Source organism: Wolbachia endosymbiont (group B) of Parapoynx stratiotata (assembly GCF_947250635.1).
Lineage (GTDB): Bacteria > Pseudomonadota > Alphaproteobacteria > Rickettsiales > Anaplasmataceae > Wolbachia.
In genome coordinates this window covers 230,686-461,371 of sequence record NZ_OX366335.1, presented here as the reverse complement: position 1 = coordinate 461,371, position 230,686 = coordinate 230,686, and the positions used below count along the sequence as shown (strand labels likewise).

General features: G+C 34.5%; 192 protein-coding genes, 4 tRNA genes, 1 other RNA gene and 5 pseudogenes (1 of these 202 cut by a window edge). 77 read left to right on the top strand and 125 right to left on the bottom strand.

From position 1 onward, the window contains the following. A protein-coding gene (locus OOT12_RS02095) for a hypothetical protein (RefSeq protein ID WP_264374938.1) crosses the window boundary here: on the top strand, positions 1-681 show its 3' portion. 180 nt of this gene lie to the left of the window's left edge; the window shows 681 of its 861 coding nt (coding positions 181-861); its start codon lies beyond the left edge, outside the window; it ends in the stop codon at positions 679-681. 81 nt (positions 682-762) lie between these two features. Next, positions 763-2,559, top strand: coding sequence for a translation elongation factor 4 (lepA, locus tag OOT12_RS02090; RefSeq protein WP_264374939.1), 1,797 nt, complete (start codon positions 763-765; stop codon positions 2,557-2,559). Between the two features lie 239 nt (positions 2,560-2,798). Here lepA and OOT12_RS02085 read toward each other — a convergent pair whose 3' ends face one another. Both OOT12_RS02085 and OOT12_RS02080 read right to left on the bottom strand, forming a co-directional pair. Then, positions 2,799-3,671 carry a hypothetical protein gene (locus OOT12_RS02085; RefSeq protein ID WP_007301937.1) on the bottom strand — a complete coding sequence of 291 codons (873 nt, stop codon included), beginning with the start codon at positions 3,669-3,671 and terminating at the stop codon, positions 2,799-2,801. 95 nt (positions 3,672-3,766) lie between these two features. Further along, a complete protein-coding gene (locus tag OOT12_RS02080) occupies positions 3,767-4,138 on the bottom strand; it encodes a glutaredoxin (protein WP_006015443.1) in 372 nt (123 codons plus the stop codon). Between the two features lie 68 nt (positions 4,139-4,206). Between OOT12_RS02080 and ribF the strand changes: the two genes are divergently transcribed. From ribF to OOT12_RS02060, 4 genes are read left to right on the top strand one after another with little or no spacing between them, the layout of a single operon-like run. Continuing rightward, positions 4,207-5,130, top strand: a complete 924-nt coding sequence (gene ribF, locus OOT12_RS02075) for a riboflavin biosynthesis protein RibF (RefSeq protein WP_264374940.1) — start codon at positions 4,207-4,209, stop codon at positions 5,128-5,130. Between the two features lie 4 nt (positions 5,131-5,134). Next, the gene (lspA, locus tag OOT12_RS02070; RefSeq protein WP_007301940.1) at positions 5,135-5,611 is read left to right on the top strand and encodes a signal peptidase II; all 477 of its coding nucleotides are present in this window, start codon (positions 5,135-5,137) and stop codon (positions 5,609-5,611) included. Between the two features lie 4 nt (positions 5,612-5,615). Continuing rightward, entirely contained in the window at positions 5,616-6,944 is a 1,329-nt protein-coding gene (locus tag OOT12_RS02065; protein WP_264685351.1) for a M16 family metallopeptidase, read from the top strand. Further along, complete coding sequence (locus OOT12_RS02060; RefSeq protein WP_264374942.1) at positions 6,931-8,253, top strand: M16 family metallopeptidase; 1,323 nt, start codon at positions 6,931-6,933, stop codon at positions 8,251-8,253. The genes OOT12_RS02065 and OOT12_RS02060 overlap by 14 nt, the downstream gene beginning before the upstream one ends. On the opposite strand, the gene purN is transcribed toward OOT12_RS02060, so the two are convergent. After that, entirely contained in the window at positions 8,247-8,813 is a 567-nt protein-coding gene (gene purN / locus OOT12_RS02055; protein ID WP_264374943.1) for a phosphoribosylglycinamide formyltransferase, read from the bottom strand. The genes OOT12_RS02060 and purN overlap by 7 nt on opposite strands. A gap of 266 nt (positions 8,814-9,079) precedes the next feature. On the opposite strand from purN, the gene OOT12_RS02050 reads away from it, so the two are divergent. Further along, entirely contained in the window at positions 9,080-9,496 is a 417-nt protein-coding gene (locus OOT12_RS02050) for a hypothetical protein (RefSeq protein ID WP_007301944.1), read from the top strand. Here the strand turns inward: OOT12_RS02050 and OOT12_RS02045 are convergent. Beyond that, positions 9,489-10,010, bottom strand: a complete 522-nt coding sequence (locus tag OOT12_RS02045) for a Na+/H+ antiporter subunit E (protein ID WP_264374944.1) — start codon at positions 10,008-10,010, stop codon at positions 9,489-9,491. The two genes, OOT12_RS02050 and OOT12_RS02045, sit on opposite strands and share 8 nt — an antisense overlap. 103 nt (positions 10,011-10,113) lie before the next feature. On the opposite strand from OOT12_RS02045, the gene OOT12_RS02040 reads away from it, so the two are divergent. The 3 genes from OOT12_RS02040 to lgt all read left to right on the top strand — a co-directional run bounded on the left by OOT12_RS02040 (position 10,114) and on the right by lgt (position 12,070). Then, entirely contained in the window at positions 10,114-10,734 is a 621-nt protein-coding gene (locus OOT12_RS02040) for an ankyrin repeat domain-containing protein (protein WP_264374945.1), read from the top strand. Positions 10,735-10,822: 88 nt separating this feature from the next. Continuing rightward, positions 10,823-11,272 (top strand): SsrA-binding protein SmpB, encoded by a 450-nt coding sequence (gene smpB / locus OOT12_RS02035; protein WP_015587785.1) that lies wholly within the window; start codon positions 10,823-10,825, stop codon positions 11,270-11,272. A gap of 6 nt (positions 11,273-11,278) precedes the next feature. Beyond that, the gene (lgt, locus tag OOT12_RS02030; protein WP_264374946.1) at positions 11,279-12,070 is read left to right on the top strand and encodes a prolipoprotein diacylglyceryl transferase; all 792 of its coding nucleotides are present in this window, start codon (positions 11,279-11,281) and stop codon (positions 12,068-12,070) included. A 214-nt stretch (positions 12,071-12,284) separates the two neighbouring features. Here the strand turns inward: lgt and OOT12_RS02025 are convergent, their stop codons facing one another. The 5 genes from OOT12_RS02025 to OOT12_RS02005 form a co-directional block, all read right to left on the bottom strand. Continuing rightward, positions 12,285-12,827: a hypothetical protein gene (locus OOT12_RS02025; RefSeq protein WP_264374947.1), complete on the bottom strand. Its 543-nt coding sequence runs from the start codon at positions 12,825-12,827 to the stop codon at positions 12,285-12,287. Between the two features lie 84 nt (positions 12,828-12,911). Further along, the gene (locus OOT12_RS02020) at positions 12,912-13,439 is read right to left on the bottom strand and encodes a phospholipase D family nuclease (RefSeq protein ID WP_264374948.1); all 528 of its coding nucleotides are present in this window, start codon (positions 13,437-13,439) and stop codon (positions 12,912-12,914) included. Between the two features lie 40 nt (positions 13,440-13,479). Continuing rightward, the gene (locus OOT12_RS02015) at positions 13,480-14,967 is read right to left on the bottom strand and encodes a UbiD family decarboxylase (RefSeq protein ID WP_264374949.1); all 1,488 of its coding nucleotides are present in this window, start codon (positions 14,965-14,967) and stop codon (positions 13,480-13,482) included. A 47-nt stretch (positions 14,968-15,014) separates the two neighbouring features. After that, complete coding sequence (locus tag OOT12_RS02010) at positions 15,015-16,898, bottom strand: DUF3857 domain-containing protein (RefSeq protein ID WP_264374950.1); 1,884 nt, start codon at positions 16,896-16,898, stop codon at positions 15,015-15,017. Positions 16,899-16,922: 24 nt separating this feature from the next. Beyond that, the gene (locus OOT12_RS02005) at positions 16,923-17,066 is read right to left on the bottom strand and encodes a hypothetical protein (RefSeq protein ID WP_264374951.1); all 144 of its coding nucleotides are present in this window, start codon (positions 17,064-17,066) and stop codon (positions 16,923-16,925) included. Positions 17,067-17,288: 222 nt separating this feature from the next. On the opposite strand from OOT12_RS02005, the gene OOT12_RS02000 reads away from it, so the two are divergent. The 3 genes from OOT12_RS02000 (at position 17,289) to OOT12_RS01990 (ending at position 20,094) form a co-directional block, all read left to right on the top strand. Continuing rightward, on the top strand, positions 17,289-18,029 hold the full coding sequence (locus tag OOT12_RS02000; RefSeq protein WP_264685350.1) for a DsbA family protein: 741 nt from the start codon (positions 17,289-17,291) through the stop codon (positions 18,027-18,029). Positions 18,030-18,220: 191 nt separating this feature from the next. Next, positions 18,221-19,447, top strand: a complete 1,227-nt coding sequence (locus OOT12_RS01995; RefSeq protein ID WP_264374953.1) for an OTU domain-containing protein — start codon at positions 18,221-18,223, stop codon at positions 19,445-19,447. 53 nt (positions 19,448-19,500) lie between these two features. Then, positions 19,501-20,094 (top strand): TIGR02217 family protein, encoded by a 594-nt coding sequence (locus OOT12_RS01990; RefSeq protein ID WP_264376292.1) that lies wholly within the window; start codon positions 19,501-19,503, stop codon positions 20,092-20,094. Between the two features lie 73 nt (positions 20,095-20,167). Here OOT12_RS01990 and OOT12_RS01985 read toward each other — a convergent pair whose 3' ends face one another. Continuing rightward, on the bottom strand, positions 20,168-20,941 hold the full coding sequence (locus OOT12_RS01985; RefSeq protein WP_213863778.1) for a hypothetical protein: 774 nt from the start codon (positions 20,939-20,941) through the stop codon (positions 20,168-20,170). Positions 20,942-21,120: 179 nt separating this feature from the next. After that, the gene (locus OOT12_RS01980; protein WP_264374954.1) at positions 21,121-23,790 is read right to left on the bottom strand and encodes a 2-oxoglutarate dehydrogenase E1 component; all 2,670 of its coding nucleotides are present in this window, start codon (positions 23,788-23,790) and stop codon (positions 21,121-21,123) included. A gap of 385 nt (positions 23,791-24,175) precedes the next feature. Here OOT12_RS01980 and OOT12_RS01975 point away from each other — a divergent pair, with 385 nt between their 5' ends. Further along, positions 24,176-25,543, top strand: coding sequence for a hypothetical protein (locus OOT12_RS01975; RefSeq protein WP_264685349.1), 1,368 nt, complete (start codon positions 24,176-24,178; stop codon positions 25,541-25,543). A 7-nt stretch (positions 25,544-25,550) separates the two neighbouring features. On the opposite strand, the gene trpS is transcribed toward OOT12_RS01975, so the two are convergent. The 5 genes from trpS to OOT12_RS01950 all read right to left on the bottom strand — a co-directional run bounded on the left by trpS (position 25,551) and on the right by OOT12_RS01950 (position 30,433). Beyond that, entirely contained in the window at positions 25,551-26,549 is a 999-nt protein-coding gene (trpS, locus tag OOT12_RS01970; RefSeq protein ID WP_064085384.1) for a tryptophan--tRNA ligase, read from the bottom strand. Positions 26,550-26,564: 15 nt separating this feature from the next. Further along, positions 26,565-27,125 (bottom strand): nucleotide exchange factor GrpE, encoded by a 561-nt coding sequence (locus OOT12_RS01965; protein ID WP_264374956.1) that lies wholly within the window; start codon positions 27,123-27,125, stop codon positions 26,565-26,567. Positions 27,126-27,187: 62 nt separating this feature from the next. After that, entirely contained in the window at positions 27,188-28,174 is a 987-nt protein-coding gene (locus OOT12_RS01960; protein WP_064085383.1) for a polyprenyl synthetase family protein, read from the bottom strand. Positions 28,175-28,184: 10 nt separating this feature from the next. Continuing rightward, entirely contained in the window at positions 28,185-28,499 is a 315-nt protein-coding gene (gene rpsP, locus OOT12_RS01955; protein ID WP_006015540.1) for a 30S ribosomal protein S16, read from the bottom strand. A 134-nt stretch (positions 28,500-28,633) separates the two neighbouring features. Beyond that, a complete protein-coding gene (locus tag OOT12_RS01950; protein ID WP_264376294.1) occupies positions 28,634-30,433 on the bottom strand; it encodes a SurA N-terminal domain-containing protein in 1,800 nt (599 codons plus the stop codon). A gap of 189 nt (positions 30,434-30,622) precedes the next feature. Here OOT12_RS01950 and OOT12_RS01945 point away from each other — a divergent pair. The 3 genes and pseudogenes from OOT12_RS01945 (at position 30,623) to rho (ending at position 33,698) form a co-directional block, all read left to right on the top strand. Beyond that, positions 30,623-31,377 (top strand): annotated as a pseudogene (locus tag OOT12_RS01945) (IS5 family transposase). A gap of 114 nt (positions 31,378-31,491) precedes the next feature. After that, positions 31,492-32,097 carry a cell cycle transcriptional regulator TrcR gene (locus tag OOT12_RS01940; RefSeq protein WP_010402270.1) on the top strand — a complete coding sequence of 202 codons (606 nt, stop codon included), beginning with the start codon at positions 31,492-31,494 and terminating at the stop codon, positions 32,095-32,097. A gap of 194 nt (positions 32,098-32,291) precedes the next feature. Beyond that, a complete protein-coding gene (gene rho / locus OOT12_RS01935; RefSeq protein ID WP_010402274.1) occupies positions 32,292-33,698 on the top strand; it encodes a transcription termination factor Rho in 1,407 nt (468 codons plus the stop codon). Positions 33,699-33,966: 268 nt separating this feature from the next. Here the strand turns inward: rho and guaB are convergent, their stop codons facing one another. Together guaB and rsmA are read right to left on the bottom strand one after the other, a co-directional pair. Then, positions 33,967-35,454, bottom strand: a complete 1,488-nt coding sequence (gene guaB / locus OOT12_RS01930) for an IMP dehydrogenase (protein ID WP_264374958.1) — start codon at positions 35,452-35,454, stop codon at positions 33,967-33,969. Between the two features lie 123 nt (positions 35,455-35,577). Next, complete coding sequence (rsmA, locus tag OOT12_RS01925) at positions 35,578-36,372, bottom strand: 16S rRNA (adenine(1518)-N(6)/adenine(1519)-N(6))-dimethyltransferase RsmA (protein WP_264374959.1); 795 nt, start codon at positions 36,370-36,372, stop codon at positions 35,578-35,580. 77 nt (positions 36,373-36,449) lie between these two features. On the opposite strand from rsmA, the gene OOT12_RS01920 reads away from it, so the two are divergent. From OOT12_RS01920 to OOT12_RS07440, 7 genes and pseudogenes are all read left to right on the top strand, one after another. Continuing rightward, a tRNA-Thr gene (locus tag OOT12_RS01920) sits at positions 36,450-36,522 on the top strand. 24 nt (positions 36,523-36,546) lie between these two features. After that, positions 36,547-37,257: a triosephosphate isomerase gene (locus OOT12_RS01915; protein ID WP_010402280.1), complete on the top strand. Its 711-nt coding sequence runs from the start codon at positions 36,547-36,549 to the stop codon at positions 37,255-37,257. Positions 37,258-37,407: 150 nt separating this feature from the next. Beyond that, a complete protein-coding gene (gene murD / locus OOT12_RS01910; protein WP_264685348.1) occupies positions 37,408-38,763 on the top strand; it encodes a UDP-N-acetylmuramoyl-L-alanine--D-glutamate ligase in 1,356 nt (451 codons plus the stop codon). 18 nt (positions 38,764-38,781) lie between these two features. Further along, positions 38,782-39,372 (top strand): COQ9 family protein, encoded by a 591-nt coding sequence (locus OOT12_RS01905; protein ID WP_264374961.1) that lies wholly within the window; start codon positions 38,782-38,784, stop codon positions 39,370-39,372. Positions 39,373-39,734: 362 nt separating this feature from the next. Further along, positions 39,735-40,154, top strand: a complete 420-nt coding sequence (locus OOT12_RS01900) for a helix-turn-helix domain-containing protein (protein WP_264685347.1) — start codon at positions 39,735-39,737, stop codon at positions 40,152-40,154. A 109-nt stretch (positions 40,155-40,263) separates the two neighbouring features. Continuing rightward, positions 40,264-41,604 (top strand): ankyrin repeat domain-containing protein, encoded by a 1,341-nt coding sequence (locus OOT12_RS01895; RefSeq protein ID WP_264374963.1) that lies wholly within the window; start codon positions 40,264-40,266, stop codon positions 41,602-41,604. 124 nt (positions 41,605-41,728) lie between these two features. Beyond that, a pseudogene (locus OOT12_RS07440) lies at positions 41,729-41,840 on the top strand (IS982 family transposase); the annotation flags it as partial. 736 nt (positions 41,841-42,576) lie between these two features. Here the strand turns inward: OOT12_RS07440 and OOT12_RS01890 are convergent. Beyond that, the gene (locus tag OOT12_RS01890; RefSeq protein ID WP_264374964.1) at positions 42,577-43,614 is read right to left on the bottom strand and encodes a class I SAM-dependent methyltransferase; all 1,038 of its coding nucleotides are present in this window, start codon (positions 43,612-43,614) and stop codon (positions 42,577-42,579) included. A gap of 82 nt (positions 43,615-43,696) precedes the next feature. Between OOT12_RS01890 and OOT12_RS01885 the strand changes: the two genes are divergently transcribed. Together OOT12_RS01885 and OOT12_RS01880 are read left to right on the top strand one after the other, a co-directional pair. Next, positions 43,697-44,089, top strand: a complete 393-nt coding sequence (locus tag OOT12_RS01885) for a hypothetical protein (RefSeq protein ID WP_264374965.1) — start codon at positions 43,697-43,699, stop codon at positions 44,087-44,089. Then, positions 44,090-44,371 carry a DUF2610 domain-containing protein gene (locus tag OOT12_RS01880; protein ID WP_007302102.1) on the top strand — a complete coding sequence of 94 codons (282 nt, stop codon included), beginning with the start codon at positions 44,090-44,092 and terminating at the stop codon, positions 44,369-44,371. On the opposite strand, the gene dapD is transcribed toward OOT12_RS01880, so the two are convergent. Next, the gene (gene dapD / locus OOT12_RS01875) at positions 44,372-45,205 is read right to left on the bottom strand and encodes a 2,3,4,5-tetrahydropyridine-2,6-dicarboxylate N-succinyltransferase (protein WP_264374966.1); all 834 of its coding nucleotides are present in this window, start codon (positions 45,203-45,205) and stop codon (positions 44,372-44,374) included. It abuts the gene before it with no gap. A 38-nt stretch (positions 45,206-45,243) separates the two neighbouring features. On the opposite strand from dapD, the gene OOT12_RS01870 reads away from it, so the two are divergent. After that, on the top strand, positions 45,244-45,654 hold the full coding sequence (locus tag OOT12_RS01870) for a zinc-ribbon domain-containing protein (RefSeq protein ID WP_264374967.1): 411 nt from the start codon (positions 45,244-45,246) through the stop codon (positions 45,652-45,654). Between the two features lie 208 nt (positions 45,655-45,862). Beyond that, positions 45,863-47,662 carry a succinate dehydrogenase flavoprotein subunit gene (sdhA, locus tag OOT12_RS01865; RefSeq protein WP_264374968.1) on the top strand — a complete coding sequence of 600 codons (1,800 nt, stop codon included), beginning with the start codon at positions 45,863-45,865 and terminating at the stop codon, positions 47,660-47,662. Here sdhA and OOT12_RS01860 read toward each other — a convergent pair. The 9 genes from OOT12_RS01860 to rpmE all read right to left on the bottom strand — a co-directional run bounded on the left by OOT12_RS01860 (position 47,634) and on the right by rpmE (position 58,404). Continuing rightward, positions 47,634-49,676 (bottom strand): ankyrin repeat domain-containing protein, encoded by a 2,043-nt coding sequence (locus OOT12_RS01860; protein WP_264374969.1) that lies wholly within the window; start codon positions 49,674-49,676, stop codon positions 47,634-47,636. The two genes, sdhA and OOT12_RS01860, sit on opposite strands and share 29 nt — an antisense overlap. A 243-nt stretch (positions 49,677-49,919) precedes the next feature. Then, the gene (gene gmk, locus OOT12_RS01855) at positions 49,920-50,528 is read right to left on the bottom strand and encodes a guanylate kinase (RefSeq protein WP_010406904.1); all 609 of its coding nucleotides are present in this window, start codon (positions 50,526-50,528) and stop codon (positions 49,920-49,922) included. A gap of 35 nt (positions 50,529-50,563) precedes the next feature. Continuing rightward, positions 50,564-52,330 (bottom strand): pentapeptide repeat-containing protein, encoded by a 1,767-nt coding sequence (locus OOT12_RS01850; protein WP_264374970.1) that lies wholly within the window; start codon positions 52,328-52,330, stop codon positions 50,564-50,566. Next, positions 52,314-53,288, bottom strand: a complete 975-nt coding sequence (locus OOT12_RS01845; protein ID WP_264374971.1) for an ankyrin repeat domain-containing protein — start codon at positions 53,286-53,288, stop codon at positions 52,314-52,316. Before OOT12_RS01845 ends, OOT12_RS01850 begins: the two co-directional genes overlap by 17 nt. A gap of 660 nt (positions 53,289-53,948) precedes the next feature. Beyond that, entirely contained in the window at positions 53,949-54,836 is an 888-nt protein-coding gene (locus tag OOT12_RS01840; RefSeq protein WP_264374972.1) for an aspartate carbamoyltransferase catalytic subunit, read from the bottom strand. Positions 54,837-54,916: 80 nt separating this feature from the next. Next, positions 54,917-55,933: an extracellular solute-binding protein gene (locus OOT12_RS01835; protein ID WP_149168669.1), complete on the bottom strand. Its 1,017-nt coding sequence runs from the start codon at positions 55,931-55,933 to the stop codon at positions 54,917-54,919. Positions 55,934-56,056: 123 nt separating this feature from the next. Beyond that, positions 56,057-57,301 (bottom strand): hypothetical protein, encoded by a 1,245-nt coding sequence (locus OOT12_RS01830; protein ID WP_264374973.1) that lies wholly within the window; start codon positions 57,299-57,301, stop codon positions 56,057-56,059. A gap of 83 nt (positions 57,302-57,384) precedes the next feature. Next, positions 57,385-58,170, bottom strand: a complete 786-nt coding sequence (locus tag OOT12_RS01825) for an NAD kinase (RefSeq protein WP_264377148.1) — start codon at positions 58,168-58,170, stop codon at positions 57,385-57,387. Positions 58,171-58,191: 21 nt separating this feature from the next. Beyond that, complete coding sequence (gene rpmE, locus OOT12_RS01820) at positions 58,192-58,404, bottom strand: 50S ribosomal protein L31 (RefSeq protein ID WP_006013575.1); 213 nt, start codon at positions 58,402-58,404, stop codon at positions 58,192-58,194. Positions 58,405-58,529: 125 nt separating this feature from the next. On the opposite strand from rpmE, the gene fabD reads away from it, so the two are divergent. After that, positions 58,530-59,498, top strand: a complete 969-nt coding sequence (gene fabD, locus OOT12_RS01815) for an ACP S-malonyltransferase (protein ID WP_264376335.1) — start codon at positions 58,530-58,532, stop codon at positions 59,496-59,498. Between the two features lie 51 nt (positions 59,499-59,549). Beyond that, positions 59,550-60,296 carry a hypothetical protein gene (locus OOT12_RS01810; RefSeq protein ID WP_264374974.1) on the top strand — a complete coding sequence of 249 codons (747 nt, stop codon included), beginning with the start codon at positions 59,550-59,552 and terminating at the stop codon, positions 60,294-60,296. Here the strand turns inward: OOT12_RS01810 and gpmI are convergent. Next, the gene (gene gpmI / locus OOT12_RS01805) at positions 60,291-61,799 is read right to left on the bottom strand and encodes a 2,3-bisphosphoglycerate-independent phosphoglycerate mutase (RefSeq protein ID WP_264685346.1); all 1,509 of its coding nucleotides are present in this window, start codon (positions 61,797-61,799) and stop codon (positions 60,291-60,293) included. The two genes, OOT12_RS01810 and gpmI, sit on opposite strands and share 6 nt — an antisense overlap. Before the next feature lie 196 nt (positions 61,800-61,995). Here gpmI and OOT12_RS01800 point away from each other — a divergent pair, with 196 nt between their 5' ends. Then, the gene (locus OOT12_RS01800; RefSeq protein ID WP_264374976.1) at positions 61,996-62,733 is read left to right on the top strand and encodes a leucine-rich repeat domain-containing protein; all 738 of its coding nucleotides are present in this window, start codon (positions 61,996-61,998) and stop codon (positions 62,731-62,733) included. Between the two features lie 87 nt (positions 62,734-62,820). Here the strand turns inward: OOT12_RS01800 and OOT12_RS01795 are convergent. Next, a tRNA-Asn gene (locus OOT12_RS01795) sits at positions 62,821-62,892 on the bottom strand. Between the two features lie 476 nt (positions 62,893-63,368). After that, on the bottom strand, positions 63,369-64,889 hold the full coding sequence (purH, locus tag OOT12_RS01790; protein ID WP_264374977.1) for a bifunctional phosphoribosylaminoimidazolecarboxamide formyltransferase/IMP cyclohydrolase: 1,521 nt from the start codon (positions 64,887-64,889) through the stop codon (positions 63,369-63,371). A gap of 152 nt (positions 64,890-65,041) precedes the next feature. On the opposite strand from purH, the pseudogene OOT12_RS07435 reads away from it, so the two are divergent. Continuing rightward, positions 65,042-65,182 (top strand): annotated as a pseudogene (locus OOT12_RS07435) (WPE palindromic element domain-containing protein); the annotation flags it as partial. 87 nt (positions 65,183-65,269) lie between these two features. Here OOT12_RS07435 and fmt read toward each other — a convergent pair. The 6 genes from fmt to OOT12_RS01755 form a co-directional block, all read right to left on the bottom strand. Next, positions 65,270-66,169, bottom strand: a complete 900-nt coding sequence (gene fmt, locus OOT12_RS01780) for a methionyl-tRNA formyltransferase (protein WP_264376296.1) — start codon at positions 66,167-66,169, stop codon at positions 65,270-65,272. A 12-nt stretch (positions 66,170-66,181) separates the two neighbouring features. Further along, positions 66,182-66,538: a 50S ribosomal protein L20 gene (gene rplT, locus OOT12_RS01775; protein WP_063630562.1), complete on the bottom strand. Its 357-nt coding sequence runs from the start codon at positions 66,536-66,538 to the stop codon at positions 66,182-66,184. 21 nt (positions 66,539-66,559) lie between these two features. Then, a complete protein-coding gene (gene rpmI / locus OOT12_RS01770) occupies positions 66,560-66,766 on the bottom strand; it encodes a 50S ribosomal protein L35 (protein ID WP_010402777.1) in 207 nt (68 codons plus the stop codon). 98 nt (positions 66,767-66,864) lie between these two features. Further along, positions 66,865-67,308 carry a PAS domain-containing protein gene (locus tag OOT12_RS01765; protein WP_007302082.1) on the bottom strand — a complete coding sequence of 148 codons (444 nt, stop codon included), beginning with the start codon at positions 67,306-67,308 and terminating at the stop codon, positions 66,865-66,867. A 211-nt stretch (positions 67,309-67,519) separates the two neighbouring features. Beyond that, the gene (locus tag OOT12_RS01760) at positions 67,520-68,281 is read right to left on the bottom strand and encodes a hypothetical protein (protein ID WP_264374978.1); all 762 of its coding nucleotides are present in this window, start codon (positions 68,279-68,281) and stop codon (positions 67,520-67,522) included. A gap of 289 nt (positions 68,282-68,570) precedes the next feature. After that, positions 68,571-69,527: a hypothetical protein gene (locus OOT12_RS01755; protein ID WP_264374979.1), complete on the bottom strand. Its 957-nt coding sequence runs from the start codon at positions 69,525-69,527 to the stop codon at positions 68,571-68,573. A gap of 218 nt (positions 69,528-69,745) precedes the next feature. Here OOT12_RS01755 and alaS point away from each other — a divergent pair, with 218 nt between their 5' ends. After that, positions 69,746-72,328: an alanine--tRNA ligase gene (gene alaS, locus OOT12_RS01750; RefSeq protein WP_264374980.1), complete on the top strand. Its 2,583-nt coding sequence runs from the start codon at positions 69,746-69,748 to the stop codon at positions 72,326-72,328. 258 nt (positions 72,329-72,586) lie between these two features. Here the strand turns inward: alaS and nth are convergent, their stop codons facing one another. The 3 genes from nth to icd all read right to left on the bottom strand — a co-directional run bounded on the left by nth (position 72,587) and on the right by icd (position 76,022). Then, on the bottom strand, positions 72,587-73,234 hold the full coding sequence (nth, locus tag OOT12_RS01745; protein ID WP_264374981.1) for an endonuclease III: 648 nt from the start codon (positions 73,232-73,234) through the stop codon (positions 72,587-72,589). Positions 73,235-73,255: 21 nt separating this feature from the next. Further along, a complete protein-coding gene (locus OOT12_RS01740; RefSeq protein WP_264374982.1) occupies positions 73,256-74,512 on the bottom strand; it encodes a molecular chaperone DnaJ in 1,257 nt (418 codons plus the stop codon). Positions 74,513-74,594: 82 nt separating this feature from the next. After that, entirely contained in the window at positions 74,595-76,022 is a 1,428-nt protein-coding gene (gene icd / locus OOT12_RS01735) for an isocitrate dehydrogenase (protein WP_264374983.1), read from the bottom strand. A gap of 143 nt (positions 76,023-76,165) precedes the next feature. Here icd and OOT12_RS01730 point away from each other — a divergent pair, with 143 nt between their 5' ends. Continuing rightward, on the top strand, positions 76,166-76,660 hold the full coding sequence (locus tag OOT12_RS01730) for an RDD family protein (RefSeq protein ID WP_264376299.1): 495 nt from the start codon (positions 76,166-76,168) through the stop codon (positions 76,658-76,660). Positions 76,661-76,734: 74 nt separating this feature from the next. On the opposite strand, the pseudogene OOT12_RS07430 reads toward OOT12_RS01730, so the two are convergent. The 3 genes and pseudogenes from OOT12_RS07430 to serS all read right to left on the bottom strand — a co-directional run. Next, positions 76,735-76,800 (bottom strand): annotated as a pseudogene (locus OOT12_RS07430) (WPE palindromic element domain-containing protein); the annotation flags it as partial. A 183-nt stretch (positions 76,801-76,983) separates the two neighbouring features. Beyond that, entirely contained in the window at positions 76,984-78,255 is a 1,272-nt protein-coding gene (gene purD, locus OOT12_RS01725) for a phosphoribosylamine--glycine ligase (RefSeq protein WP_010402350.1), read from the bottom strand. 31 nt (positions 78,256-78,286) lie between these two features. Next, positions 78,287-79,567, bottom strand: coding sequence for a serine--tRNA ligase (gene serS / locus OOT12_RS01720; RefSeq protein ID WP_264685401.1), 1,281 nt, complete (start codon positions 79,565-79,567; stop codon positions 78,287-78,289). Positions 79,568-79,694: 127 nt separating this feature from the next. On the opposite strand from serS, the gene OOT12_RS01715 reads away from it, so the two are divergent. Both OOT12_RS01715 and dusB read left to right on the top strand, forming a co-directional pair. Then, complete coding sequence (locus tag OOT12_RS01715) at positions 79,695-80,993, top strand: OTU domain-containing protein (protein WP_264374985.1); 1,299 nt, start codon at positions 79,695-79,697, stop codon at positions 80,991-80,993. A 7-nt stretch (positions 80,994-81,000) separates the two neighbouring features. Further along, positions 81,001-81,951: a tRNA dihydrouridine synthase DusB gene (gene dusB, locus OOT12_RS01710; RefSeq protein ID WP_264374986.1), complete on the top strand. Its 951-nt coding sequence runs from the start codon at positions 81,001-81,003 to the stop codon at positions 81,949-81,951. 34 nt (positions 81,952-81,985) lie between these two features. On the opposite strand, the gene OOT12_RS01705 is transcribed toward dusB, so the two are convergent. The 12 genes from OOT12_RS01705 to rpsL form a co-directional block, all read right to left on the bottom strand. Further along, entirely contained in the window at positions 81,986-90,505 is an 8,520-nt protein-coding gene (locus OOT12_RS01705) for a DNA-directed RNA polymerase subunit beta/beta' (protein WP_264376300.1), read from the bottom strand. Between the two features lie 58 nt (positions 90,506-90,563). Beyond that, on the bottom strand, positions 90,564-90,965 hold the full coding sequence (gene rplL / locus OOT12_RS01700; protein WP_007301986.1) for a 50S ribosomal protein L7/L12: 402 nt from the start codon (positions 90,963-90,965) through the stop codon (positions 90,564-90,566). A 26-nt stretch (positions 90,966-90,991) separates the two neighbouring features. After that, positions 90,992-91,510, bottom strand: coding sequence for a 50S ribosomal protein L10 (gene rplJ, locus OOT12_RS01695; RefSeq protein WP_264374988.1), 519 nt, complete (start codon positions 91,508-91,510; stop codon positions 90,992-90,994). 12 nt (positions 91,511-91,522) lie between these two features. Next, positions 91,523-92,176, bottom strand: a complete 654-nt coding sequence (gene rplA, locus OOT12_RS01690; RefSeq protein WP_264374989.1) for a 50S ribosomal protein L1 — start codon at positions 92,174-92,176, stop codon at positions 91,523-91,525. Between the two features lie 4 nt (positions 92,177-92,180). Then, a complete protein-coding gene (locus tag OOT12_RS01685; protein ID WP_264374990.1) occupies positions 92,181-92,621 on the bottom strand; it encodes a 50S ribosomal protein L11 in 441 nt (146 codons plus the stop codon). Positions 92,622-92,623: 2 nt separating this feature from the next. Further along, a complete protein-coding gene (gene nusG / locus OOT12_RS01680; RefSeq protein WP_052264680.1) occupies positions 92,624-93,460 on the bottom strand; it encodes a transcription termination/antitermination protein NusG in 837 nt (278 codons plus the stop codon). Further along, a complete protein-coding gene (secE, locus tag OOT12_RS01675; protein ID WP_264374991.1) occupies positions 93,450-93,650 on the bottom strand; it encodes a preprotein translocase subunit SecE in 201 nt (66 codons plus the stop codon). Before secE ends, nusG begins: the two co-directional genes overlap by 11 nt. A 19-nt stretch (positions 93,651-93,669) precedes the next feature. Beyond that, positions 93,670-93,742: transfer RNA gene (locus OOT12_RS01670), tRNA-Trp, on the bottom strand. Between the two features lie 12 nt (positions 93,743-93,754). Then, positions 93,755-94,927, bottom strand: a complete 1,173-nt coding sequence (gene tuf / locus OOT12_RS01665; RefSeq protein WP_264374619.1) for an elongation factor Tu — start codon at positions 94,925-94,927, stop codon at positions 93,755-93,757. A gap of 12 nt (positions 94,928-94,939) precedes the next feature. Beyond that, on the bottom strand, positions 94,940-97,015 hold the full coding sequence (gene fusA, locus OOT12_RS01660) for an elongation factor G (protein ID WP_264374992.1): 2,076 nt from the start codon (positions 97,013-97,015) through the stop codon (positions 94,940-94,942). Between the two features lie 21 nt (positions 97,016-97,036). Continuing rightward, positions 97,037-97,513, bottom strand: a complete 477-nt coding sequence (gene rpsG, locus OOT12_RS01655) for a 30S ribosomal protein S7 (RefSeq protein ID WP_264374993.1) — start codon at positions 97,511-97,513, stop codon at positions 97,037-97,039. A 5-nt stretch (positions 97,514-97,518) separates the two neighbouring features. Continuing rightward, positions 97,519-97,893: a 30S ribosomal protein S12 gene (gene rpsL, locus OOT12_RS01650; protein ID WP_264374994.1), complete on the bottom strand. Its 375-nt coding sequence runs from the start codon at positions 97,891-97,893 to the stop codon at positions 97,519-97,521. A gap of 239 nt (positions 97,894-98,132) precedes the next feature. Between rpsL and OOT12_RS01645 the strand changes: the two genes are divergently transcribed. The 3 genes from OOT12_RS01645 (at position 98,133) to OOT12_RS01635 (ending at position 99,829) form a co-directional block, all read left to right on the top strand. Beyond that, positions 98,133-98,255 carry a hypothetical protein gene (locus OOT12_RS01645; protein ID WP_019078684.1) on the top strand — a complete coding sequence of 41 codons (123 nt, stop codon included), beginning with the start codon at positions 98,133-98,135 and terminating at the stop codon, positions 98,253-98,255. 80 nt (positions 98,256-98,335) lie between these two features. Then, entirely contained in the window at positions 98,336-99,187 is an 852-nt protein-coding gene (gene prmC / locus OOT12_RS01640; protein WP_264374995.1) for a peptide chain release factor N(5)-glutamine methyltransferase, read from the top strand. A 336-nt stretch (positions 99,188-99,523) separates the two neighbouring features. Then, positions 99,524-99,829, top strand: coding sequence for a hypothetical protein (locus tag OOT12_RS01635; protein ID WP_264374996.1), 306 nt, complete (start codon positions 99,524-99,526; stop codon positions 99,827-99,829). A gap of 226 nt (positions 99,830-100,055) precedes the next feature. Here the strand turns inward: OOT12_RS01635 and OOT12_RS01630 are convergent, their stop codons facing one another. Then, positions 100,056-101,015 carry an IS110 family RNA-guided transposase gene (locus OOT12_RS01630; RefSeq protein WP_264688607.1) on the bottom strand — a complete coding sequence of 320 codons (960 nt, stop codon included), beginning with the start codon at positions 101,013-101,015 and terminating at the stop codon, positions 100,056-100,058. A gap of 264 nt (positions 101,016-101,279) precedes the next feature. After that, on the bottom strand, positions 101,280-101,879 hold the full coding sequence (locus tag OOT12_RS01625) for a BON domain-containing protein (protein ID WP_010406846.1): 600 nt from the start codon (positions 101,877-101,879) through the stop codon (positions 101,280-101,282). Positions 101,880-102,135: 256 nt separating this feature from the next. Here OOT12_RS01625 and OOT12_RS01620 point away from each other — a divergent pair. From OOT12_RS01620 to lon, 5 genes are all read left to right on the top strand, one after another. Then, positions 102,136-102,217 (top strand) — tRNA-Leu (locus OOT12_RS01620). Between the two features lie 155 nt (positions 102,218-102,372). Next, complete coding sequence (tig, locus tag OOT12_RS01615) at positions 102,373-103,716, top strand: trigger factor (protein ID WP_264374997.1); 1,344 nt, start codon at positions 102,373-102,375, stop codon at positions 103,714-103,716. An 11-nt stretch (positions 103,717-103,727) separates the two neighbouring features. Next, a complete protein-coding gene (gene clpP / locus OOT12_RS01610; protein ID WP_264374998.1) occupies positions 103,728-104,354 on the top strand; it encodes an ATP-dependent Clp endopeptidase proteolytic subunit ClpP in 627 nt (208 codons plus the stop codon). After that, entirely contained in the window at positions 104,354-105,631 is a 1,278-nt protein-coding gene (gene clpX / locus OOT12_RS01605) for an ATP-dependent Clp protease ATP-binding subunit ClpX (protein ID WP_264374999.1), read from the top strand. Before clpP ends, clpX begins: the two co-directional genes overlap by 1 nt. A 15-nt stretch (positions 105,632-105,646) precedes the next feature. Continuing rightward, positions 105,647-108,103: an endopeptidase La gene (gene lon, locus OOT12_RS01600; RefSeq protein WP_264375000.1), complete on the top strand. Its 2,457-nt coding sequence runs from the start codon at positions 105,647-105,649 to the stop codon at positions 108,101-108,103. A 99-nt stretch (positions 108,104-108,202) separates the two neighbouring features. Here the strand turns inward: lon and OOT12_RS01595 are convergent, their stop codons facing one another. Beyond that, positions 108,203-109,759, bottom strand: a complete 1,557-nt coding sequence (locus OOT12_RS01595) for a penicillin-binding transpeptidase domain-containing protein (RefSeq protein ID WP_052264843.1) — start codon at positions 109,757-109,759, stop codon at positions 108,203-108,205. Positions 109,760-109,779: 20 nt separating this feature from the next. Then, entirely contained in the window at positions 109,780-110,550 is a 771-nt protein-coding gene (locus tag OOT12_RS01590; RefSeq protein WP_264375001.1) for a polysaccharide deacetylase family protein, read from the bottom strand. 327 nt (positions 110,551-110,877) lie between these two features. Here OOT12_RS01590 and OOT12_RS01585 point away from each other — a divergent pair, with 327 nt between their 5' ends. From OOT12_RS01585 to OOT12_RS01575, 3 genes are all read left to right on the top strand, one after another. Then, positions 110,878-111,537 (top strand): JAB domain-containing protein, encoded by a 660-nt coding sequence (locus tag OOT12_RS01585; protein ID WP_264338883.1) that lies wholly within the window; start codon positions 110,878-110,880, stop codon positions 111,535-111,537. Positions 111,538-111,641: 104 nt separating this feature from the next. Further along, on the top strand, positions 111,642-111,974 hold the full coding sequence (locus tag OOT12_RS01580) for a helix-turn-helix domain-containing protein (protein ID WP_182309485.1): 333 nt from the start codon (positions 111,642-111,644) through the stop codon (positions 111,972-111,974). A 14-nt stretch (positions 111,975-111,988) separates the two neighbouring features. Beyond that, positions 111,989-112,351 (top strand): helix-turn-helix domain-containing protein, encoded by a 363-nt coding sequence (locus OOT12_RS01575; protein ID WP_264685345.1) that lies wholly within the window; start codon positions 111,989-111,991, stop codon positions 112,349-112,351. 41 nt (positions 112,352-112,392) lie between these two features. Here the strand turns inward: OOT12_RS01575 and OOT12_RS07320 are convergent, their stop codons facing one another. From OOT12_RS07320 to OOT12_RS01565, 3 genes are all read right to left on the bottom strand, one after another. Continuing rightward, the gene (locus OOT12_RS07320) at positions 112,393-112,572 is read right to left on the bottom strand and encodes a methylated-DNA--[protein]-cysteine S-methyltransferase (protein WP_406721036.1); all 180 of its coding nucleotides are present in this window, start codon (positions 112,570-112,572) and stop codon (positions 112,393-112,395) included. A 702-nt stretch (positions 112,573-113,274) separates the two neighbouring features. After that, on the bottom strand, positions 113,275-115,485 hold the full coding sequence (locus OOT12_RS01570; protein ID WP_264685344.1) for a hypothetical protein: 2,211 nt from the start codon (positions 115,483-115,485) through the stop codon (positions 113,275-113,277). 10 nt (positions 115,486-115,495) lie between these two features. Then, a complete protein-coding gene (locus OOT12_RS01565) occupies positions 115,496-116,881 on the bottom strand; it encodes a hypothetical protein (protein ID WP_264685343.1) in 1,386 nt (461 codons plus the stop codon). Positions 116,882-117,055: 174 nt separating this feature from the next. On the opposite strand from OOT12_RS01565, the pseudogene tnpA reads away from it, so the two are divergent. Continuing rightward, positions 117,056-117,466: pseudogene (tnpA, locus tag OOT12_RS01560) on the top strand (IS200/IS605 family transposase). Between the two features lie 221 nt (positions 117,467-117,687). Here tnpA and OOT12_RS01555 read toward each other — a convergent pair. Continuing rightward, entirely contained in the window at positions 117,688-118,761 is a 1,074-nt protein-coding gene (locus OOT12_RS01555; RefSeq protein WP_264685342.1) for a hypothetical protein, read from the bottom strand. Positions 118,762-118,938: 177 nt separating this feature from the next. Between OOT12_RS01555 and OOT12_RS01550 the strand changes: the two genes are divergently transcribed. From OOT12_RS01550 to OOT12_RS01535, 4 genes are all read left to right on the top strand, one after another. Continuing rightward, positions 118,939-119,883 carry a hypothetical protein gene (locus tag OOT12_RS01550; RefSeq protein WP_264685400.1) on the top strand — a complete coding sequence of 315 codons (945 nt, stop codon included), beginning with the start codon at positions 118,939-118,941 and terminating at the stop codon, positions 119,881-119,883. Between the two features lie 44 nt (positions 119,884-119,927). After that, entirely contained in the window at positions 119,928-120,263 is a 336-nt protein-coding gene (locus OOT12_RS01545) for a helix-turn-helix domain-containing protein (protein WP_264685341.1), read from the top strand. 1 nt (position 120,264) lies between these two features. Continuing rightward, on the top strand, positions 120,265-120,666 hold the full coding sequence (locus OOT12_RS01540) for a helix-turn-helix domain-containing protein (protein ID WP_264685340.1): 402 nt from the start codon (positions 120,265-120,267) through the stop codon (positions 120,664-120,666). Between the two features lie 322 nt (positions 120,667-120,988). After that, positions 120,989-130,579 carry an ankyrin repeat domain-containing protein gene (locus tag OOT12_RS01535; protein ID WP_264685339.1) on the top strand — a complete coding sequence of 3,197 codons (9,591 nt, stop codon included), beginning with the start codon at positions 120,989-120,991 and terminating at the stop codon, positions 130,577-130,579. Between the two features lie 12 nt (positions 130,580-130,591). Here the strand turns inward: OOT12_RS01535 and OOT12_RS01530 are convergent, their stop codons facing one another. The 7 genes from OOT12_RS01530 to OOT12_RS01500 all read right to left on the bottom strand — a co-directional run bounded on the left by OOT12_RS01530 (position 130,592) and on the right by OOT12_RS01500 (position 150,031). Then, positions 130,592-138,370, bottom strand: coding sequence for a Tc toxin subunit A-related protein (locus tag OOT12_RS01530; protein WP_264685338.1), 7,779 nt, complete (start codon positions 138,368-138,370; stop codon positions 130,592-130,594). Positions 138,371-138,392: 22 nt separating this feature from the next. Further along, the gene (locus OOT12_RS01525) at positions 138,393-139,625 is read right to left on the bottom strand and encodes an IS256 family transposase (RefSeq protein ID WP_264685173.1); all 1,233 of its coding nucleotides are present in this window, start codon (positions 139,623-139,625) and stop codon (positions 138,393-138,395) included. Positions 139,626-139,646: 21 nt separating this feature from the next. Beyond that, complete coding sequence (locus OOT12_RS01520; protein ID WP_264685337.1) at positions 139,647-140,921, bottom strand: Tc toxin subunit A; 1,275 nt, start codon at positions 140,919-140,921, stop codon at positions 139,647-139,649. Between the two features lies 1 nt (position 140,922). Next, on the bottom strand, positions 140,923-141,291 hold the full coding sequence (locus OOT12_RS01515) for a hypothetical protein (RefSeq protein WP_015588517.1): 369 nt from the start codon (positions 141,289-141,291) through the stop codon (positions 140,923-140,925). Positions 141,292-141,535: 244 nt separating this feature from the next. After that, the gene (locus OOT12_RS01510) at positions 141,536-148,750 is read right to left on the bottom strand and encodes a SpvB/TcaC N-terminal domain-containing protein (protein ID WP_264685336.1); all 7,215 of its coding nucleotides are present in this window, start codon (positions 148,748-148,750) and stop codon (positions 141,536-141,538) included. A gap of 140 nt (positions 148,751-148,890) precedes the next feature. Next, entirely contained in the window at positions 148,891-149,808 is a 918-nt protein-coding gene (locus OOT12_RS01505; protein WP_264685335.1) for a patatin-like phospholipase family protein, read from the bottom strand. Positions 149,809-149,812: 4 nt separating this feature from the next. Next, positions 149,813-150,031 (bottom strand): hypothetical protein, encoded by a 219-nt coding sequence (locus OOT12_RS01500; RefSeq protein WP_264685334.1) that lies wholly within the window; start codon positions 150,029-150,031, stop codon positions 149,813-149,815. Between the two features lie 131 nt (positions 150,032-150,162). Here OOT12_RS01500 and OOT12_RS01495 point away from each other — a divergent pair, with 131 nt between their 5' ends. After that, complete coding sequence (locus OOT12_RS01495) at positions 150,163-150,690, top strand: ankyrin repeat domain-containing protein (RefSeq protein ID WP_264685333.1); 528 nt, start codon at positions 150,163-150,165, stop codon at positions 150,688-150,690. On the opposite strand, the gene OOT12_RS01490 is transcribed toward OOT12_RS01495, so the two are convergent. The 30 genes from OOT12_RS01490 to OOT12_RS01345 all read right to left on the bottom strand — a co-directional run bounded on the left by OOT12_RS01490 (position 150,656) and on the right by OOT12_RS01345 (position 175,610). After that, complete coding sequence (locus OOT12_RS01490) at positions 150,656-151,645, bottom strand: phage late control D family protein (protein WP_264685332.1); 990 nt, start codon at positions 151,643-151,645, stop codon at positions 150,656-150,658. The genes OOT12_RS01495 and OOT12_RS01490 overlap by 35 nt on opposite strands. A gap of 1 nt (position 151,646) precedes the next feature. Further along, positions 151,647-151,853, bottom strand: a complete 207-nt coding sequence (locus tag OOT12_RS01485; RefSeq protein WP_264685331.1) for a tail protein X — start codon at positions 151,851-151,853, stop codon at positions 151,647-151,649. Next, positions 151,831-152,247, bottom strand: coding sequence for a phage tail protein (locus OOT12_RS01480; RefSeq protein WP_264685330.1), 417 nt, complete (start codon positions 152,245-152,247; stop codon positions 151,831-151,833). Before OOT12_RS01480 ends, OOT12_RS01485 begins: the two co-directional genes overlap by 23 nt. A 3-nt stretch (positions 152,248-152,250) precedes the next feature. Beyond that, the gene (locus OOT12_RS01475; protein ID WP_264685329.1) at positions 152,251-154,431 is read right to left on the bottom strand and encodes a phage tail tape measure protein; all 2,181 of its coding nucleotides are present in this window, start codon (positions 154,429-154,431) and stop codon (positions 152,251-152,253) included. A gap of 112 nt (positions 154,432-154,543) precedes the next feature. Further along, entirely contained in the window at positions 154,544-154,795 is a 252-nt protein-coding gene (locus OOT12_RS01470) for a phage tail assembly protein (protein ID WP_264685328.1), read from the bottom strand. A 16-nt stretch (positions 154,796-154,811) separates the two neighbouring features. Then, entirely contained in the window at positions 154,812-155,315 is a 504-nt protein-coding gene (locus OOT12_RS01465) for a phage major tail tube protein (RefSeq protein WP_264685327.1), read from the bottom strand. Positions 155,316-155,329: 14 nt separating this feature from the next. Further along, on the bottom strand, positions 155,330-156,487 hold the full coding sequence (locus OOT12_RS01460) for a phage tail sheath subtilisin-like domain-containing protein (RefSeq protein ID WP_264685326.1): 1,158 nt from the start codon (positions 156,485-156,487) through the stop codon (positions 155,330-155,332). A gap of 11 nt (positions 156,488-156,498) precedes the next feature. Continuing rightward, the gene (locus tag OOT12_RS01455; protein WP_015588506.1) at positions 156,499-157,056 is read right to left on the bottom strand and encodes a hypothetical protein; all 558 of its coding nucleotides are present in this window, start codon (positions 157,054-157,056) and stop codon (positions 156,499-156,501) included. 6 nt (positions 157,057-157,062) lie between these two features. Beyond that, entirely contained in the window at positions 157,063-158,538 is a 1,476-nt protein-coding gene (locus OOT12_RS01450) for a hypothetical protein (RefSeq protein WP_264685325.1), read from the bottom strand. Continuing rightward, positions 158,535-158,720, bottom strand: a complete 186-nt coding sequence (locus tag OOT12_RS01445) for a hypothetical protein (protein ID WP_015588504.1) — start codon at positions 158,718-158,720, stop codon at positions 158,535-158,537. Before OOT12_RS01445 ends, OOT12_RS01450 begins: the two co-directional genes overlap by 4 nt. Before the next feature lie 4 nt (positions 158,721-158,724). Further along, a complete protein-coding gene (locus tag OOT12_RS01440) occupies positions 158,725-159,912 on the bottom strand; it encodes a hypothetical protein (protein ID WP_264685324.1) in 1,188 nt (395 codons plus the stop codon). Positions 159,913-159,925: 13 nt separating this feature from the next. Then, positions 159,926-161,851, bottom strand: coding sequence for a DUF4815 domain-containing protein (locus tag OOT12_RS01435; RefSeq protein ID WP_264685323.1), 1,926 nt, complete (start codon positions 161,849-161,851; stop codon positions 159,926-159,928). Between the two features lie 6 nt (positions 161,852-161,857). Continuing rightward, positions 161,858-162,544, bottom strand: coding sequence for a hypothetical protein (locus tag OOT12_RS01430; RefSeq protein ID WP_264685322.1), 687 nt, complete (start codon positions 162,542-162,544; stop codon positions 161,858-161,860). A 21-nt stretch (positions 162,545-162,565) separates the two neighbouring features. Further along, positions 162,566-163,855: a phage tail protein gene (locus tag OOT12_RS01425; protein WP_264685321.1), complete on the bottom strand. Its 1,290-nt coding sequence runs from the start codon at positions 163,853-163,855 to the stop codon at positions 162,566-162,568. Then, the gene (locus OOT12_RS01420; RefSeq protein WP_264685320.1) at positions 163,852-164,667 is read right to left on the bottom strand and encodes a baseplate assembly protein; all 816 of its coding nucleotides are present in this window, start codon (positions 164,665-164,667) and stop codon (positions 163,852-163,854) included. Before OOT12_RS01420 ends, OOT12_RS01425 begins: the two co-directional genes overlap by 4 nt. Before the next feature lie 9 nt (positions 164,668-164,676). After that, positions 164,677-165,012: a GPW/gp25 family protein gene (locus OOT12_RS01415; protein WP_264685319.1), complete on the bottom strand. Its 336-nt coding sequence runs from the start codon at positions 165,010-165,012 to the stop codon at positions 164,677-164,679. 5 nt (positions 165,013-165,017) lie between these two features. After that, positions 165,018-165,272, bottom strand: coding sequence for a PAAR domain-containing protein (locus tag OOT12_RS01410; RefSeq protein WP_065094333.1), 255 nt, complete (start codon positions 165,270-165,272; stop codon positions 165,018-165,020). Between the two features lie 8 nt (positions 165,273-165,280). Beyond that, positions 165,281-165,736, bottom strand: a complete 456-nt coding sequence (locus tag OOT12_RS01405) for a phage baseplate assembly protein V (RefSeq protein WP_065094332.1) — start codon at positions 165,734-165,736, stop codon at positions 165,281-165,283. Next, positions 165,723-166,196, bottom strand: coding sequence for a hypothetical protein (locus tag OOT12_RS01400; protein WP_065094331.1), 474 nt, complete (start codon positions 166,194-166,196; stop codon positions 165,723-165,725). Before OOT12_RS01400 ends, OOT12_RS01405 begins: the two co-directional genes overlap by 14 nt. After that, on the bottom strand, positions 166,177-166,665 hold the full coding sequence (locus tag OOT12_RS01395) for a phage tail protein (RefSeq protein WP_264685318.1): 489 nt from the start codon (positions 166,663-166,665) through the stop codon (positions 166,177-166,179). Before OOT12_RS01395 ends, OOT12_RS01400 begins: the two co-directional genes overlap by 20 nt. Next, on the bottom strand, positions 166,658-166,978 hold the full coding sequence (locus OOT12_RS01390) for a head-tail joining protein (RefSeq protein WP_264685317.1): 321 nt from the start codon (positions 166,976-166,978) through the stop codon (positions 166,658-166,660). The genes OOT12_RS01395 and OOT12_RS01390 overlap by 8 nt, the downstream gene beginning before the upstream one ends. Before the next feature lie 83 nt (positions 166,979-167,061). Further along, entirely contained in the window at positions 167,062-168,066 is a 1,005-nt protein-coding gene (locus OOT12_RS01385) for a major capsid protein (protein ID WP_191110936.1), read from the bottom strand. Positions 168,067-168,109: 43 nt separating this feature from the next. Continuing rightward, positions 168,110-168,478: a head decoration protein gene (locus tag OOT12_RS01380; RefSeq protein WP_191110935.1), complete on the bottom strand. Its 369-nt coding sequence runs from the start codon at positions 168,476-168,478 to the stop codon at positions 168,110-168,112. Positions 168,479-168,543: 65 nt separating this feature from the next. Further along, positions 168,544-169,578: a S49 family peptidase gene (locus OOT12_RS01375; RefSeq protein ID WP_264685316.1), complete on the bottom strand. Its 1,035-nt coding sequence runs from the start codon at positions 169,576-169,578 to the stop codon at positions 168,544-168,546. Then, complete coding sequence (locus OOT12_RS01370) at positions 169,565-170,983, bottom strand: phage portal protein (protein ID WP_191110932.1); 1,419 nt, start codon at positions 170,981-170,983, stop codon at positions 169,565-169,567. The genes OOT12_RS01375 and OOT12_RS01370 overlap by 14 nt, the downstream gene beginning before the upstream one ends. Then, the gene (locus OOT12_RS01365) at positions 170,984-171,208 is read right to left on the bottom strand and encodes a gpW family head-tail joining protein (protein ID WP_191110931.1); all 225 of its coding nucleotides are present in this window, start codon (positions 171,206-171,208) and stop codon (positions 170,984-170,986) included. After that, entirely contained in the window at positions 171,198-173,033 is a 1,836-nt protein-coding gene (locus tag OOT12_RS01360; RefSeq protein WP_264685399.1) for a phage terminase large subunit family protein, read from the bottom strand. The genes OOT12_RS01365 and OOT12_RS01360 overlap by 11 nt, the downstream gene beginning before the upstream one ends. After that, positions 173,030-174,514 (bottom strand): ankyrin repeat domain-containing protein, encoded by a 1,485-nt coding sequence (locus OOT12_RS01355; protein ID WP_191110930.1) that lies wholly within the window; start codon positions 174,512-174,514, stop codon positions 173,030-173,032. Before OOT12_RS01355 ends, OOT12_RS01360 begins: the two co-directional genes overlap by 4 nt. A gap of 19 nt (positions 174,515-174,533) precedes the next feature. Beyond that, positions 174,534-175,004: a hypothetical protein gene (locus tag OOT12_RS01350; protein ID WP_007549853.1), complete on the bottom strand. Its 471-nt coding sequence runs from the start codon at positions 175,002-175,004 to the stop codon at positions 174,534-174,536. A 135-nt stretch (positions 175,005-175,139) separates the two neighbouring features. Next, a complete protein-coding gene (locus tag OOT12_RS01345) occupies positions 175,140-175,610 on the bottom strand; it encodes a RuvC family protein (protein ID WP_264685315.1) in 471 nt (156 codons plus the stop codon). An 806-nt stretch (positions 175,611-176,416) separates the two neighbouring features. On the opposite strand from OOT12_RS01345, the gene OOT12_RS01340 reads away from it, so the two are divergent. From OOT12_RS01340 to OOT12_RS01320, 5 genes are read left to right on the top strand one after another with little or no spacing between them, the layout of a single operon-like run. Further along, positions 176,417-176,908 carry an RNA polymerase sigma factor gene (locus OOT12_RS01340; protein WP_077188249.1) on the top strand — a complete coding sequence of 164 codons (492 nt, stop codon included), beginning with the start codon at positions 176,417-176,419 and terminating at the stop codon, positions 176,906-176,908. A gap of 51 nt (positions 176,909-176,959) precedes the next feature. Beyond that, positions 176,960-177,757: an ATP-binding protein gene (locus OOT12_RS01335; RefSeq protein WP_077188248.1), complete on the top strand. Its 798-nt coding sequence runs from the start codon at positions 176,960-176,962 to the stop codon at positions 177,755-177,757. A 23-nt stretch (positions 177,758-177,780) separates the two neighbouring features. After that, complete coding sequence (locus tag OOT12_RS01330) at positions 177,781-178,269, top strand: hypothetical protein (protein WP_264685314.1); 489 nt, start codon at positions 177,781-177,783, stop codon at positions 178,267-178,269. Beyond that, a complete protein-coding gene (locus OOT12_RS01325; RefSeq protein WP_264685313.1) occupies positions 178,266-179,492 on the top strand; it encodes an AAA family ATPase in 1,227 nt (408 codons plus the stop codon). The genes OOT12_RS01330 and OOT12_RS01325 overlap by 4 nt, the downstream gene beginning before the upstream one ends. A 22-nt stretch (positions 179,493-179,514) precedes the next feature. Continuing rightward, the gene (locus OOT12_RS01320; protein ID WP_264685312.1) at positions 179,515-181,530 is read left to right on the top strand and encodes an AAA family ATPase; all 2,016 of its coding nucleotides are present in this window, start codon (positions 179,515-179,517) and stop codon (positions 181,528-181,530) included. 12 nt (positions 181,531-181,542) lie between these two features. On the opposite strand, the gene OOT12_RS01315 is transcribed toward OOT12_RS01320, so the two are convergent. Beyond that, positions 181,543-182,652 (bottom strand): hypothetical protein, encoded by a 1,110-nt coding sequence (locus OOT12_RS01315; RefSeq protein WP_264376326.1) that lies wholly within the window; start codon positions 182,650-182,652, stop codon positions 181,543-181,545. After that, entirely contained in the window at positions 182,618-183,814 is a 1,197-nt protein-coding gene (locus tag OOT12_RS01310) for a hypothetical protein (RefSeq protein ID WP_264685311.1), read from the bottom strand. Before OOT12_RS01310 ends, OOT12_RS01315 begins: the two co-directional genes overlap by 35 nt. Before the next feature lie 318 nt (positions 183,815-184,132). Here OOT12_RS01310 and OOT12_RS01305 point away from each other — a divergent pair, with 318 nt between their 5' ends. The 7 genes from OOT12_RS01305 (at position 184,133) to OOT12_RS01275 (ending at position 191,247) form a co-directional block, all read left to right on the top strand. Continuing rightward, the gene (locus OOT12_RS01305; protein WP_264685310.1) at positions 184,133-185,764 is read left to right on the top strand and encodes a recombinase family protein; all 1,632 of its coding nucleotides are present in this window, start codon (positions 184,133-184,135) and stop codon (positions 185,762-185,764) included. Beyond that, entirely contained in the window at positions 185,694-187,160 is a 1,467-nt protein-coding gene (locus OOT12_RS01300) for a YifB family Mg chelatase-like AAA ATPase (protein WP_264685309.1), read from the top strand. Before OOT12_RS01305 ends, OOT12_RS01300 begins: the two co-directional genes overlap by 71 nt. Before the next feature lie 77 nt (positions 187,161-187,237). Further along, positions 187,238-187,798, top strand: coding sequence for a hypothetical protein (locus tag OOT12_RS01295; RefSeq protein ID WP_264375003.1), 561 nt, complete (start codon positions 187,238-187,240; stop codon positions 187,796-187,798). Between the two features lie 234 nt (positions 187,799-188,032). Continuing rightward, positions 188,033-189,217 (top strand): cell division protein FtsZ, encoded by a 1,185-nt coding sequence (ftsZ, locus tag OOT12_RS01290; protein WP_012481860.1) that lies wholly within the window; start codon positions 188,033-188,035, stop codon positions 189,215-189,217. After that, positions 189,217-189,615 (top strand): EVE domain-containing protein, encoded by a 399-nt coding sequence (locus OOT12_RS01285; protein WP_064085650.1) that lies wholly within the window; start codon positions 189,217-189,219, stop codon positions 189,613-189,615. The genes ftsZ and OOT12_RS01285 overlap by 1 nt, the downstream gene beginning before the upstream one ends. A 330-nt stretch (positions 189,616-189,945) precedes the next feature. Continuing rightward, positions 189,946-190,404 carry an rRNA maturation RNase YbeY gene (gene ybeY, locus OOT12_RS01280; RefSeq protein ID WP_015587883.1) on the top strand — a complete coding sequence of 153 codons (459 nt, stop codon included), beginning with the start codon at positions 189,946-189,948 and terminating at the stop codon, positions 190,402-190,404. Positions 190,405-190,458: 54 nt separating this feature from the next. Further along, the gene (locus tag OOT12_RS01275; RefSeq protein WP_007302009.1) at positions 190,459-191,247 is read left to right on the top strand and encodes a succinate dehydrogenase iron-sulfur subunit; all 789 of its coding nucleotides are present in this window, start codon (positions 190,459-190,461) and stop codon (positions 191,245-191,247) included. Between the two features lie 3 nt (positions 191,248-191,250). On the opposite strand, the gene OOT12_RS01270 is transcribed toward OOT12_RS01275, so the two are convergent. The 4 genes from OOT12_RS01270 to OOT12_RS01255 form a co-directional block, all read right to left on the bottom strand. After that, entirely contained in the window at positions 191,251-192,387 is a 1,137-nt protein-coding gene (locus OOT12_RS01270; protein ID WP_007302010.1) for a hypothetical protein, read from the bottom strand. A gap of 35 nt (positions 192,388-192,422) precedes the next feature. Then, positions 192,423-193,214 carry a GNAT family N-acetyltransferase gene (locus OOT12_RS01265; protein ID WP_064085647.1) on the bottom strand — a complete coding sequence of 264 codons (792 nt, stop codon included), beginning with the start codon at positions 193,212-193,214 and terminating at the stop codon, positions 192,423-192,425. Next, the gene (locus tag OOT12_RS01260) at positions 193,204-193,629 is read right to left on the bottom strand and encodes a phosphatidylglycerophosphatase A family protein (RefSeq protein ID WP_010406878.1); all 426 of its coding nucleotides are present in this window, start codon (positions 193,627-193,629) and stop codon (positions 193,204-193,206) included. Before OOT12_RS01260 ends, OOT12_RS01265 begins: the two co-directional genes overlap by 11 nt. Before the next feature lie 76 nt (positions 193,630-193,705). Beyond that, positions 193,706-194,683 carry an NAD(P)H-dependent glycerol-3-phosphate dehydrogenase gene (locus OOT12_RS01255; RefSeq protein WP_264375004.1) on the bottom strand — a complete coding sequence of 326 codons (978 nt, stop codon included), beginning with the start codon at positions 194,681-194,683 and terminating at the stop codon, positions 193,706-193,708. 323 nt (positions 194,684-195,006) lie between these two features. On the opposite strand from OOT12_RS01255, the gene OOT12_RS01250 reads away from it, so the two are divergent. Together OOT12_RS01250 and OOT12_RS01245 are read left to right on the top strand one after the other, a co-directional pair. Continuing rightward, positions 195,007-195,777, top strand: a complete 771-nt coding sequence (locus tag OOT12_RS01250; protein ID WP_010406882.1) for a response regulator transcription factor — start codon at positions 195,007-195,009, stop codon at positions 195,775-195,777. 226 nt (positions 195,778-196,003) lie between these two features. Continuing rightward, positions 196,004-196,144 carry a hypothetical protein gene (locus tag OOT12_RS01245; RefSeq protein ID WP_264375005.1) on the top strand — a complete coding sequence of 47 codons (141 nt, stop codon included), beginning with the start codon at positions 196,004-196,006 and terminating at the stop codon, positions 196,142-196,144. On the opposite strand, the gene rnpB is transcribed toward OOT12_RS01245, so the two are convergent. After that, an RNA gene (rnpB, locus tag OOT12_RS01240) (RNase P RNA component class A) lies at positions 196,133-196,482 on the bottom strand. The two genes, OOT12_RS01245 and rnpB, sit on opposite strands and share 12 nt — an antisense overlap. Before the next feature lie 157 nt (positions 196,483-196,639). Then, positions 196,640-198,949 carry a hypothetical protein gene (locus OOT12_RS01235; protein WP_264685308.1) on the bottom strand — a complete coding sequence of 770 codons (2,310 nt, stop codon included), beginning with the start codon at positions 198,947-198,949 and terminating at the stop codon, positions 196,640-196,642. A gap of 575 nt (positions 198,950-199,524) precedes the next feature. Here OOT12_RS01235 and OOT12_RS01230 point away from each other — a divergent pair. The 5 genes from OOT12_RS01230 to OOT12_RS01210 all read left to right on the top strand — a co-directional run bounded on the left by OOT12_RS01230 (position 199,525) and on the right by OOT12_RS01210 (position 203,783). Next, a complete protein-coding gene (locus OOT12_RS01230; protein ID WP_264685307.1) occupies positions 199,525-200,388 on the top strand; it encodes an ankyrin repeat domain-containing protein in 864 nt (287 codons plus the stop codon). 29 nt (positions 200,389-200,417) lie between these two features. Beyond that, entirely contained in the window at positions 200,418-201,551 is a 1,134-nt protein-coding gene (locus OOT12_RS01225) for a hypothetical protein (RefSeq protein WP_264685306.1), read from the top strand. Between the two features lie 97 nt (positions 201,552-201,648). After that, complete coding sequence (gene nuoE / locus OOT12_RS01220; protein ID WP_010402402.1) at positions 201,649-202,149, top strand: NADH-quinone oxidoreductase subunit NuoE; 501 nt, start codon at positions 201,649-201,651, stop codon at positions 202,147-202,149. Then, positions 202,150-203,361, top strand: a complete 1,212-nt coding sequence (tgt, locus tag OOT12_RS01215) for a tRNA guanosine(34) transglycosylase Tgt (protein ID WP_254229541.1) — start codon at positions 202,150-202,152, stop codon at positions 203,359-203,361. Between the two features lie 104 nt (positions 203,362-203,465). Continuing rightward, positions 203,466-203,783: a WD_0736 family protein gene (locus tag OOT12_RS01210; protein ID WP_264336854.1), complete on the top strand. Its 318-nt coding sequence runs from the start codon at positions 203,466-203,468 to the stop codon at positions 203,781-203,783. On the opposite strand, the gene OOT12_RS01205 is transcribed toward OOT12_RS01210, so the two are convergent. Together OOT12_RS01205 and OOT12_RS01200 are read right to left on the bottom strand one after the other, a co-directional pair. After that, entirely contained in the window at positions 203,780-205,054 is a 1,275-nt protein-coding gene (locus OOT12_RS01205; RefSeq protein WP_264685305.1) for a M16 family metallopeptidase, read from the bottom strand. The genes OOT12_RS01210 and OOT12_RS01205 overlap by 4 nt on opposite strands. A gap of 1 nt (position 205,055) precedes the next feature. Beyond that, positions 205,056-205,664: a superoxide dismutase gene (locus tag OOT12_RS01200; protein WP_264375009.1), complete on the bottom strand. Its 609-nt coding sequence runs from the start codon at positions 205,662-205,664 to the stop codon at positions 205,056-205,058. Positions 205,665-205,799: 135 nt separating this feature from the next. Between OOT12_RS01200 and OOT12_RS01195 the strand changes: the two genes are divergently transcribed. After that, positions 205,800-206,330: a hypothetical protein gene (locus tag OOT12_RS01195; protein WP_264376576.1), complete on the top strand. Its 531-nt coding sequence runs from the start codon at positions 205,800-205,802 to the stop codon at positions 206,328-206,330. A 373-nt stretch (positions 206,331-206,703) separates the two neighbouring features. Here the strand turns inward: OOT12_RS01195 and OOT12_RS01190 are convergent, their stop codons facing one another. From OOT12_RS01190 to OOT12_RS01150, 9 genes are all read right to left on the bottom strand, one after another. Next, a complete protein-coding gene (locus tag OOT12_RS01190; RefSeq protein WP_264375011.1) occupies positions 206,704-207,021 on the bottom strand; it encodes a hypothetical protein in 318 nt (105 codons plus the stop codon). An 87-nt stretch (positions 207,022-207,108) separates the two neighbouring features. Continuing rightward, positions 207,109-207,657, bottom strand: coding sequence for a 16S rRNA (guanine(966)-N(2))-methyltransferase RsmD (rsmD, locus tag OOT12_RS01185; RefSeq protein WP_264375012.1), 549 nt, complete (start codon positions 207,655-207,657; stop codon positions 207,109-207,111). Positions 207,658-207,761: 104 nt separating this feature from the next. Next, on the bottom strand, positions 207,762-208,391 hold the full coding sequence (locus OOT12_RS01180; RefSeq protein ID WP_064085846.1) for a WD_0853 family protein: 630 nt from the start codon (positions 208,389-208,391) through the stop codon (positions 207,762-207,764). Continuing rightward, positions 208,375-211,602 (bottom strand): TrbL/VirB6 family protein, encoded by a 3,228-nt coding sequence (locus OOT12_RS01175; protein ID WP_264375013.1) that lies wholly within the window; start codon positions 211,600-211,602, stop codon positions 208,375-208,377. The genes OOT12_RS01180 and OOT12_RS01175 overlap by 17 nt, the downstream gene beginning before the upstream one ends. A gap of 81 nt (positions 211,603-211,683) precedes the next feature. Next, on the bottom strand, positions 211,684-214,608 hold the full coding sequence (locus OOT12_RS01170) for a TrbL/VirB6 family protein (RefSeq protein WP_264375014.1): 2,925 nt from the start codon (positions 214,606-214,608) through the stop codon (positions 211,684-211,686). Beyond that, complete coding sequence (locus OOT12_RS01165; RefSeq protein WP_264376574.1) at positions 214,605-216,974, bottom strand: TrbL/VirB6 family protein; 2,370 nt, start codon at positions 216,972-216,974, stop codon at positions 214,605-214,607. The genes OOT12_RS01170 and OOT12_RS01165 overlap by 4 nt, the downstream gene beginning before the upstream one ends. A gap of 7 nt (positions 216,975-216,981) precedes the next feature. Then, positions 216,982-219,588 (bottom strand): TrbL/VirB6 family protein, encoded by a 2,607-nt coding sequence (locus OOT12_RS01160; protein ID WP_264375016.1) that lies wholly within the window; start codon positions 219,586-219,588, stop codon positions 216,982-216,984. Continuing rightward, positions 219,581-221,986, bottom strand: coding sequence for a VirB4 family type IV secretion/conjugal transfer ATPase (locus OOT12_RS01155; protein ID WP_264375017.1), 2,406 nt, complete (start codon positions 221,984-221,986; stop codon positions 219,581-219,583). Before OOT12_RS01155 ends, OOT12_RS01160 begins: the two co-directional genes overlap by 8 nt. A gap of 9 nt (positions 221,987-221,995) precedes the next feature. Beyond that, the gene (locus OOT12_RS01150; RefSeq protein ID WP_006015054.1) at positions 221,996-222,292 is read right to left on the bottom strand and encodes a type IV secretion system protein VirB3; all 297 of its coding nucleotides are present in this window, start codon (positions 222,290-222,292) and stop codon (positions 221,996-221,998) included. Between the two features lie 64 nt (positions 222,293-222,356). On the opposite strand from OOT12_RS01150, the gene OOT12_RS01145 reads away from it, so the two are divergent. Continuing rightward, positions 222,357-223,934, top strand: a complete 1,578-nt coding sequence (locus OOT12_RS01145; RefSeq protein ID WP_264375018.1) for a lysine--tRNA ligase — start codon at positions 222,357-222,359, stop codon at positions 223,932-223,934. Positions 223,935-224,454: 520 nt separating this feature from the next. Here the strand turns inward: OOT12_RS01145 and OOT12_RS01140 are convergent. The 4 genes from OOT12_RS01140 to OOT12_RS01125 all read right to left on the bottom strand — a co-directional run bounded on the left by OOT12_RS01140 (position 224,455) and on the right by OOT12_RS01125 (position 228,450). After that, a complete protein-coding gene (locus tag OOT12_RS01140; RefSeq protein WP_264376573.1) occupies positions 224,455-225,828 on the bottom strand; it encodes an ankyrin repeat domain-containing protein in 1,374 nt (457 codons plus the stop codon). 176 nt (positions 225,829-226,004) lie between these two features. Continuing rightward, positions 226,005-226,583, bottom strand: coding sequence for an RlmE family RNA methyltransferase (locus tag OOT12_RS01135; RefSeq protein ID WP_064085440.1), 579 nt, complete (start codon positions 226,581-226,583; stop codon positions 226,005-226,007). A 75-nt stretch (positions 226,584-226,658) separates the two neighbouring features. Beyond that, positions 226,659-227,204, bottom strand: coding sequence for a PopZ family protein (locus OOT12_RS01130; protein ID WP_264375021.1), 546 nt, complete (start codon positions 227,202-227,204; stop codon positions 226,659-226,661). Between the two features lie 10 nt (positions 227,205-227,214). Beyond that, positions 227,215-228,450, bottom strand: coding sequence for a TolC family protein (locus OOT12_RS01125; protein ID WP_264375249.1), 1,236 nt, complete (start codon positions 228,448-228,450; stop codon positions 227,215-227,217). A 131-nt stretch (positions 228,451-228,581) separates the two neighbouring features. Between OOT12_RS01125 and rplM the strand changes: the two genes are divergently transcribed. The 3 genes from rplM (at position 228,582) to OOT12_RS01110 (ending at position 229,937) form a co-directional block, all read left to right on the top strand. Further along, a complete protein-coding gene (rplM, locus tag OOT12_RS01120; protein ID WP_006014941.1) occupies positions 228,582-229,040 on the top strand; it encodes a 50S ribosomal protein L13 in 459 nt (152 codons plus the stop codon). Between the two features lie 47 nt (positions 229,041-229,087). Continuing rightward, positions 229,088-229,489: a 30S ribosomal protein S9 gene (rpsI, locus tag OOT12_RS01115; RefSeq protein ID WP_405197552.1), complete on the top strand. Its 402-nt coding sequence runs from the start codon at positions 229,088-229,090 to the stop codon at positions 229,487-229,489. A 145-nt stretch (positions 229,490-229,634) separates the two neighbouring features. Next, entirely contained in the window at positions 229,635-229,937 is a 303-nt protein-coding gene (locus OOT12_RS01110; protein WP_264375023.1) for an HU family DNA-binding protein, read from the top strand. Position 229,938: 1 nt separating this feature from the next. On the opposite strand, the gene OOT12_RS01105 is transcribed toward OOT12_RS01110, so the two are convergent. Beyond that, positions 229,939-230,646: a pyridoxine 5'-phosphate synthase gene (locus tag OOT12_RS01105; protein ID WP_264375024.1), complete on the bottom strand. Its 708-nt coding sequence runs from the start codon at positions 230,644-230,646 to the stop codon at positions 229,939-229,941. Positions 230,647-230,686: the final 40 nt, after the last annotated feature.

The following is a 230,686-nucleotide window of genomic DNA, read 5'->3' as shown; positions in this document are numbered from 1 at the left end:
TGTGATATCGAATCACTTCAGAAAAAAATGAAAGAAGCGCTGGAAAAAATGCAACAACAACAAAGTGCATCAATGCAAAAAAAGTTAGAAATGCAACAACAAAATGAAGCAAGGCAAGAAGAATTAGAAAAGAAAATTGAAGAAAAGTTTAGAAAGTACATAGAAAACGGCATTATTGATGCAGTATCAATTGCAAGTTATGAGAATTCAAATTTTCTTTATACAAAAATCAAGCTAAAAGACGACAATAAAAACACAGATATTAGGGTAAGCGAATTTTTAAATAGTGAATTTTGTAAAGAAAACAATATTGCCGGTTTTCTTCTTTCAAGTGGAGATCAAAAAGAAGTTGTCCACGGTTTTGTAGACGAAAATGGAGTGAGGTGTTATAGTTTAGGTACTGCAGCTCAATATGGAATAAAGTTTAATTGGTATATAGATGAAAGGGAATTTATCATTATATTAAGTGCTAATAGCGATGGCACTATTAAAATAGCAAGTGATAAGCCAGATGATAAAGATTTAGAAGAAAATAAAGATGTAAGAATTAAAGTTGGTAATGATTACCTAAGCCTTGCTGATGCAGTAAAAACATGCAAGCAGGAAAAGAATGAGGAAAGTAGCAAACTGAGTCAACCATCAACTACTGAATACTTCCGACCAGTACAGACGCCAGCTTAATGTTTTCAGCAAAAAGGAAGATAAGTAATTGCTCTTGTAATACTTAAAATGTAAAATAGATCTACTTAAATAAGTAGATCTATGAACAATATAAGAAATTTTGCAATAATAGCACATATAGATCATGGTAAGTCAACTCTTGCTGATCGTTTGATAGAAGAATGTAACGGTCTTGAGACAAGGGAAATGACCAATCAGGTACTTGACTCAATGGATATAGAGCGTGAACGCGGAATCACAATCAAAGCACAAACGGTAAGACTCAATTACACTGCAAATAATGGTAATAAATATTGCCTCAACCTCATGGACACACCAGGTCATGTTGACTTTTCATATGAAGTCAGCCGAAGCTTAGCTGCATGTGAAGGCTCACTTTTGGTGGTGGACAGCAGCCAAGGAGTTGAAGCTCAGACTCTGGCAAATGTGTACAAGGCAATTGACAATAATCATGAGATAATAGTTGTGCTCAATAAAGTTGACCTTCCTGCTGCAGATCCAGAAAAGGTAAAGCTTCAGATTGAAGAAGTAATTGGTATTGATGCAAGTGAGTCAATTTTGATATCGGCAAAAACTGGTCTTGGGATAAAGGATGTACTTGAAGCTATAGTGACAAAACTTCCCGCTCCTCAAGGTGATACAAATGCTCCACTGCAAGCAATTTTAGTTGATAGTTGGTATGATCCTTACCTAGGAGTAGTAATTTTAGTGCGAGTTAAAAATGGAGTACTAAAAAAAGGCATGAGAATCGTTATGATGTCTAATAATGCTACATATCAGGTCGATAATATCGGTATTTTCACTCCTAAAAAAGTTATGACTGGTGAACTTTCAGCAGGTGAAGTTGGTTTTATAACTGCTTCAATGAAAGAAGTAGCAGACTGCAAAGTAGGAGACACTATTACTGAAGAGAAAAGGCCGTGCAGCAAGGCATTACCTGGCTTTAAAGAAGTACATCCTGTAGTATTTTGCAGTATTTTTCCCAATAACACAGATGATTTTAAATATTTAAGGGAAGCACTAGAAAAATTACATTTAAATGATGCTAGTTTTACATTTGATGCTGAAACGTCAAATGCCCTAGGTTATGGATTTCGTTGCGGTTTCTTAGGAATGCTACATCTTGAAGTCATTCAAGAAAGACTCGAAAGAGAATTTGATTTAGATCTAACAGCAACTGCACCGAGTGTTATATATAAAGTTGCAACACAAAATGGTAAAGTTTTAAATATCCATAACCCAAGCGATATGCCAGACCCTACAAAAATTGAAATAGTGGAAGAACCGTGGATCACTGCAACTATAATGGTACCTGATCAATATTTAGGAGAGATTCTATCTCTGTGTGAAGAGAGGAGAGGAGAACAGCAGGATTTATCTTATGTTGGTAATACGACAACAGCACTACTGAAGTATAAATTACCGCTGTCTGAGGTTGTTTTTGATTTTTACGATAGACTAAAATCAATTTCCAAGGGATATGCAAGTTTAGATTGGGAAATATCCGATTATCAGGAAAGTCAGATAGATAAATTAAGTTTTTTAGTTAATGGAGAACCTGTGGATGCGTTAGCCTGCATTGTTCATAAAAGCAGGGCAGAAAAAAGAGGCCGTGAAATATGTGCACGTTTGAAAGACTTGATACCACGCCAGCAATATAAAATCGCGATTCAAGCGGCAGTAGGCGGAAAAATTATTGCTAGAGAAACGATTAACCCGTATAGAAAAGATGTAACAGCCAAGCTCTATGGTGGAGACGTTACACGAAGGATGAAGCTGCTTGAAAAGCAGAAGAAAGGTAAGAAAAGATTGCATTCTGTAGGAAACATAAACATCCCACAAAATGCTTTTATTGAGGCTTTGAAAATAAATGATTAATATATATTCAAAAACATAAATTTAAAGAACTAAGTGATATTTTCTCAATAAATTTACTGACATTGATATGGGTAAATTTGAAATAGCTATGTGAATTTGTAAAACACTATACAAGATACCATACAACGAAATCATCCCAGTGTTAAACGCTGGGATGACAGAGAGCAGCTCAATTGCTCCACTCAATCAGTAAAAATCAGATATATGTAGACATTGGCTAAAACCATTCCAACAACATTTTAGTGAAACTTAACAAGCTTATCTATAGTTTTAGTGATGATTCTTGGAGTATTTGGAGAGACTTCTGAGCCCAGTCTATTTAACCGCTCTATAGCAAACCCGCTGTTCTCATTTATTATGAAATCACATAAAATATTTTCTATATCTTTAATAACACTTTCATGCTTTCTCAGAGGATGGTTATTCGGATATCTATGAATGGTTTTGATGCTAGAATACTCAACGAAAGCTTGATCTTTAAAAGCAAGTTGTCTCAATTTCTCTTTGAATTTTTCTTCTTCATCTCTTGCTAAAAGGCAAGACTTTATCAGTGATTTTATAATCGAGTTTATAGCCTGATGTATTTCAGAATGCACTATAACTTTGATGATATTTTCTTCCACTATGCAATCATAAGTGCTTTTTTCGCTCTTTAATGACTCTATAAGCATTTTGCTATTTTGCGAATTCAATTCCAGATTCTCTTCACTTATAGGAGTCATTATAAAGGTATTCTTATTTACCCTGATGTAAAATTGTGGCAACCCTTTAGAACAGGCAAATGCTACATCCTTAGACTCAAGTGCGTGATTGTATGAAGAAGAAAGGGTGCTTGCTATAACGCTACTTGGTACTTTCATTCCATGATTACTTAGGTGATTTAACACATTCTCAACATCATGATATGTAAAACCTGTATCTTTTATCAATTCAACAACTTCTATGCAATTGTGTTGTTTATACTCTATTGTCACTTCTTCTGTAAAAAGAGTTTTAGCTGCTATATGCTTATCAAGCACTGTGAAAATCTTGATGAAACTCTCTAAATCTTGTTTGTTAATTAATTCAATACTAATTAAGTTTTTGCTAACAATTATAATATTTTTTATCATTTTTTCCCACTAAAAAAACTCACTAGATGAATTGTATTTTTAATTCATTAAAAATTGTTTAAAGTGGGTATGCCAGCAACAGTAAGACAAAAAAATCACATAAAATCTTCATTATGTATTATATTACATCCCTCGTGTTCATCACTGCCGCTTGTGTAAGCTGTTGCATTAATGCTATCTTCATTGTTATTTAACATATTATCCAACTTTCCTTCTTTTTCAAGGTCCATCAATTTGTCACATCCAGCAATATGATGTACATAATCACCATTTTCATCAGTAATAAAAATTTGTGGAACTGTCCTGACGTTATATTTTGATTTTATACCGTCAAACAAATCCGAGTTTCTAAGTACATCAATTTCTTCGTATTTCACACCTTTTTCATCCAATAACTCTTTTGCTTTCTTGCAGAATGGGCAATACTTCTTCACATATATTACAACTTTTCCTTTAGTGTTTTTCATGATTTATCTCCATAGTTTATAAAATACAACTATTATATATAAAAAATATATATAAAATATCAAATTGTATGAAAATTATTTACAACTGTGAGCAAGGGATAAAAGATAATGTGGCACTAACTTTCGGAAATTTCGATGGCGTTCATTTAGGACATAAGTTTGCAATTTCCAATCTAAAGAAGGTAGCACAAGAAAGAGGATTACCCTCTGCAGTTTTAACTTTTGAGCCTCACCCATCAACTGTTTTATTTAGTAGGAACAATTTTAGGTTAATAGATCAAGAACAAAAAAAGGAACTAATCAGCAGCTATGGTATAGATTACTTGTATATTATTAATTTTAGTAGAGGTTTTTCTGAGGTTAGCTGCGATGACTTTATTGGTAAGATTTTGGTAAAGAAGTATGGTGCTAAACATATAACTGTTGGAGAAAGTTGTACTTTTGGTCACAAACGATTGGGTAACATATTAACTCTAGAAAAATATTCTCAGATGTATGAATATTCTTTAACTAAATTAGAGCCATTGATAATCGATAGAAAAATTTGCTCTTCTTCCTCAATCAGGGAGTGTTTACAAAAAGGAGAAATAGAAATTGCTAATAAATTGCTTGGTAGGTCTTATCAAGTTTCTGGTATTGTAACAAAAGGTGCATGTAGAGGTAGAGAAATAGGGTTTCCAACCATAAACATTCCGATAGAAGATTACATGATAAAACCTAAGCTTGGTACATATTACGCCAAAGTTGCATTTTCTGAAAATAGTTCAAGTTGGCTATATGGAGTAGTCAACATTGGTATGAGACCTACATTTAAGGACTTAAAAAAACCTATAGTAGAAATGCATATATTTGACTTCAACGAAAATGTATACAATTTTAAGGTTGATATACAACTTTTAAAATTTATTAGGGCAGAAAAAAAATTCCATAGTATTAACGAGTTAACAAAACAGATAGATCGTGATATAATGAAGGCTTACCAGTTAAGATAAATTTATGAAAAGGATATGTTTAGTTATTATATTGATTATAGTATCATTCGATCAAACAAGTAAATTGTATATAAACTCTTTGATTGATGAGGGGGAGTCAATCGAGATTACTAGTTTTATGAAATTAGTTGAAGTTTGGAATTCAGGAATTAGCTTTGGAATGTGTAGTACTCTGCCGCATGGCAGCTTCTTTTTTTCAGCATGTTCAATATTAATAATTGGTATACTTGCATACTTGATATATAAATCTAATGATAAGTCAATTTACCTTAGTTTTTCTCTGATGATTGGTGGAGCGATCGGAAATGTAATTGATAGAATCTATTGGGGAGCTGTATATGACTTCATATATTTTCATATCAATGATTGGTATTGGCCAGCCTTTAATTTAGCAGATCTATCTATAGTTTGTGGAATGTGTACATTGTTATATAAGTGGTATATATATGATAGGTCTATCTCTAAGCAAAATGAGGAATGAAATAATGCTTCGCAAATTCTTTAGTTTTTTTATACTATCTGTGTTTTTTTTCATTTGTCCGATTTCTTTGGAAGCTGAAATCATAAAGCATGCTAAGCTCAGTAACGGATTGGATGTTTATGTAGTACCTAATCACCGAATTCCAGCTGTTTTTCATGCAATAATATATAAAGTTGGGGGAATGGATGACCCAATTGGCAAAGCAGGCTTGGCTCACTACTTTGAACACTTAATGTTTGAAACTACAGGAAAATTTAAAGACATAGAATCCACTTTGGGCAGCATTGGGGCCCAATTTAATGCTTTTACCACTAAAGAATACACCTGCTACTACGAATTAGTTCTCAAAAAAGATTTACCACTAGCAATGGAAATTGAAGCAGATAGAATGGGCAATTTTGATGTTACTCAAGACAAAATAAATAGAGAAAAAAATATCGTATTAGAAGAAAGAAAGATGAGATTTGATAATAATCCTGAAGCTTTACTATGGGAGGAAATGAACAGTGCATTTTATCGTAATGGCTATGGTAGGTCTGTTATTGGTTGGGAGAGCGATATTAAAACTTACAATCAAGATGACATAACAAGGTTTCATGATAACTATTATCATCCAGGTAATGCTATACTGCTCGTTGTTGGTGATGTAGAATTTGAAGAAGTAGCGGGATTAGCAAAGGAAAAATATGGTGCAATTAAAGCTGAGCCTGTAGTTAAGCATTATCCGAACCAAGATTCAATACATAATGCAGATATATCGGTAATTTTAGAAAGCACTGAAGTAAAAGAGCCAGTTTTATACTTTCGCTATAGTGTTCCTTTATTTGAGCAAATAAGTGAAACTTTTCCTGTTGATTTGGCAGTTGATGTTTTGGGGAATGGCAAGTCTAGTAAGCTATATAAAGATTTAGTTCTAGATAAGAATGTAGCAGTAGAAGTGTTTGCTTATTATAATAGCTTAGCTTTTAGTAATGGTTACATTGAGATTCGGGTAACTCCAAAAAGCGGGGTGAATTTGGATGCTGTTGCAAGAGAGTTAGAAAATTCTATTAATCACTTTAACTCTGAAGGAATAACAAGTGAAGAGTTGCAAAGTACAAAGTCTAAATACAAAGCAGCACAGCTTGATAGTCTATCTGATTTAACTAATATAGCAATGTTTTATATACCACGTCTAGCACTAGGTATTCCACTTGATGAAATAGACATTTCATATAGCAAAATTAATGATGTCAATCTAGAGGATGTAAATAATAAAGTTCACGCTATCTTTTCTACTAATAAATTAGTTGGTCGTTTGCTACCAAAAGGAGGTAATAATGAAGATAAGTAAATATGTATTTCTATTTTTTTTCTGTCTAGGCTTTAATTTGCAAGCAAGCAGTCACTTAAATATAGAGGAGGTTACTACTAATAAAGGGCTTAAGTTTTTATTTGTTGAAAATTTCGATTTACCAAAAGTTTCACTCAATATATCGTTCAAAGATGCAGGCTACGCACACGAAAACGCGGAAAAACATGGGCTTGCTTGGTTTACTTCTCTTGTAATTCAAGAAGGAGCAGGAAAAAATGATGCCAAAGATTTTGCGAAAAAGCTTGAGGATAAAGGAATTAGTTTAAATTTTATTGCTAATTTAGAAGCATTTAGGGTTTCATTAAATACTTTATCTGAGAATCTAGAGGATGCAATTTCACTACTGAGTGATGCTATAATGCGCCCTAAAGTTGATCCTGAGGGATTAAATAGAGTATTCGAAAAAGTCAAAGTAAACTTTAATAATTTTGAAAAAGACCCTTATTTTATTGCTGCAAAAGAGTTAGATACATTGTTGTTCAAAAAACATCCTTACTCAAGAGATCCATATGGAACTCTAGACACTATAATGAACATTACTAGAGATGATGTTTTAACATACATAAAGCGTAGTTTTACTAAGGATAATATCGTTATTAGTGTTGTTGGTTGTGCAACAAAAGAAGAAGTTAGTGGATTGCTAGATAAGTATTTATCTAAATTACCATCAAAAAGATCAAAAGTTAGAAAGATACCTGTAAAAAATGAATTTGGGCCTGCAGAAAGTAAGAGCGTTTTTATGGATATACCACAGAGTGTAATATTTTTTGCTCAAAAAGGCATAGCATATGAAGACCCTAATTACTATAATGCTAGTGTTTTGATTAATGCGCTTGGTGGTATGAGTCTAAACTCAATACTGATGAAAGAGTTGAGACAAAATCTAGGTATTACTTATGGTATTAGTGCACGTAATGTTACCAATAAACATGGAAATGTTATATTTGGGTTTATGAGCACCGATAGCTCTACTGTTAGCAAAGCTATATCAGCAGTAAAAGATACATTTAGCAGAATAAAAAAGGAAGGAATTGACGAACAATTATTCAAGGATGCAAAAACCAGTTTAGTAAATAACCTTATCTTCTCTTTTCTATCCAATAATGCGAATACAGCAACGTTGCTAGATAGTATGCAGATAGAGGATCGTGATGTTAACAGTATAAATAATTATAAAAATACCATTAATAATATTAAATTAGAGGAAGTAAACGAACTGGCAAGTTCTTTACTGGAACCTGAAAATTTATTCTTTGTTGAAGTTGGAAGAAACGCTCAAGGTCAATAATTAATACTTTCTGCTATTGATTTTACTGCTTCCACATAACACTTGTGCTCTTCAGCTAGAATGCGCTCTGAGAGACTGTGAACATCATCATTTGGTAATACTGGAACAGTAGCTTGAGCGATTATGGCTCCAGCATCAATTTCAGGAGTAACATAATGCACAGTACATCCTGTAATTTTTACACCCGCTTTCAGAGCTTGCTCCTGAGCATTTAGGCCCTTAAATGACGGAAGTAAAGAGGGATGAATATTTATAACTTTGTTATGCCATTTATTCAGGAAATTGGCCTTTATAATTCTCATAAACCCTGCAAGGCAAATTAAATCAACCTTATGTTGAACAAGTATTTCATGAATTTTATCAGTATCAAGTGGCTTATCTTCAACAACAAACGCTGAAACTCCTGCTTGCTTTGCTATTTTAAGGCCTCCAGCTTCACTATTATTTGTGATAACACACACAGTTTCAGCAGGGAAATTCTGATCTTGACATGCTTCTATTAAAGCCTGCATGTTTGATCCTCTACCTGAAATTATTATTCCGAGTTTTATCTTTTTCATTTTAGTGCAGCCGTAAGAATGGATATTAATAAAATAGCTCAAAAGGAAAGTTTATTTTAGAATAAATACTATTGTGTAGCAATATTTTACACTGCTGGATAATATGGAATTAAAGAAATCATTCAGTTTGAAGTAACTTTAACATTTAATTTTAGGAATATTATACAATTTATGGTAAATAAATGCATATTTTTATGGCTGCGTTATTATTTATTTAACAAAGTATTAGTATAATTTACTACACTGAATTAAATGGAGAAAATTCAATGAATAAATTACCAAGCAATGCAAAAACAAGCAAGTCTCAGGTTACTCAGTGGGAGGTAATAAAAAATTGTGAATATTCTGATAATTGTTTATCAAAAGTAGTAACTTTATACGTCATTAAAATGGCAGAATTATCAGATATTTATACGAGTAATGAACCTGAAATTAATACTATACTTACAAGAATAAGCATAACAAGTGAAAATGCATTTTTAAATAAGGTTGTTGATATTGAAATTATGGAGGGCATTTTTCCGTACAAATTCAACAGCAAGAAGAAAAATAACATATCAAGGCTAGAAGATTTGTACAATTATTTATGTTCTACTGTTATTGATAGCCTTCCAAAAGAAATGCTTGAAAGCCTAAGAAGAGAATACAGAGACGCTGTTAACTTATTTAAAGCAATTACTTAACTAGGTGTAGCATTTTTAAGACTTTACCTTCTATTTCAGAAATGCCACTTTCAAGATCTTTATCTATCAAGCATATGGTAGATAAATATGTTTTCTGCTTCTTTTCAACATTGATAGTTAAAGTTCCAGGAGTAATCGTAACCGAGTTAGCAAATAATGCAATGGTCTTATCATTATGTCCTATGCATTCTCTTACAATAACAATTGGCTCAACTGTAGATTTGAATCGTAGCACCTTTTTTGTTACATAAATACTTGACAAAATAATTTGGTACATTAGCCAAGGCATATAACTTATAAGCTGATAAAGTGACAGCCTACCACTATCATTTAGAATTTGACTAAGGGCACTTTCAGCATCAATTAACCTTTTAAAGATAATCAATGTGAACACAGAAGAAAATACTCCACAGAGAATAAAAAAAGGCTCAAAATAACCAGACAATGTAATCCATAGAGAAGACAAAATCACAAATGATAGAGAAAAAAACTTAATATTTTGCCTGACTTTCATGATTTGGAGTATAACTTAAATGATTTTTTAGGAAAATAAAAAGTTCTTGATTTTTGTGTCAAAGAACATAATAACCAAGTTATTTTAATAAGTGGTGGAGATTATGACGCTTGATGATTTTCTAAAAATGCTTGAAGAAATAAATGATACTTCAGGTTTAAGCAAGAACAACATAGTTGAACGAATAAAAATAAAATTAGAAAGAATTGATTTACGGAGGTGGGAAGATAGTGGATTTAATATCAATCATATATTCACTACACATAGTGATCTAGATCCTGTAGAAACTACATTGTTGCATTTTGCTGCTAAGAGTGGCTATGAGAACATAGTAATAGCTCTAATTGAATATGGAGCATATGTTGATGCATGGGACAGCGATGGATGCACTCCTTTACATTTTGCTGCTGAATGGAACCACAAAGGCATATTAGATATTTTAATTGAAAGTAGAGCAAATGTTAATGCGTGCGACAATGATGGATATACTCCCTTACACTTTGCTGCTGAAGGTGGTAATGAAAATATAGTAAGAACTCTAATTGAACACGGAGCATATGTTGATGCGCAGAATAATAATGGACAAACTCCTTTGCATCTTGTTACTGAATGGGGTTGTAAAGATGTGATAAGTTCTTTGTCAGGTAATGCTAGTCCTAGGGCTGAAATGGCAGTAGGAAGAGTGGAACAAATTACACTTGCAGGAAGATTGGAGCTTTTTTAACCAAACTTGCATTTACTGAGATAATTGTTTTGTTATGAATTAAACCAAAAGTTCTGTAATATATTGAAGCTTAAAGATATCTTTAGATATGGAAGTTATTGCAGAAAATAGAAAAGCAAGGTTTGAATACTTTATCTTAGAAGAATTTGAAGCAGGTATGATCCTCTTAAGTAGTGAAGTGAAATCACTAAGGGAAAGAAAAGCAAACATTTCTGATGCTTACGTTACTGAAAAAAAAGGTGAAATATGGCTAAACAATATGCATATTGCAGAGTATAAAGCTGCGAACCAAAAGAATCACAAGCCAAAAAGAGAACGTAAATTGCTTTTGCATAAAAAAGAGATAAATAAGCTGATTGGTCAAATCAAAACCTCTGGAATAACTGTTGTGCCACTTTCTATCTATTTTAATGATAAAGGGTTGGCAAAAACTAAAATTGCTATTGTTAAAGGAAAAAAACTCTACGATAAGAGAGCAACCATAAAGCAGAGAGAGTGGGACCGTGAGAAAAGTAGATTGTCTAAGAATAATTTGTAGTAAAATATGTCTTTAAGTCCAATTATTTTTAGCATCGGTCCTGTTTCTATATATTGGTATTCTTTAGCATATGTTTTTGGTATAGTTTTTGCATATTGGTATTTACATAAGCTAGACAATCAAAAAATATTTACTAAGAATTTTTACGATTCGTTATTAACAACTACTATTATAGGCGTTATTCTTGGGGGCAGGCTTGGCTACGTGTTGATATATGATCCAGTTTTTTATATAAGCAGCCCTATTGAGATATTAAAGACCTGGGAAGGAGGAATGTCATTTCATGGTGGTGCTATAGGAGTTTTGCTTGCAGTAATAATCTCCTGTAGAAGACATAACATTCCTATATTTTACACACTGGATCTAATTTCTTGTGGAGTTCCGATAGGTTTGTTCCTAGGTCGCATAGGTAATTTTATAAATGGAGAGTTATTTGGCAGAGTTACAACTATGCAATGGGGTATGGTATTTCCAGAAAGTGGTGATAATTTATTGCGCCATCCAAGCCAACTTTATGAGGCATTTTTTGAAGGAGCGCTACTTTTCGTAGTTGTAAATTCACTATTTTTCTTGAACAAAATGAGATTGTATTATGGTGCAACAACTGGAGTTGCAGTTATGTGGTATGGAATAGCACGTTTTGTGGTTGAATTTTTCCGCGAGCCAGACTATCAAATTGGCTATTTATGGTTCAATTTAACTATGGGACAATTTCTTTCTATACCTATGATTTTGCTGGGAATGCTTATATATTTAGGTGCGTTGAGCTTAAGATTTAATACGAAATCTGTTCAATAGAGAAAAGGTAAGTTTAATCGAAAAATATAGTGGAAGTTTATTTATTCCATACTATGTACAATTATGTGAATTTTTTGTCTTGCAGAGAATAAATGTAAGACCAGCAAACCTTCGTTGTATAGATATAAGAAAAACTTAGTAGCTACTTACCAAATTCATTACTAAGTAGATATTCATTTTCCACCAGAATATTCCTGATTGAGAAGCTACTTTATTAAAACATATTTTTAAATTTTTGCCAAAACCCTGGTTGATTATCATTAACCTTTGTGAAGGCTATGTTTAAACTGTATCTCGGATCATTTGGCATATCATATCTAATATTCAGTATTGAAAATTTGTTTTTATTATGAACAGAAACATCGTCATATGATAACTTTGTCGTGTAGTACTTTATATGTTTTTGCTTATCATATACTATATCACCTGATTCACCTTCTAGTTCTACAAATTTAGTTTTTTTCTGACATTCTTTTATTTTTATTAGATCCTCGTTTAGTGATATTGAAACCGGTAGTGTATTCCCAGCATACTCTTTAGCTAAAAGCTCACTTTGAGGATACATTTTTATTTCCCTTCCAAAATGTGAGTCTATAAAATTATTGCTCCAAAATTTGTCTCCAGAATGTACATATTCGTCAGTAGCATACGGTACACCACCATAATTGCATTGAACTTTGTAATCTCCAACACCATTATTTTGAAAAAAATCATGAATGGCAGCGTAACTATCAGCAGCATCATTTATGTAATCCATTACCTACCCCTTAAAACCTTTTAATTTATTATCTCACAAGAAATTACATCTATCAATAAAAAGACTTTTTTTGATATCAAGTATCTAGGGAGCATATTGATAGGATTGTGACATTCGTATTTCCCAGTTCTTCACATACTGCTGGACTAATTCAGGATAATTTTCAATAATTAATAAATTTTCAGCGTTTCCCTTTTCAGCTGTCTTACTGAGGTTAAACGATCCTGTGATGACTTTTTGATTATCAACAATTATTACCTTATTATGAGCAATTTTTGGCTTATTATCGATCCAAATCGGTATTCCATTTGAAAACAATTCGCTTATGACACTATATTTTGAATGGAGTTGTGATTTATCTAAAATGACTTTAACATCAACACCACGCTCTTTGGCGTTAATCAAAGATTTTGCAACTGTTCCAAGAGTAAATGTATATTCTTGAACTAAGATAGATTCTTTAGATTGGTCTATCTCGCTGATTATCGGTACAGCACAGTCTTGTTCAGGTGAGAAGCAAACTGTTGCTTTTGGGCAAGGCGAGAATGTAGGACCCACATAGTAATACAGAGAAAAACATGCCGACAAAAATAAAAGATATAAAAGCCTCACAAACCACACCTAAATACACGGCGGTAGTCTACATCATAGTTTAATCATCTGTCAACCCATATTCCTTCCACTTCTCTGTAACTTTCTTTATTATTTCCTCGCTCATTTCAATTTTTCTTCCCCATTCTCGTTTGGTTTCAGGTGGAAGTTTGTTTGTTGCATCAAACCCTATTTTACCTCCGAGACCACTTTCAGGAGAAGCGAAGTCTAAATAATCAATTGGAGCATTCTCTATCATGATTGTATCACGTACAGGGTCCATTCTTGTTGAAACTGCCCACATTACTTCCTTCCAATCACGTACATTTATATCATCATCAACAACTATAATAAATTTGGTGTATAAGAACTGTTTGAGAAAAGCGAGTATGCCCATAATAATTCTTTTTGCATGCCCTGGATAAGCCTTTTTTATCGACACTACCGCTATTCTATATGAACAACCTTCTGGGGGCAGATAAAAATCTACTATCTCCGGAAACTGATTGATGAGAATCGGCACAAAGATTTCGTTGAGTGCTTCACCAAGAATTGATGGTTCATCAGGTGGTTTGCCAGTAAAAGTGCTGAGATAAATTGGATCTTTGCGCATTGTAATTGCAGTGATGTTAAACTCAGGAAACTGTTCAACAGCATTATAGTAACCGGTATGGTCTCCATATGGCCCTTCATCTTGGTAATTATCCAAACTTACATATCCTTCCAAAACAATTTCTGCATGAGCTGGAACCTGAAGAGGAATAGTTTTACAATTTACAAGCTCAAGTGTTTTTTTTCGCAGCAGCCCGGCAAATTGGTATTCTGATAAAGTCTCCGGCACCGGAGTTACCGCAGCAATAATCGTTGCAGGATCGCTACCAATCACAGCAGCCGCAGGAAACTTCATATTTTGCCCCCTCTCCTTCCACCGTTTATGGTGACCTGCACCACCACGATGTGCAAGCCAGCGCATGAGAGTCGTTTTTTTATTCACAACCTGCATACGATATATTCCAAGATTGAAATTATCTTGCTTGTCTGCTGTTGGTCCTTTTGTTACCACAAGTGGCCAAGTGATAAGCGGTGCAGGCTCGTTTGGCCAGCATGTCTGAATAGGTAGCAAACTAAGATCCACCTTATCCCCAGTTAGCACCAGCTCTTGACATGGGGCTTTGCTCACAACTTTGCTCCGCATCGACAATACAACTTTTAGTAGAGGAAACATTTTCACAGCATCTTTGAAGGTTTTTGGCGGCTCAGGTGATCGCAAAAATGCTAGAAGTTTACCCAGATCCCTTAATTCATCAGAATTTATACCAAGTCCGAATGCAATTCTCTCAATAGTACCAAATAAATTCACTAAAACGGGAATTGAATTTTTGCCATTTTCTGTGACAACATTTTCAAAGATGATAGCTGGTCCCTTGTTTGACAAAACCCTACGATGAATTTCTGTCATTTCAAGAATAGTTGAAACTTCTTTTTTAATTCTAATTAGATCTTTTTTTTCTTCTAATGCTCTGATGAAGTCGCGTAAGTTATTGTACATATTTTAAAAATTTTAAGCCTTTTAAGAAGTGCTTTTCCCAGCACAACTCATTCACTTATTATTATAGAGGCTCTAGAAAAATTATTCTCCAATTCGCTTTTTAAGTTTTTATATTCAGCAGTCTTTAATTCTTCATTGGTAATAAAGCTTTTCTTTATGGTTATTAAATTGCTAAATTCGGTTCCATCATTTTTATATTTACAGAACCTATTTACATATAACCAAGGAGAATCTATTTCAAAATTCAAATTTTCACAGTTTTTAATTTTGATATCTTTTATTATCATATGGCTTTCCTTAGTTTTAGGAACACCAATAAAAAGGTCTGACACTTGGTCAGAAGCTGTATTGACAACATCATTAAGCCAATTATCTCCTAAATTCAAAGCTGGCCCTAAATTTGTCTTAAAAATCTTATTTTTTTGCTGAAACTCATATTTAATTGTCAGATCCTCTACATTACGCAAGGTAAGGTCAGGCAATTCTAAGAACTTCTTTTCTTCTTCATCAAGATATACTCCACTAATCATACGAAAAACAGAATCTCTTAATTGCTCATCTGAATAATATAATCCAACACCTGTTAAGCCTAAGGCTGCTTCCCCTTGCACGGTAAGCTGGCCATATTCATTTACAACGTTATCTTCTATAGTTAATTCACTATGGGATATCACTTTTGAATTTTCACCTTGTACAGCAGGAATCTTTATGTAATCTGCTTCCTCAGAATCGAGTACTAGAGCGTTCCTATCAGCAATGTCTGGAAAAATACCCCGTGCCATACTGACGGTATTAGTTGGATCGATCCAATATATTTTTCCATCTCTATTTGTTACTTTGAGCATCACATGATTAAAATTACCCATATTAGGTAATGCTTCAGGATTAGAAGTGCTAGTAGTTCCTCTCATAACTAAAATAGGTTGAACTTTATAACCAAGTTTTTGCAGAATAGCAGCCGTGCTAGCAGAAAAGTCTTTGCAATCCCCGACTTGAGAATCAGCAATTTTCTCCAAATCTCTCGGAAAAAATTTTCCTGACACTGTACGCCAGTCTCCCATGTACTGAACTTTTTCATTCAATAAAGAAGTGACTGCATTAATTTTCTCCTCATCGGTACTCTCATTGTCAGCAAATTCTGCTATAGCTTCAAAAGTTGCAGGAAGCGGCTGATTGATAACGCTATGATATCCAGGAGCTAATTTTTTAGCTAAATCCTCCCATTCAGATAAGCTTGAAAGTGATACCCAAGTGTTGTGTTTTATGTTCAATATTCCATTATGTGGTTCATTTGTTGTGTTTTCATAAACTGCTTTCTTTAAAGCAATGCTTATAGAGTGTATATCATCATTTTTTTCCTCAGCGATTTCTAATACTTCTCTTGGATCATTAACTTTAATCTCCAGGGGTAATTCAGAATTGATTTTAGTATTTTCTGCTTGTAAATAATCCCCATGATAAGAAAAGCTCAAGCCATAAAAATTATCAACAGGAACCTTTTTGTTAACTTGTTTATACCTTAAATATACTTCTGTACCAATTTCTATTTTAGGAAACGATATAGTTACTTGCCTTAGCTGATCGAAGCCTTTACTAGGACTAGCTAGCGGTTTATCCTCTATCATGTCTTCAGTGACTATATATTCCTCTCCGTTATAAGCTGTTTTAGCTTCTAAAACAGTCAAATCTGCACTATCATCATTGTAGATTAAACTATACAGAGAAAATCTATCACGCCCAGACTCCTTGAGTATTTTTGCTTGTAGTTCTACTTCCGTTTCGTAGGTACCATCTCTATTAACATTAATGTTAACATTAGAAAACTTAACCTCAACAGAAGCATCTTCGTACTTGCTCCACCTTGCTTCAGCTATAGTAGACATGAAAAATACTAGTAACGCTAAGTTAAAGAGAGTTTTTAAAAATTTCATTATGTACCTACACTTATTGAACCATTAAATCCATGCAATTTTGTTCACAGTGTAAACAGGAATAAACTCAGCAGATTGAGAAAGAAGCTTATTTTCTAGAATGGCTATTTCTTTCTCTCTACCAATTATTGGTTCGCTCATATAATTTACCGCCGTGTTTGTCAGCATTATATGCGGCGGTTATAAAATAATCAACTTTTTTACCGCCGCGGTTACAATTGTTATACGTGGCGGCAAGGATTGCTTAAATCTCAAATGCCTTATTATACACAAGTTTTCGTTACTTAATATCACCAGATTCTCTGATATAACATATATAAAGTTTGCATTTCTTGATAAAAATGTTTTAACATTGAGCATTTCTTTAATTTGTATTCTTTAAGTAAGTGTATGTCTAAAATACCATTTTTATTGATTTTTATACTTGCAGTAGCAAGTTTACCAGTAATAAACAATTGGCTTTCACACCGCAGTCAGAACTTAAATGATGATTATATAGGTGAGAGATTGGATAATTACATCAGTAAAAATTTTGATAGAGTTCTAAAAGCTCTCCAGGAAGAGTCAGCTAAAAATAGTTATGCTAATGCAACCAAAAATAAAATTTCTCAGCATAAAAATGAAATATTCGACTCCACTTATCCTTACTCAGGAAATGAAAATAGCAATATCATAGCTGTAGGTTTTTTTGACTATTCTTGTGGATATTGCAAAGCTATAAAGAACGATGTAAAACAATTGATCAATGATGGCAAAATTAAGTATATCTTTAGGGATGCTCCAATACTTGGTAACAATTCTTTAAAGGCAGCAAAAGGTGCTTTAGCAACTTATTTTATCGATAAAGAAAAGTACTTAGATTTTCACTATGCTGCACTAGATCACAGAGGAGAATTTTCAGACAAAACTATATTAGGTATAGTGAAAAATATAGGGGTTAACGAGAACGATTTTAATAACTATATGAAAAATAATGCAGACAAAATTGAGCAAATGATAAACAACAGCAAACTTTTAGTAAGGGATTTGGGAGTAGGCGGTACACCTTTTTTGATAATAGGAGATAGTCTTTTTGTAGGAAAAACTGATTTGAATATATTACGCAAAAAAGTGAATGAGTTAAAAGATTAATAAATTTCCTGCTTGACAGCATAAGAGAGTTTAAGTATAGTTAAGATATACTAAGTAACAATATGTATATGCTACATATTAGTTCAAGAAGAATAGGTGATGTTTGCTTGCAACACAGCACGACCTTAAGTAATAAGCCTTCCTAGGCTGGTTAATCTATTAAAATACAATTATTATTTTGGAGTTATAACATGAGAGATTCTAACTATGTAAGAGAGCCAATTGCTCTTTTTCAAAAAATCAAAGAAAATAAAAAATCAAGTGATTTATTGCATAATCTAAAGAGCGCTTATCCTGAAAAACTAAAAATCGGGGCTGCTATAAAGACAGGGGATTGCTTTTTTGACTCTGTGGCTCAAGGATTGAATGAATTAAACATAAAACCTGATTATCGTTTTACTGCAAAATCATTAAGAAAAGACTGCGCAGATTATGCTAGAGCAAACAAAAAGCCAGATCAGTGGGTTTATAAAGCGGTAATAAGAGATGCCGGAGAGTATTTCGTACCTCAAAAAGATCCGGATGGAGAAGTAATAAGCGAAAATGGACTTAATAAGCAAGACAAGGCGAAGTCTTTTTTCAAATATTTAGAGTATATTACTAATACACATACAGCTGACGCACCTATATGGGGTCGTCCAAACATTGAAGGTAGAATGATATGCGACAAGTACAAAGTGGAACTTTATATTTATTCAATAGAGGAAGATAGTCAAAAAGTTACGGTAACTAAAATTACAGCACATGATGATGATCCAGAAGTTTTTATACAAGATATAAATCTCAATCAACTAGAGATAGATAGTAGCAAAAAAACTGTAGGAGTAGTGAATTACATGAGGCATTTTGTGCCACTCCTAAGTGAAATTTCTGAAGATATAACAGAAAGTCAACCAGTTTCTAATGAAGAAATCTTTGGTGAGGTGAAAGAAGTTCCTGCTTCTGATCAATCAGAGCAAGAAGAACAATATAATATCAGAACTAGCAAATCAGCAATTGTGCAAGATCATGAAACACAAAAAGAGAGAATTAATACCAGCGCTAGTGAGCCAATTCATACAGATACAGTAATTACTATTTCTCATCAACAAGGGCAAGAAACACAACAAGAGGAAATAGAAAAGAAATTAATCAATAGTTACAGAAGCGAAGCTATTTATAGCATAGCTACTGTAATAACAGCTATAGCATTCACAGCATTTGCTACAGTTGCTATTTTTACCCAACCAATTCCTTTAGCATGTCTTGCTGGAGTTGCTTTAGCCATTGCATGTGTTTGTGTATATCAGTTAACGCAGAGTCATCAAGACATTAACGAACTGAAAGGTAAGGTAGGAGAAAACAACACCTTTACTTTTTTAGAAGAAACGGGATTTAAAATTTATAGCCTGATTGATAAAGCAGCTTCAAAAATTTAAGATCTTTCCTACTTCATCTATATCAACTCAACTTTATTTTTACAGGAGGACATATGTCATTTACAGAAATTAGATTTCCAGAAAATATATCTTATGGCTCTACTGGAGGACCTGAATTTTCTACTGACGTTGTAACAACTCATAATGGTTGTGAGCAGCGCAATATCAATTGGTCTCGTGCACGTGCCAGGTATAACATAGCTTATGGAGTTAGGTCAAACGAGCAGCTAACAGAACTCATAACATTTTTTCAGGCACGAAAAGGTAAAGCAATAGGATTTCGTTTTAAGGATTGGTCAGACTTTACCGTTATCAATCAAGAAATTGGCATAGGAGACAATAAAAAAACGATCTTTCAACTGATGAAAACTTACATAAGTGGAAAAGACAAGCATACACGAACTATTAAAAAGCCAGTGCATGATACAATAAAAATTTACCTAGATGGTGAAAAGACAGAAAAATATTCAGTGAATTATTCAACTGGAGAAATAGCATTTATGAAACCACCAGCAAAAGGCAGAATAATTACTGCAAGCTTCGAATTTGATGTACCAGTACGATTTGATACAGATTACCTAAACGCTTCTATTGATAACTATGGCAGCAATAGCTGGAACAATATTCCCTTGGTGGAAGTGAAATAAAGTTAAAGTATGCTCCATAAAAGTTAAGCGATACTGAGGCTCATATTTAAATGAGCCTTGCACATTTTAAAGTCTATCGCCCATTACAATGTTCCACACTCGAAATTTGAGGAAATTCTAATGTAGTGTTTTCTCTTTCTTGTAAAATAGAAAGTTTTAATAATTCTTTTAGAACTAACTTTACAAGTGTTGTACCATTTTCCTTAAAGAGGTAGTCCATCCTATTGGTTTTCTGTATGTGATTGACAAAATTTCTAGCTTCCTCATTAAAAGCCTCGATTGTGTTGATACAAGATAATACTAAATCCGAGCTATTTATTGCTAAAATTCCATTTACGAAAATATCTAATTTTGTTTTATCTTCAGTCAAATCTTCAGCTAACCTATTTCTAATATCATCATTCTCAAACAAAATGTACTCTAGGTACGAAGCAGACTCAATAAGTATAAAGTCTTCTAAAGGTACTGATTCTAAACATTCGTCAATATAAGTAAGTATTCCAAACTCAGTAATACACCCTTCTTTTCTCACAACATAGCACTTAGGAAGACCACGATACATTGATAGCAAAGAAAAAAGACGTATTATACTTGTACCTCTATCTTTCATTTCCTCGAGAAGCTTTCTATCATTTATTAGTTTGTGCAAAATGTAATCCGTAGCAGGACCTGGTTTACGAAAACGAAACATATTATTTTCTGCAAAAATAGCCTCAGCTAATTCGATAGACTTTTTATCCTCATCTATAAAAGCCTTTTTGTCTCTATTTAACCGTATGATTTTAGCCTTGCTATCGCTGCGTAGTCTAGTTTGCCCTATTAGCCTCTCAAATATTTCTGTCTTCATATATATCTTAATATAGTTAATATTAACTATATTAAGAAAAATAAATGAAAATGTTAATAAATATTATACTTTTATAAAAAAATAAAAGTCTTTTTATATTTGTATAAGTATATAAAAGGTTTGATTGTTGTAAGTTATCTAAGTGCTAGAGTCTAATTAATAAGTCTGCTTGAAGCCGCTCAGTGTTTGTACAGTTGTACCTGCGCAACTTGCTTCAAAATTTCTGCTTGTTGCTGAGCATGGATATTAGCATAACCACATGCAGGAGATGCAGCAGCAGGTCTTGCAATGCACTTAGGTCTTTTTGCTTGAGCATTGAGGCCAGACAATACCTCTTCTATCAATGGGTTGACAAAGAACCATCCTCCCATATTTTTTGGTTCCTCTTGACACCATATAATTTCAGCGTTCTTATATTTTTCGAGTTCATTGTTTAGTTTATCGGCCGGGAATGGATAAAATTGTTCTAAACGCACTACTGCTATATCGTTTATTTTTTGTGCTTCAAGCATTTCAATTATGTCGTAATAAACTTTACCACTACATATTACAACTTTACGTATTTTATCACTTGCAACTAAACCTGTTCTACACTCTGGAATTACCGTAAGAAATTTTCCTTCAAAGTCAGAAAGGTTAGAAACTGCGCTTTTATGACGCAATAGTGATTTAGGTGTAAACACCACTAAAGGCTTACGAAAATCTCGATTAATTTGTCGGCGTAAAGCATGAAAATAATTCGCAGGAGTAGAGCAATTAACCACCTGCATATTATCCTCTGCACAGAGCTGCAAAAACCTCTCTATACGAGCAGAACTATGCTCAGGCCCCTGCCCTTCATAACCATGAGGCAAAAGTAGAACTAGACCACTTGACCGCAACCACTTTGTTTCTGCAGATGAGATAAATTGGTCGATCATAATTTGCGCGCCATTTGCAAAATCACCGAACTGCCCTTCCCAGAGCACAAGTGAATAAGGAGAATCAAGGCTATATCCATATTCAAAACCCATCACAGCATACTCAGATAGTGCGCTATCTATAACTTCAAAGCGAGCTTGCTTCTCACTTATGTTGTTCAGTGGAATAAACGTTTCTTCTGTTACTTGATCAACAAGTCTTGAATGACGGTGCGAGAAGGTACCGCGACCAGAATCTTGTCCTGACAAGCGCACTCCTATTCCTTCTTTAAGCAATGACGCGAATGCAAGACTTTCAGCAGTTGCCCAGTCTATGTTGCTACCGGAATTTATACTTTCTATTCTGCCATCAAGTATTCTTCTGACTTTATTATTGAGATTAAAACTACTTGGAATATTGCTATTTATGTGTACACCTAATTTTTTTAGCTCATCTGGTGAAACACCAGAGTCCGTATAATATTCACTCAAATCGTTCAACTTTGCTCTCCTGAGTTTTAACCACACTCCATCAAACCAATCAGCTTTTTTTGGAGTATAAGTCGTTGACTCAGTAAGGCTTTTATCCAATCTTGTTCTAAATTCGCTGCGTAATTTACTTACTTCATCGCTACCTAGCACTTTCTCTGCAGTCAGCTTCTCTTCGTACAGCGTGCCTGGAGTTTTATGCTTTGATATTGCTTTATACATAAGTGGCTGAGTAAAATTTGGCTCATCGCCTTCATTATGGCCATATTTGCGGTAGCATATTATGTCAATCACCACATCCTTTTTAAATTTCTGCACATACTCCATTGCCAAATTCGCAACAAAACTCACAGCTTCTGGATTATCTCCATTAACATGAAATATTGGAGCTTCTATTGATTTTGCTACATCAGTGCAATAAAAAGATGAGCGTGCGCAGGATGGGTTGGCGGTAAAACCAACTTGGTTATTAATAACAATATGCACGATACCACCTACTGTATAACCTTCAATGTTGCTCAAAGTAAGGGTTTCGGCAACCACTCCCTGCCCGATAAAAGCTGCATCACCATGAATTGATATGCCAAGCACAGATCTCGTATTTTGTTTTGCTCTTACTCTTCCAGCTAGAACCGGATTTACCGCCTCAAGGTGAGATGGGTTAGGACATAAACTTAAGTGTATTTTTTTACCACCAGCAAGTGCTCGATCAGAAGAGTAACCAAGGTGATATTTGACATCACCAGACACCTCAAGACCACTTGGATATGCAAGGTTGCCTTGAAATTCAGACAGCATTGCCGCATAATCTTTTCCCATCACTTTGGTTAGAACATTGAGCCGTCCTCGGTGGGCCATACCAAGAACTATTTCTTCAATACCAAAAGCTGCAGAATCACTAATAACTCTTTCAATTGCAACAATGGCTGACTCCCCACCTTCGATAGAAAAACGCTTATATCCAGGAAATTTCATATGGAGAAATTGCTCGAACATCTCAGATTCAATCAAGTGCCTTAGTATTTCTTTTTTATCCTGAGGGCTTAGCGTATAGACCTGATTTTCAATTTTCTCCTGCAGCCAAACTCTTTCCTCATAAGAGGAAATATGCATAAATTCAAAACCGATATTCTTGCAGTAAATATCTCTGTAGATTCTAGTGTCACTTGTAGGAGAAAGATTCAAGTATTTTTGATAATCTATTTCCTTATTTACATGCGGTGATAATGGATTTAAGTCTGCAAAAAAGTGACCATAAAATCTGAAAAAATTTGCTAAATCATCAACATCTACCTTAGCTTCATTCTGTGCTCTGCAGGGTTCTGCTTTATTAACTTCTAAATTGCTCGAAAAAATTCTGTACCAATCTTCTCCAATTGATTTATCGCCTTGCAAGTAACGGCTATAAATTTCTTCCACAAATTCGACATTATCGCCATAAAGGCAGCTTAAATTCGACATAATCACTACAAAAGATATCAAATACTTATAAGTATAACTTAAGTTTTTTAAAAAAGAACTCCTTTAGTTTCTAATTATTAAGTTATACAAACACTGTAATCCGAGTTTTCCAGAAAGGGTGTCATTCTAGACTGACATCTAATCTTTCCATAAATGCTGTATTTCAACATAAAACAACTATACTCATCAACTTGTGCCCAATCATAATTCCTAGATTCCAGTGTTAGCTACTTGTTTTTTGGATTTCTATACTATTGCTGATTATTGAAATTTTTTGCACATTAAGGAATGCAAGCGTTTATGAGTCAGAGGATAAGTCATATAACATTTACTCGGTCTTAATACTTTGAATTTATATTTGAGTAAACGATAAACAGTAATTGGTATGAGTGATCTATTTAAAAGTGACAATTATGATAAAAATCTCAATTCTTTGATAAGAGTCATAAAGCTGAAGGATACAAAAAAAATTAATGAACAATATGATGAAACACTGAAAGATTTATCTCAAGCTCTGAAGAATTTTACAAACAACGCAAAAGATGTAGCCAAATTTGTTATATATAGCGACTTGAATAATTATGTAGAACCTTTGAGCACAAAGCCACTCGGTTTTATTGGAACATTAAAAGGGATATTAGATAGAGTCTTGGGAAAAGATATTCCAACTAATGATAATGACATAAAAAATTTTGTTGGTGATGAATTATCAGGTTTCACTATAGAAAAAGCAGCCGAATACACAAATATTTTAAGTACAATTAATCTATTTAAGAAAGGACTTAAAGAAATTTTAGATTCGAAACAGAGTGGAAAAGGCAATAAAGAACATAAATCATACGAAGTAAGCACGGAAAATAAAACGACATCAAAGCAGAAGGAAGATACTCCTAAGCTGCAAGAAGGAAAACAGCCGGTAGGAAAATTAGTTATGAAGAGAATAAAACGGCCAACAACAGCACCTCCGCCACCTCCTACTGCCTCAAAAAAGGTACACTTTAAACCAGAAATAGAGAATGTATCTCCTGAAGATTCAGGCTATGAAAGTTCATTAAGTGAAGAGTCTGGACATGAGGAAATATCAAATTATCAAGAGAAAAGTAGTAAATCTTCAACAAAAGATTCGGAAGACTCAAAGTTAGCTAAAAAGGAGCCAACTCACAAAACGAAACCTAAGAAAAATGCAGGAACAAGAAGAGGATATAAAAAGAGACAGGCTCCAGAGCCACCAGCGCTAAACGCTACCAATCAAGAAATTAGGCAAGAAACTAAAGAAGATAAATCTGAAATACTGTCAAATCCTAAAAGGCTAGATATTGTTGATCAACAAGTGAGCACGAAACCAATAATAGTAGAAGTGACTTCGCAAAAATCAGCTGAAAGTAAACCAATCCTGAAAAAATCTGCTGATAAAGCAGCATCAGAAGTAAAAGCGGTTATTATAAAAGAAAAAGTAAATAACAAGAAGGACGGTAGAGTAAAGTCAATAGTAGGAAAATTTGAGCAAAATCAAGTTGCTAAGAGCAAAGCCACCCCTGCAACACAAGCAGATATCGGTATGAAGAAAGATCCTGCACCATCGCAAGAAACTGCCTCCCAATCTCACTCATTTCCGGTAGGAAATAAAAAATCTAAAATGAACCCCATAACAGCAAAGTCCGATTCTAAACTTCCGGTTAGTAAAAAACCTCTTCTCACTCATGTTAGTGTAAAGAAAATAGCTGCACGATTTGAAAGCCATGGGAAGAAATAGTTGTAACCTATTGAACAAACCCTATAATATCCTTGATCTTTTTTATATTGTTATTTGCAATCTCTGCTGCTTTTTCTGTACCTTCTTTTAATATTTTATGTAAATGGAGCTGATCCTTCAAAAGACCGTTCAACTTCTCACGTATGGGTGATATAACACTGATGATTAAGTCAGCTAACTCTTTTTTAAAGTGTTTCATATCATGTTTATTCACTTCTTCACACACTTTTTCCACATTTAAATCACTAAGCACTGAATAAATGTTTACCAAATTGTTTACTTCTGGACGGCACTTTAAAGTAGCAAAATCAAAGCCTAGAATTGAATCTGTTTTTGCTTTTTCTATTTTCTTGACAATCAAGTCATCTGTATCGTCAAGGTTAATGCATGAGTATTCTGAAGAATCAGATTTGCTCATCTTGCTTGCTCCATCTCTTAAGCTCATTATCCTTGATGTACAATCCAAAGTTAAGATTTCAGGTATGATGAAATGACTACATTTATAATGATTGTTAAAAGCTGATGCAATATCACGTGCAAGTTCTAAATGCTGTTTTTGATCATCGCCAACAGGAACATATTTAGTTTGATACAGCAATATATCCGCAGCCATAAGTACTGGGTAGCTATATAACCCAAGAGAAGCTTTTTGTCTATCGCTTCCAGCCTTATCTTTAAATTGAGTCATACGATTAAGCCAACCAATTGGTGTATAGCACCCTAGCAGCCAGCCCAATTCTGCATGACCACTAACTGCGGATTGATTGAAAATAATCGACTTTTCCGGATCTATTCCACATGCAATATAAGTTGCTGCTGCTTTAAAAATATTATTTTTTAATTCATTTGCGGGAAGCTTATTTGCTGTGATTGCATGCAGATCAACAACACAAAAAAGAGATTTATATTTATCCTGCAAGCCTATCCACTGCTTAATTGCACCAAGATAATTGCCCAAGTGTAATACTCCACTTGGCTGAATACCTGAGAAGACAACTTCTTCCATACCTTGAGTGTTTTATTAGTTACTTTCGCAATCAGCAGATTTTTTAGAAAGAATAACCATTGCAGGACGAAGCAACCTATTTTTAATTGTATAACCAGTTTGTAATACTTCTACAATAGTACCAGGCTCTTTTTCATTATCTTCTCTTTCCACAACAGCTTGATGTAAATTGCTGTCAAAAGAGTTACCTATTGGATCTATTTCTTCTATTCCATGTTTTTTTAGATCACTCAAAATCTTTTGGTGCGCCACTTTTATTCCTTCATGAATAGGATCATCATCTTTCAAGTTTTCCATTGCTTTTTTTAAATTGTCACAAGAGTCGATCATATCACGTGCAAATTTTGTGACTGCATAATCACTTGCATCGCTAATTTGCTTTTGCATTATACGTTTAACGTTTTCATTATCCGCAACAGCGCGACGTAAATGATCTTCAAGCTGAACTGCACGTTCTTTTAATATATTAAGCTCTTCACTTAAATCACCTGTTTGCTGATCTTCTTGATCATCCCCTTTTCGTTTACTGACCATATCTGCAAATTTCTTTTTTTTCTCTTTATTACTATCTGACATATCATTCACCCTTACAAACTTAATAAATATATAACAATCAATCTAAAAATATCAAGCGTTAGCTATCCTTGTCTTTCTATGCTTGCATTTAAAAAGTCAATCAAAGCAGTTTTATAAAGAGAATCAGAAAAAGTATCAATATTACTTTGCGCCATATTAATATAGTGTTTAGCTTCTTCCATAGAAACATGAATGGCATTATGATGATTAATATATTGTAATGCTTGGTCAAAATTGTGTCTAGCTGAAGAAAAAGATTTCTCCCAGAATTTTTGTTCTGATGGGCTGCCTTTTTCATATGCTATAATAGAAGGTAAAGTAACTTTACCTTCAAAGAAATCTTTTCCAAGTTGCTTTCCTAAAGTGCCTTGATTAGCAGTATAATCTAGCACGTCATCAATTATTTGGAATGCCATACCAAAATTAAACCCGAAATTCCTTAGCCTCTCTGTTTCGTCACTTGTGGCTCCAGATACTACTGATGCAGCCTCGCAGCATGCAGAAAATAAAGATGCTGTCTTTTCTCCAATGATATTAAAATAATTTTTCCTAATTGTGTTAGGGTCAAAACGCGTTGTCATCTGCTTTATCTCACCCTTGACAAGCAAATTAGATGCCTTAGATAAAATAGAGAGAACACTTAAATTCCCACATTCTATAAGCCATCTAAATGCTAAGGTCAATAATAGATCACCAACTAAAATGCTTGATTTATTCCCCCAAATTTTATTTGCTGTTGCAACTCCATGGCGTGCCTTACTTTCATCAAGCACATCATCATGAAGTAAAGTAGCGTTGTGTATAAATTCTACCGATGCAGCAATGTTGATCCTACTCTCTCCAGAGTAATTCAGCATTTTACAAATAATAAAAATGAGCTTAGGCCTTATCTTTTTTCCTCCTGAATTAATAAGATGAGATGTAATATCGGTAGCAAGCTTAGTACCTTCATCATTGACATTTTTGAAGATAAAGTCATTCATAGCCAATAAATCAGAAGATACAATATCATCTAATTTACTACTTTTTGTTAAATCAGTGTTTAGCATTTAATAGGACTTATGCTTCTTGCCCTTGTACTTTCTCAACTTTTTTCTTTTCTATTTTTTTCGATTCTGTTTCTAAATCTACTATGCCTTTTTTAATGAACCACATTACCCTTTCAGTTGCTTGCGCTCCTACACTTAGCCAATGTTTTAATCTATCAGCTTTTACCACAACACGATTTTTATTGTCTTTTGGCAACATTGGATCATATTGTCCTATTCTCTCAATAAAGCGCCCATCTCTTGGTGCTCGTGAATCGGCTACAACTATCCTATAAAAAGGACGTTTCTTTGCCCCAAACCTTGCTAACCTTATTTTAACTGCCATGTCAACCTTTATTCATATATTAATTACAATTTAAATACAATAAACAGCTCAAGTCAAACTAATTGTACCTCTTTTACCTAAAAATACAATATAGCCCCCTCCAATCACTCATAAAAGGAAGATAATAAACTTTTTTATATATCATCAATCATAGCATGATTAACTTCTACTCTATACTTTGATTTTAGATAGCTAATTAACTGTTCCTTTAGCGATATCATCACACGTTTTCCGGTGTCAAGCATGTTTAATTTACCATTTGATGAATGCATTTGTTTTAGAACGCCTATCATAATTTCATTATTGTATTGAATAGGATCTGTTACCGAATTAGTTGTTTTCATATTGAAAATCTCTTCTATGAAAGAAAAAGGGTAGTTTTGTTCATTGCGTTGTATTTGCTGGCCTTTAACCAATTTTATACCTTGCATTTCTTCCAAATCTGTCTTTTCTCTTAGTTGAACTGCTACTTCTTGTCCCATTTTAAACATTCTTTCTTTTATAAATTCACTACGCCAAAGCTTTATGGCTGATTCCCTACTTTCTTCAAAATTTTGTAATTTAGGAGGAACGATATCACTGATTTTTACACCAACAACAGTATCTCCAACACCCTTAAAATAACTCTTCTGATCTTTCTCGCGTGAAAAAATGAAAGAAATGAAATCACTGGAATTTCCTACTTCATTACCACTTTGGTCTTTTCCACTAGCATCTACTGGACCAATGGTTTGTATAGGTAAATTGTAATTATTGGAGATTTCTTCAATCGTTGCACCATTGTATATCTTATAATTCACTTGATTTATGAAATCATTGACTTTTTCAAAAGACTTTTGATTGGTTAAAACTGACCTTATGTCTTTTTTTAAATCAACCAAGTCTTCATCAGAGATTTGATGTATGCTTTCTACCTTTATTACGTGCCATCCAAAATTGCTTGTTAAAACTTCACTTACTTCACCTGTTTTGAGAGCAAATACCTTTTCTCTCATATTTTCAGGTAAGAAATCCTTAGTTATATTATTTACTCTGGTTTCATCGAGTTTCACTTTATTAAACTCTTCTATTATTTGTTCAAAGCTTGCTTTACTTTCTTCAAGTGCTCTTCTTGCTATTTCAGCTTTTTCTTTGGTAGGAAATATCACATTGAATATGTCTCTTTGATTTTTAAGTTCCTGATGTTCTATTATACTATCAACCTCTTCATCTGAAATTCTGATTTGATCTTCAAAATATTTTTGATCCAGAGAAATGTATTGCGCAGTTCGATACTCAGGGTAATAAAAATTGGACTTATTTCTTTCATACAAATCAAGTAAGGCTTGATCATCTGGTTCAGGAACGTCTGTAATTGCATCCTCAGTTATTTTAACAATATCAACTACTCTAGTTTGGTAGCGATTTTTGTATATCTGCTCATCAACACTCTCACCAAAAGTTACCGGATAATTATCTTTAAATAACGAAGTCATGAACATCATTGCAGGCAGGATTTTCTCTAGTTTTTCTATATATTCCTTTTCTGTTATATGCAGGCTATTTAGAGTTTGATGGAATTTATTATGGTCAAATTCTCCTTTATCGTCCTGAAAGTACTTGGTATTTTTTATATGGCTTTTGATAGATTCTTCTCCAACTTTTAATCCAAGTTCGCTAATTAGGTTAAACAATAGTTTTTGCTCTATAAGTGCGTTAAGTAAATCATATTTCAGTTTTTTTACTTGTTCTTTACTTACATCAGATCCAGAAATTTGCTTTTCATAATTTTGATATAGTAATTTATATTCATCTGATGTTATAACTTCCTTTCCTACTTTAGCTAATTCTTTCCTTTCATAATCATTTGATAAAAGATTGCCAATCCCCATAAAGATTAATAAGCAAACTAAAAGGAGAACGATTGCCTTGGTAAAAAAATTTCTAATACTCATTGTAAACTCAGTTAACTAACACTTAAATTTAGAATAGCAATAATTTAATATTTGTAAATCTATTAACAAATTAGCTAATATATGTAATATTGTAGTGTATTAAATTGAATGGAAGCTTATATTAACCTAAGAGCCTGTAAGTGATCTCTGAATATGGTAAGATGAGGTATAGTTGACATGAGCTAAAGTATGAGGAATACATATCCAAGTGACATAAGTTGTGAAAAATTCGAAAAGATTAGACTAATTTTAGAAAGCGTGCGCAAGAAAACAAAGCCAAGAAGATTAGGTTTATATGAGTTATTTTGTGGTGTGCTTTATGTACTAAAAAGTGGCTGTCAATGGCGAATGCTTCCAAAAGAGTTTCCAAGATGGCGAAATTGTTACGATTACTTTAAGAAATGGAGTAAAAAAACGAATGAAGATAGAGAAAGTGTTCTAGAAATTGTCTTTAAAAAAATTGGTTGGAGAGAACAGTGGTCGAAATACCAAAACAAGCTTCTGCATCATTGATGCCCAAAGTGTAAAAAATACCGATACTGCTGAAAAAAAAGGTTATGATGCTGGCAAGAAAATTTCAGTAATAAAGCGTCATATCGCAGTTGATACACAAGGTTTGACACACATATAACAACGGCAGAAATAACTGATCGTAGCAGTGCTTTGACAATGGTTAAAAATGCTAAAGAAAGTCTCTCTGAAGTTAAAAACATACTGGTTGATGCAGGCTACACTGGAGAAAATTTTGCAACACAGATGAAAGTAACTATTGGTGCAACTGTTGAGGTGAAGCACCTTTGCTGTATTGCCAAAAAGATGGGTTGTTGAGAGATCTTCTTTTGCCTGGTTGGAAAAATGTAGGCGACTTTGGAAAAATTGCGAGCGTAAACTTAATACTAGCCTACAAATTTGCTTTTACTTCTTTCCTCCTCAAAAGATTATGAACAGGTTCTAAGAGATAAGAAATATAAACCAAAAAGCCATTGGATGACAAAGTTAATGCTTTTTTAGTTTTAATGGTTTATATTTTATTTCTATAACAGTAAAGGAATATTAAAATGGGAGATGTTTTTTCGATGTCAATGGAATCTTCTAAAGACAATAAAGATAGAAATGAACAATTTCTCATGCAAGTAGCTGCTTGGTTGGTTGATAACACTAGCTTAACTTTTGATCAAATAGCACAATGTTGCAAGTTATCCCTTGAAAAAGTACAAGACATAGCTGATGAGGAAATAGAAGTTGAAAAGTATGACCCTATTATTTCTGAAATAATTACTGAAAAAGAAATCGATAATTGCAAAAAAAATCCAAATCGTGTACCAAATTTGATTATAAAAAATATAAAAAAAAGGGCAAAGACGATTAGCTTTCTTGCCTTTGCTTCCACAGCAAGGCGTAGAGATAAACCTAATGCGATTTATTATTTGGTAAAAAAATTTCCTATCTTGAACAATAATGTGATAGCTAAGCTAGTTAGTACAACAAATTACACAGTTGAGCAGGTAAGAGATGGATCTCATCATAACATACTCAATATCAAACCTCAAGATCCTGTACTACTTGGTTTATGTAGCCAGGAAAATTTAGAAGCGGAAGTAGAAAAAGCGAAAGTAGAAGAAGAGAAGAAACAAAGATTAAAAAATATAAATAATAGCTATTGATGATTCTCAAATTCTTGTACTTTGTTAATATTAAATTGACTTGACTTGTTAGTTTTTATCAGTATAATGTAAGTAAAGTATCTAGTTTGATAATAATTAAGTCTAAATACGCACTAAAAACTAGCTCAGCCTAATTTATTGTTTTATATTCACATTTTAGGTTAGTAAGCATCAATTAAAATTTTTGGAGGATTATGACAACAATCAATGAAGATGTCTTAGCAAAAGGAGAGGTTGTAGGTCAACCTGAAAAAAGCGAACAAATTCATAATGCTGACGCAGTAAAACAAATGACCAGTGAAGGTGCTGAAAAAAACAAGAAAACATTGGACCTGAGTGAATTGAAAGAGAAAACAGCAGAAGAATTGTTAGAGCTAGCTGAAGAAAGAAAAATTTCAACTAGTGGTAAAGGCAATGGCAGGATGCTAAAACAGGAAATGATATTCAGTTTAATGAAGAAAATGAGTGAAGAAGGAGGCATAACCACAGGAAGTGGAGTAGTGGAAATATTGCCTGATGGTTTTGGTTTCTTACGTTCATCAAGTGCAAATTATGCTCCAAGTACCGATGATGTTTATATTTCCAATGGCCAAATAAAGAAGTTTAATTTACGTACAGGAGATATGGCATGTGGAGAAATAAGGCCACCTGGTGATAAAGAAAGATATTTTACTTTAACTAAGGTTCAAAGTATAAACTCTACTGAAATCAGTGAATTAAGAAAGTACGTCCATTTTGATAATTTGCTTCCGCTTTATCCTGAAAAAAGCCTCATCCTTGAAAACAACAGTAGCGGAGATAATAAAAAAGATATAAACATGCGTGCTGTAGATATAGTTACACCTCTTGGAAAAGGACAAAGAGCATTGATAGTTGCTCCACCTCGTACAGGAAAAACGATATTGCTTCAGCAAATGGCTCACTCTATAGCTACAAATCATCCTGAAATAGAACTAATAGTATTACTTATAGATGAAAGACCCGAAGAGGTAACAGATATGATACGCTCTGTAAAGGGTGAAGTGGTAAGCTCTACATTTGATGAACCTGCCTACCGTCATGTCCAACTTGCTGAAATAGTAATAGAAAAAGCTAAAAGAATGGTTGAACACAAAAAAGATGTAGTGATTTTGCTTGATTCTATAACTCGCCTTGCACGTGCTTATAATGCAGTCATTCCTTCGTCTGGAAAGGTTCTAACCGGTGGTGTAGATTCAAATGCGCTGCAAAGACCAAAACGCTTTTTTGGAGCAGCTCGTAATATTGAAAATGGTGGTTCTTTGACAATCATCGCTACAGCCCTTATAGAAACTGGTTCAAAAATGGATGATGTTATTTTTGAAGAGTTTAAAGGCACAGGTAATGCTGAAATTATACTAGATAGAAAACTTGCTGATAAACGTATATTCCCTGCTATTGATATTACAAAATCCGGAACAAGGAAGGAAGAGCTATTAGTTGATAAGGCCATACTAAATAAAATATGGGTATTGCGTAGGATACTTAACCCTATGGGATCTGTTGAAGCAATGGAGTTTTTACGTGACAAACTACTTTTAACAAAGAGCAATGCTGACTTTTTTAACTCCATGAATCACTAAAAGTAAGCCAATTCTGATGGAGCAAAAAAGCAAAGCTCTCTTATAGCTAAAATAATTTTTGGATTTATCAAAATATATTAAGCTGGCAATCTACCTTAAGTTGCTATTCCAACTTATAGCACTGATTTTGATCAAAAATTTTATGTAGTCAGTTTATTTACAATCGATTTTCCAGTGTCAGCCACTTAGATGACATCTTTTTGACTCTTAATATCAATATCAATTGTTGTACCAGTGTTGACATGACCCACTCAAAAGGGGATTGTATTTACTCTGAATCAGATGATAAATTAGATGCTTGGTAAGCGTAATTTGGAGCTTCCTGTGTAATGATTATATCATGAGCATGACTTTCTCTTAACCCTGATGAAGTAATAGTGACAAATTTGCAGTTTTTTTTCATCTCTTCTATATTACGGTTGCCAGTGTAACCCATTGCAGCTTGCAACCCACCAATTAACTGACAGATCACTCCTGAAGCTGGACCTTTAAAAGGAACTCTTGCTTCTACTCCTTGTGGGACTAAATCAAGTTTTGAATCTTGAAAATAACGGCTAGCTGACCCTCGTTTCATTGCACTAATAGATCCCATTCCTCGATATTCCTTATATGCTCTACCCTTATACATGATAATCTCACCTGGGCTTTCCTCAGTACCAGCAAAGATTGAACCTATCATCACAGTATCAGCACCAGCTGCAATAGCTTTTGCAACATCTCCCGAATATTTTATTCCACCATCAGCAATTAGTCTGACGTTTTTTGTTTTACAAACCTCTGCAATATTCTTGATCGCAGAGAATTGTGGCATACCAACGCCTGTAACTATTCTGGTAGTACAAATTGATCCTGGCCCTATTCCAACTTTCACTGCATCAACACCAGCATCAATTAACGCTTCAGCAGCCTCCTTTGTTGTAATATTTCCGCCGATTAATTGCGTATTCGGATACATCTTTTTTATTTCCTTAATAGTGCTGATAACGTTCTCGGAATGACCGTGAGCGGTATCTACAATAACCACATCGACTTCCTCTCCGATCAAAGCTTCACATCTTTCTATACCGTCTTTTTTACCAGTACCAATTGCAGCGGCAACTCTGAGTCGACCTTTACTGTCTTTACATGAATTTGGATATCTATTGTATTTTTCGATGTCTTTAACTGTGATTAGACCTATGCAACAAGAATTTTCATCAACAACCAAAAGCTTCTCTATTCTATTTGCATGCAACAATTTCATTGCTGAGGCGCTGTTTACTGCCTGCTCTCGAACTGTTACTAACTTATCTTTTGTCATTACCTCGGAAACTTTTATATTCATGTTCTGGTCTTCAATAAACCTCACATCTCGATTAGTTAAAATTCCCACTAACTTGCGTTGATCAACTACAGGAATGCCGGAATAATTATACTCTCTCATTAATGAAACTGCTTCTGCAACTGTTTTATCTGGGGAAATTGTAATTGGGTTATACACGATCCAGCTTTCATATTTTTTCACCCTTCTTACTTCTAACACTTGTTCATCTATTGATAAATTCTTATGTATGCAACCTATTCCACCATGTTGGGCAATAGCTATTGCAAAGCCTGATTCAGTGACAGTGTCCATTGCAGAGGATATGAGAGGGATATTTAGTTCTATATTATTTGTTAGATAAGTTCTTGTGTCTGCATCACGAGGCAATACATCAGAATAGGCCGGTAAGAGAAGTACATCGTCAAACGAATAACAAGCTTCCATTTTTTTCATATGCTTTATTTAAAGCTTATACGCCAATTAATGAAATTGCAATAGAGCTTTTGCAAAATTAGCCTGGCTCCAGCTATTTTTAGATCAAAATAGGATAGAAGAGGGATGTAGCTCCTAATATATTTATCGCAAAATTACATTATTTGCTAGCAAACAGAACTGCTCAATAGTTAAGCTTTCTGGACGTTCGTCTCCACTCAGTTTAGCATTCTCAAGAATAGTTGAGACATCACTAGTTATACTTTGCAAGCTATTTCTCAGCATCTTTCTTCTTTGAGCGAACACAGCACGTGTTAGCTTTGTTAAGGTTTCTAAATTTACTGCAAATCTTGGAGTGGGTAAAGGTTTTACTGTAATTACTGAAGAATATACTTTTGGTCTTGGAAAAAATTCCTTAGGTTCAATATCAAATTCCTTTTTTATGTCGCATAGTAACTGGCTTAGCACTGATAGGGAACCATAATCCTTAGAATTAGGTTCTGCTGTAATACGCTCTGCTACCTCCTTTTGGAACATTAACGTCAAATTCGTAAAAAATTTTATATTATTTAACCACTTTAAAAATAACGCTACTGAGATATTGTAAGGCAAGTTAGCAATGACTTTGACTGGACATTCTACCAGCTCTTTTTCTACAACATTAAGTGCATCTGCTTCTATAATTCTATATTTTCCCTGATGCTCATTTAGCAATTGTTCGTGATGTTTCACTAAACTACTATCTTTTTCTATAGAAAGTAGAAACTTTGGATTATACGCCAATATTTCCCTGGTTAACGCACCATATCCAGGACCAACTTCAATAACATTAAAATCTTTCAGGCTACCAGCTAAGGCAACTATTCTTTTTGTTATCTCATTCGATAAAATAAAATTTTGCCCTAGACTCTTTTTTGGCTTCAGTAAAAATTTTCTCATATAATCTTATTATGCAGTTTTTTAAAAATTAGTTGACGAAAATTCATCAATAATTGTATATTGTCAGTGTATTTAATGCCGGCTTAGCTCAATTGGTAGAGCAACTGACTTGTAATCAGTAGGTTGTCAGTTCAAGTCCGACAGCCGGCACTCTTATCCATACAAGTAAAGTTGATGTCCTTTTTAATAGTAGCAAATTGGAAAATGAATGGAACACGTTCTTCATTTGTTGACTTTATAGGCAAACTTAACAACAAGAGCAACGAAATTACCTCTAAATTAGTAATTTGCCCTCCTTTTACATCATTTCCAAGCAGTATAGAGTTGAACAATAATATTAAAATAGGAGGACAGAATTGCCATCATAAAGAGTTCGGTTCTTACACAGGTGAAATTAGTGCAGGAATGTTGAAGGAACTAGGATGTAGTTACGTAATACTTGGACATTCTGAAAGGGCTCATGAAAAAGATAGTGAAATAAAACTTAAATCGAAAACAGCAATAGAATCAGGATTACACCCAATCATCTGTGTAGGTGAAAACTCAGAAGATTATAAAAATAAAAAAACAAAAGAAGTAATAGAATATCAATGCAAAAACCGTTTGCCAACACAAGGTGAATATACCATAGCATACGAACCGATATGGGCAATAGGAACAGGAAATGTGCCAAATAATGACGCAATTGCTGAGGTGATAGAGATAATAAAATTGTGTACTGGTAAAAAACACATTATATATGGTGGCTCAGTCAGCTCAGAAAATATAGGAAACTTGCTCAGTATTCCAAATCTATTGGGAGTTTTAATTGGTAGTGCAAGCTTAGATTTTGATCACTTTTATCAAATTATACAACAAGTCAAGAAAAAATTTTCTCTTAATTAATTCTAAAGGATAAATACTCTTATTGTCATGGCAAGGGAGTTGGCAAAATGTGTCAAGGAGTTTTCTATTGGCTAAGGTTGTGACAATAAAGTTAAGCACTGCCAAAAACTATGGAAGAAGTCATTATAATTTGTATTATATCTTTATAAAATGGTTCGCATAAGTTATCTAGAAGTGCAACTAAACAAATACAAAAATCAAAGTGTTGCGGTTTTCGGCCTTGGTAAAACTGGTTTGTCCGTTATTAATGCTCTAACAAAAAGCAGTGCAAAAATATATGCATGGGATGATAATAAAGAGCAAAGAGCAAATGCAAAAAAGATATATAAAGAGTGTAACTTTACTCATCCCAATGAGTATAATTGGCATGAGATAAGCACACTAATTTTGAGCCCTGGAGTGCCAATACCAACGCATTGGGTAGTAAAACTTGCAAGAAGCTTTGACTGCAAAATAAAATCAGACATTGAGCTATTTCTTGAAACTAAAACTACAAATCAGAAGGTTATAGGCATTACAGGAACAAATGGCAAATCAACTACCACATCACTAATAGGGCACATATTAAAATCCACAGGGAAAAAAGTAGCTATCGGTGGGAATTTAGGTATGCCTATTTTGGATTTAGAAAGAGATGCAGAAATTTATGTAATTGAATTCTCCTCTTTTCAATTGGAGCTAATGAATGAAATTAATGTGGATATTTCTGTATTGCTCAACATCACACCAGACCACATAGATAGACATGGAAGTATGAATAACTATATAGCAACTAAACTAAAATTGATAAACGGTAGCAAGATTGCCGTGATAGGATGTGATAACAAAATTACCTCTGATGTATTCAATAAATTCACTGGGAACAAAATTCCAATCTCAGCTTCGATGTCACCCTCTTTGTCATCCCAGTGCCTAGGCACTGGGAAACTAGAGAATCATAGCTTATCAGTAAGCGACGTGAAAATAAACCTAGTATCCAATGTAGAAAATATAGTAGCTGCACACGCTGTGTGCAAGTTACTTGGAGTAGATAGCAGCACTATTGTCAATGAAATCAAATCCTTTCCAGGGCTAAGACACAGAAATGAATTTCTTGGCAAAATACATAATGTACTTTTTATCAACGATAGCAAAGCAACCAATGCAGAATCGACCGAAAAGGCAATTTTATCTTATAAAAACATATATTGGATTGTTGGCGGAAAAAGCAAAAAAGGCGGAATAGAATCATTAAGCAAGCATTTCACCAAGATTAGAAAAGCTTTTCTTATTGGAGAATCAACTGAAGTTTTTGCAAACATTATGGAGAACAAAATAGATTATATGAAGTGCTATAATCTAGAAAACGCATTTAAACTGGCTTTTGAAGAGGCCATAAATAGCAAAGAAGAAGTAGCGATATTACTTTCTCCTGCATGTTCTTCTTTTGATCAGTGGAAAAATTTTGAAGAGCGCGGTGAAGCATTTTGCAGAATGTTTGAAAATCTCAGGTACAATTATATGTGATGTTTAGTATAATATTGTATGGAACAAAAGTTAATAGTAGATGAGCTGATTAAGGTTATTCCATTTGAAGGAATAAGTGATGCAACCTTATTGAAAGTGTGCACGAACCTTAACCTAGCCAATAGTTTTTGTAAATTTCAAAATGGAATATATAGTGCTTTGGAGTACATAGCAGAGGACTTAAATAGCTCAATGGAAACTGAACTTTGGAATTCCAATTTAGAAGATATGAAGGTAAGAGAGCGGATAAAGTTAGCTGTCCAAATACGCCTTTCAAACTATGCTAAGTTACCAAATTACAGAGAGTTTTTAAAAAACGTTTTATCATTCTCTATATTACCAAAAAATGCATACTTTTCTAGTAAACTCTTGTACAGAACTGTTAGCGCGATTTGGTATGGCATTCATGATCAATCAACAGATTTTAACTACTATACAAAAAGAGCAATATTAGCTGGAGTGTACTTAAGTACGATACTTTTTTTTATCAATGATTATTCAGAAGATTTTGCAGATACCCTGTCGTTTCTTGACAAACGTATCAACAATGTCATGACATTTCAAAAGTTTAAAACCCGTTTGAATAGAATGGTAAGAAACTTCTTATAGCCTCTTTACTTATACGAGTTACTCGTATTTATACCTAAAGCTGCCTTGATTTTTATGTTAAGATAATTGAACATCCACTAACAGTGAGCTTAACAAAGAACTTGATTGAAAGCAATACATTAGAAAGTAGTTTTGCTGGAAACTTGAAGTAGACAGAATTGGTACACATAAAGCTGATCCATGTACAAAAGTATCTGTTCAGATACACGACTAATGCTGTGTGATCCATAGAGGTTATTACAATAAGAATGTAAGATCAAATAGAAATTTGGATTTGCAGTAGTTTATAGACCTTATTACAATTGCAAAGGATAAATTCTAGGGTTAAACTACGTCTGAGTTGGATAAAACTATACAAAGAGTTGGGTCATGCAGGAAAGGTATGTCAGCATTATGGTATTTCACGTTTTACCTTACGTAAATGGTACAAACGTTATGAAGAGTTAGGTGAAAAAGGATTAGTAGATCTCAGTAGTAAGCCTAAAACTTCACCTTTGCAAAAGATCAATGAATCAGATGAGCAGCTTATTCTTCATCTAAGACAAACTAGAAAGCTAGGGGCAAGGCGTATTCAAACCGAGTTAAGACGTCTATATGATTTATCCTTGTCATTGGCTACTATACACAAAATTTTCAAAAAACATGATGTAAGTCTTCTGCATGTTAAACGTCATTATCGCAAACAGGTCAAGCGTTATAACTGTAAAGTACCTGGAGAGCGTGTGCAGATGGATGTGTGCAAAATATCGTCAGGGCTTTATTCAGGAAATTGTGGACTTTAATATATCGGATTTAGTAACTTCAATAAATTGTGATATCTCTCTTACAGATTCATTCAAACTTAATTAAGTGGGAGTATTGTTAATGCGAAAAGGGTTTAATTAAAATGGTATGGCGTGTGAGGAAGACATACATCAATTGGTAGAAAGTGGATTTGATATTAACTCAAAAGATGTAAGCGGAGTCACTCTCTTGCATAAGTTTACAAAAGAAGGCGATTTAGTTGGAGTAAAATCATTATTAGAGCACGAAGCTGACTTTAATGTTGTGGACAATGAAAATAGAAATCCACTGCATTATGCTATTATGCATGGACACAAAAAAATTGCTAAACTTCTTGTTAATCAATTGACAATTAATTCTAGAGATAAAAATGGATTTACTCCACTTCACCTTGCTACACTACAAGATGACACAGAATTAATGGATTTTTTAATAACAAAAGGCGCAAAAGTTAATGAAAAAGATGCTGAGGAAGGCTATACTCCTCTTCACATAGCTTCATTATACGGTTCTAAAAAGAGTGTCCAGATTTTAATTGATAGCGGAGCAAATCTTGAATGTGAAGATAATAACTTTCGTACTCCTTTATTTTTGACCATTTATCAATGTACTACACATTATGAAAGTAGAGCAGAGATTATAGAATATCTGATAAAGAAAGGTGCAAACATAGAAGCAAAAGATGCAGAAAATAATACTACGCTTTTTCTAGCAGCATATAACAACAAAATGCAACTGGTAAAGCTTATTGTAAAGCAAGCAAAAGCTAAGTTAAAAGAGTTTATTTGCACAAAAAATAAACATGGTTTTGATGCACTGGATTGCGCTATTAAGCATAATAATAGGCAAATGGTAACATTTCTTGTTTCAAAGGGAATAGAAGCAGATGACCAAGATTGTAGCGGTAACACCAGGTTACATAAAGCTAGCTATAATGGTGATACTAAAGCAGTTAAGTTCTTATTGGAGCTTAAGGTAAACGTTAATGCCGTCACTAGATGCAACAGAACTCCTCTGCTACTTGCAGCTAAAAAAGGCCATGTAGAAATTGTAAGAATGTTGTTAGCAGTAAAAGCCAATATGAATATTTGTGATCAACAAGGTTTTACACCTCTGCATCTTACTATTCAAAAGGATTATTTTGATATAGCTCAGCTATTAATAGAAAAAGGGGCAATTAATTGTAGTAATGATTATACTGCAATAGATATGTTTATTGACAAGGCTCATAGCAAAAAAAATATTGAAGAAAATTACAAAAAATTTTGTAGGTTTTTGATGCTTTACTTGAAAGAGCTACATAGTAAACACAAAGCCTTTTGTGTACTTTCAATCCTAGCTCTAAGCTTAACAATTATAGGTTTACCATTTATTTTCAAGCCTATTATTAAATATAGAGAAAGAAGTAAAATATATAAAAAAATTAGGGCTATGCTGATTTATATTTAAGTATAACAGGAGAACTAAGCTAATATATGACAATTATCTGCTCGATAAAAATGGAATTAAATGTATCCGTTTAGCAGAGTGGCAAAATAAAATAGACAAAACCATAAAAATAAATGGTGTCATGCAATTTGAGCTTCGGCATAGATCCCACATAAATTTTTTGGTACATATTTTTTTCAACATCAATTTCGTATTCCATGCAGTCGAAAAAGCCCTCTATTTCTAAGCTTTATTGACTCGGATAATCCATAACTGGGGTATATAGCATTTCTGCTTACATTGATCCTGTCTAAATTTAATCCCTATATCTTTGTTTGATGCTTGTTGTTCCATAATATTCTTCAATTCAAAGAATATTAATATTGGCATATAAGTATGAATATTATGCTAATATAATTACTTTTTAGGTATACATGGCAAATTTATGCCTGGAAACAGTTTTTCCTACACTTTCTTTATAAAAATCACAGGCGCCTGTTATTAGCTAAAGTAAAGGTCAAGTATCTGGAATTCTGGACATAAAATCCTCCTGTATAAAAAGATTAGAAAAAAAATGCAGCGCACATATGACAGATGTGTGTATACGCTGAAAAAGATACGCTACGTTTTTTATTGAAAAGTTAACTGAAAGTCTGCAGACAAAGATAGATTTTGAGCTCTTAAAATATCTCTAATTGTCATTATAATCAGATTCAAAATATGCGGAAGTAATTTTTTTTGACAATAGATTTCTTGCATAACCAAGTGTCATTCCAGCTGGGATCCAACTAAGTTGGTAAACACTTTACAACGTTTTTTGCGCGAAAAGGCTGGATGCCAGTGTCAGCTACTTTCATGACACCTATTTGTTCCTATGATAGTCTTATCTGTCTATCTTATTTTGCTACTCTGCTGAACAGATACGTTTCTTGTACCTTTTTTATTCTGTAAATTTTTTAGTATTTGTATGTTTAACATAAGAACTACACAAGACTACAAATGGTGAATCAGCATTACCTTAAAGAGAGTACCCATATTTTCAGTTAACCTTAAAAATTCACTGAAGATCTTATTCTTCTGTTCATTACTTGCATTTTCCATTAAAGCTTGCGCTCTTTCCTTTATACCAAACAAATATAAAAATTCTCTTTGAGTTAAAATCTCACAATTTAAGTATTTTAATGAATCTTTTAACGCTTGAAAGTTTACAAGTGCAGTAATATCACTGTTACCAATATTTTCAAGAAAATTAGCATACTGATGCTGCCTTATCGATTGCAAAGTGCTCTTGTATGAAGGATATATATAGCCATAATCTATGATCAAAGCAGCTCCTCCATTATTGACTATCTTCTTCTCAAGCTTTCTTAATATTTCAATTCCAGTTAAGCATACTTCTACTACCGCACCATTAAAAAGTTTTCCATTTGTTATCTGAATAGATGATGCTGGAACACATGATCCTTTTCTTCTGGATTTGAGTGTCAAACACTGACCGCCATCCTGTTTCATCACTCTATTTTCATACCACTGCCCATCACGATAAACAAACTGATCAATTGGAAGAGCATCAAAGAACTCATTTGCAAAAAAAATAGTTGGCTGATTTGGTAAGTTGTTGACATTTGTGTGCCAGTTAATATCTAATCCCTTTAATTTTTCCTTTTGTATTTTCTGTAAAATAGGGCTTATTTCAATTAGGTGAATGTTCATTGAGCTAAAAAAACAGCTGTATTTTTTAGTAACTCTTATTATATCGTGAACGAGTGTTCCTTTACCTGGTCCAAGTTCAACTAGAGAAAATTTTGATGGCTTTCCTAATTTTTCCCATGTATTCATTATCCACACTGCAATTGTTTCACCAAATAGCTGACTAATTTCAGGTGCAGTAATGAAGTCACCATCTTTGCCAAGTGGTAATTTATTCATGTAATAGCCGTACTCTTTATGATATAGAGCAGCATTCATAAAATTACTGATGGATATTGATCCTTGGCTTTTATCAATTAATTCGTGTATATAAGTAAGCATATTATTAATAAACATTTAACTATAGCGTGCCATACTATAAAATAGTGGAGTATTTATATATATAATATAAGTTTAAAAACATATGAGTAGTATTGCTTTGGTTATGGACAATCAAGATACGGATTATGTTACCCTTATACCTCAAGATGATGGTATTGAATATAAATTTAAAGAAGCTATCAATTTTGTAGAAAATAAGGTTGTAAGTGCTGATGGATTAACTTTAGCGGAGGTATTTCAAGCATTGGTTCAAATGTTGAATGGTGATCTAGAGTTAGTAAAAAAAGTGTTAGCATATACTAATATTATGGTAAAGCATGGAATGAGGGTAGCAAAAGAGTCACAGCTAAGCAGAGCCGATGTTCGTCGAGCTTTAGAAGGCAAAGAAAGTGTGTTTAATAGGCAAGATTTTATCAAAAAACCACCTCTTGTATCTTCTATAAAATCGGTTAAAAAGAAAAGTAGAGGTCTTTAAATGGCTGAGTCTATAAAAAAATTTACTGTACAGTGTGATTTCAAAGGACAGAATGCACCTTTTGCAGTATATATAGGAAATCCAAAGGGTGATACTCATCCAATTCACCATCAAGATTCATGGCTTGCAAAGGAGCGTGGAGGAAACATTCCTAATAAAGTTAAAGAAAGTTTGCAAAAATTATACAAGCTGTCTCAAGAAAACGGGATCTCTTTTCCAGAATTATGCGCATATGCCATTACTATAGTTAGTAATAATGATAAAAAAAGTGACGGTAAGTAGTTAGATTCTCAATATTTCATTTATAGAAGTTTTTGATCTCGTCTTCTCGTCCACTTTTTTTACTATAACTGCGCAATAGGTTGAAATGTTGTTTTTAGGTGGAGTAGATCCTGATACAACTACAGAGTAAGGTGGTACTTCACCATAAAATATCTTGCTTGTTTCTCTGTCAATAATTTTTGTTGATGCTCCAATAAACACCCCCATACTAAGGACTGATCCTTCTCTTATTATAACACCTTCGGCTACCTCACTGCGCGCTCCAATGAAGCAATTATCCTCTATAATGACTGGAGAAGCTTGAATAGGCTCAAGAACTCCTCCTATTCCCACTCCACCGGAAATATGACAGTTTTTTCCTATTTGTGCACAACTACCAACTGTTGACCAAGTGTCTATCATTGTGCCAGAATCAATGTATGCACCAACGTTGATAAAGCTTGGCATTAGAACAACATTTTTACCTATGTAAGCAGATTGGCGGACAAAACATCCAGGGACTGCTCTAATTTTTGACTGGTAAAATTTTTCCTCATTCCATTCACTAAACTTACTACCGATTTTGTCAAACCAGCAATTGGTGTTGTCTATTATTTTGCTTTCCTCAGTGAGGAAATGTAATAATATTGACTGCTTTATCCACTTATGTACTATCCATTCTCCACTTGATAGCTTTTCTGCTACTCTAATTTTACCACTGTCAAGTAACTCAATTACCTCTTTGATTATTAATGTTGCTTCGTGTTTTAGGTTAAGTTTTTCTTTATCTTTCCAAATATTTTCTATCTCATCTTGTAATTTTTTAGTTGCAAATTTTTCATTTATTATATACATATTGATATCAAATTTATATTATTTTATACGTAAGCACTATGAAAATACAATGTCATAATTGTACTAAAACTTACTTAGTATCTCGTGGGCAAATAGGTGAATCTGGAAGAAAAGTGAAATGTACAAACTGCAATCACATGTGGCATGAGTATCTAAAAGAAATGTCAAGTGAATTGTGCCCTGCTGGTATACAAGAAAAAAAAGCTAGCTGGAGGCAAAGTTTAACTCTAGCTTTTGCAACAGTTGCAGGGTTATGCGTTATAATTGTTGGTGGTATCTTTCCAGGAGAGGTAAGTAAGATATATAAAGCAGTTAGTTCATATAAAGATTCAATAAGCCATAAATTAGGATACAAAAAAGTGCAAACGGAAAATTCAAGTGCGAGAGAACTTGTTGTAAATGAGTTTTATCAAGATTACCTTTTTCTATCTAATTTTAGATCTAATTAAATAGGCATAAGTCATCAATGTTATGCAAATAACTACACTTATTCCTTTATGATAGTGTCATTCCAATGTCAGCTACTTTCATAACACCCTATGGTTGTTATTACATCGTTTACTATAGATTTGTTTCAGAAGCTTACATCCAGAAAACTTGTATAGATTTTTTCTACTTCTGTGATATTATAAGCCTGTGATGATAAAATAAGTGGATATGGATAAGTCAGCGTATGAAATCATAGAGCATGAGTATGATGTGGTGATAGTAGGTGCAGGTGGAGCAGGGCTTAGAGCAACACTTGGAATGGCTGCAACTAATTTTTCAGTTGCCTGCATTTCTAAAATTTTCCCTACACGAAGTCATACAGTTGCAGCGCAAGGAGGAATTAGTGCAGCTTTGAGTAATATTGCTGAAGATGACTGGCGCTGGCATGCGTATGACACAATAAAAGGTTCAGACTGGCTTGGCGATCAAGATGCAATAGAGTATATGTGTAAAAATGCTGCAAAAGCTGTGATTGAACTTGAAAATTTTGGTGTACCCTTTTCTCGTACGGAAGATGGAAAAATATATCAGCGTGCCTTTGGTGGAATGACAACTCACTTTGGTAAAGGAAAATCGGCTCAGCGTACTTGTGCAGCAGCAGATAAAACTGGGCATGCAATTCTTCATACTCTATATCAGCAATGTCTTAAATTTAACGCTGAATTTTTTGTCGAATATTTTGTAATCGATTTGATTATGGACAAAGGGACATGCTGTGGGGTGATAGCTTGGTCGCTGTGTGATGGTACGTTGCATAGATTTCGTGCACATTCTGTGGTAATAGCAACAGGTGGTTATGGACGTGTTTATTTTTCTGCAACAAGTGCACACACCTGCACAGGTGATGGTAATGGCATGGTGGTGAGAGCTGGGTTGCCACTTGAAGATATGGAATTTGTGCAATTTCATCCAACAGGAATATATGGCTCAGGGTGCTTGATGACGGAAGGATGCCGCGGTGAAGGTGGGTACCTCGTTAATTCTCAGGGTGAGAAGTTTATGGAACGTTATGCGCCAAAGGCAAAAGATTTGGCTTCTCGTGATGTAGTAAGTCGAGCAATGACAATTGAAATTAGAGAGGGAAGGGGAGTTGGGCCAAAGAAAGATCATATGTACTTGAATATATCGCATCTTGATCCGGAAGTGATCAAACTCAGATTGCCAGGTATTAGTGAAACAGCAAAAACCTTTGCAGGAGTTGATGTTACTAAAGATCCGATACCTGTTATTCCAACTGTTCACTACAACATGGGCGGTATTCCAACCAACTATCATGGAGAAGTGATAACACTGAAGGAAGGTAAGGAAGAAGTAGTGGATGGATTGTTTGCAATTGGAGAAGCGGCATGTGTTTCTGTACATGGTGCAAATCGACTTGGCTCTAACTCGCTTCTTGATCTTGTGGTTTTTGGTAGAGCTGCAGCGCTCAGAGCAAAAGAAAAATTGAAACCTGATGCACCACATAAAAAATTGCATTTAGACTGCACAGACTGGATAGTAGATAGATTTAATAAAATGCGATTTGCTTCTGGAGAGCTCAAAGTAGCAAAAATACGCAGTGAAATGCAGCACACTATGCAGAAATATGCATCAGTATTTCGTGTTGCTGAAGTTTTAGAAGAAGGTAAAAAAGCTATAAAAGAAGTAGCAAAAATGATGCCTAAAATTGCAGTTGAAGATCGCAGTATGATATGGAATAGTGATTTGGTTGAAGCACTGGAGCTTGCAAATATGATTCCACAAGCGGTTATTACCATGGAATGTGCAGCTAATCGTAAGGAAAGCAGAGGTGCCCATGCTCGTGAAGATTTTCCCGAGCGTGATGATAAAAATTGGATGAAACATACTATGGCATGGCTTAAAGAAGAGAAAAGCCAAGTCAGTGTAGAAATTGACTATAAAAAAGTTGCTAAAAAAACTCTGAGCGATGAGATTAATTTCATCGCCCCGGAAAAGAGAATTTATTAGTCAATCCATCTAGCATATTTGTAAATTGACGTGATATTGATATATTGCTCATTTGAGTAGCTGGACTTTCTGTATGCTCTGATTGATCTGACGATCTTTGTACTTCTTGCTCTGCTGAGTTGTTAGCTAAATTTTGTTGTTCAGTAATATTTTCAGGTTGTTTTGCAGCTAGGTGATCATCTTTACGGCTTTGCTTATCGTTGGTTAATTCCTTAACAGACTTCCTAATGTCGCTAAGTCCCAAAGTGAATATCAGACACACCACTCCTGTTATAGCTATGATGGGTAACGCTGCTCCAATTGCAATTTGTCCTTGGAAGCAAGAAAGTGTTACCATTGTAATAATAGTAGTTGCTACTGTGATTGCTAACAATACACTAGCTCTCCTGCCCGGATCAATGCATTTCCATACAGCAGATGCTCCTTTTTTTACACCAGAACCTAGCTTTTTAATGCCTGATTGACATTTTTTCGAAGCAGTTCCACAGTGGTATTTTTCCTCAAGCTTCTCTTTTAGTTCTTTAGCTTTCTCCTGTGCTTTCTGTGGAGTGCTTGAACAATCTTTTAGATCTCGTAAAGTTAAATAGTACTTTTTAGTATGGAATTCTGGATCTTCTAACCATAAAGAATCAGGGTTAGCACCGTTTTGTAATAATGCTGCACAAAACTTTGTTGTATTATCATAATTAGTTGCTAAATCAAAAATTGTTTCTTGCGATAGGTATTCGATACTTTTTTTTTCTGCTTTTTTCTTTAGTGCTAATTCTAGAGGTGTATTGCCTTGCCTGTTAGTTGCTTTTATAGATTCATCTAATTTATCTTCAGATATTTTTCTTTCTTTTACTAAGGCTGATATTAATTTCAAGCATGTAACTTTTTGCTTCCCTCTCAGCAAGGCAATATGGTGTAAAGCATTATTGCCATTTGCATCTTTAAGGTTGATATCTGCTCCTTTTTGCAATAACTCCTTAAAGGATTTCTCATCTTTATTTTTAATTGCTAAATGTAATTGATAATTATCATTACTATCTGGAGTATTTATGGTATGGGCTATAACTTCTTCAACTTTTGTTTTTATTTCTGGTTTTCGCTCAGCCAATTTCTCTAAAAATTTAAGATAGTATTCATTTTGCTTTTTAGATAATTTTTCTAAATCCTCTGTAGGTAAGCTTAGCTTGGCTCCATACTTTAACAATTTTGCAAGAAACTTAAGTGTATTATCGCTACTTCTAACTGTATTAGACTCATGTTTCCCTTTTATTATCTTGTTAATTAGTGCTACCTGAAAAGGAGTCTTTCCTTCTTGATTTTCACTATCAACAAGTTGTACTAAATTTTTCTCGTTAGCTATTTTTATCAAGGTATCTAGAAACTTAAGCTTTTGTTTCTTTTTGAGCGATGCAATAAGGTGTAAAATATTATTTCCTTTTTCATCTTTTATACCATCAACATTCGTGCAATCTTTTAGATATTTTCTAAATTTACTGTTATTTCCACTTTCGATTGCTTTCAGTAATTGAACATGATTATCTAGTGTTCCGTTTACTTCATCTTCAAAATCGCTATCAGAATCTGATATTCCGTTCATTTCATCTTCAAAATCGCTACCGTAGCCACTGTCTTGTTCGCTGTGCCTACTAAAACAACTTTTAGTGACTTCAGAAATTACTTGTTTTTTTGTTTCATTTGATATTCTTTTCGATCGTTCTATTACTTCACCTAGCACTGGAAGGAAACATTGGACATAATATCTGTGATATTTTTCCTGTTCTCTAAGCGATTTTTCTAATTTAGTTAATACTTCAGGACTAGCGCCTTCCTTAAATAACCTTTTACATTCCTTGAGTGTTCCATCTCGACTTCCTGGTTTTTTATGCTGATGTTTTTCTTTTTTTACCTTTCTCTCTATAATATTATACAATTGCTTGTCTTTTTTATCTTGTTTTTCATTTTTGTTTATATATTTATCTGGTTTGTTTGCATTAGTAACTGATACACTTAGATCTATACTCATATTAAAACCTCAATATTAAAAGCTATTTGGCGTTAACGAATTGTATTAAACTTTTAAATTGAGCTAGATGTTATCGAAATATAGGTGAAAAGGCAGAAAACTAGTTTCTATTAGAAAATCTATTGTCATAGTCAAATCCCCACTTTAGCACTTGTCTACTATTTTAACTATTTTATCTTAAAAAATAATAAATGTGGCTAAACTGTGAAGCATGAGTGCTCTGAAAGAGACAAACCAATGTTTTTATAGATCTTTCAAACTTGATTTTTCTTCTAATTTTTTAAGCATTCCTTTACTTAGTATTGATTTTATCTCTTCTACGCTTTTATCAAGATCATCATTAATTATTACGTAATCATATTTATTACTTTTACTTATCTCTTTTTGCGCTTCGGCTAATCTACGCTCTATTTCAATTTCATCATCACTATTACGCCTTTGTAGACGCAGTCTAAGCTCTTCCATTGAGGGAGGTAGTATAAAAACACTTACAACTTTTTCTCTTAAGATTTCAAACAAATGAAATGCTCCTTGCCAATCTATATTCAGTAAAACACTTATTCCACTGCTCAGGTTTTGTTCTATAAAATCTTTTGGTATACCGTAAAAATTCTCAAAAACTTTGGCATATTCAAGCATTTGACCAGCCTTACATAGTTCGTGAAACTTTTCTTCAGTAACGAAAAAATAGTCTTTTCCGTTTACTTCACCGGGACGAGGTTTGCGTGTAGTCATAGAAACAGACATAACTAAATCAGTTGATTGCTCAAGTAATTTTTCTGATATAGTAGTTTTTCCAGCTCCAGAAGGAGAGGATAGAATCAGTAGTATGCCCTCATTTTTTACGGTCATTTTTCTTTATTTAACAAGTACATTATAGAGCTTTTTTAAGACTTTGTATTTTTTGAATCAAAGTTTAAAAGACTAGAGCCCTCTAAATTAGAATTTGATAAATTGGCATCAATAAGAGAGGAATTATCAAAGACAGTATAACGTAAATCGGCTTTTTCAAAATTTGCCTTATTCAAATTAACGTTTACAAACTTTGCTCTACTTAATATTGAATTAGAAAAATTAGCATTTTCTAAATTCATATCCTTAAACTCAAAGTAAGAATAATTTACATCAAATTTTTTGCCCTGCGATATTTTCTCTTGCAGATCTTTAATTGAAGTTATGGCATTCTCTAGATTTGTAATTTTTGTCTGTCCTTGATTGTCAATCAAAATTGAATTATCAAATTTGCAATCTGTTAAATGAATATCAGCAATTGAACTTTTATATATGCTTGAAGAGAGGAAAGAGACATCACTCACTGTTGAATTACTCAAATTGCTAAGAAAAAAACTAGTCTTTCTAAAGGCATTATCATAAAACACGGAGGATTTGAAATCACTTTCAATAAAGTTTGAATTAGTGACTTTTGACTTAGACCAGCTCGAATTATCAGCTAATAATTTGAAGAATATTGAATTTTCTATCTCACTCGAATCCATATTATGGTGGGAAAGAGTACTATTATAAATTTGAGAGTCTTTAATTTTTGTCTTATACATTGAAGTTGTGGAAAGATCTGAATCTTCTATTTTTGCAGAGGTAAACAATGAATGGTCAAAGAACGAACCATTCATGTCAGAATTCACAACTTTAGTATTATGAAACTTTCCGTGACAAATGTTAGCATCATAGGCGTTAACTTTATACAATTCACTAAAACTAAAATCAATATTAGATAAGTCAGCATCCTGAAGGTCTGCTTCGAAAACATATGCATGTTTTATCTTGGAACCATTTAGTATAGATTTAATGAAGTTTGAATTATCCCCTTTCACATAGGAAATTTGTGAATTGCTTAAATTGGCTTTTTCGAAATTACTGTTGACTATAATGGAAGAATTAAAATAGGCGTTTGAAAGATTGCTACCTGTAAAATCCGATTTTTTTATTTCTGCACCATATATGTTAGCATTTTTTAATGAAGAAAATTGTACCTTGAGCTTATGTGCATCCACTCCAAAGAAACTTGCGTTGTCGAAATTATTTTTCTGCATAACAGTGTCGTTTATTTCACTATCACTAAAATTGATGTAGCTGGCACTTGAGTTTGATAAATTGGAGAAATTCATTTTTACATTCAAAAACTTGGTATGCAAACCAATTATATTACGCATACTTACTTTGTTGAGATTAGAATTGATAAAATCAGCATAACTGATATTAGACTGATCAAATATGATATCTGTTAAATTTGTAGAAGCAAATTTTGAAAAACTTAAATTTGTGCCTTTTATTTTAACGCCATGTAAATTAGCATTGGAAAAATTGGCACCACGTAAATCAACATCGATAAAAGACACATCTGATAAATCGGTGTTAGAAAAATCGGCACCAATTAAACTTACTCCATCAAAAATAGATTTGCTTAAATACAATTGACTAAAATTAGCACCATTTAAATTAGGACCAAAACCTTTCTTAAAATCTTGTGGTATGCTGGCTTTATTACACTGTACTAAAAATTTAGCAAAATCTTTTGTATTGTAAGATACGTATTTTACATCATGCAGAGCGCTTAAAAAATCATTGATTGCATCATCTCCATAGCATAAATGACCAACTAAAATTAATATCAAAAGTCTAATTATCTTTTGCATCACACGTGTTTTCTTTTATTTTTATAGCAAAGTTATACATCTCTGAGTTTTCTTGATTGTTTATTTCTTTATCCTCTAAAAGGTATGGCATCATTTCGGCAATTGCGTTTATTATGTTGATCTGATTCCTTTCGATTGCTATTTCAATAGGGGACTTAAAATTATTATCAACTACTCTAGGATCAGCACCTTGTAATAAGAGAAAGCGAACTGTGTCTATTTCATCTTGTTTCACTGCATAAATTAGAGGAGTATCACCCAATTTATTTCTAAATCTTAGTATTTCTTGAATTGTTAATCCAATTTTTTCTAGCTTATTTATTACTCCTCTTAGACAAATTAAGTTGCCCTTCTTGATGCAGTAAAAAAATTGCTTACTGTAATCATCAGTAAATATAGTTTTAGGAAGGTGCTCATTTAGGCTATCATATTGTCTTTTATATATAGACTTGCTTTTATGTTTTTTTATTTCTTTGTTTAGCTTTGTCCATTTTTCGCTTTCTTCATTTTCTTTTTTCACAGGTGTTATATTTTCAGGCTGTTCTTCTTTCTTTTTCTCTGTTAATTGGCTTGTTGAAAGTTCGGTGTCTTTTTTGCTAATCTCCTCTTCAGGCTGTAGGTTTGTTTGATTATTGTGACTGATTTTCTTCTCTTCAGGTTCTTCTTTTTTTTCTTCTGATAAAGGACTTGTTAGAGCTTTGGTATCTTTTATATTAGTCTCCTCTTCAGACTGTAGGTTTGTTTGATTACTTGAAGGTACTTCTTCATTGATTACATTTGTTGGGTCTGTGCTTTCTTTGAGTTCGCTCAGAAGCGGAGAAGTTTTTTCAGCATCAGTGTTGCTTTTCGATACGTCTTCTTGATTTATACTGCTTTCATTTTTATTTTCTTCAGGCTGTTCTGCAGCAAGCAGGTTAGATATAACAATTAATAGTATGAAGAATGCTTTATATTTCATAAACATTGCAAATATAGGCTTAATTAAAATGATACTATAATCAAATGATTAATCTACAGTAAAAAGTGCTTTAGTTATTGTACAAGTATGATTATGTAAAAATTTATTTTTCTCTTTTATCTAGGTTTTATTTGAAATTGTCATTTGAGTAGCTGACATACAACTGTACGGACATTAAAGAAATCAGTATACAGCTGTATGAACATTGTGGTAATTTGCGTACTAAACAATGTCATCTAAGTAGCTGACACTGGGATCCATTTTCCATCATCATTAGAAACGTTATATTTTAGCATAACTTTTAACTCACAAATTTAACTGGATGCCAGTACTGGCTACTTTTATGACATCTATCATTTTATGTTTATAGTATTTTTTGCAAATAAACGTTCGTAGTTGTAAATTAAATGCAAAAAAATACTTGACACATTTGGTAAGTTGATTATTATCAGTAAAAATGAGGGTATTTTAGAGCTCGAAATCCACCTTATTCAAGTCTGCAGACTTTTCAATTAATTTCTCAATAAAAAATATAGCACAGTCTACTTCAGTGCGTACACGTACGCTTAATTTCTGTCATAAGGTGTGTTATATTTTTCTAAATCTTTTCTTTATAGGAGGGTCATTATGTCTAAAATTCCTTAAACATTAATTTTTAACTTAAACATTTATTAAATAGTGCAGTACTGCCTTACGCGTTGCTAATCCAAACTTTACTTGCTGTAAAATAACACAATCTGCTATATCATTGCTAATTTCGATACCTCTATTTATTGGTCCTGGGTGCATAACAATTGCATCTGGTTTTGCGTGCGATAGTTTTTGTGAATCAAGTCCATACAAATGAAAATATTCTTTTTCTGAAGAATTATTATTCATGCGCTCTTTCTGCAATCTTAAAAGCATAATGACGTCAGCATCCTCTATACCTTCAGTTAGTGAGTAGTGAAGTGAATCTACTTCAGGAAAATGTTTACACATCAAAGCTGGTGGTGCAACTAAGCTTATTTTTGCTCCAAACATTTTTAGCAATCTTATATTTGATCTTGCAACTCTACTGTGCAAAATATCTCCACATATCACAATTTTGAGGTTTTTTATTTGCTTTTTATGACTGATAATTACGAGATAATCTGCAAGAGCTTGAGTTGGGTGTTCACTGCTTCCATCGCCTGCGTTGATTAACGAGCAGTTAACATACTTTGCCAGTGTATTAATGATACCACTACTTTTATGCCTGATTATCATATAGTCAGGATTCATTGCATTTAGTGTTTTTATCATATCTTTTAGATCTTCCCCTTTGTTAATAGAAGAAGATTTTATTGGTAAAGTTATAACATTTGCTCCAAGGCTTTTTGCTGCTATTTCAAAAGATGCGAGCGTACGTGTTGAATCTTCAAAGAATAGGTTTATGACTATTTTATTTTTCAGAACATGACTATTTTCAACTTTTTCTTCAAGGTATTGGTTGGCTAATTTAGTTATATTTTCTACATCACCGATTGTGAGGTCTGAGATATTTAATAAATTCCTTCTCTTGTCCATAGCTCCTTTTTTGAGCTTATTCTACTTTCTTAATTTCAATTACACAACTGTAAAGTAAAGTAGAAGGAAGCTATAAAATTTTATTTCCACTTACATTCATCTGCTATCATAACAGCCTCAAAGAGATGCTTCTCAAGCTCACTTATAGGCAGAGTACTTTGTAGGTAATTTCCCCAAGATTTTAACACATCAGAAGTTTCAATACCTTCAACAATAGGATATTCTTGATTTTTTTTAGCATATAGCTCTTGAGCCTGTTTGCTTACAAAAAACTCCAATAAAGCTATGGCATTTTCTCTGTGTTTTGCGTTTTTTGTTACTGCTGCACCACTAATATTCACCATTACACCATCACTCGGAAAGAAAGCTCCTAACTTTTCTGTGATATTCTTTTTATTTTCTGATGAAAGGATTCTTGCAAAGTAGTAGCTATTTACTATTGCAACATTGCCTTCACCAGCGGCTACAGCATAAATTTGATCTGTGTCACCACCGCTTGGTTTTCTTGCCATGTTGCTTACAATTCCACTCACCCATTCTTTTGTTTTTTCAAAACCATTTTTTGCAATCATAAAAGCGATCAATGATCGGTTATATGGACTTGTGGAAGAGCGTACTAATATTTTCCCTTTCCATTTTTCATTCGCTAAATCTTCATAGGTACTTAATTCCTTAGGATCTACTGATTCTTTATTGTAAACCAATATTCTAGCTCTTTTTGTGAGACCAAACCAATAATCTTCATTATCTCTAAATTTTGCAGGTATGGCATTTTTTAGAGTCTCTGAATCCACTTGAGATAAGAGCCCTCTTTTTTTGGCTAAAATCAAATTCACTGCATCTGCAGTTAAAAACAAATCAGCTTCACCGCCATTTTCCATACGTGAAAGCAATTGGGAATAATCGTCAATGATATAACGTACCTTGATGCCAGTGGTTTTTGTAAAATCATCAAACAAACTATGTACTAATTCTTCTTTACGAGATGAATAAACGTTTACTACTTGTGAATCATCAATTCCGCTATTTTTATATAAAAAATTAACGACTATCAATACAGCCGCTACTAAAGATATAAATATTAAACCTTTTTTCATAAACAAACCCCTTCCTTGTCATCATCTCAAGCTATCAAAATAGCAAGGTCTTAGCAAGTGTAAATCTTCAAAACGTTGCAGTTACAGTACTGGAATAGCGATAAAAAGAAGTACGAGCCAGATTTAATTAATAATATAAGTAATATCTGGATGGCCACATCGTTCAGCAACTACTTGTAACAATTTTGAACTAATCTTTTCTTGACTGCTTTTTACAGTTTTAATAGCTGTTTCATTAGCTGTTTCATTAGGATTTTCACTATTAGCATCTTTTGTATCTAATAACAAGTAATCTTTAAAATCAGTTTTGCTCCAATGATGAATTGTGCAAGCTAAAGTGAAAAGCAGTAGAGTGCCTGAAATTGCAACGATTGGCCAGTAAATAGTAGGATTTGTGTATGAACTTACTATGTTGCTCAAACCACCTGTTGAATAAAGTGCTAAAGGGAAGGTTATGTTTCCAGTAATAAGAACTGTTCCTAAGATAGGAAGCCATATTCTATCATTGATTAATGAATTTACTTTACTCTTGTAATAGATTGGCTGGCCTGTAAGTTCTACGATCTTCGGATCACTTTTTGCTTCTTCTGGAAGAGAGTGAAACGTAAAGTAAACACGATTACCGTTGCTATATTTTAATACCAAAGATTTGATGCATTTCTTGTCTTTTGAAAGTGTATTTGATATCTCATCTAAAACTTCTTGAGTATCTCTTTTTGTGATCTTGTGCTCCTTAGTACGTACTGCTTGCATAAATTCCCACATAATTCCCAAGGCTAAACAAGACGCTAATACTCCGACAAATATAGTAACAGGATTTATGCTGCCGATGAATCCAATGAATTCTCTTTGCTTCACAGCTAAAACGATTGACGTAATACAACATGCCGTAATAAGACCTACAAAAGGCATTGTAACTTTCTTCTTTTGCATCGTATATTTTACTTTCTGTAAAAATCTGTTTGTCTTTTTATTATCTCCAAGCAAAGATTTTTCAGAGCCATCTGTTTGATATGATGGTGGAGGAGTTGGATTTGCCTTCACTCTTTCTTTTAAATTTTCTAATGTTTTTTGACTATTCCAAGGTTCGCTGTATACTGTTTCTTGAGAAGGTGATCTGCTAACTGATACACTATCTGAACTCTTTTTTGGAGATTCTGTATTTTGCTCTATGGATGCATAAATAGGTTCTGAACTGTTCACATTCGATTCTTTTTGCCTTTCTTCATCAGAACTTGATTCGCTAGCCGAATTTGTTTGTAACGCTGTGTTTCTAGGTGCTGGTGTTGGTTGAGTTGCTGCACTATTTTCACTCACCGTTGTATGAGAAACCAGTGTGACGTTATCTTTATTTCCTGATTCAGGCATATTCGCTCCAAAATTAATTACAATGTTATGTTGATTACGCTATAGTTATTAAGATATAGTGAATACTAATTTAAGAATAAATATTAGTATAAGAACTGCTGATCAAAGATCCTTTCATTCAAAGGGCAATCTTTGTCAAAAAGTAGAGTGACTGTATTTTCGTGATCTTTCTGTATTTTTACCTGCGATATGTCGTGAAATTCCTTGTAATCTGATACTACAAGTGCTGGACGATTTTCCACGTCGTTGATATCAATTTGCACTATTGTATCATTTGAGATTAACGCTCCATTCCAACGCCTTGGGTAGTAGCTATTGATGGAAGTCAGTGCAAGTAAATTTGAATTAAGTGGTAAGATTGGCCCACCGGCAGAGAAGTTATATGCAGTGCTACCTGTTGGGGTAGACAATATAATTCCATCTCCTCTGAATTTTTCTACTTTTAGCTTATCATTAATGGTAATATTCATCTCCACTATTTGATTTGCATTTCTAAAGACATACACTTCATTTACTGCGATGTAATGGTGTTTTTTGCCACTTATGTCTGTGGCTTCCATTTTTAGTAAAGTTAGCTGAGTAGGAACTGCATGTTCTATATGATCAATTAGATCTTCAAAGCATTTATTCATCAAAAATCCGACGTTACCGGTATTTATTCCATACACATGTATATCTTTATTTCCTATGACGTAGTTGTGTAGGGTGCATAGCATAAAACCATCGCCACCAACAACTATCAGCAGATCAACTTCATGCTTACCTGCTTCTGCTATATTGATAAAATTGAGTTTCTGTAGTAGTTTAGATACTTCCTGAGACTTGGGTAGCGAAGAAGCAATATAGCCTACATTTTTATATTTATACATGTTAAATAAAGAGGGGAGGAACTAAAAAAGACTCCCGTATTTATCATTAAACTTAGCTATTTTACTATCCTTTTCCCCTGAACCGCTTGTCAAACTTCCAGTCCATGCAGGATGAGTAAGAGGATCTCTATCAAGCTTTATTCTTTGACCTTCTTTTCCATAAGTGGAATAAGTTTCAAACTCTTGACCATCTGTCATAACTATAGTAACTTTGTGATAATCGATTTCTGCCATTGTTCTTACAAATTTCTTACCAGCTAAGATTTTAGTGAATCTGGTTCATTTGGTCAATCATTATTGTGAAATATTGACAAAAAATAAATAAAGTAGTATTCTCAATGAAGAATGAAAAATTTTTTATGATTTTTGCTTTTCCTGGTCAGGGCTCCCAATTTGTAGGAATGGGAAAGAGCTTATATGATGAATTTTCAGTTGCAAGGAACGTATTTGATGAAGTAGATGACATATTGGGTAGAAAGCTGTCTCATTTGATTTTCAATGGCCCTATTGAGAAATTAACCATCACGGAAAACGCTCAGCCAGCTATAATGGCGGTGTCAATTGCAACGCTACGTGTTATGAAGCACGTATTTGGTGAATCTCTTTACAGCGTTCAGTATGTTTGTGGGCATTCAGTTGGCGAGTATACAGCGCTGTGTGCTGCAGGGGCATTGACGCTTGAGTCTGCAGTCAAATTGCTAAAAGTTCGTAGCGAAGCAATGCATGAAGCTTCACTAAAATGCAAAGGTGGAATGTTTGCTCTACTTGGAGCAGAAATAAGTGAAGTAGAAGGTATATTAAAATCAGCTCAAATTGATTGTGAAATTGCAAACGATAATGGTGGTGGGCAGGTAGTGGTGAGTGGTACTGCAGAGGCTCTTGAGGTCTTACCTGATTTATTCAAAAACTCAAGTGTCAAGAAAATGATAAAATTACAAGTTAGTGGGCCTTTTCACTCATCTTTTATGAAACCTGCTGATGAAAAACTTCTGGAATTTTTAAAAAGCATCAACATAACTCGCCCTTCGATTCCTTTTGTATCAAACGTTACAGCTAAGGAAGAAAGTGATCCAGAGATCATAAGAGCTTTGCTCGCTAAGCAAGTTGTAAGTAGAGTAAGATGGAGAGAGATGGTTTTATATATGATAAGCCATGGCACTAATAAGTTTGTTGAAGTTGGCCCTAACAAAGTTTTATCTAATCTAGTTAAAAGAATTGACCAATCTATCAATACAAAAAGCATAGGTAGCATTAGTGATGCTGATAACTTCTTTAATGAATCATTAATGTTGACAGCAAGAAATTTAAAAATAAAAGCTTATAACTAACATAAAGTAAAATTTGTACTATTTTTTGCTTTGATTATTGATAGCAGCGGAATGTCAAACATCGACACTAAAGAATATGATCTAGCGTTGGGTGATACCACGGTTAAGCTTTTTATTAAAAGTAGCGATACAAGTGGGATCAATTTTATTAATGTGCATCAAAATGAAGTAACTTCAAAAGGGGCTGGTAAGCATATACTCCAGCAGTTTGGTGGAAGAATGCTATACATTACTCATGGTGATGGTACTCCGCGTAATGTAGAATTTTACTTAAATGGTGAGCGGTATGAATTCGATCCCAATCGCATGTTTGATGATGTAGGTGCAGAAGCTAGCTTAAGAGAGTTTGGCAGTGTTTCAGAAGATGCTTTGAGAGCTGTTAGAAACTTTGCAGAAAGAATTTTAGATTTTTTACTTCCTGGTCAAGATCACGTTATCGCTCTGCACAATAACTACAATTCTCCCAGCTACTCATTCAAGAGCTATTTTTCTCCACCACTTTCTCATGATGTGCTAAAGATTTCTCCAGAAGTGTGTCCGGAAAGTGGAACGGGTGAGTTTTTCTATACGACAGTTGAAGATTGGTTCGATGCTTTAAAACAGAAAGAAATTTTTAATATAGTATTGCAAAATAACAAAGCAGTTGAAGATGATGGTTCTTTATCTGTATATGTAGGGAAGAATAATATTCGGTACTCTAATGTGGAAGCTGAGCATGATCATTTAGAGCAGCAAATAGATATGCTATCTTCTATACACAGTGTTTTATTTCCTCAACCCTTAACAATAGAGTTATAGCAACATGGAACGCACTAACGAACTACCTGTCATCTCGTTTGGCTTTTTAAGTCCAAGTAGCTGTAAAATAGTAGGAGCAATATCAGATAATTTTCCATCTCTCAGTTTTAAATTTTCACAAGATATAATAAATGGAACTTTATTTAGAGTGTGCGCTGTGTGAGGTGTGTTATTTTCTTCATCGAACATACATTCCACATTACCATGGTCTGCTGTAACAATGAGTGCAGTATTACCCACTTCTTTGACAACGCTGAGTACTTTTGCAAGGCAATCATCTACAGCGAGCACAGCTTGCTCGGCCGCTTTTATATTACCTGTGTGTCCCACCATATCAGGGTTAGCGTAGTTTACAACTATCAGCGCAAATTCTTGAGAAGAAATTTTTTTTACAAGCTCTTCTGTGAGCTCAAAGGCTGACATTTCAGGCTGCAGGTCATAAGTTTTAACTTTTGGTGAAGGAATGAGTATTCTTTCTTCACCAGAAAAAGGTTCTTCTCTTCCACAATTAAAAAAGAAAGTCACATGCGCATATTTCTCAGTTTCAGCAATGCGCAGTTGCCGTAGTTTATTGTCTTCTATTATCTGTCCCAAAGTGTTGGCAAAAGATTCAGGAGGAAAGAGATAAGGGATTTTTAAGTCCGCTTTATATTGCATCATACTTAAAATTGAAGAGAATTTTGCCACTTCAGTATAGCCTGCTTTACCAAGACAAATACTTGCCAATTGTATCATTCGATCAGCACGAAAGTTAGCCAATAGCAATCCATCTTCTGGTTTTATACCTTGATAATCGCCTATTATTGCGGGCCTGATAAATTCATCGGTTATATTATTTTGATAATTTTCATCAATAAGCGATACTGCATCATCATAACGAGGCGCCTTTGCAAATGCGATGGCTTCATAAGCTTCAATTGTTCTTTCCCACCTATTATCACGGTCCATAGCATAATAACGCCCAGAGACAGTGGCGATTCTTATATCATTTTCCTTTATGCTTTCTGTAAATTCTTGAATGCATCTTTTCCCTGAATTTAGCAGTGTGTCTCTGCCATCTAAAAATGCGTGTATTACAACTTTAATTCCGCGCTGTAATATCTTGTTTGCTAAAGCTGAAATGTGCTTTTGATGCGAATGAACACCGCCATCTGATATCAATCCCATTATATGGCATATGCCATTCTTACTTTTTAGATCATTAATAAAATTCTGTAGATTTGCATTATTTTCTATCGTTTCGATTGCTTGATTAATACGCTGAAGGCTTTGCATTACCACTCTACCGCTACCAATATTCATGTGACCAACTTCTGAATTGCCTATTTGGCCTTCTGGTAATCCAACATCAGTTCCACAGGCAGATAAACTGCACTTTGGATAATTAGAGCTAATATGTTGCCAACAAGGTGGATTTGAATTGCTAATAGCGTTGTATTTACTATTTTCTATTCCATTACCCCAGCCATCTAATATACATAAAACGACTGATTTAAAGTTCATATAAAAGTTATCATCGAGAACCTCCGATGATACCAAAAACAAACTCTTCTCACAACTTTTGTGTTAAAATAAGAGATATAAAAAGCTGCTTGGAGGCAATGGTATATGAAGTTTTTCATAAAATATTTTATTAAAGTGATTGACAGTTGCTGAAGTGTTTACTAAAACACTTGCATAGCTTTAATAGTGAGGTCAAATGAGTTATAGTCAATATGTAAAGGGTAATACTTTAGCAACATCAGCTGCTATAATTAATGTTGATAGATTAGTAAACTTTTTAAAAAGCAATACAAACATTACAAGACTTATTTTACGATGTTCAAAAATTAATTATGAGGTTATAAAAGAATTAGCTCAGCTTTCTCATCTTACTTCACTTGATCTAAGTTGCAGTTATGTTGTTACAGAATATGTAAAGATTTTAGCAAGCGGGAATCTTATAAATCTTACTTCGCTTGATTTAGGAGGAAACGGAATTGGTGATGAAGATGTAGAGGCTTTAACCAGTGGAAATCTTACAAGTCTTACTGAGCTTAAATTATATGATAATAAAATTGGCGATAGGGGGGCAAAAGCTTTAGCAAGTGGAAACCTTCAAAAGCTTACTTTACTGAGTTTAGGATGGAATGAAATCAGTAATGAAGGTGTAGAGGCTTTAGCAGCAAGTGAAAACCTTAAAAATCTTATTACACTTAAAGTATATGATAACAGCATTAATTACAGAGATGTACAGACTTTGGCGAGTGGAAATTTGGTGCGTCTTACTTCGCTCATTTACAATTATTGCAGTATTGATGAAACATTGCCAAAAAATGTCCTTCCTCAATTAAAAAGGAAATGTAATAAAAGAAAAATAGGAGAGGAGCCAGATAGCAAGCTAAGTGAAGCGCAGACATCTTTGCATTTTGACAGTAAAGGCTTTAAACCTATATAACTTCACACGTTTTGTCTGTTTAATAGACAAAAAAAAAGTAGTGAATTTTGGGCTAAAAGTGAAATGTACAGATTGTATAAAATAGTGCTCCCCGGGCCGGATTCGAACCAGCGACCAATTGGTTAACAGCCAACTGCTCTACCACTGAGCTACCGAGGAATAAACTGCTTTCAACTTATCACATTGAACGCCGATTGTAAACGATTTTTATGTAGACTTTAGACCTAGATATCATTCCAGTGCATGGAGCTGTAATCCAGTTTTTCTTACCAACAAAAACTTAGAATAACTTTTGTTCTTAAAAAATTTCTAGATTTCAGACTCATGTTTCAATGTTAAACAAGGTACAATAGAATTGAGTAGGGTAATTTCTAGGGAATTATTATATTCTAGAAAAAGTAAAATGTCATCCAGATAGACTAATGTACAAGGTAAGCTGAATGTCTATAAGGAAAAACAGCAAGGCATTTTAGGATTTGCTATAAATCGCATCAGGAGCTCAAGAGTACAGCTTACAATTACAGATAGGTATAGTTGAGTTTAAAGTAACTACATAAATTTACTACAATTTTCATACCTATAAGCTGCTATGCAACAAAGCCCTGTGTGGGTATAATTTTGACAAGATACAAAGCTTAATGGAGAAAGTTACGAACATCAGTGAAAAACATGGCAATTTTATTCTCATTTGCAGCTGCTATCACGTTTTGATCTTTCAATGAGCCACCTGGCTGAATTATAGCTGTAATTCCATGCTTTGCACTTTCTACTATACTATCTGGAAATGGAAAAAATGCATCTGAAGCAAGCGCTGCGCCTTTACATTTTTCACCTGCTTTTTTTACTGCAATATTCACACTATCTATTCTGCTTGTTTGTCCTGCACCGATGCCAATAGCACAACCGTCTTTTGCTATCACTATTGCATTGGATTTTACATGTTTACATATTTTCCAAGCAAAAATAAGATCTTCCTTCTCTTTTTTTGTTGTAGTGCATTCTGTCACTCGGTTTATTTCTTCTACTTTTACTGTATGGTTATTATTTTCTTGCACTAAGAACCCGCCAACAACATTTTTGATTTGATATTTTGCATTTTGCTGAAGAGATTGATGAATAATCACTCTTAAATTTTTCTTTTTTTGTAAAATTTTTAGTGCCTCTTTGTTTACCGATGGTGCTATCACCACTTCCAAAAATATCTCGTTTAATTTCTCTGCTAGCTTGAAATCTATCTCCCGATTGAAAGCAACTATTCCACCAAAACTGCTTATTTCATCACATGATAGAGCTTTTTCATATGCTTTTAAAGCACTATCACTAACAGCAGCGCCACATGGATTATTGTGCTTTATTATCACTGCTGCAGGTTCTTGAAACTCAGAAATTATGTTAAGTGCAGACTCTATGTCGACTATATTATTATAGCTCAACTCTTTTCCATGTATTTTCTCCAGTGGATATTTGCTAAATTGATTGCTATAAAATGCAGCTTTTTGATGAGGATTTTCACCATATCTGAGTCCTTGTGCTTTACATCCATATAAAGTAAAAAACTCTGGTAACTCATTGCTTTTACCCTGTGATAAAAACCAATTGTAAATATTAGAATCATACTGTGCAGTCAGAGCAAATGCTTTAGTTGCTAGATGTTTTCTATATTCTAATGTTGTCTGATTGTTATTTTTGATCATCTCAGCTTTCAGTGTTTCGTAATCTTGAATGCTAGAAATCACTGAAGTGAAATGAAAGTTTTTTGCTGTAGCTCTAATTAATGCTACTCCACCTATATCTATTTGTTCTATGATTTGCTTCTCACCTGAGTTGCTATTAACCGTTTTCCAAAATGGATATAAGTTAGTTATAAGCAGATCTATCGGCTTAATTTCTAGATTCTGCATTTCCTTTTCGTGCCTTTTTCGATCACAGAGTATTCCTCCATGAATTTTAGGATGTAAAGTTTTCACTCTGCCATCTAGTATTTCTGGAAATTGTGTGTAATCTGAAACTTCTTGCGTTTTTATTCCCGCACCTGATAGCACTTTATAAGTATTCCCTGTTGAGAGAATTTCTATTTGTTGCTGCATCAAAAACGATGCAAGTTCAATTATATTTGTCTTATCGTATACTGATATTAAAGCTCTTTTAATTTTCATATGGAAGGTTTCTTAAGATTATATCTAAGAAAAGAAAATTTGTCTATATATAGCTACTACGTCATACCACTGCGGTATCTCGTTGTAGATTCCGCTAACAAGCACATAGCTGTACGAACATTGTGATACAAGAGACCAAGAAAGATGTCATCCCAGTCCCCAGACACTGGGATCCAGAAAACTTCACTTTAAATGAGCACACCAGGTAATAGAAACTGGATTCCAGTGTCAAGCACTGACCATCTATTACTCAAATTACCTGCAAATTGCAATGTTCGTACACCAAAACGCGTTATCTTGTTGTAGATTCCGCTAACAAGCAGCGGAATACCAAATTGTAGAAGTTGCTTTAGCTCTCCTCACCCTCCTTTCAAAGTAGTCTATTCTATAAATTTTTTTGTTAAACTTGATTTTAAGCCACGAACAAAATCTTTAATATCGCAAGGATTTCTTCCTTCCATTTGTACAACTTTAGGAATTAAAGTACCACCTTTTAAACTTATATGCATATTATCATTAATGATCTCACCTTGTCCTGAAGTGAAAGCTTCAAATTCAGCATCAAGTATCTTGATACGTTTGTTCTCTACCTTAATGAATGCTTTTGGATAAAATGCTTTAACCTTTCTATAAGCAATTTCACAGGCGTCACTTGCGTAAATTTTATAGTCTTTTACTTTGTCAGCATAGCACGCATCGTTATCGCTCTGTTTTAAGGGAACTTGCTTTTCAATTTCGTTTAGTACTTTCAGCAGTAAATCACTACCTAATTCAGACAATTTATCATACAACGTCTTATAATTATCGCTTTCTTCAATAAGAAATTTTTTCTGTTTTAAAATAGGGCCAGAATCTAATCCTTCATCTAGCTGCATAATGCTAACTCCGGTTTCTTGATCTCCGGCTAAAATTGTGTGCTGTATCGGAGCTGCACCGCGCCACCTAGGCAGTAATGATGGATGAATATTAATACAACCATATTTGGGAATATTTAAAATTTCTTTTGGAAGTATCAATCCATACGCAGCAACAACTGCAACGTCTGGCTTAAAATTTCCAAACTTTTCTTGCTCTATCGAAGATTTTAAAGAGGCAGGAGTACATACCTCTATGTCACTTTTTTCAGCAACGATGTGTACTGGGGATTTTGTTAACCTCTGCCCACGTCCAGAAGGTTTTGGAGCTTTGGTATATACTGCTACTATTTCACTCTGTAATTTCAATAGTAAGTTTAACGCACCAACAGCAAACTCCGGTGACCCCATGAAAATAATTCTCATGGTGTTTTTGCTTTAAGCTAACTTACTATTTACAATTTCTATTAATTTAGCAAAATCATCCTTATGATTAACAGCCATCTCAGCAAGAATTTTCCTATTTAAATCAATTTCAGCAAGTTTAAGACCATGCATAAATCTACCGTAAGTAAGTCCATGTTCTCTTACTGCTGCATTAATACGTATTATCCACAAACCACGAAAATCACGTTTACAGGTTCTTCTGTCTCTGTAAGCATATTGGAGTGCTTTTTCAACTCTTTGTAATGCAATTCTATAACAATTTTTTGCCCGTCCTCTATAACCCTTTGCTAGTTTCAATATTTTTTTATGACGAGCATGAGTAGTGACTCCACGTTTTACTCGAGCCATTTTTATTTTACCTCCATTTTGTTAAATACCATAAGGCATATAAAGCTTAACTATACGCGAGTCAGATTTACTAAGAATCGTCGTACCACGCTGATTACGAATATTAGATTTACTTCTCTTTACCATACCATGTCTTTTACCTGACTGAGTAGAGATGACTTTACCCTTAGCTGTAAGGTGAAAGCGCTTTTTGACAGAAGATTTGGTTTTTAATTTTATTTTCGTCATATTCTAAACAAATTTACAAACATCACTATTTAGTTCTTTATTAGTAATTAAGTATGAGTATAGATAACTTTATTAAAAAATCAAATTAAAATTGTATTTTAAAGCAGCTTGAATGTAATCACACCCAGTATATGTGTTATACCTTCTTTATCTCCAATTGGCAACAATACTTGCCTCATTTTAACACTTTCACTTTCTTCCTCTTCGTTAATTGAGCATTTACTCTCTATTACAGTCTCAAGTTTATCAATAACTGCATCTATTTTATATAGCCGCAAAAATGGTGCATCAATTGCATACTTATCATCGATGTACATCTTTTTTTCAAAACCATAGAATTCAATAGCTTTTTCTCCTGCATTTTCACAAATATAACCTCGATCTTTAACTTCAATGATAAAACAATGCTGCCATGACTCCATGATTTCTGCAGTGTCTATTTCATGTCTTTCTGGCCATTCTCTATCTGATCCTTTTATATCACTCCAATGTTGAGTAACTATATTCACTATTCTTCTTTCTTTGCCTGCATAATTTTCCATTCGAAATTCCACATATAAAACACAGATATGAGGTAAATTTATCGTGAATGTATTGATTTTTTCTTACTAAAGGATGTAGATTATTGAAAATTCTCATCCTGTTTACACAACAGGTAATGATAAATTAAGTATAATAATTAGAGCATAAAAATTATTAAATGAGGAAACTGTAAAAAAATAATAAAAAAATTCTATTTTTGCAATATTTTGGCTAACGAATAGAATTAGTTCCACTTTCTAAAGTTATTGCACTTAATAAATAACTAGATGGAGTTTCTTCCTTAGCACTACTATGGCTTTTATTTTTTCTATTATAAAACCAACATTTAAATGGTACAGCTGCTGCGATAGCTGCTACCAAAGCTACTGTTACTGCTAACATACCTACTGTGAACACTATATTATTTTTCTCGTTTGAAGGTGTTTCCAATAATTTAAACTCTCTCAAGTTTGTATCATGAATCATAGGATTACCCAAAATATTCGTCGTATTTTGAACACTTTCTATATTTCGCATTGTAATTCCATTGCTAGCGTTTGATTTTTTCATTTCTTCCATTACTTGTTTTAAGTTTGGTAGTTCTGCTGTTGTATTTTCAATATCACCAGCTTCCAGCTTTTGCAAGTTCTCATTACTCAAAAACTCTTTGAGATACTTTTCATAAAACTCTTTGGCATTATATCTTTTATAACTTCGTATTTTTCCACTCTTGAGATCAGAAACAATATCATCAATCATCACTTTTGGATTTTCTGCATGCACTATTTCTCCTTCAGCAACAAGAATACGATAAGATGTATCGTCAAGCATACATACATACTTAAGTTTTAAATCACCTCCTCCCAATAGAAAATATATTGTTCTGTTTTGTTCTACATCTCGCAATTCTGATTCAATACTAATCCATCTATTCCTTTTTTCCTTATTGATTGATCTTTTTTTTCCTACAGTATTTTTAAATCTTCTTGACATATATGACCCCCAAGCTGACCAATATTTCCTTATGTATAAAAGATAAATTATTTAAGTCCACATCTTTTCACTAAGATTTTTATATTTTTATTATACTAAATAATACATATATTAATATCTGAATTTCTCATTGCAATTTATTATACCTTAGTAAAAACGATATAAAATTAGAGAAAGAGTTATAAAATTTTTTGTAAGACAGGAAAATTTCTTCTCCTTTGGTTCCAGAGCATATAAGTGCTGTAAGAGCTAAGTTGATGGCACTGTTGTGCCATCAAACTCTGGAATCTTACTCGACACTAATCTGAGAAGATAGATGTGCTACCGATGTAGCATTGCTGAGCAAAGATTCTATTTCTGATGTAGATCCGGAATGCTCAAGTTGAGCTTGTTCAGGAAGGTTTTTCATCGCTTTTTCAACATCGTAGCTACCTTCCCTATTTTTTCTATGCCATAAAAAGTATCCTAATCCTGCAAAAGCTACTGCTAGCACTCCACCAAATATACCACCAGCAATCCCTGCTATTCCTATATACTGTCCTCCATTTATTTCGGGTAATTTAGGCCCTTCCACATCTGTGCTATTAAATATAGAATGATCTAACACTTCTTGTGAATTACTATCAAAACGGGAAACACTACTTATATCTTCAGGAGTAATTCCATAACTAGCATTTGATTCTTCTATTTCATTTATTACGTCATTAATCTCTTTAGTAGTTACTTTGCTTGATGCAAAATCGAATTCTTGTTTTGTTAAAGAAGCTGATTCGATAGTTACATCTTCCTGCATCTGATAATCAATTTCTTCAGTAGTAGATTCTCTCAATTGGCTATTTTCATCAGTTCTTTCTTTTAGCTTTTTTGAACTATCCTTACCCAATTCATCTACAAGGTTTTTTAGATATATTTTCTTAAATTCTCTATAATTATATTCTTTACCTTTTTCTATTTCTCCACTCTTAAGACCTAAAATAATTCCATCTATTGTCGATTCACGAATTGCTTGAGGAATGTCTATTGAATTTACTATTCCTGTAACCAAGCCTATCTCAGCTGCTCTAGAAGATATAGAGAGGTCTTTTACTGTTAAATTCTCTCCTTTAATTAAAAATTCTACCCTTCTGTTTTGCTCTATACTTTCCAAGTCAGATACAATTCTAATTGTTGGACCATTCATCTCCTGCTTATTTGTTATTTCCCTCTTTCGTATGCTATTCTTAGTGTTTTGGAATTTTTTTGGCATTTCACACTCCTTAAATTAATTAACAAAAATATTATTTGAATTAACAAATACTTCTCTATGTTAGTGGATAAAATATTTAAACCTATATCTTTTTATTAAAATTTTTATGTAAAAGTTACTTTTATTATACTAAGTAATGTATATATTAATATTTAGATTGATAAATTGATTTTACTTCTGTTACAACTTATTATGCATAGATAACCTCAGTAAAAACGATGAAGCTAAACGAAATTAGAGAAAGATTTATAAAATTTTTTGTAAATAATAATCACGAGCAAGTTCCTTCTTCTCCTTTGATTCCAGAGCATGATCCAACACTCATGTTTACAAATGCTGGTATGGTACAGTTCAAAAACATCTTTACCGGCACGCAAAAAACTGAAATGAAACGTGCCGTCTCAAGTCAAAAGTGTCTCAGAGCAGGTGGTAAACACAATGATCTTGAAAATGTTGGCTATACATCTCGGCATCACACATTTTTTGAAATGCTCGGAAATTTTAGCTTTGGTGATTACTTTAAAGAAACTGCGATAGAATTTGCGTGGAAATTTATTACTGAAGAATTGTCTCTTGATAAAAACAGACTATCCATAACTGTTTACCACACTGATGATGAAGCATATGAAATTTGGCGTAAGATAAGTGGCTTTTCAGATGATAAAATCATAAGAATTACAACAGATGATAACTTTTGGAGCATGGGCAATACTGGTCCATGTGGCCCATGTTCTGAAATCTTTTACGATCATGCAAATCAGGATTTGCATGAAGACGACAGAATTGTTGAAATTTGGAACCTGGTGTTCATGGAATTTAATAAAGATGAAGAAGGTAATTTACAAAAATTACCAAAAAAATGCATCGATACTGGAATGGGCCTTGAAAGAATAGCAGCTGTTATGCAGAACGTTCATGATAACTATGATATTGACCTATTTTCTGCTCTGGTAAGTAAATCGCAAGAGTACTGTGGAAATACGGAAAATAAAGTAGCTCATAAGATTATCGCAGATCACCTTCGTGCAGCTGCATTTCTCATCGCAGAAGGAGTGCTTCCTGGAAATGAAGGAAGAAATTATGTACTACGCAGATTGATCAGGAGAGCAGTACGTTATATCCACCTACTTGGATATAATGATTCTCTATTGAACCTTGTTTTTCCTGCACTCATAGATGGCACAAGTTTGGCTTATATGGGAGATGCTTATCCAGAGCTAATCAGAGCTAAAAGCTTAATAGAAACAACGTTAAAATCAGAGGAAGAAAACTTTAAAGACACTTTAATGAAAGGCATTAATCTCTTGGACAAATTCACTGCAGATTTAAAATCAGGTGACACTCTATCTGGAGAATCAGCATTCAAACTATATGACACTTATGGATTTCCTTTGGATATCACACTTGATATTTTGAAAGAAAGGAAAATAAATTTTGACCAAAAAGGTTTTGATAATGCAATGAAAGAGCAAAAAGAAAGAGCACGTGCTAATTGGACTGGATCTGGTGAAAAGTCTGTTGAACAAGTATGGTTTAATTTAATCGATCAGTTTGGCAAAACGGAATTTGTTGGTTATGAACGTGATGAAGTAAAGGATGCAACAGTACTCGCAATAATTTCCCCTAAAAATGAAATGATTGATTCTGCAAAAGAAGGAGAAAAGATAACTATTATACTTGATAAAACACCTTTTTATGGCGAGTCAGGTGGACAGGTGGGAGATACTGGAAATTTTATAAAGTCTGATGGAAGTACGTTAACAGTTGAAAATACCAACAAGATTAACGACCTATATTTACACAGATGTATAGTTGAATCTGGTTCAGTTCGTAAAGGTGATACAGTTACAGCTAGTATTAACAAAAAAAGAAGACAAGACTTAAGAAGAAATCATTCAGCTACACATCTTCTACACTTTGCACTCAGAAAAATCTTAGGTGATCACGTTACTCAAAAAGGTTCTCTAGTCGCACCAAATAGACTAAGATTTGACTTTAGTCACAATAAGCCAGTCACTCAGGATCAGCTGTCTTCAGTAGAAGATATAGTAAACTCTCTAATCAGAGAAAATCTTTCTACGTCCACAAAAGTTCAAGGTATGGATGAGGCAATAGACGAAGGAGCGATGGCCTTATTTGGTGAAAAATATGGTGATAATGTTAGGGTTGTAAAAATTGGAGATTCAAAAGAATTATGTGGTGGTACACACGTGGAGCGTACCGGAGAAATTGGTTTGTTTAAGATAGCAGCAGAATGTTCCGTTGCATCTCGAGTAAGAAGAATTGAAGCTTTAACCGGTCAAGAAGCAATTAATTATGTACGCAATAACGAAATTAGCTTAAAAAAAGTTGCAGAATGCGTAAAAGCACCAGTAAATGAAATAATAAGTCGACTCAGTATTTTAAGCCAGGAGCGCAAAGAATTTGAAGTCAAAATAAAAAATCTTTATAAAAAGCTTATCAGTGTAGAAACTGTAAAAAGTACCGAAATAAATGGAATAAATTTCGTAAGCCACACTTTCAATAACGTTCCAGGAAGTATAATAAGGGAATTTGCTCTACAGCAACAAAAACCGAAAACTGTAATAGCCTTCATGGTAACAGAAAAGGATAAAACAGTTTTGATTGTCAAAGTAAGTAAAGATTTAACTAATAAGATCAATGCAAAAGAGCTAGTATCTACTGTAACCAGAAGGGATTGCGGTGGAAATGCCGAACTTGCCCAAACAGGCTGTGATAACAATAAAATAGATGATGCCATTACAGCAATCCATAGCAAAATAACAGCTTGCAAAAACTAATACACCCTACTACCTCGGTATCTTTTAACCATGAACGAAGGTATTATGCAAATAGGGGTAGAGAAGACTTAACTGTCAAATGAGCATATCAGGTAATAAGAACTGGATTACAGCTCCATGCTCTGGAATGACATCATTTTATTCATCAAAGTAGCAGCTTTATAACGGCAGTGCACAGAGGCGTCATCAATTAGCCCTTCATTGTCATCCCAGTGTCAGCTACTCGGATGACACCATCATAGAGATCAGCTACTTGAATTACAAAAGAAGAGATACTAACCTCTTACATTCAAACTCACATAAATCATGAATTATGCATGTTTCACACGAAGGTTTTTGCGCTTTGCAAACATATCTACCATGCAAAACTAGCCAATGATGAGCATAAAGTAGGTATTTTTTTGGCACTACATTCAAAAGAGACTGCTCTGTTTTAAGTACATCTTTTTCTTTCACAAGCCCAACTCTATTGCTCACTCTAAAAACGTGAGTATCAACTGCCAATGTTGGAATACCAAGCCCTGAATTTAAGAACACATTAGCGCTCTTTCTCCCAACCCCTGGTAAAGATACCAAATCATCGAAATTAGTAGGCACTGTGCTATTGTACCTCTCAATCAATATTTTACTGAGCCCGATTATATTTTTTGCTTTAGAATTATATAAACCAATACTGCTTATGCATTTTCTCAGCTCACTTTGCCCAAGATTCAACATTTTTTCTGGCGTATCAGCGATACTAAATAGCTCCTTTGTAATTTTATTAACACTTATATCGGTCGTCCGCGCTGACAGAACTATTGCAACTAATAACGTAAAATGATTGGTATAATTTAGCTCTATTTTTGGCGCAGGATTTGATTGCTTGAATTTTTCAAATATCAGTTCTACTTTTTTTGAGTCCATGCATAGAGCTAAAAGCTTATACTATACTGTTTGCTGTGCAAATTCAATTGCTTGAGGATTAGATAGTCCTTCAATATTAACATCAGACATATCAGTTTTTACCTCATCAAAATTCCTTTCAGCAAACTCGCTTGCTACTTCTGCAAAACATTTTCTAACAAGAGGCATGATAATTGGCATTAACAGTTTTCGTGGATCATACCGTCCTAACAGATCAGTCTCCTTTTGTACTCTATCTCTTGGATCTTCCTCAAGTAAATCTCTTATGTGCTTATCAGAATATATTTCACAGCCTTTTGAAAAAATAGGAGCTAATGCTTCAATTAATACTGCCAATAACAATAGTGGACCAAGTACAGCTTCACCAACAGTTAATCCATTAGCAATGAAATTTATTGTAACTAAATAAACAGAAAAAGCAGCTAAAGGATAGTTGATAAGAAGCTTACTGCCTAGCGCGATATAGTTCATTTTACTTATGAATTCATCAGTGGAAATTTCTGAATTTTTATACTTTTCCATATAATAATTCACTAATAAACCAGAGGCTCTACTAATAGCGATGTTAAATGCTATGATCCACCATGAAAAATAGCAACCTATAGTAACTGTAGTTAACAGGCCTAAGGGTAGAACACTAAGAGTCCGAATAAATAGTAAGGCATTTTTACGTTCTATAAATCTTAACGCTAATTCTTTTTTATCCTCATCTACTAGGTTCTTTTTTTCCTTTAGAGGAGAAATATAAAGAAATAGCTGCATACTAGGTTTTGATAAGCGTTTATTAAGCTCGCCAGGGTCTGACGACCTAAAAAAACTGCTATAAATATCTCCTGAAAAATAGTATTCCACATCCTCTTCAAACGCACTATCATTCTTTTTTAATATAGAAGTCAATTCATCAAAATCTTTACCTATAGCTTCTTCACTAATCCCTAGTGTATAGAACAGCTTCTTTCTATAATGAAATTCACGTGCTGTTAAACGCCCATCACTTTCAGCATCAACGCTGACCTTAACACAAGGATTTCCTGACTCTAAAGGTTCAATGTATTTTTTTAGCTCTTGATGAGCTTTACAAATTTGATTAAATCTATTTTTATCTCCACCCTTGTCAGGATGGTTTACAAGTATCAATTTATTATATTGTTTTTTCAGAAACTTGCTAAGAGCTTGATAATCCTTACCTACAATTTGTTCAGCTTTTATCTCTAGTACGTTAAACAGATCATTATTATCATAAAACTCCTGACCAGTTAACTTGAAATGTTGACTCATTACTACACCTCACATAAATACACGATGCTATTAGTATAATATATTTAATGTTTCACACAAGCATAAAAATATCAAGCAACCACTAAGAGAAGAAACCCTCTTTCCCATCATACAAATACAACTTATCCATTCTCACTACATTAAAGTTATTTTCTTCGAGTTTGATTAGTAAATTATTCACGTCACTATTTGTAATAGTTTTCTTTTCACTATTCGCAATAAACCTACAAGTTATTTGGTCACTTAAAGATTTTGAACTTCCTGGCCAAACTGCAAGACCCTTTGAGTATATTGCTATCATCTGCAGATTACTCGATTCTAATAATCCTACTATTTGATCAAAATTGTTGGATTTGTCCCAGGCAAGCGCTATATCACTACCCACTAGCTTTTTAACTTTGTAATCTTGTTCGTAATGGTCTTGTACTTTATTTATTTTACTATCCGAATCACTGCTAATTATAAGCTCAGATAACGTTGTGGGTTTTTTCCCTAGATTATCTATAACAGCTTTTGCAAATTCTTTTGTTCCAACCTTTTGTTTACTCTTTTTCTCCTTATATAAATCAGCGGTATGTACTCCATCTTCCAAAGTCTTGAGCCATGCATCGTAGATTAGTTTTGCAGTACTCACTTGACCAATATAGACCAACATATGTACTGCGGCATTTAAAAGACCAGAAGGATTAGCTATATTTTTTCCTGCAATATCAGGAGCAGAACCGTGAACCGCTTCAAACATTGCATATTCATTACCTATATTGCTACTTCCTGCAAGCCCTACAGAACCTGAGGTTTGTGCTACTATGTCTGATAATATGTCGCCATATAGATTTTCAGTTACTATAACATCGAAATTCTCGGGTTCTGTGGCAACACGTGCCATTCCAATATCAACTATATAATGTTCCGCCTTTATATCCGGATATTCTTTTGCAATACGATCAAACGCTGCATGAAAAGCGCCGTCAGTCATTTTCATTATGTTGTCTTTAGTCAGGCAAGTTACTTTCTTTCTGTTATGTTTTTTCGCATATTCAAAAGCGTACCTGCATATTTTTTCTGAGCCAGATCTAGTAATAATTTTAGTGCATTGGTACGAGTCACCAGTGAGCCTATGCTCTATTCCCGTATAAACGTCTTCTTCATTTTCACGTATTACAACAACATCAAATTTATCGAATTTATTTTCTATAACAGGGTGATACGAAATGCATGGTCTAATGTTTGCATACAGCCCTAAGTTCTTTCTGAGTGCAACGTTTAAGCTTTTGTGCCCTTTACCTTGAGGGGTTGTTGTTGGAGATTTGAGTAATATCTTTGTCCTTTCGATAGATTCCCAACCACTCGGAGAAATTCCATGAGACCATTCCTTACTATAAACACGCTCTCCTATTTCAATAATATCTATTGAGATCTCTGCTTTCGCTTCACGCAATATCGACAGCACCGCTTCCATAATTTCTGGTCCGATACCATCACCATACGCAACTGTGACTGATGTTGACATAACTTCCTTAACTGTAAATGATTTAATGTTAATTCAAATGATAGAGCAGTACAAGTAGCTAATATTACCCAAATCAGTATATTTATGGTTATTTAATAATGAACTTTTATGCTGGTTATAGCATTGCAAAATATGGAAAGTGTATGGATACTAAAATAAGTTATGCAGGGATTACAAGACGTATTTTTGCATTTGCAATCGATTATATTTTAGTACAGGGAATGGGGTTTGTTATCGGATTTATCATTGGATTTACTTTGGCATATTCTCTATCACTCAATGTAACTGAAATGTTTTTAGATAAAGCAGTAGCTATACAAGTAATAGGGTTGATATTGGAATTAATATTTTATGTATTTACGATAATAGAATTTGGTGGTACTCCAGGACAATTGTTACTTCGCATGCGTGTAAAAGACGAAAATACACTTGAAAAAATCACTCTAATACAAGCAATAAGCAGAACAGCAGTTTTTGGAGTATTATATTTTATAATCTGCTACACACTATTCAATATTTCTAGTCTATTCATAGTTGTATCAATCTTAATCATATTATTTGCAATCCTTGACCAGCGTAAACAATTTCTTCACGACAAAATTGCAAAAACAGTAGTAATAGACTATAAACCTAGTTGATATTTTTCTTTAGTTGTTACCACCAAGGGTGTTATTCCAGCGCGTGACCCACATCTGTACGAACATTGCAATTAGCAGGTAATTTGCATAATAGAGGGTGTCATTCCAGTGCTTGACACTGGAATCCAGTTTTCCATATAATCTCATCGAAAACGTTGTAACCACTTTCTATGCTAGTGTGCTTTCATCAACCTGGATCCCAGTGTCAGCTACTTTCATGACAAGAAAAGAAGCACTGGTTTCACATGAATCTGAACAGATATCATGTTTTTCTTTAGTTTACTGCTTACAAAGTGACTTTTTTTGTTTCTGCATGAGCTAAATTAACTACCAATATCATACCTGAAGAACCCACCTGACCATTCTAGAAAATTTAACGCTGAGTACACTTTACTTTTAGCTTCTTCCACAGTGTTTCCTTCTCCTACTATATTTAGCACTCTTCCGCCATCGGAAATCCAATTACCACTTTCATCCAACTTAGTACCAGCATGAAAAACTAGCACACCAGGAATGTTTTCAATTTTATCCAATCCTTTAATTACCTCTCCTTTTTGATAATCACCAGGATAGCCTTTACTTGCAACAACTACACAAACTGTAGTTTTGTGATTAAACTCCACCATTTTTGTATTTAACTTGCCTTCTGCAACTGACAACATCAACTTTAACAAATCACAATTTGGATCAAGTCTAGGTAAAATAGATTGTATTTCCGGATCCCCAAACCTAACATTATACTCAAGAAGCTTTGGACTATCTTTGCAAATCATTAAACCAGCAAAGAGTACGCCTTTATAGGATGTTCCCATGTTAGTCAGTGCTTGAATTGTAGGATATATTATTTTTTGGATAATTTTTTGCTCCATCTCCTTACTTATAATCGAAGGTGATGAGTATGACCCCATGCCTCCGGTATTTTGTCCCTCGTTATTTTCACCAACTCTCTTGTAATCTTTTGCACACCCAAGGGTTACTACCTTCAACCCATCAATAAGAGCAAAAAAACTTACTTCCTCTCCAATTAAAAACTCTTCTATGATTATTTCTTCACCTGACTCACCAAGATTTTTCTCCACTAGCATTGAATCTATTGCTGAAAAAGCTTCATTTTCTGTGTGGCATATTATGACGCCTTTCCCTGCTGCAATTCCATTTGCTTTAATTACAAGCGGAAATTTTATTTTATTACTACGGACAAAATTTTTAGCTAACCTTTCATCAATAAAACGTTCATACTTGGCGGTCGGTATACCATATTGTTTACATAGTTCCTTCGTAAAAGACTTTGATGCCTCAAGTTTTGCAGCTGCTTGACTTGGAGCAAAAACGTTTATCCCCTCCGCAGTTAAATCATCAGCAAGCCCATTAATTATCGGCTGCTCTGGACCAATAATCACTAGCTCTATATTTTCTTTCTTGCAAAATTGTGTAACATCCACTGAATCTTGAATATTTATATTCACAAGAACTCCAAAATTTTCCATGGCCGGGCGACCAGGAGTAACATATAACTTAGTCAAGGTAGGAGACTTCTTTAAAGCCCAAAGTAAAGCATGCTCACGCCCACCAGAACCTATAACCAGAACCTTCATCTTTATTTCCTCGCTTTTCTATATGTCAAAATTATTGTTTGCTTATAACAGTATCATTACTCATGTATCTTTGCAACACGTTTGGTATTGTAACTGACCCATCGGAATTTTGATAATTCTCCATTATGGCAACAATTGTTCTTCCTATGGCTAAAGCTGAGCCGTTTAAAGTGTGAACGTATTTTTTTGTTTTTCTGTCAGTTTCTAAGAAGTATTTAGTATTCATTCTTCTTGCCTGGAACGTACCGCAATTTGAGCAGCTTGATATTTCTCTATATTTATTTTGCTCAGGTAACCATACCTCTATGTCATAAGTCTTTTGTGCAGCAAAAGCCATATCGCCACTGCAAAGTAGCATTACTCTGTACGGTAATTCTAGTTTTTTTAATATCTCTTCAACAACACTCGTCATGCGCTCAAGTTCATCATTTGATTGGTCTTCAGCTGTAATACTCACCAACTCCACTTTACCAAATTGGTGTTGCCTTATCATGCCCCTGGTGTCTCGTCCTGCGCTGCCTGCTTCTTTACGAAAACATTCTGAATATGCAGTAAAACGAATAGGCAGTTCTTTTTCCTCTACTATTTTATCAGCAACCAAATTCGTTAAAAACACTTCACTTGTGGGAATTAATCTCAATTCGTCGGTAGTTAAATACGAATCGTCAGAAAATTTCGGTAGCTGACCAACATTATACATAGCTTCGTTTTTCACCAAAGCTGGGTGGTACACTTCAGTATAGCCAAATTCATTAACATGCATTTCAAGCATAAAATTTATTAGCGCTCGTCCAAGCTTAGCTAACTGTCCTTTTAATATCGCAAATCTTGATCCGGAAATTTTCGCCGCTTGTTCGAAGTCTATTAAACCTAATTTTTCTCCGAGTTCATAATGAGATTCCGGTACAAAATCAAACTGTCTTTTTCCTCCATATCTTCTCACCTCTAAATTAGAGTTCTCATCTGCGCCTATTGGCACATCTTGCGCAGGAATATTCGGCAAGTTAGATAAAACATTCACTAACTTATTTTTTTCTGTTTGCTCCTTGAGGCTGATTGTCTCTATCTCACTTGTGATGCTTTTTGATAACTTTACTTGTTCTTCACATGGGCTTTTGTTCATTTTAAGCCTCTTTATTTCTTCCGTGACCTCGTTTCGTTGCTTATTTAAAGCTTGCAATTTAGTAGTCAGTGATCTTTTTTTATGGTCAATCTCTAATATTTCTTTTGCAGTAAATTCTTTCACCCCTCTGCTTTTTATTGCTTTTTCAAATCCTTTAGGGTTTTTGCGTATATGTTCTATATCATGCATATGTTGTGCTATTACTAACATCATTACTCTACTTCAAAAGCTTTGAATGCTCAATATTTTTACATATAAATGCTAATATTGATTTTACCTTCATAATTTGCTAGAATTAATAAACGTAAAATATAATATGTTAGGCGTCATAGAAAAATACGATGAATTTAAAGAGAGTACTCACTTCACCAAACTTAAAGCTGGTGGAAGATTTGCCATTTATGCGCTTGGTATATACTTAGCAGCTACAGTTACTATCGGCTGTTTGGGACTGATAGTGGGGTCTTTCCTCTTAACCTTACCACTTGCTATGCTAATTTTTCATCCTTTAGCTTGGATCTTAATGGGAATAGTGCTTGCAGCGACGTATAAAATGATCGTCGAACCTTTATTTCACTTGGTAAAAGGTTATGTTGATGGAAAAGGAACTGTAAAGGAAGAAAAGAGTCCAAAAGAGCAAAAATTCACAAGAAGTCAATCATTGGACAGTGGACTAGATGTTATATCAAGAAAAACAGATGATTCGGATAAGAGGGTACGTAGAAATTCCTATTCTCCATCTACAGATAGTGGTATTAGTATCAGCTCAACAAAAAGTGAGCAACCTAAACAAACAAAAGTTGTTCGATGTTATACTGTAGGGGACGGTAACTGCTTTTTCCATGCTGTGTTTGGAGCGAAGAAAGGTGATTCCAGTAAATATAGAGCTGAAAAAGCACAAGAAATGAGATTAGAGTGGCATAAATTTTTAAGTCAATTCAATTCTTTAGATGATGAAAGAATGCCACCTGCTTTAAGAGCTGAATTACGGACAGTTTTTAATATGTTTTTAGACAGGCCAAGAGATCTAACAGATAAGTATAAGGAAATAGAAAAGTTAGCTGAGCACACAAAAAAGAAAATAAAAAAGGTTGAAAAAAAGGTTGAAAAATTGATAAAAAAACTACTTAGTACAGGATTACCTGAAAATGAAGTGAGTAGTAACTTAAGAGAACTTGCTGTTAATAACCTTATCAGCACAAAAAGATATGACAAAAATTATAGTAGCGAAAGTGTGACAAATTCTTTTCTGAATGGCAAATCCATTTATAGATCTTATCTAGAGGCAATTAGTAGTCAAAATTACTTTATTTTCATAGAAGAAATTCCTATCTTAGCTTCGTTGGCAAATATCGAAATCCACCTTCATCCTCATATATCACATAATCAAGGTATATTTAAGCCAAATCCTGAAATGATAAATGAAGGTTATCAACGGAACAACGAACTATGGGGAAATAAAAAACAAGAAACAATATACTTAAAACCTGGTCATTACGAGAGAGCTAAGGTAGTAGAGGCGGAGCCTTCTCTTATAGAGAAAGCAAATTCATTTATGCAAGATGTTATAATGTCAGCTTATAACGGTGTCAAAAATGCATTTTCTAGCGACTAGAAAGCCTGTGTCCCTCCAAATAGGAAATTTGGCTATTGATTCTCCAGTAATTTTAGCTCCGATGTCTGGAGTGACTGATTATCCGTTTAGGAGTATTGTAAAAAAACTTGGTGCAGGTTTGTTAGTCTCAGAAATGATTGCAAGCAGGGCTATGATCATGCAAACTCGCCAGAGCATGCAAAAAGCAAAAGTTGATGAACTAACCGCTGTACAACTTGCTGGTTGTGAGCCTGATATTATGGCGGAAGCTGCAAAGTTAAATGAGGACATGGGTGCGAAAATCATAGATATAAATTTTGGTTGTCCAGTTAAAAAAGTTGTAAACGGTTACGCAGGATCAGCACTTATGCGTGATGAAAAAAAGGCTGCTGAGATAATAGAAGCTGTAGTCAAGGCAGTAAGTGTGCCAGTTACAGTAAAAATGCGTACTGGATGGAATGACGAAAATCGTAATGCTCCGCGCTTGGCAAAAATTGCAGAAGATTTGGGAGCAAAGATGATTACTGTACATGGAAGGACAAGGGCACAGCTTTATAATGGTCAAGCAGATTGGAAATTCGTTAGAAATGTCAAAGAGCAGGTAAAAATTCCGGTTATAGTAAATGGGGATATTAAAAATTTGGACGATATTCAAAACGCGCTCAAAGAATCAGGGGCAGACGGAGTGATGATAGGTCGTGGTGCTTACGGCAAACCTTGGCTGATTAATCAAGCAATAAACTTTTTGAGTGGAAATAAAGTTTATGAGCCAACAGCCTCAGAGAGATTAAGCATAATACTCAAGCATTATGACAGTATTCTTGAGTACTATGGAAGCGATACAGGAATAAAGATGGCCCGCAAACATATAGGATGGTACAGTAGCGGGCTTCAAAACTCATCTGAATTTCGTGTAAGAGTAAATAACATAATAGACAGCACAGAGGTGAAAGAAAATATAATTGATTTTTTTAGTTAAAAACAGATTAAACATACTACCTCATTAGCTATATTCAATTTGACTGATCATAGTGCGATGCCACCACACTCTCTTCTTCATCAGAATGTAATTGATAACTATTATCACTCAGCAATTTTTCGTCATAAGTCTCAATATCAAAATATTTTTCATATTTATCTATATTTTCACAAAGCGAAAGTGCTTTCACCTTATTCATAATCAGACCCGTACCAGCAGGAATTAACCTTCCTACTATAACATTTTCTTTTAACCCACTCAAAGGATCACTCTTTCCGCAAAATGCTGCTTCCGTAAGTACTTTTGTTGTTTCTTGGAAAGAGGCAGCAGAAATAAAGGAATTAGTTTCAAGGCTTGCTCTAGTAATTCCCTGCAGAATAGGAAGATAATGAGCAGGTCGTTTTCCAGAGTTATTCATAGCATCATTTTCTCTATCAATTTCCAGCCTGTCGATATTTTCTCCAATTAAGTACATAGTATCACCAGGATCGGTAATTTCTACTTTTTGTAGCATTTGCTTTAAGATCACTTCTAAATGCTTGTTATCTATGCGCACACCTTGCAATCTATAAACTTGCTGTATTTCAGAAATCATATAGTGTGCTAACGCTTCTAACCCAAGCACACGTAGAATATCATGAAGATCAGGATCGCCATCCATCAATAAATCACCTTTACGCACAAAATCACCTTCATTGACTATTACATGCTTACTTCTTGATACTAAATACTCAACTTGAGAAGCTTGCTCATCTACAGGTTTAATTACTACACTGCGTTTTCCTCTACGATCTTTTTCAGAGAACGTTACATAGCCATCTATTTCACTAACGATAGCATGCTCTTTAGGACGACGTGCTTCAAATAATTCTATAACCTTAGGCAAGCCACCAGTAATATCACGAGTTCTAACTGACTCTCTCGGCGTTCTTGTGATAACATCACCTGCATGAACCTTTTGGCCATCCTGTACATTAAGCACTGCACCAACTGGTATAAAGTAACATGCTTCCACACCACTTGAAAGTGTTATTACTTTTTCATTATCATCAAGCAGTGCAATACGAGGACGTAAATTAGCTACACCAGAGTGCAATTTCCAATCTTTTACTACTCTATTTGATATTCCTGTAGATTCATCCATCACTTCAGTGATTGAAATTCCATCTTTTAAATCCTGGTAAGATATTGTACCACTCTTTTCCGTAATAATAGGTAGTGTATACGGATCCCATTCCGCAACTTTATCACCAATTTTTACTAACTCACCCTCATTTACATAAAGTTTAGCACCATAAGGCACACTGTGCTTCAATTTTTCACTACCAAGGCTATCAATTAAAACGACTTCACAGGAACGGCTTATCACAATTTTATTTCCGTTTTTATCTATAATTATATTACTATTGTTTAGTTTTATTCTAGCATTAATAGAAGCTATAATATTTGAGGATTCAACACCTCTAGTCATTACCCCACCTATATGGAAAGTACGCATCGTTAACTGAGTACCTGGCTCTCCAACAGATTGAGCAGCGATAACACCAACTGCTTCACCTATTGAAACAATTTTACCAGTTGCAAGGTCTCTTCCATAACACAAAGAACACACACCAGGACTTATTTCACAAGTTAAAGGCGATCTAATTTTTATAGCATCAAGACCTGCAATGTTGATTTGCTTTACTTTATCTTCATCAATTAATTCCCCTGCTTTTAATAATAACTCTTTGGTTACTGGGTTATATATATCATTTGCAGCTGTTCTACCCAGTACAACACTCTCTAGAGATGCAACTATAGTACTACCTTCAACTATAGCTCTTACAATAAGGCCATTTTTCGTTTTACAGTCATGTTTTGTAACTATGCAATTTTGAGATACATCAACCAAGCGACGAGTTAAGTATCCAGAGTTTGCAGTTTTAAGTGCAGTATCAGCTAAACCTTTACGCGCACCGTGAGTAGAATTAAAGTATTCAAATACATTTAATCCTTCGCGAAAATTAGAAATTATAGGTGTTTCTATAATTTCACCAGAAGGTTTGGTCATTAACCCTCGCATTCCTGCTAACTGCTTCATCTGGGAAGTAGAACCTCTTGCACCTGAGCTAACCATCATATATATTGAATTGTACTTACTATTTTCATCATACACAGATATCGCTTTTAACATATCATTCGCTATTATATCTGTGCACTTAGACCACTCATCTATAACTTTATTATACCTCTCACTTTTAGTGATTAGTCCGTCTTGATACTGTGCAGAAAATTTCTTAATTTCACCCCTTGTATAATCAACGTGTGTAGCTTTAGTTTCAGGTATGACCATATCGCAACGACTAAAAGAAGTACCAGAAAATGTAGCATACTCAAAGCCAAGTGTCATAAATTTATCAGAAAATACCACTGTAGCACTTTGACCGCAGCTACGATATACTAAATCAACAATACTAGTTATTTCCTTAACTGTTAATACCTGATTTATTAAATCGAAGCTTAGATTCTCATGTTTAGGAAAAATCTGCCATAATATTAAACGTCCAGGAGTTGTACAAATAGTTTTATACTGAATGTTTCCATCGCTATTGATGTGTTCCATTTTGTACTTTATATGAGAATGAATATGCAGAGTACCGTTGTTTAAGGAATGCTCAACTTCACAAAAAGCACAAAAAAGTGGTAAATCATCCTTCTTAAGTTGCTGTAAAGTTAGGTAGTATATACCAAGCACTATATCTTTACTAGGAACTATAATCGGTCTTCCATTAGAAGGACTTAAAACGTTATTAATTGACATCATCAACACTCTAGCTTCAAGTTGAGCTTCCAATGAAATTGGCACATGTACTGCCATTTGATCACCATCAAAGTCAGCGTTAAATGCTGTACAAACAAGTGGATGAAGCTGTATTGCTTTACCTTCAATAAGGACTGGCTCAAAAGCCTGAATACCAAGCCTGTGTAGCGTAGGCGCTCTATTTAGTAAAACAGGATGCTCTTTTATTACTTCTTCAAGCATATCCCAGACTTCTGGCTTTTCTGCTCTTATTAACTTACTAGCAAATTTAATAGTTGGAGCGATTCCATATATTTTAAGCCTTGAGTAAACAAAAGGCTTGAATAACTCAAGAGCCATTCTTTTCGGTAATCCACACTGATTTAGTTTTAAAGTTGGACCAACAACTATTACAGAACGTCCAGAATAATCTACCCTTTTTCCTAAAAGATTCTGACGGAAACGACCTTGCTTTCCTTTCAGCATATCGCTAATAGACTTTTTATACCCAGTAGCGCCAGCTTTATTTACCAGAGCATTACGACGACTATTATCAAAAAGAGAATCAACTGCCTCTTGTAACATTCTTTTCTCATTACGAATCATAATCTCAGGAGGATTCAAACTTAACAATTTTCTCAATCTATTATTTCTATTAATAATAGTTCTATAATGATGATTTAAATCAGAAACTGCAGGTCGACCACTTTCAAGCGATACCAAGGGACGCAAGTCAGGTGGTAAAATAGGTATAGCTGTAAGTATCATCCACTCAGGTCTGTTTCCAGACTTGATAAAATTTTCAACAATACGTAATCTCTTTATAATTTTCTTTCTTCTCATTTCAGAAGCAACAGACTCTAACTCCTGTCTTAAATTCTTCCTAATTTCATGTAAATCAAGTCGTATTAGCAATTCTCTTATAGCTTCAACACCTTGCATAGCTATAAAGCTATCGACCCCATAGCTATCTTTAGCTTCATTATAAGCTTTCTCACTAATAATTTCACCTTTTTCAAAAGAGGAAACAAGAGGATCTATTACAACATAATTATCACTATACAAAATACTTTCGATATCTCTAAGAGACATATCTAATAATGCTCCAATTCTTGAAGGAAGTGACTTCAAAAACCATATATGAGCAACAGGAGATGCAAGCTCTATATGACCCATTCTTTCTCTTCTTACTTTAGAAGATGTAACTTCTACTCCACATTTTTCGCATATACGGCCCCTATGTCTTCTTTTTTTGTACTTTCCACATAAACATTCATCATCATTGACAGGACCAAAAATTTTAGGACAAAATAATCCACCTTTCTCAACTTTGAATGTACGGTAGTTTGCAGTTGAAACATCTGTTATCTCTCCATAAGACATACGTTTAATACTTTCAGGGCTAGCAATGGAAATGCTAACCTCATTAAAAGATTGCGCGATGTTAGTATGAGATATATCTTCAATTACTATGTCATTTTGCTTCAAATCCACATTAAAACACAAGGAACGCAACTCTTTTATCATGACATTAAAGGATTCAGGAATTCCACATTCAAAGTTACTGTCACCTTTTATTACCGATTCATAAATCTTAACCCTGCCATTAATATCATCAGACTTCACAGTTAACATTTCCTGCAAAGTGTAAGCAGCACCATAGGCTTGCAATGCCCAACATTCCATTTCACCAAAACGCTGACCACCAAAATGAGACTTTCCTCCAAGAGGTTGTTGAGTAACCAAACTATAAGGTCCTACTGAACGCGCATGAATTTTACCATCTACTAAGTGATGCAACTTAAGCATGTACATGTAACCAACTGTAACTTTGCGATCAAACTTCTCACCCGAGCAACCATCATATAATACAACTTGCCCAGAGTTATCCAATCCAGCAAGTTCAAATAGCTTTACTATTTGTTCATCTTTTGGACCTTCAAATACAGGTGCAGTAACAGGAATGCCATCACGCAACTTATACGCAAATTCAATGAGGTGATTATCATTAATATCGCGAATGTTATTACAAATAGATAAATTACTGCCACAACTATAAACCTCAATCAGGAAGTGACGTAAACTACTGTGTGCATCTTTACAAGAGTTGAAATAATTCTCTACTAATGTAGTCAATTCATTGTTTAATTCATCCTTATTAGGCGTATCTAAAATAGAAGCCGTTATTTCATCATCATTAATATCCTCAAATTTTTTATTATCAAGATATAATGCTGCAAATTTTTCAAAATCATCATCACTGAGAGATCTAATTGCCTCACAAAAAGCACGTTTGATTTTATTGATCTCATCAAGAATATTGCCTACTTTTTCTCCTAATTTTTTACAAGCCCAACCTACATGCGTTTCCAATATTTGACCTACATTCATTCGCGAAGGAACGCCAAGAGGGTTAAGAATAATATCAATAGGAGTACCATCTTCTAAATAAGGCATATCTTCTACTGGAACAACTCGAGAAATCACACCTTTATTTCCATGTCTACCAGCCATTTTATCCCCTGGCTGCAAACTATGTTTTACAGCAATAAAAACTTTTACTGACATCGACACACCTTGAGGCAGATCATAGCCTTCATGCAATTTTTCTACTTTTCGCTTAAAGTTTGCTATCGCATGTGATACTTTTTCATCAAAATCTTTTTTTAAGCTCTCAACTTGCTTAGAAATAGATTGGTTTTTCAATCCTATATCCCACCATCCCTCACGTTCAATAAAATTAATACTTTCTCGATCTTGAGAGCCAGAATTAATAAGAATTTTTCTTAATTCATCATAGAAATATTGATTAATAACATTGATTATATGGTCTCGTTCTTTCTCAAAGTCGTTTGCCTCTTTTTGTTTAATAAGAAACGCCCTTTCGTTTTCTTCTTCCCCTCTGCGTGTAAAGACCTGCACATCAATCACTATCCCTTCAATATCTGGAGATGTATATAAAGAGGAATCCACACAATCAAATGACTTTTCACCAAAAATTGTCATTAACAATTTTGTCTCAGGAGGCAATGAAAGAGAATGCTTAGGTGTAACTTTCCCCACCAAAATATAACCTGGACCAACTCTTGTACCAACCTTTACTATACCACTATCATCCAAGTGATAAAGATTTTCTTCATTAACACCGGGTATGGCACGAGTTATTTTTTCCGACCCTAAAGGAGTGTCATGTACAACACATTCAAATTCTTCTATATGAATAGAAGTAAATAGATCTTTTTTAACAACTTCACTAGAAATAATGATTGAGTCTTCAAAATTATAACCTTGCCAAGACATAAAAGCGACTAGCAAGTTTTGGCCAAGTGCCAATTCACCGTTATTAATAGCAGGACCATCAGCTATCACATCACCTTCCTTAACACAATCACCTACATGCACCAGTGGTTTCTGATTAATACAAGTATTATGGTTAGAACGCTGAAATTTTCTTAGATGATAAATATCTACATCCAAGTAGTTAATTCCTCCTTTGTCAAAAGCACGTATAACTATAGAGTTACTATCTGAGCTGTCAACTATGCCACCACGTTTTGCTAAAACTACAGCACCAGAGCCAGAAGCTACGAAAGATTCCATGCCAGTAGCAACCAAAGGAGCAGTAGGCTTCAATAAAGGTACAGCTTGACGCTGCATATTTGAACCCATTAACGCTCTATTAGCATCATCATTTTCTAAAAATGGAATTAAAGAAGCAGCAACCGATATTACCTGCTTAGGAGATAAATCAATGTAACTTACTTGATTACTATTTACCATTACAAAGGTACCAGCATACCTACAGTATAACATATCATCAACAAAGCAGTTGTTCTCATCAAGCTTTGCGCTGGTATCGGCTATATAATATAAACCTTCATCTATAGCAGACAGATACTCAATTTGATCAGTAACAACCTTATTAACTACTTTCCTATAAGGACTTTCAATGAACCCATATTTATTAATACGAGCGTATATAGCTAAGCTGTTAATTAAGCCTATATTCTGCCCCTCAGGAGTTTCAATAGGACAAATTCTTCCGTAATGAGTTGGATGAACATCACGCACTTCAAATCCCGCCCTCTCTCTTGTTAAACCACCAGGACCTAACGCCGACAATCTTCTTTTATGTGTTATTTCAGATAATGGATTAGTCTGATCCATAAATTGAGATAATTGGGAAGAGTTGAAAAAATCTCTTAAGACATTGGTTAACACTTTTGGATTTATAAAATCAGATGGAGAGACTTTATCTAAACTAGAAGTAGACATAGAATCAACTACTGCCCGTCCCAATTTTAATAATCCAGTTCTAAATTGATTTTCTATAAACTCTCCAACTGAACGGACTCTTCTATTTGCTAAATGATCAATATCATCTACAGATCCTTGACCATCACGTAACAATACTATTTTTCTTATAATTTCAATAATGTCTTCATGTGTTAAAGTAGTTAAATTTTCCTCATAATTTAACCCAAGGCAAGAGTTAAGTTTTAATCTACCAATGTTAGACAAATCATAATATTCCGAACTGAAGAAAAGATTACGAAAAAACTCCTCTACTATCTTTAAAACAGGAACTTCACCAGGACGCAAAACCTTATATATTTCATATAGAGCGTTCTCATAAGACATGTTTTCATCTAAGAAAAGTGTGTTTAATATGTAAGGTCCAACAGAAACATTATCTATGTTCAACACTGATATTTTATCTATAGATAATAATTCAAGCTTTTTTATATCCTCTAATCTTATAGATTCACCAGCAGATAAGACTTTTGTAGAACTAGCACTATCTATTAAATCTTCTGCAAGAAATAAACCACATATAGAATCATAAGGAATTAGATACTCTTTCAATCCGTTATCATATAGATTTTTAGCTAATTTTGAAGTAATACGAACATTAGCTTTAAGTAACACATTGCCTTCAACATTCTTTAAATCAAAAGGAAGCCTCACTCCCTTGAATTTATCAGGGGAAAAAGGTACTCTCCAGCCACTTTTATGTTTTATATACTCTATTTTTTCATAAAATTTATTAAGTATGTCATTATTTGATAAGCCCAGAGCCTTTAATAAAACTGATATTGGCAACTTTCTCTTTCTATCAATACGAAAATACAAATGATCTTTAACATCAAACTCAATATCAAGCCAAGAACCTCTATAAGGAATAACTCTAGCAGAATAGATTAATTTGCCAGAATTGTAAGTTTTTCCCTTATCACTATCAAAAAACACTCCAGGAGATCTATGCATTTGTGAAACGATAACTTTCTCTACGCCATTGATGATGAAAGTACCTTTATCAGTCATCATAGGCAGTTCACAAAAGCGAACCTCCTGCTCTTCAGCAGATTTTATAACAGTTGCAAGCTTAGAATGATCATCATCTTCTTTAATCTCTTGATATTTTTCAAGAGAAACACCATCCTGCATAATAACAAGACGTATAGAAGCAATAACCTGAGCAGAAAAAGTTATACCACGTTTTATACATTCAGATTCACTATACTTAAGATCATCTACCCTACAATTCAAAAATTCGATAGTAGCCCTATGCAAAGGATCAGATATTGGAAAAATTGTATGAAAGATAGCTTCAAGTCTTTCATTACTCTCATTATTAGGAGTAAAGGAATTATATGACCCCTTTTGGACTTTAACCAAATCCAACAAAGAATCTTTTAAATCAATCGACCTGGAATAAGAAACTCTAGGAACAAAAGCACTAGAAGCACACATATAAGAAGAATCAACCATTAAAATACCTTCACTAATTAAAAGAGCTATATCAACATAAAATTAATATACTAACATTTTATTCAAGCTCAACTTTAGTTGCTCCTGCTTCAATAAGTTTTTGCTTTATTTTTTCTGCTTCGTCTTTAGAAACATTAGCAGTCAAATCTTTGGGTAAAGACTCAACTAATTCTTTCGCTTCTTTTAAATTCAATGTAGAATTAACTTCTCTAATAGCTTTAATCACTCCTATTTTTTTGCTTGCATCAATCTCTTTGATTACAACTTTATATTCAGCTTTTTCTTGAGCAACAGGAGCATTAGCATTATCACTAATAGGCACCCCAGCACCAACAGCTCCACCAAGAAAAGAACCACTAGGCAACCCTATTTTTTCTTCTAGAACTTTTACAAGTTCAGAAGCTTCTAATAGATTTAAAGATAATATTTTATCAACCAAATCACTTGTTACATTATTCATACTGACCACCTTATTTAACAACAAATTTATTTTTTAGAACTATAGTAATCCAAAACTCTCATAAGCCTCATAGAAGATGAATTAATAGACAATGCTAACCGAGCAGGAATATCATAAGATATTAAACGCATAATTTTAACACGTAATTCATCCAGAGAGGGAAGCTTAGCCAATTTATTAACATCTTCCACTGTTAATAATTCATTTATATGAGCCGCACAAATCACAGACATTTTTTCTTTGTTAGCATTAATAAAATCAACTATTAACTTTGCAGCTTCTACTATAGCGCTAGAGTATATAATAGCAACAGAACCAGAAAATTTACCTGATAAATAAGAAAATTTACCAATCCTTTCCAAAGCCAAGCAAGCTAGAGTATTTTTAACTACTAACATCCCACCCATTACAGATTTTAGACTATTCCTAAGAATTAATGAATTGCTAACATTCATAGACTTGAAATTTACCAATATTAAGAAATCATTATTTACAAACACATTCATTATGTTTTGTATAAATTCATCCTTATCTTTACGCTTCACAATTTCGCTCCTTTAAATTATATCTTCTACTTTGTTTATTTTATGAGCTTTACCCATAGTTGAATTTAAAAAAACGCTTTTAAAGTAAACTCCTTTCACAGAAGCAGGTTTATTGTCTCTAATTACTTTAAGAAAGGCTTTTAAATTTTCCAGCAAATCATCAATATCAAATTTAGTACTTCCTAATTTACCATGAATAACCCCATTTTTATCCGTCCTGAATTTTATTTGACCAGACTTAATGGTTTTAGTAGCTTCCGCAATGTTAGAAGTCACAGTACCAAATTTAGGGTTAGGCATCAACCCTTTAGCACCCAATACTTTTGCAATAGGAGTGATTTTTGCCATGAAATCAGGAGTAGTGATGCACCAATCAACATTCAACTTTCTACCTTTTTTTATCTCTTCAACTAAATCTTCTCCTCCTGTAATATCAGCACCAGCTTTTTCAGCTTCTAATAAATGTTTATCTTGAGCAAAAACAGCTACTTTAATATTCTTTCCGATACCTTTAGGCAAAACTACTGTACCACGCACTTGCTCTTCAGATTTACGTGAATCTACACCTAAATTGACTGCGATATCAACTGATTCATTAAATTTTGCTGAAGCAGACTCAACAATCTTCTCCAAACACTGCTTAAAATTATCATTATATGTACTCATTTACCTAACCTTCCACAACTTCTATACCCATAGATTTTGCAGTGCCTATAACCATCTTCACTGCTGAATCTTCATTATCCACTTTCATATCAACCATCTTACACTTTGCCACTTTAATGATAGCAGACATAGATAATTTAGCCACTAATTCTTTACCAGAATTACCAGAACCTTTACTTAATTTAGCTTCCTGCTTAAGCAAATAAGCCACAGGCGGACCGCTGACAGTAAAATCATGAGAGCGATCATCCTTTATGGAAATTCTCACTGTTACTAAATCACCTACTTTATAACTAGCGTTAGCAGCGCTAGTAGCTTTATTAAAAGCTTCACAAAATTTAGGAACAGGTATACCACGCGGGCCAAGTACTGAAGCAATTTTCGGTCCTGGAACTGCTTTTCCAGCTTCCATAAGCAAGTTAATCTTAGCAACTACACTACTCATAATTAATCCTCTATTTTCTCTACTTGAGCCAAATCAAGCTCTATTATTGTTGGCTTACCTAAGATTGATACTTCAACATTAATAATTTTTTTCTCATCATTTACCATATCTACCTTACCAGTAAAATTTTGAAAAAGACCATCATTAATTTTTACTTTTTCACCTTTCTCATAACCATAACTCAACTTTTTCGTTTCTTGAGCATTGTAAAGCGCACTACACATTGAGCGAATCTCATTATCCTCAATCACCTTTGGAACATTACCATTTTTCAAAAATCCATAAACCTTAAGAGATTTTGGTATATTATTAATAAAATTTAATACCTCATCGCATAAATTCATGTATAAAAAGACATAACCAGGAAAGGACTTCCTTCGTTTAGCATTTTTTTTAGATTTTAAATCCATCTCACTTAATTCTTCACAAGGAATAAAAACCCTATTAAAATAATTATTAATATTCAATCTCATAGAATTTTCTAATATATATTGGCGCACTTTCTCTTCATAATTAGAGGCAACTCTTAAAATGTACCACTTATATCTATTAAATTCCTTACGTTTTAAAATTACCTCATCATCTGAAATCATCTCAAAATGACCAGACTCATCACCACAAAACCCAGTCATTTGATTCAAAATATTTTTACTTTCATCACACAGATGCATACATATATATACTTCACATAACTCTTTTATATCAGATTTTACATCACATACTGTCTGATAAGGAATAAACACCTCCTTAAAGTAAACAGTATTGGTTGCCAACTCGCATATATCCTTCTCATACCCGTAATCGACTTTAATGATATACCATTTATACTTATATTCCATAAATAATTCCAAATAAAGTCTTAATTACGTAAAGAGACATAAAATCTACGAAGCAAAAGAAAATCGAAAAGCATAATATAACAGTTATTACAATAAACAAAGATGACAATACCTGCTGTTTTTTTATCCAAGCAATTCTCCTTATTTCTTGCTTTATATCGCAAAAAAAAATATACAGGTTTTTTAACATTTCTACCATAATATTAATGCAGGAGCGATAGGAATTGAACCTACAACCTCTGGTTTTGGAGACCAGCGCTCTACCAATTGAGCTACACTCCTATAATTCAAAGTTTACTCTAAAATTTCCGAAACAACGCCAGAACCAACAGTTCTACCACCTTCTCTTATCGCAAAACGTAATCCTTTATCCATTGCTATTGGTACTTTCAACTCCACTTCTATACTTACATTGTCCCCTGGCATTACCATCTCCTTTCCATCTAGCAATTTTATGCTCCCAGTTACATCCGTTGTCCTTAAATAAAACTGTGGCTGATAATTTCCAAAAAATGGTGTATGCCTTCCTCCTTCTTCTTTCTTCAATATATACACCTCCGCATTAAATTTCTTATGCGGGGTTATTGTCCCTGGTTTTGCCAATACTTGCCCTCTCTCCACTTCTTCTCTCTTTGTTCCTCTTAGTAGTATTCCTACATTGAGTCCTGCACTTCCCTTATCTAGCAACTTCTTAAACATCTCAACACCAGTACATATCGTCTTTTGCGTCGCTTTCAGACCTATTATCTCTATCTCATCCCCTGTCTTTATCTCCCCCTTCTCTATTCTTCCTGTTACTACCGTTCCTCGGCCCGATATTGAAAATACATCTTCTATTGGCAATAAAAACGGCAAATCTATAGGCCTTTCAGGTGCTACCACATACTCATCTAACTTCTCCATCAATTTATCTATTGATTTCTTTCCATACTCACTACTATCATCCTCTAATGCTTTTAACGCAGACCCAACTATCACAGGCACTTCATCACCTGGAAATTTATACTTACTCAGCAACTCTCTCACTTCCATTTCCACCAAATCTATCATATCAGCATCAGCAACATCAGCTTTATTTATATATACCACGATATATCCAACACCCACCTGTTTTGCCAGCAATATATGCTCTCTCGTTTGTGGCATCGGCCCATCAACCCCTGAGACTACCAATATCGCTGCATCCATCTGTGCTGCACCTACTATCATATTCTTTACATAATCAGCATGTCCAGGGCAATCAACGTGTGCATAGTGTCTCTTTTCTGTTTGATATTCAACATGCGCTGTTGCTATTGTTATACCTCTCTTTCTTTCTTCTGGCGCTTTATCTATTTGATCATATGCTACAAAATTACCATAATGCTTTGTTATCGCCGCTGTTAACGTTGTCTTCCCATGATCCACATGTCCTATCGTTCCCACGTTTACATGCGGCTTTCCAAATGCTTCTACTATCGCTGTCATAATTACTAACCTTTAATTATACTTTAACTTTAACTCATCAACCACATATTGTGGCACTTGTTCATAACAAGAAAAATGCATACTATACTGAGCTCTTCCCTGAGATATAGAACGCAAAACATTTATATAACCAAACATATTTGCAAGAGGAACCGAAGCAGTAATTATTTTGCTATTATTACCTAAATCCAGCATATCAACAACACTGCCTCTTCTACTATTTATATCACCCATAACATCACCCATATATTCTTCAGGAGTAATGATTTCCACTTTCATTATAGGTTCTAGCATTTTTGGACCAGCTTTATTTGCCATTTCCTTAAAAGCACCTTTAGCAGCAAGTTCAAAGGCCAAAGGACTAGAATCAACATCATGAAAAGCACCATCAAGAAGAGTAGCCTTAAAATCAATCAATGGAAAGCCGGAAATTATACCACCTTCTTTTATCAACTCTAAGCCATTTTGCACTCCAGGTATATACTCTTTTGGAATAGCACCGCCTACAATTTTGCTTTCAAACTGAAAGCCAAAACCAGGCTCAAGAGGTTCGAATTTTATTTTAACTTTAGCAAACTGACCAGCACCACCTGATTGTTTTTTATGAGTGTAATCAATTTCAACAGATTTAGTGATAGTTTCACGATATGCAACTTGAGGCGCACCAACGTTAGCTTCAACATTAAACTCGCGCTTCATTCTATCAATAATAATCTCAAGATGCAGCTCACCCATACCTTTCAATATAGTCTGCCCACTCTCCGCATTTACTGACATCCTTAAAGAAGGATCTTCTGCAACCAATCTATTCAAAGCAACACCTAATTTTTCCTGATCTGAGGTGGTTTTCGGTTCTATAGCAGTTTCAATAACAGGATCAGGAAATTCCATACGCTCTAATAGTATAGGAAAATCAGATGAACATAAAGTATCACCAGTAATTGTTTTCTTTAATCCAACCAAGGCAACTATATCACCAACTTTAGCTTCGTTTATATCTTCTCTGTTATTTGCATGCATAAGCAACATTCTACCAATTCCTTCAGTCTCATTTTTTCCAGCATTTAACACAGCAGATTTAGATTTTAACTTACCGGAATAAATACGAATAAACGTCAAGCTACCTACAAATTTATCCGTCATCACTTTAAACGCAAGAGCAACGAATTTCTCTTTTTCTGAAGGTTTGATCTCAATTTTCTTTTCTGAATCTTTAGGATCAGTTCCAATAATTACATCAACATCAATAGGAGAGGGTAAAAAATCAACCACACCATCTAAAAGTGATTGCACGCCTTTGTTTTTAAAAGCTGACCCACATAATACAGGGACAAATTTTCCTTTAATGGTCCCGCTTCTCACACACTTTTTCAATAAATCAATTGGCAGATTGTTAGATTCAAAGTAAGTATTTATCGCCTCATCATCCATTTCAGCTGCAGCATCTAATAAAAGATTTCGATACTCTTGAGCCTTATCAAGCAAATCAGAAGGAATATCTTCATAAGAAAATTTAGCGCCTAATGTTTCTTCTTGCCATATAATAGCTTTCATAGAAATAAGATCGATTATGCCTTTAAAATCTTTCTCACTTCCTATTGGCAACTGAATAACTAAAGGTGATGCGCCAAGCTTCGTTTTTATCATATCGACACATCGATAAAAATTTGCCCCGATTCTATCCATTTTATTAACAAAGCAGATACGAGGAACGGTATATTTATCAGCTTGACGCCAAACTGTCTCAGACTGAGGCTCAACTCCAGCAACTCCATCAAATACAGCAACCGCACCATCCAAAACCCTCAAAGATCTCTCAACTTCAATAGTGAAGTCAACATGACCAGGAGTATCTATTATATTAATCCTATGATCATTCCAAAAACATGTTGTTGCAGCAGAGGTAATTGTAATGCCACGCTCCTTCTCTTGCTCCATCCAATCCATAGAAGCTGCACCATCGTGCACTTCACCAATCCTATTTTGTTTACCAGTATAAAATAAAATACGCTCTGTTGTGGTGGTCTTGCCAGCATCTATATGAGCCATTATTCCTATATTTCTATACCTAGATATTAAAACTTCCATACCACAATCAATCAGCTAATATTAAAAACGAAGATGAGAAAATGCCTTATTAGCTTCAGCCATTTTATACTTTTCTTCACACATCTTAAATGCACCACCAGATTTATTATAAGCATCTAATATTTCAGACTGCAAACAATAAGCAGTAGTTCTACCGCTCTTTTTTCGAGCAGAAGAAGTTGCTCTAGCAATCCACCTTAATGCCAAAGAAATTGCTCTATCTTGACGAATTTCAACAGGGACTTGATAAGTTGCACCACCAATACGCCGAGAGCGTACTTCTATAGAAGGGGTAACATTTTCTACTGCTGTTTCAAAAATTGATAAGGCATCTTTGCCTATTTTCTTTTCAGCTAAGGACAAAGCACTATAAGCAATCTTTTCTGCAATAGATTTTTTACCACATTTCATAATTATATTAATAAAACGCATAAGCAAGACACTACCATAACGAGAGTCAGGGCTTGTTCTTTTTTTTGCTTTATTACGACGTGCCATAAATTTTAACCAGATTTCTTTACACCATATTTTGAACGAGCTTTCTTTCGATTTTGCACGCCACGTAGATCAAGAGCACCTCTTATTATGTGATAACGTACACCCGGCAAATCCTTAACTCGCCCACCACGTATTAAAACAGCGGAATGCTCTTGTAAATTATGACCTTCGCCAGGTATATAAGCCGTCACTTCACCGTATCCACTAATCTTTACTCTAGCTACCTTACGTAGTGCTGAATTAGGCTTTCTAGGAGTTGTAGTATATACCTTAGTGCAAACACCCCTTCTTTGAGGATTGCATTTTCCCAAAGCTGGCACCTTCTTCTTGCGCGTTAACCCTGATCTACCTTTACATATTAATTGATTTATCGTAGGCATATACTGTAAACTTAAAACTCTAAAAATAACTAAGTCTTAGTTATAAAATAATAAACCTCAATAGTCAATATAAAAATAAACATTACTACTCTAATAATCTCAGCCTAATTGCTTTGAAAGCTACTGATAATTATATGCTAAAGCGCATATTGGTTTTAATATTAAGAAATTATCACTTGCTGTGGTCGAATTAATATAGATATGGAACAAGTAATATACTATGATGGCTATCAAAGAATATGCAGAAAATAATGCTTATAATAGAGCCAAGAGCTTCTAACATTAATGCAAAAATACCAACCGAACTAACCGAATTACCAGTAAAGCCGGATGATTTTTACAATCCTACTCTTGACACTTAGATTTAATGCAGCTACCCTAAGTTCAAAATTCTATACTCAATTTTGCTGTTCTTGCATACAAGGAACACGTTTTTAGAATAATGAAAACAATCAGCGCTTTAATTAAAGAAGGGTCAAAGCTACTATCATCACATAGAATTGAATCACCACATTTGGATTGTGAAATCATCATGCAGTACGTACTTGGAGTAGAAAGATCATTCACAATCATGAATCACATCAATCAGGTACCAAGAAACAAAGAACTTCTATTCTGGAAATTAACAAAAAAAAGAGCAGAAAGATATCCAATATCGCAAATAATAGGTAATCGTGAATTCTGGAGTAAAAATTTTATAGTTAACCAACATGTTCTAGATCCAAGACCAGATAGTGAGACAGTAATTTCAACAGTGTTAAAATATTACCAAAATAAGAAGCAAAAAATAAAAATTGCAGATTTTGGCACAGGCACAGGCTGTTTGTTGATCTCCGTACTTAGTGAGTATGAATATGCTATTGGAGTTGGTTTTGAAAAAAGCCTGGAAGCATACAAAATTACCTGCCAGAACACAAAGAAACATAATCTTCTCAACAGAGCTAAAATATTTCCAAATTCGTGGACAGAATGCAGAGATTTATTTGATCTCATAATAAGCAATCCTCCATATATTAAAAGAAGTAAGTTAAAAGATCTGCAAGCTGAAGTGCAAAAAGAGCCAAGAATTGCTCTTGATGGTGGTATCGATGGATTGAGCTGTTACCTGAGTATTTTTCCAATATTGAAAAAGTGCCTTAAAAAAGATGGGTTTGCGATATTGGAAATAGGCGAAGATCAAAGCAATATTGACAAAATAATACCCTTATATGGACTGGTTTTTCAGGAATACGTATACGACTTGGCTGGAATGAAAAGATGCATTGTTGTAAAGCAAGATAAAGAACATGACTAGTAGAACGCTAGCTTTCTAAGAACCCGTTCATAATCTCAAGAAAGGCATAAAGTAAGAAATAGAGTGTATAAATTAGGATATATGAGGAGTGTATACCCAAGTGACATAAGTCGAGAGAAGTTTGAGATTATTTCACCAGATCTGGAGTCTTGTGGAAAAAACAAAACCAAGAAAACTTGATTTGTATGATATATTTGCGGAGTGTTGTAAGCCCTAAAAAGTGGTTATCAGTGGAGGATGCTACCAAAAGAGTTTCCAAAATGGCCAAATTGTTATGATTATTTCAAAAATGGAGTGAAAAAGTAAAAGGAAATAAAAAAAAGTATTTTGGAGTGCATGTTAAAAAAAATAGTTAGTGTGGTCCGACAAAACAATGTTTGGAAAGAAAAAATCAGCTTTTGCATGATTGACACTCAGAGTGTAAAGAACGCAGACACTGATGAAGAAAAAGGCTATGACGCTGGTAAAAAAATCTCAGGAATAAAACGCCATATCGCACAAGATATAGATGTTTGCTATTTATTCTTAAGCTTGGGAGTGTTAAATAGCATTTTACTTTTTTTAGTATGTAGAGATTTTCTAGGAATTATTCTATTGAATTCTATGATATTATTTTTTGTAACATTGTTATACATACCATAAGAATGAACTGACGAAATTTGTAAAGGAGCAGTTGTGTTAAAAGTCAATAGAAAAATACTAAAAATAAATTTTTACTTAGTGGACTATAAAGCCAAAGATGCTTTTAACACATTTTACGTAATTTAAGTTGTAGTATTTGATTTGAATTCTTTTAAGAAGTGTGGATGTGGATAAGTGCTTTCAGTCTGTGTAAGCGCACTTATCCACAACTACACTAATTTTCAATCTAAGCAGCTTTAGGGCTATATTCCTCAGTAAAAACCCTGCCATCTCTGATTAAAGAGTTAGCAAGGATAAGTAATTTTCTCATGGCAGCAGTAGAAGCAACTTTATATGGTTTTTTGTATTGATCGTATAGCCTATCAAAGAAGATTCTTATATAAGAATTGTACTTTTGTGCACTAAGAACACACATATGTAAAACTGTTCTAATCTGTGATCTACCACCTTGAATACATCTTTTTCCTTTACTAAAACCACTATCTCGATTAAAAGGTGCAACTCCAGAAAGGCTAGATATTTCTTTATGTCGGAGAGTTCCTAATTCTGGTAGATAACAGATCATAGTAATAGCTAAGATTCTACCTGCTCCTGGCATACTAGTTATTGATATGTATTTTTCTTTAAGCTCTTGACTTTGCTCAATCAATGTTATCATCTCGTCTTCTAAAACTTGAATTTGACTTTGCAAAATGGCAAGTAGTTCTTCCATTTGTTTGATTATGGATATATCAGTTACTTGATGAGCTTGAGTTTTTTGTATTTTTGCCATTTCCACTAATTGATTTCTGCGAGATAACTTTTGCTTCAAACTGTCAATATTACTAACCTTTAAAGGAGTAACACGCATATCTGTATTATTGATATAACGTGAGATGATGCTGCAGTCTATTTTATCAGTTTTAGTAGCGATACCAAGGCTTTTTGCATAATCTCTAACCCATCTAGGTTGAATAACATATACTTCGAAACCATGGCTTAGTAAAGTATAAGCACATAATTTTTCGTACCCACCAGTTGCTTCAAGTCCAACTTTGGTTACATTATGCAAACGTAAAAAGTCGAGTATTTGATCAATAGCTTGAACGTCATTTTCAAATACTTTATAATGTCCAAGTGGATGAATGTGGATATCTAGCTTATTTTTGCTAACATCAATGCCAGCAATGATATTTGATGAATTCATAATTCCTCCGTAAGAATAATATAATACTGCATTTTCCACCCTTATATACGAGCCTAAAAACTCAATCAGTTGTTCGGAACTATTCAGTATATAAACAGAGAAGAGAACCTTGCTCCAATACGGTCCCTTATGACCAAGATCTATGACGGTTCCTCTTCTCTATACATCTTTATATTACTACTTCTTAATACTTATAAAGACTTGTTTTTAACATATAAGTTTTATGGCTTAGCTACATGGTACTAACACTCAAGTAAATTTTCATCAATGACGCAATTTGCTATGTCTATATCTCACATAGCTTACAACTTGCTTTACTCCTTTTACTTTTCTTGCAATTGCTATTACAGCTTTTAATTCCGCCTTATTTTGAGCTATACCCATCAAATAAACGACTCTATCAACTGTATTAACGCTATAATTAATTGATTTAATATTTCTTTTTCCCAGAAGCCTCGTGCTTATCTCTGCTGTTATCATACCATCTACAGTAACATCTAGCATAGAAGCCATTTTAATTGGTGTGACTCTTATTTCATTTATCACTTCTTTAATCTCTTTTTGCTGCCAAGCTATTTTCTCTGCTGTGAGTTGCTTTTCATGATTATCAACATTTCCAATGAGTAATACTCTTCCTTCACTCACTTTAACTTTTATAGATGAGAACAGTCCGTGTTTTAAGAGTCCCTTATTGATTCTTATTACTATAGTTGTATCATCAATAATGTTTCCCAAGGATTTATCTTGCATTGTTATTGCTGTAGCCGCTGCAGTTGCTGTTACCACTATACCACTCACAAGAGTCGTACAGCCACTCTGTGTAATCAGAAAAATTGCGAGTAAGAAGCTTGCTATTAATCTCATTATTAATTTCCAGAGTTTAGAGCTTTAATTAAAGAATATTAATAAGCTTTTTTTATTGTGTAAATACTATAAATTGAATAGGCCTTGAATATTTCTAAGACAGTACTTATCTCAATAATGTTAGTTAAAGTAATTCAGGCTTAGATTCATAGTGGAGTTAACCAGTATTATAAGTTCAGTCTGTGGTACTAAAATCTAATCTTTAAATTGCATAAGATGACAGAAGTGGTTATCTATAAGTTAATGAAGGGTTCTTGCGGATATGGCGAAATTGGTAGACGTGCCAGGTTTAGGTCCTGGTGAGCTTGCTCGTGGGGGTTCAAGTCCCTCTATCCGCACTTAAAGTCATGTAACTCAGGTTTTAAGAGAAAATTTATAATCACTAAGTACACTTTTGTTTGTATAAGAACCTGTTCTTAAGGATTGTATTTAACTTAAATTCTGTTAAAATGGCTTTATAAAAACATAAATAAAATATTGATAACAGGTTGTAATGTCTAGTAATATAACTCAAAATGCAGTCGAAGCAGATACATTAAGTAATATATATACCTATAAGGAACTTAGTGTAGATAAACTAAAGTATGAGTATGAAATCATAGTTAGTAGTGATTATATAGAACAAAAGATAAACTCTAGATTACAAGAAATAGCGAAGGATGCAAAATTGCCTGGATTTAGATCCGGAAAGATGCCTTACGATCTTGTTGTTACAAATTATAAAAACGAAGCTTTGGAATATGTGATAAAAGATACGATTGACTATTGCTCAAGTGATTTAATGAAAAAAATCGAAGTTAAGTCTCACATCCATCCTAAGGTTGATATTATGTCATTACCAAACCTGGATAAAAAGGATGAAAAAGGCGACTTTCTGTACAAATTATCTTTTGAATCGATGCCAAAAGTGCCAGTAATAGATCTTGATAAAATAAATTTGAAGAAAGTTAAGGCAAAAATCAAAGAGGGAGACATAAAAGAATTTATTGATTCTATAAAAACAAAATTTCCTAACTTTGTCTCTGTTGATGATGCTTCTTATCAAGCAAAAAACGAGGATAAACTGATAATTGACTTTGAAGGGCGAATTAGAAATAAGCTCTTTCAAGGTGGAAGTGGCAAAAATTTTACTGTTAATTTAGGATCTGGAACATTTATAAATGGTTTTGAAGATCAATTAATTGGCATGAAAAAAGGGGAAACAAAAAGCTTTAAGTTGAGATTTCCTGAAGATTACCAGGTAATTTCCCTTGCGGGGCAGGAGGCTGCTTTTTCTGTTCGAGTTAATGATATTCAGATTGCCGAAGATTTGCAAAGTGATAATGAAATAGCTAGGAGAATTGGTTTTGAAGATCATTCTTCGCTAATAAATCATGTAAAAGAAGTAATTGATAATCAGTGTAAAGAAATGGGAGATCTCTTAATTAAGAAAGAGCTATTTGATTGTTTGGATGCTAGTTATAGTTTTGATTTGCCTATAGAAGTAGTAAAACAGGAACAGCAGAGAGTGGAAAGAGAGTTGAATGCTAAAGATGATTCTTGTAAAGAAGCTGAAAGACGTGTAAAGCTTGCAATGCTATTTATGGAGTTCAGTAAAGAACATGAAATATCATTAACTCAAAGTGATATTATGAATGTTATTGTAAATCAATATGTCAGTAAAGATCTATCATTTGACAGAGTATTTAAACATTTTAAATCAGACGGACAATTTCAGGAATTAGTTAGAGGGCAAGCGCTTGAGTATAAAGTGACAGATTATATGATAGAAAAAGCTAATAAAGAAGAACAGATTGTTTCTGTGAAAGAATTAAAGGAATTATTTGATAATATTTGATAGGAAAAGGTATGACTCTTATACCAATTGTAGTTGAACAAACTAGTCGCGGTGAGCGGGCTTATGACATATATTCAAGGCTAGTAAAAGAAAGAATAATTTTCGTAACTGGCCCTATTGAAGACAACATGGCCAGCGTAATAGTAGCACAGCTTTTATTTTTAGAATCGGAAAATCCTGATAAAGACATTCATATGTATATTAATTCGCCAGGCGGTGTTGTAACTGCTGGTTTATCAATCTACGATACAATGCAGTACATAAAGCCAGACGTTTCAACTTTATGTATAGGTCAAGCTGCATCTATGGGTTCTTTGTTGCTTGCAGCTGGTGCGAAAGGTAAGCGCCACTCTCTACCTCATTCAAGAATTATGATACATCAACCATCTGGTGGTTATCAAGGTCAAGCAACTGATATAGAAATACATGCTAAGGAAATTTTGCGAATTAAGAAAAAGCTAAATCAAATTTATGAAAAACATACTGGGCATTCACTCAAGAAGATTGAAGGAATGATGGAAAGAGATAAATTTTTGGATCCTATAGAAGCAATGGAACTTGGCTTGATTGATAAAGTAATAGCTGAGCGTAAAGATATTAAGATTGAAAACATTAAAGTTAAACAAAAGGTAGTTTAATGGATAACAATAATGATTTACACTACTGTTCTTTTTGTAACAAGGCACAAAACGAAGTAGATAAATTGATTACTAACTCTTCAGATGGTTTAAAGGTGTTCATTTGTAATGAATGCATAGAGTTATCCCATAAAGCAATAAGTCAAAAGAAAGAGAGAGCTTTTAATTCAGATCATATATCTGATATGAAGCTATTACTAAAGAAACCTGAAGATATAAAAATTTTTCTTAGTAAGCATGTTGTAGGTCAGGAACATGCGCAACACGTTTTATCTGTGGCTATGTATAACCATTGTCAATCCATGGTGCAACTTCATTCTATAAGTGATATTGAAATTGAGAAGTCAAATATAATGCTTATTGGCCCTACTGGTTCTGGTAAGACTTTGCTAGCAAAAACACTTGCTAAAGTTTCAGATGTGCCATTTGCTATGGCCGATGCGACAACTTTGACTGAGGCAGGTTATGTAGGTGATGATGTAGAAAGCGTGTTGTCACGTCTATTACAAGCTGCAAATTATGATGTTGCAAAGGCACAGCATGGTATAGTGTTTATCGATGAAATAGACAAGATCACAAGAAAGTCTGAAAGCGCTTCAATAACCCGTGATGTTTCAGGTGAAGGGGTCCAACAAGCTCTACTAAAAATCATGGAAGGTACGGTTGCTTATGTTCCTCCACAAGGAGGGCGAAAACACCCGCAACAAGAGTTTATACAAGTAGACACTAGTAACATACTATTTATTTGTGGAGGAGCTTTTGAAGGCCTAAATAAAATTATTGAGGCAAGAAAAAAGGGAACATCAGTTGGCTTTGGTGCGGACATAAGTCAGTATAAAGAACAAAAGAAAAAAAATGCTTTACATGATGTTCAACCTGAGGACTTAATCAAATTCGGTTTGATACCCGAATTTGTAGGACGGGTTCCAATAACTGCTGTTCTAGATGAGCTGGATCACGAGGATTTAATACATGTGTTGACAGAGCCAAGAAATGCGCTAGTAAAACAATATAAAGCATTGCTTGCATTTAGTAAAGTAAACCTTGAGTTTTCAGATGAAGCAATATCAGCTATTGCTAAAAAAGCTATAAGCTATAAAACAGGTGCAAGGATGTTACGTGCTATCTTAGAGTCACTTTTGCTTGATGTTATGTATACAGCTGGCAATGGAGGTTTTGAAGGTAGCGCTATAACGGTTACTAAGAAAATGGTAGAATTAGGCAAAGCGACGATTAATCATAATAATAAGGGTAGTGTTATAACGGTTAATGATTAATTTGAGGCATATATTATGAGTATTGGACGTGCTGTAAACTTTAATTCTACTGTATTACCAGTATTACCTCTAAGAGATGTAGTAATTTTTCCAAATATAATGTTGCCTTTATTCGTAGGTAGAGAAAAATCTGTTCATGCACTAGAGTATGCAATAAGTAGCAGTAGTCACCAAAACGAGATTTTTCTCATAGCACAAAAAGATGGTTCTATTGATAATCCAGAGCCAGAGAATCTTTATGAAGTAGGCGTGTTAGCAAACATTATACAACCATTAATAAAACTGCCTGACAATGCAGTAAAAGTCATGATTCATGGGGTAAGAAGGGGAAGAGTTATAGAATATATTAGCTCTCACACTTTGTTACAGGCCAGAGTAGCGTTAGATGGTCATTATGAGTATGGAGAAAATGAAGATAATATTGATTTAGAAGCTTTAAGGCGTTCTGTTATAGATGCATTCGACAATTGGTGTAAACTAAGCAAGAAAAGTCGACCCGAGATTATTATTGACCCTATTGATCAAGTTAAAGAGGTTAATCAAATTGTAGATGTGATAGCTTCGCACTTAAATATAAAGGTATCAGATAAGCAAAACATACTTGAAGTTTATAACCCAAAAGAGCGTTTAAAAAAAGTTTTTGCTCTTATTGAGAGAGAAATAAGTATTTTGAGTGCACAAAACCGCTTGTATAAGACAATTAAATCACAGGTTGAAAGTACTCAAAAAGTTTACTACCTTAATGAGCAATTAAAAGCTATACAGAAAGAATTAGGTGAGTTTGAAAATGGAGATGAAGGGAATATACTCAATGAATTTGAAAAAAAGATAAATGAAACAAAGCTTTCTGAGGAAGCAAAAGAGAAAGCCATAACTGACTTAAAGAGATATAAGAAAATGAATCCCATTTCTCCTGAAGCAACAGTTATATCTAGTTACTTGCATTGGTTGCTTGATTTGCCATGGGGAAAGTACAAAGATGCAAAAATTAACTTAAATGCGGCTAAAAAAATCTTAGATGAAAATCATTATGGCATAGAGAAAGTAAAAGATAGAATAATAGAATTTTTAGCAGTATTAAAGAGAGTAAAAGAGATAAAGGGTCCTATACTTTGCTTAGTTGGACCACCTGGTGTTGGTAAAACTTCTTTAGCTAAGTCTATGGCAAAAGCAGTAGGAAGAGATTTTGTTCGCATATCTCTTGGTGGTATACGTGATGAGTCTGAAATACGAGGACACAGGAAAACTTATATTGGCTCAATGCCTGGTAAAATCATTCAACACATGAAAAAAGCTAATTCATGCAACCCGCTTTTCCTGCTTGATGAAATAGATAAGATGGGTTCTGATTCGCGTGGTGATCCTGCATCTGCATTACTTGAGGTTTTGGATACTGAGCACAATAAACACTTTACGGATCATTACTTGGAAGTTGAATTTGATCTTTCAAGTGTAATGTTTGTAGCTACGGCAAACAGCTTAAATTTGCCACATCCTTTGCGTGATAGGATGGAAATTATACAATTATCTGGATATAGCGAAGATGAGAAGATCAGTATTGCTACGCATCACCTTATTCCAAAATTAAAAAAAGAGCATGGTTTGCATCAGAAGGAGTGGAAAATAACTAATGAAGCATTATACGAGTTGATACGTTTATATACACGTGAGAGCGGCGTGCGAAGCATGGAAAGGGAACTTGCAAAGCTCATGAGAAAAGCAGTTAAAGCAATATTAACTGATAAAAATAAGAAAATATCCGTAGAGGTTGGTAATTTACAAGATTACCTAGGGGTACGTAAGTATACCTTTGGCATTGCAGAAAATGAGAGTTTGGTAGGGGTAGTAACTGGTCTCGCCTATACTGAAACAGGTGGTGATATTTTAATGATAGAGTCAGTCCTAATTCCGGGCAAGGGGGAAATAAAATACACAGGAAAGCTTGGAGAGGTTATGCAAGAGTCTATAAAAGCTGCGTATAGTTATGTGCGATCAAATTGTTTATTTTTCGGTATAAAACCCGAAAAATTTCAAAATAATGATATACATTTGCATGTACCTGAGGGTGCTGTGCCAAAAGATGGTCCCTCTGCTGGCAGTGCAGTATGTACATCTATTGTTTCTCTTATGACAAATATACCAGTTAACAAAAGTGTTGCTATGACAGGTGAAGTAACATTGCGTGGTAGAGTGTTGGCTATTGGGGGTTTGAGAGAAAAATTGCTTGCTGCGCTAAGAGGATCAATCAAAACTGTGATTATACCAAGTGAAAATGAGAAAGATATGCAAGAGATTCCTGCAAATATAAAAGAAGAAATCAATGTAATTTTTGCTGAGAATATTGATGAAGTTATAAAAGTTGCTTTGATGCACCCTATTACTTCAATTGATGATAATAACGAAATTAGTGTGTCTACCTCCATAGAAAATAAGGATAATACCTTCCCTTCATCAGAAACATTAAAGCACTAAATTGAAAAGGTTTATGCAATTTTCGTTTCTTTTTTTTAACCTCAAAGCTCTGATTTGAATATATAAATTACAAGTAACATATATGGCAATTTCATAAGTTCATTTTTCAAGCATATATTGCAATATCTCACTAGCAATTGCAACATCTTGGCGTGGAGTTTTACCATGTTCTATAAACACTGAGATTGCATAGCGCGGATCATGGTAGGGGCCATAAGCGATAAACAATTTATGACTTTCACCTTTAGAGTTTATCTCTGGTGTTCCGGTTTTGCCAGCAATTTGTATACTGCCTAGTCCTTTTCTATAGTTAGAATTCACCACGTCAAACATAGCTTTTCGAACCACACTAAGATGCTCATGATTCACATCAATATCAAGAAAGTCTTGCCCTGATTTACTCATCTCAATGTGGGGAATTACCTCCTTTCCTGTTGCAACCCTCGCTGCAAGAACCGCAAGCTGTAATGGCGTTGTAAGTAAATACCCTTGTCCTATAACTAAGTTAATGGTATCACCTAAATACCACTCTGAATATAGCTTGCGTGCACGCCAATCCACATCAGGCAACAATCCCGGAGCTTCTTCCTTAAACATTCCAATTAATGGTCCACTTCCTATACCAAATTTGCTAGCCATTTCTAGTAGAGAATCTACATTTATTTTTTTTCCTATATTATAAAAGTAAGTGTTGCATGAGAAGGCCATTGCCTCGTTTAAAGATACATATCCATGGACTTTGCTTTTTAGGCAACGAAATTTTCGTTCACCTATTTTCATATAGCCCCTACACGAGAACTTTTCTTCTGGTGTTATTATTCCATCTTTTAAACCCGCAAGCGCATCTATTATTTTAAATATTGAACCAGGTGGAATTTGATATGATAATGCACGGTTTACAAGCGGTAATGAAGGATTATTTAAATTTTTCCAAGTTTCATTTGATAATCTGCTAGTGAAAAGATTGTTATCGTAAGAAGGTGAATTATATAATGCTAAAATTTCTCCGTTATTTACATCAATTACCACTGTGGAACCTTGGTGGTCTTTAAATATCTCTGCAATTTTCTTCTGTAAATCAACATCAATTGTCAGCTGTATATCTTGTCCGTCTTGCTGCGGTATGCTAGATAACTCTCTCATGATACGCTTCTTAGAATTTATTTCCTGCTCAGATTTTCCGGTCTTGCCTTTTAATACATGATCATATGTATATTCAATTCCACTAACCCCTGCTTCATTTATGTCTTGCTGTCTTTTTGTATATCCGATTATATGAGAACATATCGAACCAAACGGGTAATAACGTTTATAAAGAGCAGTTATTTTTGTATCTGATGATTTTGTTGCATCAGGTTTAATTTCTGATAACATCTGCAAATCAACTTCCCTAGTAAAGGTTTTTTGCCCATCAAATAAAACAATATACGAAATTTTGTTTACTGCGAGTTCAACGCTATTCCTATCCAAAATCCTGCCTCGTTTAGGCACAATAGTAACAACTTTTATCCTATTATTATTGGATAGCACTTCATATTTTTGTCTATCTCGTACTTGTAAAGTATACAACCTATAACTAAAAATAGCAGAAATAGTAAGCTGAATACCACCTAATATGAATGCCCTGCGGTTGAAGACCTTGTTTTTTGTCCACATAGAATTCCTTTAGAACGCACTCATCCTCCTTTTATTGGCACATTTCTAGCTTTCACTACATCACAAACCCTTTCTTCCCACTCACTTAAGGTAACAAGTTTGTAACCCGATTTTTTTAGTATTTCAATAATCTGAGGTAAAGCTTCAACTGTATTTGATTTGTTATCGTGATCATGGAACAATATAATCGCTCCATTATGTACATTGCTTAAAACTCTTTCAACCAAAATCTCTGATTTATCACCTTGCCAATCCAGAGAATCAACTGTCCATAGTATGGAACACATATTTAATCGATTAGTATTTTCGATCAAATTATCATTGTGACATCCATATGGTGGACGAAACCATTTTACATTCTGTTCTGTTACATTTTTAATTGCTATATTTGTCTTTTCCAGCTCTTGCAATTGTTCCTCACTTGAAAGTGATGTCAACTTCCTATGCGACCAAGAGTGATTGCCTAACTCATGACCTGCTTCATGGATTTTCTTTACTATCTCATATGTTTTTTTATTTATACGTCCACCAAGCACAAAAAATGTCGCTTTTGTTTCATTGCTCTCCAGAATATTAATAATATCTCCCGCTCTATTATAAGACGGTCCATCATCAAACGTAAGTGCAACAAACTTATCTTTGTTATTCAATAATTTCTTTATATTACTTAAATTTCTATATGATAGATCCAAATCACAACTGAGCCCACGATATGGTAAGTTAAAGTTACAATCACTACAGAAAACTGCGCTTGAATATAGCAAAAGAAAAGCGATTATTCTTATAAACATATATAATCAGCAAAGTGATAGAGTACTACACTTTTTTGCTAAATTAAACCACTTTTAACAGCTACCGTTTACTTCGTTACTTTATCAATATATTATATTAATAACTTTATATAATATAGTATGATTGCAAATATAAATACCGTTGCACTTCAGGGAACCAGCACAGTAAATGTTAATGCACAAATTCACATGGCAAATGGTATTCCAGCTTTTAAAGCAACAAGGACAACATTGCAAATTTAGAGTTCAAAAGGGTTATTCCTCGAGAACTATTGCGTCAGAAAGCTGGCGCTGAATTTGTATATAATGTTGACCTTGGAGGTTTTTATGAATAATAGTGAGAGAAAAGAAAAATTGGAAACTCGTATTCTATCAAGCAGAGGCAGGTCTTTATTGGATCACGAGCTACTAGAACGTACTCTGTCTGGATATGCAGAAGGAAGAGAAGTTGCCAAAAGGCTAATGGAGCTCTTTAGTAGTTTAGGAAGGGTAATTAATGCTGATTTTCATGAGCTAAAAAATGTTACAGGAATGAATGATGGAGCAATAGCAAGTATCTTTTGTCTGAAAGAGATTTTTGATAGGATATTGAAAGGCAAGTTAAAAAAGCTGTCGATTCTTGATAATAGAGAAGAGCTACTAAAATACTTTAAAGCAGCAATAGGGCAGTCACGAAAGGAAAGCTTACGAGTGGTATACTTAGATCGAGGTGGTCATTTAATATATGAGTATATTCAAGACTGTGGAACTATAGACAGAGTACCTCTGTATGTGAGGGAAATAATAAAACAGGGATTACTGATTGATGCAGCATCTGTTGCAATTTCACATAATCATCCAAGCGGAGATATAGAACCATCAAAGGAGGATGAGGATAACACACTCACATTAGCTGCAACCTGCGAAAATGTAGGAATGAAATTGATAGATCATATAATCGTAACACAGAAGAGCCACTTTAGTTTTTATGACAGTGGCTTATTGTAATCTGTAACCCGGAAGGAAAGTTCTCTAGCTTTCCTTCTTTTTTTTCCACTTTATGAATTAAGAAATTCGCTGTAAGCTTAAACAAATAAAATTAGCAATGAAAGGTGGAATTAGGCAAAAAAATAAAGGAACTTAGGTTATACTGTGGTTTGACACAAACTGAATTAGGAAAAAGAATAGGTGTTTCATATAGACAGATACAAAGGTACGAAAATGGTTCGAATTACATTTTAGCCAGTAGACTATATGACTTAGCAAAAGCCCTATCGATAGATGTTGCTAACTTTTTTACTGATATGCACGCTGACTCACATGAAGCTTACGATGAAGAGGTGTTAAAGTTAGTCAAAGGATATAATGAAATTAAGAGCAAAAGGTTGCGTAGTGTAGTTTATATGTTAGTAAAATCTTTTTCTCAAAGTTACAATAAGAGTTAGTATTGCTTTAAAAAATGGGTATGCAACATCCTATTGATAAACAAATAGGTGAAAGGATAAGGAAAAAAAGGCTAATGTGTGGTTTTAGCCAAAGAGACTTAGGAAAAAAGCTTGGAATTTCATTTCAGCATATACAAGGATATGAAACTGGAGAAGTAAGGCTTATAGTTGATAGGTTGTATAATTTGGCAGAAGCTTTGTCAGTTGATATGTCATATTTTTTTACAAAAGCCTCTGAGGATTTACATGATAAGGCCTTTCATAGTGGTGTAGGTAGCGAAGAAATATCGAGGCTAGTAAGGGAATACAGGAAAATTAAGGATGAGACGTTGCGTGATATTATTCATTCAGTGATAAAGGCTCTTACTAATAGATAGGTATAGTAGTGCTTCATAAGCAAGAATAGCCTTCTTGCGTTCTACTCCCCGCGGTACTTATGAATTTTTCCAGACTTACGAATAACACGATGGCATGGTATTAAGTAGGAAATTGGATTGTTAGCAATTGCATTTGCGGCAGCACGTATGGCCTTTGGCTTACCAATTATATGAGCAATATTGGCATAGCTTGTTGTTGTAGCTGTGGAAATCGAAATCAATGCTTGCCAGACTTTAATTTGAAAGTCTGTTCCTCTAACAAGCAAAGAAAATGATCTCTCAGGTATTTGTGTGTCAAAAATATTGCGTACAATTTTTGCCGTTGTTAGCCTATCTTCTTTCAGGTAGGCTTGTGGCCACTCTTTTTCAAGTATCTTAATAGCTGAAGTTTCAAAATCACAAAAAGAAAGGTGACAGATGCTTTGTGTTGTATAGCCTTTCTTATAATAGTCCGAATGCGATAAGATATGTGTTTATGGCTATAGCAGGCCAGTAGCATATTACGGTCTGTTCGGATTATTGTAAAAAGAGCTATAACTCCAATAAGTGCTTTTCCAAAAATAGTAGAGTGGTAACCATATAAAATATCGATAGATTCTTTATTTTTTCCAGGTGTTATAACCTGATATTTAGCCATACTTAAGAAATCAGTACTGATACAGTTTAAATTGATTTATATTAAAATTAAAGAGTTCAAACGCTACGCAAGACCAATCCACCCCGCAGCGGTTTTGGTTGCTGGAAGTGATCATATTATTTAAGTTTTTAATAATATATGATACTGAGTTAATAACAATGAATTTTAAAATAAAAAGAAAATTCAAGGAAAACTTATAGTGAATTTTTATATATTCTACCACTACACTCTTGACCATATATTAGCATTATACCACTAGATTTGACACATAAACTCTCAATAACCCTTATCTACCAGGAAGATCATCTGCAGAACTATGCCCTAAGTTGTCTTTTATACGAAGAATATCCTTAACTGATATAAGAGTATTTGGCCTCTGCGCACGATCATTGAAGATGGCGTACGTTAAAACTACTGTATCCCCGTCGGTAATACGCTTATATCCTCTAGCATTAAAATAACTACCTAGCTGAGTATTTGCTTCCACAATTTTTCGCTGTAGCTCTCCAGTACCAGCAAACTTTAACTCTATTACAATTGGATGGGTACCATCTCTCGCTTCCACAGATCTTAACAGAACCAAGTCCACTTTCTGCCCTCCTCCCAACTGAAACTCAATAATTACCCTAGCTGGATTACTACAAGCGTGAAATAACCCATGCAATATAGAATGAAACCCTGCTTCCCTAGCGTTATCTCTATTTACTGTCCACCTTAATGGAAATAACACATTAGAGATGGCTTGGAATACTTGTGCATGACGATTTTGTACTTGCCAACCAGTATTCATCATTATGCCTGCAGCACTGTGCACATTACTAACACCACCTACTTGTAAAACGTTACCTTGAAAAACAGCATTACCTCTATTCTGCAGATAATTAGCAGGTGACTGGAATGGTATTATATTAACAGTTAGGCCTAAATCATCTTCATTCCTTCTATTAGGGTCTAATTGGCACATCACTTCATAAACCGTAGCATTTGGCCATTGTGCTAAATCTAATCCCACATTGGGAAATTGGTGAACTAAGATATGACGAATATGAAATACAACAACTCTCTCTTCCCTCCCTAATAACACATGTAAAACCATAGTTAAAGCACGATCTCCAACATTTACTTGTGCAATTCCTCCTTGCGGACCTAGCATCCTATCGTTATCGTGATACTCAAACAAGTAATTAGTTACATATACCTCATTTCCATCTCTTAACACAACTCTTCTTCTTGTAAATGCAGTATTTCCAAAAGTAAACCCAGTTGTATAGAGAAATACTCTTCTATCTCTAGCGCTGACACCACCTCTACTCCTCACACCAGGTACAGCAGGTACACCAAACGATGGATGGAGTAAATAATCTCTAACATTTTCTTCAACTTCTTGATTTGCTAAGGGTTCAAATAATCTTTCTACTAAAGAATATTCCCTTTCTAAGAAATTTTCTGTACTAAGCTGAAAACGTCTACGATTAAGGTCAAAGTTCAGTCCCACACAGACAGCATTGCCTGATGAGGTATGGATAGACAGTGATGAAACAGGACATCTGTTAACGTAGTTCTCTGCTTGCTCTAACGCATCTGCAGCACTTCTTCTTCCTGCCTTAAGCTCAATTATGATAGGCACAGAATCCCCTAACCTCTGCACACCACGCACAAGAAAAGTAATATCTGTATACCCTCCTCCTATAAACAATTCAAGATAAATGCCAACTACATGACGGTACCTAAAATTCATCAGAAAGCCTGACAAAAAGCCATGGTAGTCAGACTCGATACCATTAAAGTTTAACGATTGGTTATACCTATCATATGTATCCAGAATATACTGTAAAACATCTTCAATATTATCTCTTATATTAACTGCATTATTGTCTGCTAACCCATTTATTAAATTTGGTAAATAATTATTTTGCAATCCAGGTGTTCTGGTAATTTCATCAAAGCCATCACACGGAGATGCTGAATTTCCAGTAAATGCTTCTCCCTCACGAAATTGCATGCACCTTACTGCTTCTTCTTCCTCATCTTCCCCCTGATTCCATGCCCATACAAATGTTTTATACTCCTGCCAAGCTATTTGCCTTCTTCTAATACCCTGCCTCTGCAGCTCGTCTTCTACCCACTGCCTCTCTTCTTCACTAAATCTTGAGCCAAAACTGTTTTGCCTATCAGCAATAGTGTAACACCTTACAACTCTGTTATTTCTTTGATCTACCTCATTAGTTAAAACAGCAACCTTTAAATTTCCCCTTCTATGATTATCTGGATTATTATCAAAGCGAAAAAAAATCCTTTCATTATTGTTTGCAACATCAGAATCATGTGCAGTAGCAAACATACCGAAAAAAAATGCAGGAAAGAAACGGTCTTTACCGACAGAATGTAAAAAAGATGGACTCTGATCTAAAAAAGATTCAAACCTTTCCACAAAACCTTGGCAATTTCCATTTAACAGACTTCTCATTAACCCAATGTTTTCACCGTTACCATGCATATAAACACCTCTATCTTCTGTGACAAGAAAATCCACTAACTCCAGCACTCCCTAACATAGACTGTGGATCACCAGAGCCACCACCTTGAGGAGGCGTAGGTGCTTCCTTCTCTAACTCAGAAAATAGCTTTTCTGCCAATTTATCATAATCTATATCATCTTTCATACCAGCTCTGCCAACCATCTTTAGATTTTTAACTATAGACTTTTCAAGATTTTTAAAGTCTGTAGCTGAACAAAACTTCTTAGCAAACTTCAATATTTCTAATATTTCACTCTTTTTTACATTTGCAACACTACCTATTCCGCTACTCAATTCCAAGTCAATGATCAATCCTGCAAGAGCATGTTTGATTGGCACTGTGCCATTGGAAAAAAAGACTGCAGTCTTTTCTTCCTCTCTTTCGTGGCTATTAAAATTACCACACTTTATAAGATCTATCATAACCTTTCTAGCTTGAGTACTTAAGGTAGGACTTTCAACGATCTTATCCGAAAGGGAAGAAAGAAGAAGAGCATAATCCTTAGGTGAAAGTATTCTATCCTCTAATATTTTATTTTTAAACATTGGAACTATAGTTTGAACTGTATCAAAAAAATTTTGGTGTATTAACACGCTAAAAAGAGAATATATTCCTTTGTCTTTTTTTGATAACTCAGAGTTTTTCAACAGTTTGTTTTTTCCTTGAGCATTCATTTTGTTCAGACAAAAATCTAAAATAACAGCACCATTATGATTACATTGAGCAGAGGATAAGGTAGTAATTGCACCGATAATTTCCTTCTCTCTCTCTTTTTCACTTAAACGGTCATAAAAATATTCTACTCCCTCGCTCCATCTAAAACCTACAGCTCCTCTAAAACCTTCTACATTGCTATATTCTTTTAATTTTAATCCTTCAGATTCTCGGTCAATCCAGAAACTAAACACAGGATCATAGCTTTCCATAGACCCTAATAGATCACTTCTTATGTACTTGTTGTTGCTAGCTGCAGGTCTACCATCACTATCTACTGCATCAGGAGAAAACCTACCCTTATGAAATTCAAACTTCTCCTCAAAAAGCCGAGGAATTTTATCTATCACACAATACCTGCATGCCATATCATATCTAGAAAGTGGATTCTTTATTCCACCTACTTTTTCTTCAACTAGTTTCTGACCTAACGTTACATTATTCAATTTCATACCTGACCAACAACTTTCATCTTGGAATACATTGTATAAAAATTGTAACCCATCATCTTTAAGATATTCTACCTGTCTCATATAGGTTTTTACCCACCTTTCAATAGTTAAGCGCCTTCCAGCAGTAATATTAGAATCCGTATGTCTAACATTATCTTGTAGCTTCTTAAGTATTGTAGCGTGACGTTCTACTTTTTTCCTTGGCATTATAAACCCTCCTATTTAAAATTCATGATATTATGTAAAAATTATAATCAAATTACAACACTAAAATTACCAAGATATGGAAGAATTGCATGCAAACTCAGGGAAGTAAAAGTTAGTGTCCCCCCTCGGGGATTATCTCGCCTTGAGGCGAAGGAAAAGTTACAATAGTCGCATATGCGACGTTATGGATACAATACGCACTCTAAGTATGATATACTTGGTATGGATTCCCGAATATCGCAAAAGGATTCTGATAGGCCAAATTGCTGTAAGAGTTAGAGAACTGCTAAGACAGATTGCCATAGAAAATGAGATCCAAATTATCTCAGGTAAGGTAACTGTAGATCACATTCATATGTTTATATCATATAAACCACAGTAAAGTATTAGTAAAATTGTACAACTTTTTAAGGGAACGAGTTCGAGGTTGCTGATGCAAGATTTCGCAAGTTTACGAAAACAATTTTGGGTTATGGGCTAGAGGATACTTAGCAGTGAGTTCTGACAGATGAAGTGATACAAAAGTATATATCAATACAGGAAGGTGAGCCGATTCATGACAATGATCAATTTCAAATTGATTGAATTTTAACCCTTCACCTTATAGGTGATGGTTGTTGAGTTTTTCTGTACTTGTCTTTCAAGGAGAATCTCGAACAAGTTATGGTAAATTTTTCAAGAAAAATCTTTAAGCTATTGACCTCATTATTTAATATTCCCTAATTTAAATTAAAATTCAAGAATTACTTTATATAAATCTTTATAATAGTTTATTCCTCAAGGCTATGTAAAAACATAGCCTCCGATCAAGAACGTCCTACGGATGTCGTCTTGTTATTTTTTAATTTATTCACCCAAGAAAAGGTCTCACTACTTTTAGAATTTTGGTCACCCCACCTTCCACACCTAGTAAAACTGCCTCTTTCTACTGCTTCTTTAATAGACATTCCACCAAATAAACACCCCTGTCCTATGATTTCTCCTATTTTTTGCAACTCATTCCACATTTCTTCGTTTTCCACCTCAACTTGTACTTGATGATAGTCTTCTGTGTCATGATATACCATTAAATTTAGCTCTCCTAGGCTAGTATAAAATGTGACTGCAAAAGCACTGCTATCTGATATATCCACGTAGTCTCTTTTGCCGTCCTTCCCAGTTTTAACTTCAACTTCACCATCACCTATTTTTATGATATTGCCACCGAGATTTAAATCTCCCTTGCTCAGGCCCAAGTTTTTTGCGCCTTCTACAACTTTGGCAACATCAACTATGCAGCTATGTGAAAATTCCATATAGAAGGTCTTATTATCAATTTCTACATTTTCAACAGTTCCTTCTATAGTAGCGTTCTCTCCGATTTCTCTGAGCTTTTTGAGCCTACTATATATTTGTGGCTCAATTTCTTTTTGCACTTTTTCAGCTATTTTCTTATCAACTTGTACATTAAAATCTGCTCCATGTAAGGCTAACTTCCTGATTATATCTTCTTGTTTATTTCCTTTGAACTCATCACGATACATCTTAAACATTGTAACGTTAGCAAGGCTAAAGCCATCTTTGTTGCAAGCATTTATTCTTATCCCTAAGTCCAAAGCTTCATCGATAACTTTACTTAACTCGTTTACATTTCTAGCTGCAATGGTTTTCTCCAAAAATTCATTTAGTTTCATATTTTCATATTCATTTAGCCTTATCTTGCATAAAGCTGATCGAAATGGATTGAGCTCTTCAGGATATTCCAATACAGGTAATTTACTAATCTTTTTATTTGCTGTTGGAACAGCTTTTATAAAATTAGGTAACAACCCTTCTTTTGCTATTCGCTCTACCGCTTTTAACATTTTACTAGACAATTTTTTACCATTTATTTTTTTCATTGTAACCCTCACTTAATTTCATTACTATTCGATCATATCGTGATAAATATTATTTAATTGTTAATATTACACGACTTATTGATTTACTTTGAGTTATAATAACAAGTTTAACGGGCATTTACACTAGAAAAACACATCTTGTAAAAATTATTTCAATTTCAATCAAAGTTGGGTATTGTGATTGTAAAACTGAAAGAAATGGATCTCTTGTCTTACTCCACTGAAAAGTTGAAGAAGCATTGTCAGCTACTTGATAATGAAGAAAAAATAATTCTATATGAGCAGCTGCTAGACAAGGCTAAAGACATACTTGAAAATTCAAGAGATAATGTTTCTGAGCTGAAAAAGATCAGTAAAGCTGCTGTAGCGATAGAGGAAATTACCGATAAAGAGTTGTTAGAAAAGTTTAATGATGATCACCCCCTAAGGGAAGTAGACATTTTAATCTATTCTCCTCAAGGAAACACTGAAGTGGCAAATTACCTGTTCAGCATAGATAACTCATCAGAGCTTTATGATTTAAAAAAAGATAAAGAAAAAGCTCTTTATAATGCAGTTAAGTCAAATGATGTTGAGCTTGTAAAAAAGCTGCTAATGATCCTTTTACCTACAGAAGTAGGTGATTTTGATGTAGAATACTTGGAAGAATTGAAAATATTGCTGTCAGGAATTCACAAGGAATTGCAATTATCACAAGATATGAAAAATTATCTTGAGAAGACAATAAAATTCTATAGTTTTTTATGTAGTAATTTTAACTTACTAGTTGCAAATCCCACTGACGTAAAAGCCATGATTGATCTATTTGCTGCTCAACCAAATATTGATTACCAAATAGATAAGCTTCTGCTTTCTTTTATTGTGAGAGATATTGAGGAAAAAAAGCTAAATTCTGAAATTAGTCACATGATAGAACTCCTTGAGCAGCATGAAAGATTTGCTGAGCTCGAATATAAGGTCAGGAGATTAAGATCGGAGTTTGCAAATGGCAAAAGTAGATATTCAGCTGAAGTAATACGAAATAGCATTGCAGAACGAGAAAAAGAGATGAGGGAAATTGAGAAAAGATCGCATAATTTAATCAGCAAAAGGCAGATATTATTAAAGCAATTCCTTTGCTAGCTTTTTCATAAAATTTGTTGTAAATTGAGTAGCTAAAATTAAAGATGCAATTAGGCAAAAAAATAAAGGAACTTAGGTTATACTGTGGTTTAACACAAACTGAATTAGGAAAAAGAATAGGTGTTTCATATAGACAGATACAAAGGTACGAAAATGGCTCAAATCAGATTTTGGCCAGTAGATTATATGATTTAGCAAAAGCACTACCGATAGATGTTTCTAACTTTTTTACTGATACGCATGCCGACTTACATGAAGACTATGATGAAGAAATACTAAAATTAGTTAAAGGATATAATGAAATTAAAAGCAAAAGGCTACGTAGTGTAGTTTATATATTGGTAAAATCTTTTTCTCAAAGTATATTATCTGATACGTAAAATGACCATACAACATCCTATCGATAAGCAAATAGGTGAAAGAATAAGGAAAAGAAGGCTAATGTGTGGTTTTAGCCAAAGGGACTTAGGAAAAAAGCTTGGAATTTCATTTCAGCATATACAGGGATATGAAACTGGAGAGGTAAGGCTTATAATCGATAGGTTGTATAAATTGGCAGAAGTTTTGTCAGTTGATATGTCATATTTTTTCACCAAAGCCTCTGAAGACTTGCATGATAAGGCCTTTCGTAGCGATGTAGGCAGCGAAGAAATATCAAGACTAGTGAGGGAATATAGAAAAATTAAGGATGAAACATTGTGTGACATTATTCATTTAGTGATTAAAGCTCTTGCTAATACGGGCTTCAAAGGGGATGTTAAATGCACATCAATCTCAGAGTAGAGAAGTTAAGGTATTGTTTCAGCATTCTTTCCTAAAGCCACCTAATCAGTTATTTGTACTTTTACTATAGAAAGACAGCAATTCCATTTTTTTAATTCTTTAACATGGATAGCACTGTTTCGCGCAAAAAATTACTTTATTCCAGAAGACTGTATTCTATTTTGTAATTATTGAGTTTACTTTACTTTCCGGTCTTTTCTGTTTTTCCTTAATCCAAAACTTGCATTTTTAAAATAAATATTGCGCTGTAAAATATTTATACATAACCTATTAATGCAAAGAGCTTTTTGGTGAGGATTTTGTCAATTTTAGAGAGGGTTAGATGCCATCAGAGCAGTTTGAAAATATAAAACAAGCTATAAGAAATAATAATAACAGAAAAGTTGTAGAACTTATAAACGATAATGTGACTATTGCTGGGCATTCTGACGTAGATGGGTGGAATTTGCTACACTATGCTGCTCAGTATGGCAACTTAAACGCTACAGAATTTTTAGCAAATTTAACAGATATAAACCTTATCGATGGTAAAACCAATGCTCAGCAGAAGCCTATACATATTGCTGCAGATAATGGACATACAAAAATCGTAGAGTTTTTTATTAATGAGAAAAAAATGGATGTTAATGATCCAGGAAAAGATTACGTGACGCCACTTCACTATGCCGCTAAAAAAGGTGAACTTGAGATGGTAAAGTTTTTAGTAGGAAAAAACGCAACGATTGATGCTCTAGCTAATGGTGCTTGGACACCATTGCATTACGCTTCTGAAGAAGGTAAGTACTCAGTTGTGGTATTTCTCGTAGAAAATGGAGCAGATATTAGCAAAAAAAATCCTGATGGTAAAACATCATTACAGCTTGCTGAGGGAAAAGGATATCAAACTATTACGGACTTTTTAAAAAGTAAAGAATCAGAAAAGGAAAAGTTACGACAAAATAAAGCATTGCTTGATGCTGCAAAGGAAGGAAGTAGTAAAAAAATTCAGGAATGTCTTAAAAAAGGAGAAATTGATTATAAAAATCAGAATGGTTGGACAGCCTTACATTATGCTTCTAATAGAACAGTAGATGATTTGGAATTTGTAAGGTTTTTAGTAGATAAAAATGCAGACATTAATTCTAGAAATTCTGATAATAATAAGCCTTTACACATTGCTGCAAGGAATGGACATGAAAATATCGTAAAGTTCTTTCTGGATGAAAAAAGATTAAGTGTTAATGACCCAGGAAAGGATAATTGGACACCCCTACATTATGCTGCTGAAAGTAATCGCGTTGATGTCGTTAGGTACTTGGTAGAGAAAAAGGAAGCAAATATCAATGCTAAAAATTATGGCAATGAAACTCCATTTGACCTCATTAAAGACAAGGACTATAAAAAAGTGAAAGAAATACTGCTAGGTAAGGCATTAATTGATGCCGTAAAGCAGAATGATATTACAGAAGTTGAAAATCTTATTCAGAGGAAAGCTAAAGTTAGCTATCTGTATGAAAGTAATAAGTGGACTCCATTACACTATGCTGCAAGCTTAGGTTATAAAGCTTCAGCAGAAGTGCTCATAGCAGAGGATTTAAGTGTTATTAATGCTAAAGACCATGAGAGAAATACGCCTTTACATATTGCTGCTGATCAAGGTCATAAAAATATTGTAGAGCTTCTTCTTGAAAAGGGAGCAAATATTGATGCTATAAATTCTGGTAACAAAACACCGTTACAATTAGCTAAAGAAAAAGACCATCAGGCAACAACACAGTTATTATTGAGTAGAGCATTGCTTAATTCAATAGAAGAAGGAAATATTAACAAGATCAGAAAATGCCTTGAGGAAGGAGCTGAAATTAACCGTGAAGATAATAACGGATGGACCCCGTTACATTATACTGCTAATAAAAAAACAGAAGCTCAAGAGCTGGTAAAGCTACTAGTGGAAAGAGGAGCAAACATTAATGCTACAACTAATGATGGAGATAAACCCTTACATATTGCGTCCAGCCATGCACATACAAAAGTTGTAAAATTCTTCATTGATGAGAAGGGATTAGATATTAATGATCAAGGAAAGGATAATTGGACACCGCTACATCATGCTGTTAACAAAGGTAGCAGCGATTTAGTAAAGTTTTTGATAAAAAAAGAAGCAGATATTTATGCTGAAAATTCTAATAGTGTAACTCCACTTGACCTTGCTCAACAGCTTCCCCAAGGTGAAAGTAATCGGCAAGAAGTTAAAGCAATGTTGCAGGGCAAGGCGTTGATTGATGCTATAAGGAAAAATGATATATCAAAGGTCAGAAAATATATTCAAAATCTTAATTATTCATACGAGAAAAATGGATGGCAGCCGTTACATTATGCTGCTAGCTTAGGATATAAAACGCTAGCAACAGAACTTATCAATAAAGACTCAAATGTTGTTAACGCTAAAGATTCTGACGGAAATACACCTTTACATCTTGCTGCTACTTATGGCAAAGGCGACGTGGTAGAGCTTTTTTTGAGTAAGCAAGCAAGTATTGATGAAGTAGGAAAAAATAACTGGACACCGCTTCACTATGCCGTTTATGAAAATCGATTACCGGTAGTAAAATTTCTTATAAAAAAAGGAGCAAATATTGGCGCTACGGGTTTAAGTGGAGAAACGCCATTGCAACTTGCTGTTGAAAAAGGAGATAGTCACAGGGAGGTGGCAAAGTTATTGCGGAGTAGAGAGCTATTCAATGCTGTAAGAGGAGATAACCTGGGTGATGACATTAATAAGATTAAAGGTCTTTTTGCAAATGAGATTGATGTTAACTATTCAGATCTAAATAACTGGACACCACTCCATTATGCCGCTCGCAATGGTTATACAAAAGCAGCAGAATTTCTGGTAGAAAAAAAAGCAAATGTAAACGCAAGAACAGATAGTAGAGAAAAACCTTTGCACATTGCTGCAAAAAATGGGCATAAAGATATTGTAGAATTTTTTATCGATCAACAAGGATTAAGTGTTAATGAACAAGGGGAAACTAAGTGGACGCCCCTGCATTATGCTGCTGCAAGCAATAGCCTTAATGTTGTACAGTACTTGATTGAAGAAAAAGAAGCTACTATTGATAGCAAAGATAGAAATAATTGGACAGCTTTACATCATGCTTCTAAAGAAGGTCACATTGAGATTGTAAAGTTTCTTATAAAGAAAGGAGCGAATATTAATGCCCATAATTCTCAAGGAAAATTACCAGTAGATCTGGCAAGCGAGCCTGAAGTAATTCAATTCTTACTAAATGAAGGGTTGTCTGGTGCTGTAAAACAAAATAAAGTGTCGGAGGTGAGAAATTATCTCAACAAAGAAGTTAAAGGAATAAGGGTTAATACTGACTATAGTGATCAAAATGGCAGAATTTTCCTTCATCATGCTGCACGTTATGGTTACTCTGATGTAGTTGAGCTTTTAGTGCAAAGTTGGCCAGCTGTTAATGCAACTGATTTAAACAATTGGACTCCACTGCATTATGCATCTGAAGGCGGGCATCTAAAAGTCGTAAAGTTTTTAACGAGAGAGCAGGCAGACATTAACATTAGAAATTCTGACGAGGACAAACCATTACACATTGCAGCCAAAAGTGGGCATCAGCCAATAGTAAGGTTTTTCATTGATGAGCAGGGAATGAATATTAATGATTTAGGTAGAGATAATTGGACACCACTTCATTATGCTAGTGCAAACAACTATTCACAAACTGTAAATTTTCTTATCAAAGAAGGTGCAGATATTACTATCCAGAATGCCCAAGGTAAAGCACCTTTAGAGCTTATAACTGGTAATCAGGAAATTGCCAGGTCATTACAAAATGAGGCATTATTTGATGCTGTAGAACAAGGAGAGTATGCTCAAGTTCAAAGATATCTTGACAATGGAGCTGATCCTAACTCTCTGAGCGATAATGATTGGACGCTGTTGCATCGTGCAGCTGAAAAAGGTCATTTGCTAATAGTTTCGCTTCTAGTAGAAAGAGGAGCAAGCATTGATGCTGAAAATTCTGATGGGGACAAACCTTTGCATATTGCTTCACAATATGGCCACATAAACATTGTGAAGCTTCTACTTAATGGTAAAGTTAATGATAAAGGTAAAGATAATAAAACACCACTACACTATGCTGCTGAGAGTAATCACTTTGAAGTTGTTCGATATTTAGTAGGAGAAAAAGGTGCAGATATTAATCTTAAAGATGCTGATGGGGATAAACCTCTGCATCTTGCTGCAAAGAATGGACATACGGATATAGTAAAGTTTTTTCTTGATAAAAAGCTCAGTGTTAACGATTTAGGCAAAGATAGCTGGACACCACTCCATTATGCCGCTGAGCAGGGCAGGTCGGAAGTTGTGGAGCTTTTGATAACAAGAGGTGCAAATATCAATGCAGAAAACTCTGGTGGCAAAACACCTCTACAACTTGCCCAGGATGAAGGAGTCAAGGAGTTATTGTTAAATAAAGCACTTTTTGATGCTGTGAAAGAAGGAAATTTAGTGAGAGTACAAGACTCTTTCAGAGATGGAGCTAATGTAAACTCTACTAACAGATGGGGATGGGGGCTTTTACACGCTGCTTCTGTGAGAAATAATTTGCCATTGATCAGGTCTTTAGTGGAAGAGAAGGGAGCGAATATTAATGCTAAAAGTAGAGATGGAGATAAACCTTTGCATATTGCTGCCGAGAAAGGCTCTTTAGATGTTGTAAGATATTTTCTCAGTAGAAAAAATGGTGTGAATGAGGCAGATGCTAACATTAATGATAGAGGCAAAAATAATTGGACACCGCTTCATTATGCTGCCAAGTATAACCACCCTGAAGTTGCAGAGTTTCTCATAGAGAATGGTGCAGATATTAATGCAATTGACTATGATAATCTAACACCTCTGCAACTAGCTAATGAAGGGCCAATTAAAAGATTATTACAAAATAAAACATTATTACATGCTGTAAAGCAGGGCAATTTAAATGATGTAGAAAGATACCTTGATAATGGAGCTAACGTTAATTATTCAGATAAGAATGGATGGACAGTATTACATGAAGCTGCAAGTAGAGGATATCTAAGAGTTGCTCAGGCTCTAATATCAAGAGGGGCAAACATTAGTACTAGAGATCAAAATGGCAATAAGCCTTTGCATATTGCTGCTGATTACGGTCGTAGAGACGTAGTAGAATTCTTTCTGAAAGAGGAAAGAGCTGGCCTTAGTATTAATGATGTAAATAGAAATGGATGGACACCGCTTCACTATGCTGCAAGCAGAGGTGGTTTGACAATTGTAGAACTTCTGATAACAAAGAGGGCAAATATTAATGCTCAAGATTCTAACGGAAATAAGCCTTTACATATTGCTGCAGATAACGGGCATAGAAGTATTATAGAATTTTTCCTCAGGTGGCACGGGGATGAGCTAAGCATTAACGATAAAGGTAATAGTGATTGGACTATGCTACACTACGCTGCTGACAAAGGGTATCCAGAAGTTGTAAAGTTTCTAATAGAAAAAGGAGCAGATATTGATGCTAAAAGTACTGACAATAAAACACCTCTGCAACTAGCAAGCAGTAAAAACCATCAAGAAGCAGCAAGATTATTGCGTAATAAAGCATTATTTAATGCTGTGAAACAAGGAGAGTTAAATAAAGCTGAACAGTATCTTGCTGAAGGAGCAGACCCTAACTACAAAGACGAAAATGACTGGACATTGCTGCATGATGCCGCTAGCAAAGGTTACATTGAAATCGTTAGGCTTCTAAAGGCACAAGGAGCAAATGTTGATGCTAAGTCTTATAATGCAAAGCCTTTGCATTATGCTGCTAGGAATGGATACGAAGACGTAGTAGCGTTTTTGATAGTAGGGAAAGTGAAAAGTGATGGTGTTGACAGTCGTGGTAGGAATAATTGGACACCATTACATTATGCTGCTAGACATGGACGCTTGGCAGTAGTAGAATTTCTGGTAGGAGAAGACGCAGATATCAACCTTAAGGATACTAACAGAAATAAGCCATTGCATGTTGCTGCTCAATATGGTCATACAAATGTGATGGAGTTTTTCTTAAGGAAAAACAGAGAAGGGTTGAGTATCGATGACAAAGGTATAAGTGGAAAAACAGCTTTGCATCAAGCAGCTGAGAAAAGCCATTCAGCAGTTGTAGAATTTTTGATAGAGAAAGGAGCAGATATCAATATTCAAGATTCTGAAGAAAACACGCCATTGCAACTCGCAACTGAACCTGAGACAATTAAATTGTTACAAGATAAGGCATTATTTAATGCCGTTAAGCAGGGAGATCGTGACCAGATTAGTGAATATCTTACTAGTGGAGCTGATGTTGATGTGACTAACAGGTGGGGATGGGGAATGTTGCATATTGCAGCAGAAAATGGCGACTTATCGATGATAAGGTTTTTACAAAGTAAAGGAGCGAGCCTAAACATAAAAAGCATTAGTGGTGAAAGCCCGTTACATGTTGCTACCAAAAATGGGTACAAAAATGTTGCTGAGTTCTTACTCGAACATGGAGTGAGTGCTAGTGAGCCAGACAAAAATAATAAAACGCCATTACATTATGCTGCAGAGGAAGGTTATTTTGAACTTGTAAAGTTACTAATAGAAAAGAGAGCAGACATCAACGCGAGGGATTCAGACGGTAAAACACCATTACAACTTGCTAAGGAAAAAGAGAATGGAGAAATTACTGAATTACTGTTAAATGAGGCTATGTTTCATTCTGTAGGAAGGAATGACATACAAAGAGTTAGAGGTTATCTTAAAGAAGGAGCTGATGTTAATTATTCTGGTCACAATAACTGGACACCGCTGCATTATGCCGCTTATAGAAACCACATAAAACTCATAAAACTTTTAGTAGAAGAAGGGGCAAATGTTAATGCTGGGTCTCATTACATAAAACCTTTACATATTGCTGCTCAATATGGCCATAAAGGCGTAGTGGAATTTTTGCTTAACAGCGGATCAAATATTAATGCTTCTGGTTGGAATAGCTGGACACCACTCCATTATGCTGCTGATTCTGGTCACTCAGAGGTTGTGAAGTTGCTTATAGAAAGAGAGGCAGATATTAATGTTCAAGATTTTCATGGCAAGATACCGTTACAACTTGCTACAGAAAAGCGCCACCTAGAAGTCATAAAAGCTCTTTCAAACGCAGGATTATTTGATGCGATAAGTCAGAAAGATTTTAGAAAGGTTGAACACTATTTTAATATAGGTGCAGATGTTAACTCTAGAGATGATAACGACTTAACACCATTGCACAAAGCTGCTCAAGGTGGTGATTTAGAGATTGTCAGGTTTCTTCTTAGAAAAAAGGCTTATACTAATGCTAGAAATAATAAAGATTACCTTACTCCGCTCCATGAAGCTGCTAAGAGTGGTAACTTAGAAGTTGTGAAACTACTTATTAACTTTAGATCAAACATTCATGATCAAACGATAAGTGGAACAAAATCTTTGCATATTGCTGCTGAGTATGGACATAAAGATATCGTAGAGTTTTTCCTCAATAGGGGATTAAGTGTCAATGATTTAGATAAGAATCAGTGGACGCCATTACACTATGCTGCCAAGAGTGATAACTTAGAAGTTATAAAGTTCCTCATCAGTAGAGGAGCAGATATCAATGCCAAAGATTCTAATAATTTAAAACCTTTGCATATTGCTGCTGAGTACGGTCATAAAGGTATTGTGGAGTTCTTTACTGTAGAAAAACAGCTAAGTGTTAATGACCAAGATAAAAGTAATAAAACATTAATGCACTATGCTGCTGAAAGTGGTAATTTGAGCGTTATTGAGTTTCTTGCAGGCAAAGGAGCAAATATTATTGCTTTTGATATTAACGGTGTGAGTCCTTTACATATTGCTGCTGAACATGGACACAAAAATGCTGTTGGGTTTTTCCTTAGCAGAGGATTGAATGTTAACTATCAAGATAAAGAGAGCCAAATACCACTACATTATGCTGCTAAAGGCGGTAATTTGGAAGTGATTAAACTTCTTGTAAGTAGAGGAGCAAATGTCAATGCTCAGGATTCTAGTAATGCAAAACCTTTGCATTATGCTGCTCAGTATGGTCATAAGGATATAGTAGAATTTTTTGTTGTGCAAAAGCAGCTAAGTGTTGATGACAAAGGCAAAGACAATTGGACACCTTTATATTATGCTGCTAAAGGCAGGAATAATAAACACATTGATGATAGTAAACTTTTAGAGGTTATTAGGTTTCTTGTTCGTCAAGATAGAAATGTTGTCGATACTAAAGATGTTTATGGTGCTGGGCCTTTACATATTGCAGCCAAGTATGGACATGAGCGTATCGTAGAGTTTTTTATGCAAAAAGAATTAAATGTTAATAATGCTGATTATCAGCAATTAACACCTTTGCATTATGCTGCCCAGCATGGGCGCTTGAAGGCTACTAAATCTTTGGTTGAAGAAGGTGCAGATACTAGAGCTGTAAGTAATGATGGAAAAAGACCGATACACTCCGCAGCTAATAACGTACATAAAAATATTGTACTGTTCTTCGTACAACAAGGGCTCAGTATTAATGATCCGGATACTAGTTTAATGTGGACGCCATTACATTATGCTGCCCATTCTGGTAATTTGGATTTTGTCCGATCGCTTTTAGCTGAGGGAGCAAATTTTAATGCTATAGATGCTAACAGCGCAAAACCTTTGCACATTGCTGCTGAACGTGGGCATCAAAAAGTTATAGAACTTTTAATAAACCAGGGAATGAATGTTAATGATTTAGGTCAGGACAATTGGACACCATTACACTATGCTGCAAGGCATGGTCATTTGGGAGCTGTAAGGTTTTTAGTAGAAGAGAAAGGAGCAAATATTAATGCTGTTGATCTGAGTGGTAAAATGCCTCCACATATTGCTGCTGAAAATGGACATAAAGATATTGTAAAATTTTTCCTTGATAAAGGAATAAGTGTTAATAAGGTAGGTGCAGACAATTGGACGCCTCTTCATTATGCTGCCAGTAAAGGTCATTTAGAAACCGTCAAGTTTCTTGTAGAGGAAAAAGAAGCAGATATTAATCTTCTCAGTATTGATCATGAAAATCCACTTGATGTAGCTATTTCTACAAACCGTATAAGTGTAGCAGAATACTTAAGCCAAGCTCTGGAAGAAAAAGAGCATGTTGCTAATATCAGGCATAGTCGCCATCTTTTTGCTACTGCAGATCAGTTTCAAAGCAGTGGTGCAGGCAGGCACTCTTCGCTGATAGGTAGCTTAGTTTCTTTGGTAAAAGGTTGGCTATTTTCACAGCCAGTACCTAATACTGAACAACTATTTTTATCGAGTAATACGGCCAAAGCTACACCTATTATTCAAGAAAGGCTTGGGAATATTAGTAATGCAGACATGATGCTTTATTATGTATTATATAGCTGGTTCAATGGAAATAAATGCAACATGAAATGTAGAGCTTATGAAAGCAGTACTTTATCAAAAGAGGAGACAATAGGCTGTACTTTACGTATAGTGGAAAAGCTAGAGCAAGTAATGAAGCAAGCAGCTCGTAGTAGTGGTATAGCATGGAAATCAGTAAGAATTGATTTTTTAGAAGTACAAAAAACTATCACAGCAAAAATTACAAGTGGCAATTATGATACAATTGCTAGTCTTTTAGACTCATATGTAGAAAAGGCATTTTCACAAAATTTAAGTCAAAAGCAAATCGATGGATTTAAAAAAGCCTATAATGGTAAGAAAGATCGAATATTAAATAATGCTGATCTGCAAATCCAAGCTAGCATCCAAGTACCTACCTCTATACAAAGTGTTCTTATAGAAAAAGGTATCACAAATGAAAAAAGCAAAGAGACCTGCTACTCATTATTAAAATAGCAGGTATAGAAGTTACCAGTTAATCGTTGCTTTATAAGGAACCATAATTATGATTTCCTCAAGTTTACTTATATCTGCATTGTTGACTTGAATATTCCAGTCAGTGCCAATTGTTAGTGAAGGATTAACAATCTTTTTAGAATTACGTTCCCAGTTGTAGTTATCCAATTTTATAGTTATTTTATCTGCATCTGGCGTTGTAGGTATGATACAGATATTGTTACCATCATTTAAATCAACTTCTGGATCCTTTACATGAATAGGAAAGATTTCAGGAAATAGCTTGAACTTTAACTCAGAGAATTGCCCCTTTGCCTGTTTAAACTTGCCCCATTCTTCCGGGTAGACCGCACTTAGATTGACAACTAATGTACCTTGATAGTACTTTATTTGATCAAGATTTTTTACTTGACGACTTAAAACCTCACCTCCATTTAGAGCTGTATAGTCCAAATGAATTATCACATCAGAAATGGTACTGATATCGAACCTATTGGTTGCTTGAGGAAGGCTTAATTCCCAGGTAGAAACTGCACCTGTGCCTTCAAATGGTAAGTAACGTTCATCACCAAAACTAAGTTCAAAAAGACCACTATCTTGATCAGCTTTTGAGATAGCAATTTCTTGATTTGGCTTCCAATTAACTCTTAAAAGATCAGTTTCAGGCTGTTCTTCTTCACTTGGGTTCACTAAGTATTTAATTGCGTTTATTGCACCATCGCTTTTTAACACTACTTGGTTACTTGTTTGTTGCAAACTTGCATGAACATTTTCATAAGGACCAACTACTGCTGGAACAGTAATCTTTATATCTTTAATCTTACGAGCATAGTGACCAGGGAAATCAAGGTCAAATAATTTTTCCGTGAAGGAGAATTTACAGCTTCCCTTAGTTTTAAGCTCATGAAGTGCTATAGGATCAAGAGATTTAAGTGAGATTACTTTAGTGATTTCTAACCTTCTTTCATTGGTATCATGGTACTCTTTGTCAAGTTGCTCAAGTTCAAACTTTAACTTTTGTCCTGAAAGTAGGCCTTCTTTAAAGCTATTCCAGTGCCCTGGTTGAATGAACGCTTTGCCGTTATCAATCTCATACTGATAAGTCCATTCAGCTTGCTTTGCGATCTCAAGGGCAAGTCTATAAGTTTTTATATATAAGCTTTTAAGTTCTCCCTTCATCCAGCTATATAGTTCTTGGTTAGTAAATTTGCCCCTGAAGAAAGACTCTTTTTCTTTAATCTGCTTGATTGATTCCTTGTGGGCTCTAAGGTCTTGTATAGCATTTGCTTGGTTTATTTTATTTGCTTCTATTTGATGGCCAATTTGCTCAACATCATGAGTTGCTATGATTTTTTGCAGATTCCAATCTTCAGCTCTTCTTTCATAACCTGCTGAAGTACTAAGGTTCTGTGAAAGAGCACCAGCCACGCTAGAAAATATTTCAAGTCCACGCGCTATTGAATCTGCAGAGCTACCAGGTTGAAACCCTCCACAAGAAAAGCCAAATATTGTAGGGATAAGGTGTATTGGTGCTGCGACTTGTCTAGCAATACCTGCTGCAGTTAATGTAATAGTTGAAGCTACAGATATGGCCATTGAAGAAATCTCAAGAGCAGACCACCCTTTATTAATTAATTTTTCATAATGAGATTTTCGGTCTTTTGCGCTACTCAAACTTACATTAAGTGCCTTAGCCTCTTCTTTTAATGTTTCAATGGCTTTTTCCTTAATGGTTGTCATTAAGTTAGCCATTGTAGCTTCTTGTTTGTTGTAAAGTAAATTAAGTGCCTCAGCATCTTTTTTCTCTAAAACGCTTAATAGCTCTGAACCAATTTGAGTAACGGTATCAGCAATTGATTTAGCATAAGTAATCATGTACTTAAAACGGTAATGAGACACTTGAGCTTTTGGCAGCATTACAGTACTTCCTCCAACTGCAGCACTGATTAATTGCCTTGGGTCAATTGGTGGCTGGAATAGAGGAAGCTCTAAACGTTTACCTTTGATATCCAAGCAATGTCTTATTTTATAAAGACGATCCTCAATCCTATCCCATAAGGCAATAAAATCTTTATTTTCTGGAGTGCAGAAATAACTGCAATATGTAGTGAGATCAACTACAGCAGCACTAGAACTATTGCGTGTATTTTGAACAGTATCTCTCGGAGCTTCTGCTTCTATTTTACATATGTCATATTTATTATTCGACAACTCACATATATTCTCAGGCTCAGCTTTGAACTTTCCTTTCTTTTTGGGCTTTTCTCCAAGAAGGTCCCAAGCTCTTATATAAAGCATCGTTGCTTGGCTAATTCCTTCCCATGAATTTTTAGAAAAGAGCATATCCCCCCAATCGACTAAATTATCCACGTATGACATTATTACATACTTCTCATAAGAGATCTTTTTCTTGTCAGCCTCTTTGTACGGATCAAGTAAATCTATTAACTTTCCACTATCACACTTCTCATTACCATATGAATTTCCGCATTTAGTTTTAAAGGGAAGAAATTGCCATGCATTGCAGCCCCTATTGGTAGGATTGAAGACGTATTGATACCACCTGCGTGCCTCAGCAAACTTCTGCTCCTGGTTGAAAAGATATGCAACCAGTGTTGGAATATGGAAGAATATTTCCCATAAATATATCCCGTAAAATCCATAAAAATAGCAGTCTTTTGGCTGCTCCTCTGGTGCTAAGATTGCTTCTGATCCCTTAATGTAAGCTTCTTTATATGACTTGTTGATTAAATTAAAAATTTCTATGCTTTTGTATTTACTTTGATCTACGTTATCGTTTTTCTCTTGAATAATTAATTCTCTTACTAACTTTATCTCTTTATCTCTTTTTCCATCCAATTGCTTATGCCTTTCCTGTTCAGCAACTTTATTATTAACGTCTTCTATTTCTTTTTTATCTTTTTGTAATTGTGATATTACATTCTTAAGATACTCTTTTTCTTTTTCATACTGTTTTATTTCATCATCTAACTTCTTTATCTCTTTTTCATGCTGTTTTATACTTTCCTCTAATATACCCTTCTCTTTTTTTAATACCTCTATAGTTTTTTCTGGCTCTTGCAATCTGTTTATCTCACTTTCCAAATTTGTCACTTTTGTTTCTAACTCTGTTAGCTGCTCCAGCAATTCTACTTTTTTGCTTTCTGTACTTTGCTTGAGTAGTGCTAACTTTTGTTTCAAATTATCTGCAGCTACTCGAAGCTTCCCTTTTTCTCCTGACTCCTCTAGTGGATCTAGCTGTGCTTCTTGTAATTGTAAATCACTTAACCGTTTTATTATATCTTTTGTTTTTCTCTGTAAGTTATCATCCACAGTTTCCTCTGTTGCTAGCTTAGCTATGTTATTGATTAAAGTTGCCGTTTCCGTTTCTAGTGTTATTAACTCTTGCTGTAATTCTACATTTGTACTCTCTACATTTTGCTTGTGCTGTGTTAGCTCTTGTTTCAAATTATTTATTACTGCTCGTAAATTGCCTCTCTCTGCTGCTTCTTCATATGAATCACTTGATCTATGCGGAAATAAATTATTCAACTTTACTTTTAAATTCTCTATATCCTGCCATAATCTTCTCTTTTCTTTTATATCTTGTTCTACAGAATTTACCTTGCTTTGTAACGCATCTTTACTCCTTTTCTCGCCATCTTTTTTGTTTTCTAAACTAATTAACTCACTTTGCTTATCATTCTCTCTTGCCTTCTTTTTATCTATTTTTTTCTGCATTTCATTTATCTGGCGTGTAACAACTTTCTTCTCCTCTTCCTTTTTCTTATCGTAGAATTCTTTTATACTTTTTTCTGCCTCTGCAATGCTGTTCATACTATTAAAGTAACGCGTATAGGACCTTTCTGATGTTAGGTCCTCTTTCAGAATAAACTTACTATTTTGAAAACCGTCTTCACAAGATAAAATTAATATTTCACTATTCTGTACAGCTACTTTCAGCTTACCATTAAATTTTATATCTTTTGACTCTTTTACCTTATCTTTTATATCTTTATCCCACTTTTTGACCTTACTTTTAAAATATTCTATAGCCTCTTCTACAGGTCTATCTGTAGTCCATTCACCATTTTTGCTATAATTTACTTTTGTTTCTTCATCCTTCGCTTTCCAACTTTCACACAACTCTTGCTGACTTTTCTCCCAATTCCTGGAAGAAAAATATTGTCTTATGTGAGATTCACACTTTTCATCTACCTCAACATCAAATGGCAACTTTTGTTGAGCTGACCAACTGCCATCTGCTTTCTTAAACATATAATGCACAGCCAAAGTAGAATCATTAATTGACACATTTTCAACTTGTTTTTCCTTTTCAGTCTTTTGTAGCCAAAAAACAAATATCCTACCAAATACATGGACTATTCTTGCTATACTAACTGGTACTTGTGCTTCAATTTTTTGCCAAGCCTCCCAAATCTGTTGGCTTCCGGTTTTACCATCTTCAAAATTACCAACCCGATAATAGTAAGTATAAGGCTCTGCTATTGTTCGACCTAAAATATATAGCTCGTTCTTTTCACTTATAAAATAGGTATCTACTATTTGCAGATTCACAAGCTGTGCAAAATCCTCAAAATACTTAATATATGCATTCGCTGCTTCTTCATCTGTAAGATTACCTTGCATTAAAGTGTTTTGTAATACCTTATATTCTGCAGTTGCAGATTTACGTAGCGTAGGGTTGAGGTAATTTTCAGGGTATAATGCAATTTTCTTAGTTGCCTCCCATTCTCTATAATTATCTAATAAGTCCCACATTTCTTCAGTTAATTCAGAATTAACTGCTACTCCTTCTTCTAGCCCTAATATACAACGATGAATATATAGCTGAAGGCTATTTAGCCCTGCTTTAAGTGGGGAGATTTTTGAGCAGTCACTTATTTCAACATCAATCAATAAGAACGCATACAGACCTCGCATATTCTTATTTTTGACCTCAGAATATGTGTACAGCATATAGTTTGATAGGATATTGCGCTTCTGGTTTTCTAGATGTTCTTTCACTCCCTCTACATAACTTAGCAATTCCCGTAGTTTCCTTTCAATGTTATTGTACTTATTCCATCCAGTAGATGATGGCAAATTATGTAAGTCTTTTAGTTCTAGCAAAATTTGACCATCAATACCTGTTTGTTCTGCCATATCTACAAGAGACTTAATTTTTAGCAAAGAGTCTATAGGATGATTTTCTTTACTGAAACATTTTTTAAAAGCATCAATTTCTTTGATTTGACTTAGTAACTTTTTGTCCCAATTAGTAAGCTGCGTTATTTTTTCTGTGACTTTGCTTTCATCATAACTGTCATGTAGCCATTCTACATATTGTGAAAGAGTAAGTTCGTTACCAGAAAAAGCATCTTGCAGTGCTTTATGATTTGAAAGGGTTTTAATCTGCTTCTCTGTCCATGTTGCTTTTAGGCCATAAATATTTGAATGACATGTAATACTTTTTATATCTTCTGCACTAAGCTTAAATGTTGTAAAAACTGCAACATTATTTAGAAGTTCTTCAATCATTGCATCGTAAGTTATAGATAAGTCTATTGAGTACGTTTCTTTATATGTTTTTCCAGATGAATCTTTGCAAGTTAAGATCGCTTTATTATTTCGAATGTCTATCGAAGTACATTCAATAGGCTTATAAACATCAACAGTCTTCCAAGTTTTAACTATATTATCATAAATATCTATTTTTCCAGAGGACCTTGCACTACTCGTGATTTCTGCAAGCAAACCGTCACGCATTTCATTTCCTTTTTCAATACGTCTTGTCCAGTTTTTAGCTATAGAATTATTTGCAGAATAACCAGTAGAGTCGTAAATATATACTTGGCCAGCAATTCTATTATCCATCTCCTTTGTAAAGAATATAGCCTTTGTACCAATTACAGCTACTGATACGTTGTTATGCGCTCTGCTAATCTCACCTGTAAACTTCCAGCTATCAGTAGCGCCATCATAGACGTCTATATATTTAGAATATTCTTGATTTCCTTTGTTTCCACCAAAGAAAATAGCTTGTTTATTAACTACAGCAACTTGCACCATATCACGTGCTTCACTGGCAACGTGTTGAACTTCTATCCATTTCTCAGTTTTAGCATCATAAATATCTATTTTATTAGATCTCGTTTGACCTACTTTACCACCAAAGAAAATAGCTTTGCCATCAACCACAGCTACTGATGCATTTTCACGAGCTTCACTAACTGTATGCGTTGTCCATTTTTCAGCTTTACTATCATAGATATCAACCTTTGAAGAACACTGGTTATCACCTTTACTACCACCAAAGAAAATAACTTTCGTATCAATTATAGCTACTGATGCGTTTGATCGTGCTTCACTAGCTGTATCTGTGCGATTTACCCATTCTCCATTATTATATATATCTATCGCACTTGATCTTGTTTTATTAATTTTACCACCAAAGAAAATGGCTTTTTCACCAACTACAGCAACCGAAGCATTTGAGCGAGCTTCACTGGCTGTATGTTTTGTCCACACGCCATTATCATAGACGTCTACTTGCAATGAACATCGTCTATTATCTTTATTTCCACCAAGGAAAATAGCTTTGTTGCCAACAACAGCAACTGCAGCACTATCACGTGCCTCGCTGGCTGCCTCAGTTATCCAGCTTTTGGCTTCTTCATCGTAGATGTCTATTTTTCGTGAGTATTCATTTTCACTTTTCTTACCACAAAAGAAAATAGTCTTCGTGCCAATTGTTGCTACTGCTACGTTTTTTCGTGGTTCACGCATTGAAGACTCTACAGAATTTTTGCTGTGTACTTCACTCTTTCCAAGAAAAACGGCCTTATTGCCAATTATACCTACATCATGAACAATATTTTTATTTGGAGACTCAAGTCTTAATAACTGCAAATTTGTTGGCTGCTTTTCTGTAAATTGATGAGCTGCGGCTAATACGTCAGAGCTTATGTTAAAATGTTTACGTATTTCATTATGAAGATTCTCTCGTTCTTCTATTACCTCACTTATTCTTGTTTTGCATTTTTCAGAAAGTGTAGAATCATTGATTAATGCATCCAACCTTTCCTTGCTTGTTAGTTTTTTGTTTCCCGTTTTTTCTATTATTTCTTTTATTTTATATTCTTCAGAAAGTGTAGAGTCATTAATTAGCGAATCTAATTTTTCTTTGCTTTTTAATTCTTCCAATATACCTTTTATTTTCGTTTTGCAATCCACAGAAAGTGTAGAATTATTCATCAACGCATCTAATTTCTCTCTGTTTTCTAATTTTTTGATTTCTGATTCTTCCAGTATTTTTTCTATTTGTATTTTCCACTCGCCAGTAAGCTCAGCGTGACTCACTAACGAGTCTAGCCTTTTTCTGATTTCTAATTCTTGATTCTTTTCTATTTCTTCCTCTATCTCATTTATCTCCTTTACATGCTGGTGAGAAAGTGCAGAAGAGTTGATCAATGTGTTTAATTGCTCAATGGTAATAGAATTGTTATTTAGCCAATTATTTAATTCAAAAATACGCTCTATATTATCTAGATTTAGATCAGTGATGTTTAGCTGCAGTAAAATTTGTACTATTTCTACTGTTGATATATTCATCAACCTTGCTAGCAGGATTTGCTTATGTACTTCTGAGATTAATGATTTTCCAATTTTGTCAGAAACTTCATCGTTATAGTTGACTAAAGAAGTGAGTTCGTTATCATTAATATTCCAAATTTTCTTTAATATAGTACTATTATCTGTGTTTGTAACTAAATCCTTGGGAACGTTCAAAAAAGTGTGTCAAGCCGCATTTTTAGTTCAACTCAATTTTCAATCTATCTGGAAAGAAAATATCAAGTTGAGAAATAGTTAAAGCCCAATTAGGGAGAGCCATAATCCACTTTTGCTCTACCTTTTTTATAGCACAATATACCTGTTTGTACAAGGCATTTGTACTAGTAAATGAACCCTTAGTTTTAGTAAATTTCCTGATTTGTCTATGCAACCCCTCAATTGGATTGGTGGTGTAAATCAGCTTCCTAACTTGCCCAGAATACTTAAAATAACTGGATAAGTTTTCCCAATTGTTCTGCCAGGATTTTATAACTAAAGGATACTTCTCTCCCCATTTTTCTTCCAGCTCAAGCAGATAATTCTCAGCGATCTCTTTACTTGAAGCACGATATATTTTTTTCAAATCATTCATGAAAACTTTTACATCTTTGCTAGATACATATTTCAGTGAATTCCTTATCTGATGCACTATACATAGCTGTACTTCTGCCTTAGGAAACACACTATTTATAGCCGCAGGAAAGCTTTTTAGCCCATCAATGCAGGCAATTAGAATATCTTCTACTCCTCGCTCTTTTAGGTCATTTAGAACTCCCAACCAGAAGTTAGCTCCTTCACTTTCAGCCAAATAAAAACCTAATACTTCTTTTCTGCCATTTTGATTTATGCCCAATATATTATACATGCATTTACTTATACAATGTCCGTCCTCCTTGACCTTAAAGAACATGCCATCCATAAACACTATTGGATACACTGATTGCAGTGGGCGGCTGCGCCATTCATTGATTACTGGTAGCAGTTTATCAGTAATACTGGATATCTCTGCTGCTGATATTTTGTGGTCATATATTTCCTCAACATGTGAAGCTATATCTCTGTATCCCATGCCACTGGCATATGTGCTTAAGACCTTTGCTTCAAGTTCTGGATGTAGGCTTGTTTGCCTTTTTTTGACTATTTGCGGTTCAAAGCTTCCTTCTCTGTCTCTTGGTGTTAATAGTTCAAATGAGCCTGAACTTGTACGTAAAGTTTTTGCATTCCTTCCATTTCTTCGGTTATTTTCTTCACTTTTAGCTGACATGTGGCTTTCTATTTCACCTTCCAGACTTGCCTCTAGCAACCTTTTTATAAACGGTGTTAATGCTCCATCTCTTCCTGTCAATGGTCTTCCTTCTCGTATAGATGACAGGATATTTGTTTCTAATTCTTTATAATCTACCAAACCAGTAGTTCTATTTGCTTGACCCATATCAAACCTCCATTTTTTATATCAATTTATTACTTTTTTTTCGGTTTGACACACTTTTTTGAACGTTCCCAAATCCTTAAGCTTAAATTCACTTGGTAACTCTGCAATTATCGTGTTTAACTTACCAAATAACAATTTTAGTTGCCCAGCAAGCTGAGTAAAGTTGTGTAGAAACTTTTGCTCTTTAACACTAATTTTTTCTTGTTTCTTGGCTTTCTTGCTATGAGTAGTAGATTTATAGTTATCAAGCAGCCATTCCACTTCCTGACGTTTGATTCCAGTTCTTGCAATGAATTCATCAAAATTTTCTTCTTTAAATGGTTCAGAAGGTTCCTCTATACCATATGCTTTCTTTAGATCTGATTCTTTTACTCCTTGTAAAAAGAGTAAAGACTCTGCTGCATTGTTAGCATCTTCTTCACTCTTACTTCCTTCTATTGATATGGAAGCATTAGAATATAGCTTACATACTCCACTTAAAGGCTTTTTTAGCTTTTCCTGCAAGCTTTTGATTCTACTTATTTCCTTTAAAGAATTTGCATCAATTTCATTCTTATCAACCGCAAGTAATACATTACACAGTCCATCAAACGACCAATTAAGCTTATTTGCAAGACGAATAAAGCGATGTAGAAAGCCTAATGCCTGATCAATGTTATCTATAGTACCAGAATTGATACTTAGCTTATTGGTAGGATCAATTCTGTTATAGCAGTCAATTAGCTGCTTTAATTTATCAGAGTCTATATTAGTTTGAGCAATGAACTTCTCAACGTTTTTAAGCTCACTTTTACTTATACCATAAACTTCGCTTATGTCATGATTTGGAGTAGTAATAAGTTCGTACTCTTCTGGAGAAAGGCCTAAAGATTCTGCTATACTATCAGCTTTTGGTTCCAGTACCTTATATACATCAGCTAAATTTATACCCTGCTTTTCAAGATAAGCACATATGCTAACTAAAGGAAAATTTGCTGGTAGATTAAATGGATACTTAGCTTTAGCTAATTTTTCTAGAGCATTGCCACCTAGTTTCTTATTCAGATTATTCTCCATTATTTCATTAGCAATCTCCAGGTATAACTTTGTTTTGTTAGTGCTATTACAATCTAGTGGAAGCTCAAATAAGTCAGGACGACGTTCTTTAAGTTTATGCCCTGGAATATACTTTTCAATAGTTTCAACCAACTTAACAAAATAAGCTGCTGGACTTAAAACTGACTGGCAATGGTCACATTCGTTATAACTTTCTTTAGTCTTAAATATAGTTTCAACTACGTTGCTATCTGTTGTCATATTATTCCCCTTGTAAACTGTGTATAATTGCATCGCACTTCTCTGCAGTATCATGGTCGATATTACAAACGCGTAGTGCTCTATAATGTGGTTCGGTCATTTCTCTGGCGTTTTCTATATAACGGGAGACGAATTCTCTCCTTGCTAAGGCCTTCTGATAAATATCCTTCGCTTCTTGCTCTGTGATTGTGTCTTTTACTTTTTCAATAAAGATATCCTCACATAAATCTGTAATTTTAAATGCTGAGTCATATAAATACTCATCATTTTCATTTTTAAAACTGAGTAATTTTTCAGCTTCTTCAACGCTTTCTATTCCCATCTTCTCTAAGAGAATTCGAGAACTGTTGGGTGTGTTTTTGTTGATCATGATTTTCTCCGTATAATTGCTGATTACATGCTCTTAATTAAGAACTCTATTGTCTAGCCAGAAAAAGGAGACTCCTTCTTTTTCAGCTGAAGACAAAAGCTACTGTTTAACTCTATCATTTTTGGTCTTCTATAACTTTCTAATTACTTTATGTTTAATAATGATTTTTTAGTATCTTTCTTTAATTTACTAATATTACTATGGATTAAGGCATATTCTATAACTTGATCTTGAATTGAGCGTGTCATGACCAATTTAGTCTACTTGCTTTTCTCCACCAAAATATGAACATTTTCTTATTTTTGGCTACGTCTGCGGTATCATCTGACGTCGATTGTTTGTGTTTATAATCAAACTTAGAAGAAAGATCTTGTTCATTATCCGATTCCGAGTCACTTAATACAGTCTCAAGATCCTCTATTCCTTCTGAAACTTTATAGAAATTATCTTTCGGCGATTTTTTGTATAGGCCATACAATCCTTTGAATATTTTTGCCTGATACATCTTAGGGTGAGGAACTGTTAGGGAAAGCTCTAGGTTTTGTGTATCCTTAATATCAAGGTGTGACGGTATTTTCAAAAAATCCTTAATTAATTGTTGAGTTGAGTATCCTGATGTTGCTCTAGGTACTCTAGGCATGTGAAAGTGTAATTGACTGCCTTCAGTTAGATAAGGTTCTAACTCTTTTATGGAATTACTATTCTCAGATATATTCATATCGTTTATTATAGTAACATCTTTTTCCAGAAGTTCACTTTTATTTCTATCGTAATCTGAGTACTGTTTCTTTGACTCAGCATCACTAAAATAAGTGGTAACTACCATTCTTTTAGCTAGAAGCTTACCACCTTCTTCTCCACTCTGTTTTATTCGTGCTAAAGCTTCCGAGAGGTCTCCTGCAGAAATAAGTATTACATATTTTTTTGCCCGCTCTTCTGACTGATCATTATCAGCAAGCTTAATTTTTTTTTGCTCATGCGTATCGTCTAATAAGAGGCCTTCCACAGCGCTTTCTATCTCATCTTTACCTTCTTTCTGTAATGTCTGAACATGTGGTCTCTTTTTGGAACTTAACTCTTCCTCCACCATTCCTCCAATATCAACACTATTAATGGGATTCCCCTTAACAAACTGATAAAGATTTAGCCCATCCACAGTCCCAGCAGGATCAGGATTAATCCACCTGAGAAGCCATGGTGCATAGTAACGTGCACCGTAATAGTATAGACCCGTTGAATCATCTCTCTCTTTCCCCGAATACCTATATTCTTTTTCCGTTACTTCACGAGCTGTTTTGCCTGCAATTAGCGCTGTGCCACCAAATGGCAGATATTCCTCGTAGGTTATTATTTCAGCATTATCATTTAATTCCAAAGCTACTGAATCTAAATAATTACTGAGCTGATAACGACTTTGACTTTTTATTTCCACGTTTTCTGGATTACCTTTAGTCCAATAATGGTGCAATGCTACTCTACTCTTATCATCTGCAACATAAACAGTGTATTTTTCTTTACTTAAACCACTCTCTTGATAGGTTCTCATAACCTCAAGATCACCAAAGTAGATTTTTTCTACTCGAGTAGAGTTTTTTTCATTATTCTGATAAGTTTCAGTAACTTTTCGTACCCTTTGTCCACTACTGTCATAAACATAGTATTCACTATCATTTTTACCACTTGGGCGAGTTATGATATCAACGTAAGCTATGTTATCTCGGTAATTCCAATGCAAATTTTGTGAACCATGAAGCTTAAGTACATTACCCCTTTCATCATAACTCTCATCTATATTGCTTTCATTGACAGATCTTCTATCTATTATTGGCAAACTACGATTGGATTTGTTTGAGATGTAAAACTCTTTAGTGGAACTATTTTTTCCGTTATGCCTAATTTTCGTAATGTTACTTCCATAATCAAAGTCATAATATTCCGTGTAATTGCTAATCGCATTTTGGTTATTTAGATGCGGAATCGGTGTAATAATTTCTTCCTTTCCATTCAGCGCTGGATGTTCCTTTCCTGTTGCCTCAATCAGTCGATAAAGCGAATCGTAGTTATAATCAGACCTAGTATCTATATTCTTGTTGTTCGGAAAAATGGTCTTATAAGACTCATCTTCCATTGTAGTAATGTTTCCTATAGGATCATACGTATAGTTGATACTTTGTAATTTTTTTTGTCCTTTTTGACTTTCTAGTTTAGTGAGCCGGAAAGTTTTAGAGTCATAACTATAGCTGGTAACAACACCATTGCCATAGCTAATCGATGTACGCTGACCTTTAGGGTTGTAACTGATGTCTGAAACATAGGTTTTTATATTTTCTCCTTGCTTCTTAAGGTTAATTTGTTTTACTCTGCCAGCTATATCATAAATTGGAATATGAGTATTATTTTGCAAATCTGTTTTCTCAATTATTTCGCCTAAGGCATTATACTGAGCGGTGGAATTAAACACTTCCTGTTCAAGATCTGCATGTACCGTAACAATACTTTCAACGTTTTGCCAATTTGCCTCTTGTTTATAATTCTTTCTCAGAATGTAGCTACTTTTTAATGTCTGACCTTTAAAATCATTTTCTTTAGCTTCAGTTAGTCCTGCCTGATCATAATGGGCAATAAGCATTCCATAACGGTTTGTTGCCTTATCTTGAGTATTCTCAGAATAAAAGAATCTTTCAACGATATTACTATTTAAATTTAGATCCTTATCAGTAACTTTTACCTTTATTGGCCGTTGCAATTTATCATATTCTGTGTAAGTAAGCGATCCTTTGCCATCCCAATTGTATACTGCACTTCCAGCAACATTTGCTAAACTCCAGGTTTCTCCAGCATCAATACTGCTACTCTTTAAAAGCCCAGACATTGAATAGATGTGGATAAAATTCTTTATTTTTTCAGTTTCTTCCTTACCCTGGTTTTGCTCATAAAATCTTGCATCAACACTTTCCAGCTCATTTCCTTGAATATCAAGTTTTACGTGGGATTTTAATTCTACATTGCTTTGTCCGTCTTTACTTAAAGTTTCTATCTGCAGAAACTTTCTTCCTAAACTGTCTAGATGCTCTATGGTTGGCGTACTGTAATGCTTTTCTGCTTTGCTGAGTGCATCTTTTTCGTCCTTTAAAGCTGTTTTTCCTCCTGCACTTGCTTTATTCCATTTCTCGGTAAATTCTTTGTAGTATGTCGAATCTTTCACTGTATCATTAAGATCAAAATTCTTGATAGTCCACGAATCAAATTCTACTTTACTGAAAAAACCTTTTGCCGTATCAATACGAATATTCCTCAGCAGAGGATCATAATAAAGAGTGTCAGATACTCCTTGATTACGCACACTCTCTTCGAGGTCATAAAAAGGTGAATTACTATAAAAAGGTTCATACTTTTTCACCTCCGTACCTTTATTGTTATATACAACTCTCCCTGATGCTAGCCACTTTTCACTCTCAGAATCAGTGAGCATTCTAGTCTCAAGGTTTCTACCAAAGCCATCAATGTGAGTTACAATTTGCCTTATTCTTGTAAAACTTCCTTCTGAAACATGAGTTTCTCTCTGCAGATTAATCACATGCACAGGTTGGCCATTTTTTCTCCAAGCATCTAAGTCATAATAAAAGAAGCTGGTTGCATTCTGTAAGTAGTACTCAGGACCATTTGCTCTATCTGCCAAGCCTAAAACATCTTCAAAATTTGGATTTTTTCTGACTTGATATTCGAGTAGTGGTTTATCACCTTTCTTTTCCCCTTTTTCACTGCCATAAAGAGATGTGGCAACTACCACCCCAAGTGGATTTAATATAACTTCTGAAACATTATCATTGTGATCAGTTAGTTTTACTGGCGTTAAACGTTGATAATCATATTCTACAGTAGTTTCATAATTTGAGCTTTCAGTTGCTTTTACTATCGTCTTTATTGGCAGTAAATTATACCGATCATAAATAACTGCAGTTTCGCTACCGAAAACATCAATTACTTTTTCAGGTAAATAGTATTTATCACTACCATAATAGTATTGTGTCGGACTTGGTGCCCACCAAAAGTCAGAAGTTTTTTTATAGCCAAGATCTTTTAGCATTTGATCAGACGCGATTTTTCCGGCAAATACTTCTTTTACTTGGCTATCTGAAAATGCCATAGCTTCAGTATGGTGGAGAAGTGCTTGCTGAGTTACTAAGCCAAGTGCTAAGTTTTTAGTTTGTTCTTTATTCCAAAAGTAATTATGACTTTCACTTAAGAGTCTTACTTGTGGACTCGTATAATTTAAGTTCTCTTCAAATTTTATCGTATTTTGCAAGGACTGTGTTATGTGAGTCCTTAAGTCATTAATATTAGTATAACCACTAACTGCAACTCTTAGGCCACCAATCTCAAAAGCTTGTGATTTATAGAGAGCTCCAAGTAAGTAAAATTCTTTAGTATTATTAACGTAAAAATTACGTTCTAAAGTGGCATGTAATTTTTGCTGCTCTGAATAATTATTTGGCTCTATTCTACGAGGGTAAGTAATACTTGCTGATTTAATGACATTACCATACTCATCAACTTCTAAAACAAAGTCGTGCTGAATACGTGGATCACAACAATTTCTTTCATAATGGTAATTGATAGTTTCTTGTAAATTCACAAAGAAAATTCCGTATTTGAATACTTTATGAGAGCTGTTTGTACTAGATTGTAGCAATTTTACACAAGCACTGGACTCTGTTACCGAATATGGATGCTGATAAAGATCAGGATTTTCATCCAAACCATATACTTCTTGTCTTAACATTTGCCCTTGAATAGCGCGGTATGCTTGTCTTTTATCCTCTATTGAGATGATATTTTCATCAAACACTTGCGGTGTTATTTTTAACGCTTCTCTATCTCCTTGGTAAAATTCCTTTCTATAACTTTCAACTAAATTTTCTGCCTTTTTATAAGCTCCAGTATGGTACCAAGTCTTGGTATAAATAGGAGCAACATAATGCTCTCTTTCAGTTTGGTCAGAACTGGAAAAATCTTCTGTATCCCAGGTTTCAACAAAACCAAATCCGCGAAATTCTTTTTCAGTGTAATCATAAAATCCATGATGATAGCGATATTTATTGGTAAGTTTACTTCCTACTATATTATCTATGGTTTCTATTTTTTCAATTACTTGTACTGGGAACGGCAGACTTGTTACCCACGGGCGATTTTCTTTTCTATCCTCTAAATAAAATTTGGTAGAAGCTGCGTAATGAAGACGGGTAATGTTACCCATGTTATTATCTATTTGCTTCAGTAAGTGCGGTTTTACTCCATTGTAAAAATCATAGTATAAATGTTGTAACTTTAAGTTTTGATCAAGATAACTAATAAGCAAACAATTGGTACCATTCCCTAGAATGTCAGCAAACTCAATTCGACCAATATGATTGTAATCTACCGGTAATTTCAAAGTTACTGGTTTACTGAAAGAATTACCGCTGTTGTTATAGTAGATATCTAAGCTATTGTGATTTGCATAAACTAAATCTGTAGTACCAGAACCATCAATATCAGCAAAGTAAAGTCTTTTTGCATTGAATCCATCCCTAAAATATGGAGCGTTCTTAAATGTAACTTTCTCGCCAAATTTACCATAACCAAGATTTGGCCAACATTCTACTTTACCATTTTCTATTTTAACTAGATGGCTCTTACCATCACCAAACATATCAGCAAAGCGTACTAAAGTACTCTCTGAACTGGCACGTTGATTTGGCAAGTCTTTTGGCGCTTTACTGTAAATAGCTTTTTTGTATCCTTTTTTACCAGCAGATGGATATACTCTAACGCTTTCTCCTTCAAATACTACGATATCAGTTCTTCCATCTCCGGTAACATCAATCATTTCTTGCAGTTCACTACTGATATTGACTACTTGCGACTCAAGAAGCTTAAATTCACTCCATTTACCATCAAAATCATGGTAACCCTGAAAACCACTTTCATTCACATAAAGCTGTAACTCACCGTTACCTTCTAAGCTCGTCAGTGAATAAGTAGTTTTACGAAGCAGCGATGGAAAACGCTCCAGTAGTTTAGCTTGAGCAAACTCTCCATTACCATTTGGTCTAAAATAAAGGATCGTGTTGCCGTCGTTATATAATATTCCTTCAATACCTTCTTGATATAGATCTACCGATTGGAGTCTTCGGTCATTTAGGTAACCAGAAAACCCTTGAATTTTTACCGGGTTAAAAGAGTTTTTGTTGTTTGGATTGTAAAGATTTAAAAAATTACCTTTTTCTTTTATGACAAGAGTTTTTTCGCTGTCTTTTATTTTCCAGCCTGAACTTTCTTCAGAAATTTCTGCATTTTGTTCTGAAAAGACAAAATCTTGTTCTTTTAAAATCTGCAGGAGCTCTTTAGATGGTTTGTTACCATTGTTAAGTGTTACCGATGAAACTGTTGAAACATAGGTAGAATCATCGCTGGTATGAGAAAAAACTAAAGTTGGTGTAGATTTTGTAAATCTTTTTTCTCCCCTCTCATAATAGCCAACTTGCTTTACAGCCCTTAAGTAGGTGATTGTTGGCTTTTCATCGTAGTCAAAATAAGTACCATTAACCAGTATTGGATCTCTACCAAAACGATGATAAATTCTTATCGCTCGGCATAAGAGTTCAGTTCTAACTGCAAACCCTGTAATATGAGAAGTAAATGGATCCGGGCGGATGATAGCTTTTCTTTCTTCATTATATTTTTTATCGACTGGACTTATAAAGTCGTTTTTACCATAATCAAACAGAACTTCAAAATGGTTGTACTTTAATTCTTTATTATGTCCATAAGTAATGCGATCAATTACTCTGCCATCACCTTGTTCTACTTTGCTAGAGCGGTAATAGTAGGATATTTTATTTCCATATACATCACTTAATTCCTCAAGTAACCATTCTGCTATGCGTCTATTACTCTTTGGATCATAAATTTGTGCTTGTTTATTTTTACCATAAATAGCAATGCTGCCATCTTTACTAGTAACTTGCCAATAAACTCTATTATCATTTTTACTTATCAAACGCTCTATTTTGGCAAATAATCCTTCAATACGTGGCTCATAGTAAGTAATATCATATTCACTATTACTCGACTCATTAACGAGTACTAAATCATCTGCTCCTGTAAGTACGAAAATATCTTCATCATCATAAGTTGGAATTTTTTTTGATGTTTTTCTGATAATACTTGCTATTGAAACATTAAACCCTATACCAAATACTCCATTACCACCACCAGAGCTATAATCAACACTTAAAGAAGGCGAAAAATTGCGGCATTGAGGTATTGGAATTGGAATAGAAAAACTACCTGTACCTGTGAACGAATTAGCTTCAAAAGCTTCGCTTATTCCTTTTATCGCTCCACCACCTTTTGGTAGTTCAAGCTTTTTAGCCTCAATAGTAGACTTTTGTGTAGTATCTTTGTTGGATTCCATGTGCGTGAAACGCGTTTGTATGTTATATATACAAGATTGGTAAAAAAAACGTCCAAATTATTTTTTAAAATTTTATCTTTACCAATTTTATTCTTGAATTTTGTAACCTTCTGATAAGAAAAAGAAGCTTTTTCATAAACTTATATAATTTTGGTAGCGCAAAAATCATCAATTGCTCTTTGATGGCTTTCTATCATTACCTCTGCCTCTTGCTGCAAACGTTTGATATTTTTAGATGTTATATTATCCATCTCAGTTGATGCTACTTTGAGTTGTGATTGTATGCGTATATATTTATCACCCATTACTTGCTCTAGTTGATAATCAACGCAATCCAATCCAGAAGCAAACATCACATTCAGTAGTGGCTTGACCCACCCTATTTTTCCAAATCTCCTTGAGTTAGCATACTTTATACTTCTATCTGTTCCACCAGTTCCTATTGATAGCAGTATAATCTCATCATCTCGAAATAACTTCTTAGCACTTGCATATGCACAAGCCGCTGGATTATTGGCAAACACTCCGCCATCTATCAACACTCTCTCTGTTTGGCTAATTTTCAGACGTTTTGGTGTGAAGTACGTTGGAGCAGCTGTTGTAGCTCTGAGTGCATCTTTCAACTTAATGTTTTTTTCTTTCCAATTTTTGAAGAAAAATTCACAACTATTGTGAATATCATAACTGGTGAGTAGTAGATTACTTGCAACATCGGCCATAGTACTTTCACCAAAGTATTTGTTGAGAATAAATTCCATATTTCTATACGAGTACTGAGAACCACTCAGCCAAGAAGCAATTGATTTTCTCCAAAATGATGATTGAAAGATATAAGCTCCATACTCTTGGTAAAGTCCAACTAAATCATTGGCAGAGTATTGAGGTTTATTGCTTTTACAAAGTCCAGCAACAATAATCCCACCGGTTGAGGTTCCTGCCATTAAGTCAAAAATTTGAGAAATTGGCTTTTTTGTCCTAGATTCAATTTCTGCTAGAATAATAGCAGGAATTATTCCTCTAATTCCACCTCCATCAACCGATAAAATATACTTTGCCACTTTTTTATTTGTGTTTCTGCTCAAGTTCATTAACTTCTTCAGCGAGGTTTTTAACTCTTTCTTCAAGGCGATAGATGATTTCTGTAGTCCTTTGATTTTGCTCTATAAATTTATCATGCATGTGCACTCTTAAGTCGAGCTTAGCCAGCCACCAGATCAATGTTATTGTTTGTATCACCATAGTAGCAATTACTGCCACAGGGATTTTTCCTGTGTTTTTCACCTTAAAGTTCCTTTGTAAAAAGAGCTGCTTACTGATATATACAAGATTCATCAAAAATACGTCCAAAAAATCTTAAGAAATTTTTTTAAGTAAAATTGCATTAAGTAGGTAATACATCTAATATAATAGACATGAAATCTAACCTTGTTCGAAAATTATTAATAAATTCGATAATACCAATAATATGCGCCATTTTTTTGTTTCAGCATTTTAAACCGTCAAAAAATATACCAATAAAAAGTAAAACAACTAGTGAGGATAGAATAGCATTACGCATTGCAGCTGAAAGTTGCAATTTGGATAACGTAAAATCCTTAGTAAAAAACACAGTAAATATCAATGATACCTATTATTTTGGTGCAACATCATTACACTATGCCACAAGCGGAGATTGTTTAGAAGTTGTAAAATTTCTAATTGAAGAGGGCATTGATGTAAATACTACTGACGCTTTTAGCTGGACAGCTTTGCACTATGCTGCACGAAAAGGACATCTGGGAATTGCTAAATTTCTACTGCAAAATGGAGCAAATCCTCTTGCTAAAAACAAAGATAAAAAAACTCCTTTAGATCTTGCTGTAGAGGAATTAAACAATAATAAAGAAGATATTTATGAGGAAATTATCAATTTACTTTCTCACTATCAATTATTCCCATAGCAGCTGTGATGATAGTACGATAACCCAGGTTATCAATCACATGCTCAGCCTTATTTATTATCCAATCACCATAAACTCCCTTGTGAAACCCCAAAAGGTTGATCTTTGCTTCGGCAAATAATTCAGGACTCCCTGGCATTGTGATATTTAGTGTTGCTGCACCACTCATCAGCTGATTTAATTTTGCAGATGCTGCACTTTGCGCCAAATCACTACTTGCATAAATATCTCGTAGAATATAGCTTGGTTCCTGATTACCCATTTTTTCCGTCATCGTCTCTGCTTTCTCATAATCATACCAATAGGCAATAACCGAGCCATATTGATTACGCTCATTAAATCTTACTCTCCAACTTGTAATATCTCCAGGTGTTAAAGTAATAGTGCTTAAAGTTTTTCCTGTAACTGATTTTGCTTTTCCTTTTGAAACAAAAAGTAAATATCCTCCAGCAGGTTTTGCTATTGCTCCATAAATTTGAGCAAGCCTGGTCAAAAAATGCATATCGCTCTCTGCAGCCTGATCAATATGTGATATCATGATATTTGCAAACTCTGCAGCAACTTTAGCTTTATAGCAATGGTTACCTGCAATTTTTTCCACCAAATCATTTAAAGTAATTTGATGCCACTCATTAAATACTTGTTCCTTTAAAGACTGTTTTAAATCTGCTGCATGACTTTTAATCTTTAGTGCTTGTGGTGGACCTTGTATCGTAATTTCATTTACTATGTAATCTCCCATCGGCATAATGCCAGTTTCCTTATATCCAAGCAAAATATTCAGCTTTGCTCCAGTTCTAGGAATCTCAAATAATGAATCACGGTCATCAAGATGAATTACAGCAGTATCACTTATTACTCCAGCTTCATCAGTAATATGCATTGATACTAACCGACTTTTTATCAACTCAGTGATGGAAATGCCTTCTACTGAAATACTAAAGTCTGGTGTCATTTTAATCCCATAGTTTTACTACTTGCTTTTGTATCGTTCTTTGAATGACAGGCAATTTAATAATTAAGCCTGCAGGAAGAAGTTCATACTCTGCAAGTCCAGGATTAGCTCTTAACACAACCTCAACTGCTTCTGAGCTGAATCCATAGTGCTTCCAACAGATCAAATCTAACATATCATTTTCTTTAGTTTTGTAGTACATCATCATCAAGTTGTATATTGTCAACGGGATTATTTAGTGATCCATCTAACAACACGTTATCGTAGTGCTTCAAACTTAAGTGAAACTCAATCTTTCTTGGTTCACCATTTGGAAAAAAATATTTCTGCGTTTCTTCTATTTTCACGATAACAAAATGGCCTAAAATGTTACCTTGGCCATCAATGAGTAAGAAAGGTTTTGATGAATTTCGCATATTATTTATTTGCTTCAGCCCTCCTGAATAGATTACTCCTGCAAGCTCAACAATGTCCTCTCCAGGACCAATACTTTGAAGCAATGGCTTTTCCCCAATACGCTCAAGTGCAGGCCAGCGATATTCACTTCTGCGTGTAAAGCCTTGCTCAATTAATGAAAATCTATATGGACCAAGAGATAACATAATTTAATTTATATCGTAAAGTGCGCCACTAAATTGCTCTCTAATTCGCTCCATTACTTCATCAGCAATGCTACGTGTATCTTGCCCAGGGGTTGAATGAATATTAATACTGAAGTGATTATTTTGAGTTTTATTCTCTATAGCTTTACTGTGTGCCGCAATGGGGTACTTAAGAGAATCACTTATAACGTTATTTACAGACTTAACTTCTAGTTTAGACTCATTTCTTTTATTCCACAGATTACTGATTGTTCTAAAGGGCTGAGTAATATTATTCCAAAATTTTCCTACCCAATCAGAAAAAGACTTCCATACAATTTTCACTGATTCCCAGATAGTAACAAAAAAGTTCTTTACTGCTTGCCATTTGGTAATTATCAAAGTTGCAGCAACAGCAAGACCACCAATAATCAGCCCCATAGGGTTGCTCATTACGGCAATTGTCAATGCTTTAAATCCAGCAATTATTGCTGGAAAAACTGCAGAAGTAGAATAAAGACCTATTTTTACCAAAGTAATAACAGATCCAAACACTTTCCAAGTAGATAAAAGAGCCAATAAGGAACCTTTTACAAAAGTCCAAGCATATCCAAGAGATATGGCTGCTATTTTAATGCTAATCAACGCTGCAATCGTACTTATGACTACTGTAGTCAGTACTCTATACTCCTTGGCATAAAGTGCTACTTGTGTAGTTGCTGACTTTAGAAGATTAACAGTAAAATTTAAAGGTGGTAATAATACAGAACCAAGATTCATTCCCACTTCTGCTATTGAGTTTTTAAGTAACTGAAGGTTATTTGCTGTAGTATTTGCTCTGTTTTCAAACTCCCTTTGCATTGAGCCCTTATATTCCTCGTTTATTAATCGTAAAGATTTTTTGTACTCATCAAGACTACCAATGAGTAGTGCTATATCATCTTGATATTCAAGGCCAAAGAGATCAAAAAGAACACTAGAACGTTCTTGCTTATCTAGTTTTGCAATTATTTCTAAAAACTTAACTAATGTGCCTTGTGCATTCTTGCCAATTGCTTTTTCAAATTCCTTGGCATTTATTTTTAGCTGCTGAAAAGCTTTTTGAAAATTGCCACCTTGTTTACTCGCTGTTTGTAGTTTGCTAAGCATTGCATTGATTGCTGTGCCTGCCTTTTCAGGAGCTTTACCAAGACTAATGAAGCTACTTGCTAAGGCTCCTGCCTCCACTGCAGTTAAACCAAATTGCCTTGCTGTACCACCGATTCTGTTTAGCGTCGGAACAATGTCTTTAGCTTTTGCTGCAGTGTTATCAGAAATATGATTTATTGCATCACCAATATTTGCCATTTCACCAATTTCAATTTGATAAATATTAGAAAGTTTAGCAATAGCATCTCCTGCCTCTTCTGCTGACATATCAAATGCAGTTGCCATTTTGGCCACAGTGTCTGTAAAAGTCGTAAGATCTTTAGCTTTAATACCAAGTTGACCACCACTTGCAGTAATTTGCGCAAGTTCTGCTGCAGATAGCGGAATTGTACGCGACATTTCCTTTAATGTTTCCCCAAGTTTTGTTAAGCCATTTACATCTGTATCTTCAAACTTTACAACTTTCTTTACATCAGCCATGGCACTCTCAAAACTAATTGCAGCCTTAAGTGGTGCAGCAAGTGTGAGGCCAAGTGCTACAGCATCCATCATTTGAGCTCTAAAATTTGCTCTTTGCGCTAAAACTCCTTTACGTTTTTGCATTACGGAATTTAAAGCCGTATAGTTATTTTTAAGCTTTTCAATAGAAGAGCCAAGTTTAGCTTGGTCTCCAATAAGAGATTTTATATCTCTACCACTTTTACTGAACTCCGTGCGTAAATGGTGGAGAGCACTTCTTTTTTGTAAATAAGCTGTTTTAGCTTTCAGTGCTGCAGCTTTAGATTTTGTAAATTCATTTTGCAGGCTCTTACTTGGTGCTTCTGCATTTTTTATCTGTTTAGCCAGAGATTTTGTTTTTATTTCTAGCTCATTCCAAGAACGCCTAGCAAGCAGAGCATCGTGGCTGAGCTCTTTAAACTTGGATATTGATTTACTTGATGATTCAAGTTGTTTTATCGTACTACCAATACGAGAAAGCTGCTTCGTACTACCTGCTATCGTACTATTAAAACTGCTTTGCAGTGTTGCTCCAATTACTATAGAAATTGCTTTCATTTGTATAATTTTCCGCTACTTTCAAACCACGTAATAAATTCTTCAATATCCATATCAAGCCACTGATTGATTCCACCACCAACCATTGAGCTAAGCGATAATACGCTCAGCCTCAAGTCTTCTGCTGAGACAAAAAACCTTGTAACGCTCCCTGAATCTTATTGTAGTCTGCAAGATCAAGTTCTTCTACTGCTTCTCTTGAAATACTTGCAAGATTTGCAATCAGTGCTACTTCCTTCTCTGCATCGTTATTACTCATACGTTCAACAGCTAAACGATCTCGCACTTTTGGACGGCGTAGAGTTAACTCTGAAACTAAAATCCCATCGATTTTTATTGGTTCAGTTAATTTAATTTTTTGCATTACTTTACCTTCTTACTCAAATTCCTAAGGCTGTGCGCATAGAAGCCATTTGATCAACACCATCGATCTTGCGAATCATGTTTTCTGCATCAATTTCAATCAATTCTTTGCCATCAATAGTGAGCTTATAATAGTTGGCAGCTACAGTGCATTTTAGTGTTGCTTTTTCAGCAGGTTTCCAGCTACCAAAATCAAGTTCTTTAAAGAGCCCTCTTAAGTTAACTACTACAGATTCAGCTTCACTATTACTTCCTTGTAATCCTCCCCGTAAAGTAAGAGAAACAGCATTATTGTTTATCAATCCGAAAAGTCTAAAGAGCTCAGAGTCATATTCAGAAAAAGTGAAATCTGCTTCAAGCTTTTCCATGCCCATATCAATATTTATTGGAATATCCATACCACCAGCTCTGTATTCTTCTGTTTTTATGGTAAGTTTTGGCAAGGTTACTTCATCTATTTTTCCTGCATAACCACGACCATCAACAAATACGTTAAAATTCTTTAGGATCTTTGGTAGCATCTCTCTTTCTCCTTTTACAATATTGCGCCACTCACAAGGTGTGACCTGAAAGTAATCTGTTCAGCTGGATATGGTGGCGTGAACTCAAAATCAAAAGACACTTTTCCGCTTGCAATATTTGTTGGTGTATTGAGCTCTGGAGTTGCATAACACTTTCCGCTAATAATCGCCCCTTGCGCTTTTAAATTTGCAAGATAAGAATTTACTCCCTCAATCACATCATCTATATAAGTTTTGGTAATATTGCGATCAGCTGCCCATAAATGAGCTCGAAGTGGACTATCGTTGATTAAATCTGCAGTCCTTCTCACTGACAGAAAAGCCCATTTTGAGTCATTTGAACATGTTCTATTTCCCCAAAGCCTATAGCCATTTTGATGAATTATCGTTGTTACTTCATTTTCATTTAAGTGGTTTGCTCTACAATTTGTATTACCGAGCGTAAAATCAATAGGCCTGCTTGTGCCAACAATACCGTTTATTTCTTTATTTGAAGGTGAATGCCAAAATCCTTGTTCGCTATCTACTTTCGCTATTAAACCAGCTACAAATGGGCTAGACGGCAAAATTTCTTCTTTTCCTTCAATAAACACCTTAACCCATGGGTCAACAACGTAAACTCTTGAGCTACCTACACTTTTTCTCCATTTTATGGCTTCTTCATCATTGGTATTTGGTCCATCTGCAACTATTATTGCCCTTAGCTTTTCTGCTACTCCTATCAAAGCTGCTACTACTGGGTTTTTAGGATTTTCAGATTCAGGCAATTGATGAGTAAACTGAGGTGCAATTAGTATTCTTGGGGCAACATGTATTATGCTTTCACTGCTGAGGAATGCTTGAATTCCCTGATATTTTCCAGTCTCTTCATCAACTCCACCAATTATATTTTGAATAGCTTCACTTTCTTCAACTCGAATAACTACTACTGTTGCACCAATTTGGGAAAATATTCCGTTTATTGCAGAAGGTAGTGTTCCACTTTTCCCAAGCTTTGCTGCTTCCTTTAAGCTTCCTGCTATTAATACTGGACTATTGAGTGGAAATTTTTGCTCATCAGCTTCAGGGGCAGTACCAATTACACCTATCACTGATGATTTAGCTGTACGTACTGATCTTGCTCCTGAGGTTACCTCAATAACCTTTACTCCGTGTAAAAATTCTTCTGGCATTTCTTCCCTTTTTAACTTTCTTGCATTTTTTTCCTGAAATCATCGAGCAAAGTCTGTAGCTCTTCTTCACTTTTGACTTCTTTAATTTTCTTCTTGGCGATGTCTTCCAATTCTTCACATTTCATTATTTCTTTTACTGCTTTTTTTGCCTTCTCTTGAATTATTTTTGCCATCTCTACTACTGAAATTCCTCTCACTCTTGCTAAAGGCTCTATAATTGCTGCATCTTTTTTATTTATAGATTCTGGTGCTGCTAGAATGTTTTTTGCGGCTTCTGCTTGAATCTCATAAGATTTAGCTTTTTGGTGAGAATTCCCTGCATATTGGTTAATATAGCTATCATAATAAAAACGCATACTATCAAATGCACAAAGCTTCGCATTATCCAGCAACTCCTTTTGTATATCTTCTCTAGTACACTGAGCAATTTCTCCTCCTTCTGTTAAACAATAACTTTTTTGCCAGTCGAAATTCTTTGGTGCTTCATACCAATCATTCCCAGTTGGCTTATTTTCAAGTACTGTTACTTCTATCTGTTTGTTATTTTCAAATCTAATATAAATTGGCATTCTTTGCTACCTCCAGAGCTCATAAGTTTCAGATAACCCTGGACATTGCCAAGCCTTTAGTGTTCTCTCTACATCCACCTCAAGCCCTGTGGTTAGAAAATTGCTACGTATGTTATATATTCCCCACTGGATAAATTGACCATAGTTGTATACATAATTTGATGCAAGCATACCTTGACTGACTTGTGTTCTGGAACATAGGTAAGATGATGTGTAAAGTAATGTTGCAACTGTTTTTCCTGCTGGAATTTCCACATTACCAGATCCAGCTAACTTGCTATCAGAACTCGTGTATTGGTAAACATTTTTCCATATTATTCTTGAAATTCTTGATTTATTAGAATTGGTATTATCTGGTGTCCCCACAAATAGTCCTGCACCCCCATACTCCGTACTAGAGTATGATGATCCAACAAATTCTATTGTTTTATTTATGTTCACATTCGTTGTATTTTTTATAAATACTACTCCAAGTGCAGCATATGGGTAATAGTATATCTCATCATAACTACCAGAAAAACTTTTTGTGCATAACTCTCCGTAAATAAATGTTCCTTTACTTCCCTCTATAAAACTTAGTTGTCTTGGCCGATAAAAACTAACGTAATCTGTATCGTATGTATGGCTACCTGCTAGTAATTGCAACATATAGTCGGTTTTTGTTATATCACTACTCCACCTTCCAAGCTCTGTTGTAAAAGTTCCGTGGCCAAAGTAATTATTTTTTCTTCCAAGTACACCAAATAAGAAAGGTAATGACCCTGGTTCAACCATATTGCGCTTTCTTATTTCTTGTGTAAGCGACACTTTCAGCTCATCATCTCTAGTTTTTATCTCGTTTATAAGGGATGTTTTTAATTGGTTATCACGAGTTTCTATTTCCCTAATAATTGATGAGCCAGATGGTACATTATTAACAGCACGAAAATCTTCTACTAAACCTTTAAGACCATCTTTATGACTATTACTAATGCTATTTATTGCTGCAATATTGGCATTCTTTCTCGTATCAAGTAGCGATATATGTGAATCTGATGATGCTTTTAAAGTATTTAAGGAATTATCCCTAAGCTTGTTGATTTCATTAACAGACTCTGTTTTTACTGCAGTTATTGCTGATATTGAGTTTGTTTTATTGCTGTTTATATCATTTAGGTGTTTTTTTGCACTATCAAGAAGTTCTTTTAGCTTACCATCAGTCATCTGCACAATTTCAGAAACCGCACTTTTGTCGACTATTGATTCCAATGCTTTAGCAAGATATGCAAGCTGATCTGGTGTACTATTTGCTGCTAAATCCTTAAGTCTTTTTTGTAGTGCATCAATTATTCCTTTTACTTCAGTCATTTGCACAATGTCAGAAATAGCTTTTTTATCTGCTATCAATTCCAGTGATTTTGCAAGATATGCCAGTTGATCAGGTGTGCTACTTACTGCTAAATCCTTTATCCTTTGGTGTAATACTTCTATTGCTTCTTTCATTCCCAAAAATTTAAAAAAGTTTCAAAGTTAAACCGCTCAAAATTACTCTTAAGTTCATTTTCTCTCTCACTCATATCTTCATCTATTTTTTCTATCGCTTTGCGAATACGTACTACATCTTCCACTGCAATATTCTCTGGGTGTGGCAAAGGATATCCTCTGCTTGTTTTATCATCTGACATTCTGCTACGTGACAATGATTCGTAGATTTTTGACTTTTGGCCGATAGACAACTGTTCCACTTAAAACCAATTTTATCCTTGTCTCATTGGCGTTAAAGTTTGATAGCACATGAGTTCTCTCTACCCAATTTTCCCCTATTGGTTTTCCTGATGTTAAATTTACTAATTGCCATCCTTTGGCGCTTTGTTCTACATATGCTTTTACATCTGCAGTGCCAGGTATTAGCGCATCATACGTTATGGTAATTTTAGTGTTAGCTCCTGCTGTAATGCTTCTTGTAACATAATCTCCAGACTCTGAAAGATTACCTAGAACTAGCTGTAACCCAGGATAGAGAACAGGACTTCTTTCTTTTGACCCTTTTAAATTTGCCTTTACTGTTAACTCTCCAGATAGTCTTTCACGCAGCGCGAGCGGCAAGTTATCAGATAGAAAATTTTCTTTTCCCTCTTCATCTATTAAGATAAATTCTACATTGGTATCAAATGCTACTTTTTCGACGTTTGTCAAAACAATTAAATCTGAAGTATTGGTTGCTGTAACTTTGCCAAGATCAATAACGTGAGAATTTTCGCTAAATTTTGCAGCTAGTAGTCGAAACGTTAAATCTAAATTTTGATGTGGAGTCCAGGTGCTTGCATTGCTAGATGAAAGTAATACTCCTACTTGATATGGCTGACTTGTTACCCAACGGCTATTTACTGCATCATATTTGCCAAGCTCTGCTACCTTTATTTCAGTACAAGGATCATCAGTAAGCAGTACTATTGCATACTCTTGTCCTGCATGGCAAAACACTGGTGGCCATTCTATACGTGTTGCTGTGCCATCTACTTTTATATCTTTCGGCTCAATATAACTTTCAGCAATGACAGTCTGCGAGGGCATTCCCACTGCTGTTTCTCTAATCTGCACAACAACACGTTTTTTGCCTTTATTTACAAACCATAGCTCCACGCCTCCTATGTGCCTACTTTCATTTAGAGTAAATGTTTGCGCTAAAGGATCAACTCTTCTTGCTGCGATAACTCTTCTTCTTTCCTCTATGGTAATTGTTTTTTTACCAGTATACGTTGCTTCTCCATAGCTTCCTTTATCCCCGTAAAACTGTACTAATTTAGTACCTGCTGGAATATTTGCTGGGATTTTTATCTTTCCCTTTAATTTTCCCTGGTTGTTAGTTGTGAGCATATTTTTTTACCTCTTATGCAGTAGGCTGAATGACAACACCATCAAACTTTACCTCCTTAAGCCTTTCACCTGGCTCAAAACCTTCAATTTCAAAATTCTGTACTGCTTCTCTCATAAATTCAGCTTCATATGAAGTACTTGACATCAGCTCTGTTGTTTCTTTAACATTAAATGCTCTGGTTATTGGACTTTTCCAATTCGTGGTAACCTCCGTCCAGTGGTCTATATTTTTATTGAGAGTAATTTGTGCCGGAACTGGATCAAAAGCTTGATACGGATTAATTCTTTCTCCTTTAGTCTGTAAGAGCTGTTCTAGTACCGGCTCAAGTTCATACGGTAACAAATGAGGTTCTTTACCTCTTTCAACATCAATAATTTCCACATCTATAGGTAAAATTAATTCCTTGTTTACTATCGCTGCAGACTGCGAAATTCCTTGATCACGCATATCATCATCAAAGAATGAATCAACAAATACTCCTTTTTTGGTAGTAGGTTCTCTTGAATTTGCATCATTGCGTAAACGCTCCTGTGCAACAAGTGCATAAAGATCATTTATTCCTTTTTTCATTGCTTCAAGCTCATTCATCGGTACAGCATGAATAGCATTATTCACTATTTTTACCCCTTCGCCTTTTTTCCACGTCTGATGAATGTAGCAGAGCAAAAGTTGTCCAGAAGGTGCTTTAGGCATCGATGGTCGCCAAGGGTGAGCTATGCCTTTTATCCTTCTTATTGCGCCTTTTGCATCTATAGTAATTAAATCAAAGCGGGGCATTTTCCAGGTGTAATCAATCAGAACCAAGCTGTTATCAACGGCACCTCTTACTTTACATCCCTCTTCACTTATATCTTCAGGGCTTACATGAGTGCGACGGCGGTAAGTGATTTGATAACTACTTCCAGGAGCTGGTTCTTTGCCAGGTAATGACCAATCAACATTTCCTGCATTTAACTTATAGTCTATACTATTTTCATAAATAACATTGCCTTGTTTAATTTGAATAATTTCAAGTACCGCAGAGTCAGGTATTGGATCAGTGGCTCCTGAATATGAACCGTGAGTAACAGTAATGGTTTTTTGAATAGTGATATCTACTTTTTTGATTTCACTTATTGGAAAATCATTAACTTTAAGTTCCATTACTCTTTGGCTATTTGGCTGAAAAGTATGTGGTTCTGATTCAACTGCTTTTATATCTGGATCTTCATCAAAAGAAACACGAATACTGTGAGGTAGCTCAATCTCATAGCCATCAACATGAGCTTTGCCCTCATTAATCACAAATATTTTTTTTCCTCCTTCTCCCTCTTCCTTTTGCAGGAACATTACTTCAAGACCATTTACGACATAGGAACCATTGGCTTCTTTGTCATAACGAGCAAGCGCAGTAGTTACTATATTTGCTTGTGGTGGCGGTGAATGTTCTATCAATACTCCATTTTCAATGTTATAAATTGGATAAAATTCTCCTGAAGCATTAGTAGTCACACCCTCAGCTTGATAACTCCAAGTGGTGGAAACTTTAAGCCTTGCAGCCCCTACTTCTTGATAGTTACGTGTACCAACAGCAGGATCACGAAGGTTTTCATCCTCAAGTTCTGTAATGGTAGATTCTACGTAATAAACACCTATACGCACTGTGGTACTCAGTGGAATAACAAACTCTTCTTTTTCGACTTTTCTAACCGCTCCACGAAGATAGATTTTTCCTGATTCAAGCGTAACTTTACCAGTTTCTCTATCTATAATACAATTGCTTCCTATTATAACATCACCATCACGAAATATTGCATCGCCTATGCCTTTAAGCTTAGAGAGAGCATACTCCTGAGTCTCGTTTAATTCTGCAGATTGCAAACCTCTTCCAGCAAGAAATAAGCTTTTTTCGTATTCTTTGTCAGGATTAAAGCGGTTATAATAGGTGTTTAAAGTCATTTTATTCTAAAAGGTTACAACAAATGAAAAAGTCTCTCTTATGGCAGCAGTTCTGATAAGTGGTACAGTGTGTTCTAAAATCAGCAAGATTCCATGGTCTTCTATATCTTTTGGTTCAAAATATCTCTGTCCAGGAGGCAATTTTTCTACCACCTTTGTACCAACCATAACTCCAAGCTCTCTTATTACTTGATTTGCAGCATCGTTGAAATCGAAGTTAAATTTAAGATATAAGTTATTAGTTGGTACATTAGAAGGGTTAAACCTCCCTGTTGGAGTCAAAAGCTCTCCATTCTCATCACCGCTGCAGAAGAGAACCTCATCAACAACACGACGTCCAACTTCCTTAATTAATGTTGCAGAAGTAATTAGTTCCGGTGGTGTGTCTTGAGTATACTCTATAGTGATTACGCTATCTGCTATAATTGCACCATTTTCTACACGCTCAATAGTGCCTGAGCTACTATCAACTATATAATCTATGCTTGACTGATAAATTGTTTGCCCTGTACAAACTTTTACATCTTTAATAGTGTGGTGATCTAAACTTATCTTGCCGCCTGCTGCAAAAGTTTTTTCAACTTTGTAGCTGCTTTCCCAGGTAGAATCTCCAGATCCCCAAGCAAGATGTATCGGTTGCTCTTTTATGCTCGCAGCAATAGCTGCTCTGCCTGATTGTGTGAGTACTGACATAGTTGATTTGTGCAGTTGATATTATGTATATACAAGATCCGTAGAAAAAACGTCCAATTTTTTTGCAATAATAGGATCAAAATCTTTCCAAGGGCGATTTAAGTGGCGATGTTCATGCCAAGTAACCATACCTGGATAGAATGCTGCTACGTAATTTTCTAGCCCATGAATGGGATCTTTCTGTTTTGAATCTGAATCATTTTTACAATCAACATGATATTCCACTAAATTAGACTCTATTATTTTTTGATCAGTAAAATTCTTCGCTTCATAGTAATAAGTTATACTAAATCGCTCTAAAATTGGTGTACGTTGAAAATTCCAAATCTGCTCAGAAAGTTTATCTTCACTTAAGTGAAATGTATGCTCTATTTCTTCATAAGTAGTTGATGCAAAACAAGCATTTATATCCCCTAAATTCCAACTATCTGACAATACTATCAATGCTTTAGCAAACTTAATTTCTGGCAATAAACTCTGTGGTAGAGGATATAGTGCTTCTAAGTTGTACCACTCATGATTTCTTTCATATGTACCGTTGTAATTCTTCGTATGAGGCTCTGTTTCTCCTAATATTGCAACATCTAACCTATATAAATCATTACTGTAGCTTCTATCATAATGTGATCTAAAAGTGCCAAATTTAAATCTTGGATTTCCTATTTTCAGTTCAAATGAATTTTTTCTTCCAAACGATAACACTGGTCCTTCTTTTGCTATTTTTACACCTGAGTAGTCTGAAAGAAGATCTCCAAAAATACTTTCATCTAATATAAATCGCTGAGCATTGTAATAGTCATTGAATATTCGCATTAATCGAGATCTTGCCGGTGCAGAAAGTTTTGCCAAAGCAATTACACTATCGACAAAAAAATCATTAGGAACATCAGAGATGCCAATTTGAAATTCAGCAAAATGCTTCCCTGGCGATTCTTCTTGAATGGTAATATTATCAATGTTTGCCCACCTAAGTGCCATCTTCAGTGACTGTGGTGTACCACGCAGATGTTGAAATTTTATTCCGTTTTGAATAACTTTCTTAGGATCTTGCTCTAAACTATAATATACCAATTTTTCTAACGCACTTTTGAGCGATTTATCGTTTAAACGCTCAAACTTTATCTTGGTAGATTTTTTATGCTCTGGTAGCCATGATAAAATTTCTCCCAAACCATACTCTGCTATCAACCATGGTAATATTTCTGTCTTAGAATTAAACTTAAATCCCCGTAGAGAATTTACATCGAGAGAATAATTAATTATATCAGCAAGTATTTGCTCTTGCTTTAATGCATTTGGAGGAAGTATCACCAGTCTTTACCTATTAACTCAATTTGTAAATCGCGTAAAGTAACACATTCATTATTTTGCACAATGATATCTTCTATGGGCTCTGTAAGCTCTATATTCTGTATACCTTCTGTAAAAAGATGAGCAATAATCCATGATCTGGTAATATTCCATCCTAACCCTTTAGCAGATTCAAGATCTTTGACAAATTGTTCTTTTGCAGCTTCGATAACATCTTTTGATGCAGTAGAATAAATATGCACTTTAGCATGAATAGTAATGGGAATAATACCACAGCCAATAACTGTAAGCGTATCTGTTAATACACGAATATCATCGCGAATAACGTGATTTCTGACGATCTCTAGCAATTCTTCTGAAGGTACTCCACCATTTTCTGTGGAAAGTATTGAAATCTGTACACTTCCTGGTATAGGTGATACCACTTGCGCATCTTTTACTCTTGTGTCAACAGATAATGCATGATAACGATAATGCTCTTTACTCCCTGCTGTTGACCAACCAACAATTTTGGCTTTTACCCGCTTTCTTAAGGATTCATCATTCTCTGACTCCTTTCTCAGCACACCATAAAATTCAGCCAAGTGATCAAGGTCATTACCTCTTGCAAAAGCAAGTAAATTTGCCTGTGCTGCATCATTAATCCTTTGCCTAAGCAAAAGTTCACGCCAGGCTGCTACTTCCAGTATCTTTATTGCTGGATCACTCTCAGTTAGCGCAGAAAAACTTGCATCTCGATTCATTAACTCTTCTTTCATTCGCGAAAGGATTTCCTCAAATTTTAATGTTTCGACAATATTTGGTGTTTTCATCCTATTACCTTATACTATAATACCATCAAGGCGGATCAGCTTTCCATTTGGCAAATAGATTCCTTCTAAAATGAGAGTTACTTTACCTTCTTTTATTTCTGTTATTTGTACACGTTTAAGCTTAAATCGGCGCTCCCACTTTTCTAATGCTTCTGCAGCTGCTGCATAAAGTTCTTGTGCAAAACCAGGTACAATTGGATGATCAATCAGCTCAAATAACCTTGATCCGTAATCTCGGCGCATAACACGAGTGCCAACTGGCGTAGTTAAAATATCAACTATTGATTGTTTTAAATGCTCTATACCACTTATTGTTTTACCAGTTTCAGAATTCATACCACGCATATTATTTACCCTGCAAAAACGTTATCACTCCCTTCTTCTGCTATTGCTCCACAGGAAATTAGGTCACCAGTACGAGCAATGGCTTTGCCATTTACAAACACTGCTTTCGACCCTTGTGTCATTACTTTTCCTTCACTAAAATTATCTCCTTGCCTACAGACAGGTCTTCCGTTTATAAATACATCTCTGCTTCCACTTATACAAAAATGCAGCAACGCTCCTTCACAGTGATCTCCTAGGCGTATAACTGATTTATTCATTCCTTTCCCTAATTTAGATTTACTCTTTTTGCTTTTAGTTTTATTTCGCTCTTTGTTATCTCTACACTTGATTCCCCAACATTCAGTGTTATCTTGTCTACTACTTCAATCTCTAAATGATGTTTCTCTTTATCATATGTAAATCTTGTCCCATCTTGAAATTTTACACTATTTACTTCCTTTTTATTCTCTGGAGGAGGGTATTTTTCCTGATATATTGCCGGTAACACCACCCCCAAAGACAATTCTCCCAATGGTGATAATACTATTACCTGTTCATCAATATTTGGTGGTGACCAACTTTCAGCTCTATTTGTTATCCATGGAAGAAAATCTGTTACAAGTTCACCTATTTTAACTTTTACTTTAGCTTTTTCATAATCTATTTTTTCGACAATGCCTATACGGACAATGTTGGCCAATTTCCTCCGCAATTCTGAAATTGCAAAATTACTTTCCAACATTCACATCGATTAAATGAGGTTTTATTTTACTCACTTCCCAAATCGATCGCCCTACATGCAATTCGTGCGCCCAGTCTACCATCCACACTAAATATGCATCGAGCTCTGGCCTAAAATCATCTCCTCCTCCTGATATAAATTCTCCTGGTGAAACATTTTTCACGTTCCAAGTATTTTTATTTACTACTCTGGCAACCTCAGCAGCTAATGATCTGACAATAATAGGGGCATTTTCTATTGTGCTATCGATCACTATTCGTGCCTCAAATTTTGCTCTCAGCGCTAGCTCCTCTGTTCCTGGATCTTTTCCTTGCTCTAGACTTGACAATTCTATAAATACCGCTGGAGCTGCTAACTCTTTCCTTATTGCTGGATAAACCTCACAAGTTTGAATTGCTGGTATCTCTGCCTTTAGCGTATTACAGATTGCCTCATGTAAATTAGTCCAAAATGCCGTCATAAAATAACTTATGTGTAAAATATTTTTCAAATATCCTTTCAACTTCATAATTAACAAGATTTTCTATTATCCTTGAAGCCTCAGGTTCAAGTGGTAGTTTAACCTCCTGTATCGGTAGTGCTGTTCTTCCTACACGTTTAAAAATACCACGATAGCCTCTTGGCATTGTTGCCATAAATTCATCATTAAATGCTGTTCTTATTTTTGCTTGTTTTATATTTATATCATACAGATATGCTCTAATTAAAACTTTCAAAGTGCTTTTTCTTGACTTGATGATTCTTAGTCTTTTTCTAATTACTTTCAGCCTAATTTGCTTTTCTTCACTGATTTCTCGGACAGCCTGAGATTTTAACCATAATGCCGTTTTGTTTAGCGCTCTTACCGCTGCCAATTCTATTTTGGCTTTGTTAGCATCAATGTTGTGAATAATTCTCTCAATATTTTCATTAACCTCAATGTTAAACATCCTTCTCTCCAAGTACTGTACATTTTATATTCCATACTATTCCTGAATTATCTCGCAGTGGTGGAGAATATACTTTATATTTACGACCATCAATAACAAAAATATCTCCCACCATTGGCCTCAGTACATCAAAAACATTTACCTCAAGAAAAAGCATCTCTCCCACAAATTGTCCTTCACCAATCTCGTATAATTTATCTGGCTGTTGCTTTAGTACTTGTACCATATATGACTTATCCTTTGATTCATACAAAGCTACTTTTCCTAAATGAGCAAAACAATCTTTAAATAATCTCTTAATATTCTCTTGCACATTTCTCCGCTATATACTAACATTTATATGCTAAGAAGAGGTAAAGCATTCTTCTGCCTCACACCGCTTTATATTTGCTCTACCTATGTTGCAACGATCTTGACTAGTATTGCTGGACGGTGGCACATTGGCAGAGGGTTTGACTGCGTATGCAAATCAGTCCCTCTATCAAATCTTCTTGGCTCTTGTTTTGCATAGAGTGGCTGTCCAAGAGTATTCACTGTCTCATTAAAATCTGCTGGTGCAAAATATGTTGTAAATGTGCTCGCTGTTCCTACTGGAAAACAGTTTCCACTTTCTCTTTCTATAAACCTTCTTACATTTCCCTCAGGATCAGTTGCTTGCCCTCTATATTCCTCAAATGTGATTCCGCAGAATGTAAATCCTGACCTCATATCATTCCTTAGCGCTGCTCCTTCTTGCCATCTCTCATATGCCTCTTTCACCTTACTATGGGAAGTTAATGCATCAAAAAACTCAGGGCTTACCAGTGCATGAATTCCCGTCATATATTCACCACTTAAGTTATCCTCAATATGTCGCAATACCTCCAAGCACTTACGCTTTACATCAGTTGTTGCTGTTCCAAGGGCAAAATTTACTACTTTTGGTGTTATTTCAAATTCGTTGTACAGATTTAATAATTCCGACCCATCAGCATCTAAAATTATTCCCTTCAGCGCTCCCATACGCAAATGCTCCAACGTTATTGCATGTTTATTTCTCATTAGCTGCAAATGGTCAGTTATTACATCTGCCAGCGCTTTCAGTTCACTTTCTGACCCAAATGCTCTTATTCCCTGTACTTCCTCTGGTAACACTACATCATCGTGAGGAATATGTGGAATCGTAAATGTTCTTACTTTTCTTTTTCCTCTTTTTCCTACTGTTGCTGGTGCTCCTGGTATTTGTGTTGGTAATAAACTTAATACTCCGTTGTGTTCTTCTATGGTAATATGTCTAAATCTTACTGATCTACTTGGAAACAAATTTAAATTTTCAATTCGTCCATAATTTATCGGCAATATATTTATCGCATTTGTTAGTGCCGTCATGCTAAATGCTGTGTTTGTAAATGGATTTTGCATTTTTTATTTTCCCCCTTTGTGTTTTTTATTGTTTAATATAGCCTTAGACTGCTTTACGGATAATGATCCCTCGTCCTTCAAGTTGCTTTATTGCTGCATTTTTTTGCTCTTCAGTGATATTTGCTGGCCACACCACTGCATGATCTGCTAGTATTGCACCACGAGTAATAATTACTGCTTTGGCATTTTCTGTCGCATTTACATCACTTACTATTGCACCTATTGCTGTTTGTGTACCATCTGTGGCAGTTGGATTTATTATCTTAATCATGTTATCTTTATCGAGAGCCACTACTGTACCAAGTTTAAGATTTTGTCCCTTTGCTACTGTTATCTGATCTCTTGAATATAGACTTGACACCTCATACTTTAATAGGTCACCAAGATTATTTTGTTCGCTTATACAACTCATAAATTTCTCCTTAACTGCTTACCGCCGCTTTTATCAATGCTATATACGGCGGTTATAAAAATACTTTAACTCCTACGACTTCTTGCTACCTGTATCATTAAATCTTCTCCTGAATTCTGTGGTATTGTACTCAAAATCTCTGTCTTCTTCGTTCTCTCTGCAAGTAACTCCATTAAAACTTCCCTGGCTTGCTCAACACTTACGCTTTCCTCAATAAATTCTTCTATTTTCTCTGGCATTCGTGATAGATTACATAACCGTATTAATTCAAGAACTTCATTACGATACTTAGTCAAATTATCAGTTTCTAGGTCAGTTGTAGTTTGTTCATTCATAGTAATACTCCTGTTTTTATTAATAGATGAAAGAATTGTCATTCCGTCTGCAAGGCCTATTTCTATTGCTCTCTCGCCAAAATATAGCCCTGCCTCCGTTGATCGAATCTTTTCAATTGAAAGACCTCTGTTCCTCGCTATTAGCTGCACAAACATTTCATATAGTCGGTCTACTTCTTTTTGTAAGCTTTCCAGACTTTCAGACGTCATTGGCTCATGTGGATTTAAATCATTTTTTCTACTTCCTGCAAATACTGTGGTATATTTTATTCCACATTTTTCATTAAATCCACTTTGATCTATATGACTTGCTATTACCCCTATGCTTCCTACTCCTGAAGTTCTGCTCACAAATACCTTTTCAGCACTTGATGCTATAGCATATGCAGCAGAGTAAGCATCATCATTTGCTAATGCCACAATTCTCTTTTTTGCTCTTGATTCGTAAATAAAATCAGCCAGGTCAAACACTCCATTGACCTCTCCTCCTGGACTATCTATATCCAAAAGAATTATTTCCACTTTTTCATCCTCTAAAGCTTCTTCTATTTCCTCTTGTATCTTCTCGTACGATGTCATACCTAGAAAATCATCAAAAGCTTCTGGTTTTTTAGTTAAAATGCCATGTATTGGTATTATTGCTGTCTTTTCTATATTGTTCTTTACATAGTGTTTTACGTTTTTAAAGATAGGTTGTTTTTGACTATGAAGCGATAGTAGTTCAAAACTTTTTGCTTCAAGCATTAATGGTCTACTTAGAAACATTGTTTCCCCCAACATCAGAATCAAATATTAAATTGAGACTATTTGCTCGCTTTTGATCTTCTGCTATTTCTTGATCAATTTCTTCTACGTCGTAACCCATTTCTGATACTACTTCTGATCGACTTTTAAAGCCATTTCTTACTGCCATTTGTTGTGCTTGCTGGTCTTTTAAAGGATCAACCCAATCAAACCCTTGTGGTATCCATTTTACTTCTTTCAATGACTCACTTGTTAAATCTTTAGCTATAGAAAGTTTTCCAGATACTAACGCTAATTCTAGCCATCTATTCCATACTGGTCTGCAAAATTGAAATACCATAATGTTGTGTTGCAGCATAGCACATCTACGACGAAACTCTATTAATCCAGCTCTGATTGATGAATAATTAACGCCTGTTAAATCTCCTGTTAGCTGCTCATATGTTATCCCTGTACCAATCGCTATTGCCCTGAGTTGCTGTCTTATAAACGCTTCATAACTTCCTCCAACATCTGACGGCTCTGAAAATTTTATATCTTCTCCTGGGTCTAAAAGCTGCATTGTTCCAGGTTCCAATCCAGATAGTGCTACTCCTTGCTCATTACTTTCACCTTCTCCTAAAATATTTGCCTCAGGATCAAGTCTCGTAATAAACCCTGCAAACATCGCTGCTGTCTTTTTTCTCACTAATTCTGCATCATCATATTGATCAAGTTCATAGAGCTTTAGCAGTATACTCGAAAGCCATGGCTCTCCTCTAATTTGCCCAGGTCTTAAAGGTCTATAAATATGTAAAACATCATTTGCTGGTACTCTCACTGATTCTCCAAATGAGCCTTCTCCTGGATGTTCTCTAAATAAGTAATATGCCTCTCTTTGCCCAAGTCTATTGAACTCAATCCCGTTTCTTATTACATTACCATTTCCTAAAGTTTGATTTGTTTTATTATCTAAATGTTCAGACTCAAGTACTTGCAGTTGTAGTGGTACAGAAAATCTATCTTCCAGCTTTCTCGTTCTTAAACGTACAAAACATTCTCCTCCCTCTATCATACTTCTGCATACTAGAGCTTGTAATCCATAAAAATCACTTACTCCGTTACTGTCTGCTTCATCTGTCCATCTTAGCCATAATTCTTGTACTTTCTTTCGAAATTCTGCATTCTTTGCTTTTGATTGCGGTTTTATTCCTGTTCCAATAGAGTTACTTACTATTGTATCAATAATATTTGCTGCATATGGATTTTTTCTCACCATATCACGTGATCTACTACGTAAAGTTTCAAGGCTTTGAGACAGCAAATTGTTTATACTTCCTAACTCTGGTTGAAAGTGAAAAAATCTTCTTCCTGAGCCTGCTGCATCCCAGGCAGAGCTTTTTATCTTTGGTTTGTTAAACAATTGCTTGAAGGTTTTTAGCAGCATTTATAAAATTCCTTTACTCGTTGAAAAAACAATTTTCCTCTTTGGCCTCATACCTGCAACTTTTAACCCCGCTTTTATTCGTTGCCTGAGCTCCAATAAATCCTTTATTTGAACTTCCCCGTACCGCACAACATGGTCACCATATGCAATTGAGACAACTCTTTCTCCGCTTTGCAGTTTTTGAATTGCTTTCTCAACTTGAGTTAAATACTCTTCACTGTACATTTTGATTACCAAGCCATTTACTCTGTCTTAATTTTTTGGGCTTTTTGCTTTCCATTTTTCCACTCAAACTATTCCATTTACTCTCTGGCCAACGATCAATTCCAAGTGCAATAGATGCTGCTCTCGCATAAATTCGGCAATCCAGTACTTCATTTCTTTCTCTTACCTTTTGCCACTCTTGTTTGGTGTATCCTTTTACTACCTTGCTGACTAATTGCTCTGCCGTTAGCTGCTTAAAATACTCAGGTACATACTCGGGAAAATGACAATACCCTGCTGGCACTTTCTCTTCTTCTTTTAAAACATTAAGTAATTGAAAAAGTTCTGACTTTAATATCGATACTCCTACTGGCCATAGCTTTATTCCTCTTTTCAGCTTTTGCCCACCAACTGTTATATCTACTCTGCTTGGACTGCTAAGTGGTACTAGAGCTTTATTTACACCTTTGACTGCCATTACTCTTCCACAGCCTTGATGACCTCTTACCCAATTGTATACTTCTTGCGTTGCATATCCAGCATCTACTGCCATCATGCTTATCATGTATTCCAGCCCATTTTCACCAATAAAATGATGATTGAGGAGCTCAGAGAGTTTTCCCCATACTTCTTCTCTTCCAGTATCTCCTTCAAATACTCGGTAGTCTATTGACCAATTTTCTCTGCCTTTTCCCCAGGCTACAACTTCTACTTCTAAACGATCTTTTTGTACATCTACTCCTGCTGTCAAAACCACTTCTCTCCTTGGTACTGTGCCTACGGGAAAAAATTCTCTTCTGTTAAATAACTGCTTCCAGTCTGGTACTTCTCCTTTGTCTACCCAAGTTTCTCCTAGCGTGGTATTTATCCAAACTTTTAGTAATTGTTCACTTTCTTTTGCATGGAGAAAGTCCTCTACTGCTTGTTGCCAACTATACCAGCCAACTGGACTATAAAGACTTGAAAGATGAAATCCTTTTTTCTCACCTTTTACTCTATTAGTAGGTCTCCATTCTCCACGCTCAAGCATCTCTGTCTTTTGATGATTTTCTATCTTTTCACCACATTCTATACATATATAGTGTGCTGTATTTGGATTTTTATCTTCCCATTTTATTTGTGCCCATTTTAAAACTTGATAGTAATTACAATGCGGACATGGTACAAAAAAATATCTCTTATCTGTTGCTTCAAATTCTTTCTCAATTCTGCTTATTCCATGAATCGTTGGTGTTGATACTAAAAAAATCTTTCGCCGCGCAAAAGTGTTAGTTCGAGCAATACTGAGCAGTACTGGATCTCCTTCTCCTCCTGAATCTCCTGGATAGGCATCAATCTCATCAAGAAAGAGATATTTTACTGGCATAGAACGAAGTCCTACACTGCTATTTGCTCCAGTTATTACTACTATTCCACCTGGAAATTCCTTACTTTGTACAGTATTCCCTGAATCTCTTGATCTTGGGTCTTTTACTTTACTTTTTAAACATGGTGTACTCTCTATTAACGGTGCAAATCTTCCTTTTGACCAACGCTTTCCCATTTCAACTGTTGGCTGTACTACTAGCATTGGACCTGGTGTTTGATCTATAATATAGCCTATCCAATTATTTCCTGCTTCTGTTCCCCCAATCTGCGCTCCTTTCATAAATACTACTTTTTCAGCAGGTGAAGATGGTGATAGTGAATCCATTATTTCTTTTAAATAAGGAGTTCTCTCTGTTCTCCATTTCCCTGGCTCTGATGCTGCAGTTGGCGCTAAAACTCGATACTCATTTGCCCACTCTGATACTTTAAGCTGGGGATCTGGTTTTAAGCCTTCAGAAAAAGCTCTAGCGTATATCATTGTCTGCATCTACTCATAATTGGTTCTATCTCAATATCATTAACAATAGAACTACACTCCTCCAGCTCCATAAACATCTTTTTCTGAAATTCGTTTTCTATATATCTTTTGCTCATCTCACTTATCATTAGTGCTATAATAAGCGCAAATACCCCTGTTATTGTTGCAAAAATGATTGCACTGCTTATTGTTGTTGTTATTAACCCTATATATATTGCTACTGCTATTGCGCTGACTGTAATACAGATGCAGATAATATTATTATGTTTTTTCATCCTTTTATCTGCTATTTCTCTCTGTGCTATATATTTATTATGAAGGGTTGGAAAATTAACAACGGTATCTCTGCAGAGTAACACTCCATTTTTTTCATTAAATAAAACTTTAAGTAATTCTAAATTATTTGACTTGATTGCTAAGTGCAAAACAGGTATATAGTTTGCTCCTTTTTTCAGTAGTAATTTTACTACATGTAAATGTCCTTTTTCTGCAGCAAGATAAATCGGTGATAGACCTTTATTATTTGAAATGTCAATATCAATTTCTTCTTTTAAGATAGACTCTACAATCTCAATTTCTCCTCTTTGTGCAGCTAAATGGAGTAGACTATTCTTTTCAGAACCGTATTTATTACTCATCAAAGCCTTCTTTATCTCAGGTTTAGCGTAATCAAATGGTGTCTTGCCGCTATCGTCTTTTACCAGAGGGTCTATATCTTCTCGTGTTAGTAAAACCTCTATTGTTTTAAGTCTTTCAGCGTAATGTAGTGGCGTTTTATTTTCGTAATCTTGTAAATTGACTTGAGCATTAGGCTCCCTTATTAAGCATTTGAGAATATCAAGACATAAGTCTCTTTCATCGTAATTAGTATTACTTACAGCTATATGAACAGGCGACAATTTCATTGAGTTTTGTCCCATACGTGCACTATTTACATCTGCTCCAAGTTTCAGCAGTAACTTTACTATCTCTAACTTTTTATTATTAACTGCATAGTGCATTGGTGTCTGATTTCGCGCATCAAAGACATCTATTTCAGCTTTTCCTTCTCTTATCAAAATCTTTACAACTTCTGCATGTCCTATTCCTGCTGCTAGATGTAATGGCGTATGATGCAGAGCATTTCGTACATTAACGTCAATACCTTTTCCTATCAAATATCTGACTGCATTAACTTCACCTATCATTGCAGCTAAATGAAGTAAACTATCTTGTTCTGACCCGTATTTGTTACTAATTAACGCTTTCAATATTTCTGCTTTTTTCTCTTCTTTGGCGTAATCAAGAGATGTTTTACCTTCATTATCTTCCACAAAAGGATTAATGTTCTTCTTCGTGAGTAACAAATCCACCATACTTAATTCGTCAAACTCTATAGCGCAATGTAGTGGGGTTTTTCCGTTTAATCCTCTAACATTTACATCTAATCCAGGTTGATTAATGAGACACTTTATTAACTCTAAACTTAAGTTATCAGCCATTTTATATTCAAAATCTTTCTTATATTTGAAATTTAGTATTAGATAATTCTTGTAATGAGTTTGTAATCTCTTCAGTTAGCACCATATGAATCTTTTCAGTGTCACTCAGTGATGCAAGCAATGCTGAAACTCTATTTGGAATATTAAGCAAATTATTACGGACAACTCTTGCTACGTTAAATGCTTCAGTTTTTACCTCTTCAATTGACACAAATTTGCCTATTTCAGCTTTCACTTTAGCTTCCAAAAGTTTACCACGTTCGGTTTCATTTTTTATTCGCGTTTTTAGCAATATCGTTGAAAGTGTTTCTCCGCGCTCTTTTCTTCTCAGTGGTTGACTTGGATCTCTTATTGCTGCTACCGCTTCATTTGCTTGTTCTCGGTCAATAAGTCCATCTTCCAGCTCAACTATTCCTTTTTTTACTAAAGAACAGACATATTGCCTCGAAAACCCTTTTTCCCTTGCCCATTCTGCTTGCGTAATTCTCACCTTTTTTTTCTCCTTATTTTAGCACTGCTCAGCTATAATTTCGTAAGTAGTTAACATTTGAAATATGTCTAACGCTAAAGAAGGCCCGAGGTCGGGGCCACCAAACCCTCCAGCCTGGCCAAAAGGACCCATTTTCTATGGGATTTTTAGACTGTTAAGATCTTTACTAACATTCATAACATAGAACATTAAAGCTAAAGAGTCCGCTTCATTATCATCCATTGGACAAAAACCCTTTTCCTGTACTGCCTCAATGACATCAGCTTTACTTGCATTGCCTTTGCCTGTTATAAAGCGTTTGATAGTTTTCACAGATACACCTTTGTATGGCACATGATGTTCTTCACACCAAGCAGAAAGGTGTGCTAAAAACCCTCCATAGATATGTGCAGCATCAGTTCCCAAGTGTCTTCTCACTTCTTCAAAGTACACAACTTCAATACCTGGAAATTTATACTTAAGTGCATTAAGCCAATTACGAAAATTTAAAAACTGCATTCCACCACCACTAAACCTGCTAACATGAAAACTCTTACTTCCACTTTGTACTATTCCATCATGTAAAATAGTCCAGCCAGTTTGTTTACCAAGATCTAGGGTGAGCATTTACTTTCAGTTGTTGTGTACATATATATACAAGATTCGAAAAAATTATGTCCAAAAAATCTTTGAAATTTAACAACTAACATGAAAACTCTTTTACAGCCAGTTTGTTTGCTAAGCCTTTCAATTGTTGGTTACATATATATACAAGATTGGAAAAATTTTCGTCCAAAAAATCTTCAATTTTTGAAAAATTTTTCTCGAATTTGAAAACCTTACTTATCCCAAACATGATTTTTCTACTTTTAGAGGTTTTCTTATTATTCTAATCTTATATTTTATATGTTTTTATATATGTGTATATTTTTATATATGTATTATATATATATATTATATATAAGGGCTTTAGGAAGCTAGAATCCTCCATATTGGCGGACTTCAGATATGCCGTTCCTAGGAACGGTTTTAGGAACGCATGGTGAAAACCCTCCATACAGGCTAATTCTAGATTCCTGATTCCTAATTCCTGATTTAGGAAGCCAGTAATTAGGAACGGAACTTAAGATCATAGAGAGCACATTTTTCCTTCTTAAAAATTGGTGATATTGAATTTCAAAATATGAAATTCTTATATATTTTTAATATAACTTTAGGAAGCCTGAGCTACCCATTCTTTGAAATCCATTCAAAATAGGTTCTAAAAACCTGAACTGTATTATTTTAAATTGCACCGGTATTATTCTCAAAAAAAAATAACAGAATATCAATAGATTAAAAATCGCATCAGTATTATTTATTTTTGCTCCTGTCCTACATAAGGGCATTAATAACTCCCATCCTTAAAGCATTAATTTGTTTTAGGGAAAACCATGAAATTAAAAAATATAGCTATAATTGTTAAAAACGTAAAATACCAAGCCTATAGACTAAAACTTGCTAAGTGCTTTATTGATGAGAATAACGAAGACCTTGAGCAAGAACTCTTCTGTGAAATTTGGCCATGCCTTGATCAGTATGATGAAGATAAAAGTAGCTTTAACACCTTTGTAGCAAGATTAACTGAAAATAAAGCTATTAACCTGTTAAAGAAACAGCGATGTGCAAAACGCGATATCAATAACTATATTAGTATCGATGTAACAGAGCTACTTGAGGGTGAAATAACAAAACGCATTGATGTAGACTATATGATCTCGGTTTTACCAAAGGAATGGCAAAATATATGTGAGCAACTTAAATTTTTTAACTTACATGAAGTTGCCAAAATGAACAACGTTTCAAGAACCACTTTAAACAATATTATCAAGAAGATACGTGCCAAACTTTCTCCCATTTACTACGAAGGCAAAAAGAAAAATTGAACAAAATTTTTGCCTTTCTTGTATATATATACATCGTAGCATGGATAAATAATGGTTCTTAAAATTTTGAATAATAATGAAAGATTGCAAACAATATCAACTGTAAAAATGGTCATCTTTGGTCCTTATGGTATTGGTAAAACAAGTCTCCTAAAGACCGTAGATGAACCAACACTTTGCCTTGATTTTGAAGCAGGGCTTCTTGCTGTTCAAGATTGGCAAGGAGATTCAATTAGTCTTCGCACTTGGAATGAAGCTAGAGATATTGCTTGTCTTATAGGGGGGCCTAATCCTGCGCTGAAGTATGATCAAGCATATAGCCAAAGACACCATGAACATGTATCTGGTAAGTACAAAGATCTTTTCCCTGAGTTTTCTAAATACCGATGCATCTTTGTAGATAGTATAACCGTTGCTTCACGTTTATGTCTATTATGGGCAAAAATGCAACCTGAGGCTTTTTCTGAGAGATCGGGAAAACAGGACATGAGAGCTGCATATGGATTACTTGCTCAGGAAATGATGGCTTGGCTCAATCAATTTCAACACATCAGAGACAAAGACATCATCATAGTTGGCACTTTAGGTCAATATCTCGATGATTTCAATCGTCCAATTTGGCTACCTCAATGCGAAGGGACTAAAACTGCTAGTGAGATTCCTGGAATAGTTGATGAAGTAATCAGTATGGTTGGAATCAAGAGAGATGATGGAACGGAGAAACGCTCTTTTGTTTGCCACACTTTAAACCCTTGGGGATACCCAGCTAAAGACCGCAGTGGACGCCTGAGTATGGTTGAAGAACCGCATTTAGGCAAGCTGCTTACAAAGATTAAAAGCAAGTTTTAAAATTTAAATATGGAGAGTGATATATGTTACAAAACCTATTAACTGATTTTAACACTGTAAAACCGCAAAGTAGATTGATGCCAAAAGGTACAATAGTAAAGGTAAAAATGACAATCAAGCCTGGAGGTTATGAGCATTGGTTTACTAAAAGCCCCACTACCGGTAGCATTTATTTAAATACAGAATTTACCGTTATTGAAGGCCCATACGCAAAGCACAAAATTTATCAAATAATTGGTATTAAAAGTAGTAAAGCAGAAGATACTTGGGGAGAAATGGGTCGTTCTATGCTTCGCAGTATCTTGGAATCGGCACGTGACATTCATCCACATGATAACTCAGAAAATGCAATCCTTGCTCGTAAGTTAAATTCAGTTGCAGAATTAAATGGCTTAGAGTTTACAGTAAAGGTAGGTGTTATAACTGATGAATATGGAGAGAAGAACAAAATTGCCTCGGTAGTTACTCCAGAATACCGCAAAAATTATGAAATTGACAGAGTACCATTTTGAAGTACGACGAGGAAAAGCTTTGGTCTGCTGTCGTTACTAGAGGTATTCAGGACGCAGTAGGAAAAAACCCAAAGCTAAGAGAAGAAGCAATTAATTGGCTGAATTCAAAATCTTTTGAAACTGTTTGTGAGCTAGCTAATCTCAACTTTACACGTATGAAAAATATGTATGGGAATTTTATGTCTAAAAAGCAAAAAGAGTTAAAGATGTTATTGATTGATAATATCAAGGAGTGTGTTTCTTACCTACTTCCAAATGGTGAGTTTTACCGAGAAAAAACTTATATTGGAGACTTAAATGGAAATACAATTACAGTTAAAATAGTAGGTAAGGAAGCTGGTGATTGGCGTAATTTTACTGAAGGAACTGGTGGTGATATTATTGATCTTTGGATTTTAATTAAGGGTGATATATATTCTGCTAGAAAGTGGCTCAATAAAAAATCAAAGAGTGGAGAAAAAAAAGGGCGGAAAAGAGAAGAAAAAATATTTTCTGTAAAGCAGTACTTAAGTGATCAATCACCAATACCAGAAGATATAATAACTCCACGAATTCTCACTCCAGGTGGTCTTTTAGTCATTGGTGGTACGCCAAAGGTTGGCAAAAGTTATTTTCTTCTCTCTTTGCTTGCACATCTTGCAGCAGGAGTGTCGTTTCTTAAGATGAAGTCAGCAAGGCCACTAAAAATAATCTATCTGCAAAATGAGATGGAGTACAATTATATCAGGGAACGCATACAACAAATCATAACTAATCAAAGGCTGCCAAATCTAGCAGAGGAAAACTTGATTGTTACTACAAAGATGAGATTAACTTTAAATGATGAAGGTATAGAGAGAATAAAAGATATAATAGGAGAAAAATTTAAAACGATAGATCTTATCGTTTTGGATTCTCTTGACTATGAAAATATGTTTTCTGGCCTGCAAAGCAGAGTAGAAAAACTACGTTCTGTAATTAATCCTATGGCTGGAATCATTATTACACGTCATACCAGAAAAGTATCCACAGCTACACTCGCAAAAAGTCCTTTTCAAGCTTTAATTGGTGCTAATGCTTTAAGAAGTTTTTATACATCTGGTATGGTAATGTTTCAACCAAATAAACGTGCAAATGTCTTGCAAGTAGTATATGAGCTAAGAAACGGTAAATCAATACCAGCAAAATTCATTAGCAGAGTAAATGGGCGTTGGCAGAACTCTAAAGTTATAGCTACGGCTTAATTTATCCACAAAAACCGACACTATGCTAGAGCTAAAAACTCAGCTTTTGCAAAACATCAGATCTTGTCTTTTTCATCTTTTACCAAGAGGGACATTTCGTGGTGATAAGTTTTATGTAGGTGATGTACAGGGTAACAAGGGCAAAAGTACTGTAATAGAGTTAACAGGCGAAAGAGCCGGATTATGGAAAGATTTTGCAACTGGAGAAGGTGGTGACATTATTGATCTTTGGGCAACGGTACACGGGAAGAATGCGAGAATAGAGTTTCCTGAAGTAATGCTCTCAATAAGTGAATGGCTTGGAAAAACTAACTTCAAAGAACAGAGAAATTTAGAACAATACTTAACTTGTAGTTGGAACTACTACGATGAAAATAACCAATTGATTGTAATAGTCTACCGTTATGATCCTCCTTTAGAGAAAAAACAGTTTAAACCATTTGATGTTAAAAAACAAAGATTCAAAGAGCCAGAAATAAGGCCACTCTACAACATTCCAGGTATTTTAAAATCTGATAAGGTTGTTCTGGTTGAAGGAGAAAAATGCGCAGAAGCACTTATAGAGAAAGGAATAACTGCAACAACAGCAATGTTTGGAGCAAATGCGCCTATTGATAAAACAGATTGGACTCCGCTTAAGGGCAAGCATATTATTATTTGGCCAGACAACGATGAAGCAGGTAATAAATATACCAAAAACGCTGAAAAGAGACTTTTAGAACTTGGTGTTGCATCACTTGCTACGCTTAAGATTCCACCGAATAAACCAAAGAGTTGGGATGCTGCTGATTGTCTGTTAGAGGGAATAAATATTGAAGAATTTATCGAAAAAAACTCAAGAAAAATAATTATTAAACCACCACTTGATATTTTTAGCTGGAGCGTAGAGCGTTTTGTAGGCCCAGTACCAAAGCAAAGATTCTTGGTTGAAGGATTATTTCCTTTGGGTGTAACCTCCATTTTGGCTGCAATGGGAGATACAGGCAAAGGTATGCTTCTTCTTGACCTAGCCCTCAAGGTTGCAAGTAGCATAGACCAGGTGTGTGGATTTGGCCCACCTGTTACTGAACATGGGTCTGTGGTGGTATTTTCCGCAGAGGATGATACAAATGAAATACATCGTCGCTTAGAACGACTTGATCCAAAATGTGAGAGATTAAAATATAAAGATAGGCTATTTATTGTACCATTGCCAAATATAGGAGGATCATTTACCATACTTAAGAATGTTCGCGGTAAAGTTGTAGAAATATCTCCAGAATTTGAGTTGGTAATGAAGCAGCTGAGCAGAATAAAGGATTTAAAGCTCATTATATTTGATCCCCTTGCTTCTTTCATTCATGCAGATTTAAATGCTGACCCAGCAGTAGGGGATTATCTCATGTGTTTATTATCTGATTTAGCATGTAGCACTGGAGCTTCAATAATTACTGCACATCATATGAGAAAGCTGAAGGGAGAAAAGCCTATATCAACAGTAGAGCAAGCACGAGATGCTATTCGAGGTACTTCTGCTCTCGTAAATGGAGTCAGGTGTTCTTTTGCTTTTTGGCCTGTTGAAGATATGACTAAACCAATGATTTTTAGGTCAATTGGAAAAATCCCAAGACAAAATGCACTATTTTATGGAGCTGTTGTTAAGGCAAATGGCCTGGCTGATCGTACCATACGCACTTACCTAAGAAATGAAGAAACAGGGCTATTGGAAGACATTACTGAACAATTAAAAGCTCAAAATATTAGCGATAAAGATCTTAAAATATATCTTATTGATTCAATTGCGCGAGCTGCTATTTCAGGACATCCATTTACTCATACAGGAAGTGCAGGAATACATAAACAACGACATAGATTGCCTGAAGTTTTTCATAGTATGGGAAGGGATAGACTAGAGCGTATAGTGCAAGAGCTTTTACAAGCAAAGCAAATAGTTAAAGGAATGGCTAATGGTTCAAAAGAAGATAAATGGCTTGATGTAAAAACAGGACCATTTGCACGTGGAGTTGGAAAATTTACTCATGGAGCTGAAAATTTTTAAAATCAGGAAATTCTATTTTTTTATAGTCAAAGTAAAAGGGTTAATACGATAACCATATGATGATCTTTGCCAACCAAGGGTTTGTATTACATCATCACGTTCAATACTTAATCCTAATTTCTCAGCAAGTGTAGATTTGATTGTTCTTTGCATCTTATTTAATGGCTTTCTGATTTGTTGTTCTAAATCTGCTTCTAAACTAAGTCCCAAGAGTTTTTCTAACTGATTAATATTGAGAAGTGTATGTTTTTCAGGTGGTAATTCTTTCTCACAGTCATGTAAAAATTGCCTAAATAATATTCGAAAAATATTAAGACATGATGCAGCTTTTTTATTTATAACTTCAATACTATTAACATATACCATACCTTTAACTACCTGTAACTCCAAAAGCTTTGTTGGTATAATTGGTTCAACACGTTTAAGCGAAATATATGAAGCTGGTAAAACTTGCAAAGAAGTATTTTCTACTACCTTTGCTACTCCTCTTTTAGCTGCCTCTCGGAATATCTCAGTTACAGTCTTAAGCTGACAAAACAGTTTCACCATTGGCACTACATATAGATTCAGTAATAGATTTGGTATATCTTTTTTTAGAGTGATGAGAACTGTAGGGTGGACTCTAAGTTTATCTATAGTTAAAAATATCGCATCAGTACAAAAATCAAGGATTATTAGATTTACAATACGACCTTGATTACAAATATAATAAACTCCTTTTTCCACTTTTTCCCACATAAGTTTTGAATCATTCAACTTTGTTTCAAACCAGTCTATGACCTTTTCTGTATTTAAGTATATGGATAAGAGATGAAATCTCTGTTTTTGATAAGTATTAGGCAGAATATGACGAGAACAGTTTTCACAAATAGCGTCATCACATGCTTCATCAAAGTCTGAATCGATAAAAATCTCATTGCTACAACTTGAATCAATTACATTTGGCCAATCAAGATGATCTTCTTCACGAGAGCAAACAATATAATACCTTTCTTGCATTTTTATCAATCCAAGATCGAATAAGTATCTTGCTGCTTTAATATGATTTTGGCTTGGATTAATCCAGGAACCATTTGAACTTAAAAGATCAGCAATTTGCTCGTGAAAGAATTTTAAGACCATAAGATTGTTCCATATGTTTCTTCAGGTTCTCTCTTTCTTTTTTATTGAGTGGATGCTCTGAATAATAAACTTCCCCACTTATTTTGAAAGAAAATGTTACCTTTTTGTTTTGGAACATTACTTTAGCTGATTGAATAGATTGTAGTATGTTGCCAATAGCTGGCTTTAAAATATGTAACTCTGGTGCAATAGGATCATACGGTTTTACACTTAAAGTAAGATATGTATTACTATTTTTAAAATAATCTGACTTAAAATTTAACTCAAATATACAAATGTCAGAGTCAGAACCATCTATACATGCTTGAAGAAATTTGTGCACTTGTAGTGGAAAGTTCTTATCTTGTATATTTACAAAAGTACATTCGCAGTCAAAATACCCACTTACAATGCTATTTGCTATTTCCACAGCTTTATTGGTATTTTTAGCACAGAGATTAACCTTTGTACCATCAATCGAAAAATCTAAAATCATCCACTCAGGTTTATGGCCATGAACAACTTTGTTTGAATTAAGCAGTAAATCCATGTCACTTCCTCGACGTACAAACATATATATCCGATCTTGATGATGGAAAAAACCCTGCAATTGGTTTTCAAACTTCAGTATCTGCTCTACAGCTTCTTGTGACATAAATTCCTTGAATGAAGTGTTTATTTGTCTTGGTGATTTCTGTAGAGCAAATGATACGAAACCTCTCTTTTGTACTTTATCAAAGTGATAGACAGATTTTAGAAGTTCACAATTTATGTGAAACAGTAAAAATAACAAGGATCTTTTATCATACTTAGTATTATTTTTTATCAGGTACGATCTCATTAACTCTTGAGTGAGGGCAAATCTTGCTACTTCACTGACTGTAGCTTCAAGTTTCGTACGATCAAAGTAGCTAATGAGATAATAGTTAAAAAGAGAGTCAGAGTAACTGGCAAGTATCTTACGTTTTTGTTGAGTGGATCTATCATCGTAGTCTCCGTCTTGAAAAAGTTGTCCATTTAAATGATTTTTAAAGCAATGCTGAAAAATAATGCTCAGTTGTTTACCAGAAAGGGAATCTAACCAAGACTGACGTATATTAGAATCCTGAAAACGATCTAATAAAAGGTTAACAGGAACTTCTAAGTCGCTCTCCCAGAATTTATGACTTGGATAAATCTCCATAACATATTAAATAAGCCATGTTATACATAATATGATGATTTAGGCAAAGATTTTTTGGACATAATTTCTTCAAATCTTGTATATTTATTAGGGAGAATTTGTGTGAACTAGATAGCTTTCTTAAACGAGACATAAGGTGTGCATTGGTTTAGTTTAATAGAAGTCTCCTAACCTATAAAAAAATTCACAGGAAGAAGAACATGCAAAAAGGAGAGTTGGCTATTTATTGGGGTTATAAGCCTAATCGATTGGCAGATACATATCTAGCAGATGCTTATGAACAATTATTGAAATGTAAAACAAAGGAGGTAGAAGAAAATGACAACCGTAAGCTTGTATGCAAGAGTTTCATCAAGACAACAGGCACAGGAGAATACGATAGAGAGTCAGATTGTAGAATTGGAGCGTCGCATTGGTAGTGATGGACATGAGTTATTAGATGAGCATAAGTTTGTCGATAATGGTTATAGTGGATCAAATTTAGAACGTCCTGGCTTAGAAAATTTACGTGATAGAGTAGCAGAAGGTAAGATTGATAAGATATATATTCATTCACCTGATCGGCTATCACGTAAATTTTCATATCAAATGATCTTACTCGAAGAGTTTAAAAAGGCTGGATCTGAAATAGTATTTTTGAATCATAAGTTTGATGATAATCCGGATTCCCATTTATTTCTACAGATTCAGGGAGCAATAGCAGAGTATGAACGTGCAAAGATTATGGAACGAAACCGTAGAGGTAAACTTCATGCGGCCAAAGCTGGGTGTATAAGTGTGATGGGTAGGGCGCCTTACGGTTATCGCTACATAGCAAAACATGTAGGTGAAGGAAGTGCTCAATTTGAGGTTGATGAAGAAGAGGCAAATATAGTGCGTAAAATATTTAGTCGGGTTGGCCAAGAAAGAGCAAGTATAGGAGAAGTTGTACATGAACTGAATAAGATACCGGTAATAACACGAACAGGAAAAAGGTATTGGAAAAGGAGCACTATTTGGAACATGTTAAAAAATCCTGCTTATATAGGACAAGCAGCTTATGGTAAAACTAGGACATGCTCAAAACCACAAGTAAAAAAATCAAAAAAAGGAACTTGTGGTAAACTTAAAAGTGGTCGCTTTAATAGTGATAAAGAGAATTGGACTTATATTCCAGTACCAAAAATAATCAATGAGCATTTATTTGATTCAGTGCAGGCACAACTAACTGAAAATAGGCAAAGAGCAAGAGTACGACAAAGAAGAGAAACATATTTATTGCAAGGTTTAATGGTATGTCAACGTTGTCAATATACTTATTGTGGTACAAACCACGTTCATAAAAAGTCGACATATTATTACTATCGTTGCTCTGGTACAAACTCTAGCAAATTCAATGGCAATAAAATCTGCGATAATAAATCAATACGCACTGATATATTAGATGGAGTTATATGGGAAGAAGTCAAGAGTATCTTGAAAGAGCCAGATAGGATTGCAAATGAATATCAACGTAGATTATCAGAGAACAAAAAACCTTTACATAATCAAACACGTGAAAAGCAAGAAAGTAAGTTAAGATTAAGTATCAAAAAATTTATTGATAGCTATGCTAAAGGGTTTATAAGCCAAGAAGAATTTGAACCAAGAATCACAACAATGAAACAGCATTTGAAAGAAATTGAAGAAGAGAAAGAAAGAACGCTTGATCAAAAAAAACTACAACAAGAATTGAGCCTTGTTACAGATAGCTTGAAAAACTTTTCCTCAAGTGTTGAATCAAAGCTTGATCAAGTGGATTGGCAGACTAAGCAAAATATTATTAGAATGTTAATTCATCAAATTGAAATCAATCACAATCACTTGTATATAGTATTTCGCATAAAAAATCTTGCAAATTTTGATCAAAATAGCCATAATAGAATTATGCAATGTTGTACTAGCAGTCAATATTGTTGGACTGCCGGATAAAACTGTTGCAGAATCTAAAGAGCGCATCAGAGCAGCGTTAAATTCAATCAATCTTCTGTTACCTCCAAAAAGGATTACGGTTAATCTTTCCCCTGCGGATTTGCTTAAAGAAGGTAGTCATTATGACTTAGCTATTGCTGTTGGATTACTTGTTGTAATGAATGTGATACCAGTTGAAAAAGTTCAGTCTTATATAATTATGGGCGAGCTTGCACTAGACAGCAGAGTCATACCAATCTCAGGAGTACTTCCAACAGCAATCAATGCAAAACAGGCAAATAAAGGAGTAATTTGCCCAAGGGGAAATGGAGTAGAAGCTTCATGGGTAAAGAATGTTTCTATTCTGGCTATAGAGAAATTAACCGATATTATCAGACATTTTAAGGGTGAGCAGTTAATTCAGCCGGTAACTTTTAACTATAGCGCTGCACCCAAAGAAAAAAATTCAGTTCCAGATATAAAGGATATTAAAGGTCAAGTTGTTGCAAAAAGAGCAGCTGAAATTGCAGCAGCAGGTGGACACAATATGCTCCTTGTTGGACCTCCTGGTACTGGAAAATCAATGCTTGCTAAGCGATTTATAGGGCTATTACCTGATTTGACTGAGCAGGAGATGATTGATGTTAATATTATCTCTAGCATAACAAAAGCCGGTAACGAAACATTTAAAGTAACTCGTCCCTTTCGTGAACCTCATCACTCATGCTCGATGTCAGCGATGATAGGAGGAGGGAAAAATGCAAAGCCTGGGGAAATCACCATGGCTCACAATGGTGTGTTATTTCTTGATGAGCTACCTGAATTTCCAAGGCTTGTGCTTGATTCTCTACGTCAACCACTTGAAGATAGAAAAGTTACTATTGCACGTGCAAATGCTCACATTACTTATCCAGCTAATTTTCAACTTATAGCTGCAATGAATCCCTGCAGGTGCGGTTACTTAGGTGATGCAAGTAGATCGTGCAACAAAGCTCCAAAATGCGGCACAGATTACAAAAACAAAATATCAGGACCATTGCTTGATAGAATAGACATATGCATTGAAATGCCAAACGTTAGCATACTTTCTCCTGAAATCTCTGTGGAGGGAGAAAGTACCGAGGTTATAAGAGGAAGGGTGATAGCAGCGAGAAAAATTCAAACTGAGCGTTATAGTAAATTTAATATTCGTTGCAATGCAGAAGTCAGTGGTGAAGCATTAAATAAATTCACTGAACCAGATCAGGAAGGGTTAGAATTGCTAAAATACGTACTGAAAGAAAATTACATTTCCAATCGAGGCTATACACGTGTATTAAGAGTCGCAAGAACCATTGCAGATCTTGCGAAAAGTGAGGAAATAAAAAGAGCACACATCTCAGAAGCGCTGAATTACAGAATAAGAATGTATAAATAAATTAATTTACTTGACGGGCAGCTTTTTTTTGCCATATACTACCATTAGTGAAATTTTAATATTTTAGGAGTAGAGTTATGAAATGGACACAATATAAATATCAGAATGGGAATGGCCTTCCTTATGCTATTACACAAGGATACAAAGAAGCTGAAGCATACTGGGGAATTCTAGGTGCTGCTAGTGGAGCTGGTCAATATGCTATGAATAATAAAGGGAGAACAGGTGCAATTGCTCTTGTTACACTTTCAGTGGTGGCGCTTACGGCTGCTTATTTCTTAAGTCCAGCTTATGCAACTTTTGTTGGTACAGTTGGAACAAAAGCTGCAACACTCGTTAGTCCTGCGATTACTGCAATGTCTGCATTTGCAGTTGCTCATCCACTTGTTGCTAGTTTAGTAGTTCTTGCTGCAGTAGCAGCTTTAATAACTGCACCTGTGCTTGCATATAAAAACAATAATAAGGCAAGTCAAATTGAGGAAGTAAAGCAAGGTGTACTTAATGCTTGTGTAAAAGAAGGTGATAATAAGCCTAAAGCTAATGGTGATAAGCTAGAATTTAGTGGTGATGAAACTGTCCGTACAAAATTCTTTGAGACTGTTGTCTCAGCAGTTGGGGGAGCAAAAAGCATTCTCTAAGTAACTTTGACAAAGCAAAGGGATAGGCTTCTATCCCTTTTTCACAATTTTTTTTTGCATTCTAAGTAGTACTGTTTGAAAGCCTGCAATTATTATACCTACTGATTAACAATGTTAAGAATAAGTAAATCTTGTTTACTGTTTGCGTATGTCAAAATGAAAAATGTTTGCATATTGTTAAAAAAGCAGTAACTTGTTATCAAGTGAATTCACTAATATTTGAGTAAAATTTAAATGTCAATCGACCTTAGTTTACCAGAGCTACCTGTATTACACCCAAGGATTACCGTTGTGGGAGTGGGTGGTGCTGGCGGAAATGCTGTAAACAACATGATCCAATCCAATTTGCAAGGGGTAAATTTTGTCGTAGCAAATACCGATGCTCAAGCGTTAGAGAAGTCATTGTGTGATAAAAAAATTCAACTTGGTATCAACTTAACTAAGGGTCTTGGTGCTGGTGCTTTACCTGATGTTGGTAAAGGTGCAGCAGAAGAATCAATTGATGAGATTATGGAGCATATAAAAGATAGCCATATGCTCTTTATCACAGCAGGTATGGGTGGTGGTACTGGAACAGGTGCTGCACCGGTAATTGCAAAAGCAGCAAGAGAAGCAAGAGCGGTAGTTAAAGATAAAGGAGCAAAAGAAAAAAAGATACTGACTGTTGGAGTTGTAACTAAGCCGTTCGGTTTTGAAGGTGTGCGACGTATGCGCATTGCAGAGCTTGGACTTGAAGAGTTGCAAAAATACGTAGATACACTTATTGTCATTCCCAATCAAAATTTATTTAGAATTGCTAACGAGAAAACTACATTTGCTGACGCATTTCAACTCGCCGATAATGTTCTACATATTGGCATAAGAGGAGTAACTGATTTGATGATCATGCCAGGACTGATTAATCTTGATTTTGCTGATATAGAAACAGTAATGAGTGAGATGGGTAAAGCAATGATTGGTACTGGAGAGGCAGAAGGAGAAGATAGGGCAATTAGTGCTGCAGAGGCTGCGATATCTAATCCATTACTTGATAATGTATCAATGAAAGGTGCACAAGGAATATTGATTAATATTACTGGTGGTGGAGATATGACTCTATTTGAGGTTGATTCTGCAGCAAATAGAGTACGTGAAGAAGTGGATGAAAATGCAAATATAATATTTGGTGCCACTTTTGATCAGGCGATGGAGGGAAGAGTTAGAGTTTCTGTTCTTGCAACTGGCATTGATAGCTGTAACGACAATTCATCTGTTAATCAAAACAAGATCCCAGCAGAGGAAAAAAATTTTAAATGGCCTTATAATCAAATTCCAATATTAGAAACAAAAGAATATGCTTCAACTGAGCAAACAAACGAAAGAGTTAAGTGGGGTAGCAATGTTTATGATATACCAGCTTATTTAAGAAGAAAAAAATAATGCAATTTTGGCTACTCAAGTCAGAGCCAAGCGAATACTCGTGGCAAAAAATGGGAAAGGAGCAGGTGACGCAGTGGAATGGTGTATGCAATTATCAAGCTCAAAATTACATGAGAGCTATGAAATTAGGCGATCTTGCATTTTTTTATCATACAGGTAAAGAGAGAGTTATACTTGGAATAGTTGAAGTATTAAAGGAGTATTATCATGTTTATAATTCCAAATTTGGACTAGTGAATGTAAAATTTTTGAAACCTTTAAGTAACCAAGTGACGTTAAACAGTATAAAACAAAACCCACTTTTGAAAAATATGGTTATATTAAAACAATCACGTTTATCAGTTTCTCCAGTTTTAGAGACTGAGTGGAATGAAATAATAAGGATGAGTGATGTGTAATACCTGTTGCCAAACAATATTACCTCAGCACACAACATACAGCTGTATGAGTGTTTGTTTCGAAGTAGCCGATTTTTCATCAAACACAAAGCAGTGCTTGACACTGGAATCCAGCTGTAATGCAACCACATTAAAAATGTTGTGTTTTAATATAGCTTTTATATTCACTCACCTAATGTCTAATCAGAATTCCTGGATCCCAGACTGGGATGACATACTTCTAGTGTACAATATTCGTATAGTTATGTGTATGATACGATGGTCTATAATTCTTCTTTTTTGGGTTCCAATGTCAAGTGATGGGATAATGTCCTTTCTGGTGCTTTATTCATGTTAGAAGTAAATATTCTTGATAAGAGGTGGCATAGTATTACGAAGGACCCACAGAGTTTTGTATTAAATATTATTAATGCTTCTCTAAAAGAATTAAAAATAGATCATTATAAACCAAATATATCAATAGCTCTCGCTGATGATAACTTGCTACATCAACTTAATCTTAAGTTTAGAGAAATAGATAAGCCAACTAATGTACTATCATTTCCATGCGAACAGTTATCTAGTGAATGTGATCTAGGAGACATAGCAATTGCAGTAGATACAATAGAAAGAGAGTCTCATGAGTACTGTATATCTATCCTCACTCACACTGCACACATGTTAGTTCATGGATTGCTGCATTTACTTGGCTATGATCATCAAAAAGAAGATGAAGAAATTATAATGAAAAGTTTAGAGAGCAAGATTTTAGCTTTGCTTGAATTTGAAAAGGAAAAGTATGGTAGATAATACCAAAATATGTTATTTACAAAAAAGGGGTTTTAGCTGTAAAAGGTAAGCAATATGGTTCAGTTTTCTTTACCAAAAAATTCTAAAGTTAATAAAAAGGGCAAGATTTATCCTACTCCTACTGGAGCAAAAAATATTAGAAGATTTCAAATTTATCGTTGGTCTGCTGATGATGATAAAAATCCAAGAATAGACACATTTTTTATCGATATGGATAATTGTGGCCCTATGGTACTTGATGTATTAATAAAAATAAAGGATGAAATAGATTCAACCTTAACTTTTAGACGCTCTTGTAGAGAAGGAATATGCGGATCTTGTGCAATGAATATTGATGGTACCAACACTCTTGCATGCACTAAATCTATACATGATATAAAAGGTGAAGTAAAAATATATCCACTACCTCATATGTATATAGTAAAGGATCTAGTTCCAGATCTAAGCCAATTTTATGAGCAATACAAATCGATTAAACCTTGGTTACAAACAGATAAATCTGCCTTACAAAATAAAGAATACTTTCAATCTCCTGAAGATAGAAAAAAATTGGATGGTCTGTCTGATTGTATACTATGTGCTTGCTGTTCGACTGGTTGCCCAAGCTATTGGTGGAATGGTGATAAATTTTTAGGGCCAGCGATATTACTGCAAGCTTATAGATGGATTGCTGACAGTCGTGATAATAAGAAAGAAGAAAGACTTGCTTCTTTAAACGACCCATTTAAGTTGTATCGTTGTCATACAATAATGAATTGTACAAAAACCTGCCCGAAAGGGCTTAACCCAGCAAAAGCGATAGCGAAAGTAAAACAGCTTATGGTAGAGAGAGAAGGAATTTGAGTGTTATTTCTGGCACTCTTCGTAAGAAAATAGTAGACCCTCTGAAGCATAGGGTATTGTTAATACTCTAAACGTTCTTCCATTCATGAAATGTATTGTTTCACCATATGATTCCAGTAATCTTTTGAACAACTCATGTCTTTGATTATTAATAGTTTGAAAATCCTTTTTTCCTAAAAGCTTTTTAGATTCAAATAGGTGAAGCATAATCTCGTGATAAGTTGGATAAGACTCCAAAAATTTTGGATCAAACTGAAAAGTTTTTATAAAAGCATTATTATAAAATTTTAGCTTTTGATTCTTACTATATATCGCTACAGCAATCGATAGCTTCTCAAGCAAACTTTCTTGTGCAGCTAAACAATTGCTTAGCTCAGTATGTAATTTTTTTTCATCACTAATATCTTTTCCATACATTACTATGCTATTAGAATTTTGCACTGGAACTTCAACAAAATTAAAAACCTTAGGTTCGTTCTTGTAAGTTATTACACACTCTCCTGGTTTTACGTTATAGGAGCCACTCGCAACAGTAAATTTTTTAGAGCTGCCTATATATTTATCATAAAATAAGTTATAAAACCTTACTTTTTTATTCTTATTGTGCTTCAGTATTGGAAATGGTAAAGAGTCAAAAATTTTTTTATAGCTCTCCAATTCTCGCATAAGCTTACTATTTTCTAACTCAAGTTCATTAGCTTTTATCTTATAATCGGAGATATTCCTTATCCATAACAACACACCAATCACATTATTAGAATAATCTATTATGCTTTTACCATAACATGTGCAATAAACCTCACTGTCTTTTGACTTTAAATCTAGAGTAAAAGATTTATTTATTTCCTTTGCCTCAGCAAAACTTTTAATTAAGCTTTCTGATTGCTCAAAAAAATTTACAAACTCATTAAATGAATAAAAAACAGTATTAAGCAAAATTAGTAAATTGGGAGAAAATTTTTCTATACGTTTTTTTGCGTCCCAAATATAAAATCCATCATTCACAGTATCTATTAAATTATTTATGATAACATTTTGATGTTGTAAGTCCTTAATTTTATTACTAATTTTTAATTTAGAATATGAGAAAAAGAAGAATACTAGAATTAGTAGTAAAACTATTTCATACAAAAAAAACATAGTATTCTAAAACAAATATAAAAATTTGTAACCTCTCAGCAAAGAGATTGTACTGAAGAGGTATATAAGTGAAGATTGCCCAATACCCTAAAGCCTAATCTCTTATAAAGGTTTACAGAAGGTTTCATGCAATGTGCTACTATGTATTTGCACTCAAATTGCCTAGCTATCTTTATTCTTTCTAGAACCATTTGAGTTCCTATTCCACGACCCCTGTAAATTGGTAAAACTCCATCGCTATAAAAACCAGCTATGCTGTCTTGAATATAAAGACCGCATGTTCCAACAATTTCGTTATTTAGCATTACAAGAAAAAATCTTAACCTTGAGCTCTTATCATCATAATTCGATAATTGGCGAAAAAATGTGCTAACAATACTAATTCTATGATAAAAAATTTTAGAAGTGTGTAAATCTAATTGCTCTAAGAGCTCACTACTATTTACAACATTGAACTTCAAATTTGGAACAGCATCATCAGGCAAAAAATAATCTTTTATATTGAGTAAAACTTTTTTTGGTGTGCTAACGTGTTTTATTTCGCATTTTTCTAAAATACCCCCTATTTTTATACGTGGACTTATTATCCATGTTGCTTCTATATTTCGTGCTTTGAGATAATCTAGAGTTCTGCATATGGAAAGCTCAGTACATTGATCTTCACAAAACACAAAATTAAATAACGATTCTCTGGTACCATTTACTGTAAATATAACATTATCAAATTCGTCATGTATTTCCCACTTGGACAAATTCGTTGCATAAAGTATATAATCCTTTAGGTTCTGAATAATTAAGCTTGAATAACAAATTTTTTTATTCTGCATAAACCAACAATAAACAATAAAAGGCTCCTATAAAAACAAAGGCTAAAATTGCAGCTACAACATCATCTAGCATAATACCTAAAGGACCTTTTGTATTTTTATCAATCAAATTTATAGGCCACACTTTTATTATATCAAAAAACCTAAAGGAGAAAAAGCACACCAACAATACAGAGCTATTCATTTCTTGTTCTAATAATATTGAAACTAGAAGTACTGTCAGCAATTGACCAACTACTTCATCAATTACTACCTCTTTTGGATCATGCGGAGCTTTGTAATGTTGTATATAATTGCCTGTAGACCATAATCCAACTAAGAATAAAAAAAAAATAATTGCTGTACCTAAAATTCTGTCATTGAGTAATATAGGAACAATTGGGTAAGCAGCCAAGCTGCCTATAGTACCTGGCATGTGTTTTACCGTGCCAGATAGCCACCATGTTGATATTAATTTATATAAAAACTTCACAATATACCGAAATATAAAACTAATTTACAAGAACAGAAATAGTATCTTCTATAGAAGTATTTTCATATAGCAATCTATAGATCGCTTCACATATGGGCATTTTTATCTTTAGCTTTTCTGCTAAATCAAATGCAGACTTAGCAGTGTTAAAACCTTCAATTACCGACTTACCTTCTGATAAAATCTGCTGAGCACTAGAACCATTACTATTAGCTACTTTAGATCCAAAAGATAGATTTCTTGAATTTAATGATGTGCATGTCATAACCAAATCGCCTAAGCATGCTGGTCCAAGTAGTGTATTTATATCTACATTGCCGTCACCAACTTTTGCTGAGTATAAAGCCTTAATTTCACTCATACTTTTCGTAATTAATGCTGCATGAGCATTAAACCCAAACCTACCTAGAACAACCCCACATGCTATAGCAAAAACATTCTTTAACGCTGCACAAACCTGTATTCCTATAACATCGCTACTAAGGTACAATTTAATATTTTCTTGCTGTAGCTCTGATACTAATTTTAAACCTAATACTTCATTTTGACATGCAAGAACCATCGAATATGGTAATTTTCTTGCAACTTCTATAGCAAAGCTAGGACCAGAAAAAACAGCAAGAGGATTATTAGGTAAAACTTCATTGACTACTTCACTAGGTAATTTTAATGTAGATTTTTCTATTCCCTTACAAGCCAAAATTATTGCTACATTTTTTTTTAGGTTACAATCATTCAATTGATGACATATCTCCCTTAGAGACTGAGTGGGAACAGCTAGAATTATTACTGAAGCATTCACTGCATCTTCAATAGCTAATTTTACTGATACATTATCAGAAATTGGACAATCAGGTAGCTTGTCACTTTCTCTTTTCTCTTTAATTGATTCAAATATGGCCTTATTGCGAGTCCACAAAATTACATTTTTCTTACCACTTAATGAAATCGCAATTGCTGTACCCCATGCGCCAGCACCTAAAACTGATATTACCACTCAATATTCCTGAAAGTATTACTTATAATTTAAAACTGTAGAATAAGTAAATTAAAAATATAACATAAAAGTATAAAATAGTTTAAATATCTATTAACCTAAGTATTCTTTTAATAAAAATAGCTTCTATTCAATATTTACTAAAAATAGTATTATTATAGTATATCTATTGTATTTTAGATCTATTTGTATAATTTTGGAACGACACATTAACTATTAATTAATAAGTGTAATTTCTATTATTCATTAATAAAAATTTGATTTGTTACTTTCCTTGGTTATATATATTACTAAAATTATAAATTATTTATGGGGTGTAAAATATGCGTATATTATTAATTGAAGATGATCAAGTAAGTGCAAGGACTGTAGTTAATGCCTTAACTTCTGATGGACATTTTTGCGACGTTGTTACTTCTGCACAAGATTATAACAATAATATGGTTTCCTCGGGTGGAGACTGTTACGATCTAGTTATTCTAGATATACACCTGCCTGGTGATATTGATGGATATGATATACTGTTAAGATTAAGAAGTGCAAAAATCAAAGTTCCTGTTTTAATACTTTCGTGTATCTCCGCTGCCAACCATAAAGCTAAAGGACTTGGGTATGGTGCCGACGATTACTTAACCAAGCCATTTCACAAGAGCGAATTATTAGCTCGAATTAAGGCCATAGTCCGACGTACTAAAGGCCATCCCGAATCAGTGATAAAGATTGGTAATATGAATATCAATTTTGATCACAGGATTGTTGAGGTAAAAGGCAAAACAGTTCACCTTACTAACAAAGAGTATTCCATGATAGAATTGCTGGCATTGCGTAAAGGAGCAGTGTTGACAAAAGAAATGTTTTTAAACCATCTTTACAATGGCTTGGACGAACCTTCAGACAACAAAATAGTTGATGTTTTTATGTGTAAATTACGTAAAAAACTTGAAAGTGCAAATGATGGAATAAGCCACATAGAAACCGTTTGGGGTAGAGGATATGTTCTAAAAGAGTATGTTGACGATGAAGAATACTCTAGTGTTAATATAAGCGAAAGCAGTAGTGACTATCAAGCAGAACAAGTGAAGGACAACGCATGAAATGCTTTATTCACCCATTCATTGAAGCAACAAAATAGGTAGATGAAATAAGATAAAAACCAATCGTAAAAGTGAGGTAACATGGTTAGTCTTTTAGAACTTTACAAAGACTTGCAGCAAAAAATAGAAAAGTTGGAAGCGGAGCTAAAAAGTTATAGGTAAGAAAGTAAGGCTTTAGAGATAGAGAATGACGAGTTAAAGGAAAAGCTCGGTTAAAATTCAAGCTTTGTTAAGTTCAAAAGGAAATAAAAAAAGAGATAAGCCAAGAAGTAAAAGGAATATAGGTAGTCAAATTGAGCGTACAGGATATGTGAAATATTTGATACATTTACATAGTATGGCTGACATTCATGCATTGCCTAGGTGAAATATAAGCCGAGTTCTGTTTATGTAGCTATTTATCTGGAGTAAATGTTACCATTTACTTCATGCGATTTACCCGAGTAGATATGAGAAAAACATAAAATCTACTTCTATTTAATCTTGCTCCTAGTGTTGGTTACTTGACTACCAATGTTGCCATTGTTATGGTGCGCTCTTACCACACCTTTTCACCCTTGCCTAATAATATTTTAGGCGGTAATTTTCTGTAGCCCTATAACTGGAGTTACCTCCGGCGGGCGTTACCCGTCACTAACTTTTCTTGGAGCTCGGACTTTCCTCTGCTGTGTTTATCACACAACAGCAGCTACTTATTTCACCTAGAAATTATACTTTAACATTAAAATCACAAAAGCAAAAGAAAATTTCCTAACAGTCTACATACTAAAAACATTCAGACAAATAGCTAAAGGTGATATTCCGGTACATCATCGCTATCCCAAGATAAGCTTTTTTCACTTTTAGACTCTAGCTCAGTCAGTCAAGATCCTGGTCCACCGCTTGAAGACGATGAGCTACTTCTTGACCGACTACTACTCTCCACCGATATACTGTTTAGCACTGTTTCAGATTGATCCATAGTTCGCATAGATATATGTCTCATTCTGTTATTAGCGATAAAAATTTCTTCATCGCTATTGCCACTTGAAGATGATCGCCTTCTATCATTGAAATTAGTTAGTTCTAACACAGGGGCAGAATTACGACCCTTAACATATTTGTATGCTATGAATCCTATAATTCCAGCAATACTTATTATCGCTCCAACCAAAGACCCACCTATCATTCCTGCCCTATTAGACTCTATAGCAAGCTGAGCGGGCTGTGGTGAAGGAGTAGTTTGAGGAAGTAAAGTTGTAGTGAACAGAGGAGTTGTTACCTTTGTTCCAGTATTTGATATAGTGGATACTGTTTGTATAGTTGCCTCTGAGTTTGTTGTTGTCACATTAGTTGACATTGTAGTAATCATAGTCGCTTGTGAGGTCGCAATAGTTTCAGCTACTGTTGTTGATTCTGATGCCGTACTTACTTTAGTTGTTAATTCTGTTAAAGGCCTACTAATCGTAGTACTGCTTGCTGTAAAAGTTGACTCAACAGTCGCTGCTGTAGATTTTACAGTACTTGTTTCAGTTTCCGAAGGCACACTGGTTGACGTTGTAGCAACCGTGGTCGCTTGTGAAGTAGTAGTTATTTTTGCTACTGTTGTTGGCTCCATTGTTACTGTGCTTGTTTGAGTCGTTGAAGGTTTATTCATCGTAGAAGTTGACGCAACAGTTGCTGCTGTAGGTTTTACAGTACTTGTTTCAGTTTCCGAAGGTACATTAGTTGACGTTGCAGTAATCGTGGTTGCTTGTGAAGTAGTAGTTGTTTTTGCTACTGTTGTTGGCTCCACTGTTACTGTACTTGCTTGAGTTGTTGACTTTGTTGAAGGTTTACTCATTGTGGAAGTTGGTACAATAATAGTTGATGCTTCTGTTGTCAATTTAGTAGTCTTCAAAGCTTCAGTTATTTTTATATCGGTAATTGCAGCAGTTGACCCCTCTTTAGAAGTTATAACTGTTTTCGCAGTAGTTATAGGAGCCACAGTACTGCTGGAAATAATACTAGACGTCAATCGACCGTTAATGATATTAACAAAATCACTGAGAGCTTTGATACTGCTTGTCGGTATTATCGTTGCTTCAGAAGATTTTCCAGAGCTCTCTCTATTAAAAGTTATGATACTTTCTCCACTTACCGCAGTGACGATAAAACCTCCCTGGCCATTGTCTTTAACATACAATTGTTCTATAGGATCCTCACATTCACAAATAGGAAAGTTCAATTTTGATCTACTCTTAACAAGACTTGCTAAATGCAATTCTTGCGTATTAGAAGATTGTTTTTTTGCAAGAAAAGCAATCTGGTCATCTCCTTCAGTTCGTTTCACATACTGTAGAAAATTTATTTTTTCTGGACTAGAGATAATAAATGATGCTCTATCTATTTGACAATTTTTCTTAAGCAAACATTCATCTTTCTTTCCACTTTTTAGATCCTTAACCACTTTAGCCATATCGAACTTAAAAATATTTGTTCTTGCTTCTGGCTTCCCAATAATCTCTTTGCTCATCTGTGCATAAAGCATCGTATTTTCATCTAATGCCAATTGCCCTGGATTATCAAATTTGAATAATTTTCTTTCTATGATGCCGTTTGCTCCAGGTAAAACTCTGAACTTTCCATCTACTTTTAATTCTAAGTACCAAGAAACTAAAGCTTGATCCTTTAAGTTATGAGCAATTACAACAATATTACCATGATCAACTTTTACTGCTTTTGGTAAAAAGTAACTATTGTCTTCATTTGCAAGATTATTTATATCAATGTTCTTGTATAATTTTACTTTTCCTACGTATTCAACTAAGGGAGCATTAGTTGAATGCTTGATTTCGTAAGTGTTGAATGTTAAGCCTTTGATGCACTTTCTTTCTTTGTTAGTTTCTTCTGTAGGAAAGATAACTCCAACTTTATCTATTTCAGCTGGATTTTCTATTAGTGTGGGAGATAATTGGCCCTTGAATTCATTTGCTACGTTGACACATGTATCACACTCGTATGTTTTCGATTGATATAATGGACTAATAAGTAACTTTACTCTACTGCTTCCATTGCCGTTATCTTGATAGCTGAGTCCATAAGTAACTCCATTTCCTTCAATCAACCCTACGTTTACTGGGTTAAAACCTATCGCTTCTTTAACTTTCAGTATAGTTGTATTAACTCTAAATAATCTACTTAATATAGACATAATTATATTTAAAATTTTAATAAAACGCTATTATGATTATTTCTATATGTAACGTCAATAAAATTTTAACTAAAATTAAGAAATTAATTTTTAAGTACTCTAAGATAATACGCTAATAAACCCAGATTTCCCATAGACAATATGTTTCCTTTGAAACCATATAATAAATTTAGCAGCTTGTTGACAACAGAAATTCCTTTACAAATTGTCCCAACTTCCTTATCATGACAGTAAGAGTATTTATCCTTGTTTTTAATCTCTGCAGATTTAACAAGAAAATTCAGTAAAAAAACTCAGATATTTATTGGCAAATTACATAAAATTATAGCGACTTTTTTTATTTTTTCTACATTCAGCCAAATCGCGCTTGTTAGCACATTATTACAACGCCAATTTCCATTATTAAAACTCACTACTAGGGGATTCTTTTGCCTTTTTTCCATCTAGTTAATTTCTTAATGTTTATAATCCCGCTACGTGTTAGTGATATAACTATACAAGAAGTAGTAGAAAGCTAGCTTGCATTAGCTTTATTTGTTATAATTACATTCGGTTTTATAAAGTGAGGAGTAAATATGCCAGAAGTTACTGGGCAAGATTCTAATAAGGAAAGTAGAATAGAAAACGAGCTACAACAGGATTATGAATATGAATTGATTAAAAGTTTATTCATGTTTCCTGATAGGCGTCATTTGGTAGATATTGCTGAAGCTACAAAAGGCTCGTTTGATAATTTAATGTGTGCGTGGCTTGTTACAACTGAGTTGACAGACAGTCAAGAAGAGTTAGATGAGGAATTGCTATCTATTTTTAGTGCAATGAGATCTTTGAGTGCAGGAGATAGTTACCGACAACTTCAAAAGTTTTTATTAAATAATAAAGATAATCAAGATCTAAAAACCGTTCTTAATTGTGAAAGGGGAGAGTCTAGTTTGACGATATTGCACATAATATCAAGTATGGCTTGGGCAAGAAAACAATATGATTGTGCCGTAAGTTTGCTTTTAGAAGCAGGAGCTGACCCTAATATCAAGAATGATAAAGGAAGGACACCATTACACTATGCTACTGGACCTTATAGTATAGCTGCTCTCTTAGAAAAGGGAGCTGACCTTAATGCAGAAGATAATGAAAAAAAAACGCCTTTGCATCATGTTGCTAGTGTTGGTTGTTCTGAAGGCGTAGTTTTACTCTTAGAGAAAGGAGCTATTTCTGATCAAAGTGATAAACAAGGAAAAACTCCTCTGCAAGTTGCACGTGATAATCATCATGAACATATTGAAAAGTACTTTGTGACTTATAAGCGAGAGAAGTTGAGTGATAAGTTACGCTCTATAATGGAAACAAAAGACTGGTTCGAAGATGGTTCAGGTTACGTTTTAACTAAGAGACAGGGGGGCTTGAGAAGAAAGTTGTTGAAGATCTACAAGAATTCTTAGATGATTTTGGGAATGATCAAGATCTAAGAATGGTTTTGAATCTTCGAAGTAATGAAGGAGAGTTGCAGGTGCATCAAAATGCTAAAAATCTTGATTCTTTTGCTCGTTCAGGTACTGATGAAAGAGCAAATAAATTTGAAGTAAAAAGATTACTTTTGAAAGCAGATGCAATCAATTTACAATGGTCAAGTTATGATGAGAAGGAGTATTATTCTAGGGATTTATGGAGTAATTTACCGCCGAATCGACAGATAAAGCTAAAAGAATTTTTAGATAAAGTTTCTAAAGCTCAAAATATGGATGAACTAGAAGGAGTTGTAAATGAGGCTATTCTCTCAGGAGGAAGGATTAATAGACGATTTTCTCAAGATAAGAAGCGTAATTTTACAGATTGTGTTATGGAAAGGATTGGTGAGTTAGGAAAGAATCCTGAAGTTGCAAGCAAGATAGTATGCAAGTTGGTATCAATAGGGGCAGTGTTATATAATAAAGATAATATGAAAGTAATTGATACACTAGAATCTGAATTTAAAGAGCACAAAGAAAATATGATAGAAGCTTATCTAGATTATCTAGAGAGTACCCTAGATTTTATGGAAGTTATAAAAGGAGCAGTTATTAATGGTATGGTAAAGAATGCAAAAATAGATAACACTACTTTATACTCGGAATATTCCGAAGATAGTATAATAAATGTTGCAAGGCTCACAGAAAAAGCTAGTGAGTTAAGGCGAGCTCAGGGCAACATAGACTATGAAAGAGATATAATAAAGATTGGTAAAAGTGAGGTAGCAATTATAACAAAGAATGGTATAAGGAATTACACCAATCTTGCGGACGATAGTGATATAGTGTTGACTTTCCCTACCACTAAGGGAGAGTTAGACGTTAGGTTATATCCTGATAAGCAAAATAAAGACTGGATAAAGGTAGAAGTAAGAGATCAAGAGAGGTTGAAAGAATTAAAAGATTGTGGAGAAGAAATAGGAAAAAATTGCTTATTTGGTGGTTACTCAGTTTACAATGCTATTGAACGTGGGTACTTTGAAAGGCCTGCAGGAATTTTCCAGGTAGAAAGATTACAAAGTGGTGAAAAAGTTTCTCATGTAGATCAATTACAAAGTAAAAAAAATAATAAGGTACGTCAAATTGGATTATACTAAGCTTGGTTTACAGTAGGTCTTAGATTATGCAAGAAGTCTAATTGCAATTGTTAACTCTTCAAGTATAATTTGTTGAGATTTACATGAACCTTATTAGATGAAAGAGAAAGAAGAGCAGTTTAGTTTTACACCAGACAATCTTAGCAAAGCAAAAAAGTCTATAGAGATGTATCCTAAAGGTAGAGAAGGAAGCGCTGTTATGCCTTTACTGTATCTAGTACAAGAACAATGCGGATGGGTTCCTGAATCTGCCATGCGCTACGTTGCTGACATGCTTCATATTCCACATATTCGCGTGTATGAAGTGGCAAATTTTTATACCATGTATAATTTAAAGCCAGTAGGTAAATATCTAATACAAGTTTGTAGAACAACTCCTTGCTGGTTATGCAATAGCGAGGAAGTTTTAAGTACCTTTAAAAAGAAGCTTGGAATCAATATCGGTGAAACCACTAAAGATAATCTATTTACTTTAAAGGAAGTTGAATGTCTTGGTGCATGTGTTAATGCCCCTGTTGTACAGATCAATAACGATTTTTATGAAAACCTCACTCCTGAAAAAGTGGAAAATATCATAGCAGAACTTTCAAGTAAATAGATGGAAAAGTTCTCGTTTAGGATAACCAAGCAATCAGGTTCTGCAAGAGTTGGAACGATCAAAACTCCAAATGGAAGTATAGAAACACCAGCATTTATATTTTGTGCAACCAAAGCTGCTATTAAAGCTGCAGATATCGAGAGAATCAGAGAAGCAGGTACTCAGATAATACTTTCCAACACCTATCACCTAATGCTCCAACCGGGAGAGGATACTGTGGCAAAGCTTGGTGGCTTGCACAAGATGATGGGATGGAGTGGGCCAATGCTCACTGATTCTGGTGGATACCAGATATTTAGTTTAGGACACGGATCAGTTTCAGAAGAGATAAAGGGAGTAAGACAGAAACAAAAAACTCTGATCAAAATTAACGAGGATGGGGCAATTTTTCGTTCTTACATAAATGGTAAAACTTATTGTCTAACTCCTGAAAAGTCGATACAAATTCAACAAAAATTAGGTGCAGATTTAATCTTAGTTTTAGATGAATGTACTCCATTTCACGTCAGCAAGGAGTACACAAGGAAATCGATGCTCATGAGCCATAGATGGGCTGAACGTTCTTTAAATGAATTTGAAAAAAATAATAATGGCAAACAGGTGCTTTATGGAATTAGTCAAGGCGGAGTGTATCAAGATTTGCGTAGAGAAAGTTGTGATTTTATCAACGATTTGCCATTTTTTGGTCAAGCAATAGGTGGATCACTTGGTCAAAGTAAAGAGCAGATGTATGATGTAGTTTCCTTTACTATGGAACATTTAAAAAAAGATAGGCCTACTCATTTGCTTGGTATTGGTGGAATTGTAGACATTTTTCGTGGAGTAGAGCTTGGAGTTGATACATTTGATTGCGTGCATCCAACTCGCCTCGCAAGACATGGTGGCGCGCTTGTTAAAGTAAAAAATAGAGATTCTATTTCTTCAAAGTGCAAAGAGCATATTAATTTGCGAAATCAACGATTCGAACTAGATGATAACCCAATTGAGAGTGATTGTTTGTGCTTTACCTGCAGAAAACATTCAAGAGCTTATATACACCATCTACTGAAAGCTAAAGAGTTGCTGGCTTATACACTCGTTACCATTCACAATGTTTTCTTCATGAATAAGTTGATGGAATCAATAAGACAAGCAATATTGAATGATAGGTTAGATCAGGAAAAAAATAATTGGATTAGTGAAATACCGCTGCATTGTGAATTATATACCTAGTTCATATTTTGCACATGTGCGTTGCATTTTTTAATCTTCTTTAAAAACTTGACAGTACATTATATATACGGATATACTAGAAATATAATTTTTGTGAGGCATTTATGGTTAAAAATAAAGAAAAACATCAAATAGCGTTTTGCGTTTCAGCCTTTACACTCTTAGCTGGTTTATCATTAATCGCAACTGGAATTGCAGTGGGTACCGTACCTGCTATAGCTTCTTGTTTAGTGATAGGAGGAATTTTAACTGCCTTGTCTATTGTGCAATCAGTAGAAAGCTATTTATTTTTACAAAACAGCGAAAAAACTTTCAATAAAATGATTAGTGGTATACGCGATGAACCAGAAAGCAAACTTTTTATAGAAAGGATTTTGCAACCATTCATTGAACTTTTTAGTGAGCATAAGCAACATAACTAAAGTACACTAAGCATAGAAACCACTTTATCGTAACTTGGCAGTGAATTAATTTCTCCAATCGCAGCTAAAGTAATTTTTTCATGCTGAGATAGCAATTCTTCTGCTGCTTTTTTTATATCGTAAATAGTAACAGCACTAATTTTTTCTATTAATTCGTTTTTACTGATGTATTTATTATAGTTGCCGTAGTAGTGTCCTAACGTTTCAGCACGCGAGCTAACACTTTCGCGTGACATTAAAATTTGGGATTTTACTCGCTCTTTTACTCTATTTACTTCTTCTTCCTTCAGATTGTCTGTGGACAATTTCTTTAGCTCTGTCGTTATGGATTTTAAAAGCTTATCTAGATTACTGCTATCTGTACCAGCAAAAATCGAAAGCATTCCTGTATCAGCATAGCTAGAGTTGAATGAGTAAATGGAGTAAGCAAGACCCTGCTTTTCTCTTACTTCCTGAAATAGGCGTGATGACATTCCGCTTCCCAGTATGGCATCAAGAACTTTGAATGTGTGATATTTATTATCATCACGAGAAACACTAGGTAGCCCAATTAACAAGTGCACCTGATCTAATTTACGATGCTCTCGATACTCACCACTGGTATAACTTGCATTCTCGCTTTTTTTCAGCTCTTTTGAATGAATCTTTGAGAGAAAGTCTTTGATTAATTGAACAACTTCCTCATGCTCAACATTTCCTGCAGCAGCAAATATCATATTTCCGCCAAAGTAATGCTCATTTATGTAGTTATTCAGATCTTCTCGAGTAAAAGATTTGACAGTATCTTGCGTGCCCAGGATTGACCTACCAAATGGTTGATCTTTATAAGCTGCTTCAAAATACTTATCAAAAATGATATCGCTCGGTGAATCATTAGTTTGAAAAATCTCTTGTATTACAACACCCTTTTCGCGTCCCAATTCATCCTCTGGAAATGTAGAATTCATTAATATATCTATTAATATATCAATGCCAGTCTTTATATCTTTTTTAAGAACCTTTGCGTAATAACTTGTACTTTCTCTACCGGTGCAAGCATTGAAGGCTCCACCTATATCATCAAAAGCTTTTGCAATTTCAAATGCAGTTCTCGTTTTCGTTCCTTTGAAAGCCATGTGCTCTAGGAAATGAGATATTCCATTTTGACTTGCGCTTTCAGCTCTACTGCCAACACCAACCCGTATATTTAAAGCTACGGAATCAACGTCATGCACTCGCTCAGTTATTATGCGCAGACCATTATCTAGTTTTGTTACTTGTGGTATATTCATCTTATATATTCTTCTTTAAATTCTCTTCTACAAAATCCCAATTGATCAAATGATCAAGAAAAACTTTTATGTAGTCAATTCTGCGATTTTGGCAATCCAAATAGTATGCATGCTCCCATACATCCATAGTAAGTAGTGGCACTTGGCCATAAATTAGCGGTAGATCCGCATTTGGAGTTTTAGTGATTTTGAGTTTTCCTTTTTCAAGCACTAACCACACCCATCCACTACCAAATTGGCTTACTCCATAATTTGAAAATTCTTCACAAAATTTGTCAAAGCCACCAATATCATCTTGAATTTTTTTTGCTAGAAGACCATCATCTTGAGGCTTACCACCACCATTTTTTTTCATTGAATTCCAATAAAAAGTGTGATTCCAAACTTGTGCTGCATTGTTAAAAATAGGAACTGTATTATTATTTCCATGAACTTTCGTTACTAATTCCTCAATTTCCATATGTTGATAATCTGTGTTTTCAACCAGTTCGTTGAGTTTATTTAAATATCCCTTATGGTGCTTATCATAATGAAAATCTAGTGTCTTTACAGATATATAAGGCTCTAAAGCTGTTTTATCATACGGCAACTCAGGTAAAGTAAAACTCATGCTGACCTCTTTATTTTCGATGGTATGGTAATATGTGCTTTTGCGCAACAGATAATTTAGTTAGGTAGTGATTGCATTTATTCTAAAACAAGCGATATTAGTAAGATAATTATGTTTTTATTTTATAGGGGTAATATGTCAAGTTCATATAGTAATTTTAAGAAATATGTTAAATTCGGAGATGTTCCTACCAAAAGCGTTCGAGGTAACGAAGTTCCACAAAATAATTTCTATAAATCCGTTCATTATATTAATAGTGTTATTGGGCCAGTGAAGAATGTAGCTCTTGGTAGTTACCAAAATCCTTCTATGATTCGGACTACTACTTTTGCGTTAGCTAGTGTAATTCTGCAACCTTTATATCTAGCACTGGCGTATCTATCATATTGGCCGGCAAAAGGGTTAGCGAAAGTAGTAGATAGTTTTGATCTTAAGCGTAACACAAAATCGTTAATAGATTATTCATCCATGTTGTCATGTAAGGCATGGGACCATAGTGATGCATTAGCTACATTTGTTAACACAGTTTTGAGTTATGCTGTTAGTGCTGTCATTTGGGCTGCTGCGCTCGTTGTTACACCACTCGTTTGGGCTATTGATAAAGTGGCAAGCAAGTTTAGTGATGCAAACGCTGAAGGTGTTGGTAGTCCTTCTTTGTCAAAATAGATAGCCTACCAAGTGCATGTGAAACCATTGTATCTGTGTGGCAAAATAAAGTAGACGAGATAAAGACACCTATAGAAGCAAGAGGATGTCATGCAAGTAGCTGACACTGGCATCCCGATAGAATGTTGGGGAGTGTTAAATAAACTGTGTCAAACCTCCATTTTATCAATTTATTACTTTACTTCTCGGTTTGACACAGTTTATTTAACACTCCCTTTCGAGCGAGTTCTTTCAACCGAAACACTACATGCACGTTATCATCATCAATTTCAATGCGTTGAACTAACTTTCTTATTATATCAAGTTTAGTTTCATAGTCTGCTTGATTAAGCTCTCTCAGAGGAAAAACTTTCTACACTGTTTGTGATAAAATCTAATTCTTTCTGTAGCCTCTTTTCATCGATAGCTTCTTCCCTTTGATCTCTGATTCCTTTAACTCCTTTTCCATGCTCTCAACTTCTAAGTCATACTTTTCCTTCGTTATATGATCCCTTGCATATACATAAGCTAATTTTTCTATACCTTGTTCTATTTTATCTGCGCGTTTTTCAATCTCATCCTTTGCCTGCTTATTTTCATATTTTAAAAGTCTAACCTTTGTCATTGCCTCTGGTTCTTTGAGTACCATTTTCACTTCTTTCCATACTGCTTCTTCTAGTATATCAACTCGTATTGATTTGCTGTTACACACCCTATTCCCACCAAAACGAATTGATTTTTTCTTTCAGTCCTCGGAAAAATCTTACTTAGCTTAGCTATAGATGTTTACAAAAGAAATTCAAGTGAGTGAAGAAAGAAAAATTATTTTTGCAATACCGTAGGTACGCTCCACAACTATATTGAAGTTTTTATTGCACTCAAAACCTTCATTTTTCCTCATTTCTAGAATTATTAACGCATTATCATTTAACCAGCCTGAGTGAGCTAACTCGTCTAAAGTTGAGTTAACCAGATTGATATTATAAGGTGGGTCCATAAAAACTATATCGCACTTTGAAATAGGTCTTGGTAATCCGTTAGCATTGCAACAAATTAACGTGATATCGTTCGTAATTCCAAAATCTTCTGCTGTTTTTTTAGGCAGTTGCAAATTGTAATAATCTGCATCTACCATGAATGCATGTTTAGCACCTCGAGAAAGTGCTTCAAATGAAAAAGAGCCACTTCCGCAGAATAAATCAAGTACATTTAGGTTATAAATAGGTTTTCTTGAAGAAAGTATACTAAATATTGCTTCTCGGACACTACTCATAGTGGGCCGTGCAGCTAAATTCTTGCCTGTAGTTATTTTTCTTCCACGATATTTACCCGCAATAACACGTAACATATAAAACAAGTTCGAAGTTAACTAATTATTTATAATACACATTTAATGTCAACATAGCTTCAGCAGTCTAATAGAAAGAAGGTTGCTTGTGGAGGAACGCAAGATCAATCGCTTTTCTTTGATTTATTTTCTATACTGATTGCACGACCAATCTCGTCTTGTAAATCATCATGGTTGTTTTTTTCATCATGACCCATCCCTTCAATTCTACTTTCTAACTCTAACTTAATTAAAGTATTGATTTTCTCTATACTATCGAGGAAATTGTGACACTCTTCATCACTATATTCCTCACCAGATGCTTTTTTTTCTATAAATAGACTTTTGAAACCTATTAGATCAGAACTCTGATCGGCATTCAACACAATATTTCTCTCTATAAAACTAAGATCTGATAGTAACAAACTAACCTCTAATAGATCTTCACTTTCAATGTTTGCAAGATTATCAAGATCGTCTAAAATAGAGAACATCTTAAGCTCCTTCTGTGCAATTTCTTTGTCTTCTTTGTCAAATTCTGACGATAGCCCTTTATCATCTATAAGTCTCTCATTCAGAGCTTTATTTAGCTTTGAAAGACTAACATCACCTTGCTTAGTGCTATCTAGTAACAAATCTACCCTCGCTCTGCGCGCATTTAAAACATCATTGTAATCGTTTAACTTGATATTACCATCTTCGTCTTGCTGAAGACCATAATAACTTAGCCCTTTGAAATTACGATTCTTCATCATTCTCTATGTTCTCATTCCTTTCATTATCTTGACGCTCTCTATCTTCTCCGGCACGTATAGCTTCTGTAGTGTTTTTTAGGGTTTCTGGTTCCGTACCTAATTTTCGATTTGATTGATTAGGCTTATTTTCTTTTGATGATTCATCTTCTTCTGGTTCTCTCTTGCGGCCAATAGTGTAGTCATGAAGCTTCTCAAGAAATTCCCGTCTATATGTTTTTGCTCTATAGAGTAGATTATGCTGGTAACCATCCTTTTCTCCTGTAGCAGGGTTAATTCCTATAGAGTCGAGACCATGTTCCCAAGTAAACTTCATAGCATCTTCTATTGTATAGCCCAAATGTGATCCTACATATCCTTTATAATATTCTAAATATTTATCAATTCTTCTATGTGCAATATCTTCTTTATCAATTCCAAACGCCCTGTAGATTTTTTCCTCAAGCTTATCAACATCATTTTTAGGTGATGTTGCAAATTTTGTTGCTTCAATAGTAGCACCTACAAGCTTACGTGGCACATTAATAGAATATTTCAGCACACCCCCAACTCCTGGTATTCTACCTAGCAAATTAGCTGTACCTCCAGCTAATCTGTCCGGTACATGAGTAGCCCAATTACCTAAAGACTCTAGCCCTCCACCAATTTTATCTTGCATCTGTTGTTTTAATCCCTGCATTAAACCAGTCACAGGTGATGCTTGATACATACTAGATATATTGTAAACACCAAACCCACCACCGGCAATGCTTGAGCCCATCTGTTGTACAAACTCCTTCAAAGAAAACATCAAAAACGAAAGCAAGAACAATACAAAGATCTCTCCTGCGTTGATTAAATAACCTCTCTGTATGTCTTGCACCCTTTGGTAATCACTATTTTCTTGATAGTTTTGATTTATATCATAAAAATTCTCTGATTGGCAGCTTACACTTTGCGTAATTACACCTTGCACTAAAGACTTTATTTCACTTTTTGAATTTGGTCGAATGATACCCTTTTTGTAATCGCCTATTATTTTCTCATAATTTCTGCACTCTTCTTCATGCTGTTGAGATTGACAATAACGCTTTTTTATCTTACCATCTATATTATCTATTAACAATAAGATATCAGCCTTTTCTGATGCATGTAATAAACTATTCGTTAGACGCACTAGATCTTTTTCACTACAATTAGCATCAACTACTATATCACTTTCTGCTATATAATGGTCTGCTGGATTTTTCTCAGTACCAGGCACTGGGTTCAAGAAAGGGTAATCTATATAACGAAAACCTTTATTAATGTAATCTGGTGGAAGAGGGATATATCCAGCGCCACCAGTAAACTTTACTGTACCACCTATTCTGCTTAGTTTTTCTATACCTTCTATATTCTTATCTACGTTCAATGGAGAAGCCTCTCCAATAGCATAAGGTACAAAAATTTGCCCTGGAGTCCAGCTAAAGTATTCTTTATCAATTATACAAAAACCACCAAATACCCATTTTGGAGCACATAACTTTATTTCAAGCCATTTATTATAGCACACAGTAAAGCCTAACTGTTTATAAAAGGTATTCATTGTCATCGCAGCAAGTAATGACAGCAGGGTAAATATCATAATTGATTGCAAACAGAAACTAATACAGAATTTTATCCAACCCTCAAATAGACTTTTCAGTGGTGAAAATAAAATAGAGATTAGGAATAGCGGCATTATAGCTACAAGAAAAGCTATACCCATAAAACCAGAAAGGAATATTATGTAAGCATACATACACAGCAGGAAATATAAGACAATCCCTATAAAAATTGCCGGTATCATAAGGAGACTTGCCCACATTTGATAATGTAAAAATGCTGCAAACTTTTTCCAAACAGAGTAAGCAAAAAACTTATTAAACATATCCTCCATGAAGCTAAACAATTTAGCTTCATTTCCTTGAGCAACGTTTGAATTACCTCCGGTGTTCATGTTGGGAGCAAAATTAGTAATTATGCTTATCAATTGTTCAAGACCTTTAACAAATAAAACAAGAAAATGATCATAGAAAAATCTAAAACTTCCAGGAGATATAAGCACTATTACTAGAGTGATTTTCATCATTCTGATGAGCATATCATGCTTAGTTTCTCTTATCATTCCAAAAAGATAAAGAAGCGATGAAATCACTATAAATAGAACAAGCAAGGAAAGAACAAAATTGTGAAAGCTCGTACTTTTTTCAGCTATATTTTGAAACATCGCTTGTGCAGCTGCAGGATCATTGCTATCAAAATGCTTTTTACAATTTTCGTTAATCAATAATACACATTTTAGATAGTTATAAACGTAATCAAAAAATCCAAAGTTACTTGGTTTCTGCACTCCGCTCAAAAATTCAAAAGAGTAGCCACCTGCATTATCTAGATAATATCTATCTAATATCTTTACATATATTTTCCATCCTTTTTCTAACCTCACCGTATTACAATTCCTGTCCTGTAATGTGGTGTTATCTCTGTCTAAAGTAAAAAGCCCACTTCCATCTTCCGCTACGGAATTGTAACCTAGATGTACAGTAGGATATTGAGGATCGCGCATTAACTTTAGATTTTCGTTAGGATCATCTTTCCCCGTTTTAAACAAAAGATAAGCACCATGACCGTTGGTAAACCAACATGGAGCACCACGTGATACTGTATTTGCGCTATCATCTTCATTAATGCACTTGCAATTTACAGTGCAACTTGCTTTAGGCTTACTTGAAAATTTTTGTATGCTAGGTTTATAATTATTACAAACTAAGTGAAAGTCAGGCAGACTATTATCGCCTTGTTTACCTTCAAACTTAGTCGCATATTTTAGCTGTTCCAAGCTTTGCAAATTATAACTACCTTTAGATTCTTTCTTATTATTATTACTCCAAGATGTCCATGCACCATTTACTCGTACTACTAAACTATCTCCATTGGTTTCAAATCCAGTATCTTTCCACTTCACCACTTGATTAGAGTGAAAACCATAATTAATTTCGCCAGTATTAGGATCAATAATTTCTCCATCTTCTGGAACAAAAGCATCATGATCTCTTGAAAAATGAGCACCAATTGCAATGGGTTCAGGACCAAAATAATCAGCAGATATACATCTTGGAAAAGGCATATCATTCTTACTACAACCTGTAACCAGAACACAGATTACCAAAATTAATAACCTAAACCAACATTTGCCTAAGCGTGATTGCATACCTAAACTTTTTCCAATACAGAATAAATTTCTAAAACCTTACTTCAAATATCTTTTTAATTAGTTACTCCATATATCTCATCAATCTTCCTTGACTTGTCCTTTTGTTTTATCAGAATCCTTTTGCTTATCTGGCTGGCTTAGTGTTTCAGATTTGCTCATTTCTCTGCCAGCACTCCCTTTCCCATCTGCTTGCTTTGGTGTATCAGGCAATTTAGCTTCAATTTTGCTACGATCTTTACTCATTCCCTGCTTGATGTTATGTATCATATTTTGGGTTCTATCATCAAGGCCAACAGTTGACAGCATAGCTTGTGATGCGCTCCTAGAAATATGACTAACACTTTGAGCAACTCCATAACCAGAGCTGAACAACGCCTGCGCCATAGTTTCTGATATAGAAACAAAAGCTTCCATTGAACTAGCAATGATGAGATATATAAATGCCTGGATTAGATCTATAGGTAATGCTGCAAAGTGCCCAACAGCCCTTTCTCCAGTACTGAGCGCAACATCAACACTAGTACCAGGACTATACCCAAGAGGTAATATTGATTTCATAAGACACAGATCATACGATAAAAAATTTACACTAATTAAGCATTGATAGCATGCAGAAAAATTTGTGAGGTTGTATAGAACTGAATACATTAACTGGTTTAAAAGAGACAAGGATGAAAATAAAATGACTGGTTGCAATGAAACATGAGCCAGCGTTTTTATCCAATTATCAAATAATGTTTTAGTTTGTTGAAATAGAATAAATACGATAAATAAAGGTGCCAATGACAATAAAAATGCCACTAAAACAGTAGATATTACATACTTAAACGTAGCACTAATAATGCATCTTAAAAACACAAAAGTAGCATAAAGTATTGCCAAAAATGCAATAAAGCCAAAAGGTCCTGATAGCATTAAAGACAAAAATTTCAGCCATGTTTCTCCTGTAAATAATACTCCCGCTGTTAAATCTAAGAATGCAAATTTTTTACCTCCTTCTCCTATATAGCCAGAAAAACTATCAACTAAATAAATGCTACCATCAACAAAAAGCCCAGACAAAGTTGTACCAAAGAATTCCCAACTTCTATCACTAAAAGCAAAAGCTATAAATGCTATTTTGAATATTCTTATAATAAAATCGAATTTACTTAATTGTATTGTTCCAAGCATATAGCCAACAACAGTAAATATAACGTATAGAATAAGCAAAGCTCTTATTCCTTGTAGAAGCCCCTTTCTATATCCTTCATATGGAATTTTAATTCCGTCTTCACTCCCGTCTGTTATGAAATCAAAAATCTTGTTTACAGTTGATGAAATAAAATCGTTTATTTTTCTTTTTAAAAATAAATTTACTGTGTATTTGTTATCTTCATAATATTTGCTATCTTTATCCGTAATATCATCTTTCTCTACGTTTTCTACATTAATACCAAAATATATTTTCTTAGACTCTTCATTTACCAAATGACTTCCATCTATTATGTAATAGTCTACATTATCCTCTGTTATTTTATCTAATTTCTTTACTTTTTTGAAATTATTAGTCTTTCGAACAGATGGATCTCCTGGCGGGCTATCACCCAAGTACATATACAGTTTTTCACCACTATCGAAGTTACATGATCTAGTCACTGCAACATGATATCCACCTCTATGAAGTTGGTAGTTGCCATTACTTGCTATAGCAAGCATCACACTACTACCAGGTATTATATCTTTTTCATCTATTTTATAATCATGATTTAATTTCAAAGAAAAATGTTCAAAATTATCACCAATTTGCGAACACACATTATCCCCTTTTGCACCCTTTCTCTCTGGAAAACATTGAATACCTTTAGCAGTATTCTGATTATTAAGATCGCCAACTTTTGCAACAAGAGCCTCAGCCCAAGAAATATCTTCTCTGTCCTCTTTGAAGTTTAATTTAGAATTTGATATTAAATTAATGTCAATCTGCTTAGAATCCCTCTTATTTTTTTCAATCTCTTTTAGTTCATCCTCAATACGTTTAAGGTGAGAATACATGTCACATGTATTTCTTTTATCATACTTCTCATACCTTATAGAAGAGACGCAATTCTCCCCTATACCTTTTGCGTTGTAACATATATTATGATAGTAACAATTAAGTTCATAAGAACTGTATTTGTTCAGCTCATTAAAATCACACCTTTTCCCATTACATAATTCATTCAGTCCTATTTTAGTTCGTCGTAAATCTAACAATGCGCCATTTATCCATGAATTTTGAATATAATCCTTATTAAAATGTACCTTATTATCATATGGAGTGTAGCCATTACCAACCAAGTATCTATACTGTTGATCCTCTTCTTTCCCATCTTTATCTTTCCTTTTATCTAGTCGATCAAGTTCAAATTCCTTTTTGCTATCTTGCTCATCTTTATAAAAAAACTTACCTCCTTTACATACCTCTCCTGCGCTAGCTTTACTATCCTTATTTTTGTAATAATCGTCATCAAAAATAACCTTTCCTTTAAGGTCTTCTAATTTATCACAATTAATTGTCATTTTTCTAGGAACTAAGCTAAACCTTAATGTATCACCAGGATTTGCTTTAATTCCAGTATCTACATAACGTCTATTGCTATAGAATTCATTATTTCCAAAGCCTATATCCCCACATATTTCTCGTTCATCAAGGCTAGCATTATCAATTAACTTATTACTGTAATTTGGTATTAAATCATTAGCACAAAATACAGCAGGCACAAGTACTCTCTTTGGATTTTTCCCTTCTTTAAGAGGACAAAAATTTACTGACCCACCAAGAGTAAATTTGATTTTCTCATCCTTGCTAATTACTTGACCAGAATCAACCCAATGAATTTTAACTCCTTCGCCAGCTTCACGCACTGGAACATCTATACTGACACTAGTATTTCTACTCTGCAACCCAGGTTCAACACAATCCATTGTGCAGCCAGTAATTACAAGACATAGTATCAATAATAATGATTTTCTGCTCATCATTGATTTCCTGTGTTTGTCGGTATTTTAGGTGCTGATCTTTGAGCTGATTGTGGTATTTGAGGTCTTCGACTTGGTGTACCAGATTGCTGACCTGCTCTTCTTTGGATACTTTGTTCATCTAAACCTACTGTTCCCATTAAGCTTTGCTGATATTGCCTTCCTGGTTCGCTTGCTACATAAACACCAAACAACGAATCAGATATTGTTGAAGATGCTTCAACTAAAGCTTTCATGGCATGTCCCAAAATCACAAAAGCCATCATAGCGGTGATATTAGGTACATGTTTGGAAGCATAACCGTAAAAAATACAAGGATTAAAAATCCTTAAGTTAAGATTAAGTATACATGTAGGGCAGACCTCAAAATTAAAGACCGAATACACAATATAATCCATAACCTGGCTTATTAATGATATAAAAATTAAAAGCACTACCGGATGAATTGCAAATCTTGCTAAATTTTTGACCCAATTGTGAAACATCTGTCTAGTATATCCAAATAGAAGGCAAATAATAAAAAGAGGCGCCAAGGAAAGCAATAATGCAACTATTGCTATAGATGTGATAAAAGAAAATAAGGCGTTAAACATCGATAAGCTCACTGTTATCAAACCCCAAATCACCAAGCAAAACGATACAATACCCAAAGGACCAGAGAATATAAGAGATACTATTAGTAACACTGAGTGTGCTGATAAAAACCTATTGAGCGGTAAATCAAGAAATTCAAAAACATTTGATGTTGTACCTCTGAAATTTGCTATTTCTATTAACTGTTTTGGAGCATTAACAAAAATAGAAAATGCATTGTTATAAAAAAAACTCCAACTGTTATCGTTCAGCAATTGGGTAATAACTCCTATCTTTACACATATAATTAAAAATTCATATATAGAAGCATGAGACAATCCAAAAAAGTAATAAAGGGTGTATAAAACTATATATAATACTAATAACGACACTATTGTAGATCTGATGGTATTTGTTCTATTTGATGCTACAAAACTTTGATAAAGAGACTTCACAGGGCTAGTATCAGAGTGAATCGCGTTAGTGTCTTTGTAGCTAGAACCGAAAAATGCAGTTTTTACTTTTTCATCAAAAAAATTATATATCGCACTAAAAGTTCTTACAGGTGGCTCTTTAGTTGTAAGGTTAATACTAAACTGACCCTCATTTTTCTTATAATCACAGCCATGATCTCTTATTCCGTAATATATAGTGCCACTCTTGTCTTTTAGCTTTTCTTTTAATCTTTCCATATACTCAGTATTATGAACTTCACTGATATCCACAGGTATATCCCCCAGAATTTCACCAGGATTGTGCTCAGGAAACTTATCAGAAACATGTATATATAAGTTGTTTTTTAGACTATGGTTCTTCGTTACTCTTATATTGAAACCACCCTTGCCCTTAGTATTAAAGGTGAAAGTTAATTTCTCACCTTGGGGGTGATTGTTCTTTATTTCATAATCATAATTAGTACGTATATTGCCTCTCTCGTGTTCAAGTTCTTCTTTCTCCATTGACACTACTAACGATGGAATATAAGTTTTGATCTCCTTTTCCACAATCTCTTTAATAATTTTGCTGGCCTCAGCATTACCAATAACTAAAGCATCACCAAGTTTTTTAGCCACACTGCCATCATCTATGGTATTAGACTCAATCAGAACACAATTTTGATTAGCATAGTAACACATATTCTCACAGGCAAGATTTAAAAGGTACGTATCTATCTCACCTTTCTGACTGCTTGAAAGCCTCCTGCAGTCTATATTTTCTCCTTGTTTGATAGAATTAATGATATTTTCAATCTTCTTTTCATCTTGATCAGATTTTACAAAACTTGGATTCCAGTATTCTTTTCCATTCAACCATTTTGCGTCACCTATAATATATTTATTAGGGCATATTTCACCTTGACAATTCTCTTGATTTAAAACATGTGCAAAATACTCCGTCTCTCCTTCACCGCAACTCTCGTCAATTTTTTTATAGGTGACCGTGCCATTATCGTTTTTACACATTTTACTTCCAACAACACTAAAGCTTATCGCATCGCCAGCTTTAAGCGCAAACGGTAATGTAACGTTTCTTACTCCAGGTTCAATTGCAAAATCTTTATATTGCGAACAAAAATTAACCTTATCAGGTATTATATTAATCTCTGTTACTTTTATTTTATCCGAAATATAGACTCCAGAATCAACCCATTTCTGCTCTGTTGATACTATATCCAATTTCTCACGCAAGCCTGATGAATCTTCTGGCTTAATACACCCGCACCCAGATAATAAAAAGAGTATCACAAAACTTATGCATAGCTTAACCAAGTTTTGGTTGCTCAAATGTTCAAACATCTGTTACTCACCTGCGCTCACTCTCCACTGGTTTTATAGATTCACTAGAGGAAGATCCCGATCCCTTATTATCATCTCCACCTCCTCCAATAGCCCCTCTTACCTTATTTACAGCCGCAGCAGCAACTTGACCAGCACCTCCAGCAGCAGCTTTGGCAGCAGATAAAGCTTTATTCACCATTTGTGCAGGAGTGCTACCCGAACCAAGTGCTGCTCTGTGATTACCAGCAAGCTCAGCAGCCATGCCGGGAAGAACGTTTAAAAAGTGGTAAAAGAGGAATAATACTAAACACAATTTTAATAATTCTCCGATTAGAGAGCTGCCAAACTCCATGTATGTAAAGTCGAATAGACCAAGTATGCTGCTCTTTTTAAAGCTATAATTTTGCATCATACATGCGAGAGTAGTTTCATTTTTATCACATTCCCCATCTTTCAATTTAAACCACTGTTTTTTCTTACTATATGAGATTTCTGCTTGTTTCTTTTCATATGACTTGTCTGGTTGTTCATTTTTATATGACTCGTCCAGTTTAAAATTTAAATTTTTAAAATAGATTTTATCACATGCTATGAACATAAAAGATAGAAATGCAAAAAGGATAACTGGGTATAAACTGTAGGTAATTAACTCTTTTAGCCAACCATCAAAATATCCTTTGGTGTGTTGGAATAAAACCATAGGAATAAACAAAGGTGATAGAATAACAATTACACTTAAAGCAACTATAGATAAAATAAATACATAGCACATCCACAAAATAACCATCATCAGCAAAATGGCCATAAATATACAGACAAGAGCTACTAAAATTTGTCCACCAGCGAAAATAATACCAATCACCGAACCTGCAACTAACAAGACAGGAGCAGCGCCAAGCAAAACCGCTAAAGTTGCAACACCTCCAGTACCAATTTTGCCACCAATTCCATCTAAAGGTGCACCTAAATAAAATAAAATTCTGCAATCAAGCCTATCCCAAGGTGCAAGATAACTGTAGGATACCTTCTGCCCTTCACGATTGTATTCATAATCTTTACCTGCCTCATAATTACATATATTTTTACTCTCAGATGAAGCTTTAAGCACTATTTCTGATAAGCCGTTCGAAAGTTTTGTTAATTCCCCGTAATAATGAGACATGGTACTACCTGTTGTGAAGTAAATCACCAAAGCAAACTTAATGATCAATATATACATTTCTTGTGGACTACGCATTCCACCAGACATGGCTTTTATAGAGAACAATATCAAAGCTAAAATTAAGATAGCAGTAACAGTGTTCTTCAGTCTTTTTTGTGCTACAGACAAAAAACTACCCTTAGCATGTCCATTTTTGTCTGTAAGTAAGTTACCACTTGAATCAATACCTGCCACTAAATTATCTAACGACTCCTTAATACATTGCACTATCATAGAAGTTATGGGAATAGGAGATAATGACTTACTTCCCGCTTGATTGTAGCAAGCTTCAGAGACATACGAGCTAAAACAGCTTTTATTGTCATAATCTACAAAAATTTTTCCTTCTTTTTCCTTTTCCCTTATAATAGTTTTGTAATCTTTATCTTTATTTATAGGGTCGCTAAGATCAACATTATATTCACCCGTACCATCTTTATTTTTGAATTTCATCACAGATTTTTCACACATAGGAGCAAGTGGGTCAGGTGGCAATTCCGTGCACCCCATATCAACCCCTTGCGGCCAAGGAGTCATTTCGATACCAAGCATTCTCACACTTGCTAACTCCACACATAATCTGCCCATTTTTTTCACTGCTTTAAATGTTGATCCATGTATGGGTTCGCTCTGTCCTGCTTTGAGAACTTTACATTTCAGCTCACCATCGACCGTCGGGGACCATGACCCATCTACATATCCAGTATCTTTTTCCCTTACATCAAAGTCTATGTATCCAGGTTTTTCTCTGGAATCAAAGTCTTTCTTGTTAAAAAGATTACCAAAAGTTAAAGGATTTCGATGACATATTTCTATATATTCACTGTATTGCACACCGTTTTTTGGCCAGTAATAACTTTCTGTACTCTCCTGAACGTTAGAATTTAAGGCTTCTTTTTCTGCTCTTTTCCCGTCATAGTCTTTTTTGTTCACGTTTTCCCGAGCTTTATCTTGTAAACAAGAAAAATATTCATCTTCTGTTTGGTAATTTTTATTGGTGCAGCCACTATAACCTGTGTCTTCTTTAAAATTTTTGTATGTTCCATCATGACCACGTGCAACTGGGTGTTTAACAAAACTATGTTCACAAACAACAAGCCCCCCTATTGCTTTCCAGACTCCAACAATTGCAGCTATCATTCCAACAATAACAATAGCAGTAAATACACCAGCGGAAGAAACAATCAAAACAATACCAGTAAATATTGCACCAATAGCAATTGCTATCCCAGCAACTGCTGCAGCTGTTTTAAACGCCTTACAGTCAGGATTAGAAGCACGACTAAAGCTGCCAGTAGAATTAAATCTGCTAACAAATTCCGTTTTGTCAGTACCACTTACTGTATCTGCAAACACTGGATATGAGAGCAAAAAATCTATATTTAACAAAAATATCGCAACTAACAGTAATGACAGTTTAGTTTTAAACATTTTTCACCTTTTGATAAAACACAGGCAACCACATCTTTGGATCATCTCCGACTTCTTTCAATATATCATGTAACAATAGGACACTTTCTGCACGTCCAGATAACACGTTGACCACATCATCCAAATCTTTCAGATCTATTCTAGCTACTACAGCATTAACTCCTTGCTTTACTAAAAAGAATCTAGTACTTGGATCTGTGTGTTTGATCAGTATGTACTCACGTTCAGTTAACATAAAAACATCTCGATAGACACTAGTAGCTTTCAGATTTGGCAAAAAAATTTGTGTTGCTGTCTGCTGTACAAGCGTATCACTAATAGCACTTTTACTTGCATCTTCAACACTCTGAGTAGCAAAAACTACAAAAGCATTTAACTTTCTCAGCACTTTCAACCAGTCTTTTATCTTAGGTGCAAAAACTGGATTATCTATTAACGCCCATGCTTCATCAAGAACAATAATAGATGGAGTGCCATCAAGCGATATACTAATCCTATGAAACAAATAAATCAAGACCGGCCCAAGAGCAACAGGATCTTTTAGCAAGCTAGCCATTTCAAAGCCAAACACTCTTGCTTTTGAAAAATCTAGCAAATCTTCTTTATTGTCAAATATTGCAGCATGAGAGCCATCATCATGCCACATAGATATTGCTCCAGCTAGAGTATCAGGGCCCGCAAGTCCTAAAAATGGTACAAGATTTCTCAAAAATCTGTCTTCTTTTTTTAATTTAAAATTTCCCTCAATTGCATCATTAATTCTAGCAATATCTTCTGAAGTGAATTTATCGTTGTACACTAAAATTAAAGATTTTATCCATTCCATCAAAAATGTTTTATTATCAGGAGTATCGTCAAGTTGCAGAGGATTAAAATTTGTCTTAGTTCTTGGTTCTATTATAGTATAGATACCACCAAGTGCTCTTAAAAAAATTTCTGCACCGCGATCTTTATCAAAAAAGAATATTCTTGGAGAAAATTTCATTGCTTGAGCACATAAAAAATTCATTAAAACAGTTTTGCCAGCACCTGTTGGCCCAATTATCATAGTATGTCCAACATCCCTTATATGAAAGTTGAAGAAAAATGGAGTGCCGGATGTTGTATCAAAAACTGTAACAGCATCTCCCCAGTGGTTATTGAATTTTTTACCAGTAGGATAATTATGTTGAGATGCAAAACCGGCCAAATTAAGACTACTTATTGTACCTTTTCTTACTATATAATCAAAATTACCAGGAATTTGCGCCCAAAATGCTGGTTCTAGATTAACCCTCTCACGAACAGGATAAACACCACAATTAGAAAGCTCCGATTCAACCAATGATAAAGCATTGTCCAATGATTTAGGGCTTTTTTCTATACATAAGATAGTTAAATGGTGTTCACCAAACGCAATTTTACCACTCATTGCATCATCAAGCGCATGAGAAATTTCTGCTATTTGAGAAATAGCTTTATCTGCAGATTGTATCATACGATTTTGCTGTATCTGCATTTTCGCAATTGCCATTTGCCTATTTGTAAATTGAAAAGACTGCGTGATAATAAATTCATAAGGAAGTTGTAAAAAAGAATCAAGCATTCCTGCGGAAGTATTATTTCCATATTCTTTGATACTAACTATTCCAGCATATTTACTTTCATTATGAGTCACAACCTGTATCATCTTATGGCCAAAAAATAACCTATGAACCGGTAAGTATCTTGATATTTCAGTTTTTAGTGGAAAAAGCGTATTTGTAACAAAGCCACAATTTACAATTCTAGACAGAAACTCCATTATTTCACAAAACAGTCCGTTTGGAGTTTCTTTTACTCCAAGGACTTTAGGCGAATAATTCCTAAGGCTTGTTACTATACGATTTGTCGTTTCCTCTAAATCTTCATAGGTATCACGCATATCACTTTCCCAAGCATGTTTTGAAGTTACATGCCCAAATTTTTTCAGTAGATGTGATAAAAATTCTACTCCCTTTGTATCTGCCCTACGAATAATCGTAATGTATAAATCATTAATAAAAGATTGCCTAGTTGCGTGTTTTTCTCTCCATTTTAGATTTACATGGTTAGCAAAAAAATTTGGTAAACTCTGGTTTGCAAATTCATCAGAAAAGATATTCTTCTTACGCCTGATGGTATGAAAGTACAAACTAAATGCTGGAGATGAAATGCTTCTTAGCATCTGATTTCTGATATTATTTTGTATCACCAAGTCTTCATCATCGGCCGTTTCAAACGCAAAGCCATTTAATTTTATAAATTTAACTAACCAATTCTGCTTTGTTATCAAGGTTGTACTATTCCAATAGCAAGAATAAGGTATAAATTCGGCAGCGTGAACCTCTCTACTTAGAATAGATTTATTCTTTGATTGAATAGCTCTAAATCTCAACATTGCATAACATCAAGTAATGTCATAAGAATTGGCTCCATGATAAAACCGATTTAAACATTTGGAACATTTTCCCAACTTTACCATAAATAACTCAATAAACAACGGTTCCTTTGCAGAAGCTATATAGCCAAGTCCATGTATACCTGGTAACATCAGGAGAATTACTCTAAGATCATTTGTATTAATGAAAATTAGCATGCAAATTAGAACGTTTAATATTGCAAACATATAACTCACACCAAAGAGCATTGCAGGTCTTGTAAGACCTTTAAATAATTGATTCGTTTGTATGCTGCCAGTAGACATATCTTTAACCTTCTAATAAGAGCTCTAACACTAATACTACATCATTAATTAAAAATCTATTGAAATGAATAGCACTTTAGGTAAGATAATTAATTTAAATTCAATGATTATAAGCTGGCCATTTCAAGAAGCAGAAAAAATACTACAAGAATTCCCTAATAAAAAAGAGATAATATTTGAGACTGGTTATGGTCCATCGGGTTTACCACATATTGGTACTTTTGGGGAAGTTTTTCGTACCACAGTTATTGCAAACGCTCTAAAAAAAATAGCTCCTAGTATAAAAACCAAAATCATTGCAGTTTCCGACGATATGGATGGTTTGCGAAAAATACCAGATAATGTACCAAATCAGGAAATGCTAAGAGAGAATCTGAACAAGCCATTAACCATGATACCTGACCCATTTGGCACTCATGAGAGTTATGGTCATCACATGAATTCGTTGTTGTGTAAATTTCTTGATTTGTTTGGATTTGAATACGAATTTAGGAGTGCAACAGAGTGTTATAAATCTGGCGTTTACGATGAAAAACTTTTACTCCTGCTGAAAAATTATGATAAAGTGATGGACGTAATGCTTCCATCATTTCGGGAAGAAAGGCAGCAGACTTACAGTCCATTCTTGCCGATATGCCCAAAAACTTCCCAAGTTTTACAAGTTCCAGTAATTGAAACAAATACAGATAAAGGAACAATCACGTATGAAGACCCAAACGGGGAAAAAATAGAAGTTCCAGTGACAAAAGGAAAATGTAAACTGCAATGGAAACCTGATTGGGGGATGAGGTGGGCTGCATTCGGAGTTAATTACGAAGCTCATGGAAAGGATTTGACTCCATCTGCTGTGCTTTCAAGTCAAATATGTAAAATACTTGGAGAAAAGCCACCGCTTTTGTTTTGCTATGAGTTATTTCTTGATAAAGAAGGAAAGAAGATATCAAAATCAAAAGGAAATGGTATTTCAATTGAGGAGTGGCTAACTTATGCACCCACAGAGAGTTTAGCGTTATACATCTTTCAGAGCCCTAAAAAGGCTAAACGTTTATATTTTGATGTGATACCAAAATCAACTGATGAGTATTTGGAGTTTGTTAAGCGTTATAATGAAAGTAAAGAAAAGGATGTAAATAGCCCTGTATGGCACATCCACCAGGGTAAAGTTCCAAACGTAGAAACTTCAGGCATAAATTTTTCGTTACTTTTAAACCTGGCAGCAGCTTGTAATGCTGAAAATAAAGAGATTCTTTGGGGTTTTATATCAACTTATGCACCAAACGTTACACCAGAAAGCAACAAAATGCTAGATAGGCTTTCGGATTTTGCAGTTAGGTATTATCACGACTTTATCAAGCCAACAAAAGCGTATAAAGCTTCAAACGAAAAAGAGAAAGAAGCGTTACTAGATTTAAAGAACAACCTACATTCCCTGCCTATTACAGCCACTGCTGAAGAGATTCAATCTCAGGTTTTCTCCATCGGAAAAAAACATAATTACAATAACTTACGCGATTGGTTTCAGTTGCTATATGAAACGCTGCTTGGCCAAAAAACCGGTCCTAGAATGGGATCTTTTATAAAGCTTTATGGGATAGATAATACAATCTCTCTTATAGAAAGTGCTACTGAACGTACACTTTAGAGTTTACCTTCTTTCATTTGAGCCCTCTAGTTTTATTACTTGACAAACCTTCCCACTTTCCTTATTATACTGATAAAGGTATTTATCCTTGTTTTTGGGCTCAACGACAAAATTCAGTAAAAAACTCAGATATTTATTGGCAAATTACATAAAATTATAGCGGCTTTTTTTATTTTTTCTACATTCAGCCAAATCGCGCTTGTTAGCACATTATCAATTTACATTATTAAAACTAGCTATACGGGGATTCTTTTGTCTTTTTTTTATTTAGTAAATTTCTTAATATTTGTAGCTAAAGTAATTTTAGAGAGCCAGCGCGTGACCAACCTGGTCAGTTTTCTGAATCCCAGTACTGGAATAACAAGAAAGAGGGCGCTGGGATGACACCATTTGCTGTCTTCAAAATGAATGTTAATACACCTAGGATGTTTAAACCTTAATTCTGTTTTGGTGTTAAGCAAGGTATCTAGATACCTTGCTAAATAAAAAATTGGAAAAAAAGGAAGAAGAGACTTCTTCCTTAAATAGCGCAAAAACTTTTTACATTATTTATAAAACCTTTTATTGGTGCCAGTAAGCGTGTTCCAGGATTACAATCAGGCTTACTATCGTCCACTGCACTATTCTGACTAAGCTTTGATATTTCTTTTGCAATAGCCTCCTTTAACTCATCACAAGGCTTCAACACTTCATATATAATACCACCAGCAACAAGTCCTGTGAGTACAGCAGCAGCCACAGCTATCCCAGCCATAGCACCTACTGATAATGATACACCAATAAAATATGCAGAAGTAACTACTATAGCAGCTACAACAGATGCAATAACAAATATACCAACACCCGAGATTATTGCTAGCATAATTGCTTCTTCAGTAAGTTCTTTATCTAGAGTTTTGTTATCATGATTATCTAATAAAGGATTAGCACCTGCTTTTAATAGAGCTCTTACTATCTTTTTATGATGTCCCCGAGCAGCAACGCACAAAGGAGTGTGTCCATATTCATTTGGAAGATTAATACTAGGGTTCTTATCTAATATAGCCTTTACTATCTCAATTTTGCCTTTCTCAGCAGCAAGATATAAAGGAGTTCTTTCACTTTTATTTCGCAAATTAACATCAGCCCCCTTATTTAATAGAGCTTTTACTATATTTTCATTACCTTTTTCAATAGCCAAATGTAAAGGAGTGCTTTTACTTTTATCTCGCAAATTAACATCAGCCCCCTTATTTAATAGAGCTTTTACTATATTTTCGTTACCTTTTTCAATAGCCAAATGTAAAGGAGTTTCTTGAGATTGATTTTGCAAATTAACATCTATACCCTGTGCTGCTAATAGAGCTTTTACTATATTTTCGTTAACTTTTTCAATAGCCAAATGTAAAGGAGTTTTTTCATAGTTATCTTGCAAATTAACATTTATACCTTTTACTGCTAATAGAGCTTTTACTATATTTTCGTCACCTTTTTCAATAGCCAAATGTAAAGGAGTTTTTTTATCGTTATCTTGCAAATTAACATCTATACCTTGTGCTGCTAATAGAGCTTTTACTATATTTTCGTTACCTTCTTTAATAGCCAAATGTAAAGGGGTTTCCTTAGATACATCTTGCAAATTAACATTTATGTCTCTTGCATTTAATAGAGCTTTTACTACATCTTTTTCATCATTTAGACATGCTATGTGTAATAATATTAATTCTTTTTTTCTAAAGCCATCATTATCACTAAATTTATAATTTATATCAAAATTTTCGTTGCTCCATTCTTCATAAGTAGATGAGCATCTTTCTTTTATTTGCCCTTTTATTTTTTCAACTATGTTATTACCATTCAAATCATTTTCACGATTTACTATACTTAATATCTGTTTCAACAATGCTAAATACATATCAAACTCTCCTATAAAAATAATAATATACTTTAATTATTATATACTTAAGTAATAAAGTCAAGAATTTAATTAACTATCATAAATATTTAAACAAGAAAAAGGGGCTTTTGTGCGAGCGTTATTAATCTTCAGTTTAATAGGATAAGATTCGTCAACATTTCTGTAAGTATCTTCTATATAGAAGAGTTGCTACCAATAAAGCCTAAGCTGACCAAATACATTTCTGTAGATTCAGATCTACTTGACTTTGGTTTGAAGTATCTTACTGTTTTGAACATTTTTTTTAGCTCATTGCAGAAATCTTTATCAGACTCTCCTTGAAAAATTTTTACTACAAATTTGCCATCATGATTCAAAAAATGCTTTGCAAAATTGAGCGCTGCTTCGCATAAAAGCATAATTCTGATATGATCTAACGATTTTAAACCGCAAGATTCTGGTGCCATATCAGATAAAATTACATCAAATTTGTGATCCTTGAATTTTTCTCTTAAAATTTCAAGTTCGCTGATAATATCACACTGTATACACTCTACTCCACTAATTGCGTTTATTGGTTTTATGTCAACAGCAATCACACTCGCTCCTTTCTTAGATGCAACTTGTGACCACCCACCAGGAAAAGCGCCAAGATCAATAATTTTTTGCCCTTGTTGGAGTAGTTTAAATTTATCGTCTATTTCTATTAACTTATATGCCGAGCGTGATCTATAACCGTCCTTATTGGTTTTTTGCACATACTGATCATTCAAATGGCGATGTAGCCATCTTGTTGAAGATAACTTTCTACCTCTAGCTGTTTTTACTCTGGTCTTTATACTAATAACCTACTTATTATTGATTATATCTTTGAGCTCTTTTTCAACTACTTCTTTTACCAATTCATGTAGATACTTATTCAGCCACTCTGAAAGCTGAGGTTTTAAAAGAGATACAACTAATTCTTCAACAGTAAGATCCGCTCTTTTTTGTTGTTTATGCCGTAGTTCGCTTTGCATCTTTTCAAGCAATGTTTTAATTTCCTCCATATTTTCTTTTAAAACTAAATGCTCGTTACTTTGTTCTCGATAGCTCACTTTGTTATTACTCATTTGGATATTATCATACAAATTTTTCTCTTCTGAGTTGTAACTATGGCTGTTAGATTGATTATTGTTAAAAGCTATTTTCTCACTTTGGCAATCGTTCTCTTCTTCACTATTTTCCTTTTTATCATCAACATCTTTTTCAATTTCTTCTAGGTATTCCTCTTCAAGGCATAATACGTCATCATCTTCATCTATTATTTCTGCTCTATCGCCACTTGGATTTTTACCCGATATAGCTTTTTTTATATCTTCTAGTATATCTTTTACAGATTGATTATCGCTCATACCATTAAATTTAAAGGTTTATACTATTTATCATAAAAAGCAAGTTGTAAACACTAATTACATAATTGCTTTTTGCCTGAATTAGATCGGAACGTGCTTTAAATAATTCATCTTCAGTATCCAAAAGATCAGATGTGCTCTTTAAATTTAAGTTTACTTCTTGCTCAACTCCTTCCAATGCTAAAGCTGCTGCTTTTTCTGCTTCTTGACTTGCTTTAATAATAGCTTTTGCTGTCAGCACGTTATTCCAAGCATTTACAACTGCTTCTTCTATATTTTTTACTGCTTCGTAATAATCGTAAGTGTATTGTTTTGCATCCATTTTAGCTCTACTAACACCAAAAACATTAACTCCTCTTTTAAAGATCGGAATATCAAGAGTAAAGACAACATTCACATTTTCTAGTAACGTGTCCAATTTTATATTGTCCTTTCCAAAATTTTTACTTGCGCTTAGATTCAAAGAAGGAAGCCACTTGGAAGTTTCAGCGATCACTTCCATTCCGGCTGCTCTTTTTTGATAAACTGCTGCTTTTAGGGACAAGTTATTAGTTTTTGCTAATTGTAAACATTCATTTAGCTCTGGAACAGAAGGTAATTTATCATTAGCTTCAGAAAGTTCATCAGCATCTTCGCCAATCAAATGATAATAAGCAATATTTGCCAATTTTAATTTACCTTCAGCATCAACTCTTTCGGATATAGAAGACGAAAATTTTGCTTTTGCTAGCAAAACTTCAGCATTAGTAACTTCTCCAAGGGAAAAGCGTTTTTTCATAGCTGACAAATGCTCTAAAGAAACACGCTCTTTATGTTCTCTCAGTTTTAATATTTCTGCCTTTTGTAAAACATTAACATATGCTTTCACAGCGCTGAGTGCAACTTCTTGCTTTGACTGCTGAAATCTAATTTTTGCTGCTTTAAGAAGATGACTTGATCGGCTAAATGTAGCAAAAGTGCCCCCACCGTCTATTATTCTTTGGCTTAATGTTAGACGCTTTCCAGAGTTTTGTCGATCGTTAATAATATTAAAATTATTATCGAAATTATATTGTAAATTAATGTCAGGTAAAAATCCAGCTAATCCAGAAGATTTCAGCTGTTTTTCAGCACTCTTATATTGGTAAAACTGAGACTTTATTTTTGAGCTGTTTTTGATAGCTTTGCTTATGGCTTCTTCCAAATCGATTGCATAGCAACCTATAGTACCAAAAGCAATTATAAGTATAATAATCAATCGAAACATTTTGCTTTCTAGCATGTTGTTTAAGTTATTAGCATAAATTACTTTAATAATCAATAACTAATGTTGTAACTAATGTTGTTGACACTATCAAGCAACTCAGTGTATCATAATCTACTGTTATGTATTGATATATGAAAACTTTTTTCTTAAAAGAGAAACAAGTCGATAAAAAATGGCTTGTTATAGATGCAGAAGGATTAGTAGTAGGAAGGCTTGCAGCGTTTGTAGCAGCGCTATTGCGTGGAAAGCATAAGCCTGAATACACACCTCATATGGATTGTGGAGATAATGTAATTATTGTTAATGCAGAAAAGGTACATTTTACCGGAAAGAAACTTAAAGATAAAATCTACTATAGGCATACAGGTTATTCTGGTGGTTTAAAGAAAACTACTCCAGATAATATTTTAAATGGCAAATTCCCTGAGCGTGTGATAAAAATGGCAGTAAAAAGAATGCTTGATGATGGTCCTATGGCACGTAGACGGTTTGAAAATTTGTATGTTTATTCTGGTTCAGAACATAAGCATCAAGGACAGCAACCTGAAAAAATAGATTTTGCCTCTTTAAATCGTAAAAATAAGAAATAATGGAGTAAAAAGTGAAAATAAATAATAATGATCAGCCAAAAAAGGCAATGATTGACTCACTTGGTCGTTCATATGCTACAGGTCGAAGGAAAGAATCTGTAGCAAGAGTATGGATAAAGCCAGGAAGTGGAAAATTTAGTGTTAATAAAAAAGATGATTTAATTTCTTATTTTAAAAGAGAATCAGTGTGTCAAATGATTAAAGCGCCATTCATAGTAACTTCTATGTTAGATAGGTATGATGTGTTTGCAACTGTAAAAGGTGGAGGACTATCTGGCCAAGCAGGTGCCTTAGCTCATGGAATAAGCAGAGCTTTAAGTAGTATAAGTCAAGATCTACACTCTATATTACGTAAGAGTGGATTCCTAACTAGAGATTCACGTGTTGTTGAGCGTAAGAAATATGGTCAACATAAAGCTCGGAAAAAATGTCAGTTTTCTAAGAGATAATTGTTTCATAATGGTATTTTTTTGTAAATATTATACAAGTTCTTACAAGGTTTTATGACATTTTCTCTTTTTATGACGAATTTAGTTGACTATTGGCATTAGCATAATATGCTGTTTATGTAATTTTTCAATATTAAGGTAATTTATGAGTAAAGAAGATATAGTAAACCAACTGAGTCAAGAGTGCTCTAGTCAAGGTATAGATATAACAAAAGCTAGTTTGAGTAAGCTTCATGATATTTTTATGGAAACAATCAAGAACGATCTAAATCGTAAAGGTGAAATACGTTTGCATGGAATAGGGACATTCTCTACTGCTATAAGTAAGGAAAGACAATGCCGTAATCCTCAAAATGGTGAGATTATGACCGTTCCTGAAAAGAAAAGAGTAAGGTTTAAAGCAAGTCAAGCTCTTTCAAGTACTTTAAATACCAAAGAGAAAGTATAAGCTACTTAGATATTGTCATTTTCATCTTTTTAGTTACACTATGTAAGCCATGAAATATAGCCTCGCTGATTAAAGAATGGCCTATATTAAGAGCTGAGATGTGAGGTATCTCTTTTATTCTTTTAGCATGTTTATAATTTATGCCATGCCCTCCGTGGCATTCTATTCCTAGCTTATTAATGTATTCTGCAGAGTTAGTAATAAGTTTTAATTTTTCTTCTGATGGATTATCACAGTAATCCCCTGTGTGAATTTCTATTATGTCAGGCTTTCTTTCTAGCTTCTCAAGATATTTTAGTTGATTAATATTTGGATCGATAAATAGTGAGACTTTTATGTCAAAGCTATGCATTTCCTCTATTATACCAGAAAGTTTACTGTGCATATTCACGATATTCAGGCCACCTTCGGTTGTTAATTCTTCTCTTTTTTCTGGTACTATACAAATCGAATAGGGTTTTACTTCTTTTGCTATTTTGAGCATTTCTTCCGTAGCTGCGATTTCAAGATTTAACTCAGTGCTAATGTTTTGTTTTAGATTGAATACATCCTCATCTCTGATATGCCTTCTGTCTTCTCGTAAGTGTACGGTGATAAAATCTGCTCCAGCATCAATAGCTATTTTTGCTGCTTTTAATGGATCTGGATAAGAAGCTCCACGTGCGTTGCGAAGGGTTGCAACGTGATCAATATTAACGCCCAATTTCACAATTTACCTCAAAAATTATTTTAAATTATACATATTATTA

What these genes read in the sequence shown, in the direction of transcription:
- lepA (WP_264374939.1), top strand. Translation starts at nt 763, where the DNA reads ATGAACAATATAAGAAATTTTGCAATAATAGCACATATAGATCATGGT.
- OOT12_RS02085 (WP_007301937.1), bottom strand. Translation starts at nt 3,671, where the DNA reads ATGATAAAAAATATTATAATTGTTAGCAAAAACTTAATTAGTATTGAA.
- OOT12_RS02080 (WP_006015443.1), bottom strand. Translation starts at nt 4,138, where the DNA reads ATGAAAAACACTAAAGGAAAAGTTGTAATATATGTGAAGAAGTATTGC.
- ribF (WP_264374940.1), top strand. Translation starts at nt 4,207, where the DNA reads ATGAAAATTATTTACAACTGTGAGCAAGGGATAAAAGATAATGTGGCA.
- lspA (WP_007301940.1), top strand. Translation starts at nt 5,135, where the DNA reads ATGAAAAGGATATGTTTAGTTATTATATTGATTATAGTATCATTCGAT.
- OOT12_RS02065 (WP_264685351.1), top strand. Translation starts at nt 5,616, where the DNA reads ATGCTTCGCAAATTCTTTAGTTTTTTTATACTATCTGTGTTTTTTTTC.
- OOT12_RS02060 (WP_264374942.1), top strand. Translation starts at nt 6,931, where the DNA reads ATGAAGATAAGTAAATATGTATTTCTATTTTTTTTCTGTCTAGGCTTT.
- purN (WP_264374943.1), bottom strand. Translation starts at nt 8,813, where the DNA reads ATGAAAAAGATAAAACTCGGAATAATAATTTCAGGTAGAGGATCAAAC.
- OOT12_RS02050 (WP_007301944.1), top strand. Translation starts at nt 9,080, where the DNA reads ATGAATAAATTACCAAGCAATGCAAAAACAAGCAAGTCTCAGGTTACT.
- OOT12_RS02045 (WP_264374944.1), bottom strand. Translation starts at nt 10,010, where the DNA reads ATGAAAGTCAGGCAAAATATTAAGTTTTTTTCTCTATCATTTGTGATT.
- OOT12_RS02040 (WP_264374945.1), top strand. Translation starts at nt 10,114, where the DNA reads ATGACGCTTGATGATTTTCTAAAAATGCTTGAAGAAATAAATGATACT.
- smpB (WP_015587785.1), top strand. Translation starts at nt 10,823, where the DNA reads ATGGAAGTTATTGCAGAAAATAGAAAAGCAAGGTTTGAATACTTTATC.
- lgt (WP_264374946.1), top strand. Translation starts at nt 11,279, where the DNA reads ATGTCTTTAAGTCCAATTATTTTTAGCATCGGTCCTGTTTCTATATAT.
- OOT12_RS02025 (WP_264374947.1), bottom strand. Translation starts at nt 12,827, where the DNA reads ATGGATTACATAAATGATGCTGCTGATAGTTACGCTGCCATTCATGAT.
- OOT12_RS02015 (WP_264374949.1), bottom strand. Translation starts at nt 14,967, where the DNA reads ATGTACAATAACTTACGCGACTTCATCAGAGCATTAGAAGAAAAAAAA.
- OOT12_RS02010 (WP_264374950.1), bottom strand. Translation starts at nt 16,898, where the DNA reads ATGAAATTTTTAAAAACTCTCTTTAACTTAGCGTTACTAGTATTTTTC.
- OOT12_RS02005 (WP_264374951.1), bottom strand. Translation starts at nt 17,066, where the DNA reads ATGCTGACAAACACGGCGGTAAATTATATGAGCGAACCAATAATTGGT.
- OOT12_RS02000 (WP_264685350.1), top strand. Translation starts at nt 17,289, where the DNA reads ATGTCTAAAATACCATTTTTATTGATTTTTATACTTGCAGTAGCAAGT.
- OOT12_RS01995 (WP_264374953.1), top strand. Translation starts at nt 18,221, where the DNA reads ATGAGAGATTCTAACTATGTAAGAGAGCCAATTGCTCTTTTTCAAAAA.
- OOT12_RS01990 (WP_264376292.1), top strand. Translation starts at nt 19,501, where the DNA reads ATGTCATTTACAGAAATTAGATTTCCAGAAAATATATCTTATGGCTCT.
- OOT12_RS01985 (WP_213863778.1), bottom strand. Translation starts at nt 20,941, where the DNA reads ATGAAGACAGAAATATTTGAGAGGCTAATAGGGCAAACTAGACTACGC.
- OOT12_RS01980 (WP_264374954.1), bottom strand. Translation starts at nt 23,790, where the DNA reads ATGTCGAATTTAAGCTGCCTTTATGGCGATAATGTCGAATTTGTGGAA.
- OOT12_RS01975 (WP_264685349.1), top strand. Translation starts at nt 24,176, where the DNA reads ATGAGTGATCTATTTAAAAGTGACAATTATGATAAAAATCTCAATTCT.
- trpS (WP_064085384.1), bottom strand. Translation starts at nt 26,549, where the DNA reads ATGGAAGAAGTTGTCTTCTCAGGTATTCAGCCAAGTGGAGTATTACAC.
- OOT12_RS01965 (WP_264374956.1), bottom strand. Translation starts at nt 27,125, where the DNA reads ATGTCAGATAGTAATAAAGAGAAAAAAAAGAAATTTGCAGATATGGTC.
- OOT12_RS01960 (WP_064085383.1), bottom strand. Translation starts at nt 28,174, where the DNA reads ATGCTAAACACTGATTTAACAAAAAGTAGTAAATTAGATGATATTGTA.
- rpsP (WP_006015540.1), bottom strand. Translation starts at nt 28,499, where the DNA reads ATGGCAGTTAAAATAAGGTTAGCAAGGTTTGGGGCAAAGAAACGTCCT.
- OOT12_RS01950 (WP_264376294.1), bottom strand. Translation starts at nt 30,433, where the DNA reads ATGAGTATTAGAAATTTTTTTACCAAGGCAATCGTTCTCCTTTTAGTT.
- OOT12_RS01940 (WP_010402270.1), top strand. Translation starts at nt 31,492, where the DNA reads ATGGGAGATGTTTTTTCGATGTCAATGGAATCTTCTAAAGACAATAAA.
- rho (WP_010402274.1), top strand. Translation starts at nt 32,292, where the DNA reads ATGACAACAATCAATGAAGATGTCTTAGCAAAAGGAGAGGTTGTAGGT.
- guaB (WP_264374958.1), bottom strand. Translation starts at nt 35,454, where the DNA reads ATGAAAAAAATGGAAGCTTGTTATTCGTTTGACGATGTACTTCTCTTA.
- rsmA (WP_264374959.1), bottom strand. Translation starts at nt 36,372, where the DNA reads ATGAGAAAATTTTTACTGAAGCCAAAAAAGAGTCTAGGGCAAAATTTT.
- OOT12_RS01915 (WP_010402280.1), top strand. Translation starts at nt 36,547, where the DNA reads ATGTCCTTTTTAATAGTAGCAAATTGGAAAATGAATGGAACACGTTCT.
- murD (WP_264685348.1), top strand. Translation starts at nt 37,408, where the DNA reads ATGGTTCGCATAAGTTATCTAGAAGTGCAACTAAACAAATACAAAAAT.
- OOT12_RS01905 (WP_264374961.1), top strand. Translation starts at nt 38,782, where the DNA reads ATGGAACAAAAGTTAATAGTAGATGAGCTGATTAAGGTTATTCCATTT.
- OOT12_RS01895 (WP_264374963.1), top strand. Translation starts at nt 40,264, where the DNA reads ATGGCGTGTGAGGAAGACATACATCAATTGGTAGAAAGTGGATTTGAT.
- OOT12_RS01890 (WP_264374964.1), bottom strand. Translation starts at nt 43,614, where the DNA reads ATGCTTACTTATATACACGAATTAATTGATAAAAGCCAAGGATCAATA.
- OOT12_RS01885 (WP_264374965.1), top strand. Translation starts at nt 43,697, where the DNA reads ATGAGTAGTATTGCTTTGGTTATGGACAATCAAGATACGGATTATGTT.
- OOT12_RS01880 (WP_007302102.1), top strand. Translation starts at nt 44,090, where the DNA reads ATGGCTGAGTCTATAAAAAAATTTACTGTACAGTGTGATTTCAAAGGA.
- dapD (WP_264374966.1), bottom strand. Translation starts at nt 45,205, where the DNA reads ATGTATATAATAAATGAAAAATTTGCAACTAAAAAATTACAAGATGAG.
- OOT12_RS01870 (WP_264374967.1), top strand. Translation starts at nt 45,244, where the DNA reads ATGAAAATACAATGTCATAATTGTACTAAAACTTACTTAGTATCTCGT.
- sdhA (WP_264374968.1), top strand. Translation starts at nt 45,863, where the DNA reads ATGGATAAGTCAGCGTATGAAATCATAGAGCATGAGTATGATGTGGTG.
- OOT12_RS01860 (WP_264374969.1), bottom strand. Translation starts at nt 49,676, where the DNA reads ATGAGTATAGATCTAAGTGTATCAGTTACTAATGCAAACAAACCAGAT.
- gmk (WP_010406904.1), bottom strand. Translation starts at nt 50,528, where the DNA reads ATGACCGTAAAAAATGAGGGCATACTACTGATTCTATCCTCTCCTTCT.
- OOT12_RS01850 (WP_264374970.1), bottom strand. Translation starts at nt 52,330, where the DNA reads ATGCAAAAGATAATTAGACTTTTGATATTAATTTTAGTTGGTCATTTA.
- OOT12_RS01845 (WP_264374971.1), bottom strand. Translation starts at nt 53,288, where the DNA reads ATGAAATATAAAGCATTCTTCATACTATTAATTGTTATATCTAACCTG.
- OOT12_RS01840 (WP_264374972.1), bottom strand. Translation starts at nt 54,836, where the DNA reads ATGGACAAGAGAAGGAATTTATTAAATATCTCAGACCTCACAATCGGT.
- OOT12_RS01835 (WP_149168669.1), bottom strand. Translation starts at nt 55,933, where the DNA reads ATGAAAAAAGGTTTAATATTTATATCTTTAGTAGCGGCTGTATTGATA.
- OOT12_RS01830 (WP_264374973.1), bottom strand. Translation starts at nt 57,301, where the DNA reads ATGCCTGAATCAGGAAATAAAGATAACGTCACACTGGTTTCTCATACA.
- OOT12_RS01825 (WP_264377148.1), bottom strand. Translation starts at nt 58,170, where the DNA reads ATGTATAAATATAAAAATGTAGGCTATATTGCTTCTTCGCTACCCAAG.
- rpmE (WP_006013575.1), bottom strand. Translation starts at nt 58,404, where the DNA reads ATGGCAGAAATCGATTATCACAAAGTTACTATAGTTATGACAGATGGT.
- fabD (WP_264376335.1), top strand. Translation starts at nt 58,530, where the DNA reads ATGATTTTTGCTTTTCCTGGTCAGGGCTCCCAATTTGTAGGAATGGGA.
- OOT12_RS01810 (WP_264374974.1), top strand. Translation starts at nt 59,550, where the DNA reads ATGTCAAACATCGACACTAAAGAATATGATCTAGCGTTGGGTGATACC.
- gpmI (WP_264685346.1), bottom strand. Translation starts at nt 61,799, where the DNA reads ATGAACTTTAAATCAGTCGTTTTATGTATATTAGATGGCTGGGGTAAT.
- OOT12_RS01800 (WP_264374976.1), top strand. Translation starts at nt 61,996, where the DNA reads ATGAGTTATAGTCAATATGTAAAGGGTAATACTTTAGCAACATCAGCT.
- purH (WP_264374977.1), bottom strand. Translation starts at nt 64,889, where the DNA reads ATGAAAATTAAAAGAGCTTTAATATCAGTATACGATAAGACAAATATA.
- fmt (WP_264376296.1), bottom strand. Translation starts at nt 66,169, where the DNA reads ATGAGAATTATTTTCATGGGGTCACCGGAGTTTGCTGTTGGTGCGTTA.
- rplT (WP_063630562.1), bottom strand. Translation starts at nt 66,538, where the DNA reads ATGGCTCGAGTAAAACGTGGAGTCACTACTCATGCTCGTCATAAAAAA.
- rpmI (WP_010402777.1), bottom strand. Translation starts at nt 66,766, where the DNA reads ATGACGAAAATAAAATTAAAAACCAAATCTTCTGTCAAAAAGCGCTTT.
- OOT12_RS01765 (WP_007302082.1), bottom strand. Translation starts at nt 67,308, where the DNA reads ATGGAAAATTATGCAGGCAAAGAAAGAAGAATAGTGAATATAGTTACT.
- OOT12_RS01760 (WP_264374978.1), bottom strand. Translation starts at nt 68,281, where the DNA reads ATGTCAAGAAGATTTAAAAATACTGTAGGAAAAAAAAGATCAATCAAT.
- OOT12_RS01755 (WP_264374979.1), bottom strand. Translation starts at nt 69,527, where the DNA reads ATGCCAAAAAAATTCCAAAACACTAAGAATAGCATACGAAAGAGGGAA.
- alaS (WP_264374980.1), top strand. Translation starts at nt 69,746, where the DNA reads ATGAAGCTAAACGAAATTAGAGAAAGATTTATAAAATTTTTTGTAAAT.
- nth (WP_264374981.1), bottom strand. Translation starts at nt 73,234, where the DNA reads ATGGACTCAAAAAAAGTAGAACTGATATTTGAAAAATTCAAGCAATCA.
- OOT12_RS01740 (WP_264374982.1), bottom strand. Translation starts at nt 74,512, where the DNA reads ATGAGTCAACATTTCAAGTTAACTGGTCAGGAGTTTTATGATAATAAT.
- icd (WP_264374983.1), bottom strand. Translation starts at nt 76,022, where the DNA reads ATGTCAACATCAGTCACAGTTGCGTATGGTGATGGTATCGGACCAGAA.
- OOT12_RS01730 (WP_264376299.1), top strand. Translation starts at nt 76,166, where the DNA reads ATGGATACTAAAATAAGTTATGCAGGGATTACAAGACGTATTTTTGCA.
- purD (WP_010402350.1), bottom strand. Translation starts at nt 78,255, where the DNA reads ATGAAGGTTCTGGTTATAGGTTCTGGTGGGCGTGAGCATGCTTTACTT.
- serS (WP_264685401.1), bottom strand. Translation starts at nt 79,567, where the DNA reads ATGCATGATATAGAACATATACGCAAAAACCCTAAAGGATTTGAAAAA.
- OOT12_RS01715 (WP_264374985.1), top strand. Translation starts at nt 79,695, where the DNA reads ATGTTAGGCGTCATAGAAAAATACGATGAATTTAAAGAGAGTACTCAC.
- OOT12_RS01705 (WP_264376300.1), bottom strand. Translation starts at nt 90,505, where the DNA reads ATGGTTGATTCTTCTTATATGTGTGCTTCTAGTGCTTTTGTTCCTAGA.
- rplL (WP_007301986.1), bottom strand. Translation starts at nt 90,965, where the DNA reads ATGAATAATGTAACAAGTGATTTGGTTGATAAAATATTATCTTTAAAT.
- rplA (WP_264374989.1), bottom strand. Translation starts at nt 92,176, where the DNA reads ATGAGTACATATAATGATAATTTTAAGCAGTGTTTGGAGAAGATTGTT.
- OOT12_RS01685 (WP_264374990.1), bottom strand. Translation starts at nt 92,621, where the DNA reads ATGAGTAGTGTAGTTGCTAAGATTAACTTGCTTATGGAAGCTGGAAAA.
- nusG (WP_052264680.1), bottom strand. Translation starts at nt 93,460, where the DNA reads ATGGAATATAAGTATAAATGGTATATCATTAAAGTCGATTACGGGTAT.
- secE (WP_264374991.1), bottom strand. Translation starts at nt 93,650, where the DNA reads ATGTTAAAAAACCTGTATATTTTTTTTTGCGATATAAAGCAAGAAATA.
- tuf (WP_264374619.1), bottom strand. Translation starts at nt 94,927, where the DNA reads ATGACAGCGATAGTAGAAGCATTTGGAAAGCCGCATGTAAACGTGGGA.
- fusA (WP_264374992.1), bottom strand. Translation starts at nt 97,015, where the DNA reads ATGGAAGTTTTAATATCTAGGTATAGAAATATAGGAATAATGGCTCAT.
- rpsG (WP_264374993.1), bottom strand. Translation starts at nt 97,513, where the DNA reads ATGGCACGTCGTAATAAAGCAAAAAAAAGAACAAGCCCTGACTCTCGT.
- rpsL (WP_264374994.1), bottom strand. Translation starts at nt 97,893, where the DNA reads ATGCCTACGATAAATCAATTAATATGTAAAGGTAGATCAGGGTTAACG.
- OOT12_RS01645 (WP_019078684.1), top strand. Translation starts at nt 98,133, where the DNA reads ATGCAGAAAATAATGCTTATAATAGAGCCAAGAGCTTCTAACATTAAT.
- prmC (WP_264374995.1), top strand. Translation starts at nt 98,336, where the DNA reads ATGAAAACAATCAGCGCTTTAATTAAAGAAGGGTCAAAGCTACTATCA.
- OOT12_RS01635 (WP_264374996.1), top strand. Translation starts at nt 99,524, where the DNA reads ATGTTAAAAAAAATAGTTAGTGTGGTCCGACAAAACAATGTTTGGAAA.
- OOT12_RS01630 (WP_264688607.1), bottom strand. Translation starts at nt 101,015, where the DNA reads ATGAATTCATCAAATATCATTGCTGGCATTGATGTTAGCAAAAATAAG.
- OOT12_RS01625 (WP_010406846.1), bottom strand. Translation starts at nt 101,879, where the DNA reads ATGAGATTAATAGCAAGCTTCTTACTCGCAATTTTTCTGATTACACAG.
- tig (WP_264374997.1), top strand. Translation starts at nt 102,373, where the DNA reads ATGTCTAGTAATATAACTCAAAATGCAGTCGAAGCAGATACATTAAGT.
- clpP (WP_264374998.1), top strand. Translation starts at nt 103,728, where the DNA reads ATGACTCTTATACCAATTGTAGTTGAACAAACTAGTCGCGGTGAGCGG.
- clpX (WP_264374999.1), top strand. Translation starts at nt 104,354, where the DNA reads ATGGATAACAATAATGATTTACACTACTGTTCTTTTTGTAACAAGGCA.
- lon (WP_264375000.1), top strand. Translation starts at nt 105,647, where the DNA reads ATGAGTATTGGACGTGCTGTAAACTTTAATTCTACTGTATTACCAGTA.
- OOT12_RS01595 (WP_052264843.1), bottom strand. Translation starts at nt 109,759, where the DNA reads ATGTGGACAAAAAACAAGGTCTTCAACCGCAGGGCATTCATATTAGGT.
- OOT12_RS01590 (WP_264375001.1), bottom strand. Translation starts at nt 110,550, where the DNA reads ATGTTTATAAGAATAATCGCTTTTCTTTTGCTATATTCAAGCGCAGTT.
- OOT12_RS01585 (WP_264338883.1), top strand. Translation starts at nt 110,878, where the DNA reads ATGAATAATAGTGAGAGAAAAGAAAAATTGGAAACTCGTATTCTATCA.
- OOT12_RS01575 (WP_264685345.1), top strand. Translation starts at nt 111,989, where the DNA reads ATGGGTATGCAACATCCTATTGATAAACAAATAGGTGAAAGGATAAGG.
- OOT12_RS01570 (WP_264685344.1), bottom strand. Translation starts at nt 115,485, where the DNA reads ATGCATGGTAACGGTGAAAACATTGGGTTAATGAGAAGTCTGTTAAAT.
- OOT12_RS01565 (WP_264685343.1), bottom strand. Translation starts at nt 116,881, where the DNA reads ATGCCAAGGAAAAAAGTAGAACGTCACGCTACAATACTTAAGAAGCTA.
- OOT12_RS01555 (WP_264685342.1), bottom strand. Translation starts at nt 118,761, where the DNA reads ATGAAAAAAATAAATGGTAAAAAATTGTCTAGTAAAATGTTAAAAGCG.
- OOT12_RS01545 (WP_264685341.1), top strand. Translation starts at nt 119,928, where the DNA reads ATGCAATTAGGCAAAAAAATAAAGGAACTTAGGTTATACTGTGGTTTA.
- OOT12_RS01540 (WP_264685340.1), top strand. Translation starts at nt 120,265, where the DNA reads ATGACCATACAACATCCTATCGATAAGCAAATAGGTGAAAGAATAAGG.
- OOT12_RS01535 (WP_264685339.1), top strand. Translation starts at nt 120,989, where the DNA reads ATGCCATCAGAGCAGTTTGAAAATATAAAACAAGCTATAAGAAATAAT.
- OOT12_RS01525 (WP_264685173.1), bottom strand. Translation starts at nt 139,625, where the DNA reads ATGGGTCAAGCAAATAGAACTACTGGTTTGGTAGATTATAAAGAATTA.
- OOT12_RS01520 (WP_264685337.1), bottom strand. Translation starts at nt 140,921, where the DNA reads ATGACAACAGATAGCAACGTAGTTGAAACTATATTTAAGACTAAAGAA.
- OOT12_RS01515 (WP_015588517.1), bottom strand. Translation starts at nt 141,291, where the DNA reads ATGATCAACAAAAACACACCCAACAGTTCTCGAATTCTCTTAGAGAAG.
- OOT12_RS01510 (WP_264685336.1), bottom strand. Translation starts at nt 148,750, where the DNA reads ATGGAATCCAACAAAGATACTACACAAAAGTCTACTATTGAGGCTAAA.
- OOT12_RS01495 (WP_264685333.1), top strand. Translation starts at nt 150,163, where the DNA reads ATGAAATCTAACCTTGTTCGAAAATTATTAATAAATTCGATAATACCA.
- OOT12_RS01490 (WP_264685332.1), bottom strand. Translation starts at nt 151,645, where the DNA reads ATGACACCAGACTTTAGTATTTCAGTAGAAGGCATTTCCATCACTGAG.
- OOT12_RS01485 (WP_264685331.1), bottom strand. Translation starts at nt 151,853, where the DNA reads ATGATGATGTACTACAAAACTAAAGAAAATGATATGTTAGATTTGATC.
- OOT12_RS01480 (WP_264685330.1), bottom strand. Translation starts at nt 152,247, where the DNA reads ATGTTATCTCTTGGTCCATATAGATTTTCATTAATTGAGCAAGGCTTT.
- OOT12_RS01475 (WP_264685329.1), bottom strand. Translation starts at nt 154,431, where the DNA reads ATGAAAGCAATTTCTATAGTAATTGGAGCAACACTGCAAAGCAGTTTT.
- OOT12_RS01470 (WP_264685328.1), bottom strand. Translation starts at nt 154,795, where the DNA reads ATGCAAAAAATTAAATTAACTGAACCAATAAAAATCGATGGGATTTTA.
- OOT12_RS01465 (WP_264685327.1), bottom strand. Translation starts at nt 155,315, where the DNA reads ATGCTACCAAAGATCCTAAAGAATTTTAACGTATTTGTTGATGGTCGT.
- OOT12_RS01460 (WP_264685326.1), bottom strand. Translation starts at nt 156,487, where the DNA reads ATGCCAGAAGAATTTTTACACGGAGTAAAGGTTATTGAGGTAACCTCA.
- OOT12_RS01455 (WP_015588506.1), bottom strand. Translation starts at nt 157,056, where the DNA reads ATGCCAATTTATATTAGATTTGAAAATAACAAACAGATAGAAGTAACA.
- OOT12_RS01450 (WP_264685325.1), bottom strand. Translation starts at nt 158,538, where the DNA reads ATGAAAGAAGCAATAGAAGTATTACACCAAAGGATAAAGGATTTAGCA.
- OOT12_RS01445 (WP_015588504.1), bottom strand. Translation starts at nt 158,720, where the DNA reads ATGTCAGATGATAAAACAAGCAGAGGATATCCTTTGCCACACCCAGAG.
- OOT12_RS01440 (WP_264685324.1), bottom strand. Translation starts at nt 159,912, where the DNA reads ATGCTCACAACTAACAACCAGGGAAAATTAAAGGGAAAGATAAAAATC.
- OOT12_RS01435 (WP_264685323.1), bottom strand. Translation starts at nt 161,851, where the DNA reads ATGACTTTAAACACCTATTATAACCGCTTTAATCCTGACAAAGAATAC.
- OOT12_RS01430 (WP_264685322.1), bottom strand. Translation starts at nt 162,544, where the DNA reads ATGTCAGTACTCACACAATCAGGCAGAGCAGCTATTGCTGCGAGCATA.
- OOT12_RS01420 (WP_264685320.1), bottom strand. Translation starts at nt 164,667, where the DNA reads ATGAAAACACCAAATATTGTCGAAACATTAAAATTTGAGGAAATCCTT.
- OOT12_RS01415 (WP_264685319.1), bottom strand. Translation starts at nt 165,012, where the DNA reads ATGCGTGGTATGAATTCTGAAACTGGTAAAACAATAAGTGGTATAGAG.
- OOT12_RS01410 (WP_065094333.1), bottom strand. Translation starts at nt 165,272, where the DNA reads ATGAATAAATCAGTTATACGCCTAGGAGATCACTGTGAAGGAGCGTTG.
- OOT12_RS01405 (WP_065094332.1), bottom strand. Translation starts at nt 165,736, where the DNA reads ATGTTGGAAAGTAATTTTGCAATTTCAGAATTGCGGAGGAAATTGGCC.
- OOT12_RS01400 (WP_065094331.1), bottom strand. Translation starts at nt 166,196, where the DNA reads ATGACGGCATTTTGGACTAATTTACATGAGGCAATCTGTAATACGCTA.
- OOT12_RS01395 (WP_264685318.1), bottom strand. Translation starts at nt 166,665, where the DNA reads ATGTTTAACATTGAGGTTAATGAAAATATTGAGAGAATTATTCACAAC.
- OOT12_RS01385 (WP_191110936.1), bottom strand. Translation starts at nt 168,066, where the DNA reads ATGCAAAATCCATTTACAAACACAGCATTTAGCATGACGGCACTAACA.
- OOT12_RS01380 (WP_191110935.1), bottom strand. Translation starts at nt 168,478, where the DNA reads ATGAGTTGTATAAGCGAACAAAATAATCTTGGTGACCTATTAAAGTAT.
- OOT12_RS01375 (WP_264685316.1), bottom strand. Translation starts at nt 169,578, where the DNA reads ATGTTTCTAAGTAGACCATTAATGCTTGAAGCAAAAAGTTTTGAACTA.
- OOT12_RS01370 (WP_191110932.1), bottom strand. Translation starts at nt 170,983, where the DNA reads ATGCTGCTAAAAACCTTCAAGCAATTGTTTAACAAACCAAAGATAAAA.
- OOT12_RS01365 (WP_191110931.1), bottom strand. Translation starts at nt 171,208, where the DNA reads ATGTACAGTGAAGAGTATTTAACTCAAGTTGAGAAAGCAATTCAAAAA.
- OOT12_RS01360 (WP_264685399.1), bottom strand. Translation starts at nt 173,033, where the DNA reads ATGATATACGCTAGAGCTTTTTCTGAAGGCTTAAAACCAGATCCCCAG.
- OOT12_RS01355 (WP_191110930.1), bottom strand. Translation starts at nt 174,514, where the DNA reads ATGGCTGATAACTTAAGTTTAGAGTTAATAAAGTGTCTCATTAATCAA.
- OOT12_RS01345 (WP_264685315.1), bottom strand. Translation starts at nt 175,610, where the DNA reads ATGCTCACCCTAGATCTTGGTAAACAAACTGGCTGGACTATTTTACAT.
- OOT12_RS01340 (WP_077188249.1), top strand. Translation starts at nt 176,417, where the DNA reads ATGAAATTAAAAAATATAGCTATAATTGTTAAAAACGTAAAATACCAA.
- OOT12_RS01335 (WP_077188248.1), top strand. Translation starts at nt 176,960, where the DNA reads ATGGTTCTTAAAATTTTGAATAATAATGAAAGATTGCAAACAATATCA.
- OOT12_RS01330 (WP_264685314.1), top strand. Translation starts at nt 177,781, where the DNA reads ATGTTACAAAACCTATTAACTGATTTTAACACTGTAAAACCGCAAAGT.
- OOT12_RS01320 (WP_264685312.1), top strand. Translation starts at nt 179,515, where the DNA reads ATGCTAGAGCTAAAAACTCAGCTTTTGCAAAACATCAGATCTTGTCTT.
- OOT12_RS01315 (WP_264376326.1), bottom strand. Translation starts at nt 182,652, where the DNA reads ATGGTCTTAAAATTCTTTCACGAGCAAATTGCTGATCTTTTAAGTTCA.
- OOT12_RS01310 (WP_264685311.1), bottom strand. Translation starts at nt 183,814, where the DNA reads ATGGAGATTTATCCAAGTCATAAATTCTGGGAGAGCGACTTAGAAGTT.
- OOT12_RS01305 (WP_264685310.1), top strand. Translation starts at nt 184,133, where the DNA reads ATGACAACCGTAAGCTTGTATGCAAGAGTTTCATCAAGACAACAGGCA.
- OOT12_RS01295 (WP_264375003.1), top strand. Translation starts at nt 187,238, where the DNA reads ATGAAATGGACACAATATAAATATCAGAATGGGAATGGCCTTCCTTAT.
- ftsZ (WP_012481860.1), top strand. Translation starts at nt 188,033, where the DNA reads ATGTCAATCGACCTTAGTTTACCAGAGCTACCTGTATTACACCCAAGG.
- OOT12_RS01285 (WP_064085650.1), top strand. Translation starts at nt 189,217, where the DNA reads ATGCAATTTTGGCTACTCAAGTCAGAGCCAAGCGAATACTCGTGGCAA.
- ybeY (WP_015587883.1), top strand. Translation starts at nt 189,946, where the DNA reads ATGTTAGAAGTAAATATTCTTGATAAGAGGTGGCATAGTATTACGAAG.
- OOT12_RS01275 (WP_007302009.1), top strand. Translation starts at nt 190,459, where the DNA reads ATGGTTCAGTTTTCTTTACCAAAAAATTCTAAAGTTAATAAAAAGGGC.
- OOT12_RS01270 (WP_007302010.1), bottom strand. Translation starts at nt 192,387, where the DNA reads ATGTTTTTTTTGTATGAAATAGTTTTACTACTAATTCTAGTATTCTTC.
- OOT12_RS01265 (WP_064085647.1), bottom strand. Translation starts at nt 193,214, where the DNA reads ATGCAGAATAAAAAAATTTGTTATTCAAGCTTAATTATTCAGAACCTA.
- OOT12_RS01260 (WP_010406878.1), bottom strand. Translation starts at nt 193,629, where the DNA reads ATGCCAGGTACTATAGGCAGCTTGGCTGCTTACCCAATTGTTCCTATA.
- OOT12_RS01250 (WP_010406882.1), top strand. Translation starts at nt 195,007, where the DNA reads ATGCGTATATTATTAATTGAAGATGATCAAGTAAGTGCAAGGACTGTA.
- OOT12_RS01235 (WP_264685308.1), bottom strand. Translation starts at nt 198,949, where the DNA reads ATGTCTATATTAAGTAGATTATTTAGAGTTAATACAACTATACTGAAA.
- OOT12_RS01230 (WP_264685307.1), top strand. Translation starts at nt 199,525, where the DNA reads ATGCCAGAAGTTACTGGGCAAGATTCTAATAAGGAAAGTAGAATAGAA.
- OOT12_RS01225 (WP_264685306.1), top strand. Translation starts at nt 200,418, where the DNA reads ATGGTTTTGAATCTTCGAAGTAATGAAGGAGAGTTGCAGGTGCATCAA.
- nuoE (WP_010402402.1), top strand. Translation starts at nt 201,649, where the DNA reads ATGAAAGAGAAAGAAGAGCAGTTTAGTTTTACACCAGACAATCTTAGC.
- tgt (WP_254229541.1), top strand. Translation starts at nt 202,150, where the DNA reads ATGGAAAAGTTCTCGTTTAGGATAACCAAGCAATCAGGTTCTGCAAGA.
- OOT12_RS01210 (WP_264336854.1), top strand. Translation starts at nt 203,466, where the DNA reads ATGGTTAAAAATAAAGAAAAACATCAAATAGCGTTTTGCGTTTCAGCC.
- OOT12_RS01205 (WP_264685305.1), bottom strand. Translation starts at nt 205,054, where the DNA reads ATGAATATACCACAAGTAACAAAACTAGATAATGGTCTGCGCATAATA.
- OOT12_RS01200 (WP_264375009.1), bottom strand. Translation starts at nt 205,664, where the DNA reads ATGAGTTTTACTTTACCTGAGTTGCCGTATGATAAAACAGCTTTAGAG.
- OOT12_RS01195 (WP_264376576.1), top strand. Translation starts at nt 205,800, where the DNA reads ATGTCAAGTTCATATAGTAATTTTAAGAAATATGTTAAATTCGGAGAT.
- rsmD (WP_264375012.1), bottom strand. Translation starts at nt 207,657, where the DNA reads ATGTTACGTGTTATTGCGGGTAAATATCGTGGAAGAAAAATAACTACA.
- OOT12_RS01180 (WP_064085846.1), bottom strand. Translation starts at nt 208,391, where the DNA reads ATGATGAAGAATCGTAATTTCAAAGGGCTAAGTTATTATGGTCTTCAG.
- OOT12_RS01175 (WP_264375013.1), bottom strand. Translation starts at nt 211,602, where the DNA reads ATGCAATCACGCTTAGGCAAATGTTGGTTTAGGTTATTAATTTTGGTA.
- OOT12_RS01170 (WP_264375014.1), bottom strand. Translation starts at nt 214,608, where the DNA reads ATGATGAGCAGAAAATCATTATTATTGATACTATGTCTTGTAATTACT.
- OOT12_RS01165 (WP_264376574.1), bottom strand. Translation starts at nt 216,974, where the DNA reads ATGTTTGAACATTTGAGCAACCAAAACTTGGTTAAGCTATGCATAAGT.
- OOT12_RS01160 (WP_264375016.1), bottom strand. Translation starts at nt 219,588, where the DNA reads ATGTTTAAAACTAAACTGTCATTACTGTTAGTTGCGATATTTTTGTTA.
- OOT12_RS01155 (WP_264375017.1), bottom strand. Translation starts at nt 221,986, where the DNA reads ATGTTGAGATTTAGAGCTATTCAATCAAAGAATAAATCTATTCTAAGT.
- OOT12_RS01150 (WP_006015054.1), bottom strand. Translation starts at nt 222,292, where the DNA reads ATGTCTACTGGCAGCATACAAACGAATCAATTATTTAAAGGTCTTACA.
- OOT12_RS01145 (WP_264375018.1), top strand. Translation starts at nt 222,357, where the DNA reads ATGAATAGCACTTTAGGTAAGATAATTAATTTAAATTCAATGATTATA.
- OOT12_RS01140 (WP_264376573.1), bottom strand. Translation starts at nt 225,828, where the DNA reads ATGTATTTAGCATTGTTGAAACAGATATTAAGTATAGTAAATCGTGAA.
- OOT12_RS01130 (WP_264375021.1), bottom strand. Translation starts at nt 227,204, where the DNA reads ATGAGCGATAATCAATCTGTAAAAGATATACTAGAAGATATAAAAAAA.
- OOT12_RS01125 (WP_264375249.1), bottom strand. Translation starts at nt 228,450, where the DNA reads ATGTTTCGATTGATTATTATACTTATAATTGCTTTTGGTACTATAGGT.
- rplM (WP_006014941.1), top strand. Translation starts at nt 228,582, where the DNA reads ATGAAAACTTTTTTCTTAAAAGAGAAACAAGTCGATAAAAAATGGCTT.
- rpsI (WP_405197552.1), top strand. Translation starts at nt 229,088, where the DNA reads ATGATTGACTCACTTGGTCGTTCATATGCTACAGGTCGAAGGAAAGAA.
- OOT12_RS01110 (WP_264375023.1), top strand. Translation starts at nt 229,635, where the DNA reads ATGAGTAAAGAAGATATAGTAAACCAACTGAGTCAAGAGTGCTCTAGT.